Below are 230686 nucleotides of genomic sequence, written 5' to 3' on the forward strand. Positions count from 1 at the left end.
TCTTCTCCGCCATAGCCGGCATCCGCGATGATCGTGCCAGGCAGCGCACCTAACGCGTGTTTCACTTTCTCCAGATGCGGCTTCAGGCATCTGGTGTCCGTTGGACGCTGGTGAACGCTGTATCCTAGGATGAATTGGTTCTCGGTTCCGATCTGCACATTGTAGCCGGGTTTGAGCTGACCATTTCGCATATGGTCTTCTTTCATGCGCATGAAGGTGGCGTCTGGATCTGTCTTACTGAAACTGTTGCGGTTGCCCAAGATGGTCTGTTGGGTTTCATACTTTTGAAGACGTGGAAGCAAGTCCTTGCGAATGCTGCGCATTGAAGAACAGCCGTGAAGATGGATTCCAGCACGTTTTTCATGCGCTCGGAACGAAAACGGTTAATGGTACGGAAGTCTGGGCGCTGCCGCGCGGCCAGCCACATGAACATGATGTTCTCGCGCACGGCTTTCGCGATTTGGCGCGAGGAGTAGATCCGCTGCGTGTAGGCATAGATGATGATTTTTGTCAGCATTTTGGGGTGGTAGCTGTCCCGACCGCCGCCGGGATAGGCTTTGGTGAAGAGGCTCATGTTTAAACGGTCGACGGCTTCGTTGACGATGCGAACGAGATGGTTTTGAGGGATATCTTCTTGCAAGTCCATTGGCAAGGACAGTTGGTCCATGATATATTCTTTGTACAAAAGAAGTCTCTCCTTTTTATATGGTTGGGTGGTACCTCCATTTTAACAAGGAAAGGCTTCTTTTTGTTTTGAAATTTGGAGTAGGGTTACCCGAACGGAGAGGTGAATGCTGCTTTCCCTTCCAGGGAACGCAAGCCAATCACCTTTGGTCGCATGATTCTGGAGAAGCGTCAGCGTTCGCCTTTGTGAGCGGATTCCTACCCTAGCCTACTACATTCAAGGAATCCGGGAACAACAGCGATCGGAAGAACATGCGACCGCGCAGTGGATGCGGTAACTAAAAAACATGCAATTGAAACAGGGGTGTCCCAACGTCATCTTTATGATGACTTTTGGGACACCCCCCTTTCGCTTGAATTAACGCTTAGAATTCTCTGGAATGAAACGCTCCGCGCCGCTAAAAGACGGCGACGGGCGTTTCACCTTGACTTGCTTTAACCGGATTGCTCCGTCGTCGATTCAATAACGCCTAGCCGACGCGCGCGCTCCAGAATAGCCAAGAACGTCTGCGTATCCGAAGGCAGCGTGTTGTCGACGCGGTTTAGCCGCTCCTGCAGCGAGGCGATCACGTTGTCCCGCTCGGACAATTGAGCCCGCAGCGTCTGAATCGTCTGCTCCATCCCGTTCACCTGCGACTGATGCTGCTCGGCCAGCTGAATAATGCCGGCCAGGAACGCGCCGGTCTCGGCTTCGCCTGCCTGATCGTGCGCCGGGGCCGATGTCTTGAGCAGTTGGCGGAAGTGAAGCACGGTGTTCCGTCCGCGCCCGGTCAGCTGTTTGCGCGCCAGCTTCGCCTGTTTGATTTCCTCGTTGTACTGCTTGCGCACCTCGGAATTCCAGCGGAAGCCGCAAGCCGCCGACGTGCGGCCCAGGCGCTCGCCAACCGCGTCGAATGCGCCGAGCTGCGTACGGCCCTCGCGGATATATTCCAGCACGATGCCCGCCAGAATGGCGTCATCTTCAGGGGTCCATTGATCTTTTCGGTTTAATTTCATAAGGTTATCGCCTTCCTTGTCTCGTATGCTACATCTCTCATTATTGCCAAAGACTCGCGTTCGATAACAAGATTGGGCGAAAGAATGCTATTTATTTGGGCAACCTTTAAGCCAGACGAAGCACCGCGACCGTCACGGAATACGGCGGAAGCTGAATTTCCGTCTCGCTCCCGTTCAGATGGAGGACGGATTCGCGCGGCGCGACGCGCTCGTCGCCTTTGCGATTCACGTTCGGCACGTATAGCAGCGTCTCGTCTCCGCTAAGCGTGATGACCTTGCCTTCCTGCCGGGCGGCGATGCCGTGAAGCTGCAGCTTCGTGCCTTTCGAAGTCGAATCCGGATTGACGAGCTTCACATAGACATGCTCGCGGTCGCGGGTTACCGAGCTGAAAATTTCGTGGTTGTACGATTCCAGCTTGTAATCCAGTACGCGGCTGGTCTTGTCTCCGTCCGTGAATGAGCAGACGAGCCGGTTTCCCTTCCCCCCGCCGTAGTCGACCGTTACCGTATACGGCCGTCCCGGCGCCATCCGCATATCGCCGCACGCGCGCAGATTGCCCGCCGCCGTGCTGGACGAATAGTCGCCGAGCGTATAGCCCTCAACGCCTCGCTTGAACACCTTCACGGCGGCAATATCGCCGGCGGCATAGCCGACCGCATATTCGATGGCGTCTTTCCGGTCCGTCTCGATCGCCGTCACGCCGACGCCGATATAGATGCCATCCTCGTCCGACAGCCTCGTCGCTTCCGCTTCGACCTTATAGTTCGTCCATTGGTCGTTATAGAGATAGATCCCGTTGCGCCCGCCGGCTTGCGGCTGCAGCACGAGACCGTCCTCCGCGTCGATCGCATACCCGGCGGAGCCCGGTATGACCGACCAGTCCGGATGCAGCGGCTCGCGGAAATCCTGCTCCAGCAGCACCGCTCCGTCCGCATTCGACGTCACTTTGATCCGCTTCACGCGAACTTCCGCGCCGCCCGCCGCGATCTCGATTCCGCCGCGCGGAATCAGCGGCGTCAACTCCCCGCCTTGGTAGGAAGCGAACCGCGTCGGCACCGTCTCCGTTCCCAAATACTTGGCGAACAGACGCTGCGCATAGTAGTTCGGCGTGTACCAGACCGTCTCGTCGTCGAACCAGATGCAGTCCGGCGTCCAGCGGTACGTGCCGTCCGTCAGCACCTTGTTGAACAGCGGCGCCGTCGCGGCCAGCCGCACGACGTCGGCGTTGTTCTCGAATCCGGTCATGAGCGCCGCTTCGGCAATCGCGCCCGCCAGCGTATTCTTATCGGTCGACGCGTATTCGCCGACGAACACCTTGGAAGTCTCCCGCTCGTTCAGCGTGCCGTCCGGATTGTACACCCGGTAATAATAGTTATAACGGTCCGCGTTATTCAGCAGATAGTCGTTGGACCGATAGTAGTGTTCGTCCGCGATCGTATCCATGTAATTCGGCTGCCTGTCGTACCAAGAGATCGTCTCTTCGGTATCCGTCTTGCCGTCGGTGAAAGTCACCGATGCCGTGCCCGTCAAACCGCCGGCAAGAAACTTCCAGCCCTGCTGGAACGCGTCGTCATCCGCCTGCGCGCCGACGGTCGAGATAATATGCAGCTCGTAGCCCGGATAATACCGCTCCATGTAGGCATCGATCTCGGCCTTGAAATGCTCGAAGCTCGCGAAGAACTCGGCGCCCCAGTTCTCGTTGCCCACGCCGAGATATCGCAAGTCGAACGGCGCTTCATGCCCCATCGATCGGCGCATGGCCGCCCATTCGTTGCCATCGAAGTCGATGCTGATCGCGAAGTCGATCAGATCCGTAAAGTTCTTGACGTAGTAGTCGCGCAGCGCGCCGCCCGCGGGGTGGACATAATCCGAGCGCGCCTGGCACAGCACCCCGCACGCCATGACCGGCAGCGGCGTCGCGTTCAAGTCCTCGGCCAGCTGGAAGTACTCCATGTAACCGAGCCCCATCGTCATCATATAGCCCCAGACGTTGAAATTTTCCTTGCGGCGCTCGACCTCGCCCACGGAATCCTTCCAATCGTACACGTTGTCCCAAATAAACGAGCCTTCGGAAATGCAGCCGCCGGGGAATCGCAGGAACGTCGGGTGCAGATCCAGCAGCGCTTCGACCAAATCCCGGCGAAGCCGGTAATTCGGATTGCCCGCGTAGTTCGCGTGCGCGGTCGCCGAGCGCGTCTCTTCCTCCGCGCCCCAGACGTCGGCCGGCACAAGGGACACCATGTCGACGGAAATCTCGCCTTCGAATACGAGCGCCAGCTGACTCAGTCCTGTCGAGGCTCCCCTTAGCGCGATCGGCGATTCCACGCCGTATTTCCGCCAGTGGCCGCCGCCTTCGATCGCAATACTTGTTTGCGTGCTGACCGGCCGGCCGGCTTCGTCGCGCAGCTCCAGCCCAATCGCGCCCGGACGGTCCGCTTTGGCCCAGACCGTGAACAGATAGCGGCTGCCTTCGCGGATGAACATGGCGCAGTGCGCGTTCGTATCGGCGAATCCGCGATTAAGCAGCGTCGCGCCGTCTTGGACGGTCACGTAATGCGTGTTCGTCTCCGCGTCCGCTAGTCCGAGGTGCTCGTTCAATCCGCCTTCATGACGTACGGACACGAGGTCAAGGTCGCCTGACCAAGCATGCAGCGGCTTGCGATTGCGTCCGGTCGAGCAGCCGCATGCGCCGCTCGCGTGGGAATACGTATCGAATTCGAACGATTCGAAGGAGCGGTTCTGCACGAGCTCCGCGTAGATGCCGCCATCCGCCGCGTTGTTGATATCTTCATAGAAGAGACCGTACATCGTCGGACTGACCGCAAGGCCGGCGCGGTCGCCGTCCACGTGCAGCGTGTAAGGCGCGAGATGGCTCGGCACGAGCGTGACGCGATACGATTGGAGCGCGGTGTACGAACCCCGGTTTAGCGCGGCGGTGAAGATGACCTCCGTCGGTTCGCTGCACTGCACGAACCCGCCCGAACCCGTAATTAAACGCGGATGGCTGGAATTCCAAGCGACGTGCGCTTTGCCGCCCATTAAGGCATTCGGCAGCTCGATGTCGCCCGTTATAATCGTACCCGGGAACGAGAGGTACTTGTCCCGCGCCAAGTGTACGATCTCCTCATCGGTGAGCGATTCGCACATGACGGCGATGACTTCGTCCTGCGCGAACCCCGCCGCGTAGATGCGGAAATCCGCGATCGAACCGGCGAAATCGGCATCTGCCGCATACTGCGACTTGCCGATGTAGGCGCTTCCGTAGTTGTCCATATCCGAGAACGTGGCGAACCAAGCACGGAGCTTGGCATACATCCCGCTCGACGTCTGGCTGATCGTGCCATCTCCGATCGCTTCGCCGTTCACGTAGACGACCGGACCCGCGCTGCTGCGGGTGCCGCCTTCGGTACCGGAAACCGCCATGGCGATATGCAGCCATTCGCCGCCTGGATAAGTTTTGCCCCCGTCCGCGACGAGATCGCCTTCGGCATGACAGACGCCGCGCAGATTGCGGGTCAAGAAGAAATAGGGCCCCTCCGGTCCTTTGCCGAAGTCGAATATGCGTTCCCAAACGCCGCCTTTCCCGAGATACACCCAGGCGCTGATCGTGACGCCGGTCGCGTCGGTAATACCTTTGAGCAGACCAGCCGGCAGACGGAGATACGACGTGCCGCTAGCGCCGCCTGCGAATTCCGCGGCCGGACGACCGCTCACGGTACGGATAACAGGCGGATTCGTTCCTTCTGCCGCCGCTTCGCGTCCGAATCCGGAGCTATCTTTGCCGATCGCCCCGGCATCGTCGAATCTGTAATGCGCGATCAGCTGCTCGCCGTGCGCAGAAGATGATGCTTGTCGGTTCATGACCTGTTCTCCTTATGAGCTGTATAGTGTAGGCATGAGTCATTGATACATTTGAGTAATGTTTTTATTACACAGTAAATATATTTATAATCTTTTATCATAATAGCCGCTCGTGTTCGATTTATCAACTAAAAGCAAACAAAAACGGTAAGCTAAACCCACCGTTTTGTTAATAGAATTATTATTTGGTTTAGCATGCGGTGTCCGTTAGGAGCAGCGAATATCCCAGCCTACCGGATGGCTCTCGTCGACCATGTCCAGGACGAATTTGTATCGCCCTTCCGCTTCGCCGTCGCTTCGAAGAGCGCCGCGATTCCGCATACGACAATCGCGAACACAATAATCGGCCAGCGCGAAATGCCGCTGCTTGTGTCGGATTGGCTCATGGACGTTCCTCCTCTTCTTCCATAAACCCGGCTTCTTCCCCATACCGAAGCAGCGCGTCGTATGGATCGCCCGACAATCCGAGCACTAGCGCGAACGCAGGCTCCGTCTTCATGCCCTGCCGTTTCAACTGCACGATCGTTTCTTTCAATCCTGGCCGGTCAGCCATTAACCGATGTTCGATCATCATGTGGCGATACGCGTTCTGCAGCTTTGCCGGAACGGGCTGTCCGAACAATTCGAACGCGAAACCGTCGTATCGAAAGTTGGCCGTCACCGTCGGTACGCCGCTCACCTCGAGCTTCGCCGTCTCGAAGCCCGACAGATGGCCATATTGCCTGCGGACGATGGATTGAAAACGATCGGCATCCCGTACTTCCATAATGACATCCAGATCCGATCCGTCGACATCGATGCCGATCGGAATCGTGCCGCATAAGACGGGCTCGCAGTCGGCCAGCGTATCCATGAGGCCCAGTCGCGTAATGGCGAGGAAAGCCGCGCGTTGTATGCTTGTGCCCGCTTGCAAATATTCGATTGTCATGAACATCCCGCGTTCCTCCATGTTCCCTGTCGGATCGATCATTATCCAGTTAGCGCTCTCAGAATCTTCTCTGTCCGAAAAGGTTTTGTCAATCCCGCGACGAATGGAGATGTTAGCGCCAACTAAGCAAAGGATGATCCCCTTGAACCAGACGACTATCGCGACAACGCCGATGTCCGACACCGCAACTTGTCCGGACTGCGGCAGTCGCGTCCCTCATTACCATCAGTATACGACCTGGTGCGAATGCGGATGGAATCTTCGCCCCTATCGACCGGAAGAAGAAACCCGATTCGAAGGCAAACGAGCCGCGGCCGGAAACCGGAGGGGCGAACGCATGCTGCAGGAGATGAAAGACGCTATGTCTCTCTCCGTAACCGCGCCAGGTTGGAAGAACAAGATCTCGCTATATATATGCGCGTCCATTATACACCTGGCTACGTTGTTGCTGTTCGGCCTTGGCATCTGGCTCATCGCCGCCAATGGCTTGCATGCCCCTCTGCTGTCGGGTCTAGGCGCGCTGATGCTGGTCATTTCATTCTTCTCCTTGCCTTCGCTCGGCAGAACCGATCGTCAATCGGTGCTAGCTCGAGAGGAGTTTCCGGCGCTCTTAGCCCTAGCAGATCGCATCGCCGATAACCTCGGCGCGAACCGCGTTCACGGACTGCAAATTTCAGAAGCGTTCAATGCCACGTACACGGAGATCGGCTGGCGAAGACGCAGCTTCGTGACTTTAGGTCTGCCTTTAATGACGATTCTTACGCCGGAAGAGAAGGTCGCGATCATCGCCCATGAAATCGCGCACGGCGCGAACGGCGATCTTACCCGCGGCTTGTTCGTACATACGGCTTTCCGCGCGACCTCGCAATGGTACGGATATTTGTCGCCCGATCGGGATGGCGGGGGCATATTGGCGCAGGTCACCGAGCTGGCGATGCGCGGTCTGTCTCAAATTCCGCTCGCGCTGCTTCGCATCCTGTCGCGATTAAGTCACGACGACCAACAGCGCAGCGAATATTACGCCGATGCGCTGGCCTCCCGCGCGAGCGGAGTTCGGGGACAGATGGGATTGACGCGCAAGCTGCACATCGCCGAGTCCTTCCAAAGCTGTCTGCAGCGCTATGTGCTCCAAAAGCAGCAAGGCGATTTCATCCGGATGTGGCAGGCGTATGCCGAACAAATCCCGCAAAGGGAAATCGAGCGTCTGGACCGGGTCCAGCGCTTAGAAGGTTCGCGACTGGACCACACGCATCCGCCGACGCCGTATCGGCTCGAATTACTGCACGGGCTGCCGCCGGCCTTGCCTTCCATAGTTATAAGCGCGCACGAGCATGAAGACATTTGCCGCGAGCTTGCGGTTTTCCACGAATCGGTTAACGCCCGCTTGAAGGATGAGCTTATCGATCGCTTGTATGCTTGACCAAAATAACCCCTCCGGCACCCGCGCGTCCCACGCTTCGGGCATCGGCAGACCGAGCGCCCGCGCCGCGACCGCGGCCGTATCCGTAATCGTGATGCGCTCGTCCAGACGATTCCCTGCCGCAATGCCGGGACCCGCGCAGCACCAGAAGATGCTCCGGTCCATCGGATGCCCGCTGCCGTGGTCGTTCGGATGCTCCCCGCCGCCTCCGTGGTCGCTGACCAGAATCAGAAGGCTGTTTTCCAGCAAGCCCTCCGCTTCTAATGCATCCTCGATAATTCCGGTATGTTCATCCGTCGATTCGATGCTGCGCCATTGATGCCCCGTATCGTAGCCTTCCTGATGGCCGGCCGCATCCGGCAGGTCGAATTGAACGAACAGCAGTCTGAAATCCGGATTCGCCCGGATATAGGAAGCCGCAGCCAGCGCGATTTTCTTATCCTTTCGGGTAATCCGCTGAATCCCGGCGGTTGTCGTCTCCGGCAGCCGAGCCGCTTCCTCATCGGCGAGCGCTTCCGCTTCGGCCGTTTCTTTATGTACGTCCAATCCATCCTCGATAATACCCGCGTTAATCGGATGCCATGAGCTGAAGGCGGCCAGCTTCGCATTCGGCTCTCGCTCCCGTATTACGCGAAATAGGGAAGGATACGGCGAATCTGCGGCGAAGGACTCCCGCGCGGCAATATCGTTCGTCAAGCCGTGTTTCTCCGGCGAGACGCCGTGCAGCAAGGACCCCCAGCACTGCGCGCTGATCGTCGGCATGACCGTCTGCGCCTCGTAACCGATAACCCCTCGAGCCGCAATATTATCCAACGTTGGCGTTTGCGCCTGCCGCACGAAATTACCCGCTCCATCCCACCCGATAATGACGACGCGTTGACACTCTCCCATGTATGACGCCTCCCCGAATAAATTACGATCATCTTACGCCTAGCGGAGAAGAAAGGTCAACACAAAAACAACAAAATACACAATTCATTTCATTTTCGTGCTTTACGGCTTCCCGAATATAAACGTACGATACAACCTTAAACATTAGGACGCACAAAGACTACAAGCGAAACCTACCATGTTGTCCGAAGTTCACTGCCCTATTGCACAGCATTCGGAATAGTTGTTTTTAGTTGTTTTTGTGTTGACTTTGTAAACGCGCGGACGTATGATGAACCTATTTCATCCATCATCGGATTTAACAAGGAGAGGATCGCCGTGCTCGTCGCCGTTTTACTCGTATTAAGCTCCGGGCTTGCGCATGCCGTGTGGAATCTATTCACGAAGCGAAGCCAGGATAAGCAGGTGTTTCTGTGGCTCATCCATATCGCGTCCGCCATCATGCTGCTGCCCTTCTTCTTGATCGAAATCTCGCGCGCCTCCATCCCCGCGGAAGGCTGGCTGTTCATCGGCATGTCCGCGCTGTTCCAAATTGGTTATGGACTGCTGCTGCCCCAAACGTACCGCTTCGGCGACATGTCCCAAATGTATCCGATCATGCGCGGTACGGGGGCGCTCTTCGTACCGATCCTAAGCGTCTGGATCTATCGGGAATCGCTCTCGGTTCCCGGCTGGTTGGGCGTCGGCTGCATCGTCGCCGGCTTGTTCGCGATCAGCGGCGTGGCGCGGCGTCGTCCGATGCACGGCCCGGAATCCCGCAAGCTGCTGCTCGCCCTCGCGGTCGGCTGCTGCATCACCGGATACGTCATGACCGACAAAATGGTGTTAAACTGGCTATCGCCCGTCGCGCTGATCGAACTCGGCAATCTCGCCTACGTGCTCGCCCTTCTGCCCGCCGTGGTCAAGTCCCGCGGCATTCGGCGCGAATGGGAGGCGAACCGAAGCACGATTTTGCTCGGAACGATCTTCTCGCCCGGCTCCTATCTGCTGTTCTTGCTTGCCATGACGCTTGCGCCGCTGTCGCACCTCGCGCCCATCCGCGAGATCGGGACCGTATTCGGCACGATATTCGGCATTTATTGGCTGAAGGAGCAAGCCGGACGATCGCGAGTCGTCATGTCAGCCGTCATCACGGCCGGCATTCTCGTCATCGGTCTCTGGGGCGGTTCTTAACTTGCGCCAGCAAGTCGATCTCCCTTCTCATATAGACGGCGAAATCGATCAGTTGCTCGCTGCACGGCTGGTTCTCGTCCGGATGACCGTTGTCCGTATATTCGTTGACATAATACCGCACCACGCCGCGATACCGCTTTGGCAGATTCGATATCGCCCACTCGCCGCCCTCCTTTTTGGAAGAGATCGCGCCTTCACGCCAATAATGAAGCACCCGGCACAAATTAAGCGTCACATACAACGGGTTGCTTTCCGCATCCGACACCGCATTCTCGATATCCGCTAGTATAGAGGCTTCATAATAGGAGAGATCAATGGGCTGGCATAACTCGTGCAACTGAGGACCGTACAACGTGATTCCGCGATGATAGGCGATCGTCAGATGCGCTGCCAAGTCAGGATCTGCATACCCGTTTCCTCCGCACACATAATCCTCATCCGCCCGGTAGCGGTCCCGATGGAAGTCGGAGTAGTGAAATTCGAACGGAGTCTTATAACGAAAATCGCGCAACGCATCTTCCAGGACGACGCTTAGCTCCACGCCTCGCCCTATCGCAAGACGATCGTCGTAATCGAGAACACGGCGTGCCAAACGCCTGCATGTATCCTGTCCAAGCGGCTCCTTCACCACGATGAGCAGGTCGATATCGCTTCGCTTCGGGTTGAAGCAGCCCATCGCGACCGACCCGTGGGCGTAAACGCCGGTCAGCCCTGCGCCAAGCTCTTCTTGAAATAACCGGACCGCCTCGTCCAGCGCTTCGTTTAACTCCATATGTCCACGCCCTCCTTTAAGTTTCCATTATATCGTTCGCGACAATGTATCATCCTCAATCTACGCGTAATGCGCGCACGGAGCCGTTCCATGCTCGCAAAAAGGAGCTCCTCTCCTCGCCGCCGCGAGAATGGAGCTCCTCTTGATCGCTGATCTATGCGATTAAACCAACAAACCATCCTGCTTCAACCGGTCGAACAACAGATGGCTCGCCGCCGATACCCGTTCGCGGTCCGCGTATGTCAACCAGACGATCTCCTCGATCTCCGAGGCGGGCCGCAGCTCGCCATCCGCGTCGGCCGCGTAGCAGGTCAGCCGGACGTGCACGCCCTCCGGCTTGCCGTCCGCTTGCGCTTCGAACGTGCCGCAGGCCTTGATCGTCTCCGGTATGATGCGCACGGACAGTTCTTCTTTGATTTCGCGAGCCAGCGCTTCCGCGTCCGTCTCGCCCGGCTCCCGCTTCCCGCCCGGAATGTAGTACAGCTCTCTTCCGAACGATCTTGCGCCAAGCAGCTTACCTTCCGATAGCTTCACCCAAGCGATTTTATCAATCATAGTCGTCACGTCATATCCTCCGACTTCTGCGTCATGCGTTTCTTTTAGTATAACGCAACCGGAATGGCCTGCCTAATGTGAATGCGGCCCGACAATCACTCCGGCGTGCAAAAGAACTTCCGGCAAACTTTTTCAACGACACCGCTTCAAAATCGACAAATTTTGATATAATGAACGTAAACTAGCAAGTTCGATATTCTATGAGAGAAAAAGAGGTTCCGCCGCCTATGTCGTTCTCCAATTATCTCACCCCTGAAGAGCTTCGCGCGCTGTTGCTCGAAGAAGCTGCCGATCCGTCCGGCCATGCCGCTTCGCCGATTTCCGAAGGCCGCGACGCCTGGTCCGCTTTAGCGCATCGCGTCGACAAGCTGGAAGGCGAAGTCGCTCGCTTGAAGGAAATATTGAAGACCATTCAGCAAACGGCCGCGGCCGACGGGCACCCACCCACCGCCGAACACGAGGAGGGGCAGCCGGAAATCACCGCCGATCGCGATGGCCAGGCACCGCCGGAGCCGCTGATGCATGACGACGCAGCACCGGGTTTCGCCACGGAGCCTGAAGATTCTGCCGCTTCCGGTCCACAGCAGACAGAGGACCCTGTCGCCGAATTGCCGATGCAGACGGTGGATGATCCGGAATCGAGCCCGATGTCTCAGCAGGCACCTGTTCAAGAAACTCCGGATACACCTTGCCAGGCAAGCGATCCGAAGCCTCTGCCGGATAGTCAGAGCAGCGTCCAGCCGGAACCGGACGTCTCCCTGCTCGCCGTGCATGCGGACGAGTCAGAACACGCGGAGGAAACCGGACAAGCCGACTTGACGGATGCCGTACCACCGACGGAACCCGAAGACTCGCCTTCAACGACACCGGTCGGCGTAACGGCCGCCCCCGCGGAACCGATTTACATTCCCCCGCACTTCCGTCACGACGGCGATCTCGCGCCTCGCTCGCAGCGGCATCCGAGGCCGCAGTCCTGGCTTGCGAGATTGAGAGCCAGATGGAACCATTCCTAACCGCGAGACAATATCGCGGACATATCGACGACGGCCGCGCGGTTGATCAGCGCGGCCGTTGTCGTTAGCGTTCGTTATACCCTTCCGGGATGTAGCTGTTCATCTTCTCGATCCAGATCTTCTCCCGCTTCGCCGCTTCTTTCCGGTATTCTCGGATGGTCCGCGTCGCCTGATCGGACGACTCGGCCTGGAACACGTCCTTATAATCGAACATTAATTTGTCCTTCGTCTCGATGCGTTCGAGCACCTCGAATTCGAACGCCTCCGGGCCGTACTCGTTCCAATCCGCTTGTAGCAGCTTATTCGCGTGCAAGCCGGTCTCGAGCCCGAACAGCTCGCGGTTCCAAGCGCCGTCCAAATTCGCAGATGCCCCGATCAGCCGGCGACCGTTCGCCTTGTTGGTAATCGAGAATACGCCCATCCGACGCTCCTTCTCCTGATAGCTCTGTACGAGCTGCTTGCGTTGTTCCTTCTTGTTCATGTCGATCGTTCCTTTCGCTTCTTATCCCTTCAGCCAATACGAGCTGCCGTCTTCCTTCCGGTCCAAATAGCCGTATTCGATCAAATATCGCCGCAGCGTCACGTAATCCTCTTCCCAGAACGGCTTGAGCCGCTCGTTAATCTCTTTCTCCGAATAAGCGCGTCCCGGCTCGAACTTCGTGGCGATATGACGTAATATCGCGATTTTCTTCTTCTCCTTGCGCGGGAACGATTCCAGCGGACCGTCAGGCCCTTTCGGGAAATATTGCTTCAGCATCTTCTCGTAGTCGTCTTCCGTGATCGCGTATCGCTCGTCCACCCGGGTCGCCGTCCGGTGAATCGGCACGAATCGCGGCGCTTCCGGGGAGACGCCGGTCTCCATCAGTTCCATGACCGCCAGCAGCAGCTTCGCCTGCTTGGCCTTCTCCTTCAGGACGAAACGGTGGTTGCGAATCGTCGACGCGCTGCCCGAGCCCGCGCGCTTCACGATCTCGGCATCCGACAGCCCGGAGGCGAAGTCGCGAATAAGCTCCTTCTGCAAATCCGTCAAGCCGGTCGCCTTCTTATCCAGCCCGAGCAAATACGCCAGCATCGAGCCATGTACGGTTTCAAGATGATGCTGCGCCATTCGGCGCGCTTCATACATGCGGTCGTCATAGCCAGGCACCCGGTATACGACGCCGTCCTCGTATGTCTCTCCGCAGATAAGACAGCTGTACGCGCCCGACGTTTCGTCCACGACATATCCCCGCTTCAAATCTTCCAGGCCGGCCGACCAAAAACGTTCATTCAGCTCCATATCTAAACACTCCATTTTTTCGTTTATTATTTATATAAACAATATACATCACCGTTTGTTATTATTCAATCTCCTTTTGCCTAAATCGAATACCATTGCAACCGCCGCATAAAACTTATACGCCCCTAAATGTCAAAAAACCTCATCCCTAGAGGGATGAGGCGTGAAATCGGCCGCGATTCGGCGTTAGTTGAAGCTGAGCGTGTCGACGTTCAAGTCCAAACTGTTCCAGTCCGGCACCGCGACGACCAAATCATGGTTCTCCGGCAAATGAATGTCGGCGAGATGGCCGTTCTGCGGTTGATTGGACGCCTTGTCGAGGACGAACGCCTTCACGTCGACCGTCTTGATGCCGCTGCGGTTGCCGACGCGCACGAGCGACAGCTCGGGGGAGAGCGTAATGTCGAGGTCGTCCGCCGGACCGCCGCCGATGCCCTGCACCGCGATCGCGCGCACCTGCTCGCCCACCTGGCGGGAGAGCGTCAGCGTGAAGTTCTTCTCCGCGCCAGGCGAGAAGCGGATCTGCGAATAATCGGCGTTGGCGGACAGCACGTCCTCCTGGCCGAGCTGGGTGGATACGCCGGAAATGACGACGGTCAAGCCGTTCGGCAGAATGGAATTGTACGTGTACGTGCCGCTTCCCGTGCCGACCACCTTGCGCGTAAGCGGCACGTTCTCCGGCAGCAGATAGGCGCCCTTGACGAGGTAGCACGGATGGCTGTCCGGAATGTCGGCGCGAATCTGGTTGCCGAACCGCCCCGTCGTCAAGCCGTTCTCGTCGGAGATCTGCAGATCGGCCGGCGAGAGCAGGAAGTCGACGACGAAACGGGTCAGGCCGAGCGGTCCGCTGAACGGCAAATCATGATCGGCAAGCAAATATTGGCCGTTCGTCATCGTGCCGAGCGTAATGCCGTCCGCGCTGCTGAACTGAACGTCCGATCCCCCGTTGAAATAATCGAAGTGCAGCTGCCCGTTCACGACCTTGAAGACGACGCGGCAGTTCTTCGAAGCCGGCTCGTTGCAGTCCCAGACGAACATCTCGACGCCGTCCAGACTCGTAATCGTCGTCGTGCCGTCAGGCGACAGCTTGGGACCCGGATGGCCGACCGGGTAGACGAATTTGTACGGCATGACGCAGTGCGAATCCGCCAGCTTGTCCGTATAGCCGGCATCCCATACCGCGCCAGAAGGTATGAAGAACAGCAGCGGCGCATTGTTCCGGTCCAGACCGCGCAAGAATGCCGATTCGATCTCGCGTCCGGTCTTCTCTACGCGCGCAACGCCTTCGCGTCCTTGATCGTGGAAGTGAATCAGGCTTTCCCGGCTGAGCAGGCGGCCGTGAATCGCGGTCAGGAATTCGTGAAGCCCCGCCTTGGTCAACGTAATCGTATCGTTCTTGCCCTGCCAGAAATTGTCGGCGACGAGCGCGGCCAGCGACGTGCAGAAACCGGTCGCAAGTCCCCCTTTGTCCTCGCCGTTCAAGAAGTGTTTGTAGAACGCGAAGAACGCCGCCGTCAGAATCGGATGTCCGAATACCGGGTCCGAAATCTCGTGGATGACCTCCGCCGTCCCGAACGTATCCTCGAACGTGCCCCAGCTCGGAATGCCGTCCTTGAAATTGTCGAACGGCAAATTATGCTGGCCGAACTTGAACGGGATCTCCATGATGCGCGGGATCGAAGCCGTTCTGCCGCTGCTGAGCAGACCGTCCGGATTGCGCACTTGGAGCGTCACCGTTCCGCCCGCGCTGCCGCCCCCGCCCGTATCCGGCATGATGAAGGCCAGCGTCTTCTTGTCGGCCACGATCGCCGGCACCGCCGCGCCGCTTACGAGCACCGCCGCGCCGTTCACGAAGGCTTTGCCCTTGAGCGTAATGCTCGTTCCCGGCGTCAGCACGCCCGAGAACGGATCCAGCTGCGGCTTCACCCGCACGTTCAGCCGGTTGCTCTCGGTCCCGTCTTGCCGGATCACGTACGCCGTCTTCGCGCCTCCGGACTCCTCGATCGGCACGATGACCGACAGACTCTCGTCCGCGTTGACGGTCGGCACCATCAACTGACCGCCGAACATGACGCGGTCGTTGCTCGTGAAGTGGCTGCCGCGGAGGGTCAGCTTGTCGCCGGGGAACGGCTGTGACGGCGTAATATCCGTCAGCCACGGACGTTCCAAGAGATCCTCCCATGCATCCTCCGTAAATTCGAAGAACGCGATGCTGCCGTCCACGCCTTCGTATGCCGCGTCCGTACCCGCGCGGCCCGGCTGCCCTTGCGCGCCCGAATGGCCGTTGCGCGCGTCCTTGCACGTCTCGCCGACGCCGCTTCTGCCGCCCGCGCCGCCCAAGCCGCCGGGTCCGCCGTCTCCGCCGCGGCCGCGCTGGCCGCCTTGGTTCTTCAGCTTGAACGCCTTGTTCGTGACCGTCGACTCGAGCGTGCCGTCCAGCACGCCGATCGTGATGTTGCCGGCTCTGCCGCCGTTGCCGCCTTTGCCGCCGCGTCCGCCGTCTCCGCCATCGCCGCCGTCGCCGCCGTCGCCCGGATCCTCGGAGCAGTGCCAGCCGAACAGCCACCAGCGCTCCCCGACCTGACCGTCCGCGCCGTTGCCGCCGCGTCCGCCGCGCTGACCTTGGCCGCCCTTGCGACCTTCCTCGCCGTTCAGATCGATATTCGGCATCGCGCCCATGTTCTTCACCCAGATTTCGAGATGCGGCGCCGTTGCTCCCTTCGCCCCTTCGATCCCGATATCGCCGTTGCGGCCGTCTTCGCCGCTAAGCCCGTCTCGCGAGCCCGCCTTCGTATGGATGCCGGAATAATTTCGCCCGTTCAGCTCCGGATTGTCCAGCCTTGGCGGCGTCGAACCGCCCGGTCTGCGCCACGTAATCTTGGCGTTATTGCCGCAAATGATCTGCTCCGCGATGATGTAACAAGTCGTGACGTTCGGCTCGATGACGAGCTCCGTCTCGGTCAAGTCCAACGTATTCGCGATGATGACGGCGCTCGAGACCGGGATAGATTTCAACGAATAGGTCTGAACCGGCGGCGCGTTCAAGGTCGGCCATAGGCCCGGGCTGCGGGACTCCAGCTTGCCGATGATGGCGTTGTCGCGGATTTCGAGCAAGTCGCGGTCGATATTCAGCACGTCGCCGATCGTCGTCGGCGGCTGGTTACGCTTGAGAACGGGAAGCTCGCGGAGCACGGCGGTCGGGATCGCGGCCGTTGTCCTTCTCCCGGCCGTTATGCCGGCCGAAGTCGCTGACGCGCTACCGAAAGCGGCAGGTTGCGGGGCCGAAGAAATCGCGGCCGAAGCCGTTATTCCCGGCACGCCATGCGCCGTCACCGGCGGACGCGTCGGAACCGTCGCCGGAATGTAGCGCCGGAGCACCTGCGAACTGTTGCGGTTGACGAGATACTTGGCCAAATTCTCTCGTCTGGCGCCGGGATTCGCGCCCGCCACGAAATTCTCGGCTACCTTCTTCCAGTCGATCGCGTTGCCGCCGCTCTTGCGGGGCGCGACGATGACTTTGCCCGGGGTCAGTACCGTCTTGTTCACGATCTTGAGCGTGACTAGGTCGGTAAGCTTGTCAACTCCGGCGGCGTTCATGATATCTTTGATCGGCTGCAGCTTTGCCCGGCTAGCGTCCGGCAGCCAGTTGATTTTGATATCCGACAGCCCGGTCGCCTGTTTCACCTGCTGCTCCAGCTGATACGCTCTCGCCTGCTTGGCGGCCAGATGTTGGCCGGACACCGCGCCCTGCTTGATCTCGACGTTCGCGATGCGGCCCGTGTAGGCATAAGCTTTGCCATCGATGCCGGCCCCTACTTTGAAGCCCAGCGCGCCGACGTTTTTGACCGGGCCCGGAATGAGCTTCGCGCCGACGGATTTATCGTCGATCTGCAGCTCCGTATTCCCCGCGTCGTCGCGCAGCAGACGGACGCGGACGGTAGCGCGCCCCTGGATCAGCGTCGCTCCGCTGTCGACCGACACCCATCCGGCAGCCGTATGGACCGAGCCGACCAGTTTCCCGTTTGCTTCGATGAACAACGCGACGGACGGGCTTTGCGCCTCAATGATGTTCTGGCGCGTCCCGCCGGCGGCATCCGGCGTTATGGTCGCTTCAAGCGTGAAGGATTGAAGATTGTCCAAATCCTTGTTGCGGGCTAGCTCGATGCACCCTTTGTCCAGCCGAAAACCAAGCTCCGCCTCGAGCGGCTTTGCATTGACGAGCCGCGTGACCGCGATGCCCTTGACCGATCCGTCGTATGCCCCCTCCCTGTCGTTCTTCAGCAGAAATAACGTCGTGCCTTTCTCCATCTCTATCAACCTCCCATTTGGTTTCTGACTGACGGGATGGATTGCATCGGAATATTCGCGCGGTAGAGGAATTAACAATCGTTATGCGATATGAATAAATATTCCAGTGAGAGAATAGCACAAGGCGCCGCGCCGGAATATCCATCCAGCGGCATGCTGGATTGCTGTATCGTTTCTCCTAACGACGTTCGGCAGCCTTTGTCGGAATGTGCCAAAGCATCGGAAGGAAAGCGACTTTAGCTGCATAAAGCGATCCCGCGACATCCGCCGAAAGCTTGGCCAGGCCAACCAAGGCGAAACGGCTATCGCCGTCTTTTGCGGCGATAGCCGTTTCGTTCCAGGGAAATTCTTGTAATGTAAAATAGGCAAGCCCGGTATCATCGGATACCGGGCTTGCCTATTGCCGACGAGCGTTCGCGTACGAAGCCCTTATAAATTGAACAGCAGAATAATAACCGTAACGACCAGCACTAACACAATCATAAGCAATATGCCGGCGATGATCCCGCATAGCAGCGATTTCCAGACGCTGAACTGATGCGCTTCCGCAATGGAAAGAATACTAATGCCAAGCATCCAGATGCCGAGCACGATGGTGAGACCGCCGAATAGCAGACTAAACAGACTACCGCCCGGGATCATCAAATTCGGAATGCTGACGATCGCCGCCAATATCGCCGGCATGTAGTTCCCCCGCAGGATGGCAGTGCGAATCTCACGGGATCGTCCCTGCCCGCCGACCCAGCCGCCGACCTTCGCGATCAGCCAGCCGAAGAAATAGATGCCGATAATGCCGCCAACGGCGCCGGAAATCATGGCCGCGATGGCAAGCGCCACCGGCGGCATGTCCTGCAGCCGCGGGTTCGTCGAATATTCGACGATGGCGCTAATAATGCCCGCCACGATCGACAACGGCACGAGATGGCGTTCCGGCTGCGCGGAATCCAGGTAGGCGCGAATCGTCGCGCGAGGCCTGATCCAGATCGTCAGCCAAGGGTTAAGCGTGCCCGTCCGAGGGCCGGATGAATGTTGTTCCACGCGTCGTTCTCCTTACGATGATAGGTATAGTGACTCAGTTCATCTTAATCATTCCGGAGAGGCAATGCAATCCGTTCTCGATGAACTACGCAAAGAGCGTCTTGCGGTTTCGGATATCCGGATGGCTCATGCCAATCCGATCAACGCGTGGAAGCGGGAACAGACCTATCCTGCAAGCCCGCGGAACGTAATGAGTCGAAGCGGGAATCAGTTCGCGACGGCCTTGAAGTAACGATAGACTTTATCCAGCTTCTCCCGGTGTTTGCCGCTTGGACTTTCCATATTGCCGAATTCGAAGAACTTCACCCGCTTCATCCCGACGAAGCCGAATAACGCCCGCCGCATTAATACCTTATGAGCATTGTTCAGCCACAGCAGCGGATAGTTCGCCGGACCTTTCATCGTGGAGATGCAGACGACCGATTTTCCTTTCAGCAGCCCTTCGGGAAATAGTCCCTTTTTGTCGCGATAAGCAAAACCCGAGGCGAACATCTGGTCAATGAATCCGAGCAGCATGGCCGGCGGTCTCCCCCACCAAATCGGATAGATGCAGACGACTTTGTCCGCCCAGAGGAGCTGCTCGCGGTACTTGGCCAGATTAGGGTCGGCATGCATATCCCGCCTGCGTTTCTCCTCGTTGAATACGAGCACGGGATCGAACTTCTCCGCGTACAGATCCGCCACTTGCACCTCGCGAACCGAGGTATTCTCGCGAATTCCTTTCAATACCTGCTGCAGGAAAGCATAGCTCAAGCTTTGGTGATTCGGATGCGTGAAGATGACGAGTACATTCACGTGATTCCCCCTCTTTCGTTATGATTTGGTAACTAAAGGCTATCACGCCCTCCAATTAGTTGTCAATTGATAATTATTAATTGATAATTGTTTAATGACAATTAATTTGCTACTGTGTTCATGAGGTGATCCGATTGCAGCCCGCATTATTTCAACTTATCGTGCAATTCGTCGCGAACGTCCATCAAGCGGCGAACGAACTATCCAAGGCGGTTCAGCTCGAAGAGGTGACGCCCGTCCAATACAAGATGCTCGAATTCATCAAAGTGAGCCAACCGGTGACGCTCAGCCATATCAGCGATTGTCTTCAAATGTCCATGCCCAACACGAGCCGGGAGCTCCGCAAATTAAGCGAGAAGGAACTGTGCGTGAAATCGTTCGATCCCGAAGATCGGCGCAAGCAGTGGATTCGTCTGACCGCCAGCGGCGAATCGATGATGAACAACGCTTTCGCCAGCATAGAAGCGAGTTTGGCGGCACGCATCGGCGAGTTGAGCGTAGACGAGCTGGAGGAAGTCGCCGCGGCCATCGAGCTGCTCCAAGCAAAAGTCTTCGCAAACCCGCCCTCCAATCGCAAGGACTAGCTATCCGAATTGCCTCCACGGATATCTTCCAAGGCTGGCCATTGCTAATTGCCCAGCTCTGGTAAATTCCGTTGCATGCCCTGCCCCCTCGAAAACTATCGCTCGGCCCCTCGGGCGGGATCACGTCATCTCGCCCTTGAAATACGCCCCGTCGAAAAGGTTCCCCTTGCCGTCAAATCAGCCCCGTGAAAAAACGCGACATTTGGGATCACCCATTGATTTCTGTAATAAATAGTTAATTTGTATAAAATGTTGTAATTGTGACGTTTGTAAAGGTGAGCTATGATTAAAGGGCAACAAATTGTATCACCCTTTCAACCAGCCGGAAGGGAGGTGAACATCTTCTAAAACCCCTTGTTTGGAAGCGCTTACTGCTTGTCCAATCCAAATGACCAAGGAGGAAGATGAATGACGATTAGTTTGCCGAATCAACTGTTATGGAGAAAGATGGCCCTGGTGGGCGGATCGATGCTTTTAATGGCGGTCCTCTCGCTGATCCTGGTTCAGAAAGCTTCCGCGCACGGATACGTCGACTCGCCTGCAAGCCGTGCCATCCAGTGCAAGAACGGTACGAACGTCGATTGCGGCGCCATCGTATACGAGCCTCAGAGCTTGGAAGCGCCTAAAGGCTGGCCGAATGCAGGCCCGGCGGACGGCAAAATCGCTAGCGCGGGCGGCGCATTCCCGAAACTCGACGAGCAATCGTCCACACGCTGGAACAAGGTCAATATTCAAGCCGGCCCTAAGCAGTTCACGTGGAAACTGACAGCGGCGCACGCCACGGCAAGCTGGAAATATTACATTACGAAAGACGGCTGGAACCAAAACGCCCCACTTACCCGCGACTCCTTCAACCTGACGCCGTTCTGCACCGAGCTGAAGAACGGTACTCAGCCTCCATTCACCTACACTAGCAATTGCAACGTTCCTGCCAAATCCGGGTATCATGTCATTCTCGCCGTATGGGAAATCGCCGACACGGCTAATGCTTTCTACAACGTCATCGACGTCAACTTCACGGGCGGCACGACGCCTACCCTCGGCACGCCGACCGGCCTGACGGCTTCCGGCATCACGAACACGAGCGCCACGCTGTCCTGGAGTGCCGTAAGCGGCGCGACGGGCTACGAAATCTACCGCAACAACAGCCTGGTTGGCACGTCGACGACCACATCCTTCACCAACACTGGCCTGTCATCGGGCACGACGTATACCTACACGGTCAGAGCGACTAACGGAAGCGGAGCCTCGAACTTATCAGCCGCGCTATCCGTCACCACGACCGGAACGTCAACCCCGACTTACCCGGCATGGAGTTCGTCAACCGTCTATGTAGGCGGCAATAAAGTCAGTCATAACGGTAAGAATTACGAGGCCAAATGGTGGACGCTAGGCGAAACCCCTGGCGTAGCCGACGTTTGGAAACTTCTCCCTTAAAGCGCGAAAGACCCGGAGTATATTATATACTTCGGGTCTTTTTTGCGAGCGTTAGCTATGAATCGCGCGAACAATCATGCATTCGCGGCAAAATGATGATTAAAAAGAAGGCGGCAGCGGCAACTTAAGATGAATCACATGATAAAGGAGCCGCCTGCACATGTCGAAGTTTGTGTTTAAATGGTTGGTTAACGGCGCGATCGTCGTCGCGCTTCTTATGTATTACACCGATGCGACGCTGCTGGAAGCCGCGATGGCCGCAACCGGACTAACGGTCGTCGCCTACTTGATAGGCGATCAGCTCATATTGCGCAAGACGAACAATACGATCGCGACAATCGCCGATTTCGGTCTTGCCATGGCGTATCTGTACGTCGTCGCGGATTATTTGGACTGGAATTTGTCGCTGGGCGAGGCCTTCTTTATTTCGCTCATGCTCGGGGCGTTCGAGTTTGTCTTCCACCGGTATATGCTTCGGGAAGAAGCATACTGAGACCTGGAACAACGCGATCGTATAACGTGGACAAGGGGAGGCCGGCTGGCCTCCCCTTGCGTTTGCGGTTTGACGGGCATCCGGCAATCGTTTAGCTTTTGTCCGTTATTTCTTGCCGCATCCGTTCAACGAACGCGGAGACGCTCATGCCTTCGCTGTCCTCCGAGCCGCGTCGGCGGACGGACACTTCGCCTGCGTTTAATTCGCTCTCGCCGACGATGATCGAATAAGGGACTTTCTGCAGCCGGGCTTCCCGGATCTTGTACCCCAGCTTCTCGTTCCTCGCGTCGATCTCGACCCGGATTCCCGCTACCGCCAGCGCTCGCTTGACCTCGTAGCCATAGTCCGCATACCGTTCCGATACCGGCAGAATCTTCGCCTGCACCGGCGCCAGCCACAGCGGGAAGGCGCCCGCGTAATGTTCAGTCAGAATGCCGATGAACCGATCGATCGAGCCGTATACCGCGCGGTGAATGACGACGGGACGGTGCTTGCCGTTATCTTCGCCGATGTAGACAAGGTCGAATTTCTCCGGCATCTGGAAGTCCAGCTGAATGGTGCCGCATTGCCAGCTCCGCTTGAGCGCATCTTGAATATGGAAGTCGATCTTCGGGCCGTAGAACGCGCCGTCGCCTTCGTTCAGCCGGTAAGCGATGCCGCGGTTCTCCAGAACACTGCGCAGCGATTGCTCCGCTTGAGCCCACAGCTCATCCGAACCCATCGAATCGTCGGGCCGCGTCGACAGCTCGATCTCGTACGAGAAGCCGAAGACGCCGTAGACGTCATCGATCAGATCGATGACACGGCCAATCTCCGCCTCGATCTGTTCCGGAAGGACGAAGAGGTGCGCGTCATCCTGGCAGAACGTACGGACCCGCGTCATGCCGCCGAGCGCGCCGGAGTACTCGTGTCGGTGCACCTGGCCGAATTCGGCCATCCGGATCGGCAGCTCTCGGTAGGAATGGCGGCGATCTTTGTAAATCAGCATATGTCCCGGACAATTCATCGGCTTGAGCGCATACTTCGTCTCGTCCACGTTCGTGAAGTACATATTGTCCTTGTAATGCTCCCAATGTCCGGATTGCTCCCATATCCGGTTGTTCATCATAAGCGGCGTGCGGACCTCTTGGTAATCCAGCTTCCGCTGCGCCTCGCGTGCGAAATTCTCCAGCTCCGTGCGAATCGTCATGCCGTTCGGCAAATAGAAGGGCATGCCCGGCGCTTCCTCCGAGAACATGAAGAGCGACAGCTCCTTGCCGAGCTTGCGGTGGTCGCGCTTGCGGGCTTCCTCCAGCATGTGCAAATGCTCATCGAGCGCGGACTTCTTCGCGAACGCCGTACCGTACACGCGCTGCAGCATCTTGTTGTTCGCATCGCCCCGCCAATAGGCGCCGGCGACGCTGAGCAGCTTGAACGCTTTGATCCGGCCCGTCGAAGGCAAGTGCGGCCCACGGCACAGGTCCGTGAATTCGCCCTGCGTATACAGCGTGATGACCGCCTCCTCCGGTAAACCGTCGATGAGCTCCAATTTGTAGGGCTCGGCTTGCTCCGCGAATAGTCTTCGCGCTTCCTCCCGGCTAACTTCGCGGCTCGTAATCGGCTGATTCTCCCGTACGATCCGCGCCATCTCCCGTTCGATGCTTGCCAGGTCATCGGCGGATAACGGATTCTCCAGCTCGACGTCGTAGTAGAAGCCGTTCTCGATCACCGGACCAATCGCCAGTTTCACCGCTTGATCGCCGTAGATCCGTTTGAGCGCCTGCGCCAGTACGTGCGCGGTCGAATGACGGAGAATCTCCGCTCCCTCGGGCGAATCAAGCGTAATAATTTCAACGAGGCTATACGGGGCTATCGTCTGGTTCAGATCCGCCAGCGTGCCATTGATTTTCCCCGCGATCGCTTGTTTGGCCAGCCCTGTGCCGATTGCGGCCGCCACTTGCGCGACGGTCGTCGTTCGTTCGAACCCCCTGCTTGTTCCATCTGGCATTGTTACGTTGATCTTCTCCATGATTAAGCCTCCGTTTCCTCGAAAATAGTTTGGGTTCAAAAATTCGACAACTAGCGACTTATTGAACTACCTTATTGAACGCAAAAAAAACGCATCTCGTCCGGCAAGGGACGAGCGCGTTCAACTCGTGGTTCCACCCTAATTCGACCTTCGGCGACTCCGGCAACGATTGGCATCGAGGCGGGCGACTTCAGGTCCTTCATTGGCATCCGGTAACGGGGATGAGTCGGCGGCTTATACTGACAGCTCGACTCGCGAACCGGGTTCCAAGCTGCGGCTGCAAAGGGGTAACTCCGCACTCGGCAGCTGAAGAGGCTCGCAGCAATCGCCTCTCTCTCTGGGCAGCCCGGCATGGGAATCGTGTCTTTGGTCATCGCCTTGAATATGGTCTTTATCTTACACAGCGGTTTTCATCAAAGTCAAGCGATTCCCAAAAATTTATTCCTTTTCCTCTCTCCTCCAAGTTCGAACCGAACTCCGATAGAGGGCGATGACCGGCGTCAACAGCGCGGCGGAGACGAGCAGCGACGCGCGCAGCGCGTAACGGCTGCCGATCCAGCCGACGAACGGACCGCCGGCCGTCTGGCCTAGCGCATCCGACTGCCCCATCATCGAGAGCACGGTCGCGCGGGAGCTGCTGTCGATATGCCGGTTCATCCATGCGGCCGAGATCGGTCCGGCCAGCGTGCGAACGGCATCATGCACGAGAATCGCCGCCATCGCCCAGGCGAAACCGGGCGACATAGCTAGTAAGGCAATGGCTCCGATCCGGACCAAAGTCAACCCCATCAGCGCCCGCGCCATCGCTTGATCGTTCCCCGTATCCAAGCGATTCTCGGCGAAGCGGAGGAGCGGAACGGCCAGCAGGGTCGAGAGCATCGCGAGCAATCCGATCCATACGGCCGTCGGCCAATTCTCCGGCAGACCGATATCGAGCATGAGATGCGCCTGCCACAAGCGGTCGTATCCTTCCGACGCGGCGCCGCTTAACGTCGCGACAAGCAGCATCGCGAACAAGATGGGCCGACCTCGAACGATGCGCGCTCCCGACAACCATGTTTCTTTCACGCCGACCCAGTAGGTATTGCGCCCTATCGGCCGGTCCGGCTTGACGAACCCGGTCTCCCGCATCCGAACGAGGAGGAATGCGCCGATCAGCACGTACAGCGCGCCTCCGGCCAAGTAAGGGACATTCGCGTCAGCCTGCGAGAGGAGGACGCTCAGCGGAATGCCGATCAGCGAGCCCGCCAATCCGTACCGCCCAGCCCGCAGGAATAGCGGTCCGGCTTTCGGTTCGCCGACCTCGTCCGCAATCCAAGCGGCATCCGCTCCGCTGACGAAGGTGGCGCCGATCCCGTAGAACAATTGGCCGATCAGAAGCCAGAAGAACGCGCTCATCCACAGCTGCATCTCGCCAAGCCAGATGGCGCATCCCTCCAGCGTAAAGCCGGCACCGAGGACGAACATGCCGATCACGACGGATTTGCGCCTGCCGTGCATATCCGCCATCACGCCGGTGATCCCTTCGAACAGCAGTACGGTCAACTCCAGCACCATGCCGATCATCAGCAGTTCGAAGGGCGAAAGACCCAGCGCCAACACTTGATAGATGGCATAGGTCGTAAACATTATAGAATTAGCCAAGGCCGTGAAGAACGACATGGCTAAATAAACGCGCGACGCTTTGTTTTCACTCATGGGGCGATTACCTCTCCTTTAACAAGGCGGCATGCAACCCCCTTACGCGCCTGCAACGAACCCGGAACGGCCGTTACATCGCGGTATGGTCGGCTCTGCCGCTTACTTCGACGATTCGAATGGATTCCATCGCGGCATGCATATAGGATTGGGACATGTGAGTCTACCTCCTGGAGTTGTTACCCCCATTATAATCGCCATCGGCAGCGGACGGTTGGTAATGGACGGTTATACTTGAACTCTCCATTCCGCTCGCGCCGTCGGCATTTACAACGCCTTGAACAAGAAGACGACCTTCTTCGTCGTCTTCGCATCCAAGGTTTGAATCGTAATCGTCTCGATGTTCATCCATTCTCCCAATTGCTAACGTTACATCGATTAATAGGGAGGACGCGTCTTTTCGCCTAATACCTAGGAGACGGGCCGCCTGCCCAAGCGCAAAAAGCAGCGTCCTTCCGAAGAAGAACGACTGCTTGGATAGCTGTATGATGACCTGAAACGTTAGCTGCCGCTTGCGGCAATCGCTTCCTGGCCGCTCTTAATCTCGTTCTCCCAAATTTGCTCCATCGTCTCATGCGAGATGTCCTTCTGAAAATCCTCCTCCGACGCATACGTGAATACGATGACCGTCCTACGGGAAGAGCCGGTTAGCGGGCTGATCCGGTGCAGCGTCGTATTGGCTTTCATCAGATAACAGTGGCCCTGCGGAATGCAGACGCGGCTCGTCTCGTGGGATTCGAGTATTTTCTGCACGCAATTCGCCTTGTCGTCGCGGTCCCATTCCGTCCTCGGAATATACTCGACCAGCGCTCCCTCCCCTTCGGCCGGCGCTTCGACGATCCAGATTAATGCAAAAGTATAGTCGTCCCAATGCCAGCCGTGGGTATCGCCCATGGCCTGTTGGCTGTTGATGATATACTCCTCCGGTTCGTACGGAACAGGAAACAACGGCTTGCCGGCGTTGATCTCGGCCAAGAATCGCTTGATCGGTTCGGAGGCGAAGAAGGCTGGAATGTATCGGCCGTGCTCTGCGATCGCCTGTCTGCCCGCGCTGTTGAAATACCGCGGCGTGTTGCCGGTTTCCTGAATGTGTAGCTCGCGGCGGCGCCCATGCTGCCGAAGCAGCCGAAGCGCTTCCTCCTGCATCTCGTCTCGCAGACGCTCCGGAAGCAGGCCGTCGAAAACGACCATATCCCGCTCTCCGAACGCAAGCCGAAGCTCGTCCTTCTTCTGCTGTTCGAGCTCGCTCAAATGCGCTTCCACCGCTTCATCGAACGATTGCTGCCAATTCATCATATCCCTCTTTTCTATCCAAAATGTTCACCTCGTTAGCGGCAGTCTAACCCGGTCTGCCGATGATGGAAATGCAATCCCCCCCTTCCAAAATCGAAAAAGATTTCCATTTTTTATTTTAATATCTACTAGTTTACAGGTCAATCGCACTTGTATCTCAAGGCAAAAAAACGCCGCAAGCGGACATCCCGTGATTAGGACGTCTGCTTGCGGCGCTTCGCGTACTATTACGTGGATGGATGACCCGATAATGCATGTTAAAAAAGAGATTCCGAACTCGAATCCTCGGTTAACTCGCGCCGAATGACGGCCGCTAACGCAAGCGCTTCGGCATGCGTGCGGACGAAAATGCCGCCGGCGTCCTTCCGTCCGAACCCGCCGAGCTTCGACGCGATCTCGCCGAGATTGCGGGAATCGAACGACTTCCAAGCATTGCGGCCGACATTGACCAGATAGGCGTCGTTCTTGCGATAGATCATCACTTGATAATCGAGATCAGGATAGTAACAATACGAGATAAAACGCTGGACGGCGAATCCGCTCTCGCTCTGGTCAATGAAGCCGATCGCCCCTTCGACCTCGATCGTCTCCGCCAATCGCCGCGCGACTTCCCGCTCTTCGTCGATCAGCAGTTCCACCAATTCCGCGCGTTCGCGCAGCGCCTCCTCCGGCTCTCGCAGCATCGACGACACAAGACGGATGATTTCGTCGTCCATGTTCCGATCTTGGAAATAACAGATTAGCTTGTTCAATCGGATATAGGGCTCTTCGCTCTCGTATAGATCCCGTGGCGAGGCATACTCGCAATTATCGATGATATCGGACCATCGGACCAATTCCGCGTATCGGCCGAAGTCGAACCGATCACCGAATTTGTAGCGCAGGATGGATGGCGTTGATTTCATCGCCAACAACAGACAACGGTCAAGCTCGTCCAACTGCGGCGCCCCGAAGAACCGCTCCGCGATCGGCGAATCGTGATGATCGTAATAGTAGGTCGCATCGGGATGATAGAAGAAATCCAGCACCGCCGCCGGCTGCGCCAGGCGCATGTCCAGCCATTCGTCCTTCAGATGAAAATCGACCGGGTGATAGGCGAACGTCTCGAAGCCGCGGCACGTGCGGAACACCTCGCTCAGCAGCGCGGCGCCCGCCATCCCGTCGAAATCACGGTGAAAATAGATGTTTAGCTGCACTTTACCCCTCCTGCTGATTCATCTTCTCGAAAACGTCTTGGATGCGATCTTACGAGAGGGGCAGACCTAGTTCCTCAAGCGCTTGTCGTTCCGTCTTCTCCGGCCACCACGCGCCGTCTTCCCAAGCGAGCGCGAACGCTTCGTACCGTCTTTCCGGCAAACATAACGACAGATCGCCGAAATAACGCCGGATCGCCTCGATTTGCGAATCATGGGCGCGCAGCGCGTCGGCTTTGTCCGGCCAGAGGTGCAGCGTGTCGATCTTAACCGCCGGAATTCGGCCTTCCTGCGCCAGTGAATCCGAGAAGACGTAATATAATCGCCGAACCGAGCCGCAATGCCCTTCCGTTACCGCCTTGGACACGATACGCGAGATCGCCCGATGATCGGGGTGGCCGTTGCCTCCGTCAGGCGGGAACGTGAACACGGCGGCCGGCTGCATCCGGTTGATCGCCTCCGCCACCTGCCGCACGAATAATGCTTCATCCGTCTCTTGCAGCCGTCCATCCGGCAAGCGCAAGAAGCGCACGTCGGCGATGCCGAGCACTTGCGCGGCGACGGCCATCTCTTGTTCGCGCAACGCGCCGAGCTCCTCGCGGGTCCAATCGCGGTAAGCGCCGTTCTTATGGCCGGCATCGCCGCTGGTCGCGAGCAGCAGCGCCGGAGGGAAGCCTTGGTCGGACAACGTCCGGATGAGCCCCGCGCTCAGGAAAGTTTCGTCATCGGGATGGGCATAGCAGAACATAACGGGAGCGGTCATAAACACGCACCATCCTTTCGTCTATTCGGCGACTAGGCGCCGTCATCTACTCCATGCTCGTCTCCCTTCTCTTCGCGCCATGCTTTCTCCTGCTGGAGGGCTCTCACAGGGCGGTAAATGGCAATTTGCCGCGAATACTCAAGGCGAAACGGCTATCGCCGTCTTTTATCGGAGAGGGGGGGGTTCGTTCCGGAGAAATACAGGAGGATTGTAAAGCGTGAAACTTATCATTCCCTGTATTTCAAAGAAGACCGCCATCTCGGCGATCTCCTTTAACGTTGATATGCGAATTAGTCTGCCGTGACTTGCGCCGAGGGCATTGGCTGCTTGACGGCATGCCCCTCCTCGCCGGCGAGAATCTCCGACGACAAGTCCTTTCTGCGAGGCGGACCTGTCAGCTCCAAAATCCGGGTCGACTCCACCTTCGCCAATTCCGCGACCGTCAGCTTGTTGGCGGTAGCCGACTTGCGGATCAGCTCGATATCCGACCAATGCTGGCCGTCGAGCCAATTGATGACCGAATTGTATTCATCGGTGAAGAGCAAGATAACGCGCTTGCCGATTCGCGACGCTTCTTTCAACAGGCGCATGGCGAACCGGCCGGGGAATGCGCGGATATAATCCGTAATCACGACGGTATCGAACGCGTTATCCGCGAACGGCGTGTGCATGCCCAGCAAATAATGCATGCGCGCGTCCGGCAGTCTGCGGCCGAGCGCGCCGATTACGTTCGGATTTTGCAGGAAAACGTCGGTTACGCCCGCGCCTTGGATGAAATACGCCAGATCGGAGCCGATCAGCGCGGTGCGCGATTCTTCGCGGAGCAGCTCCCTCAGCATGCGCAGCAGCTCGCCGCTGTACCCGGGCACGATTTCCATGAGCGACAGCGAGTGGAAACGGGCAAGCACGTGATTATAGTACGGTCCCGGATAGAGTTGGAAGAATTCCGTATCGAATTCGTAGCGCTTCTGATGCTGAAGCATGAGGTTCTTGCCGTTATTGATCCGCTTGTTAAGCACCTCTTTCACGGATGCTTCCTTCGGGCTGAAATGCGGCAGATGCAAAGCCGGCGCTTCGCTGTCCGCGATAATGCGCGCGCCCTGCTTGTAGAGCCTGTACGAAAGGTCGGTATCTTCCGCCCCCCAGCCGAGGAAGGCTTCGTCGAACCCGCCCGCTTCCTGCACGAACGCCCGGTTCACCGTATAGCAGCCGGACCAGCCGAGCGTCCACGGGGCGGCAAGCTTGTTCAGGTCATGATCCGCCAGCTGGAACAACCCCTCGCGGTTGTCGAGCCACTCCGGAAGCGCAAGCAATCGCTTCGTAATATCGGTCATAATATCCGGCGTCAACTCGTCAAGGACGGTGAGATCGTGCTTCTCCGGCTCCACCCACATCCCCATCATATAGTGATAGATGTTCAGCTTCGGGTGGGCATGCTCTTCCATAATGCGGTATAAATTGCGAATGAAGTGATTCGGAATTAGCATGCTCGTATCCAGGAACATCACCATTTCGCCGTTACTCTCCGCAAGTCCGAGATTTCGCGCCCGAGATCGGCAGGATCGTTCATCGCGGGCGCGATATACGTATTTCAGATGCCGAATTCGGCGTCGGTAGGTCTCATAGACGCCTTTCGTGCCGTCTTCCGAGCCGTCGTCGACGATAATCGTTTCGAACGAATTCGGATCGACGTCCTTTTGCGCGGCAATGTAGTCCAGTGTAATCGCAAGCAGTTTCTCCCGGTTATAGGCCGGAATAATAATCGATAGTTTCATCATTTCACCTCGTTCTTATTGATCAAGCGTCGAATCGATTCCTATGAACCCCCTCTCATTTATGGTATGTCCTACCTTATTTTACTGGAAAGTGGTACGTTTAACTACCCAGTCGCCGGTGTTTTTTACTAGAATCTAGCATATTTCTCGCAGAACCCGTATGATAAGAACATACATTCCCTCCCGGCATTGGAAAGGAGAACGAGATGCGCGACGAACGATGGATAACGAGGTTGATCGAAGACGATCGTTGGATGATGGACGTATTGAGAACGATGCAAGCGCTAGAACTACCCGATTGTTGGGCTTGCGCGGGTTTCGTCCGGGCTAAAGTGTGGGACGCGCTGCACGGGTACGAGACGCGTACGCCGATGCCCGATATCGACGTCGTCTATTTCGATCCTGCTTGCACGGACGAGCAAGCGGAGAAGCGATGGGAGGCGCGTCTCGCCGAGCTGCTCCCCGGACAGCCATGGTCGGTGAAGAACCAAGCCAGGATGCATCTGGTGAACGGACTCCCGCCTTACGCTTCCACCGAAGACGCCATCTCGAAGTTCCCGGAGACCGCGACCGCGCTCGGCGTTCGACTGGACCAAGGCGGCCGCGTCATCCTGACCGCGCCATGCGGCGTGAAGGATTTGCTCGAACTCGTCGTTCGGCCCACGCCGCTCTATTTGACGGACGAGAAGCTGATCCGCGTCTATGCGCAACGGTTATCGAAGAAGAACTGGCAAGCGATATGGCCGCGCGCCACGGTCGATATTCCGGCGGAGGCGGCCGGAGCAGTCATTCGTCCCAAATGATGACCCAGGAATTCGTAGTTCATCCGTTGTCATTTCGGCAAACTGCAAAAGGCGTCACAGGAATACGACCTGTGACGCCTTTTGGACTATCTTGGGAGAACATTTGGTTAATCGAGGGTGGCTACCCCAACAAGAGGGCCCCTTCTCGCTTGAAGCGTCGGGATTAACGCCTTATTTCACGACTTCCTTATTCCCCGCATGATCGACGCTATAGAACTCGATATGAAGGGTATTCGTCGAAGTCACGGCTTCGAACGGCGCGACATACGTTTTCCACGCGCCGCCGTTGATGCGGTAGTAGGTTTGCTTCACGCCAGAGCCGGATGCAGCGTCTTTGGCCGCCAGCGTCCACGTATATCCGTTGATGTACTTGACGCCGCTCTTCGTTGCCCAGATCGGCTTAACTTTGTACGAGGTCGTCGGAGCGGCCGAATCGACCTTCAGCGTGACCGACTTCGCATTCTCTGCGTTGCCCGCGTTATCGCGGCTGTAATACTCGATATGATACGAGGAAGAGCGGGACAGGCTGAACGGACCGCTGTACGGCTTCTCCGTACCGCCGTTTACTTTGTAATACGTACCGGCTATCCCGGAGCCGGATGGTTCGTCGGATGCGTTCAGCTTCACTTCAATCGCGTTCGCGCGATACCATTCCGCGGCCGGCGCGTCGTTCGCTAGCAATTCGGTGACCGGTGCCGTCTGATCGGAAGCCTTGATCGCGAAAGCAAGCGATAGCGACTTCTCGTTGCCGGCATGATCGATCGCCTTCAGGTCGATCGTATGCTGGCCGATGCCGTTGATCGCCGGAAGCGCCGCTTCGTCGTCGTTCACGACGACGGCTTCGCCGCCATCGATGGAATAACTGACTTGGCGAACGCCGGCTGCCTCGTCCGAAGCTTCGAAGCTTGCTTGAACCGCCCCCGTGTAGCTGACGCCGTCTTGAGCGCCATCGATCGTCAAGGTAGGCTGGGTCGTATCCGTCGGCGTCAAGCCAACATCGAGATCCGTTACCGGAGGCGGGATGTCGACGACGCGGCTCGTTGCCGACGCGAAGCCCGGACGGCTGACGACGACGCGGTACGAGCCCGCGGCTGCGTCCCATCCGTAACGGCCGTCAAGACCCGTCACCTGCGGATTCGTCACCGGCGAGAATTGACCCGGATATGCCTCTTCGTTCATGTTCACCCATGTGTTCAACAGCGGATCGCGATATTGCAGCGTGACCGTTGCGCCAGGCAGCTTCCAATCCGTGCCTTTGGCTTCGTTATAGATGAACCCGCTCGGGTCGATGAGCGTGATCGGGAATTCAAGCACCGGACCGGTCGCGTTATCCGGATAACGTGGCGTGATAAAGACGCGCAGCGGCGTCTCCCACAAGCCGACTTGACTAGGGATGAACGTATGCGTCCAATCGATGCCGTTCTCCGTCGTCAATTCGGCCACGTACTCGTCTCCGTCGGCATCGACAACGCTCAGCGACACGCCCGACGCTTGCGGGTTATCGAAGCTGGCCGAGATCGTCAGCGGACTCACCCGTCCGGCGACAGGCGTACCGTCGGACGTCGTGCCTTGACCGCCGCCGATGGTCACGTTCGGCGGCACGACCGGCGCCAGCGCCTCCACCTCGTACTCGGCCGTGGCGAACGGATCGGTCGCCCCGTCTTCGAAAGCGCGGACCGTAACGCCGTACTTGCCGGCAGCCGTCGCCTTCAGCTTCCAATCCGTCTGAACCGTCTGTCCCGGCTCGACTTGGCCGACCGCCTGCTCTGGCGCCGTGCCATCCAGCACGAGACCGGCATCCGGCTCGATCTGCAGCCGCACGTTGTCTAGCGCTGCGCCCGTGCTGTTCGAGAGGTACGAGATCAGCTTGAACGGATTTGTCTGCCATTCGTCATAGGACAGCGATTTGCGACCGCTGAGCACGAGCGAGCTTTCGCCGCCGACGCCCGGACGTCCGTAATACGTCGTAATGATTCGCTGTTCGCCCGGAGACAGCGTATCCGGATTCCACCACATGCCTACCGCGCTGTCGCCGGTCTCGCGGCCTTCCGTTATCGCATACTCCCAAAGCGTATCATCCATCGTGCTCCAACTCGCGATCGTGAAGCGGTCCGGCAACGTGGCGTCGCGGCCTTCCAGCGAGTACTGCGCGCTGATGCCCGGAATATCGAAATCGTTGAATACTTGATAGAATGCCGGCACGTCGCCGTCCAGATAATCCCGCTCGTAGTTAACGGATTCTACCCCGCTTGTCCCCGGCACCTTGAACGGCGCGGCATCGTTGCCGCCTATCATCGTGTCGAGCATGAGTCGCAGACCGACCTCGTGATCCGTTTCGCCCGTATTGGTGATGACGTAGCGAATTTGCAAGGCATCGGGCAGACCCGTTGCGGGGTTAACGCCCGCGCTCAACACTTGACGGACCGTCACGTCTCCCGTTCTCCACACCGAGTCGTTCGCCGTCAGCGATTCGTTGTTAGCCGGCGGAGTCAGAAATTCGCCAGTAGTCCAATCTCCGTAGACCATCTCTTGGCCGTCCACCTTGAGCGACGTGAACGAGGTGCCGGGATTGGAAGGCCAATTGTAGACGATGTTGTACCAGCCTTCGGATTCGGTATCTTTGAGCGCGGCATTGAATCTGCCCGTATTGTCGACCTGCGCCTGCACGAACGCGTTGCCGATATTGTTCTCGATGAACATCGGCGGCTCCGCCAAGGCTCGGAACTGTCCCGGTAAAGAAGGGAACGGTCTTTCCTTGGGAGCGGGCTCTGCGGATTGGTCTGCGCCGAACGCGGCTCCGGGAATCAGGGCCGAGCATGCCACCAGCAGCGCGAGCGCGCCGGACAAACGTTTCTTGGACATCGCTTGCATGGATAATGGGCCTCCTTAATCGAACGGGAAATGGGATAGGCTTCCAAAACAATACAGATTGTATCATCGGATGTTGGGTCTAGCAATTACTTTATAAGAAATTTACTTAGACCTCCTTATTAAGCATGGTGACACTGACGTTATCCGAGCAATTTAGTGATAGTTTGACAAGAAAACTCCCGATTCTTCCCATCAAAATAGTAGCTATTTGGCGATTTAGCTGCAGCTCTAAATCTATCATTATCGTATAAAAAAAGAAAAAAGCCGCCATTTCGGCAGCATGTTCTCCCACTACAAACTCAAGAAAGTCCGACGCTCGAAGAAACGACAAAAATGCCTCGAGCAGACCGAAGCGAGTCATCGACGAAGCACCAGGATTCGTTACGAATTGTATCTTTTTAATTGAAATCGATTCAACAGCTCTAATCTTTGACCAGATATTCAAGAGCTGTTTTATATTTTTCAATTCTGTCGTAGTCTTTTTGTGTAGGCTCTTTAATTCTAAAAATATTTAAATTCTCTTCAATATCCGCAATTTTCACATTTCTTGAGATTGGATTATTCTTAGCTCTTTCTATAAATTCCGTATAGTTTTCTCCTTCTCTCTTTGTCAAGTTCGATATCGCACTGATAAGCTCCTCTTCAAGTCCTTCCTGTCTCAACACGTCCAACGTTATACAGGTATCTTCGACAACATCATGTAACACGGCAACGATCTTTTCTTCCAACGTTGTCACTCGATTCATGACAGCCAGTGGGTGTAGAATATATGGTAATCCGCCCTTATCAGTTTGTCCCCTATGGGCTTTAAGCGCAATTGCTATTGCCGTCTCTATATCCATTGTGATGATGGCCTCCTTTTATGGTATACGGTATAAATGAAGGTTTCGACCCCCATGTATTAATTTCTGATAAGACTTACAAGATTCCTTAACGATAACGAACGAAGCGGCTCGTCCGCCGACGCCTGAACACATTGTTATTAAAATTCACTGCTATGTAGCGCTAACCCAATACCAATTCTTCTCTAATTTTTTCACTTGAATAAAATCCCCAAATAACATTTCATCCGGGCTTTTTCCATCAACGGTATATATAAATCCAGCGAAATTATCGACGACTCCACGATAAGTATAGAATAGAATATGGGTATCCTGTCCTCTTCCTTCGCGAACAATCTCACCACCGCCCTTGGACAATTTTCTGTATTTTTCAGGTAAATGTATTATAGCTGCATTGTAAGATACGTTAGGTTTCAACGAACCATCTAATACCATTTTAATAACTTCTTCACGTTCTGACTTATTGAAACGATGATCAAGATTTAGTGTCAATGAAGTAAAAGGAACAATTAATATCAGTATAAGAACAACAATATTTATCAAGATTGGTATCCCGTTTCTTGCTCTTTGGAATGGTTTACTTACAACAAAGTATACAAAAACTATCGATGAGCAAACTATAAAAACTAGATAACCAAACAGCTCAATGAACGGCGCAAAAAAAGGGGTGAAAATATCCACAAGGGCCCAACGATAAATTTTTTGAAGTAGAATAGTTAATGAGCCTATCAATCCGATCGATAACATAAAATAAAACAAAATATTCGGTTGCTTATTTTTAATTTGCTTTGTTTCTTCTTCCATGACTCAGCTCCAATATAAAGGTTTTATTGGATTTAAATAACGTTCCGTGTGTTCACGACTTCCGAAGCAGGCGGATGTGTACAGCTGAAATCCCTCCCCGTGCGCGTTCGTAGGCATTTCATGTCGTTCTCGCTGCGGACGGAGGGGATTCCTTTGCTTCATGCGAAAAGCGGGTATGTCTATCATGGCATTTTGTATATTATTCTTCAACTTTCTGACAAAGGGGATGCGAACATGCCGATCGATTGCTTGGGATGCCGAATCGCACGCGGCTTGGAGCCCGGCGTGCAAATCGTATACGAGAATGAATGGCTGGCCTGCGTGCTCGATATCGCGCCGTTCAACGAGGGGCATCTGCTCATCCTGCCCAAGGTGCACGTGCTCGACGTGGAAGAGATGGAATTGTCGACTGCTCATGCGATCATGGAAGCATCGCGGATGCTATCGGTCGCCTTGAAGCGCGCTTTTCGCCCCGACGGCATTACGATCTGCCAGAACGGCGGACGATTCAACGATCTCGGACACTACCACATGCACCTCATTCCGAGATACGAAGGCGACGGCTTCGCATGGAGCGATCCGCTGCATTCACACGGTGCGGAGCAGCGGCTTGAGCGGACGAGAGAAGTACTGCGCGGCGTGCTGCGCGAGCCCAACTAACCAACGGTTAGATACTACGAATTACCTCCTCTATTCAGCGAAATCTCCTGCCATATCCTTGCGAAGAATTATGCGCCCACCTATACGGTACGAGATCGCAACCACGCAGGAGCCAAGACAACATAGCCCGCATAACAAGTACATGCGTTCATAAGAGATCCAGCCGGCAACCGGCCCCATGACAAACGCATCCTGATGGCCGCCCCATTACTCGAACAATTCGGCGGCCGTTTGTTCGTGATGCGCGTCGGCGTTCTGGCGATTGAAGCATTGATCCGGGCGGAAGGAACCGGGGATTTCCCGATGCAATAAATTCGCAAGCGCGATACATCCGCAGTTGCACGAGCGGCGTATTGCCTACCGTGCCCAATATGGTTCTCAACCTCCTTTGAACCTCAGCAATCGCATACTGTTCAGAATCACGATCAAAGCTGCCCCCGTGTCGCTAATGACCGCGATCCATAACGTGAGCAGCTCAGGGAAGATCAAGATCAATGCCGCGGCTTTAATCATGAGCGAGAACCATATATTCTGCTTGATGATTCGAATCGCCTTGCGGCTCAGCTTCACCGTGTGAGGCAGCTTCTCCAGATTATCCGCCATGAGCACAATATCCGCCGTCTCCATGGCGGTATCCGTGCCGGCACCGCCCATGGCGATCCCCAGGTTAGCCGTTGCAAGAGCTGGCGCATCGTTGATCCCATCTCCGACCATGGCAACGCGATGTCCCTCGCCCTGAAGCCGCTTGATCGCGTCCACTTTCTGTTCGGGGAGCAGCTCGGCGAAATATCGGGTAACCCCCGTCTGGAGCGCGACCTTCCGCGCTGTGCCCTTATTATCGCCCGTAAGCATGACTACCTGCCGAATACCCGAATGCTGCAGTCCCTTCAGCGCTCGCACCGAACTCTCGCGCACTTGATCCGCCACGGCGATGACGCCGAGAATCGTGCTCGCCGTACCGACGATCACGATCGTATTTCCTTCTTGCTGCAGCGATTGAATTCGGGTTTCCAACTCGCCGAGCGATACATGAAGCTCCAGGAACAATTTCAAGTTGCCGGCGAAATATTCGGTGCCCCCGATCCTCGCCGCTACTCCTTTGCCCACTAAGTTGCGGAAGCTTTCGCCGGACGCGGTAGAGATCCCCCGTTCCCTCACATAGTCGGCCACCGCTTTAGCGATCGGATGCGCGGAATATTCCTCCAGGGTATAGGCAATAGATAATAGTTCCTCCTGGGTCGCCTCCTCAGGAATCACTTGCGAAACTTTTGGTTTCCCCTCGGTTAACGTACCTGTTTTGTCAAAAGCAACCGCCGAAATCCGGCCGGCCGCTTCCAAGAAGGCGCCGCCCTTGATAAGAACGCCATTCTTGGCCGCATTGCCGATCGCGGATACAATGGCCACGGGCGTGGAAATGACCAGGGCGCACGGGCAAGCGACGACCAGCAACTCTAACCCTTTATAGAACCAGTCGCCCCAAGATCCCGTTCCCGCAAGCGGCGGCAAGACCATAACGCCAAGGGCAAGAAGTAACACAATCGGCGTGTAGATTCTCGCGAATTTATCGACGAACGCTTCCGTCGGCGCTTTTTGCTCTTGCGCTTCTTCCACCAGATGAATGATCCGCGAGATGGTCGTATCCTCCACCAATTTCGTCACGCGAATTTCCAGCGATCCATGCTCGTTGATCGTACCCGCATATACGGTATCGCCCGCATGCTTATCGACTGGAATCGATTCCCCTGTTATCGGCGCTTGGTTGACGCTGGAATCCCCGCTAATTACGGCACCGTCTAGCGGAATCTTATCCCCTGGTTTGACGACAATGACGTCCCCTACGGAAATTTCTTCGACAGGTGTTCGGACAAGTTGTTCATCGCGTTTCACGTAGGCTTCCGGCGGCGCAAGATCAATCAAGCCGCGAAGGGAGTTCCTCGTTTTCTCGATGGAACGCGACTGGAAGATATTACCTAACGCAAACAACCATACGACCGTCGCCCCCTCGAACCACTCTCCGATCGCGGCGGCTCCGATAACGGCTGCCGTCATCAGCACGTTCATATCCAGCGACCGGCTCTTCACGGCATAATAGGCGCTTCGGGCCGGTTTGTATCCGACGAGCACGATTGAGATCGCATACAGCGCGTTGATCAATAACGACGAAACCCCGGTGTAAGAACCGATAAACCCGCACATCAGCAGGACTCCGGATAGTACGACCGCGTTCATGCTCGATTTGTCCAGCTTCGCTTCGCCAGTCCGCCGATTGGACATTAGCGCAGCTTTAAATCCCGCCTTGGATACTTCCTTAATGATGTCTTCGACAGAATTGTCGTGTTCGATCGTCATTTTTCCGGCGGCAAAATGGACGCTTACCTGTTTGACGACGGCATGCGATTTGAGGTGATTTTCTATCGTCATCGCGCAAGAGCCGCAATCCATGCCCTCGATCAGGTAAGTTCGCGCATTCCCTTTTTGCTTCACGCTCTCACGACTATATCCTCCTAATTTCCCTGCCGTTTCGGACAGCTTTTCTAGGACAGTCTCGTTTGAAGAAGTCGCCGAGCAGCTATCGTCCGCGCAGCAGGCATCCGTCGCCGGTTTCGCCGGACTAACGTGAAGATCGAGACTTTTCTTGAACTTGAGTTCCTTCGGCTTCTTCGGTAATTCGGACGAACACCCTTTATTCGTACAGCAAGAATCGTCTTTCTCCTTTTCATCATTCATCTTTAGACGCCTCCTTTATGTTCTGGGACAGCAATCCAATTCATCATTCTTCTCGCACGCAGCTACTTCTTCTTCCACTTGTTCGAACACGGAATCCATCCGTTCGAGCAAGTTCAGAATCTGTTCGTTCCTTATGCTGTAATACATGTATTTCCCTTCTTGCCGGCACACGATAATGCCGCAACCCTTTAGACAAGCCAGATGCTGCGATATATTAGACTGGTTTCCATTCAGGTCATCCACGATTTGCGATACGGTCTTTTCTTTATATTTGATGGATTCGAGAATTTGCAGTCTTGTCTTGTCGCCAAAACCACGAATGAATTTGGCCTTCATCTCATAGCCGCTTTTCCCCATTTGCTTTTCTCCTCCAAGCCCTCATTTCAGTCCTCACTAATATGAATGGTATTAGCGATCCCTAATATGCGTGTCATTAATAAGATCTAACGTGTAACAGACCTCCTGAATACGATCATGGAATGGTTCGATTATATAATAACGTTTGCATTTTGCAAATATCAGTGTTATAACTGAATTAGGAGGTCATGACCATGGAAAACGTACGAAATTTGTTTCAGATTCTGGCGCGAAACTTTGGATTATTGAATGAGCAATGCTGCGACAACTGCTGCGGCCAAGAAGTCTCCCTCGTCCAGAGCCATATCCTCTATGAGATCAACCGGCAGCATCAGCCTTCGATGCAAGAGATCGCAGGCGCGCTCGGGATGGACATCACAACCTTTAGCAGACAAGTCAAGACATTGGCGGATAAAGGATTCGTGAAGAAAACTCCTCATCCAGCCGATAATCGCATCAATATCCTATCCTTGACCCCTGAAGGTCTTGCGATCGAGAATGCCATTCATCTTACCGTAAACGCTCAGCTTCACGGCATCCTCTCCACCATGTCCGAGTTTGAGAAAGATACCGTCATCCGCTCTATCCAACTTTTTAACGATGCAATGCAAAAGTCCGATTCGTGCTGCGTGCCTCCAAAATAAAGGAGGTATATATTTTGTCAAATAGTTGCAATTTGCAAATATAAGAGCGCGCCTACATGAAAATGAGGAGGAAACGAAATGACAAACCCATTGCCAACCGCAATTATCGGCGGCGGACCCGTAGCTTTAGCAGCCGCCGCGCAGCTTGTAAGAAGAAAGTTGCCTTTTATGCTATTTGAGGGAGGGACTCAAATTGGGGCATCGGTTCTTAGCTGGCGGCATGTGAGGATGTTTTCGCCATGGACGTTCAATATCGATTCCGCCGCCAAGGAACTTTTGCTCGAGTCGGGTTGGATCGCGCCTCCGCAAGATGAGATGCCTACGGGCGAAGAGCTTGTGAAGCTCTATCTGGAGCCGCTTTCCGAATTGGCTCCGCTCAAGCCGAATATTCATTTGGAATCCACAGTCAAAGCGATTTATCGCAAAGGATTCGACAAAATGAAGACGGCGGGTCGCGAACGCGCTCCTTTCATCGTCGAGTACGAGCGCCAAGGCCGCCTCCTTCGGGCGGAAGCTTCTGCCGTCATAGATGCCACCGGAACATGGCTGACGCCCAATCCGATCGGCGCTAGCGGCAGCACGGCAGAAGGCGAGAAGGAATTCGCGCGTCAGATTGCGTATGGCATTCCAGATAGCATAGGTTCGAACAGAGACCGATATGCCGGCAAGAATATCGTTGTCGTTGGCAGCGGGCATTCCGCGATTCAATCGCTTACCCTCCTTCATGAATTGAAGCTGCAAGTTCCGGCAACCACGATCCATTGGGCGCTAAGAAAGAATGCCGTGACGGATGCCTTCGGAGGCGGGGAGAACGACGGTCTGCCAGCTCGCGGCGAGCTTGGGACCCGTGCCAACCAATACGTGCAAAGCGGAAACGTCCTGGTGCACGCTCCGTTCCTCATCCATCGGCTAACGAAAGACCTAGCAACGAACAAAATCACCCTTCATGGCACGAAGTCAGACCGAGATTATGCCATCGATAAAATCGATGAGGTTATCGTGGCCGCGGGATCCAGACCCGACTTTTCCTTCCTTCGCGAACTGCGATATGCCGCCGATTCCGTCGTCGAGTCAGTACCGCAACTAGCGGAGCTCATCGATCCTAACCTCCATAGCTGCGGCACGGTTCGACCGCACGGCGAAGCCGAGCTCCGCCAGCCCGAGAAGAACTTCTATCTTGTAGGTTCGAAAAGTTATGGCCGCGCGCCGACATTCTTGCTGGCTACTGGATACGAGCAGGTTCGCAGCGTGGTGGCCGCTTTAGCCGGGGATTATGAGGCCGCGCGCGAAGTAAAGCTCCAACTCCCCGAGACGGGCGTTTGCTCGGTGCCGAAACCATCGGCATCCGTTACGGAGAGCGCCGGCTGCTGCGGTCCACAACTGAAGAAACAATCGTTCAAGCCTCTCGCGGTGTCCAATTCGAGCAGCTGCCGCAGTCCAGTGAACGAAGAAGCGCAGTCGCCATCATGCGGTTCCTCTACCTGTTAACTGATAAGCGTCTATTAGGTTTGCGTTCCGATACCTGCCTGCTGCAAACGAAAAAGCCAGACGATCTATGGTCGTCTGGCTTCTCGAACATGCGGTATAACTTCGCGCCGCATCGCGTCAACACAGTGCCCTTACGTGTACAGCTTCTCCAACGCCTCGCGCTGCGACAGTTTAATGTTCACTTTAGGACGAATCGACTTCGCCAATGATTCAGCTTCTGCGATCGTCTGGCTTAAGCCCAACTCGATAAGCGTGCCCACGGCTACCGCACCGGTTCGACCGCTTCCGCCGCCGCAATGGAATCCGACCCTCTGACCACGTTTATAAGCTTCGACGACGTGATTGATCGCTTCCTTGAACAACTGCTCCTGGGGAACCTCCGCCTGATCGCCAAGGGGGACTTGAACCCATTTCAGATTCCCGTTCGGATAAGCGCACTCGGTCGCCTCGCCTCGTAGATCTACGACGACTTCGATTCCCTCATTGTGAAACATCGCTTCGACATCGGCCGCCCCGCCAAAATAAATCTTATCGTCTACAAGCCTTTGGTAATTCTTCTCCATGCTCTCGCCCCCTGCCAGATTCGCGATGATTACTTTCCCGTTTCCACGAACGCCTGAATACGGCTCTTGATCGAGTCTCGCACCTCGCGAAACTTGGCCGTAATTTCTTCCTCGGTACCTACAGCCTTCGCCGGATCGTCGAATCCCCAATGCCATTTCACGACGCTCGGGTTGGAGATGACCGGGCAGTGCTCATCGGCATGGCCGCAAAGCGTAATGACGATGTCGGCGCGATTCAAGGTCTCCGGATCGATGACGTCGGAAGTATGTTTCGCGATATCGATACCAGCTTCCTTCATTGTGGCCACGGCGCGAGGATTCAAGCCATGGGCTTCGAGACCCGCGCTTTCGACCTCGTATTGATCGCCGCCAAATGCCTTCAAGAAGCCATCCGCGATTTGACTGCGGCAGGAATTCCCGGTGCACAAGAAGTAAACGAGCGGTTTCTTTTCCATGAGTACGATCTCCTTTATGGTGAATATATGGGATACTACAGGTTCAACGTCGAGCGGCTAAGCCCGTCGGGCGTTCTTCTGCTTACGCGATTGAGCGGCGACGAACAAAATCAATGCAAGCACGGAAATAAGTCCAATCGCCGCAATGAGCAACCAAATATTGAAGCCGACGGAATCGATGACCAGCAGCCACAGGTACAATCCAAGGAGCGTAATGAGCAGCGTCGGCACGGTCAGCAGAACGCCGACTTTGAAATAATAGCCCCATCCGATTTTGACGCCCTTCTTGGACAATACATGCAGCCATAACAAGGTAGCCAACGACCCGATCGGGGTAATTTTGGGACCAAGATCGGAGCCGATCACATTCGCGTAGATCAACGATTCGCGAATAACGCCGTCCGTTGCGGTGCCTTGTATGGCGAGCGCGTCGATCATGACGGTCGGCATATTGTTCATGACCGACGATAGAATGGCGGCGATGAATCCTGCGCCTACCGTCGAGACGAACAGCCCCTGATCGGCGACCCATTGGAAAACCTTCCCGAGTTCATCGGTAAGGCCGACGTTCCGCAGGCCATATACGACCACATACATGCCGATCGAAAAGACGACGACCGCCCATGGTGCGCCTTTAACGAGCTTCCAAGCGTGAATCGACTCGCTTTGCCGCGCAAAAAACAGCAGGACGATCGCCGCTGCGCCGGCTACGAAAGAGACCGGAACTTGAATCGTTTCGCTTAACATGTAAGCGGCTAGAAGCAAGCCTAAGATGACCCACGATAACCTGAATAACCGATGATCTTTGATCGCATCCCGCGGCACCTTCAGTTGTTTCACCTCATAGCGGTCCGGAATGCCCTTCCGGAAATAAAGAAACAGCACCAGCAAGCTTGCCGCAATCGAGAAGAACGTCGGCACGATCATTCGGCTCGCGTAATCCACGAACGTGATGGCGAAGAAATCGGAGGAGACGATGTTTACCAGATTACTTACAACAAGCGGCAGCGACGCCGTGTCCGAGATGAAGCCGCTGGCCATAATGAACGGCAAGATCATCCTGTCGTCGAACTTTAGCGCTCGTACCATGGCCAGCACGATCGGGGTCAAAATTAGCGCCGCTCCGTCATTGGCAAATAACGCCGATACAGTCGCTCCCAGCAAAATGACGTAGACGAACATCAAGCGGCCGCTCCCGCCGGCGAAGCGGCCCATATGTAAGGCAGCCCATTCAAAGAAACCGATTTCGTCCAATACCAACGAAATAAAGATAAGGGCTACGAATGTCAGCGTGGCATTCCAGACAATCCGAGTCACATCCCAAACGTCGGTTAACGAAACGACGCCGAACATAAAGGCGATTACCGCTCCTCCGGAAGCGGACCAACCAATATTCAGGCCTCTGGGCTGCCAGATGACGAAAACCAGCGTAACCAAAAAAATAATCGAAGCGATCGCGAGCATGTGTCCTCCTTGACTAATCACAAGATAAATTCGTTCGAGCTTCAAGCCTCTCCTGCATGCATGGCAACTGCTCGACGATGCTATGAAGAAGGGGCTTGTCCGCCACGTTCAAGGAATAATAAATCCATTGACTGCGTCTTGTTTCCTGGACAAGACCGCCGAGCTTGAGCTTCCTTAAATGCTGACTTACGTTGGGCTGGGTCGTCTCCAATATATCCACGATGTCGCATACGCACATCTCCTTCTCTTTCAACAAGGCCACGATGGTTAATCGGGTCTTGTCCGAGAGGAGTTTCAACCATTCGGATAGCTCTTCGATCGTGCTCATTCGGTACACTCCTTTCGGCGTCGATAAAAGCAGTTAGTATTCGAATTATATACGCATACCCTTATATAAGTAAATAATAATATCACCATGTACTTATATGGAATACAAGCCGATTACGAACGAAAGCCGAACACCGGGCCCCGCGGTAGCGAGGACCGGGAGTCAACCTCACATCTTCCGTCTGTCCCGCGCCGCCTGGACGAACCCACGGATAAGCGGATGCGACGCTCCCTTGAGCGCCGAGCGCTCCGGCTGGAACAGCATGCCGATCATGAACGGGTGAGACGGAAGCTCCATGATCCGTGTCGTTCCATCCGTATCGACGCCCGCGATGCGCAATCCCGCCGCCTCCAGCCGTTCATTATAGGCCGGATCCGGTCCGTAATTGCACGTGCCGTATTGTTCGACCGTCTCCTGCGCGCCATAGATAGCGGCCGTCCGCGATCCCGGCGTCAGGCGGAACGCGTTCGTCTGCTCGCTGACGAAGCAAGTTAGCGGCGCGACGAGGACGACCGAAGCCTCCGGATTAATCTCCGCATGATCCGCGTCTGCCAGGCCCGCGACGTTCCGGGCGAATTCGATGATCATATGCTGGAATCCGCCGCACGTGCCCAGGAACGGGACTCCACGCTCCCGCGCGTATCGGATGCCGTTCAGCGCGCCGTTCATACTCCGATACGGGCTAGCGGGTACGCACCACAAACCGTCATAGCGCGCGAGCTTGTCTTCTGCCGCCTCGTCCAAGCGCGGCGTCGATATCCACTCGGATTCCGCTTCCGCGCCGATCGCCTCGGCCGCCAACCGAATGGCTTCCGGTATGGCGCGGTGCGCTACGACCTCTTCGTTATAATCGCCGATCAACCCGATTCTCATCGTTCTACCCGCTCCTCTCGATCGTTTGTCCGTCATTCAATAATTGCCATAAAGTAGTAGTATAGCGACCGAGGAATCCGGGCGTCAATAAAAAAATCCTCCTAGGACAAGGAGGATTCGATCCATTCACGCAGACTGCCGCTGTCTCGCTTGGACATCCTACCGTATAAACCGCGTCCTTCGACCACGATTTCGTAGGTTCGTCCATCGGGCGACAACCAGAGCGCGAACGTCTCCCGAACGCCGGCGTCCATGTTCGTGCCGACGATCTTCATATCCGGCGGCCGCGACATCGAGACTTCCGCGTTCTCCCATGCGACAGCCCCCATCCACGCCATGAACCGCTGCACCTTGCCAGCATCTGTCGTATCGGCAACGACCGGATACCGGCTGGGATGTTCGCGGTCCGGCTTGCCCAGCTCCAGCTTATTGATCGCGCTTGCATTCGTTCCGGCTAAATTCGCGGCGGCCGCGATCGCGTCTTGCGAGGGCGAATCCGGATGCGCCGGAACGCCGTCGCCGCATCCTATTAAGCTCGCGCCTAGAAGCATTAACATGCAAGCGCCCTTGATCTTCATCATCCGCAACCTCCTCTCTTATCCCCCTCAATGGATGATAAATGCGCTATTAGAATGGACGTCCGTGCATCCGTAAAAGTTACCGCCCTTGCGAATTTCGCGCCGCAAACGAACGAAGGCCGCCTCTCTCTCCTGAGTAACTCATGGGGGAGGCAGCCTTGCTTCGGCTATTCTCTGCATGCCCGGTCCGATGCTCAATCCACGGAAAGGACCAGTTCGAACGAAACATCGGACAAATATACGGTAATGAGCAGCCCCGACTTAATGGGCGGCAGCGATGCGTCTCGGCTAATTTCCTGCGGAGACAGCTCTAGCTCCACCCCGTGGTTGGACATGGTGACCAAGAACAGCCCGTTATGCAGATTCAAAAACTCGCCGACGGACGCTTCGGCCATCTCGTCCGGGGCCGCGATGTTCTCCTCCGCATACGCGGAGGCCAGCCGCAGGAACGCCTGCTCGTTCATCGAGAACCCGGTCGTCAGCTTCGCTTGACCCGAGATTCGCTGCAACACCAACCAGTCGCAATGGTAGTCCCGCGGGATCGCGTTCACCTCCATGAACAGCTGGCCGTCGATGAAGCGGATCATGTTCTTGGCCAGCAGCGACAAATACTGCTGGTACCACTCGTTGTCCTTCGTCTGGTCCAACTTGAGGAGCGTCGAGACGAGCACGTCGATATCGCCGTTCTTGATCGCTTCGAACTGCTCGTCGGAGAGGTAATTCTCGCGCTTGTACTGCTCCAGCGCCTCCTGGAATTGTTCGAGCGTCAGCGTCCCCTGATCGATCAACGCCTGCCCGAGCACGAGATGGCTTTCCTTCTGCGCGGATAATAGCTCGCCAAGCTGCTCTTCGGTCAATAGCCCTTTATCGATCGCGATTTCGCCGAAACGCTTGTCCATCGTGGCCTGGAGCTGGTTGATATCGTCCGCCTGCGCCGCGCTCATGTACCCGGCGTTGACCGACAGCACCCCCAGTTTGACCCGCGTGGACTGCAGTTGATCGAGCGCTTCGTGAAGCTGCGGCAAGGAGACCAGGTTCCTGTTCAACAGATAATGGCCGAAATATTGGGTAAACATGCTAGCTCTCCCCCCTGTTCGTCGCCTTCTCCATGACGCGCTTGATCGCCTCGGCCGATAGCGGTTTCTGCACGAAATCATAGGCCCCGAGCTTAATCGCTTCCTTTAAATTGGTTTGCGTGCCGACCGAAGACGCCATGATGACTTTCGTCTCCGGCAGTTCTTCGCGGATTTCCCGGAGCGCTTCAATGCCCGTCTTAACCGGCATGACGATATCCATGAAGACGACCTCGGGACGATGCTCCTGGGCGATCGCCACGGCCTGCTCCCCGTCCAACGCTTCATGAATGCGCTCGTAGCCGAGGTCCTCCAGCATTTCGCGAAGCTTCTTGCGTATCAGTACGGAATCGTCGCAAATGACGATGGTCACATCCTGGTTCATCTTGCCGCTCCCCTTTGCTTCCTAGATCTGCTTCGTGATCAAATTGCCGCTTTTTCGAACAACCTCTTATTGCGCACTGCCATAGTTTGCTTCAATTGACTTCCTTTCCATTCACGGACTACAGCAAGCGGATGAACGCCTTGCCTTGCTCATCCAGGTTGCGCGCCGCCTCTCCGATGCTCTCGAAATCGTCGAGCGCTTGCCGGATGCGCCCTTGGCTGTCCGCGACCGCTTCCTCCGTTCTGCGCGAGCCGGCCCCGATCTTGACGACGGAAGCCGAGATTTCTTCCACGTTCTGATGCACTTCCTGCGCGGCATCCTGCACCTGCTTCGCCAACGAACGAACCTCGCCCGCCACGATCGCGAAGCCGCGGCCGTATTCCCCGGCGTGCGCCGCTTCGATGGCGGCATTCAGCGCCAACATATTGGTCTGGGTGGCGAAATCCCGAATCGTCTGCACGATGCTCCGGATCGCGTTCGCCTGCTTCTGCAGCGATTGCACGAGCTCGGCGTTATCCGACGCCTCCGCGGCGATTCGGTCGACCGCCGTCACAAGATCGCGATTGCGCGTCATGCCGTCCTCCGCCCGGGCGCGTAGTGCCTCCGACAGTTGACGCAGCTGCGTGGTCACGCCGGAAGCGTTGTTCTCCTGCCGAACCGTGACGTCCGTGGCGACTTTAATGACCGCTTGCACGCGCCCGCCTTGAAACACGGGCATATAAGCGGCTTCGAGCCATATGACCCGCCCGTCTTTGGTTACGCGTTGAATTTTCTCTTGAATTTTCTTCCCTTGGCGAAGCTGGTTCCACATCTCCGCATATTCCCGGCTCTCCGCGAATTCCCGCGTGCAGAACTTCTTATGCGACATGCCGGTCAGCTCGCTCGCCCGATATCCGACCGCCCCGGCGAATTTCTCGTTGGCCCATAATACGGTTCCTTGCAGATCAAATTCGATCATGGCCAGCGATTGCTCCAGTGCGGCCAATACCGAGCCTTGTTCGAGCACCTGCGTGCTAACTCCTGCTTTAAGCGAATCGGCCATCATTATCCTCCTTGTCCGTCCCAATTCCATTATTATTCATCAAGACCAAGCGAATAATTCCATTCCGCCACAGGAGAACGCGCGGCGGCATCTCGCGCGGATGCCGTGGGGCGACGAGCCTAAACTTCCGGGATGGGATACTTGGCGAAATACGCAAAAAGGGCAAGCCGTCGAGTGAATCGACAGCTTGCCTTTGTCTATCTTTGGTTTACACAACCATCAAGCCTGCGCAGCCGCATACCGGCGAAGATCCGCCAGCAGCTGCATGCACGCTTCGCGTTCGGACGCCTTCATTGCGGCGAGCAATGCGATGATTTTCGTCAGCGCCGCGTTGTTTCGGCTGAAGAAGAACTTCAGCAACATATTGCGCATTTTGAACGTCTCCTGCTCCAGCCTTCGGAACGTATCCAAGTAGGGAACCTCTTGCGCCACGATGCCCAGCTGCTGCAAGTAGCCGATGCGGACGAGCATCATTTTTTTGTGTTCCCACAGATTATGCATTTGACGAACATCGAGATTGATCCGGTCCTCGATAAGCAGCCCGTAATACTCGCCAAGCGCGTCGTAGACGTCCATCCCCCATCGGCCCGGCTCCGCATTGCGGTACAACCGCAGACGATCGCTGGAGTTGCGCGCGTTCACGTAGTCGTCCAGCATATCGGCCATCAGCGCCACGTCCAAGTCGTACTTGCCGATCTTGAAGTCATACTTGTAGGCCGCGTACTCTTCGGGCGCCACTTTCCGGCAGACCGAGATCGCGTTCTGGCGCGTATCCGCTTGGTAAGCCGTATCGAATACATCGAATTCGAGCTCGCGCAGCGTGAACTGCCGATTCCGGTCGAAGACGGCGTAGTGGTAGACCCTTCTAGCCCGATCGTACCCGTAGATGAAAATATCGTGCGTAAAATGATGTTCGCCGTATGCCAGCGTGAACGGAATATAGTATTCGTCGACGTAAGAGAAGAAGTAGAACCCGCCGTCGATCTGACGCTGGATGTAGTCGTGAACGCTAATATTGAACCGTTTCAATTCGGCTTTGTCCGTCTGGCGATACTCCAGCCAAGGCACGTTGCCGAAGATAATGAGCAGATCGGGATAGAAATCCAGCCGATATTCGTTCAAGTCGATGTAATGCTGGGAAATGTACATTTGCATGTAATTGGTATGAATCCAAGGCTGACATTCTTCGTAATTCTGCAAAATCCCGAGCACGAACGCATGCCCGAGAAAGCCGTACACGTCCGGCTGGGTGAACGGCAGCACGCGCCGCTCGAGCGACTGCGCCGTTTCGACTGGCTGCGTCATGGGCTTCCCCTCTCTGAACTTATCGTGAGATTAGAACGACTCCGCGTCGGCGAACATGCGCGTGCACCGGTTGCACATCAGCAGATTATCGTCGCGCAGGTAATCCCGGAACGCCGTTGCGCGCTCGCCCTCCCACATGTCCTGGAACGAATTCTCGTAGATGTTGCCGTACTTATAATCAGGCAAGTCCACGCAAGGATAGACGTCGCCCGTCCGGCGGATGACCATCTCGTGCCAAGGAGCTACGCATTTGGAACGCTCGAATACGTTCTCGATGTCGGTGAAGTAGTCGTGAATATCGACGAAATGAGACGTGTCGATGCCTTCTTCGGCCCACAGTTCCTCAAGATCGCGCTTCAACTCGAGCGTATCGATCCCGATGTCCTCTTCTACGAAGCCCTGCCAAGCCGGGGATACGTCGCAATTCAAATGCTCCTTCATCTGGTCGGCGTAAGCTTGACCTCGCTCCGGCGTCGTGAAGAGCAGCGGCGCCAGGTTGACCGACAGGTCGCGACGCTTCATCCATGGATTGCGGGAGTCATGGAGGACGACCGACTCGGACGGGAACCGTTCGCGCAGCGCGCGCATGAAATCCTTCACGGACTTGTAGTTGTACTTGGAGAGCACCATCGTAATATTGATGAACGGGAACATTTTTTTGCGGCGGCGTTTCTCCTGGATAAGCGCGTCGATGTTCTCGCAGATCGTCTTGAAGCTGCCTTTGCCCCGGATCGAATCATGGAACTCTTCGGGACCGTCGATGGAAATATTGAGCGCGACGATATTCTCCATAATGAATTCGACGCGATTCTTAATTAGCGATCCGTTCGTAAGGAGATAGACGTTCGCCTTGCGGCTGCGCAGATAAGTGACTAGCTCGGTAAAATGCTTATATAGCATCGGCTCTCCGCCGGTAATGATGACGCCGAGATTCTTGTTGTTCTCGGTCACTTCGCCCAAAAACCGCTTCAGCACGTCGATATCGAGCTGTTCGCGGATCGCGCGCTGCGGCTCCTTGAGCGCCCATCCCGTCTCGCCCCAAATGTGGCAGAAGCTGCAACGGTAATTGCACAATTCGGAGGGGAACAAGGTGAGCTGCTTGATTTGCGGCTTCAGCTGACGGACGTGCTCCACGAGCGCGGTCCCGCCTAATCGTCCTGCTTTCGTTAGCATAGCGAACCCTCTTTCTATCGGATCTTAGTAACCGGATTGTTGGACATAGTTCAAGATGCTGTTGACGCTGGAAAAATGGCGGAAGTCGAGATCGTCGTCGTTCCATGTCAGGCCGAACTCCATTTCGGCGGCGATGACGAGCTTGATGAAGGTTAGCGAATTGACGCCAAGCGCGGTCAAATCCGCGTCCGGGTCGAGATCGTCGAGCATGGACGGATCGTCCACGTTGTCCCGGAGCATCGTGATGATGCGCTCTCTTAGCTCCTCTTGTTCTTGAATTTCCGTCGTCATTATGAATTCCTCCTATACGGTCGTGTCCAACCTCTATACGGTCGTTTCAATAAGACATGTCTCCAAGCGGGCCAGCAGCAGATCGCGCAACTGCGTCTCGGCCTGGCACGCCGCATCGACACGATCCGCGAGCTGCCGCATCGCCTCCGACTGATAGACGGGCAGGTAGAGATAGCGGACCAGCCCTTTGCGGACGGTATCCCACTGCTGCTGAACGGTCCATGCAAGCGCGGCAAGCGGATCTTCGGGATTGAAGGCATGCGACAGCCGGTAATGCTCCACCTGCTTGGCTAGGATGATATCGTTCAATTGCTGCACGAGATCCGCAAGCGCCGGCTTCAGCTTCTCCTCGTCCGTGACGAGGTGACGGAAGCATGCCGCGTATCGACGCAGCGACTTCATGCTCTCCGCCAACTTGCCTTGGTGCATCAGCTGGTTCAGCGCGAAGCGGGAGCGAGTCAGATCGATTAATTGTTCAGCTTCCGCCCTCGCCGCTGACGGTTGGCCTAGCTCGCTTCCGGCTTCTTTCGTCCGGCGCATCACGTAGTGCGTCACCTGATGCTCGCCGTTAAATAAATAGCGGTCCGCGAACCCTTCCGCCGCGGCAGCGAGTTCGGAGTATGGCAGCGTACGCGCGCGATAAGATAAATTTTCTCTTCGGTCGTGCTCGACGATATGGAACAGCTCCTGCTCCTCGTCATAGCCGTACACGAGCAGCGTATGATCGATATGCTGCTTCAAGTAAGCGTCCTTGCGGATCGATTCGTAATAGCTGTCCACCCATACGACGACCGGATGACCTTGGCCGATATGACGCCGAAGCGTATCGATGAGGTTCGCGCCGTCCGAATAAGGTTCGGCTGCCAGCCCCATGTCACGAAGCACGCCGGCCAGCGGCTGAACCGACTCATAGTCGACTTCCAGCCGATGCCAGTCTACCGTCTCCGCCAACCGATAGAGAATCAGATCGTTCAGCAGAAAAGGGAGAATGCTGCCGCCGAACTTGCGAACGGCCGGGAACATCGAGTTGTACAGGCAGCTGCGGTAATAGAGGTCGTTGAACGGTTCGATGCCGGCGATGACTACGGTACTCGGACCTATCCCTTCCGGTTCGCTGAGAACCCGCTGCTCATCCGAAGGCTTCACGGCAATTAGCGTCTCGTCGGCCGCAATATGAGCGGCCGCTCGGCGCAGCGTCCGGTTCTCGTTCAGCGCGTCTGTCGGCAACGGCTTACCCCGCCGTTCCGCCTCGACTTCCAGTCGGATGGCGAGAATCGAATTGCCGCCAAGGTCGAAGAAGTCGTCGTCCAGGTGCAGCGTCTCGTGGCCGAGCAAGTCGGCCCATATGCCGGCGAGGAGCCGCTCCGCATCCGTATACGCGCCATCGTCCCTGCCGGTTAAGACGACCGAGGCAGACGTCGGCAGCGTATCGGCCATCTTCGAATTAGACGTTGGACCGGCATGCGTCTCCGCCGTTTCAGGCGCAGAGGCGAGCCAGCATCTCGAACGCTGGAACGGATAGCGCGGCACCCGCGCTTTGCGAATCGCTTCACTCCCATAAAGCAAGTCCCACTCCGGTTCGATACCTTGCACGAACTGCCTGGCCGCCTGATCGCAGGCGTCATCACGTTGCTTGTTTCGATCGGTAGATGGATCTTCGCCGACAGCCGCCGAAAGAGAGGGATCGCGCGAAGCTGCAACGTCCGGAGCAGGCGTGTCGCCGATCCGCTGTCGGGCCAATCGCCCGCTGCGATCTCCATAATAGATGCCTTCTTCTGGGTAACTCGTCACTCCCTGTTCCAGCAGCTTCTTCAGCTTGGCGCGCAGCTCATCCTTGCCGCGAGCCACGATGGATAAGCGCGTCCCGTGCCGTCCTCGCCCCGTGTTCGCCGTGTAGCATAGTTGACGAAGCGTCGCCGGATTACTCGGCAAGTCGGACACGTAACGCCCGATCAGCGCTTGGAGCGCGATCGGCCCTCTCGCCGATAGCGCCAGCAGCTCGGCCTCATCGGCCGCTTCCAACAGCTCGCCAGCCGGGGGGGCCGGAGCTTCCTCCAGCACCAGATGGCAGTTCGTGCCGCTGAACCCGAACGAGCTGACACCGCATCGCCTCGGTCCCTCGCTCGCCCATGGCTCCAGCTTGTCGCTCACATAGAGCGGCGACGACTCGAAGGCGATGTTGCGGTTCGGCATCGAGAAATGAAGCGTCGGCGGGATCGCCTTGTACTTCAGCGCGGCGATTGCCTTCGCCATCCCTGCCGCGCCGGAAGCCGCATCGAGATGGCCGATGTTCGACTTGGCCGATCCGATCGCGCAGAATTGCCGGCGATCGGTATATCGCCTGAACGCTCGCGTCAAACCGTCCGCCTCGATCGGATCGCCCAGCCGGGTGCCGGTTCCGTGCGCTTCCACATACGCGATCGTCGCCGGATCGACGTCGGCGTCCTTCCACGCCTGCGTCAACAACCGTTCCTGCGCGGCCGCGTTCGGGGCGGTGATGCCGGCAGAAGCGCCGTCGTTGTTCATCGCGCTGCCCTTGATGACCGCATGAATGGCATCGCCGTCGCGCAGCGCCCGATCGAGCGGCTTCAGGAGATAGACCGCCGTCCCTTCACTCCATACGGTGCCGTCCGCGCGGTCGTCGAACGTCCGGGTCACCCGGGCTGCCGATTCGATGCCGATCTCGAAGACCCCATCCACCGGCATGAGGCACAACTTGACGCCGCCGGCGATCGCCATGTCGCACTCGCCGCCGCGAATGGCCATGCAAGCCAGATGAATGGCGACTAGCGACGAGGAGCATGCGGTGTCGACCAAGAACGCCGGTCCTTGCAAATCGAGCAGGTACGAGATGCGGCTGGCCATGATGGACGGCGTGTTGCCGATGCTCGCCGTTCCGATATCGGCCGGTTGATGTTTCGATATATATTGACCGTAGACCGGCCAATCGGCATAGCCGAGATACACGCCCGTCCGCGTGCCCTCGATCCGGCGTCCCCCGTAGCCAGCGTCTTCGATCGCCTCCCAAGCCGCTTCGAGGAAGAGCCGTTGGTTCGGGTCCATCAGGGCGGCTTCCTTGGGCGATAGCTGGAACAAGCCGTAATCGAACCGGTCTACCTCGTCCAAATATCCGCCGTGGCTGTACGCGGCGTCTTCCGCGCGCAAAGCCGTGAAAGCCTGCACGAACGGACGGCTGTCCCGTTGACGGTCGGGCGGCAGCGGCCGAATCGCATCTTCTCTTCCGGTAAGCCGCTCCCATAACTCGTCGATGTCATTCGCGCCGGGAAGCTTGACGGACATGCCGATGATCGCAATCTCCTTGCCTTGCCCCGGTTCTTGCCGCTTCAACGTCTTGAGAAGCGCGAGCCCGTCTTCCTTCTTCATGCGTCCGCTTGCGACTTGCTCCATAATGAGGCGCACCGGATTATCCATTGGTCACCTCCAGCCCGTAATATCGGTTCACCGCATCGTCAACGTTGAGGCTGCCTTGCTCGAGCTCCTCGAATAACTCCATGACGGCGGCTTCGAACTGCGAGTCCGGAGCCAGTAGCATGGCTTGCGCCTTCGTTCCGCTCCGCGGGTTATCCTTCCTTGCATCCGCCAAATATCCGGACAGCTTGGCGATCGTCGGGTACGTGAAGAGATCTGATATCGCGAGCCTTCCCGGGAATGTAGGTTCCAGATGCGCAAGCACCTTCGCGATCGAGATCGAATCGCCGCCGATGTCGAAGAAATTCGCGCCGACATCCGGTTGTTCATAGCCGAGAACCCTTCGCCACGCATCCGTGACGGCGACTTCGATCTCCGGGTACGTTACCGGTACACGGCCCGCGAACGCCGGATTCGTCTTGCTTGGTTGGCCTGCCGAGGCGCCGGAAGCTCCTTGGTTAACCGCGTCGGTCTGCGCGTCGTACCCGGATAGCCTGAAAGGAAGGCGATTCCCGAGCGCGAATAGATCGCTCTGCAGATTCAAGCGTCCGACCACGATATGTCGTTCGGGCAATTCCAATGCCCGGCTGAACGCTTCCATGCCCTGCCCTGCCGTTATGACCGCCAACAGCTCTTTGCTCTCGTCAATGTCCGCCCCTTCCGATAGTCCCGTGTCCAGCCACGAAGGCCAGCCGATGGACAAAGTCCGCTTCCCGGTTCTTGCCCGCATTTCCGCATAACCGTCCATGTAAGCGTTGGCCGCCGTATACGGTCCCGACCCGACGCCGCCGATCAACGTGATCGCCGACGAGAAGAGGACGAAGAAATCCGGTTCGTCAGGCGCCGTCAGGCGATCCAGCAGCATCGTGCCTTGGATCTTCGGCGCGAGCACCCGCTCCAGCATGTCGGCCTCGAGGTCGCCGATCCGGTTCCCTTCCGCCACTCCGGCCGCATGAACCACGCCCGCAATGCGCCCGTACCGCTCGCGAAGCATTTGAACGGCTTCCCCAAGCTGCCTCTCGTCCGACACGTCCGCCTGCACGATGTCTATGCGCGCGCCAAGCTGCTCCAGTTCGGCTATGGCCTTCCGAACTTTGCGGTTCTCCTTCTCCACGCCAGAATCGTCCGACAGGGAGATCCGTCCGGTTCGGGACAGCAGCGCGAGGTTGATGCCCGCAGCCGATTGCGCGGCAAGCTGGGCCGCGACATGCAGGCCGATGCCGCCGAGCCCGCCGGTAATCAGGCACACGCCTTCATTCGTTCTCAGCGAGGTTGCCTGTCTCTCGTGATGCTGAGGTAACGGGACGAGCCGCTGCACGTATCGCCCCCCCTCTCGGTAAGCGACCGCGAATTCCTCCGCCGCCGATCGGAGTTCCGGCCATATGGACAACACCGCTTCGGCATCCGGATCCGCGTCGATGCAGCGGATCGTCAGCCACGGGTATTCCCATATGGCCGCCTTGCACAATCCGATCAGCGCGGCATGTTCCGGAACAACCGAACCCTGTGCCTCGGTGACGCCGTGCGCGCGATCGGTCAAGACGGCCATCTCGAGCGGGCTCGACCATCCGGCCGCCGCAAGCCCCTTGACGAGCATGAACACGCTTCGCAGCCCTCTTGCCAGCCGGTCCGTCGCCGCGCTTGCCTCGTCCGCAGCCCCGCACCCCGAGAACGCTCCTGCATGCACGATCGCGTCGATACCGGCGCCGTCCAGCGCATGGATCAAGGCTTCGTAATCCGACTCCCGCTCCCCGATCGTGTACCGTTCCGGGCTGGCGCTGTGGAACGACGAACCGAACTCTACCTCCGTCACGCGCGTGCCGGACTTCCGGTACAGCGCCGCTAAGGAAGCAGACAAACCGCGGTTGTCCTTGAACAGCAGCGCGTGCGCCGGACGGCGATCATCTGCGCTAGCCCTATCATGCGCCCCTCGTTCCCAAGTGAGCGTGTGGAACATGCTGTCGCTTGCTTCCCGGTCTCCGGAGGGAACGGCCGGGATGCGCAGCCAGCACCGATGCGGATCGAACGGGTAGAGCGGCAGCCGGATGCGGCAGCGCCTCTCGCGCCGGTACATCATCTCCCAATCGAGGTTGGCGCCTTGCGCATAGGCCAGCGCCAGGCTCGCTAGGCTCGACTCGTCCCGCTTGCCGGATGCGAGGTAGCGTTCCATCGCGTCGTCGATCCGCGCTGGCGAACCGCTGCTATGCGTGTCGACGAGATGTTCATCCGCACCCGCTTCCCGTCCTGGCATGCCTGCCACCCATCGTTGGCGCATGGCAACGGGCACGTCATTCGCCCTCGCCTTCTCCAGCAAGCCGGCCAATTCGGCCGCGCTTCCGACTACGGCAGCCACGCGATATTCATAATGGCCTCTGCCCATGCTTGCGGTGTAGCATAGATCATCAACATTTACGGTTGGATGCCTATTAACGAAATCATCGTAACTCTCGATCAGCTTGCGCAGCGCCGATTCGGATTTGGCCGACAGCACGAACAATCGCGGCCGTGACGCGAAGGCATCCTCAGGCTTCGTCACAACTTGCGCGCCATCTTCTCCGGTGCCAACCGAGCGTCCGTCCTCCTCCGCTTCTTCCAGAATGACATGGCAGTTCGTGCCGCTGATGCCGAAGGAGCTGACACCGCATCTTCGCTTCTCCTCGCCCGCAGGCCAATCGGTCAGCCGGTCGACGATGTAGACGGGCGAATCCGCGAACGGAATATTCCGATTCGGACGGTCGACGTGCAAGGTCGGCGCAAGCTTCCGGTACCGGAGCGAGAGCGCCGCCTTAATCAACCCCGCGATGCCGGCCGTGCTGTCCAGATGACCGATCCCGCTCTTCAGCGCGCCGACGCCGCAAAATTGCTTGCGGTCCGTATAGCGCCGGAACGCGCGGGCGAGTCCGTCGATCTCGATCGGATCGCCGAGCTTCGTGCCGGTGCCGTGCGCTTCCACGTAGCCGATCGACCGCGGATCGATGCCTGCCCGCTCCCATGCGTCCGCGATGACCTGCTCCTGCGCCTCGGCGTTCGGGGCGGTCAACCCGGCGGAGCGGCCGTCTGCATTCACCGCGCTCGACCGGATCACCGCGTAGACGGTATCCCGATCCGCCCTCGCCTTCGCGTACGACTTGAGCACGACGACGGCCGCGCCTTCCCCGGTCCCCGTGCCGTCCGCCGCGTCGTCGAACGTTCTGGCCCGAGCCGTCGACGATTCGATCCCTACCTCGGCTTCGCGAACTGGCAGCAGATGGAGCTGAATGCCGCCGGCCAGCGCGATCTCGCATTCGCCGCCCCGGATCGCCCCGCACGCCAGATGAACGGCGACGAGCGACGACGAGCAGGTCGTGTCCACGACCATGCTCGGCCCTCGCAAGTTCAGCAAATACGAGAGGCGGCTCGCGATGATCGGCCGGACGTTGCCCGCCACCGCGAGCGATAACGATTCGGGCTCGACCGCGTGGATCATCGCCTTGTAATCGGCATCCGAACCGTAGCCGAGATAGACGCCCGTGCGGCTGCCTTCCAGCGCCGTCCCGCCGTAACCCGCGTCCTCCAGCGCATGCCAGGCGGTCTGCAGGAATACGCGCTGATTCGGGTCCATCAAGCTCGCTTCCTTCGGCGAAAGCTTGAAGAACGGATAATCGAATTTGTCGATGTCCTCGACATACGCGGCCTCCCCATACGGGATCTGATCCAGAGGTCTGCCCACGAACGAGAAATACCGGTCGGTGTCTTTTTTGCGTTCCGGAGGCAGCGGGCGGACGGCATCCCGGCCGGCGCATAAATTCGCCCAAAATTGCTCGACCGTCTCCGCAAGCGGAAGCTTGAGCGAAATGCCGATAATGGCAATGTCTTCATCGGACTGGTCTTCAAACGCGATGCCATCGTCCGATTCGAACAGCAAGCCGTCCAGCTTCAACGACTGAAAGTCCACGCGCGTCTCCCTCCTCTCTCGCCTGCCCGTAATCAAGCGCCCGGATTCAAATATTCCGGAAACAGCGCTTCGGTTCGCGTGTCCGCCAAGATGTCGCGGAACCGGTCCCGCTGTTCTTGTTCCGGCACGAGCTTCGTATCCAAAATGCGCTTGAGCAGCGACAGCGCTCGCCGCATCTGCGCTTCCGTCGGCCGCGCCCCTTCTCCCTGCGCGTCCAGCTGCTCCTGCAGCGCCGCGATCTCGCGGTAAGGCTCCAGTACGCCGCGTTCATATTCCGCGTTGTCCCAATTCCGATTCCGCGTGCTGACGGCGGCGGTCAAGCATCTAGTCACGACATTGCGCGCCGAACGCTTGCCCTTCTCGTCGGCGATCTCGGCGGCCAGCTCCTGACGCAACCGCTCCAGATGCTCCGTTGAATCGAACGGGAACGCGCGGACGGTTCCCGCGCATGACGGCATGAGGTGCGTGAGCACCGTCTTGGCTCCGATCTCGGCGGCCATCGACACGCCGGCGTCCTCAAGGTAACGCATCGCGTCCAGCCAGCGGACAGGCGCCGTCAGCTGCGCCGTCAGCAGCAAGGCCGCATCCGCAGGATCTTGATAAGGCTCGCCCGTCACGTTGGAGAGGACCGGCCACTTCAGCGGGCCGAACGCGACGGCGGCCAATTCCTCGCGGAACCGTTCTGCCGCCGGCTGCATGAGCGGGCTGTGGAACGGCGCGCTTACGCGCAGGAACGTCGTGCGGGCCCCATGACCCGACAATATCGCGGCCGCCTGCTCGACCGCCTCCCGATGGCCGGACAGAACGAGCTGGTCCGCCGAGTTGTAATTGGAGACGCCGACTTGCAGACCGCTAGCGGCGGATGCCGACCTGCAAGCTTCGTCCGTCTGCGCTTGGCTGGCTCCGATCACGGCGCACATCGCGCCTATTCCCTCGGCGGCAGCCTCTTGCATGAGCCGCCCCCGCGTTCGGACCAGCCGCAGCGCGTCGCCGAACGACAGCGCCCCGGCCGCCGCGAGCGCCGAGAATTCCCCGAGGCTATGTCCGGCCGAATACGCCGGCTGCACGCCGATTTCCTCCATGTAGACGGCGAATGCCGCGCTGCTCACGGTCAGCAGCGCCGGCTGCGTGTATTCCGTTCTCGCCAGTTTCTCTTCCGTACCCTCGAACACGAGAGCGGCCATATCGTAGCCGAGCGTATCGGCCGCCTCTTCGAAGACCGCCCTTGCCGAAGCGTGATTATCGTGCAGCCATCGGCCCATGCCGATATATTGGGAGCCTTGTCCCGGGAACAATAAGGCAAGTTTTCTCATCGCTCGCGCTCCTCTCACGACCTGACTTTCTCTTGCGTTAGTTGCTGGATTAAACCTAAGTAACTCTTGATCAAATGTTGCGCGCGGTCATGCAGCAGCCTTCGATCGTTGAACGCGAAGCTGCAGCTAATTCGCTGCTCCGTCTCGTCGTCTTCCAGCACCAGCAGCGCATCGAACGCGCCTAATAACTCAACCTCCCTGCCGCTCAAGTTCACCGGACTCGCCAATAGCAGAGCTTCATTGCCGGAAGGATGGCCAGCTCGCTTCATGACCTGTTCAACCGGCATGGATTGCGATTCAGCGCGGTTCCGCTGTTCGCTCACGCTCTCATACAGCTGTTCGAACGCCGTCATGCCGCTTAAGTTCGCGGTGACCGGAAGCAAGCCGTGTTCTTCCACCGACATGGTGTACAGCGCCGCGCTGCCGCTGCCCCCGGCTTCGGACAATAGATAGAGCAGCGCTCCGATCAGAATGTCGTAGCGCGCCACGCCGCTGGCCGCCGCAAGCCGCGCCACGCCGACCCGCACCTCGCCCTGCAGCTGGAAGCGGATCGTCCTCGACCCGCTCGCCTGCGCGCTCCTGCCGAAATAAGCCGCGGGCAGACGCTGACGCAATAACGGTTCCGCCATCGCGGCTCCCTCGCGGCGGCCATCGATCCATGCGGCCTGCTTCGCGATCGTCGCATGCGTGAATAAATCCGTGATCCGCATTCCGGCGCCGCACGTTTTCTCCAATTTGGCGTGCAGCTGCATCAGTCGAATCGAATCGCCGCCGACCTCCATGAACGGATCATCCAAGCCGAAGTCGCCCGAGCCCAACACCTGATCCCATAGCTCGCGGATGGTCGCTTCGGTCTCGCTGGCGGCGCGGACAGCAGAATCGCTTGCCGTCAACGGCTGCGCGATCCGCTGAAGCGCCGATCTGTCGATCTTCCCGTTCGCCGTTCTTGGCACGCCTTCGATCCGGTAATAGACGGACGGAATGATCGGCGCGGGCAGCAGCTCGGCCAAATGTGCGCGAAGTCCACCTGCGGTAAGGCTGGCGGACGACTTCACGTAAGCGGCCAGACTTTTCTGGCCGGAACCGGTCTCGACCGGCAATACTACGGCTTCCTCTACGTCCGGATGGCGCTGCAGGTGATGCTCGATCTCGCCCGGCTCGATCCGGTAACCGCGAATTTTGAGCTGGTTATCGTTCCGGCCGTGGAACAGCAGATTCCCGTCCGGCAGCCAGGAGCCGACGTCGCCCGTCCGGTACATCCGCTCGCCCGCCGCGAACGGATCCGCCGCGAATCGGCTTTCGCTAAGCGCCGGTTGGTTCAAATACCCGCGCGCCACGCCGGCGCCGGCAATGCAGATTTCGCCCGGAACGCCGATCGGTGCGAGATGGCCGGCTTCATCCAATACGTACACCCGGTAATGGAGAATGGGCTTGCCGATCGGAATCGGACCGTCCGCGTCGCCGTCATACCGGTAATACGTCGCGCACACGGTCGCTTCGGTCGGGCCGTAAGTGTTGTATACCTTGGCATGGCGCTTCAAATGGGTGATATAAGACGGCTTCATGACGTCGCCGCCGCTGATGAAGACGCGCACCCCTCGCATGCCCGGCTGCTTGTTCAACTCGTTCAATAGCAGCGCCGACGCGGAGACGATCGTAACGCCTTCGTCCTCGATCAGCTTGACGAGCCCGGACGTATCCAGCACGTCCATCCGCTGCGCCATGACGATGCGACCGCCAGCCGCCAATACGGGAAACACCTCTTCGATGAATTGATCGAATGCGCACGACGCCTGCTGCAAATATACGTCGTCGGCCGTCAAGCCGAACTCCCGCCGAAAAGCCTCGACGTACGCGATCAGGTTGCCGTGCGTAAGGACGACGCCCTTCGGGTTCCCCGTCGATCCGGATGTATAAAGCACGAGCGCGCTCTGCCGCGGCGTGGAGACATTGTCCGGATTCAAATCATCATGCGCGCGGAAGTCGTCATCGTCTACCCGGATCGTCTCGCCGTCGAAGTCGAGCGCCACCGGACGATCGTCCGCGATCAGCAGCCGCGAACCGCTGTCTTGCAGCATATAAGAGACGCGCGATGGCGCGTACTCGTGATCGATCGGCACGTAAGCGGCACCCGACTTCAGCACCGCCAGCAAGGCGATCAACAATCGCTCGGAGCGGGCCATATAGATCGCCACGAAATCCTCCGGCCGCACGCCCTTCTCCCGCAGCCGCCGAGCAAGGCCGTTCGCCCGCTCGTTCAATTCGCGGTATGCGAAGGCTCTCCCCTCGTGCACGAGCGCCACGCCGCCCGGTGTGCGCTCCGCCTGCCGTTCGAACAGAACGTGGAACGGCTTCGCGTCTGGATATTCGGCCGGTCTGCGCAAGCGGTTGAATTCGGTGAGAATCTGATCGCTTTCGCTCTCCGTCGCCAACTTGACATCGCGCAGGCGGGCACCTGGATGACTGATTAGCTGCTCAAGCACGTACCGGTACTGCTCCGCCAACCGACCGACCGCCTCGTCCCCGTAGCGTTCCGTATCGTAAGCGAGCTCGATGCCGATTCCGTCGAACAAAGCGATGCCGAGCGTGAGCGCATAATGCGTGTTCTCCTGCATGTCGTAACTCGAGATGCCCATCGCGCCTCCGCTGCCTAGATTACGCTGAAGCGGATAATTCTCCACGACGACGATCGAATCGAACAGCGGCTGTCCCGCTCCCAGTCCGCTGCAGGCGGTGACGTCCGTCAGCGGCGCGTGTTCGAACGTTTCCCGTTCTCGCAGTTGCTCCGCCAGGGCTTGAAGCCATTCGGAGACGACCGTATCCGGCGCCATTCGCGCCCGCAGCGGAACGGTGTTGATGAACAAGCCGACCATCTCTTCGACGCCGGGGATTGCCGGCACGCGGCCCGACACGGTCGTGCCGAACAGCACGTCGTTCGATCGGCTGTAGCGGCCTAGCAGCAGGCCCCAGGCGCCATAGAACAGCACGGCCGGCTGCAGCTGGAGCTCCCGCGAACACGCATATAGCCGCTGCGTCGCGATGTCTTCCAACGCGATCTTACATCTTCCAGATGCCGGGGATTGCGCCGGCCGCTCGACGCGCGCCAGCTCCGGCAGCGACGTTCGTTCTTCCAAGCCGGACAAGGCATCCTGCCAGTATGCCTGCACCCTCGCTTTGCTTTGCGCCTGCCGCCATTTGAGAAACTGTTTGAATCCGGTCTTCACGCGCGCCGGGGGCGTTGCGCCCGCCTTCAGCGACTCGTAAGCTTCGAGAAATTCGCGCATGATCACGCCGTTGCTCCAACCATCGTACAGAATATGATGCCAGCTGATCAGCATATCGCCTGCTTGCGCGCTTCGCTTGCAAACCGCGATGCGCAGCGGCTTCGTCCGAAGATCGAAGGGCCGCTCTTGCTCCGCGCGGAGGAATTCCTGTGCCAATCGCTCGCTCTCCGCCGGCATCTCGGCGCTGTAATCCCGAATCTCGATCGGGACGTCGATCCGTTTCAGCACCAGCTGAACCGGCCGCTCCATTCCTTCCCAGCGATAGACCGTCCGCAGCATGTCGTTCGCTTGAATCACGTGCGCCCAAGCTTGCCGGATCGCGTCCGGCGCCAGATCGCCGGTTAGCCGCAGCGTCAGATGCTGGGCGTAATGGCGGTCGTCGCCCGTCATGGCGTGATACAGCAGACCTTCCTGCAGCGGCGTCAAGCCTAGAATGTCTTCTACGTTCGATTTGTCGAGCTTCGTAGGTTCGCCGTTCATCCTACCCGTCCTTTCCCGTTGGTCAATGCTGTCAGGTTAAGAGGGCTCCGCCCTTTGACCCGAGTTTTATTGCTCCCTCCCCCTTCCCCCCTCCGCCGAGGGGAACCATAGGGCTTTGCCCTCTGGACTCCCTTTTTCGCGCTGGCGCACTTATTCGCGGTCGGCGATTGGGCTTGAGCGGGGCACGCTTTTGTCCTGACGGACAAAGCTTCATTGGGTGTTGAAACTCAGTCCTAAGACACAAGCCTGTCAACTATAGGCCACAGGTGGCTTCAGTTGACGTTTTTCATTAACCTGATAGCATTGTCCCGTTGGTTCCCGTCTCCCGCGTCTCGCGCGCTTCCTGCTCGCTACCGCATCGCGGCGTTAAGACCCGGCCGATACGCGGCGTCGCCGCCTTCGATCTGACCCATGTCCATCTTGATGACGCGGTCGGCCAAATGGAAGAACCGGTCGTCGTGCGTGATCGCGATGACGCATTTGCCTCTCGCTTTCAACTCGGGCAGCAGATGCTCGTAGAAGAACGCGCGGTATTCGGGATCCTGGTCGGCCGCCCATTCGTCGAACAGATAGATCGGCCGATCCTCCAAATAACTTTGCATTAAGGCGAGCCGCTTGCGTTGGCCCGTCGATAGCTTGACCGTCGTGAACGCCCCGTCCAGCACCTGAACCTTATCCTCTAGATGAAGCAGCTCCAGGAACGCATCGATCTCCTTTTCCTTGCCCGCCAGCGGGATGCCGTACAGTTTGCCGAATAAATGAAAGTCGCTGAAGATCGCCGTGAAGCGCTGGGCGAGCTGCTGCGGACTAACCGCCTGTCCGTCGACCAGAATCTCTCCCTCGGCAGGGGCGTACAAGCCGGTCAGCATCTTGGCGAGCGTCGATTTGCCGCTCCCGTTGCCGCCGGTGATGAAGACGATCTCCCCAGAGCGGAACGTATAGCTGATCGGTCCGACCGCGAACTGCTCGCCTTCCTTGTTCGCATAATGGTATGCGGCCGACCGCAACTCCATCTGAATGCCGCCGCTCGCGGCGGGAGCGGAATCCTGCAGATACGGATCGACCTGCACGGCATCGAGCTGGCTGGCCAGCTGATTGAGCCGGCCCCAGCTGACGCGCACGCGGAACAAATTCGGAATCGTGCCGAGTATCCCGTGCACGGGGCCGGTCAAATACAAGAGCACGAACACGTAGTTGCGCCAGGCGCCGACCTGCAGGTCCTTGAACATCAGCGGGAACAGGAACGCCACCGTGCCGACGACGAACGTGAAGAGCAACTCGCCGACGACGTTGACGTTCGCGAAGCGCAGATCGCTCTCGATCCGCTTGTCGCGGTACGTGCCGATGCTCGTCTGCATGTCCGTTTGGAAATCGCCGCGTTTGGCTCGGCTGATGCTCAGCTCCTTGAAGCCGGTTCGCAAGTCGTGTATGAATTTGAAGAATCGGTTCTGAATATCGCGCGTCTGCTCCAGCAGCTGATTCGCTTTGGATCCCATCAGGAAGTGCATGCCCGCCGCGAACGCGATGACCAAGGCGGCGACCAGCATGCCCGGGAAGCTGATGATGCCCATGTAGACGAAGCAGCAAATGAGCGTCACGAGACTCGTCGCCCCCGTGATGACGATGTTGGATACGTCGCTGATCGTCTCGGTGTCGTTATTGAGCGCCGCTTCGATGGCTCCATCCTCCAGCTTCTCGACGTTCTCGTAGGAGGTGTTCAATAGTTTGTCGAGCAGCTCGGTCCGCTTCTGGTACACCATCCGATTGGCGATGCGGACGAGCCGCAGCCGCACGAGACGCTGGCCGACGATATAGAGCATCATGCCGAGGAGGAAGTACAGCAGCAGGCCATCCTGGAACACGTCCTGATCGCGGCCGAGCGTCTCGTTCACCGTGAAGATGATGAACGCATTCCCTAGTCCGCTCACGATGCTGAGCAGCGTCAGCATGAACAGCGGCTTCTCGTCCGGCCTCGGGAACAAGCTCGTCACGATATAGTAGAACCCGAACAAGAAGACGGTCGCGAGCATGGCGAATACCGCGTAGATCAGCGTCTCCGGCGCCCACACGCGAACGAACGCCCAATTCAGCCCCCAGTAGATGACGTCGGGAATTCGATACAAGCAGTACCCGAGACCGGCAAGGAAGACGATCAGGCTGCCGACGCTCGTTATGACGGACGCCGGCGTTCCCGCGAATCGTCTTCTGCCGGTTGCGGCCTGAGCGGCCGCCTTGCCGCCGAACCAGAGCGTCAGCAGCATGACCGGCGCGAGCAGCGCGAGCGCGGCGGATGCCGTGTTGTCGAGCCCTTCGTACATATCGTCAACCGGCTTGGGAAGTTCCCGACCTGTCAGAATGTTCATGATCCCTTGCCCGAGCAGAGCCGCATCGGGGGTATTCATATTGGCCAGCACCGCCACGCCGAGCCCTTCCTCCGGACGCAGCACCAGATGCGAAGCGAAGTTCGGATTGCTGCCGCCGTGCGAAATTTCGCCGCCGCCCCTCTGGAAGACGCTCCAGCCCGCCGCGTACGAGGAGCCGTCCGAAGCCGGAGGCACCGACCGGTCCGGCTCATGCGACGACGCGACTAATTCGCCGAACGGCTCGGGCACCGGAACCCGGCCGAGCTGAATTTGCAGCCACTTGGCCATGTCGGCCGCGCTCGTAATGTAATAACCGGCCGGCGTGTTGCCCCTGTACATCGGCGCGTCGTAGGCGACCGGCCGCAGCAGCTTGAATTTATACCCCGTGGCGCTGGAAGCGTCCGGCGCATCGTCGCGGAACAGATACGTATGCTTTAAGCCGAGCGGCAGCAGCACGTTCTCCCGCATGTAAGTCTCAAATGATTGTCTGGACACCGTCTGCATGACCAGACCAAGCACGTCGTAATTAATCGTCGCGTACAAATATTCCTCGCCAGGCGCATGATCGAGTTCTCGCCCGACGAGCGTTCGCACCGTTTGTTCCAGGCCATCGTCCGCTTCGGTTGCGGGAATGCGCCCGATCGAATCGAACGGTACCCCGCTCGTATGGTGCAGCAGCTGTCCGAGCGTAATTTCCGCCGGCTTGCCTTCAAACGTAACGCGGAACCACGGCAGGTATTGGGCAACCGGATCCTCCCGATTCAGCAGACCTTGCTTCTCCAGCAGCAGGAAACCCAATCCGGTGAACGCCTTGCTCGTCGATCCGAGCTCGAACAGCGTATCCGGCGTAACCGCCCGTTTCTCGCCGATATCGGCCTTGCCGTATCCTTTCAGCCATACCGTCTCGTTGCCTTGCACGATCGCCACTGCCATCCCCGGGGTATCCGTCTGGGATACAATGCCGTCGATGTACGCTTCGATCTCGGCCTGTCGGCCCAGCAGCGGTTCTTCGGCGGCTGTGGCCGCCCAAGGCGCCGCGAGCGCCATGATCGCGGCGATGAGCGCCGCTCCGGCGCGTCTCAATAGTTTCATGCGTTAACCCTCTGCTCCGTATAGTGGATGATGCTTTGCACCGCCATATCCAGTCCCCCCGTCGCCCGGAAGGAATCGCCTATGCGCGCGCTGCCAATCCGGTATGCCGGGTCATTCAGCACGCTGCGCACCGCTTCCCGCAGCGGTTCCGGCGCGAACGCTTCGCTCTCCAGACGAATGCCGGCCTCGGCCCGTTCGACCATCAAGGCGCCCATGAATTCGTCGAATACCTGCGGCACGACGACCATCGGCACGCCCGCGCACAAACTCTCGTAGATGCTGTTGGCGCCGCCGTGCGTAACGAAAGCATCCGCCCGTTCCAGCAACTCCAGCTGCGGCACGTAAGGCATGACCAGGAAGTTGTCCGGCACGCCGGCCAACTGCTCGACCTTGAACTGTCTGCCGACCGACATGACCACTTGCACCTCTTCTCCGCCAAACGCCTTCATGCAGCCTTCGATCAAGTCGCCTAAATCATGCAAAATCGTGCCGAACGCGATGTAGACGAGCGGCCTGCCGTCCAACCGGTCCATGGGGAACGGTTCCGCATCCGCGCGGGGATCGGCTGTATAACCCGCGAACAGGTAACTTTCGTCGAACGCTTCCTCGTACAGCTGGAACGCCCGCGAGGAGAAAATCAAATTCAGCGGCTGCTTGCTGCCGAACACGTCGTTGATAACGTTCACCTCGCCCAGCCCATGCCGGCGTGCGATCATGCGCGAGACTTTCTCGATCAGTTTGGGATACATGTCCGTATGGCCTTTGTACTTCTTGTATAGCGGGTCGTCGCCCGCGCGCAGCACGTGCTCCATGAAGAAACCGGGATCCGATGCCGCCATCTCATGAATGAACGGAAAATTAGCAAATACCGAAACGCCTGGCACGCCTAACTTGGCAGCCAGCTCCTTGCCCCAATAGGCGAACGCGTCATGAATGATGCAAACGGGACGCAGACCCGACACTTCTTCGAACAACCGGTCCGCCAGCAGCCGGCCCTTCTCCATGATGAAATCGGCGAACACGAGAAACGTATCGATGCCCGATCCTTCATGCATGGCGAAATTCAGCAATCCTCGGTAGCTGCGGAACGTCGCGCCCGTCCGCTCTATCTTCCCGCGGAACTCGTCGCTGCAATAATAAACGACCTCATTCCCGCGCTCGACCAGCTTGCGGATCAAGCCGAGCGTCGGATTGACGTGACCGTGAAGGTCGACGCCAAAGTAGATTACCTTAGCCATCGGTAGCTCCTCTCGTCGGCTGCGTGCTTTATCGAAAAAGATGATCCAAATCCGCTTGCGACAGCGCCGCGGTCTCGAAATCGGACGGCGTGAATTCGGACTCCTCCTTATCCGCGCAATGCCGAAGAATCGTTCGAAGCGCATCGGCATAATGCGCGGCGAGGCGCTCGATCGTCTCGTCCGCATAAAGGTTGCGGCTGTACGTGATCCCGACCTGCAGCCTGCCGCCGATGATCATCGCGTTCCACTCCAGCCGGAAGGAGAGCGCGTTGGCCGGGCCGGATTCGGCCCCTGTCGGTAAGTCGGAATAAGCGAACCATTCGTTATCGAGCTCCCGGCCGAATTCGCCAAGATAGTTGAAGCGGACGGGCTTGAGGCCCCGATACGCCGGGAACGCGTTCCGATGTTCGGCCAGTACGCCGAACCCGATTCCGCCTCGCGGCACCCGCCGAAGCGTTTCCTTCGCCGCCTTGATGCGAGCGGCTATATCCCCGCCCCGGGGCAGCAAGACCGGATAGAGCGTCGTGAACCAGCCGACTGTCCGACCGACGTCCGCATCCTCCCCGGCGTCTAGCCGCCCGTGTCCTTCCAGCTCTACGACGGGTTCGGTCGCGGGAAACGCGGCGCCGAGCGCTTCCGCGAGCGCGGCGGCCATTAACTCGATCGGCTGCGTGCCATAAGCCAAGTTGGCGCCGCCGACCAGCGCATTCGTGTCGGTCTCCGACAACCGGATGGTCTCGGTATGGGAGCTCCCCCAGACGTCTTCGCCAAAATCCCGATCCTCCGGCCAAGCCGTCGCCAGGTCGGTTGCCTTCCTCCAATAGGCTAGTTCTGCCTCGTCTGCCTCTGTTTGCTCCATGAGCCGCAGCGCATGCCGCTGATAGGAATCCGTCGTAGGCGGGAACAGGATCTCCTTGCCCTGCCGCACGGCTTCCGCCGCCAGCGCGAAATCTTCCAGCAGAATCCGCCAGGAGACGCCGTCCACTACCGCATGATGCGCCGCGAGCAGCAGATGCGGCCCGTCTTCGCCCAAGTCGAACAGGCAAGCTTTGAAGAGCAAGCCTTCGTAGAGGTCGAATTCCGATTTGAATCGTTCGCCCAGCTCTGCCAGCTTGTCCTGCCGCTCCTGACCGGATAGGGAAGACAAGTCGTAGCCTTTCACCGCAAAGCCGCTGTCCGATTCCGCTCGATCCGTGTAATGCCACGTTCTCGTTCCGCGCCGAAGATTCAACCGCAGCGCGTCATGATGGCCGATCAGCGCCCGCATAATCAGTCCGATCTCCCGATTGGATAGCGGTTGTTTCAGCCGGAGCAATACCGATTGATGGTCATGGTGCGGCTGCGCGAGCTCCCGGTTCATGAACCAGGCCAGAATCGGCGTCGGCGCAAGCTCTCCCGTGCCGGGCTCGTTACGGCGTGCGTCCCGCTCCGCCCGGATCTGCACGGCTCTTGCCATATCCCCGATGATCGGATTGGCCAGCATATCCTTGACCTTAATCGATCCCCCCGCCTGGGATAACCGGGAGGCCGTTTGGATCGCCTTGATCGAATCGCCGCCCAGATGATAGAAGTTGTCGCCCATTCCGATCGGCGAGAAGCCCAATACCGACTCGAGCGTATGCGCGAGCAGCTTCTCTGCCCGCGTATCGGGCGCGTTGTAGTCTCCCTTGACGGAACGGCGTTCCGGCTCTGGCAGCCGCGGGCGGTCCACCTTCCCATTGACGTTCAGCGGGATATGATCCAGGCGGACGTAAGAGGTTGGCACCATATAGTCCGGAAGCGTATTGCTCATCTGGGATGCAAGTTCGCGGTCCGTCCACGTCCGGTCGGCAACGTAGTATGCGCACAGGTAGCGTCCCTGGCCTTCTTGCTCCAAGTCGATGACGACGCACTCGCGCATCCCGTTCATGTTCATGAGACAAGCCTCGACTTCCGGCAGCTCGACGCGGTGACCGCGGATTTTCACCTGATGGTCGATCCGTCCGCCGTATTCCAGCTTGCCCGAAGGCAGGAAACGCGCGAGATCGCCGGTTCGGTACATGCGCGCCCCCGACTTGAACGGATTATCCGCGAAACGCTCGCGCGTCAATTCTTCGCGGTTCAAGTAGCCTCTCGCTACGCCGTCTCCCGACACGAACAACTCCCCGAGCATGCCCGGCGGCACCGGCCGCATCCGTTCGTCCAGCACGTACAGCTGCACGTTATGTCCCGGAACGCCGATCGGCACCGAGGCTCTGCCGTCTTCATCCGGATCGAATTTGTGAATCATACAGCCCACGACGGTCTCGGTCGGGCCGTATTCGTTATAGATGTCAATTTCCCCTCCAAATCGGTTCGTGATGGCTTGCGCTAAGCTGGTTTTGAGATCCTCTCCTCCCACGATGAACGTTTTGACCGATGAATCGCGATAATCCGTATCCTTCAGCAAAGATAAGTGCGCGGGCGTCAGCTTGACGACCGTTGCCTCGTTGTCCCGCAAAATCCGAAACAGGCTGAATTCGCCGTCGTCGGAGCGGTAAACGCGAATGGTTCCGCCGCTGACGAGCGGCGTGAAGATCGACGTCACCGTCAGATCGAACGCGAGCGACGTATAGAGCGGGAACACTTCGCCCCTGCCGCGCGTATACATCTGCTTCGCCCACCAAATGTAATTCGTTAACCCCCGGTGCTCGATCATAGCCCCCTTCGGCCTACCCGTCGAGCCGGACGTATAGATTACGTATGCGAGCTGGTCCGGCTTCGCCGAAGGCAGAGCCAGGGCAGCCTCTCTGCTGTCCTCATATAAGCCGGGATCTTGCAAGTTAATTCGCTGCGTTCCGTACCGCGCCGCCGCCGCGTGCGTGCCGTCATCCGTGAGCAGCAGCGCCGCGCCCGAATCGCCGAGCATATAGCCGATTCGGTCGAATGGGTAGTCCGGATCGATCGGCAGATAAGCGCCGCCGGTTTTCATCACGGCGAGGATCGCGACGACAGCCTCGGCCGAATGCCGCACAAGCAAGCCGACGATCGACTCCCGCCGAACCCCTTTCCCGATCAGAACGCCTGCGAGCCTGCCGCTGCGGTCGTCCAACTCCCGGTAGGTCATTGCCGCTTCGCCGTCTTGAAGCGCGATGCGATGCGGACCGCGTTCGGCTTCTTCGGCGAATAGATCGCACACCGTCCGATCGCGCGGATAATCGACAGCCGTATCATTGAACGCGATGAGTTGGCGGTTCCGTTCTTCTTCCGTCAGCAGCTCCAGCTGCGAGACGGCGGTCTTCGCTCCGGTCAAAATATGCTCGTTTATCGTCCGAATAAGCGCCAGCATGCGCCGAATCCCGTCTTCGTCGTGCTCCGACAGCTTGTAATCGGCATCCAGCGTCAAGCCGCCGTCCTCCGACCATTCCTTGATGACGAGCTGAAGCGCATACCATTGATGCCCGCTGTAAAATTCGACGTTCTCGATCGATGCGTGATTGATAGACGATGCCAGCTTCGTGTTATAGTAGTTGATGCATGTATCAAACAATTGCCCGCCTCCGCCGTGCGCATCGTCCAAATCCCGCAGCAGCAGATCGTAGGGATAACGCTGATGGTAATAACAGGCGGTTAACTCCCGCTGAATGTCCGCCAACAGCTCGGAAGGCTTCGCCGTTTCGTCGATCTGCAGACGCAGCGGCATCGTGCTGGTGAACATGCCGAAAATCGATTTCTCTTGCTTGCCGGACCGATTCGCGACGGGCGTGCCGATCGTAATCGCGGTCTGACCGGTCGTACGGTACAAATACAAAGCGTATAGCATGACGAAGTATGCGTTCAGTGAGGCGTTCGCTTGTGCGGCAAATGTTTTCATGAGGAGCGCGAGATCTGGTTGGAAGTCGACGGTCATGCGGCGGCCGTCTGTAGGCGCGTATCGATAGCCCGTATTGCCGGGCGCGGAATGCAAGGCGAACTTCTCGTTCCAGAACCGCTTGTTGCGCGCCATGCGAGGCGAGTTCAAGTAGTGCTGTTCTTGCCGGATATAATCGACGTAGGAGGAAGCCCCTTCGCCTTCCGGTATCGGCCCTCCGGCCGCGAGAAGCGCGTAATCATCGGCGATTTGCTTGGTCAATATCGCATTGGACCAGCCGTCGGCGATGATATGGTGGCAGCGGAACAAATAACCGCTGTCGTCCTCCCCGATGCGATACAGCGTGAATTCATACAACGGCGACTCGTCCGACAAACGAAACGGCTTGCCCGCCTGCTCGTCCACCCAGCGGCGGAACGCGCCTTCCGGATCGGGCGATCCGCTGAAGTCTCGCCGGCCGATCATCAGCGGTTCGGCGTCGCCGAAGGTTTGATAGGGTTGTCCGTCCGCCTCGCCGATTCGGATTCGCAGCGCGTCGTGTCTGCGTATGAAGGCGAGAATGGACGCCTCCAGGACGTCCAAATCGATGGAGCCCTTCATGCGAACCGGACCGCCGATATTGTGCAGCGGCATGCCCGGAAAGATCTGCTCGATGACCCAAATCCGCCGCTGCGGATGCGTCAGCGGATAAACGGATTCCCGGGAAAGCGGACTCTCCTTCGAACCGTACATGATTACGCCCCCAATGTTTGATAGAATCAGGTTATGACACCCTGAGATAGTAGCTAAAAGATACCAAAAGGGTCCAAAAAAAGTCAATCGCCGATTATTTTCGCAATCATTTTATTTCGCTTTTCTTTCATTATTTTTAGGAATTCCTTCATAATTTTCATGCGATAGTAGCGAAAACACGATTGATATCTTCAAAAAATCATTGAATTCTATACTTGCGGGAACGCTCGCATAGGTCGAACGTCAGGTTTTATTCGAAGGTTGCGTGAAAGGGAGATTACGCTGTGTTGAAAGGCGGTTTGAGTGCAATGATCGAGGTCTATTACGCGCATTCCGGCGGGCATGAATGGCTGCTTGACGGACGAGCCGCGGCGGCCGCGCTGACGGAAGAGGAGATGGACCGATACCGGGCGTACCGGACGGATTTGAAGCGCAAGGAGTTTCTGCTTGGGCGCCTCCTGATGAAAAGCCTGCTCGGCCGGAAATACGGAATGTCGCCGCACGACGTGAAACTAAACCAGACCGCTTACGGCAAGCCTGCCTTTCCGGGCGAATGGCAGTTTAATTTGACGCACGCGAACGGCGTCGTCGCCTGCGCGCTGGTCCGTCATCGCCGCGTAGGCATCGACTTGGAATATATGGAGGCATCCAATCTTAACCTCGTCGGCCATGTTTGCTCGCAGGAAGAACGAAACTATGTGCAGGCGAATGCCGGATCGGAGCTCCATGCCTTCTACGAGATTTGGACCAAGAAGGAAGCGCTGATCAAGGCGGCGGGAACGGGCTTCGCGATGGACCCGAAAGAGATCCGGATCGCGCTCGGCGCGCAGCGGGGCGAACGGGACGGCTGGCTGTTCATGGAGCCTTGCCAGCTTCTGCCGGCCTACCAGCTTGCGATCGCCGTAGAACTTCTGGATGCGGAACGCGAGCCCGTCCGGATGACGATCAAGGCGTGGGATGTCATCTCCCCGTCGGAATGGACACGCGAGAACGGTCGTTCGCCTTGCGATGCGGACCCTACCTTCACGCAGCCGTCCGGCTAGTATCCACCCCCTGAGCAGCCGCTCGTCAACATTCCGTTATTGTTCGGCCGCCGGCATCGGCGGCCTTTTTCCTTGCCGGAGCTCCCGGATCGACAAGCCGAAATCCATCTGCAAATGCGGATAGTCCGGGAATCCCTTCCAATCGCCGCCCCAGCTGAAACCGAGCGACTTCGCCAGCCAGACGATCTCCATCCAATCCGATTGTCCGTCCCGGTTGCCGTCATAATCCAAATCCCAGATGATCTCTCCTTCTCCCTTCTCGATGGCGAAGTCGACGGCAAGGCCGTAATTATGATAGGAATGCCCGCCCTTCACGTTCGTCACGATCGATCCGGACGTCTCTCTTCCCTTGCGGTACAGCGCATCCTGCTCGGCCGCGGAGCGGAATTCGTCGGTGATCCGAATCGTGATGCCGCGTTTCTTGCCCGCCTCCTTCAACTGTTGGGCCTTCGCCGCCACCACGGGATGCAGCCCGGTTATCGGTTCCGGATGCCGCACGATTTCAGCAGGCATCAGTTCGATGACCGCTGCAGCCAGCAGAACGAGAAAGGTGAACCACAGCATAAATCGGCGTATCGATCGTCTCTTTTTCGGCTTGCGGGGGCGAACGTGTTGCGGTATAGATTGCATGCTTCCATCTCTTTCTTTCATGGATTATCGGCTTCCTTAAGTCGGTGAAGGCGGGTTCGCAGTCATCCTTCGCTCTACGGCTTTCTTATTCAAACGAGTCTGGCAGGCAAAAAGCAAGCCGTTGCGAACAAGGGGCTATGCGAATCCCGATTAAATTCGAAGTCATGAATTGGATTCCGCCCCGGCAGTACAAGCGGATGAAGTATTCGGAACGAAAGGCTTCGTTCCCTTCAGAACGAAAAAACCGCGAACATCGCGGTTTTATGGCGACCAGCTATAGGCGAACTTTCTCGAGGCTTCCGCCTTTGGCGAACAGCCGCTCCACCCGCTTCTCGACGGCCGGATCCGGAATGAGCGGCGGCGCATGATGCGGCTTCAGGCGCGCGTCGACGATCAGATTGTCGCAGCCCCAATGCTTGTATGCGTAGCCGGCATTCACGCCATGAATATCGTGGGAAGGATTGCTTCGGGTGAACGCCGCCCAAAGGAAATTGTCGAATTTCGCGGTCATGAAGTCGCTGTCGTCGCAGATGACGATGAGCGGGCATTCGGACAGATCCCCGCGTTCGCGAATCGCTTCGCCGAGCAGACCGAGCTCCCGTTCCGCTTCCGCGTAGTTCGCGAAAGCCGGCCCCTGCAGCGCCACCGCTCCCGGCATGATCAGCCTAGCGTTCGGGAAATCTCTCAGCTCGCGGAGCGCTTCCGGCACCTCGCGGCAAAGCTCGCGCATCTTCTCCCCATAAGCCGCGAACACGACTTTGCTACCGCTGTTGAGCCCCGTCCCGGAATAATCGAGCGTGTCGATCGTCGTATTCGTGTGAAAATGGACGTCGCGCCGCAAATCCATCCGCTCCAGCAAGTAGCCCATAAATTCCGCCTCGCGGTGCGTCGTCACCGGAACGTCATCCTCGGCGGTGATGAACAAATATTTCGCTAAGCTGAGCTGTCCCGTGCCGAGAATGCGGCTGGCCAGCGTCAGCAACTCGGTCGGCTGCTTCACGCGCTGATACGGCGTATATCGCTCGCTGCCAAGCGCCAGCAGCAGCGGATGAACCCCTGCGGCATCGACCGCATGCACCTCTTCGACTCCGGGAATTTCCTGCTTGATCGCGTCGCCGGTCAGCTCGTGAATGAGCGCGCCGAAGCTCGTATCCTCTTGCGGCGGACGGCCGACGACCGTGAACGGCCAGATAGCGTTCGGCTTGGCGTACACCTTGTGGACGTGCAGATATGGGAACGGATGCGTCAAGCTATAATAGCCCAGATGGTCGCCGAACGGCCCCTCGGGCTTCGTCTCGTTCGGGCGAAGCTCGCCCGTAATGACGAAATCCGCGTCATGGCTGATACAGTAACCATCCTCGTATCCATAGCGGAATCGGCGTCCGGCCAGCAGTCCGGCGAACGTCATCTCGCTCAATCCTTCGGGCAGCGGCATGACGGCCGATAACGTATGCGCCGGCGGCCCGCCGATGAAGATGCTTACCTTGAGCGGCTCGCCCCGCTTGCTCGCCTTCTGCTGATGTACGCCGATGCCCCGGTGAATTTGGTAATGGACGCCGACCTCTTCATTCAAGTCATATTCGTTGCCCGTCAGTTGAATCCGGTACATCCCCAAATTCGCGTTCATGATGCCCGGCTTGGCGGGATCCTCGGAATACACCTGCGGCAGCGTGACGAACGCGCCGCCGTCCATCGGCCAGCTCTGGATGAGCGGCAGATCGGAGATCCGAATTTCCTGCGATAGCATCGGTCCTCTGCCGTTCTTCTTGGCCGGAAGCGCCTTGGAGGCCGCGATGCCCGTCGTCAGATGGCTGAACGGCTGCTTCAGCGCCTGCATCGGATCCCCGCGCAAATCCATCACACGGCGCACGCCGCCCAGCGTATCGCGGAACATGAACTTGCTGCGTTCCAGCGTACCGAACAGATTCGATACCGCCCGGTATTTGGAGCCCTTCACGTTCTCGAACAACAGCGCCGGCCCTCCCGCCTCGTATACCTTCAGATGGATCGACGCCATCTCGAGGTAAGGGTCGACCTCCTCCTTGATCCGCACCAAGTGACCGTGACGCTCCAAATCCGCCACGCATTCTTCCATATTCCGATACATCCGCATGCTCCAATCCATGAATAAATAGTATACCTCTAACTGTAGCATCCGGGATTGCCCTCGTCAAAAGCCGACGAAAGTCGCCAAGGCGAAGCGACTTTCGCCGAGCTTGATACCCGACGGTATTCGCTACAGCGTTACGACTTCCGCCGAAACCGACGGTTCGAAAGGGGCATCCTTCGCCTTGGAAAAGAGTAGAACCGATCCTGCCGGCAGAATCGGTTCCATCGATTGCGCTATTGGGCAAACGGATCTTCGTTCAAGACCTTCGCAGCCGCGTCGACCGTCATGCTCGAATCGGCGTCGAAGCGTCCTTCCGCCTTATAGACGCGGCCGTCCGCGTAATATTCTCGGAACGAGTACGTTCCTTCCGGTGCATATAACCGGAATACGCCTTCGTGGACGGGAACCGTGAGCAGGTAATTGCCGTCGCTGCCATAGACGTGGAGAAATCCGGTTGCTCCGATCGCGCCATCGGCGAACGTCAAGCTGCCCGTTACGTTCGTCGCCGGCACGTATACCTGTTCAAGATCGGCGTGGCCGTCTTTGACGACGAACGGCTGCTGCATGATCCCCGCCCAACTATACGTTCCGATGCCCATAAGCGTGTAGCTGCCGTCCGGCAAGTCGAAGTAAGCCGAATGTCCCGTCCATTGGAACGGCCGATATTCCCCTCCGGCCGAACGAATGTAAGCCGTTCCGTCCTCGACGAACCGGCCCTTGGCTCCCAAGAATGCAATGAAAGGTACAAGCGGCTCCGTCTCCTGTGCCAGAAGCCACTTGCTCAAGCCCTTGGATTCGGCCAGCCGGATCGGCGTGTCCCCGAATCGGTTCGCCCGATGCGGATCGGCGCCCGCCCGAAGAAGCTGTTGCACGATCGGATAGCTCTGCGCTTGCACGGCTTTATAGAGCGATTCGTCGTTCCGGGGATCGGCACCGTGCTTGAGCAAAGCCTCGACCATGGCCGGCAGCGGGTACTGGTTCCGGGACGCTCCGCCGTTCTGCGAGACGCCGATGACTCCCGATGCAAGTTCCAACAGCGTCGCACCTTCGCGGTCCTTCGCGTTCGGATCGAAGCCGTTCTCGAGCAGCCAGGACAGCATGGCCGCGTCTTGTTTCATCACCAGGTCGTGGCCGGTCCGGGCGGACACCAGCTTCACGGATGCGCCGTGGGCGACGAGCATGTTGACGGCCGCCAAGCCGCCGCTGGCAATCGCTTTGTCGAGCGGCGTCGAATCGCCGTAATATTTGTTCTTGGCGTTCGGGTCGATGCCTCGCTTCAACAGTCGCTCGATCGCGGCCGCGTCGCCTCGCATCGCCGCCAGAAACAAATCTTTCTGCATGGCCGCGAGCTCCTGAGGCGTATACCCGATGCGCAGCTGCTTTAGCTTCGCGTCGTAAACGACCGGTTCGTTAAGCGCCAGCGCGATCAACTGGCTTGGCACGAACAGTCTTCCCTTCGCGAGCGTCGGCGCTTCTTTCAGCAGAACCGTTTGGCCGCCGACCTGCACGCGTTTGTCGTTCAGCGCGGCTTTCAGCACCCGCATGCCGAGAGTCACCGTAATTTGTCCCCGATCCAATACGCTCGCCGCGCCGCTTGCGTCGAGCACCGCTTTCATCGGCACCATGACGGTGTCGCGCAGCGCGTAAGGCGGAGCGGGAAGCGCAAGCTTAGCTCCGCTCTTGACGACCGTGATCGACATGGCGGCGGACGTGCCTGGTTGAACCGCTGCAAAGGCAGAAACGTACGGCACGCTCGCCTCGACCGCGATGAGCGCGATCGCGATAGTAATCGCGCATACGGTCAAGCGTGGTTTGTTATTCCCAATGGTTAATCCTCGCATGGTTGAAGCCCCCGATTATTATTGATCTTCTTTCGAATGTAGACAATTCAATAGCTCCACCCACAATTCGACGCCGCGCGCGAATTCCCTTTTTCTTCTTTTCTCGCTCCCATAACGCGCGTATTCAAGGTGAAACGGCTAATGCCGTCTTTTGGGGGCGGGGCGCGTTTCATTTCGGATAAACGGATTGGTGGGGTTCTGCGATGGATAAATAGAAGCTGATTTTAAGATGTTAGCTTCCAGCTTCTCCTCGACCGGACTCGCGACGGATTGTCCGCCAGCCTGGAACGCTGAGTATAAGAAAAAGCCGCGGTTGCCCGCGGCTAAGCCTTTTCGCCGTCTGGACAGACAGCAAGATTCGGATTAAATCTTCGTAATCGGCCGGTACGTGAAATCCCTCGTAATGCGCAGCACCTTCAATAATCGGATCCCTTTCGGTTTCGGGTTTGGCACCTTAAACTCCATATAAGGGCTGATACTCTTCAGTTCCGCATCGACGTCAAAGACTTCCTTGAATAACCGAACATAATCGCCGACCGTCGCTTGCTTGCCCTTATCCAGGAACAGCGCGTGTTGGTCGTTCTTCACTTCGTAATAATCGACGGCTTCGACGGTGACGAAATATTTATCTTTCGTGACCGTGCCATCGGTTTCTTTAATAAATTCCTTGTTCATCGAATCGTTTCCCCTTTAGTCGGATCGGTGTCGGTCACGGCGCGCACTAGGCGTGGGAGAGCATGAAAGTCCTGCCTATTACGATATCCAAAATTCACAACCCGATACATGGGAAGGGTTATTAACACGCCCGCTTCAGGCGTGCTTGCCGTTGATCTTCACATTGTATTGAGACTACGCGAAAGCGCCAGGGCCGCCGCTGGCATATTTTTCACGCGCGCGGGGGAAGATAAGCAGAATTTACCGGATGGGAGGCACGCTGGTGCGCATGAGCCTGACGCCATGGCAAACGTTCTGCCTTCTCTTTATTTTCCAGCTTGGCACGACGATCGTGTTCGGCTTCGCCGGCGGCGCCAAACAGGACGCCTGGCTGGCGGCGCTGATCAGCACGCTGATCGGCTGCGGCGTCGTCTGGTGCATCGCCAAAGTCTACGAGCAGCATCCGAAGCATAATTGGGTCGCCATTCTCAAGCTTACGTTCGGCAGCTGGGTCGGCCATCTGCTGGCCATGCTGTATATTCTCGCTCTTATCTATGAAGCCGGCCGAATTCTGCGGGATCTCGGCGAATTAATGACGACGTTCCTGCTGCCGAGAACGCCGATCGGCTTCTCGATGTTTCTCGTCCTGGTGCTCGTGGTGTACGCGGCGAACGCGGGCATCGAACGGATGGCCCGGCTAGCGGAGGTCAGTATTTGGTTTATTTTCATCTTCCTGCTTCTGCTGCTGGCACTGCTGCTCAGCTCCGGCGTCAATAACTTCGGCTGGCTGTTACCCATGGCGACCGATTGGAAGCATATCGCGGTTACGGTATTCCCGTTGGGACTGACGACAACGTTCGGCGAGACGATCGTTTTCGCGATGATGTGGACGCTGACGGTGGGGCCGAAGGATTTTCGCCGAAGCGCGCTGTTCTCTTCGCTGGCTGTCGGGCTCGTCTTCATTTTGCTCGACCTGATCGCCGTGGGAACGCTCGGTCCGCAGATGTTCTCTCGCGCGCTCTATCCGCTGCTGTCGACGTTTCAGCTCATCCGGGTCGCCGATTTCATCGATAATCTGGATCCTGCCGTCGTCAGTATTTTCATTACCGGCGGCATGTTCAAGGTATTCGCCTATGCCTACGCCGCGTGCGCCGGGATCGCCGCGCAATGGCACATCCGCGATCATCGGGCGATCGTCGTCCCGGTCGGCACGATGATTCTGCTGACGGCCATCTATACCGCCAAGAGCATCAGCAGCCATATTTTCGTCGGGCTCAAATGGGTGCCCTGGGTGATCGAATTACCGTTGTTCGTCATGCTCCCGATTGTCGTGCTCGCGATCGGGACGGTCAAGAAACAGCTCCAATCCTCGCAGCCCGGAGGGAAGCCATGACCATATCCACCACCGGAATGACGTCCGTCTCGAATACCGTCGAACGCATTAAGACGACGCTCGGCGACGACCCCGATCTCATCGTCCACGACGCGCCCGAAGCGACCGTCGTCTATTTGTGCGGTTTAATCGATATTTCCCGGCTGGAGCGGGAAGTGCTGACGCCGCTCTCCGAAGCGGGGGGCGGATTCTCGATCCGCAACAGCACGATGCACCGTGCAGAGACCATCGAAACGGCGGTGAAAAGCCTGCTGAACGGTTCCGCGCTGCTCATCCGGCATCGCGACCTGTCGCTGCTTACCGTTAATTTGATCTCCATGCCCCATCGACCGATCGAAACGCCGGATTCCGAGCCTTCCGTCCGAGGGCCGCACGAGGGCTTCACCGAGATGCTCGCCGTGAACGTCGCGCTCATCCGAAGAAGGCTCGTCACGGACAAGCTGCGCGTCAAGTCGTGGATGATCGGCTCGCTCAGCCAGACCGAAGTGCGCCTGCTGTATCTCGAAGGGACCGCCTCCCCCGAAGTCGTCGAGGAGATGGCGCGGCGGATCGGCGCGATCAAGACGGAGGCGATCCTGGAGAGCACGCATGTCGAGGAATGTATTCGCGATCATCCGTACAGCCTGTTCCCGACGATGCTAAGCACCGAGAGGCCGGATGTCGTCAGCGGCTCCCTGCTGGAAGGGAGGGTCGCGGTGCTGGTGAATAATTCGCCGTTCGCGATCATTGCGCCTTATCAGTTCTGGACCGCCTTCCAGGCGAGCGAGGACTACTACCTGCTCACCGGGAGCGCGACGTTCGTCCGCCTCGTCCGGGCCATATCGATGTTCATTGCTCTGCTGCTGCCGTCGCTGTACGTGGCGATCACGACGTTCCATCCGGAAATGATGCCGACGAATTTGCTGCTGTCGATCGCGGCCGCCCGCGAGGTCTCGCCCTTCCCGGCGTTAATCGAGGCGCTGCTCATGGAGCTGACGTTCGAAGCGCTTCGGGAGGCGGCCATCCGGCTGCCCCGGATCATGGGCCAGACGGTCGGCATCGTCGGCGCCCTCGTCATCGGGCAAGCGGTCGTGCAGGCGGGCATCGTATCGACGCCGATGGTCATCGTCGTGTCCATGACGGGCATCGCCTCTCTGATGATTCCCCGCTACAACATGACGTTCCCGATCCGCATTCTGAGATTCTTGCTGCTCTTCATGGCAGGTAGCCTCGGATTGGTCGGCATCTTGTTCGGCCTATTCCTGATCGGCATCTATTTAACCGGCATCAAGTCGGTCGGCGTGCCCTACTTGACACCGATCGCGCCGCTTCGGCTGGACGGCATGCGCGATCTACTGATCCGGCTGCCGCTCTTCTCCGTCATCCGGCCCGCCGAAGCCAGTATAGCCTCGAAGCCGCCGGAAGCGGACGCCTTGTCGCCGCGGCATGAGAACGAAGGAGGTTCGTCCTAGCATGAAAGCCGCGCGCTTCCTAATCCTGCTGCTTCCCATGCTGCTCGGCGGCTGTTGGGACCGGACCGAAATCAACGACCAAGGCATTGTGCAGCTGACCGCGTTCGATGCCGGCGACAAGCCGGGCTCGTATCAATCGCTCGTGCAGGTCGCGCTGCCCAAGAAAATCTCCGGTCAAGCTAGCAGCACGGGCGGCGGAGCGGGCTCGACGTCGTCGCTCCCCTACATGCCGGTCATGGTCAAGGGCACCGGACTGGACGATATGATGGTAGAACTCGAACAACGCATTTCGCGAAACGTCATTTTGGCCCACCGCCGCGTCTTCATCGTCGGCGAGAAATTGGCCAGACGCGGCATCGAAGGCGTGCTCGACTCGATCAGCCGCGATCCTGACCAGCGTCTGCGGGCGTTCTTCGTCGTCGCCCGAGGGATGACGGCGGCCAAGCTCGCGGAATCGGAATATACGCTGGAAGCCACCAAGGAAGAGGCGCTGCGGGAGCTAATCGTACGTAAAATGAAAGTCCCGTCTACCTTCCGCGATGTGTTCGCGAACTCGGCGGAGCCAGGTATCGAACCGATCGCGGCCGCCTTCTCCAGAGGGTCCGACGGACAAATCCGCCTGAAGAGCATCGCCATATTCAAGGATCTCAAGCTGGTCGGATATGTAGACGGCTACGAGACGATCGCGCTGCTTAGCCTGCTTGGCAGCGACGATCCGTACGGCGTGATCAAGGTTCGCTACCCCGGCGCCGAAGGGGACGTGGCGATCCAGGTCAACAAGCTGAAGATCGAGCGCAAAGTCGCGGTGAAGGAAGGCGTGCCCGCCTTCCGATTTCGCGTACGCGCTACTGGCAGAGTGACGGGCAACACGGCCGGACTCGATCTGGGCGACGCGGCCGTCAAGGAAAAGCTGGATGTGGCCATGAAACAGGAGTTGCGGCGGTTGTACCTCAGTTTGTTCGATAAATTGCAGACGAAATACAAGGCCGACAGCACGGGACTGGGCCAACTGGTCTACCGCAATAATCCTAAAGCGTGGAAGAAGCTGGAGCCGGAATGGGACGAGGTGTATCCTCGGGCAGCGGTCGCGGTGGATGTCGATGCCACCGTTACGCAAGTCGGCTTAATGGGGGCGCCATTCTTCCTGCCGGAAGACGAGGTGAATAAATAGTGATCGCATCCATAACATGGTTCACGATATTCGCCATCGTCGCAAGCGCCCAGCAAATCAGATATTGGCGGCGGACGGGTAATAAGCGCGAGGCGTGGGTGTTTCTAGGCTGGATGATCGCGGCTTGGGGGCTCGGCATCGCGCTCATCGCCGGCGTGGAATTCCCCGCTCCGACGAAGCCGATATTGCCTCAGTGGAAATAACCGGCAGAGACGTTTTCCGAGTAGGCATGAACGATTCGCACCTCCTCATAGACTGGTAGCAGTTGAGGAGGCGATCGAATGATGTTGACAGCGGGATACAATGGCAGGGCGCTTCTGCCGCTTCGGGCGGACGTGCTCGTGTTCGCTCCGCATCCGGACGACGAGACGCTGGGAACCGCGGGCGTCATCATGCGGTCGCTGGCGGCCGGACTTCGCGTGCACGTCGTCATAGTCACGAACGGCGACGCCTATGAAGAGTTGTTGTCGCTCGTGCTGCGCAAACGGCCGGAGGAGCTGGCGCCCGAGGATTACTTGCGATCGGCGCGGATCCGCCAGCAGGAGGCATTCGCCGCCGCAGCAGCGATCGGGCTGCCGCCCTCCTGCATCACTTTCCTGGCTTACCCGGACGCCGGTCTGCTGCCGATCTACAAGGCGGCCGATGCCGGACCGTTCACGAGCCGATTCACCGGCCAACGCGCAACCTATGCCGCGCTGGTCCCCGACTATCATCGCTCCCGTTTCGGCCGCCCTGCCGCCTACACGAAAGCATGCGTGCTGAAAGACGTGACGGATCTCATATGTACGTTGCAGCCGCGCCATATCTACATGACCAACGAAGCGGACCGTCACCCGGACCATCAAGCGGTGGGACTGTTCGTTCGCGAGGCGGCCGAACGAGCGGGATTCGCCGGCGGACTGCATACGTATCTGATCCACAGCGGACCTGTTGACGACGAGCAGTGGCCGTGGCCGCGCGGCGTAACGCCGACCCTTCCCTTCGAAGCCCATCTGTACGATGGCAAGCGAATTCCAGAAGGCCTACCTTGGCCTCCGCAAGAGCGAATGCCGCTGAACGATCGCGAAATCGGCCGGAAGCTGCAAGCGATTCTCGCGTACCGTTCGCAATTTCCCGTCGACGAGGAACTGCTGCTTTCGTTTAGCAAGAATGAAGAAATATTTTGGCGATGACCGTGCCGAGAGCGGGCCGATCGCCTCGACCAAGCCTTGTTCGAACCGTCTTGAGACGGGCTCGCGAACAAGGCTTTTCGTCGTGTTCCGGAAGGCGGGCATTGGGCGACTGCCATTATCGACTATTCGACATCCCTCGAAGGGGAATGAGTCGCCAGCTGACGCAACCGTTTCGACGCCGCTTGTCGGAACGATGGACGCTATGACGCACGCCCCATCGCTTCAGTTGGAGAGCGGGACAAGGCTGCACGTTCCTCCTATTTTTCTTGGTAATCATTGGATTACATTGGTTATTCGTCAAATAATTTTCGCCCTATTTCGGATAATTTTACCTCTGGCTAATCTATCAGAATTATCCGACAATATTAGACGATCCTGGTTAAAGCTAGGAACGGGATGCGAAGGAGGTGCGAAGCCGCGCGTTTGTCGCCTGCAAGACGGACATAAGCGAAAGCCATCAAATTGTTACCGATGACGAAGGAGGTAGTTTGATGAAAACGTCTTCACCGCATCCGATCACCGCACGCAAGATCGTATCGCTCGTCTTAGTTGTCGCCCTTCTTATCATGTGTATTCCCGCCCTGGCCTCCGCCGCCGACCGCGGCGCCTGGGCCCCCAACGTGTCTTATTCCGTGAACGATACCGTCACCTACGGCGGCAAAACGTACACCTGCAGACAGTCCCATACTTCTCTGACCGGCTGGGAGCCGCCTAACGTGCCCGCGCTCTGGCTCGCGTCGACCGGCGGCGGCACGACCGATACGCAAGCGCCGGCCGCGCCGGCCAACTTGCGCGTCACGACAACCTCCGCATCCAGCGTCGCCCTCGCCTGGAACGCCGCTACGGATAACGTCGGCGTGACCGGCTACGACGTCTATCGCGGCGCTTCGCTCGTCGGCAGCACGTCCGGCTCCACCCTTTCGTACACGAACACCGGCCTTTCGGCGGGCACTTCTTATACGTATACCGTTAAAGCGAAAGACGCCGCAGGCAACGTCTCCGCCGCCAGCGGCTCCGTCAGCGTCACGACGCCGGGAACCGGCGGCAGCGACACGCAAGCGCCGAGCGCGCCGGCTAACTTGGGCGTGACCGGCACCACTTCCTCTAGCGTCTCGCTCTCCTGGGGCGCTTCGAGCGACAACGTCGGCGTGGCTAGTTACCAAGTATTGAACGGCTCGTCAGTCGTCCAGACGGTGACGGGCACGAACGCAACGGTAACCGGCCTTAGCGCATCCACGACGTATACCTTCACCGTGAAGGCGAAGGATGCGGCGGGCAACACGTCCGCGGCCAGCAATGCCATCAGCGCGACGACGCCGGGCACGGGAACGGGCGGTTCCATTCCGAAGCATACGCTGACCGGATATTGGCAGAACTTCGTCAACGGCGCCACGAATCTGAAGCTTAGCGCCGTGCCGAGCCAATACGACATCATCGTCGTCTCGTTCGCGGAGATGGACACGAGCAAGCCGGGCGGCGTCACGTTCAACGTCGACTCCTCGCTCGCAAGCGCGCTAGGCGGGTACACGAACGCCAATCTGATCGCCGACATCGCCGCCAAGAAAGCACAAGGCAAGAAGGTCATCCTCGCGATCGGCGGCGAGAAAGGAAACGTGAACTTGAACGCGGCATCGCCGAACATCAGCAACTTCGTCAACAGCATGTACGGGCTCATCACGCAGTTCGGCTTCGATGGCATCGACATCGATCTCGAGAACGGCATGAACGCGGCCAACGTCGCGACGGCCGTCCGCCAACTTCAGCAGAAGGTCGGATCCGGCTTCATTCTGACGATGGCGCCGCAGACGATCGACATGCAGAACGAGAACACCGCTTACATGCAGCTGTACAAGAGCTTGAAGGACATCACGACGGTCATCAACGTGCAGTACTACAACTCCGGCTGCATGCTTGGCCGCGACGGCAAATGCTACTCGCAAGGAACGGTCGACTTCCTGACCGCTCTGACCGATCTGACGCTGCAATGGGTGGCGCCTAGCCAGCTCGGCCTCGGCTTGCCTGCGACGACATCAGCCGCAGGCGGCGGCTACGTCAGTCCTTCCGTCGTCAACCACGCGCTTGGCTGTTTGGCCAGCGGTACGAATTGCGGAAGCTACAAGCCGGTTGCCAAGTATCCGGATCTGCGCGGCGCGATGACGTGGTCGATCAACTGGGATGCTTCCAGCGGCTATGCATACGCCAATACGGTGAAGCCGTATTTGACGAACTTGCCTTAATTCCATGCCTCATGCGCGAGAAGCCCGGGACCACTTAGTCCCGGGCTTCTCGTTGTCGGTTGCGAGTTATTCGCGATTCTGCTGTCAAGGAGCCGCGAACATGGCCACCATTTCGTTCACGACCCGCTCATGCGCGACCGGCGAATATTCCAGCCAAGGCTCGGATGGGATGAGGTGAACCCGATTATGTCGGACCGCCGTCAGGTCGTTCCAGCCCGGCTCGGCTTGCATCGCCTGCCAGCAGCGAAGCGTCTCTTCCTCCTGACGCACCATGAGCAGAATATGATCGGCGTTCGCCTGCTGGATCGCGTGCAGCGGCATCGCCTCGTTCGGATTGCTGCCCTTCGCGAGCGGGTACGCGGGCGTTAGTCCCAGATCGCCATAGAGTACGTCGACAATATTAGGTCTGGCGTACAGCGAGAATTGTCCGCGCGAGAAGCGCAATACCAGGAACGAATGTCCGGCGACAACAGGCTCGATCCGCTTGCGCGACGCCTCCGCATGGCGTTCATAGTCGGCCAGCCATTGCTTGGCCGCCGGCTCCTCGCCCAGCAACGCGGCGGCGTCGCGCAGTCGCTCCCGCCACGGGCCGCTCAAATAGTGAACCGGCGCGATGGACGCGAGCTGCGCCTTCTCTTCGTCCGCCGTCTGCGCTTCGCAGAGGATAAGATCCGGCGGCGCTCCCCGGAGCAGCGCGACGTTCGCTTCCCAGTCCGCCCCATAGCGGTAGGCGCTTAGATGAAGCGGAATTTCGTTGCCGTAACGCTGCATGTAATAGCCGCCCCACTTCGGATGCAGCGGCGCCGCGTATGGCGTGATGCCGAGCGCAAGCAGAATGCCCGTCGCCGAATTGCTGTATGAAGCGATTTTCCGTCTCCGATTAGCTAGATATAAGGACGGAGATACGCCGAAATAGCGTTTGAATTTGCGGCTGAAGTAAAACTCGTCCTGGTACCCGACCTCGTGCGCGATATCCCGCAGCAGCATGGGCGAGGCGGTCATCAGCCGCTTCGCTTTGCTCATGCGCAAGGCCGCGATGTAATCGGCCGTGGTCTGGCCGTACCGTTTCTTGAAGGCGTCCATGAAGTATTTCGCGCTTAATCCGGCGATAGTCGCCAGCTGATCGGCGGAGACGTTCTCCTCGAAATGCTCGTCGATATAAGCTTTCGCCGCCGTAAGCGGATCTTGGCCGTAATCGGGGCGACTTGCGCCCTGCTCTTGCTTGAGAAGCAGATACAGCATGGTTTGAAAATCGGCCGCGCAGCGAAACCGCTCCAACTCCTCTTCCGACGTCCAATGCTCATAGAGTCTGTCGGATAGCCTAGCGATCTCTTCGCTCAACGACAACTCCGGCTGCCATGCGCGCTCGTCGAAGCTCGCAGGGGCCGCGCGCGTAAGTTGAACGCCGGTTTCGACGGGCTCATAGAGCTCGAAGCGGATGAGCGTCACCTCCACGGCGGCAAATACGCGCTCGATGCCGAAGGTTCGACCCGCGGGACAGACGTATACGCGTCCGCCCCGAATCGTCAATTCCCGGCCGTCCAACCGCAAGATTCCTTCTCCGTGTTTGCATAGCAATATCGCCATGGAGTCTGTCAGCTGCTGCGGCAGCTGGCCGCCCGACTCCCTCGCGATGCGTTCGACCGATGCCACTCGCACCACCGACTGCATGACGCATAGTTTCCAGTTCCGCTCGGGGCCGATTGTCGTTAACGTTCCCATCCTGCATGACCCGCCTTTTCCGTTCTATATGATAATGATTATCACTATTAATCACAGTATAGCAGACATCCCTGCCGGCTGGTAGACCCGTCCTTGGCAAGGCGTCCATTCGGAATGAGCGCAGCGTCCATGTACGCCGGCCGGCCGGATTTATATAATGCTTGGCATATCGCCATCGTTGCGGATCAACTTCCGCCGAACGAAAGGAGTACGACGAACCATGCATGAAGCCCCTTACGCGGCAGCAGCGGCTGACATGTCTTCCCCCGGCACCGCTCCGGCGACGCTGCCGGGTACGAACGCCTTCGAGGTGACGGCCCGCGCGAACGGTCGAACCTATACCATTCAAGTCGCCATTCCCTGCGGCGATACGCCAGAGCAAGGGTTTCCGGTCGTCTACGCGCTCGACGGCGGCGCGATCTTCCCGTACTTCGCCCAGTCGCAGCGCCTGCTCGCCGCAAGGTCGGGCGTCACCGGCGTCGTGCCAGCGATAATCGTTGGTATCGGTCATCCTGGCGAGGAAGCATACCCGCCTGCCCGGCATTACGACTTCACGCTCACCGCGGACCAAGCCGAGCTGCCTGCCAATCCGGCGGGCAAGGCTTGGCCGGAGCAAGGAGGCGCCGCGCTGTTCCAGCAGTTCCTGGAGCATGAATTGAAGCCGCTCATCGAAAGCCGGTATGCCATCGACCGAAGCCGGCAAGCGTTATTCGGCCATTCGCTCGGCGGTTTGTTCGCGCTTCACGCCCTCTTCACGCAACCGAGCGCTTTCCAGACCTATATCGCCGGTAGCCCGTCCATCCATTGGAACGAACGGCTGCTTCTTGAAGAAGAGCGTCTCTTCGCCGAACAGGCGTTGCTAAGCAGCGTCACCGCTCGACTCTACATCGCCGCGGGCGAATTGGAACGTTCCCATCATAGCGGGATGAACGCGAACGCGGCCGCGATGGCTGAACGTCTTGCACGGCTTGCATCGCGCGGACTCGAAGTCCGCTTCGACGAGATCGAAGACGAGGGCCACCTCTCCGTGCTGCTCCCGCTTACCGGCCGAGCGCTGCGATTCGCCGGCAAACCGTGAACGTACACGTCGAAGAGCCTTGGATGACTTCAGATCATCCAAGGCTCTTCTTTCATGCAAGCGACAGTCCGGATCGGATCATCGCCGCGCTTATTCTATTTGGACGAGCGGAACAACAGATAGACGAAATACGGTACCCCGATGATCGAGATGACGATGCCGACGGCCAGTTGGTTCGGCGCGAACACCGTTTTGCCGATCAAATCCGCGACGACGACCATCGTCATACCGATGAAACCGCATACCGGAATGATCCGGCTATGCTTCAAACCGACCAGCCGCTTGGCGATGTGAGGCGCGATCAGCCCGACGAAGCCGATGCTGCCGGATACGGCCACGCATGCGCTGACAAGCCCTACGCACGCGATCAACAGTCCCCTGCGTTCCCGCTCCACCGGCACGCCGACGCCGGCCGCGCTGTATTCCTCCAGTTGAAGCACGTCCAGCACGTAGGACTTCATCCAGATGAAAGGCACGAGCAGAATCAGCCAAGGCAGCATGGAAGCGACGTACGTCCAATTGGCGTTATATACGCTGCCGGCCAGCCAGACGGCCGCCATCTCGAAATCTTGCGGGTTCATCTTGAGCGAGACGTACAGCGTGACCGCCCCGAAGCCCGAACCGATCGCGATGCCGACGAGAATGAGCCGCTGAGGATCAAGCCGTTTGCCCTCGCGCGCCAGCATGAAGATAAGCGACGCGGCCAGCAAGCCGCCGGCCAAGCCGCAGAGCGGCATCAGCATGATCGACCACGTCCCGAGCCCCGTTACTTGGCCCTGGAACAAGAACATGAACAACACCGTCGCCGTGCCTGCGCCCGCATTGATTCCGAGCATACCGGTGTCGGCCAGCCCGTTGCGCGTAATGCCTTGGACGACCGCTCCGGCGATGCCGAGCGCGAAGCCGACGAGCGCGCCGATCACGATGCGCGGCAGGCGGAATTCGAATATGACCAGATCATGCTCCATGACGGGATCGATCCGAAGCAGCGTCTTCACGACATCCTTGACGGAAATATCGAACGTGCCTTCCGTGATGCTGATATACAACGCGACGGCAAGCAGCGCCCATATCACCGCCAATACCGTCCAGATACGCGAATGCGAACGGCTATGCATGTTTGCCGCCCCCCTTCGTCTTGATCAAGTAAAGGAAGAACGGTACGCCCAGCAGCGCGGTCACGACGCCGATCGGCGTCTCGAACGGGGCATTGACGAACCGGCTGGCGACGTCGCACCAGCCGAGGAACAAGCCGCCCGCGATGGCGGAAGCCGGAATGACGAACCGATAGTCGATGCCGACGAGATATCGGACGATATGCGGCACGAGCAGACCGACGAACGCGATTTTGCCTGCCAGCGCGACCGATACGCCGCACAACAGCGTCACGCTGATCAGCGACAACACCTTCACGAGCCGAGTCCGCTGGCCAAGATTCGCCGCGATGTCATCGCCGAGCGAAAGCACGGTAATGGATCTGGATAACGCGATCGCGAGTCCTAAGCCGATGACGGCGAACGGCACGGCGAGCTTGATCATCGCCGGGTCCATCTGATGCAGCCGCGCGTTGTACCAGAAGCTGATGGATTGGGACAGCTGGAAGTACGACGCGATCGCCTCCGCCACGCCGTTCAGGAACGTCCCGATGATCGTGCCAAGGATCGCCATTCGAACCGGAGACAATCCGTTCGGAAGCAGCCATGCCAAGCCGAAGACGAGTCCCGCTCCCAACGCCGAGCCGATCAACGAGTAAAGGATCATGTCGAAGCTCGAACTGTTCGGCAGCAGCGCCATGCACAGCGTAATGACGAAGATCGAGCCGTCCGATACGCCCATGATGGAAGGCGAAGCGAGATAGTTCCGCGTCATCCCTTGCATGATCGCGCCGGATACCGCCAGGAACGCCCCGATCATGAGCGCGCCGACGGCGCGGGGCAGCCGGGAAGTCACAATAATTTGATGGTCCATATTGTCGGGGTCGAAATGGAAGATCGCCGCCCGGATCGTCGCCGGGCTAATGTCTTTCGCTCCGTAGAGGACGGAGATGATCATCGTCGCCAGGATGGCGAGCGGGGCCAGCACGAAGATGGAAGTTCGCATGATGTAGTGGTATCGCATAGTTCACGCCCTGTTGGTCAAAGTAGACTAGTTTCCGAGTCTATCACGTTGATAGTGATAATGATTCTCAACAGACATTATAGTTGGCTCGGATTAGAACAACCATGGACGATAACCCTATACCGCATGGACATTCGTCGGTGTCCGGCGTTCTACAGACAGGCTTGCGTATGCCGAAGAAGCGTGCCGAGTCCAAGCACGCTTCCTTCCACGCTTAGGCCATTATCATTTGGATGGCGGGGCGCGCCAATTAGCCAAAGACAAAGGAGCGCGCGCGATCGGCTTAGCGGATCTATGACTTGATCGGAGCGGCTGTCTCGCGCGGCGTCAACACGTCCGTCCGCCGAAGCGGTCGAATACCAATGTTTTCATACGTATCCCGCTAGTCTGAATTGATCATCTCGCCTTGCTGCCGCTAACAGGCACTTCGAAGTGCCTATAGTACTTCAAAGTGCGTACTATTCATCGCCGGGCGTTCCATTCATAATAACATTCACCGGCCGGTGATAACAGAAGAAGCGGAGTGAGAGACATGGCGCTTGATGCCAAACGCGCCGCGTGGGCGCTGCTCGCTTTGGCGATTAGCGCCTTTGCGATCGGAACGACGGAATTCATAAGCGTGGGGCTGCTGCCCTTAATCTCGGAGGACTTGAACATATCGGTGGCCACTGCCGGCTTGACCGTGACTGTATACGCGCTTGGCGTGACATTCGGCGCTCCCGTGCTGACCTCCCTCGCATCGGGGGTCGGCCGCAAGACGCTGCTCATTTGGATAATGATCGTCTTCATCGCGGGCAATTCGCTTGCGGCGATGTCCGGCGGCATCGCGATGCTGCTGACCGCGCGGATTATATCCGCTTTATCGCATGGCATCTACATGTCCATCGGCTCAACGATCGCCGCCGCCTTGGTGCCCGAACACCGCCGGGCGAGCGCCATCGCCACGATGTTCTCGGGCTTGACCGTCGCGACGGTGACGGGCGTGCCGCTTGGCACCTTCGTCGGCCAGCAGCTCGGTTGGCGAGCCGCGTTCGCGGCGATCGCGGTGATCGGCGCGCTGGCGTTGATCGCGAATCTGCTGCTGGTGCCTACCGCGCTTCGCAAGGGCGGCAAAACGCCGGTCCGCGAACAACTGCGGCTCGTCACGAACGGACGACTGGCCATCGCTTTCCTCATTACCGCGTTCGGCTATGGCGGCACCTTCGTCGTCTTCACTTATTTATCGCCGCTGCTGCACGACATTACCGGCTTCAAGCCGTCCACGGTTGCGCTTATCCTGCTGCTTTATGGCATTGCGATCGCGATCGGCAATATTATCGGCGGCAAAGCCGCCAACCGTAAACCGCTAGCCGCCCTGCTCTATATGTTCATCGCGCAGGCATTCGTCTTGTTCGCGCTGACGTTCGCCGCTCCTTTCAAAATCGCCGCGCTCGTCACGCTGTTCGCCATGGGGCTGCTTGCCTTCATGAACGTGCCTGGTCTCCAAGTGTACGTCGTGAATCTGGCCGAGCAATACGCGCCCAAAGCAATCGATGTCGCATCGGCCGTCAATATCGCGGCGTTCAATGCCGGCATAGCGATCGGCGCTTACCTGGGCGGTATCGTCGCAGAACGCATGGGACTCGTTCATACCGCATGGGTGGGTGCCATCATGGTTGCGATCGCCGCCGCCTTGACAGCATGGAGCCGGATGCTGGCAAACAGGGAACAAGCTCGAGCGGAGTTTAAGCAAGCCGGATAAGCCAGCCATACCGTCTGAAGAACATCGAAATCCGCATCATATTCAACCAGGAGGATCATGCTTATGACACAATCGATACATCATCGCGCCACCCTTCATAACGGCGTTACCATGCCTTGGCTCGGCCTCGGCGTATTCAAGGTCGAGGAAGGCCAAGAGCTGGTTCACGCGATCCACTCCGCGGTGCGGCATGGATACCGCAGCATCGATACGGCCGCGATCTACGGCAATGAAGCAAGCGTCGGGCAGGGGATCCGGGAGGCACTAACCGAGAACGATCTATCCAGGGAACAACTGTTCATCACCTCGAAGGTATGGACCGCCGATATGGGCTACGAGGAGACGCTGGCCGCCTATGAAGCCAGCTTGGCGAAGCTCGGCCTCGACTATCTCGACCTCTATCTCATCCACTGGCCGGTTGCAGGCAAAATCAACGACACGTGGCGCGCCATGGAGAAGCTCTACCGGGATGAACGCGTGAAAGCGATCGGCGTCAGCAACTTCCAAGTGCATCACTTGGAAGCGCTGATGGCGAACGCCGATATCAAACCGGTCGTTAACCAAGTCGAGTTCCATCCCTTGCTGACGCAAGCAGAGCTTCGCGCGTTCGCGAAGTCGCACGGGATCCAGATCGAAGCTTGGTCACCGCTTATGCAAGGCATGCTGCTCGATCATCCCGTGCTTCGCGACATCGCGGATATGCACGGCAAATCAGTGGCGCAAATCATCCTGCGATGGGACATGCAGCACGGCGTCGTCACGATCCCCAAATCGACGAAGGCGGATCGTATCGCCGACAATGCCGCGGTATTCGATTTCGAACTGTCGGTCGAGGCGATGCGCCGCATCGACGCGCTGAACGAAAACCGCCGCGTCGGCCCGGATCCGGACCACTTCAATTTCTAATCGATCGGATATCCGAAAGAACAAGGGCTCGTCCTCCGCCGATAAATCGGCGAGAGAACGAGCCCTTGTTCGTGTTCGATCAAAGTACGCGGCACGACGAATAGCTGCCGCTTATTTGGCGACTACACGCGGAACTTGCCGATCGTCTCCTTCAACGAACTTGCCATATTGCGGAGCTGCTCGGAGAATCCGGCCACTTCCTGCATCGACGCAAGCTGCTCTTCCGAAGCCGCCGCTACGCGCGCGGAGTCCATGGACGAATTCGAAGCGATCCGCTCGACATTGTTCAAGGAGACGGCGACGTGCTCGCTGCCGGCCGACATTTGCTCGGAAGCGGCGGACACTTCGCCGACTTGCTCCGACACCTGGCGGATCGACTGGACGATCGCTTTGAACGTATCTCCGGCTTTGTTCGCGACGATCGTGCCCGTTTGCGCTTCCGCCATCGATTGCTCGAGCGAACCAACTGCTTCGCCCGTCCGTTCGCTTATGCCCTGAAGAATATCCGCGATCTGCTCGGATGATGTCTTCGAACGTTCCGCCAGCTTGCGGATTTCTTGAGCGACGACGGCGAAGCCTTTGCCATGCTCGCCTGCGCGCGCCGCTTCGATGGAAGCGTTGAGCGCCAGCAGATTCGTCTGGTTCGCCACCTCGCCGATCAAGGCGATCATCTCGCCGATTCGGTTGCTGAGCTGTCTGAGCTCGTGCATCGTATCCACGGATTTATGCAAGTTCTGCTCGATCGCTTGCATTTGAACGACGGTGGATTCCATGTCCGCCTGTCCGAGGTTCGCGCTTCCGGCCGTGTCCGCGGCCAGTTCTGAGACGATAGACGACGATTCCGCGATGCGGCCGATGCCGATGATCATCTCGTCCATGGCGCGCTGCGAATCGCGGAAATGCTGCAACTGCTCGTCGAGCCCGGCCGCGATGTTCTGAATCGCGTTCGTGATTTCTTCCGTCGCGTGCGCCGTCTGCTGAGCGCTCTCCTGCAGATTGACCGAAGCATCGGATACCTCGCCCGACGTGTGGCGGATACTGTGCGTCAATTCGCGCAAGCTTCTTACCATGTCGTTGAAGGCGTTCGTCGCTCGTCCGATTTCGTTGTTCGATCCGTTCGGGATCTCGACGGTGAGGTCGCCTTGCGCCGCAATATGGGAAACTTCCGCAAGACGCTTGAGCGGACGCACCGCCAGACGCACCAGCACGATCGAAATGACGATTGCCGCGATCGTGAAGATCAGTCCGACGATAATGTTCGTCCAAAGGATGCGGTTGATGGATGCTTTCACCTTGCCATAGTCGAAGTCGACGCCGAACAACGCGACCGGCTTGCCGCTTTGGTCTTTAATCGGGGCCAAATACGAAATAAACGTGCCGAATGAATCGGTATAGTCTTCGGTGAGGACAAAGCCATTCTTCATCGCCTGATCGAAACCGGCTTCGAAAATGGCGGACAATTCATATTCCTGGCCAAGAAGACTTTCCGTTTCGGATGTAGCGTGGGCATATTGGGAATTATACAGGTACGTCTTGCCGTCCCGCTCAATCTTGTCCGGCGTCAGCAAGTACGCGCCTGCTACGATATCGTTCCCTACCATCGCATTCAGATCGACCAACAGTTCGTCGAATGCATGACCGGTTAGCGGCTGATTCTGCGCGATCGCATTCGTTGTTTCGGCAACCAGATCGCCTTTCGCCTGCATGAGCGCCGTGAATACGGTGCCATATTGCTCGAATTGCTGGAAGTACGCCGCCTTCTGATCTCGTATGGAGAGCGTTATCATCGAGCCGATTACGGCGATGAACAGAATGGATAACACAAACGAGCTCGTAAACGCCAAGCTCTTGGATTTCAAAAACTTGAACACAAGATGCCTCCTCTAGTTGTGGCCTACCTGTTATATCGGATTTTCCCCCTTCAAAATACAGTCCTCGCCAACAATTTCTTTTCACCCCAATATTCTGGCATTCATCATTGGGGCTCCATGTAAAAAGAAGCCGTCGCCGGCTTCTTCGTCTGTCCTGTTATGCTTGCGCGGCATTCGGGTCCTGCGCCGCATTCATATCCATATAGAACACTTCCCACAAGTGGTCGTCCACATCCTGGAAGCTCCATTGGTACATGAAGCCATGATCGGCCTTGTTGCTTGAAGGCTTGCCGCCCGCGGCAAGCGCCCGGTTCACGACCGTGTCCACTTCTTCCCGGCTCTCGACCGACAGGGCGAAGATCGCTTCGGCCGTCGCCGCGGCATTCGCGATATCCTTCGTCACGAACGTGCGGAAGTAATCCTCGACCAGCAGCATGGCGTATATATTCTCGCCGATCACCATGCAAGCCGCATTGTCATCCGTGAAGTTCATATCGAACTCGAACCCGATTTCGCCGAAAAACGCCATCGATCGCTTCAAATCCTTCACCGGCAAGTTAACGAACATTTGTTGGGCGCGAAAAGCCATAATTGGACCACCTCATCATCGGAATCTGCCCGGATCGCGGGCTGCAAAACCAAGTTTATCACACCCCGGCGGTCTTCCGTTTCTTCTCGATTGCGATCCTGTTCGGGGATACTCGGCATAACGAAAGAGGCTTGCATCGCGCAAGCCTCTTCTCGCAAAAGGTTCATAGCGTCTCGCCTTGCCCGCTAGTTCAACGGGGGCTCGTCCGACGTCTACTCTTCGAACTCCACGTTATGATAGACCTGCTGCACGTCTTCGAGGTCCTCGAGCGTATCGATCATTTTCTCGAACTGCGCCACGCTATCCTCCGGAAGCGTCACGTAGTTCTGCGCGAGCATCGTCAGCTCCGCTACCGTAAATTCCGTCACGCCCGCGCTCTTGAATGCTTCCTGTACGGCGTGGAATTGATCCGGTTCGGCGTATACCATGACCGTCTCTTCCTCTTCGACGACGTCGCGCACGTCCACGTCCGCTTCGATCAACAGCTCGATCGCTTCGTCGACCGTTTTGCCCGTCACGCCGAAGACGGCCGTCGCGTCGAACATGTACGCCACGGAGCCGTTCACGCCCATGTTGCCGCCATTCTTGCTGAACGCGGCGCGCACGGCCGATGCGGTACGGTTGACGTTGTTCGTGAGCGCGTCGACGATGACCATCGAACCGTTCGGACCGAAGCCTTCATAGCGCAGCTCCTCGTAAATCTCGTCCGAGCTGCCTTTGGCTTTCTCGATCGCGCGATCAATGATGGCTTTCGGCACGTTATACGTCTTCGCCCGCTCGAGCACGACGCGCAAAGCGCGGTTCGATTCCGGGTCTGGTTCGCCCTTCTTCGCGGCTACGTAGATTTCAAGGCCGAATTTAGCATAAATGCGGCTTGTATTCGCGTCTTTGGACGCTTTCTTTTCCTTGATGTTGTTCCACTTGCGACCCATGATGTTCCCACTTTCTTCAATGATTTATTCCCATTATAACCGATTTTCGCGCGAAATGGACTCCCCCGCAAGCCGGATTTCCGACCGGATCGTTCAAACGTTCAAATTTTGATCACTTACCCGGCATGTTAAGATTCTCTTCCATGGCACGGGCGAAACAGAATCCGCGCTCATCCTTTCAGCCGTTAATTAATATTGAACACGCCTACTTCATAGGTATAATCTGACGGTATTCGAAGCAACTTTCGCAGATCGACCCATTGTCAAGGGGGTGATTCTCATTCCGATTATTACGCGGGCAACGTTCAACGCCACCGGCGCGATTACGTTCACGGGCAATGCGCTTGGTCTAAGCCGGTCCGATACGTCGGGCGTCCCCGGAACGCAGGACAGTATCGGCGCTTTCGCGACGACGGCCTCGACGGGCGCCTTCGGTTCATATCCAAGCGGCACGACGAACGCTTATGCGAGTAACAGCGCGTCGGCGATCTTGACGCTGCCCGCCGGAAGTTCGGTCTTATATGCCGAGCTCGTCTGGGGCGGTTGTTACATAAATGGCAACGTGGATTTAAGCGCGTTTATTAACAATCCCGTCACGTTCGCCACGCCTTCCGGCACATTCTCGATCTCCCCGGATGCGGCGACCAGCAACACCGTCAATCTCGGCAGCGGCGCTTTCGCCTATACGCGCTCCGCCAACGTAACGACGCAGGTTCAGCAAGCCGGGGCAGGTACATATACGACGGGCGGCGTAGTCGGCACGATCGTCATCAACAACGATCCGACGGCCAACCACGCCGGTTGGACGCTTGGCGTCATCTACTACAATCCGAATTTGCCCTTCCGCAACATGTCGCTGCGCGCCGGGGCCGTTCTCGTTCAGTCCACCTCCGGGCCGGTCACGACGACGCTGACCGGTTTCGCGACGCCGCTGTCGGGGACGCTCGGCGGAAGAGCGCTGTTCAGCGCCCAGGAAGGCGACGCGAATCGGACGGGAGACCAGGCTTTGTTCGGGCCGACCTCCGCGACGGCCGCCGCGCTATCGGGACCGAATAATTTCGCCACCAACTTCTTCGCCTCGCAGATCAATGGCGATGCCGGCACGCTGAACACGACCGGGACATTCGGCACACGCAACCAAACGAACGGCACGCCGGGGACGAACATCGTCGGCGGCCGCCAGGGCTGGGATATCACGAACGTCGACGTCTCCGCGCGATTGGTGAACAATCAGTCATCGGCCGTGCTTATACTGACAACCTCGGGCGATGCGTACGTCCTGAACGCGAACGCCATCCAAATCAATATCAACGCGCCGAACGTGACGCTTACCAAGAGCGCGAACGTATCCGGAGCAATCGTCGGCGATGTGATCACGTATACCGCCACGGTCCGGAATACCGGAACCGCGAACGCCTCGAGCGTGGTGCTGACCGACCCGCTTCCGTCGGGCCTATCCTTCGTCTCGGGCAGCGTCACCGTCGACGGCGTGTCTCGCCCGAATTACGACATTCTGGCCGGCGTCCCGATCGGCACGCTCGCGATCAACGGGGCCGTGACGATCACCTACAGAACGACCGTCTCGTCGAATCCGACCCAGGTAGCCAACAGCGCCAACGCCGCGTTCTCATTCCAGAGCGTTGCCGGCGGATCCACCATCACCGGCGTCATTCCTTCGAACACCGTTACGACGCCGGTCTACGCGCCGGTCGTCTCGATCGTCAAGAGCGCGAACCGGGCGAGCGCGACGGTCGGCAGCACGGTGACCTACACGCTCGCGATCCGCAACGCGGGCAACATCGGCGCGGCGACGACCGTGGCGGATAATATCCCTACGGGCAGCTCTTTCATTGCGGGCACTTTCCGCGTGAACGGTACCGTCGTTCCTGGCGCTAATCCGGCGGCGGGGGTCGCCATCGGGACCGTAGCGGCCGGCGCGACGGTCTCCGTGACGTTCGACGTGCAGGTGAACGCGGTGCCGACGCCGCCGCAGTTCGTCGACCAAGGCACGGCGCAATATACGTATTCGCCGCCGGACGGCCGCACGCTGCCTGGAAGCGCGTCGTCCAACGTCATCGCCTTGCCGGTATCGCTTCCGAACGTAACGGTCGCGAAAACCGCCAGCCTGAGCAGCGCCACGGTCGGCGACACGATCACGTATACGTCGGTCGTCGCGAATAACGGAACCGAGGCCGTCACGAACGTCATCTTGAGCGATGCCTTGCCGGCCGGCTCGCAATTCGTCGGCGGGAGCGTAACGGTCGGCGGAACTTCGGCGCCAGCCGCCAATCCCGCAAGCGGCATTACGATCGGCACGCTTGCCGCAAGCAGCTCCGTTACCGTAACGCTCCAAGCGCTCGTGGTGTCCGTACCCGCAAACGGCCAGCTGCTGAACCGGTCGAGCCTCTCCTACTCGTCCGGCACGCTTGCCGCGGGCGCGACGTCGAACACGACGACGACGAACGTGTTCCGGCCGGTCGTCAACCTCGCCAAATCGGCGAACGCGAACGCGGCCACGGTGGGCGATACGATCACGTACGCGATCGCCGTCACGAATACCGGCAATATTAGCGCGGCCGTGACGATCAGCGACAATATCCCGGCCGGGTCGTCGTTCGTTCCGAACAGCGTGACGATCAACGGCTCCGCAAGTCCGGGTCTGTCGCCGGCCACCGGTTTCAGCATCGGCACGATCGCGCCGGGCGGCGGAGCGACGATCACCTTTCAGACCGTGGTGAATTCGCTGCCGTCCCCCGCCGTGCTGACCGATCAAGCGACGGCCAACTTCTCCTTTACTTTGGCCAGCGGCCGGACGATTACGGGCGCCAGCAGCTCCAACGCGCTGACGATTCCCGTCTCCGCGCCGAACGTGACGATCGCCAAAGCCGCCAGCGATACATCCGCGGCCGTCGGCGAGCCGTTGACCTACAGCATCGCGGTCGCGAATAACGGGGGCGCTCCGGTAAGCAGCGTCGTCTTGTCGGATCCCGCTCCTTCCGGTTCGGCCTTCGTGGCGGGAAGCGTCACGATCGACGGCATTCCTTTCGCCGCCGCGAACCCTGGCGCGGGGATCGCGCTCGGGACGCTCAATCCCGGCGGCGTCGTGGGGGTTTCCTTCCAAATCCGCGTGACCGGCATTCCGGAATCCGGCCAATTGGCGAACGCCGCGAGCGCATCCTTCACGTCCGGCGCGTTCTCGGGCGCCTCGATCTCCAACACGGTGGCAACGCCGATCGCCCAGGCCGTGATCGCGGTCGTCAAGAGCGCCAGTCTTGCCAACGCGACGGTTGGCGACACGTTCACTTACTCGTTCGAATTGACGAACAGCGGCAATACGGCGGCCAATGTCACGTTGACGGATCAAGTGCCGGAGGCGTGCGTCTTCATAGCCAACAGCGTGCTCGTCGGCGGCACGCCAGTCCCGGGCACAAGTCCCGTGACCGGAATACCGGTCGGCAGCGTGCCCCCGGGCGGTTCCGTCGTCGTCAGCTTCGTCGTGGCGATCGAGACCTATCCGAGCTCGCGACAGCTCGTGAACCAAGCGCAGGCCGCCTTCTCCTTCACTCTTCCGAACGGGAGATCGGTCAACGGCGCGGCCAGCTCGAATACCGTTATCGTTCCGGTAGCCCTGCCGAGCGTATCGATCCTGAAAAGCGTTGACCGCGCCAATGCGATTGTCGGCGACGCGCTGCGCTATACCTCTATCTTGACGAATAACGGGGGCTCCCCGATCAATGGGGTCAACATCCGGGACCTGCTTGCCGAGAATATCGCGTTCACCCCGGGAACCGTCTTCGTCAATGGCGTGTCCAGGCCGGCAGCTTCGCCCGCTGACGGCATATCAATCGGTTCGCTGGCCCCAGGCGGGTCCGTAACCGTTACATTCGAGGTGAGCGTAATTATGGCTATTCCGTCTCAAGTGACCAACCAATCCACGGCAAGTTTTACGTCGGGCACGTTCTCGGCTATATCCGCTTCCAACGTAACCACGACGCCGGTCACGCAGCCCCAGATCGCGTTGGTCAAATCGTCCAGCACGAACAATGCGACGCTCGGAGGCTCGATTACGTACACGATCGTCATCTCGAACACGGGCAATCTCCCGGCGAACGTGACCCTCGCGGATACGCTGCCGGCCGGTACGACGTTCACCGATAACAGCGTCATCGTCGGCGGCGTGCCGCAACCCGGCGCATCGCCCGTAACCGGCATTGCGGTCGGCTCGGTTGCGCCCGGCGCAACGGTCACCGTCACCTTCGGGGTCGTCGTCACGTCGCTGCCTTCTCCGCAGCAGCTGACCAACACCGCGTCGTCTACCTTCACGTATACGCCGCCGGACGGCCGACTCATAACGGGCGCCGCGCAGTCCAATACCGTCTCCTTCCCGGTCTCGGCGCCGAATGTCGGGGTCGCCCTAAGCACGCCGTCCACGGCGCTGACCGTCGGCGACACGGTGACGTACACGGCCGTCATCACGAACAGCGGCATCGATCCCGTCTCGTCGGTCCAATATACGACGCCGTTGCCGCCCGGCACATCCTTCGTTCCGGGAACGGTAACGGTGAACGGCGCGCCTGCCCCGGGCGCAAGTCCGATCAGCGGCGTGCCGATCGGGACGATCGCGCCAGGCGCTTCCGCGACGGTGACGTACACGCTCCTCGTCGATGCAGTACCGACTCCGACGCGGATCGATGCGACCGGCTCGGCAACCTTCACGTCCGGCGCATTCTCCGGCGTGTCGTTCTCGAATGCGATCACCACGCCTGTCTACCAGCCCGTCATCGCCGCCGCCAAGAGCGCCAGCACGACGAACGCCACCGTCGGCAACACGGTCACCTATTCGTTTAGCATGACTAATTCCGGCAATTACCCCGCCTCCGTCACGTTAACCGACAGCATTCCGGCAGGCACGGCTTTCTTGGCGAACAGCGTGCTCGTGAACGGCACGCCTCTGCCGGGCGCCGATCCCGTGACGGGAATCAGCGCGGGTTCGATCGCGCCCGGCGCGTCGCTGCAGGTGTTCTTCTCGGTCGTCATCGAGACGCTGCCGAATCCGCAGCAGATCGTCAATCAAGGCACGGCCTCGTTCAGCTACACGCTGCCGGACGGCCGAACGTTCTCGCAATCGTCGGTCTCGAACACGGTCACGATACCGGTATCCGCGCCGAACGTCGCGGTTGTGAAGAGCACGCCGTCCACGGCGCTTGCCGTGGGCGATACGGTCACCTATTCGACCTCCGTAACGAATAGCGGCATCGATTCGGTCAATAACGTCCAGTTCACCGACCCGCTGCCGGCCGGCACGGCGCTGGTACCCGGTTCGGTGACCGTGGACGGCATTGTAAGACCGGACGGCAACCCGGCAACCGGCATTATCATCGGCAGCCTGACGCCGGGACAGGTGGTCGTAATCAATTTCAACGCGACGGTCACCACGCTGCCGGACCCGGCCGTGCTCAATAACCAATCCTCCGTTACTTTCACATCGGGCGTATTCTCGGGCGTCACGTTCTCCAATATAACGACGACGCCGGTCTTCCAACCGATCCTGAGCGCGGTCAAGAGCGCCGGCACGACCGCGGCAACCGTCGGCGACACGGTCACCTACACGATTAACCTGTCGAATACGGGCAACTATGGCGCCACGGTCACGTTGACCGATACGATTCCGACCGGCACCGTTTTCTTGACGAACAGCGTGCTCGTAGGCGGCCAGCCCGTGCCCGGAGCCGATCCATCCACCGGCATACCGCTCGGGATCGTGACGACTAGCGTAGACGTCTCGTTCTCCGTCGTCGTCGAGAGTTTGCCGCCTAACCAGCTCTTGACGAACCAAGCTTCGGCTACCTACACGTTCACGCTGCCGGACGGCCGGACGCTCGGCGGGTCGCTTTCTTCCAACACGGTCACCATACCGGTATCCGCGCCGAACATCGCTATCGTCAAGTCGACCCCGGCGATCGACGCCGTCGTCGGCGATACGATCACCTATACGATTACCGTTACGAACAGCGGCATCGCGAATATTAGTAACGCGGTGTTGACCGACGCGATCCCGATCGGCGCGTCGTTCGTGCCGAACTCCGTGACGGTCGACGGCTTGCCGCGTCCGGGCGCCATACCGAGCAACGGCGTCTCCCTTGGCACGATCGCGCCCGGCGGCTTCGTGACGGCAGCCTTCAGCGTCTCGGTCACGAATCTGCCGGAACCGCCCGAGCTGGGCAACCGGGCCTCCGTCACGTTCACGTCCGGGGCGTTCTCCGGCAGCGCGCTATCGAATCTGGTCGTCACGCCCGTCTATCAGCCGATCATCATCCTCCTCAAGAGCGCGAACACGACGAACGCCACGGTAGGCGATACGATCAACTATCTCCTGTTCGTCACCAACACCGGCAATTTGCCGGCTACTGCTACCGTTACCGATCAAATTCCGGTCGGCGGCGCGTTCGTGCCGAACAGCGTGCTCGTGAACGGCGTGCCGCAGCCCGGTGCGGACCCAACGACCGGCATTCCGGTCGGCATCGTCAATCCCGGCGAGATGGTGAGCGTCACGGTATCGCTGCAAGTCACCGTCGATACGCTGCCGATCGGTCAACAGCTCGTGAACCAAGCCGCGGCCAGCTTCACGTACTCGCCGCCGGATGGCCGGGTGCTCACGGGCAGCGTCGATTCGAATACGCTCGTCATTCCGGTCTCTTCGCCGGACGTCTCGGTCGTGAAGAGCACGGCCGCGATCGACGCCGTCGTCGGCGATATGATCACGTACTCGATCGCCATTACGAACAACGGCATCAGTCCGGTTAACAACGTCGTCCTTGTCGACCCGGATCCGATCGGGACCGTATTCGTGCCCGGCAGCATCACCGTCGCAGGCGCCGCGCGTCCGGCCGCCAATCCGAATACCGGGATCGTGGTCGGCACGATCGCCAGCGGCGGCTCGGTCACGGTTACCTTCCAAGTCCAGGTCGTGACGATATGACGCCAGACGGACCGCGCGATTTCACCGTGCAGAATCAGACGCATGTCCGTTTTCAGAACGGAACGTATGAAGGCGTCGCGTATTCCAACACGGTAAGTACGCCACTCGTCGGTCCGCTGCTGAAAGCCGCGAAGAGCGTCAGTACGCCGCGGGCGTCAATCAACCAAGTCGTCACGTTTTCGATCGCGCTCTCGAATAGCGGTAACCGCTCCGCCCAGGTGACGGTCATCGATCCTTTGCCTGCCGGTCTATCGTTCATTGCCAACAGCGTCCTGATCGGAGGCGTCCCGCTAACGGGCATCTCCCCTTCGGCAGGAATCCCGGTCGGCATCGTGAACGTCGGCGCCACCATCCTGATCACTTTCCAGGCGATCGTCGTCAGCATGCCGCCCGGCTTGCGTTTCGCCAATCAGGCGCGAGTCGAGTACGTATTCACCGCGCTGGACGGCAGATCCGTGAGCGGGACGTTGCATTCGAACACCGCGTCCTTCGGCGTAAATCCGTTTCGCCTGTCCGCTTCGGCCAGCTCGAGCACGACCGTCACCTTCGCGGGAGACGTCATCCCGTATGAGCTCGCGATAACGAACGAGGGCAGCGAACCGCTCGAGAATGTCGTCATTACGATCCCGCTGCCGGAAGGATTCGAATTCGTGCCGGGGAGCGTCGTGATCAACGGGGTGCTCATGCCGGGCATCGATCCGAACATGGGCATACCGATCGGCACCCTTTTACCCGGTCAATCCGTGCGTGTTAGCGTCCACCTACGCGTCACGGGCGCGCCTGCTTCCGAACAAGTCGTCATCCAAGGGAGAATCGCCTACACAATCGGGGGAGCGGCGGCGAGTCTGCTCGCCAATCCGCTCGTCTTCACCGTCGTAAAGCCTCAAGTCTCAATCCAGCTTCAGGTGGACCGCACGCAGGCGAGCGTGAACGATACGCTGCAATATGTCGCCGTCGTCCGCAACGACAGCAGCTTTGCCGTGGATGTGCGGCTGTTCGATCTCGTTCCTCCAGGCACGTCGTTCGTGACGGACAGCCTAACCCTAGGCGGCCAGCAACAGAGCGTAACGCGAATCGAGGGCGGCCTTCCGCTCGGCACCTTGCTCGCCAACTCGCAGCTGGTCGTCGCTTGTCGCGTCAAGATTCTGTCGTCCGCGGTCGCCCCGGGACTCCCGCCGATTCTCGAAGGCGTTCGCGCCTCGTTCACGTTCCGTCTCGCGGACGGAAGAGTCGTCAGCATGACCGCAGCATCCAACGCGGTGAAGACGGGGCTGTTCGCGCCGCTCATCGCCGTCACGGCCGCGGCTCAACCGCAGTACGTCGAGCCCGGCGAATCGGTCGGTATCGGCGCGATCGTCCGCAACAACGGCAACCTGAGCGCCGACGTCACGTTGTATCGAACCGCTTACCCGCCCGAGTACTATATTCGGGATGTTCGCATTGCCGGCCGGATCGTGCCGGGTTTTCCGTTAACGGAAGGACTTTACCTGGGGACGATACCGCCGGGCGGATCGATTCGGGTCGCCTATATCGGCGATATCGGGGAAGATTACGATGTCGCGCTGCCCGACATTGTCGGCCTATTCACCGCGAGGTACAAGTACCGGTTCGATGAACAAATGAATTCCGGGGAAAGCCGTTCGAACGAATACGTCATCGTCGTCGATCAAACGAATGAATAGTAACAGGGCTGTCCACCGCGCCATTCGATCGCGCAGGGCAGCCCTTTACGTGACGAGCGAGCAATCGTCTACTAAACCTCCGCCGGATCGCAGACGCGTATAATGTACCGAAAATTCTCGGTCGCCGCCTCCCGGTACAGGGAGCGCGCGCCGCGCCGCCAATGATCATAGAAACTCCAAGAAAATTTGAATACATGGCCGAAATCCCAGTCGCAGGCGTTGTAATCGCGTTCCCAGAAGCGCTGCTCCGCGGGCAGACTGGCCGACCGCTCGGCACGGTGTAGCGGAAGGCGGTCAACCGGCGAGTACAGCTTCGGTTCCGTCCCCTTCTCCTGTAAATCCCGCGACAGCCGCAGTACCTGGACGAGCCGAAGCAGCGGAACCTGTCCCCGGCGGAACAAGGCAACGTAACCTAGATCGTGCAGCAAGTTGAGCCCGTGGGAGAACGTCAGCAGATGACCGATTAAATCGTGATGCGCTTCCGCCCGGTAGATCGCGTGGAAAGCCGCAAGCTCCCCAAGCACCCAATCGGACAACTCCTCCGGCGATGCCAGCCGCAGCCGAGCGAGGTCCGCTGTCAGCTCAATGCGTTTCACCTCCGCCGTACTGGCCCCGATCCAGGATCGGCCTGGTATCGCCTTGCGAAACGCCAGGATCAAATCGGCGATATCGGCGCCGATCGCGATGCCCGCGGCCTCCCGCACGCTTCCCCTTACATTCGGGGCGGATTCATGGCTTGGCCGGCACAATTGCCCGTGTTGTTCCAATCGATGCATCGCCAGCAAGCTAACCGCGCCGTAGATTACGTTGTGCCCGACCCATCGCAGCTCATCTATCGTCTCCTCCAGCGCTTCAACGATGTACTGTCTCGCCCCCGGTCCGAACCGCGCCTCAGGCAACCGCTCGTCGCCACTCGGCAGCAGCCTGCCATCCCGATGGCCCGCAAGCATCCGATCCGCCTGATCCGAGACGAGCGATCGAATCGCATCCGTCAGCGCATTGTCCGACGCGAACGCCGTTCCCGCGATTGCCGCCGCGCCGTAATGCGCCGCCCAAATATCGCCCGTCTCTTTCTTGCAGCGCGCGATAATCTCCAATCCTTCCCTATAAAAGCCGCTGTTTGTCATGCCGTCCCCCTTTCCGCTGTCGCCATTATACGCGTATCTACATGCGAACGAAAACCCGTCCTTCCAAAATTGGAAGACGGGTTTTCGATTGCGCATGCTAAAACGACGGTATATACGTTATTTCTTCACGGTTTCCTGATTGCCCGCGTTGTCTACGCTGTAGAACTCCACGTTGACGGAACCGCTCGCGGACGTCGGCACGAACGGAGACGTATACGTCGTCCAGGCGCCGCCGTTCACGCGGTACTTGATTTCTTTCACGCCCGAGCCGGCCGCGTTGTCGGTCGCCTTGAGCGTCCAGGCGTAACCTTTAATGTACTTCACGCCGCTCTTCGTCGCCCAGACCGGCGCGACGCTGAATTTCGTCGCCGGCGCGATCGAATCGACCTTGATCGTGACGGATTTCTCCTGCTCGACGTTGCCCGCGTTGTCGCGGCTGTAATACATTACCGTGTAGGAAGCGGCACCGGACAGCTGGAATGGCGCCGAATACTCGGCTTCGCTGCCGCCGTTGATCCGGTAGAACGTCTTCGCCACGCCAGACCCTTCGGCGTTATCCGACGCCGTCAAGGAGATGGAGATATTACCCGCCTTGTACCAAGCCGCGACTGCCGCGCCGTTCGCCAACAGCTCCGTAACCGGCGCCGTCGCATCCGATGGCTCCGCAGGCGCTTGGTACGTGACGGACTGGCTTGCCGCGGACACTTCCGTGATCGCCTCGCCATCCTTGCGAATCGCCAGGAGATGGAATTTGTACGTTTGCTCCGGCGTCAAGCCCGTCAAGGCGTAACTCGCATCCGTCGTGTAGCCGACATAGACGTCGTCGCGGAAGATTTCATAGCCCGCTGCGCCGACCGAAGGCTCCCACGTCATTGCCGCGCCTGCAATGCTCACGTTGGTCGGCGGCAGCAGCTCGCCTGCATTCAGGTTGCCGCCATACGGCAGATCCTTCGCCAGCTGCGTCGACAGCGTGTTATTCATGTCGCTGCTGCTGTCCCAGCTCATGACGCCCGCCAGGTTCAACGTTTTCACGAGCGAGGTCGTGTACATCATCGTCGTCTTGTCGTTATAGCCGATCCACAGCTTCGTTTCCGGATTGTAGACATAGGCTACTTTCGACTTCTCGTTCCAGTAACGCGTGTAGCCGTTCTTATCCACATAGTTGTTCTCGATGTCATAGAAATCGTAGAGGCCGGATTCCCACGTGCCTTCGCCCATGCCTTCGCAGGTTTGGTATTGGCCTTGCGGCGGACATCCTGCCCAGCCTTTGCCGTAGAACGGAACGCCCAGCACCAATTTGTACGCCGGCAGACCGCTGTTCAGATGGCCGAGGGCGCCGCCTCTGACCGTGCTGCGCGGACGTTTGTACGGATGCTCGTCGTCGTAATAAACCGGCGAGTTATGATGTGCCAGCTTCTCCCAGCTGCCGCTGAAGTCATAGGTCATGATGTTGACGAAATCGAGGTATTGCGTCGAGTTGGCAAAATCCGCGTTGACCGTGAAGCTGTCCGATTGCGAGGAAGCAATCGTCAACAGATAATATTTGCCGTCTTCGGATCCCGCGGCATCGAGCGCCTCGCGCACCGTTTTCATCAGCAGCGTGAAATTCTGCGGATCGTCCGGGGAATGCACGTTGCCGTCCGCCCCGCCCGACACCGGATATTCCCAGTCGATGTCCAAGCCGTCGAAATCGTACATGCGTACGACCTTCACGGCCGTATTCGCGAAGTTGCGGCGCGTCTCTTCCGTGGCGGCCATCAGCGAGAAATTCTTCGACCACGACCAGCCGCCGACGGTGGCGATCATGTTCAGCTGCGGATTCGCCGCTTTCACCGCTTCGAATTCGCTGAAGTTGGCCAGATCGAAGGACGGATCGCCGAGCACGATGCCGCCGTCGAAGACATAATCCTTCTGCAGCGGAAGATCGGCGTTCTGGCATTGATCGCCCGACGTATCTTTGCCCGCCCAGCAGAAATCAAGGAAGGCATAGTTGATGTGCGTGTAATTAGCTGCGGCTAAGTCAGCCGGCACGTAATTCCGAGCCGTCTCGCTTCTCGCCCAGGACGTGTAATACGTCACCAAATTATAGTCGCTTCCCGGTACCGCGCGAATCGGCGCGCTCGCCTCCGACGTCCACGATTCGTTCTTCGCCACGACGGCGAAGTTGTACGCCTGCCCATCGGTAAGCCCCGTCGCGGCGAAGCGATTGGACGCGCTAGTGCCGATCGGCGCGCCGTCTTGGTAAATCTCGTACGACGTTGCGCCTTGCACCGGCCCCCAGCCCAGCGAGACGGAGGTTTGGTTGGCGGAGACGATCTTCAGCCCCTGCGGCGCGGCGAGCTGTCCCACCGTGAACGTCACGCGGTTGCTCATCGCCGAGACCAGACGCTTCGAGTCCTGCGCGCGAATACGGAAGTTCACCGAATCGCCGTCTTGGAGCCCCAGATCCTGCAGATTGATCGTCGTCGACGTCGTCGCGCCGCCTTCGATCCAGCGGAACCACGACTCGCCGCGATAAATCTCGTAGCCGACCGCGTTCGGGCTCGGCGTCCAGCTCAGCTGCACGTCGCTGCCGACCACGCTGCTTACACGCAAATATTGCGGCGGCGTCAACGGCGCCGGCGGAAGCTCGGTAGGATCGGCCTTCGGCGTCGTAATCGTGACGATGTTGCTCGGCTTGCTCTGTTTGCCGGCTTCCGGCACCTGCGTGACATAGAAGGAGTACGTCTTCTCCTCGTCGAGGCCGACGATCAGCTTCGGCGAGAAGCCGGACCAGGCTTTCCAGCCCCAGCCGCCGGATTCGCCGACTTTCATATAAACTTGATAGCCTAAGTTCGAATCGTTGCCCGGAACGGGGTCCCAATTCAGCACGACGGAATCGGCCTTCACATCCGTTGCATTAAGATTTTGCGGGATCAGATAATCGGATGGTTCAGCGGCGGAAGCAAGGGAGGCGCCAAATAAACTGAAAACGATTGCAAAACATAATGCATAAACCATAGCGCCTTTGGACTTTCGAACATTGCGCGTATACAATAGTGTCACCTCGGCTATTTCGTTTTTAGTGAATGAAGTTACTTGGCTTTCATTCGTACCTTTTGCCTAGTTGCTTGATGCGCCTCCTTCCGCCCTTGATGCTGAGCCTACATTCCCTTCGAATGACCCATCTTTCGTTTGCGTTAAGGAATTGTATACCTTCTTTCATAATGATACAGTTCGTATCTACGTGTGAAGGGATACATTTCTCTTGAACCAGGGATACTATTATGCAAATTGCTAGAAATGTTAATTTGTGCGATTTATTCGACTTCATTCGACAGAGCACAACGAATGGCTATAGCACGCAAAAAAAGCCCGGATGGCTGCTTCATCCGCGCTTTACTTGCATCGTACACGATATTCGTAAATCTTCTATCCGATCGACAACTCCTAGTTACCTTCGCGAGCTCCGCCATCTCCCGTCCGAAACGGCTGCAGGAACGACTTCGGGATTTCCGTTTCAAAACGCATCTGCTCGCCCGATACCGGATGGTTGAACGCCAACACGCGCGCGTGGAGGCCGAGACGGTTCAGCAGCTTCAATCTCGCGCCGTACTTCTTGTCGCCGACGATCGGATGCCCGATATCCTCCATATGGACGCGGATCTGATTTTTTCGGCCGGTCTCCAGGCGCACTTCCAGCAGGCTGACCGTCTGGTTCGTCTCCAGCGTCTTGTAATGCGTCACGGCATGCTGACCGTCATTCGGATAGGGACTCGAATACATTTTGAGCGTTTTGCTCTCCTTCAACCAGGAGGAAACCGTGCCTTCGGACTTCTTCACCCAACCTTCGACCAGGGCGATGTACGAACGCTCCGTCACCGCATGCTGCCAGTCATTCTGCAGCTGCTGTTGAACGGCTTCGCGCTTGGCGAACATCATCAATCCGGACGTATCCCGGTCCAGCCGATGCACGACGAATATCCGGCTCGCGGGATCGGCGGCACGGACATGCGCCGTCAATTGCCGATAGGCCGTCAGCTCGTTCTCTTTGTCGGATGCGATCGACAGCAGACCCGAATCTTTATGAATGACGATGATATCGTCGTCTTCGTGCACGATCCTCATGCCGAAGAGCGGCGCGCGCTCGACAATCAGCCCGTGGCTGACCGTAACCGTGACGCCGGGCTTAAGCGGATAATTGTATAGCTTAACGACTTCGCCGTTCACGGCAATTTGACCGCGGGCTAACATCGATTTAATGGCGTTTCTGCCTTTGTCCTTGAGATGGATCAGCAGAAATGCAAGCAGCTCCATCGGCTCGCCGACAGGGTACAGGCGTTCTTGCTTGCGCTTCTTCTCCGGTCTGGCGGGCGCCACCGTCTCGCCGCGCCGACCGGTTCGACGCTCGTTCGCCCGTGGCCCCGCTTGTCCTCGGCTGCCTTTGTGCTCCGTCCGCGGATGTGCTCCCCGAGCGGAAGATTGCGGCGCGCGCTTGTCCCCTCCCGCCTCTCCGTCATGCCGTCTGCGGCGGTCTCTGTCTCGATCTTGCGCCATGCTCGCGTTCGCTCCGTTTCCTCATTCAGATTCATCCACTATACCATAAGCGAATGGTTCTAAAAAGTCGCGCATGACGGATTCGCGCATGCAGCGCCTTGAAAGCCTGAAGGCGCATTGTGCCGCGAACGATATCGCTAATTGGCGCCGGAGCCGGATGAGCTGCTCTCGCCGAGATTAGACGGGGTGGCGCTGGCTACAGAAGATTCCTCGCCGCCTGATGGATCGGATCGTGCCTGATGCGCATTCTCGCCGTCTGACGGCAGGGTGCTGGTCGACTCCCCTCTCTTGCCGTATTCTCCCGAAGCGTCCGTATTCTCACCCGAACCGCCGCTAGCCGACTGTTTCGAATCCGACTCCTCTGCCAGCCTCTCGTTCTGCCCCGATTCTTTCGGCTTGTCCGTACCGCCGTCCGCCGTCGGTTCCGGATTGGACGACTGCTTGCCGCCTCCAGACTTTTGATTCGGTCTTTGTCCCCCCGCATTCACGCTTTGATCCTTGCTTGGCGCGTTCGCTTCCACCCAGGGCGGGTCGCCGTATTGATGGAGCCGTTGGTTAACGAAGTAGACGATATACGGGATGAAAGCCGACAGAAAGGCGCAGAAGAACGTCGTTCCGGACGGCATATTCCCGACGATTTGCTCCCACATGGCCTTCAGCGCCTTTCGCTCTGGTTGATATTCCCCAATCGGCGAATATTGACTTCCGCCTTGACCTCGATAGTCGCATCCGCGAACAGTTGTCTGCCATCTTCCCAGTTCTCGCTAAGCTCTTCCCAGGACATCAGCTTGTTCTGATAGAGATGCATCCCTAATCCGATCGCGTCCTTTTTGTATTTCTTTTGCAACGTGCGGATCGTCTTCTCGCTTAATTGGACGATTTCCTTCGCGAACAAATCTTCCATTTTTCGGATCGACGATAATTTGGCGACATCAAGTTTGCGTATCGACTTCCCGATCGTGCCTTCAGCCTCGATCTCCACCGTAAATTTAAAGTTGTCGCCTTCACGCCTAGCCTTGATGTTGCGCGTCGCCCGTTCGATGTCGAAATCGATGATGTCATCGTCCATGCTCGTCTCGACGACACCGCCTTTGACATCCCCTTTAAGAAAGTTCAACCCTCCCGTTTCGCTCCCGCTAAGAAAGGCGACGAACCTATGGTGGCTGTCGAATAATGCTGCGCCAGTCAGCGAAATACCGTCTTCGTAGGCGCTGATTTTCTGAATCGTAAAGCTGACGTTCTTCAAAATTTGCTCGTGCACGTATCCGATTCGGGATTCCGGGCGCATATAGCAGGTTTTTTTATAATTGTTAATCGCAGAATCAATGTAGGCCGCGGGATAAGATTCGTTCATCGACTTCACCGACAGCAGACGTTTCGCATCGCCATCCGCGATCAGAACATTGATGTCCCGGCGCATTTCGTTGTTGCGGAGGAAAAAATCCAAAATGTCGGCGAAATCCAACCTCCCATCCTTGACGGCTTCGTTCGAAAGCAGAATAACCTGCAAATGCTCGAAATAGGGCGTACGGCTCGTCTTCGCCGCCATTCTGGCGGAAAGCGCCATAATCGAACGTTCGGTGACGCTCATGTTGAAAAAAGCCGCTCCGGGCGAACCTCCTTCTTTGCCGCCGCTGCGTAATCCGGAAGGAACCAGCATTTGATAGGTGCCGACGATTTCGGGCGCCTTGCCTTGCTTCTGCGACGTCTCTTCTCTCTGCGGCTCCTTGTCGATGGCGACGCCTGCCACGAAGCCGCGTTGATCGATCTCTACGCGATCCCAGCACGCGCTAAGCAAGACGGCATGGAGAAGGAAGAGCAGAACGGTTGCCCGTTTTCTCCACGATGTCATTTGATCATCCCCTTCACGGCAGCGACTCCATACAGACACAACGTCATTCCGATGGTGAGAAATCCCATGTAGCTTATGACTTCGCCCAGCAGCGCGAATTCGATCACGTTCTTCGGAAGCATGCAGATTAAATAAGCAACCGGGCAGATTGCGGCAACGAAATGAATCCGTTTTCCCTTCCTAACGATCGAATGCGCGAGATGAACGGCAATATCGAGCGCCATAGACGCCGTATTGAAGATCGTCATGATCCAGATGGTGAAAAAAATCGACTCCGTCCGTTCGAAAAATTCTCCCGGAATTTTCACTTCCTTCGCGAGTTCAATCGCCGGATAGCCGATTTCCTGTAATGCCCAAGGCGTAAACGTGCCGATGCAGATCAAATAGATGAGCACGTACAACACGACGGGGATAACGACGCCAACCGCGGCTGCCAAAGGCGCTTCCTTCGGTCGTTTCATCATCGCGGTATAGAACAAAATCACCTCGAAGCCTAGCATCGAAAACACGGAATCCTTCGCCCCGACCATCAGCCGCTTGACGTCGGTTACGAAGAACGGCTTAAGGTCCGCCCAATTCACGATGCTGTTGCTGAAGAAAAGAAGCAGGAACGTGACGACCAGCACGATCGGAAAAAACATCGTATTGAGGCGCAAGAGTCCGATTCGAGTACCCGAAGCCGCATAGCCCACGATAAGAAGGAACATCAACCCGATGTATTCGGCCGGCGTGCGATCGAAGAGGTACGTCTTGGAAATGTTGGCGATTGCCCGGATTTCATACGCGAGAAACAGCATGAAATAAACGCACATGATCCCGGTTATGACAATCGCGACTGGCTTCGTAACGAGCGATCGGACATATTCGAAGAAGGTCCCGCCCGCATATAAGCCCGCGAATTTGCCTAAAAGCACGGCGATGGTCACGGCAAACGCTCCCGCCATCAAGATCGAAATCCACCCGTCGGAGGATGACGTCGTTCCCGCCAAAACCCTTGGAAGCGTCAAGATGCCGACGCCGATAATCATCGAGGAAACCGTGATCGTTAGTTCCTTCGCTTCAATCTTGTTGTCATCGTACTCCCAGTGATTCATCGGACCACCACTATTTCTTATTCAATCGTTTCTTGTCCTGAGGTTGCAGCATGCGCGGACGATTCTTCAAAAAACTGACTGGCGCGCGCAGAATCACATCTTTCCAATCATCCAGATAAAGTGGCGCAAACGGCGTCGAATACGGAATGCCGAAGCTCTTCAAATTGACAAAGTGGATGTTGATCATGATATAGCCAAGAATGATCCCGTACAGACCGAACACGGAAGCGGCCAGCATCATCGTGAACCGAAGAATGCGAAGCGCGATCGCAAACGAATAAGAAGGGAACGAGAACGATGCGATGGCGGTTACCGCGACGACGATGACCATGATCGGGCTGACAATGCCGGCCGCGACGGCGGCTTCCCCGATAACGAGACCGCCTACGATGCCGATCGTTTGGCCAATCGGTTTCGGCAGCCGAATTCCCGCTTCTCGCAGCAATTCGAGTGTCGTCTCCATGATGAACGCTTCGATCACGGCCGGGAAAGGAACACCTTCTCGCGCGCCGGCGATGGAGAAAGCCAGTTTGGACGGAATCAGACCATGATGGAATTCCAACAACGCGATATACAGCGCGGGCAGGAAGGACGCGATTGCCGCAGCTAATAATCGTAAAATCCGGGTTAACGTCGCGAGCAGCCAATTCTGATAAAAGTCTTCCGGCGACTGTAAATTCGACGAGAACGTAATCGGCAGCACGAGCGCGAAGGGATCGCCGTCCACCATAACGGACAGCCGACCCTGCAGGAGGGCGCCGGTCACCTTGTCCGGCCGCTCCGTATTGGCTATGAGCGGGAACGGGCTCATAAAGCTATCGGACAGCCATTGCTCGATCGTGCCCGAGCCTTCGATATCGTCGATATCGAGGCTCTCTATCCGGCGGATCGCTTCATGGACGATCCCTCGGTTCGCCACGCCTTCTACGTATATCAGAACGATCGTTTTTTTGGCCCTTCTACCGACTTTGAACGTCATTATGCGCAATTCCGGATTGCGGATCCGTCGCCGAATAAGCGAAATGTTCGTGCGCAAGTCCTCGACGAATCCTTCGCGGGAACCTCGAATGATCGACTCCGTTAACGGCTCTTCGATCCCGCGGCTCTTCCATCCGGCGCTGCCGATTGCGATTGCCTGCCTGCTGCCGCTCAGGAAGAGCACCGTATCGCCGCCAAGTATCGTATTTAAAACCTCTTCCTGCGTCTCCAAAATCTCGACGTCGACGGATGTGAGCACTTCCTCGACTACCAACTGAACCGCTTGGTGATAGAGATCGTTCTTGGCGTTCTCGTAGTGTTGAAGCAACGGCTTCATTACTTGGCTCTGAACCAGGTCCTTGTCTACGAGGCTATCAATGAACATAAGCGCGACAGGAAGATGCTGGGCGCCGATCGTAAAGTGACGGACGATCAAGTCGTCCGGGGATCCCGTAATCGCCAGCATGCAATCCAGATTGGATTTCATATCCGTTCGCAGCGGCAGCGGTTCGCTGTTGGGCTCTCGTCCTGCCGCGCGCTGAATCCGGCTTCTGGCGCCTGCCTGTTTCATCCGGTTCAACATGGCGTAGTCCTTCCTTTTGTTCCATGGGCTTCCTCTTACTATTCGCAAACACGCCCCTCATTATTCCAACCGTATCAGCCTACGGATGCATCATGGTCCTGACGCCTACCGTTCAGTCAATAAATGGACAGCCAGACTCAGGCGCCTCCCCTTTTCGCCATTCCTTCCCATCGTTTTACACCATTAACGTAGGCCTTATGACGGCCACGAAATGAAAACGCTTTCGTTCGACGCCAGTCCGCTCCATCCGCCTGTTCTCGGCTTTGTTGGAAGCAGGCGCCCTAGACTATATACAAACCTTCACCGTTTCCTAATAATTAGTTTGGATTACAAATTTTCTGTATGAAAAGGAGAATTGCGATGAGTAAATGGAGTGTTGCATATCGAAGCAGGTTCGTTCAACGCGCCGTCCCCGTGACCCTTGGCTTGGCCCTTCTGACGTCGCCGCTCGCCGCTGCAGCCGACCATGCTGCGTCGGCATCGGGAACCGTCGCCAATCCGCATCATGCGAACAAAGGAAGCTCGCTGCTCATCGGCGAGAACCGGGTACTAAGCAAGAAGGAAATTCGCAAAGAATGGGACGGCATCGATGCGGAGTACGGCGCGGCCCAAGCGGTCGATACCGTCAAAACGCTGCTGCCGGAGGATGACTTCGAGGCTCTATTTCCTTACCGTCTTGGATCGGCGCAATGGTTCTCCGCCGCGGAGGGAAAAGAGTATTACAAGGCGAACCAAGCCGACTATTTCTCCTATGACAATCTCATCGCGGCGGTTACCGAAGCAGCTAACTTGAAATTGAAGATCAACACGAGGGCCGGGTCGAACGCGCAGGAAATATTGCGGTTGGACAAAGAAGCCAAAGTCGAAACGCTCGTCTCGCGGGCAGACGACTTCTACTCGGCATCGAACAAAAAGCAAATCATACGAACCGAAATCGTCGACTTCGGCACATTCCTGAAGGAAGGCTTCGCCAAAGACCGCAAACGCGAGCTGGCCGCCTTCCTCGCCCATCTGTCGCACGAAACCGGCGGAGGCTGGGACGCCGCTCCCGGAGGACCGCTGCGCTGGGGCTTGTTCTGGAACGAAAATATCGCCGGTCGAACCGGCAAAAACATGGACCCGTTCGTGGATAAAAACAGCAGCGCGCTCTACCCCGGCCATGAAGGCAAACGCTATTATGGACGCGGGCCGATCATGCTCAGCTGGAATTTCAATTACGGATTGTTCAGCTCGATAATCTATGGTGACAAAAACGTGCTTCTTAGGAACCCGGAGATCGTCGCCGCGGACGGAAAGATCGGCTACATGACCGCGATTCTATTCTGGATGACGCCGCAAACGCCAAAGCCTTCCGGACATGACGTCATGGTTGGCAAATGGAAGCCTGCTCCCGAGCACAAGGCCAAAGGACTCTGGCAGCCCGGCTTCGGCGTGTCGACGATGGTGCTTAACGGTCTCGAAGCGAACTTGGGCGAAGTTGACGGAAGCCCGGTCAAACGGCGTAGCGGCCACTACAGAGAAATCACCGCCAAGATGGGCGTCGACGTAACGGGCGAGAAAATCGATACGCTTGGCATGCAGCCTTTCTAAACAAAGCGGAATGTCCATAAACCGGTTGTTTGCCCCACGCGCTACCTGCTATGACGCGCCATGCTGCTCAAGAACCGCTGCATGAGCAGCGGCAGCGAGATGAGAATGGGCGGGTCGTCCAGCCTCGGATCGTATAACGTCACTTCCTGGTACGGCACTTCGCTGCCGGATTCGACGATAATCGGAATTCGGGTGCGGGAGCGAAGCGTAGCGCGCGGCAGCAGCGCTTCCTTCGCGCCCATCTCCCACGCGACCGCGGTCGCCATTAGATAATAAACGCCAGGCTTCACGTCGGTAATCCGGAAGCCGCCCAACGCCGGAATGATCGTCCCGAAGATCGGCAGCCCTTCCGGAATCGGCTTGGCGAACAAGCCGATCAGCACAACCCCTTCAAACGGCGTATCGGCTGCAATGCGCCCTTCGACTTGCTGCCGACCGTTCGGCGGAGTACCGGGAACTCGCCAATCCCCAAGTTTTCGCAGATGACGCAGGCTGCCGTCCGCTTCTTCGCCGCAAGTCCGAAACTGAGCAGGCGTCATACCGACACGTTCGGTGAACCTGGAAGTGAAGGTGCCCAAGCTCTGTTGACCGATCTCGAGTCCAATATCGCGTATGCTTAATTTCGTTGTTAGCAGCAGCTCCTTCGCGCGGCTTAGACGATGCGACGAGACGTAATATAACGGTGGAAGTCCTACTCTCTCCTTGAATATTCGCGTAAAGTGATAAGGGCTATATGCCGCGACGCGGGCAAGCCTCTCGAGCGGGAGCGGTTCGTCGATGTGGTCATGAATAAACGCGACAACCTCTTCAATTTCCGGAAACCGGTCCAACACGCGGGGCACCATCCTCATTGCATGAGCGGCGCGCTGGCAAAGCGCACGGCATGCAGTAATCAGAACAAATGTTCTCGTTCATTAATCTACCATATTTTTCATAAGAACGGAAGCCATTTGACAACATTTTCTGCGATCGATGGATTCTGAAACTTTTACTTTCCTATAAAAAAAACCGCTCTTAATGAGCGGTCGCGGTCCATTCCGACTTGTTGCGGTGATAATGGTGAAGCGTGACGCGGATATCGTCCCGAAGCAGCTCGTGCTCGCGTTCCAGTCGATCCGGCACGATTCGCACCTCGTCGACCCCCTCTAAATTGATGGCATGCACGTCGGCTTCCGTGATTAGCGCCATAAGCAGCGACTGATTACGGCTTGCGATGAGATAGCGGATGTTTCTAAGATCCATCTGGTCAATAACGAGAACTTTTCCTTCTTGATCCACATGATCACTCCTCGCAGAGTTTTCTGACATCCTGTTTATTCCATTCTCCGCGGGGCCTGCTTTTCCCTGCATCAGGCTGGGTAATTCCGGAAATATTCCTTCGCGTTTCCCCCTTGCATTCCGTTCTCAAAAAAACCAAGGCAGCCATTGGCTGCCTTGGTTATAAATCTGCCCCGTTCGCGCGTCGTCTTAAAACACCTTCGTCGTCCAGGATTCGCAGTTCCACGTATCCGTAACCACGTCGCGGTAAAATTCCGGTTCGTGGGAGATGAGCAAAATGCTTCCCTTGTATGCTTTCAGCGCGCGCTTCAGCTCGTCTTTCGCGTCGACGTCCAAGTGATTCGTCGGCTCGTCGAGCACGAGCAAATTCGTCTCGCGGTTGATCAGCTTGCACAGGCGAACTTTGGCTTTCTCGCCGCCGCTGAGCACGGCGACCTTGCTCTCGATATGCTTCGTCGTCAGACCGCACTTGGCAAGCGCCGCGCGAACTTCGAACTGGTTCAACGACGGGAACTCGTTCCATATCTCGTCGATGCACGTGTTGTAGTTCGCTTCCTTCATCTCTTGCTGGAAGTAGCCGATATGCAGCGTTTCGCCTAGCTGAACCGAGCCCGACAGCGCCGGAATCTCGCCCAGGATGCTGCGCAGCAGCGTCGTCTTGCCGATGCCGTTCGCGCCGACGAGCGCGATCTTCTGCCCGCGTTCCATGCGCAGATCGAGCGGTCTCGACAGCGGGCTGTCGTAGCCGATGACGAGCTGGTTGGTTTCGAAAATAAGCTTGCCGCTCGTGCGGGCGTCCTTGAAGTTAAACTGCGGTTTCGGCTTCTCTTTCGCCAGCTCGATGACATCCATCTTGTCGAGCTTCTTCTGACGGGACATCGCCATGTTGCGTGTCGCCACGCTCGCCTTGTTCCGCGCGACGAAATCCTTCAGGTCCGCGATTTCCTGCTGCTGCCGCTTGTAGGCGGATTCAAGCTGCTGCTTCTTCATCTCATGCACTTTGAGGAAGTGGTCGTAATCGCCGACGTAACGGTTCAACTCTTGATTTTCCATATGGTAGATCAGGTTGATGACGCTATTCAGGAAAGGAATATCATGGGAGATGAGAATAAACGCGTTCTCGTACTCCTGCAAATAGCGCTTCAGCCATTCGATGTGTACTTCATCCAGATAGTTGGTCGGCTCGTCAAGCAGCAGAATGTCCGGCTTCTCGAGAAGAAGCTTCGCCAGAAGCACCTTGGTCCGCTGGCCGCCGCTGAGATCGTGAACGTCCTTGTCCAGGCCGATATCGGTCAAGCCTAGACCGCGCGCCGTCTCCTCGACCTTAGAGTCGATCATGTAGAAATCCTGGTTGGTCAGCGTGTCTTGAATCGTGCCAACGTCTTCCAGCAGCCGCTCCAGTTCTTCCGGGCTTACTTCGCCCATGCGGCCGTACATATCGTTCATTTCCTGCTCCATGTCAAACAAGTATTGGAAGGCGCCCTTCAGCACGTCGCGGATCGTCATGCCCTTGCTCAGCACCGCATGCTGGTCCAGGTAGCCGACGCGCATCCGCTTGGACCATTCGACCTTCCCGTCGTCCGGCTGCAGCTTGCCCGTAATAATGTTCATGAAGGTGGATTTGCCTTCGCCGTTCGCGCCGATCAAGCCGATATGCTCGCCTTTCAGGAGGCGGAACGAAACGTCGTTAAAAATCGCGCGGTCGCCGAAGCCGTGGCTGAGCCGCTCTACGTTTAAAATGCTCATGTATGACACCTTTTCTTTTAGAGTTGTTCAAAAATGTCGATTTTTGAACTCGTACTTTTTAGTCTGATTTCTCGCCTTATTATACAAGCTAGGGCGCGTCAACTCAATGCGCCAAACGGATTTTGGGCGCCATGACCGGCATACTATGCTCATAACTTCTCCAACGCTTGCCGCATCGACGTGGCCATTCGTTCCAGGCGCAAGCGCAAGGCTACGAGATCGGGGTAGGCGGCGGCCGCCGCTCTTGAAAGCCGGCCGGCTATCTTCGATCGCGCCGCCGGCGCGGTATCCATATCGTCCAGCGCGGCGGCGGAGCTGTTCAAGCATTCGATCCATCTCGCGATCGCGCGTCCTTCGCTCATAAGCTCGGCGGCTTGCGAGGCATCCTGCCGATCCAGATAGCGAAGCGCGCCTTTAAGCGGATTGCCGGCTCGGAGTTCGGCAAGCTGAGCTGCATATTGCGCGAATTCGTCTTCCGTCAAACCTAATCCGCCGAAGCCGGCGTCGTCGCTCTCTAACAGCGTTCGAATTCGTCTTGCGACGTCTTCCAACGCGTACAAGGTCTCCGATGGATCCGCGCCGATATCAGTGTCCAATTCCATCAGCCAGTCGGCCGTAATTCGGCTCCCCGTTATCGGACGGACTGCCGTTCGGCGTTCAATAACCGCCTCCGCCCGCAGCGGCGGTTGCTTGCCGCTTGCCTCCAGCTCTTGCAGCAAACTCTTGAGCTTGCGATCCGCGCGACCGGCAAACTCGGCCCCTTCCGATTCGATCCGATACGACCGTTTGGCTGCGTCCCAATGCGTCAGCACGCCCGTTATCGCGATCCGCTCGCTCGATTCGTCCACTTGCGATATATGCGCGCACGCGGCTTGCACGCGTTCGCCGGTCAATTCGGCCTGCTCGAATTCGCCGTTCGGCGAAGCTAGCCAGACGCGAACGCCTCGCTCGCGATCCGCCGCCTGCGCCAGCCACGTCCCGTACGCCAAGACGGCCTGTTCCGGCAAGGCGTTCGTCTCTCGGCGCAATTCGACCGGGTCTCCGGAAGCCGCAAGGAGCCGAACGAATCGCTTGGCTGCCGGCGAGGCCGGCGTGATGCCGAACAAATCCGCTTCGGTTGCCGAAATCAGCAGCAAGCCCCCGGGGACCGCACGGGCGGTCCGCCATACGTTACTTTGTCGGATTTTGGCCGGAGGCTTGCGCGAAATCGCGTCCCAACGCGGATCCAGCATGGCGAGCAGCTCGGCGAGTTCTCGTTCCTGCCGCTCTTCCGCCGGTTCCGTCTCCCAACCGGACGCCTGCCCCGCCCCAACATATTGAATCGCGAGCAGCTCGCAGCGGCGATCCGCCGCTTCCCGAACCGCTTCGATGCGCTCCGCTATCATCTGTCTACCACCTCGGCGATGAGGTCCCGCCTTCCGGCCGCAGCGCCCCATTTTAATAAGTCTATACCCAACGCTTGAAGTCGGTTCATTCCGACTGCCTGCATGCGCACTAGCGCAAATAAGCGTCTGCCGGCAGCAGACGCTCTCTATCGATTCAGGCGGATGCCTGTACTATCGCCTCGAAATAACCGGCCAGCGAGTGCTCGACTATGCGGTCGACGAAAGCCGGCTCGGCATGAGGCAATAGCTGAATGGCGTATGACCAAGCGTTCTCTTCGATGAGCAGCGCCGTTCTCGCCGACTCCATTGCCGCCTTGTTCTGCTCGAGGATTCGGGCGAGTTCCGGCAAGCGAGGATCTTCGGCATGACCGAGTTCATGCGCAAGCACCACCTCGAAATAGTCGGCCAGCTGCTCGTCCGAGCCGAACAACTGCACGCATTGGCTTGCGATCTCGGTCAGATACATCGTGATCGTGTGCGTCGACAAGCTGTATTTGCCACCGATCATTCGGCCTCCGGGAAAGCTGCCTTTCAATATGACATTGGCCGTGCTTCCGGATGCCTCAAGCAGGCGCCGAACGAGGCGCTCCGCGATCGCCTTCTCCAATATCCCCTCACCTGTCTTTTCCTCGAAGATGCATCTATTATATACGATGCCGATGGCTTGTGGTAGCACAAAACGGCGGCATTCCGATAGAGCATGCCCCACCAAACAAGCATGACGAAGGACCTAGGAAAACCTTACTATTTCATTCAAAAGACGTTTTGACAAAGCGGACAAGGGTAAAGAGAACATGTAGCAAGCACACAAAACCCACTAAGGAGTGATTCGTAATGGCAAACAACGACAAAATGAGCCGTGAAGAAGCAGGACGCATGGGTGGAGAAGCAACAGCGCGCAGTCATGACAAGGAATTCTATCAAGAAATCGGCCGCAAAGGCGGCGAGGAAACTTCCCGCACGCATGATAAAGAGTTCTATCAGGAGATCGGCGAGAAGGGCGGCGAAGCGACATCCCGCAGCCACGACAAGGAATTCTATCAAGAAATCGGGCGTAAAGGCGGCGAGTCCCGCAGCGACGACAGTCGCGGACGCGATAGCGATGACGGCCAAGATGGCAAAATGAGCCGCGAAGAAGCAGGACGCAAAGGCGGAGAAGCGAGATCCCGCAACAACAACGACAACAGCTAAACCATCTCGGCTAGCGCATGACACGATTGTTCATGCCAACGCCAGAATAGATCGCAAAGAAGAGCGAACCTCCCGGTCGCTCTTCTTTCTATTGGGCTGACATCGGGAAACGGCGCTCGACAAAAAGCGATCCTTCGCCATGTCCGGCGCCAGGATCGCCCTATTTACTTCCGCGTGTTGCCGGTAGTAACCGTATCGCTCGCGTTTCCGTATGCTTCCAGCCGCTCCCATGCTCCGGCGTCGTCGAAACGGGCCGCCTGCCTTGTCCGCTCTTCATCCGCGTTCAGTTGGGATACCGAAGCGCGGGCATCCGTTCCGCTTCCGTCCTCCGGTCCGGCCGACGCATGCGTGACGCATCGCGTGGTTGCGGGCAGCGCTTCGAGACGCTCGTACCGTATCGGCTTTCCGCATAGGTCGCACAAGCCGTATTCCTCGCTCTCCAGCCGGTCAAGCGCCGCTTCGATCTCCGCCAGCTTCTGACGAAAGTTATCGTCAATGGCCATATCCCGCTCCCGTTCGAACGTCTCCGTACCCAGATCGCCCGGATGATTATCGTAAGCGGACAACTCGCCGACCGATTCGGTCTCGTTCGCCCCCCGCAAGCCGCTATCCGCCGCTCCGTCTTCAAAATGAGCGTTCAACCGCTCTCGTTCCTCTTCGAGCAATCCGCGCAACGCCTCGAGCTGGCTTGGGGTCAATTCCGTATTCGGCATCCAGCTTCCCTCCCTTTTCTAGCTTGGACTTCATTACCCGTCCGAACGGGCGATTGAAGCAAGCGGATAACGCGAAGGCGGCTATTCCACTTTTTTCCTTCGCATAAAAGAAAAGCGTTCTACTGCCGATAATAAACATGGTGTCGAATCTATCAGCCTTTCCTAACCAAATATCCATACTTACAACCAGAAAGAAGGTAAAGACAACCATGCAAGACGCTCCGCAGCCACGGAAAACGCGTGACGCCGGCTACGATTCGCGCGAACGGGATTTGATCCGCCGCAATAAAGTCGTGCTCGTCGCGCTCCTGATCGTAGCCGCCCTCTCGCTCATGTCCGTGTTCGCGCTGGATTCCATTACCGCTTCCAGCATGATCACGATCGGCATTTCGCTCGTGAATACGACGATATTCGGCATCATGCATTATTTACGCAAAGGCATTCGAGTCATTGGGTATTACGCGATCGCGGGAACTTTGATCAGTTCCACTTACTTGATGATCGCCACGCCGGACTTGAATAATGTCTTCCTGATCTACTACGCGATCATGATGTCTCTAATTTACATGCGCCTGCCGCTCACAGCCGGCGTAAGCAGCTGGGGACTCGGCATCCTTATATACCTCATCTCCCAAACGGATGACCACGATGCCGCAAGCGCCTATGTCGTGTATTATCTGCTGCTGAACATCCTGTTCTTCTCGCTGCTGCGGGTATCGAACTTCGTCATGAAGGAGATTGAGGCTTCCCGCGCCGAGACCGAGCAGCTGCTCGCGGCGCAGCAGGCGCAGAAGGACGAGCTCATCGGATTCGTTAAGAAGCTCTCGCTTAACATGGGCGACATATCGGCGAACAGCAGCCAGAATATGTCGTCGTTCCAAGAAATGTCGCACGCCTTCCAGCAGATCGCATCCGGATCGGCCGTCCAGATGGAAGCCACGGTCGAGATTGACGACAAAGTGAGCGGCCTGGCCGGCATGACGCGTTCGATCGCCGATTCGAGCGCGACGCTTCGTCAAGAGGCGTGGAGCACCGGCGAGCTGTCGAAGTCGGGACAGGAACAGATGGCGCAGCTTCTCGACACGCTCACCCGCTTCAAAGCCGACACCGATGCCATGACCGCGGAATTCGGCGAATTAATTCGCCAGCTCGCGCAGACCAGCCAATTTAGCGAAACCATCAAGGAAATCGCCAGCCAGACCAATCTGCTGTCGCTCAACGCGAGCATCGAAGCGGCCCGCGCGGGCGAGCACGGCCAGGGATTCGCCGTCGTCGCCTCGGAGATCCGCAAGCTTGCCGATATGGCGGGCGGCGCCGCGGATGAAATCTCCAGCCGGCTGAACGCCTTCTCCCTGCAGTCGAACGCGACGCTTGGACGGATGGAGCAGGTATCGGTTCAGATGGAACAAAGCTACGCCATGTCGAACAATACCAAATCCGCCTTCGAGAGCATCGATCGCGCCATCGCGAATCTGAACCGGATTTCGGACGGCTACGGCGATCATATGGCGCAGATGACGGATTCCGTCGATGCGATCAAATCGTCGACCGGTCATCTTGCCGCTGCCGCCGAACAGGCCAGCGCTTCGCTGCAGGAGCTGCTTGCGACGGTCGAGAATTTGCTGCGAGGCAATGAACGAACGACAGACAGCATTAGCGAAGTCAATCGTACGCTGCAAAATATCGGTTAATGCCGGCCAAAGAACCTTTCCTGAACAGCTTAAGCGCGTTCAGGAAAAGGTTTTTTCTTGTACCATTTACGATTTACCGTGCGCGTCTACATGCATGTTCAAGCCAGCGGACATGTGGTACTATGGGAGCATTCGCTTTCAAGCCCCTATTTCCCGATTTAATTTCCAATTTATTTACAATTAACAATTTTTACACTTTTCTATTATTTATGTCACTCAGACGTTATTTTGTCATTTTTTCCGCTAATGTCGATTACATTTCAATTTTGATGTGATACGATTATTTCGCTACTCGGCTGTATCACTTCGCACAACCCGGTTACTCGTACCACGCGCGCATTGGATGTAAGCTTTGTTGACCGAACAACGGCACCAAGACGGCATGGTCCGGTACGATCGTTCCTTGTGCCTGCCCTTTTCATGCCTTATCTCCCCTAATGCCGCTTGTATCGCCACCTATCTCACATTCAACTACCTGTACGCGTAACCTCCGTGCCAGCAAAGGAGGTGATTCATTGATGGTTTCAACGCTCCCGAAGTGGAGCGCGATGTACGCGCACGTCAAATGGTTCATCGACGATTTCTCCTGGACGCCTCAGCCGATGTCGAAGGTGCTCACCAATGGCTTCCTGTATTGGTTCGGTCTGACGATCGCGGGTCTACTGCTCTGCTCCGTCTTGGCGGGGCCGCTTGACCGCGTTCCGGTCGTACGTAGGTTGCACGGCTTTCTGAACCGGTTCGTGCCTTACAAAATGGGCATTCTGCGCATCGGTCTCGGTATCGGTCTCGTGCTGCAGCTGCTCACAGGCACGTACTTGGCGCCCGAATTCCCGCTGGACTCCTGGTGGCTGTACGTCTTGTTGATCGCGGCCATTGCCGGGCTTGTCCACAAGAAACTGCTTTCTGTCAGCGGCGCCGCGCTCGCCTTCTTGTACATCCGAACGATTACGGTCTACGGTTTATTCCACAGTCTGGACTATATGTTCTACGTCGGCATCATTTATTGTCTCGTCACCGCCAACACCAAGTGGAATCGCTCCGGCACGCACGTGATGTACGTTTTCACCGGTCTGTCGCTCGCTTGGCTCGCGATGGAGAAGCTGACGCTCGCCAAGCTCGCCTGCACCGTCATGCACGACTACGGGCTGCCGACGATGGGATTTACGGTAGAAGATTTCGTCCTGATCTCCGCCTTCGTAGAGCTCGGGTTAGCCTGGGCATTCATCGTCGGCCTCATGAACCGCTTTACCGCTCTGCTCGTCACCGGTATTTTCCTGTTCACCGCTTCGGTGTTCGGCGAGACGGAGGTCGTCGGCCATACGATCCTGCACACCCTCTTCCTGCTCTTCATTATCGAAGGCAGCGGCAACTGGCAGACGCTGTTCAACTTTCACCGTTCGCTTGCGATGCGCTGCCTGTTCGTCGCCGTCAACTTCTGTTTCCTGCTGTTCGCCATGATGGCGATCTATATTTGGATGGGTCAGCCGGGCAATATTTTGGGCGCGTAGTCTCCGCTTCCCGCATGAAAAAGCGGCTTCGCAGGTTGTCCTGCAAAGCCGCTTCGTTTCTATTCCTCGCCAATACGTTACGACGCATAGACCGATATGCCGTTCTTGCCGTTACGCTTCACCCGGTACATGGCCTCATCCGCGCCTCGCAGTAGATCCGTTAACGACATGCCATCCGATGGAAACTCGCTGACGCCGGCGCTGTACGAGATCGTAATCCGCTCCTGACCGATCTGGAAAGGCTGTTGTCCGAGCGGTCCGAGCCGGACGGAGATATCGCCTAACAGCGCTTCCGTCCGAACCGGGTCCGGGATTAAAATAATAAACTCGTCGCCGCCCAGGCGACCGAGCATGTCGTTCGGGCCGGACGCGCGCCGCAAGCAGGAGGAGATATGGACGAGAAAATTATCGCCCGCCACGTGGCCGAACGTGTCGTTGATCCATTTGAAGTTATCCAAATCGATCAGTACGAGCGCGAACCGCCGTCCGCGCTTCATGAGGTTGTCCGCTTCCTCATTGATCGCCATCCGGTTATGCAGTCCGGTTAACGTGTCGTGATGAGCCAACTGACGGTACCGCTGCTCGGATTCCGCCAAGCGGCGTTCAGCTTCCTTCAGCCGGGTCACGTCCGTCAAATGCAGCACGAGCAGTTCTTCGTCGATGCCCTGCAGCACGTCCGCATGGACGAGAAACTCGGTTCGTCCGCCTTCCGGCGTCTCGATGCGTAGCTCTCCGTCGACCTGCGGACGCTTGCCGGACTTGCGGTCTTGCATCCGCTCCCGCAGCGTGGTGCCGTCTTCGAAGCGCAGGGAACTCGCGGGGTCCGCCGCTTCGCGCTCGGAGCCGAACAGGATGGCCGCGCGGGGATTCATTTCTTTGACCGCCCCCAGCTTGTCCAGCAAAATAATCGCGTTCGGACCCGATTCGAACAGCGTATGGAACAACTGCCTGTAGTCCGGGAGAAAATCGTATTTGTTCACGATAGTTCGCAACGCGAGAACCCACAGCAGACAGCCGGAGAAGTACAACGCCATCGATTCAGGACTTGTCGTGATGCCATATTGCAGCAAGACGGTCACCAGCACGAACCAGCCGAACATCGTCATCAAGCTGAGCAGCAGCAATTGGAGCACCTTGCGCTGCCTCGGATTGCGCGAACGGCGCCAACCGATCGTCAAGATGAGGACGGAGGATAAAATATAGCCGCCGACGAACGAGACGGCCAGCGCCAGAATGAGCGGATGCAGCGGACTGCCTCCGCCTGTAACCTCGGGGTTATACAACGCCCGATCGGCATATGAGGCGAGCAGCGTCGCGTATAGCGTAAACGGCAGGCCGTAAACGGCCGGTATTAGCCATCGGGCCAGTTTGCTAAGCGTGCCGCTGATCTGCAGGCAAAGATGGATGAGCAGGCTGATCGTCAACAGCAGCATCGGCGCGTTCCAGTAGAGGACGATCGGCACCTCGTAAGCATTATACAAGGTCGATTTAATATATTCCCCCATGAAATAAGAGAGCAGCGACAACATGAGCAGCGATGCGACGCGGTTGTGCGGACTCTTGCGGTTGCGGACGTACAGCGTGATCGCCATATAAAAATAGACATAAGACGGAAGCAGTATCGTCAAAAAATCGAGCGATATTTCATTCATAATGCGCAGCCCTCGTTGCAGTCATAGATTGACTAGGTATTCCGAACTAGTTGTAGCTGTCGGTTCATTCTAACACGTTCCGCCATTCTCTTACAAAAAAATTTACGGGCGCGTTTCCCGTTCTTCCATTTCGATCTTAACCGACACGCATGCTACCTCTATAAACGTAACTGGACCGAATGAGGTTGCGTGAAACAGGAAAAAGCGCCTTGCGGCGCTGTGTAAGGATTGTACATGCTGCGTTCGCAGTCGGCCATCCGCTAGGCATGCCGCCGTACTTCCAGCCTCCGCGCCGCCAGCGATAGGGCATAGTTGACGACGAAATAGAGCGCCGCCACGAGCAGCAAAGTCGGCATGACGATGTTAATATTCTGCCCCATAATAATGTTGGCGTTATGCGTCAGCTCGGCCAAGCTAATAATGACCGTGAGCGACGTGTCCTTCAGCAGCGAGATGAACTGGCTGACGAGCGGCGGCACCATCCGCCTCAGGCCGATCGGGAGCACGACGTGCCGAAGCGTCTGAACGGCGCCAAGCCCCGAAGCCCGAGAAGCCTCCACCAGCCCCCGGTCCACGGACCTCAGACCGCTTCTCACGATCTCGGCGATCATCGCCGCTTCGAAGACGGTGAGGGCCAAGATGGCGGCCCAGAACAGGTTCAGCTGTATGCCGAATTCGGGCAGCCCGTATCGGGCGAAGAAAATAATGAGCAGCAGCGGCAAATTGCGCACCATTTCCACGAGCAAGCCCAGCAGCTTGGAGACGATCGGGATGCGCGCATAACAAACGACGCCGACCAACAATCCGACGATAAAGCTGAGCACGATGGCGAGCAAGGCGAGCCGAAGCGTCATACCGAAGCCTTCGAGCAGGAACATCAAGTTGTCGGCCGAATAAGCTTGCTTGAAATCCACCTTCGTCCCTCCTTACCCGCCGCGTGCCAGTCTGCGCTCGAGCAGCCGGGACGTATAGGCGAGCGGCAGCGTCAGCACCAGATAGAACATTGCGACGAACAGATACGTATCGACGGTGTCGTACGTCTCCAGGTTAATGATATCGCCGTAATACATGAGGTCCATGCCGGCGATGACGCCGAGCACGGACGAATTTTTGACCAGATTGAGAAACTGGTTCGTCATCGGCGGGATGACGATCCGCACCGCTTGGGGTAGCACGACGCGTCTCATCGCCTGGGCATACGTGAGACCCGATGACCGCGCCGCTTCCATTTGTCCCTTCGGCACGGCCAGGATTCCTGCCCGGACCGCTTCGGCGATGAACGCGGAGGTATAGACGATGAGCCCTAGCGTTCCGGAGACGAATCCGTTCAGCGCAATGCCCAAAGCGGGCAGGCCGAGGAAAAAGCCATATACGACGAGCAGCAGCGGGATATTGCGAAACACCTCCACGTACACCGTGCCGAGGAAGCGAAGCGCGCGCCAATGCGATATCCGCAAGACGGCGATCAGCGTTCCGGCCGCGAAGCTGCCGACGAGCGCCAGCAGGCTGGCCAGCAGCGTGTTGCGCAGTCCGAGCAGGAACGTCTCCCAGTGATCGGTCAACACCGTGAAGTCCGGCATAGGCGAACCCTACTCCGCAGGCGGCTTCTCGCCGATCCACTTCTCGTAGATGGCGGCATATTCGCCGCTAGCCTGCAGCTCCTTGATCGTTTCGTTCACGAGCGCGACGAGCGCGGATTCGCCCTTCTTGATCGCGATACCATAAGGCTCGTCGGTGAACGTCCCCCCGACGACTTCGTAATTATCGTCTTGCTTCGTCATGCCGTACAAGATGGCGTTATCGGTCGTGAGCGCCTCTCCCTTGCCGGCCCGCAGCGCGGTGAAGGCTTCCTGATAGTTCTCGTACTGCTGCACTTTGAGGCCCGGAATCTTATCTTCGATATTCTTGATCGAAGTCGCGCCTTTCACGCCGAGCACCTTCGAATCCTTTGTCACGTCCTCAATACCCTTGATCGCGCTGCCTTTCTTGACGAGCAGCGATTGGCCCGCCTTGAAGTAAACGTCGGAGAAGTCGACTTCCTTCTTGCGCTCATCCGTGATCGTCATCGTCGCGACGATCAGGTCGATCTCGCCGTTATTGAGCATCGGGATGCGCGTCTTCGACGTGACTTCCTTCAGTTCCAGCTTCGTTTCATCCCCCAGCACTTTCTTGGCCACCTGCTTGGCGATATCGACGTCGAAGCCCTCGACCGCGCCGCTGCCGGGGTCTTTCAAACCAAAGAGCTTCGTATCGAACTTGACGCCGACGACCAGCTTGCCACGCTCCTTGATTTCCTTGAGCACGCCTTCGTCCGCCGGCGCTTCGGCGTTCGTCCCGCCTCTCGCGGCATTGCCGCCATTGGCGCCGCCGCTCTCTCCGCCCGCGTTATCGTTCTTCGTTCCGCACGCGGACGCGACGAGCATGATCGCGGCGAGCATGACGCCGAGCATTCGGATGCTTCTCCATCTCAACATGATTGGAACCCCCCTGTCGTTCGATTAACGTGTCTGGCTTAATGGTTGAGCACCCGGCTCAAAAAGAGCTTCGCCCGCTCCGCTTTCGGCTGGCCGAAGAACGCCGCCGGCGCCCCCTCCTCTACGATCCGTCCCTCATCCATGAAGATGACCCGATCCGCGACCTCGCGCGCGAATCCCATCTCGTGCGTCACGACGACCATCGTCATGCCTTCCATCGCCAGCTGCTTCATGACGCCGAGCACCTCGCCGATCATCTCCGGATCCAGCGCCGAGGTCGGTTCGTCGAACAGCATGATCTTCGGCTTCATCGCGAGCCCTCTGGCGATCGCCACGCGCTGCTGCTGCCCGCCCGACAGCTGGGAGGGGAAGACGTCCGCTTTCTCCGGTATGCCCACTTTCGCCAGCAAATGACGGGCATGCGCTTCCGCCTCCGACTTCGTCTGCCCGAGAACCTGAACGGGCGCCAGCGTAATATTGTCCAGTACGGTTCGATGCGGATACAGATTGAAATGCTGGAACACCATGCCGATGTCGCGGCGAAGTCGGTTGACATCCGCTTTCCGCCCGCCAAGCGCCATATCCAGCACGGTCAACTCTCCGCCGGAAACCGTCTCCAGCCGGTTCATGCAGCGCAGCAGCGTGCTCTTGCCGGAGCCGGACGGACCGATGACCACGACGACTTCGCCCGGATCAACGTGCAGATCGATGTCCTTCAGCACGTGCAGGCTGCCAAAGTACTTATTCACCCCTTTAAACGTAATCAGATGGCATCCCTCCTTCGTTGGCAGTGGCTCTCTGACCGGAGTATAGGAGCAAGTATATTAGCGAATGTCGCCTTTCATGTCCCTTTTTCGGCCGCATGACATTGCCGGTCAGGCTTCGCACATGCCGACCAAACGCATAAAAGCCGCGCTAGGCGCGGCTTTCGCAGTTATTTATGGGGAGATTGCTTTATACTTGTCCAACGTCGTGCAAACCTAGGATCAGCGTTGCGGGCTTCAAAATGATGGTGCCCGTCACGGGATCGGTACGCATGTCATACTCCAGACGCTCGACTTCGAAGCGCTCAACCTCGTCCGTACGCGTATCGTACACGACGTCGAACTCCTTCAAGCCGATTTTGGGTACGATGGCGACGCCACCGATTTGAAACGCGCTGGCGACGGTGCCGTACGCAAAGTCTACGATACGGATCGGTTCGTTGTTCATGTCCTTGATTTCAATCTGTTGAACGACTTTATATGCCATGCTGTTCATTCTTCCCTTCCGCTTAACATGCCTTAATTCTACATGATTCGACAAGAGGTGGCGAGTCCTAATTATGCACTGCGACCATTGTAATAATTGCTAACGACAATCAGTATGGGCAAATGGGCGCATTCTATGCACCGGTCCGCCAAAATAAAGATATGGCACGCTTCGATCAAAACGAAAAAGCAAGAGCATCGAATGACGCCCTTGCCTCTTCTTCGCATGAACCGCAGCGATCGTTTACGCTTCCTCCCACAGTCTTCTCACGTTTGCCAAGCCGATGGCGGTTCCCTTCTTGCACTCCTCCAGCCCTTCGAACTCGAGCGAGATATAACCGTCATAGCCGCTGCGCTTAATCAAGCAAAGGCTCTCGGCCAGATCCAGATCCCCTTGGCCCGCGATGGCGCCGCGCAGAAAGTTGCCGCTGGCGCTGCGGAACCAACCGTCTCCGGGATTGCGATACGATGGCCTGCGGTAGAAGTCCTTCACGTGCACCATCGAGGCGAACGGCAAATTGTTGCGGACGGCCGCGACCGGATCTTCATCGACGCAGACGAAATTGCCTACGTCCAGCGTTGTCCGAAAATTCGGCCGGTCCACCGCCTGGACGAGCGCTTGGACTCTGTCGCTGGCCTGCACGAAATAGCCGTGATTCTCGACGCTTGTCGTGATGCCGTATCCCGCCGCGTAATCCGCGATTTCGCCGCATGCCTCCGCCAGTTTGGCCAAGATTGCGTTAAAATGGCGGATGGACGTATCATCGCTTCGGGCGACGTCATGCCGCATCAGCTTGACGCCGAGACGCGCTGCAAGTTCGACCTCCGACTTGACCCGTTCGATCTCCGACCGGTACGCTTCCTCCGATTCGACCGCGAAATTCGCGCCGATCGCGTAATTCGAAACCGCGATTCCCCGTGCCGCCGCTTTCTCGCGAATCGCGTCCGCGAGCTCCGGGTTGCCGGCAAGTTCGAATCCGACCGGCACGATCTCGACATGCTCGGCGCCTTGATCCGCCACCCAATCGATCACGCCCAGAATATCCATCTCGCCGGATTCGAGCGCCTGATACAAGCTATAAGAGCTTATGCCTAATTTCATGTTCGCGTCTCCTTCTCGTTCTCGTCTTTTCTATTAAAGCCACACTTCTTCGCCGGTCCGCGCCGACTCGTAGATCCCGCACAACATTCGCATGACGGCGACGCCGTCCTCGACCGGACTGATCGGCTTGCTGCCCGCGCGCACGCTATCGACGAAATGACGAACCTCGTTCAGAAACGCGTCTTCGATATGAATCGATTTGTTGTCCGTCTGCGGCGCGATATTGAGGATGGTGTTATGCTTCTCCGTTACGATCGCCAGCTCCGGCTCGATCTCGATGCCGCCTTGATCGCCGTACAGTCTGACCGCGAACTCGTCTTTCTTCGCATGAAGCGTGAAGCTGACATCGACGAGCAACGACGCGCCGTTCTCGAACCGGATGAGGGCGTTGGCCATATCTTCGACGCCGTTGACGTTCGGATCGTAATCCGCCGCTTGGTAGAAGGATAGATGTTGGATATGCGAACGATTGCCAAGCTTCTTATACGTATTGCCCGTTACCGATACCGGCTTCGGCCGGCCCATTAAATACCAGCACAGATCGATGATATGGACGCCAAGGTCGATCAACGGTCCGCCGCCGGAGCGTTCCGGATCGGCGAACCACCCGCCGGGATTGCCGAGCCGGCGAATGAACGAGGCTTTCGCATAGTAGATGCCGCCTACGTCGCCGTTATCGATGAACTGCTTGACCAGCTGCGCGTTGGCGTCATAGCGCCGGACGAAACCCACTTGAAGCGTCTTGCCGGATTCGCGCACGGCTTCCTCGATCCGCTCGGCCTCCTCAACCGTCCGGCAGAGCGGCTTCTCGACCAGCACATGTTTGCCGGCGCGAAGCGCGGCAATGCTGATTTCCGCATGCGAGTTGTTCCACGTACAGATGCTGACCGCGTCTACCTCCGAATCGGCCAGCAGCTCGCGGTAATCGGTATACACCTTTCCGATGCCGTATTTGCCCGCCTTCTCTTCCGCTCGCGTCCCGTTCAGGTCGCAGGCAGCTACCAGTTGAACCCCTTCAATTCTCCGGTAAGCTTGCAAATGCAACTCCGAGATCGATCCCAACCCGATAATACCTACTTTGATTGTTGCTGCCGCCATACGCGCGCTGCCTCCCCATTGATAGTTGCGAATAACCGGATTCGCATTATACAATCAGGCTAACATATCCGCTACGCGAGGGAGAATAACCGTTATGACCACATTCATGGATTATACGATCAGCAAATTGCCCATTCGGATCGTGGACCGAATGATCGATCCCGGCACGCTGAGCGTCAAATCGCTGTCCTTAATCACGGCCGGCCATTTGCCCAACCGCACCTTGTTCCGGCGCTCGGCAACCTTCAACCACCACGCAATCGTCTATATCGCGGATGGCTCCGGCACCTATCAAGTCAACGGCGGGGAGCGTCAACCGGTCGGCAAAGGCAGCTTCTTCCTTTTCTACCCGGGAGCGGTATTCGATTACGGGCCGGGTCCGAACGAGACGTGGGACGAGTTTTATTTCACGGTGGAAGGCACGCGTGTCGAAGAGTGGTTCGCGACCTGGCTCTCGGAGCCGGACCGGGTGAAGCAGGCGTGGAATTACGATACGCAGCGCGGGAAAATCGAACGCATCTTCGCGTTGATGGACAGCGGAGAGGCGGGCAACCTGGATCGGGCGGCGCTTCTGCTCGAGACCTTCCTATTCGAGCTCATGCAGAGCAGCAAGCCTCCGGGGAAGGCGCCTGCCGTCAGTCCGACGGCCGCCTTGCTCGAAGCGGTTCAAGCCGGGATCGCGGAGCCGTTCGACGCGGCGGCGCTCTGCGAACGCCACCATATCTCGATGTCGACGCTGCGCCGCGCGATCCACAAGGCGACCGGCTACTCGCTGCATGAATACGTGCACCGGCTGAAGATATCCGAAGCGAAGAACATCTTGCTCAACACGAATCAATCGGTGAAGGAAACGGCCATCGCGCTCGGGTTCAAGGACGTCTTCTACTTTTCCCGGCTGTTCAAGAAAATCGTCGGCGTCTCGCCCCAACATTACCGTAATCATGTTTAAGACAAGCGGAATAATTTGATTTTATTTTTACAATTTTCAGACTATTGTTTACACCGACTTCATGTTGATCGCTTATGCTGATCGTAGAACCATTACAGGCAAGTTCAAAAAGCCGATGATTCGGCACCGAGAAGGTTGCTTGAAGGCGAAGAAGGAAGAGCGGAGTTTTGGCCAACCTAAATGAGCACCGGATTTCAAGCCTGAACGCAAAATTCGATGCCGAGTTTCTTCCTGATTTGCTTCGTGATCAATCGGCGACTTTTTGAGCTACCTCTAACAAGGAGGCGATCTCATGTATATCTTTCTCGCGTTAATGTCCGGCGTCCTTCTTATCTTCGCCCTGTTGACCGTTTCGCTTCACATGAAAATCAACCGTACCCGCAAGGCGCTCCGTCAAACTTATGGTTACTCTCGCGTCCGCAAATCAAAAAAACGCCGCAACGATCACGACGTTTTCTGGATGGGCGGCGGCGTCTCGGATACCGGATCAGACCGTTCCGGGTCGGACGGCGGATCTAGCTGCGGCTCCGGTTCCGATGGAGGTGGCGGGTCCAGCTGCGGCGGGGGCTGCGGGGGCGGAGGCGGAGGCGATTAAGGCGCTCTGCCCAGCCCTGCGTTCATCTACCGTACCCCCAAAGCCCTCGCTTAGACTCCGCCCGCTGCAAGCTGACCCGTATATGCCCGTATTCCATCCGCCACGCTCTGGGCGACGCGGTCTTGGAACTCCTCCGTGAAAATAATTTGTTCCTCCTCCTGATTCGACAGGAACCCGACCTCCAGCAGCGCCGCCGGCATCGTCGTCTCCCGCAGCACCTGGAAGCTCTGCTTCTTCACCTTCCGATCCTTAAAGCCCGTCGCCCCGAGCAAATACTGGTGCATCACTTCCGCGAAAGCTTTGCTATTATCATGATAATAGAACGATTCGGTGCCCTTGACGTCCGGCTTATTCTTCACGGAATTCGCGTGAAGCGAGAGAAACAGATCCGCTCCCAGCCGATTCGCAAGCTGCGCGCGTTCGGACAGCGTCGGGTAGGTATCGTCCGTTCGGGTCATCACGATCTGTATATCGGGATCGTTCTGGAACAGCCGCTCGATCTTCAGCGCGAGCGCAAGCGTGAACGCTTTCTCCTGCGTCTTGGTATAGCCGATCGTACCGGGGTCGCTGCCGCCGTGGCCGGCATCCAAGACGACGATGCGCTTACCCGTAGGCAAGGGATCGGACGGAACCGCCGGAATAACGGGATCGGATGGAATGCTCGGCAAGGCAGGCGCCGGGCCGCCGCCCGTCCCGTTCAGGTCGATCGTCCAAACTATGTCAACGCCCTCTCCCTCGCTGTAAACCGAGTAGTCCTGCTTCGCCTTCAAATCCATCACGATTCGCACCTTCGGCGGCGATTCGCTGAACAGCGAGTACCTTACCTTGCTGACGTTCGGTTCGTCCGGAAGTTCGATCGCGCCGCTTTGCTTGCCGAACTCCCCTTGAGTTAGCGTGAAACCGTCCGCATAGCCGGTCTGCGGCAGATCGACAACGATGCGGTCCGGTCCCGTCAACGCGGTCACTTCCGGCACGCCGCCCCCTTCCACCGTGACCGATAGACGGTTATCGGTGAACCGGATGTCTTGCACGCGCCCAACCGCGTCATCGGTCGGCGGTTGAATCTCCGAGCTGCCCTGTCCGGCCTCTCCTTCGATTGGCGGCATGCTGTTATCCGGTTGAGACGGCGAGTCCTCATCCGGCTTAGGCTGCTCCGGCGATAGGGGCTCGGTCAGTACGACCCGCTGCTTCTTCCCGTCCCAGCCGACCGTAAGTCCCATGTTCTCCCCGACGAACCGAAGCGGAACAAGAGTCGTGGACGCCTGCACGACCGGCGCGGCGATCAGCGACCGAGGGTCTCCGTCCACGAGCGCGGAAGCGCTGCCGATCGTCAAATCGATCTGCCTGTCATCCTTGGCGATCTTCACCTTGTTCTCTGCCTTGTTCCAATCCACCTGAAAACCGAGCTTCTCCACGATAATCCGGATCGGCACCATGACGCTGTTGTTGGACACCTGAAGCTTCAAGGCCGGCGGCAGTTCCAACTGCTGTTCATTAAGCACGATTTGCAGCTTGCCGGAAGCGGCGGCCGCGGCTTGTCCGTTCGCCTGGAATGCAAAGGCAAACACGAGCGCGGCCGCGAACGCGAGCAGCGTCTGAACACGTTTCTTCATAAGTTCCTCTCATCCCATCTTTCTCTTCGAATTTGATTGCGTCCGAACCCAAAGAAGCCCGTAATTTTTAGACGAGTACGTCGGCGTTTTGTTGCAGGTTATTCTAAATTTTTCCTTAACCGCCGTTTACTCGACAGCCGGCGACACGCGCCACCTGTCGAATATCAACGCCGCACGCTATGCACGCAGCAAAAAGCTCCGCGCATCATGCGCGGAGCTTCTGGAGTCGGGCTATTATTTGCGTGCGTAGAATCCGATCAACTCTTTCGTCTCCGGGTGGATAACCACGACGAGCGGTCCGAGAAGCGCATCTTGATCGGTCGAGTACGTGACCGTGATCAGCTTGCCTTCCTTCGCAACGAGGTCGGCCAACGCTTGTTTCTGCTTATCGGTCGACGTCATGACGCCAGCCGATTTGGCAGGAACGACCGACACGAGCGCTTCATCTTTCTTCGTTACCAGGCGGGACTGCTGCTCTTTCGGAACGAAGGACCAGCCGAGCTCGCGGAATTCGGCGGCGTTCTCCGGCTGCTCGTCAAGCACGACGAGCACGTGGAGCGGGCTAATCGGCGGCAGGCTCTTCGTCATGATCGGACCGTAATACGCGCGCACCTTCGTGCCCGGCTTCACTTGCGACCACTCGACCGGCTGTCCTTCCGGCGTGATGACGAGCGTTTCTTTGCCCGCGTTCAACGTCAGCTCCGGCTTCTCTTGGCCGAATTGAATTTGCCAGCCGTCCGTCGAGTTGCCCGACGACAGCACCGCGTCTTCCTTAACCAGCGTGTGCTGGCCGACCGTAATCGTGGCCGCATGCGATTGGCCCGGGTAGCTGAGCGCCATGATCGGACCGTATTCCGCCGTCACTTGCATGCCTTCCTTCAGATCCTTCACGGCGACCGTCTTGCCTTGCGAATCCTTGATGACCGTCTCTTTGTCCGCCGTCAGAATGATCCACTTGTTCGTGCCGCGGCCGAGTACTTCGAGCTTCACGCTGCCGTCTTCCAGCGCCGTCGTCTTCGCGATGACGCCCGAGATCAGAATGTAGTCCGTCTCTTCTTCTTGCTGCTGATCGCCTTCGCCCTGCAATTTAATTTCTTTGCCGTTCCAGCTCAGCTCGTAGCCGAGGGCGCTTGCCGTATCCCGTGCCGGCAAATAGGCTTTGCCGTTAATATAAACCGGATGCAGGGCCGTGCTCTCGCCGTTGACCGATACTTGAATGTCGCTGCGCAGCAAGCCGTGAACTTTCTCGATGAATCCTCCTGCTCCGGCCACCGCCGTCGTCGACAATACACCAGCTGCAGTTACCGCAATAATCCAAGATTTTTTGTTCATCCTTAATCGCTCCTCTGTTGTCATTTTGATTCAAACTTGCTTGTTTCGTGCTATTTGATTACTCAGACGCAACTCGATGCGAAAAGGTTACACAAGAAAATATTCCCATTTTGCACATATAAAAAAAGCCCGCCTCATTCGAAAATGAAGCGGGTCGTCATGAACGCGAGCCTTATTTCATTTTGAACTTCATCACCATATCTTGAAGCTCGGTCGCCATCTGGCTCAGCGAATCGGAGTAAGCCGCGATCTCCTGCATACTCCGATATTGCTCGGCCGTGGAGGAACTCACCGACGTCAGCTCGTTCAGCGACTCTCTGGAGATGCCGAGAGTCTCGTTCATGGACGCCGCGATCTCCTCGGAGCTGACCGACATCTGCTCGGATGCCGCGGACACCTCTTGGATCTGCGCGGTTACGTCGCCGACCGCATCGACGATGCGATCGAAGATGCTGCCGAGCTCCTCGACCTGCTCCACGCCGTGCTGCACGACTTGGACGGCCAGCTTCTTCACTTCGGCGGCGACGACCGCGAAGCCGCGGCCGTGTTCGCCCGCGCGCGCTGCTTCGATCGCCGCGTTCAGCGACAGCAGATTCGTCTGCGCCGCGATCTCGGAGATGAACTGCACGATCTGGTTGACTTCCTGCGACTTGTTCTCGAGCGTCTGGACGGAATGCACCGAGCGGCCAACGACTTCGTTCGCGTTCACGATTTCCGTCACGGCGTTCTTCACCGCGATGCTGCCCATCCTCACTTGCTCGTTCATTCCCTGCGCCATCTCGTAGACGTTGCTCGAAGATTCCGCCACGCGCTGGATGCCGATCGCCATTTCCTCCATTGCCGTGGACGACTGCTCGGAGCCTTCGAATTGAACGCGGGCGCCTTGCGCCATTTGATCCACCGACTTGGCCATATTCTCCGCGGCGTCGGACGAGCTCGTGGCGATGGCCGACAGCTGCTCCGACGAGGCTGCCGTATGCTGGACGGACTCGGACATTTTGCCGAGCGTGCCGCTGAACGCGTCGAGCATGTCGTTCAGAATCATTTTCATCTGCAGCAACTCATCGTTGCCCGCGACTGCAAGGCGCGGCGTCAAATCGCCCTTCGCGACGACTTTCATCGTTGTGATCATTGCGAAAATCGGCTTCAGCATCAAAGAGGAGAACAGGTAGGCGAGAATCGCCACCGCCGCGGCTCCTACCACGATGGTGATCCATGTCATGACTTGGACTTGACGGACCGAACTCAGCAGCTCAGCCTCATCCCCGGCAACGACGACGCGCCAGACGGTTTGTTCGATGACCGCATAAAAAGCAAGCTCGCGAACGTCTGCCGCGGACGTGTATTCGACACGCCCTTCTTTCTTCGCCAACACTTCGTTCGCGAAGAGCTCCGCCGTCTCTTCGCTCTCGACGTCTTTCAGCGATTTCGTGGCGAGCGACGTGTCCTTATGCGATTGATAAACGCCGGATTGGGAGAGTATATAAGCATAGCCGCTCTCGCCCATTTGGATGTTCTCCAAGTCCTCGATTAGGCTCTCGTGGCTGACCATGCATTGCAGGAGCCCCGGCGAATTCGCCGCTATCGGTCAGGATCGGCACGTCGATCATGACGCTCGATGGCAAGCACCAACGCGAAAAACGTTACTTTCGCTTTAAATGAGCCGGTAAACTACGCATGATTTCCTCTCCTCTCGTTTCATTGTCGTTGACCTCTTAAAAATGATTTTAGACATGTATCGACACCATCATTAGCGTTATATTAGGTATTCCTGAAGCATTTCGAATCCGTCCCCCTTGTGCAAAACACCACAATCGATTTCGTTGTCGGAAATAAAAAACGGCACATCTCCGAAAGGAGACATGCCGTCTTGAGGATGCTTTCAAACCGATCGTGCTTAGTCTTCCGTCAACGACTTCACGAAGCGAAGGGCGAACAGGACGATGTTGATCAGGTCGAGGTAAATGTTGACGACCATGAGCGGAATTTCGCTTTCGTCGAACCCTTCCTTGGCCATGCGGTTGAAGTCGTACAGCGTATAGCCCATGAAGATCAACAATCCGAAGCCCGCGTAGAACGTCTCCATCGCGCCGTCGAACGGGAAGATGAACTGCATCAGACCGATCAGAATGAGACCGATCAGCGAGGCGAACAGGAATCCGTGCAAGAAGCGGAAGTCTTCCTTCGTTCTCGACGCGTAAATCGCCAGACCCGCGTAGACCAGCACCGCGACGCCAACCGTCTGAATGACGATCGAGCTACCCATCGATGCGATATAGTAGCTTAGCGTAAATTGAAGCGTGGCGCCCGATACGAGCATGAACGCATACATGAGCGGGTAGCCAATCGACGTTCTTCTGCGCAGGAACATCATCCCGATGAGCAGCGCGAGCTCGAGAATAATGAGCGGTATACGCGCAGCCGTCGGCAGCATCGTGCCGATGAACATGCCGACGCCCGAAACGATCAAGGCGAAGAAGAAGGTCAGCATTAGTTTGGCCATCGGATTGCCATACGAGCTGGAAGAAGCGTTGTAATTCATGGTTCGTTAACTCCCCTTAAAAAAATAGTGGTGATGCTCTTCTGTTACGCGCGACGGCGCCGTCCGTTTCAGGGCGTGCCCAAAATCAGCTTGACGCCTTCGATCTTCAGCTGGTCCATGCGGATCACCCAGTCGCGAAACGTGGCATACGCTTCGTCGGTGTAACCGAACAGTCGTCTCAGCTCGCTGACGACCAGCTTTTCTTCGTCGTTGTAATCGCCGTCCGCGAACATGAGCAATAGCATCTCCGCGAAGAACACGTTCTTCACTTGCTCGTTGTCGAGCGAGCCAACGATATCGGCCAGCTGGCGATCCTTCTTCACGGCGTACGGCTCTCGCCAGTCCAGCTCCGCCATGATGCCGCTTATAAAGCCCTGCTCCTTGCGGTTGACGCAGCCATCGGCCTCCGCGACAAGGTGAGCCAAATCCAGAAACGCTTCCTTATGCGCCTTGGACTGTAAAAAATGCAGAAACACGCGTCTTTCACTCCCCCGGGTTTTACGAAATGGCAAACTTGTGAACTAGTACATTCGACACGATATCCCAAAATCCTACCGGTTATTAAAATCTTAAGGTTATGCTCGCCGCATATCCGTCCGGTTACCGCTTAGGATGTTCGCGGAGCCACATCAGCATGTCGTCCAGCGTTCGGACCGGCACGATGTTGAGCGTGGACGATCCGGCTCGGGCTTCATCCGCTTGCTCCCATGGCACGAAGAACACGTCGGCTCCCGCCCGCTCGACCACATACGCCTTCTGCTCGATGCCGCCGATCAGGCCGACCGCGCCATCGCCGTCGATCGTGCCCGTCGCGGCGACTCGGTTGCCGTATGTGACGCCCCCTTCGCTTAACTGATCCATCAGCGTCAGCGCAAGCACGGCACCATGCGAAGGCCCGCCCTGATAGACGAGATAGGAACGAAAATCGATCGTTCTCGTGACATCCGCCTGGGCGTGATCCTCCACCTGTATGCCGAAAACGGCACGTTCCGGCTCCTCCTCGCTCGCTTGCGTCGGGACGGCCAGACTCATGACGCCGCCATCGCGGATGAGCGTGACCGTCACGTTGCGCGCCGGGACTACGTTCTTCATCGCTTCGGCCAGTTCGGCCACGCTTGTCACGGTCTTGCCGTTCAGCTTCGTCAGCAAATCGCCGGCTTGCAGCGATCCTTCGGCAGGACTTTCGCTGGAGACCAAGAGGATGCGCACGCCGTCGCTTGTCACGCCTCGTCCCAAGCCAAGCTTGTGGAGCGCGACCGCGGCCGCGATCTCGTTGGCGCTGGCGCGCTGCGAATGGGCCGCCGACAATTGCTCGCCGATCGACTGGCTGACATCGCGCTTGTTCCTATCTATATGAGGCAATAGCCGGTCGTACAACCAATCGATCGGGAAAGCGGGACGTCCGATGACAAGCACGCCGGTTATCGAACCCTTGGCCGCGCCGCCCTCGACCTGAGCGTAGCGGTTCATATCTAGCGTAAAACCCGGCACCGTCACTTCGTACGCGGTCGGCCAGAACAGCAGCCAGGCCGCGGCGGACATGACCGCAACGCGAATCAAGCACGGGCGCAGCCATCGCAGGCCGCTCCGGTACTCCGCCCAGGTCAAATCGATCATCGTCAGCAGCCAGCCGGACGCAAGCAGCGATCCCGTCGCCGTCAGATTGCGGGCTGGCCAGAAAATGGCGACAATGGTGACGCCGCTGACAATGATAATGATAAGCTTAGTCGCGCGACTGATGGCACCGGGGCTCTTCTCGCGCTTCCAGTTTAAGATCGCGCCCGTCAGCCACAACAGCGGCACGACGGCCAACAGCCCATATAACAGCTCGATCGCGTCGATCCAATAATAAGCTCCAATCCGAATCGGGTCGCCTAACCAGACGAGCTCCCCCGCCGCCGCCAGTATTCCCGCGACGATGTATCCGGCGATAGTCAACCTTTTGCCCGTCTTCACAGTATGCCCCCTACATCACATGCTTTCGTTTGGCTCGTACCCATCATTTTACAACTGTTGGGGGGAAAAAGACAGCGGCGGGGATGCGGGACGACGATAAAAAAACGGCCGCTCAAGAGAGCTGGCCGGCTGGTTTTGTGATACGAATTAATAATTATAATCAATACGAACCGGACGTAAATCCTGATTTACGTCCATCACATTCTCAGTACCGTCTTCAGCGCTAATTTTACCTTTGTATAGGACCTTACCATTTGAGACATCCAACGCGACGAGCAGTTCTTCCTCTGATTCTGGAATTGATAACAGCAAATAAATTCGACCCGCAGTGATGCGTATCGATTGCAATTCTTTGCCACCTAGCGTATCATATTCGATTGTTAATGCATGCTTTCGTTTCGTTCCGAGTTCATGCCGCTCGACCTCCAAGCTATGCTTAGCGTGATCGCTTCTAGCAGTGTAGAAAACGCCGGCCTCAAGCCAGTTTTCATACATATAGCCCGGAGTGTTCGGCTTTTCAAGGCGCGCATCCCCTACCTGCGTGATCCTACCGGTGTCGTAGCTATATGTATACGCGCGATATGTCCAATAGGGAGTGCCGTCGAAATCCGCTTCGCTCTGCTGCTGTTCTTGAGACCAAAAACCGGCAAATTCGCTCGATCCAACCTCCCCATTGCGATAAATGAAATAAGTACTGTTATTTGGGGTTTCTAATCCAAAATCGAGTTTCATGTCCCGCTTATGCTTGCCGGTCAAATCAAAAACATGATCGACGTATTCGTACCGAACTTCGTTTCCGGTTCGTAGTTTTACGCTTTTCTGAACGAGCACATGCAGATCTTCTCCTCTCACCTGAACGTCGCTGACGATCGTCCAATTGTTTAATTCCGGCAAGGGCATTGTTCCTTCTTTATGCAGCGTCTCCTCGCTTGCGCGGTCTAATATATCTAGGATGATCGTATAATCCGCCCGATCAGTCTCGCTTCTTACATCCGCATATACAAGCCTCTTCTCATCCACATAAAGACTGCTGTCGACGGTTTTCTTACGCATAAAACCTCGATGATCCTTGAGCAGCTTGCGGTAGAACGGATAGTCCATCCATGACGGTCTCGGCCGATCAAGCAGTCCTTCATCCGGTTGATACCGACTGCCTTTCGTCGTTAGATAAAGGTATTTAAGCTTGATCCGATTCTCATATTGTGCCGTAATTTGAAGCGGTTCCGCCTCTTTCGGATCTCCGCTTATCGTCGTCAGCTTGAAGGCCGGCAACTCGTCCGACGCGCCGAATACGTAATAGCCCGCAATGCCGCATACGCCGAACAGCGCCAGAACTATTGATAACCAGTAACGTTTCATGTCGTTCTCCCTTAAACGGATATTTTGCGGCGTAGGAGCCGGAAGCCGAGCCAGATCGAAACGGCCGCGACAAAAAGGATGATGGCCAGTTCAATGCCGACGATCTCGGCGGTATACAAATATGAGCTTGTTCGGTACATGCCCATAACATTAATCGGAATGACGATGGCAGCCGCGCAAATCAGTACATAACCCACGGCATACGCGATGCCCGTCCAGCGATAGCTACGCTCGATCAAGATGCCGGTGAAGACGACCAAAACCGCGACGATGCCAAGGCCGTAGTTCAGCGCGAAGTCACCCAGCCTCAACGGCATGAGGTACTGGAGTACCAGAGTGGCGTTGACGATGTCCACGAAATACGATTCACCCTGACGATCACCACGGATTAGCACCTCGAAGATGACGCCGCCGATCGCCAGCGAAAGCGCTTGAAATGCTAACGAGGCTATGATGAAGACTACTATCGCCGTCAATTTAGACAAATAAATAGAACTCCTGGCGGACGGCAGCATGAGCAGCCTATAGATGAACGTGCTGCGGCCCAGCCAATCGCGGTACCAAACGAACAGCAGGTACGCACACAGCGTGCCAATGACCGCCAACACGGATAGGATATAGAGCTGCTGGGCGTTATAAATTGCCTCGGCGTACGAAATTTTGCGATCGCTCAATTCATTAATATACATAGTGTATCTTCCAAACTTCTCCACCTCATCTAATGCAGCATCCATCCTCCGGGCGCTCCACACCAACGCCCCCCACTGCACGACCGCAACCAGGCCCAACAACGCGGCCAAAATATACCGGAACCGATGGATCTCCATATGGACCAGCTTCAAATACCGGTTCATGCTCGATACGCCTCCCTCATCACGTCGACGACGGACTTGCCTTCCGCGACGCGCATCGCCTCGCAGTTGAACTCGCGCACGACGACGCCGTCCGACAGCAGCACCGCTTTGTCGATCAGATGCTCCATCTCGCCGATCTCGTGCGTCGTGAGGAGCACGCCGCGCCCTTCGATCAAATCGCTGGCGAACACGTCCGCGATCATCTCCCGGCTGAACATGTCGATCCCGGAGAACGGTTCGTCCATCAGCACATACTCCGTATCGAGCGCGAGGCCCGTGACCAAATTGAACTTCGCGGCCGTACCCTTCGACAGATTGCCGATCCGGTCGGAAGCCGACAGCCGGAAGAACGTCATCAGCTCGGCAGCCTTCTCCGCGTTCCAATTCGCATAGAATTCCGCCATGAACCGTAAGCCCTCCCACAGCTTCATGGACGGCGGCAGCGTCAGATGATCCGGGATGAACGAGACCCGCTCGTACATCGCCGGGCCGATCGGCTCGCCATCGACGAGAATCCGGCCCGAAGTCAGCGGCGTCAATCCCATGATCGCTTTCAGCAGCGTGGACTTGCCGGCTCCGTTGAGACCGATCAAGCAGGTAACGGTGCCCTTCTCCACCGTGAAGGATGCCCCTTGTAAAATAGACCGCCGCCAATACCGCTTTCGCGCCTCGATGACCTCGATCATGCCGATCCCTCCTTCTCCGGACCGCGCTTGTCCTGCCGCTGCTCGAACTTGCGTTTGACCAGTTCCGACAACTCGTCCGCGGAGATCTCGATGGACTTGACCGAAGTCAGGAAGACGTCAATGGCGCTTTCCAACAGTTCCGAGCGGATCGAGCGCAATATGTCCGCATTCGTCGTGATACGGCTCGGTGAATTCCCTTCTGTCGTAATCAACTTCTGTTCCTCCATCTCTTTGTAGGCACGCTGCGCCGTATTCGGATTGATTCTTAGCAGGGAGCCAAGCTCCCGTCGCGAAGGAATCGCCTGCCCCGCTTCCAGCTTGCCCGCGGCAATCCGCTCCTTGAAATGCCTCACCACTTGCAAATAAACCGGGTCGCGGTTGTTGTATGCCAGCTCTGTCCATGTCTCGTCGAATTTCATTGCTCAACCTCGCATTTCGGCGGAGTGTGTGTACCAATCAGTTCATACACTTTAGCTGTATTATGCCCTTCATATATAGGTTCGTCAACCCTTATTTGGTTGATATTGGAACTATTTCGCATGAACCACCGTCATTCAAGGTAGAATGCTTCCTCTCCTTACGAACCTCCTAATAATTGACTTGATTTGCAAGGTTCATTACTATGGTAAAGATATGTAAGCTTGCTAGATTGCGATCTAGCGTGCGGTTGCCCTGCAGGACCGCAAGTTGGCTCGCTGTCTGTCGCTCATGCGGACATTGATGATGACGGAGGGTTCACTGATCATATGCCAATTGCCAAAACCAATCTCGAGCATCCTGCTTCGCTGCGCGATTATAGCGTCCCGCGACTGCTCTTCATTCAGCTTCGGCCGAAGCAATGGAGCAAGAATGCCCTGCTTTTCGCCGCGCTGCTCTTCTCGTTCGAGCGGTTGTCCGTCGCCGCTTTCCTCCACACGTTGGCTGCTTTCCTGCTGTTCTGCCTCGTCTCCGGCTGCGTCTATATTTTGAACGATTACGTCGACCGCGAGGCAGATCGCAATCACCCGCAGAAGAAGAACCGCCCGATGGCATCCGGACAGCTGAATCCGCAGCTTGCCCTGGCTTTCGGAAGTCTGCTGCTGCTGCTATCCTTCGCTAGCGCGATCGCGCTGCATCCGCTGTTCGCCGCGGTGCTCGCCTTCTATTTCGCGCTGAACGTCTCGTATTCGTTCAAGCTGAAGCACGTCGTGATCGTCGACATTCTGGTCATCGCCGCCGGCTTCGTCCTTCGCGCAATCGCCGGCGGCATCGTTATCCGCGTCTCGTTCACGCCGTGGTTCCTGCTCTGCACGATGCTGCTCTCGCTCTTCCTCGCCATCGGCAAACGGCGCCACGAATTGACGCTGCTATCGGAGGGCAAAGGCGAGCATCGCAAGGTGCTCGCCAAGTATTCCGTCGCCCTGCTCGACCAGATGAACAGCATCGTGACGACGGCCACGGTCATCAGCTACTCGCTGTTTACGTTCACCTCGGGCAGGACCATTCATCTCATGTGGACGATCCCTCTCGTGCTGTACGGCATTTTTCGCTATCTCTATTTAATTCACGTGGAGAAAAAAGGCGGCGCGCCGGATCGGATCCTGTTCGAGGACAAGCCCATCCTGTTCACCGTCATTCTCTATATCATTAGCATCGTCGCGATCTTCGCGATTTTCGAGTAAAAGTTTCGATAGAAGGAGACATGAACGTTGCAACCTGTCGCGTTATTCGATATTGATCACACAATTATTCGCCGCGATTCCATGCTGCTATTCGCGCGATACGGCATGGCGAAGAAGCCGTCGACCGCTATTGCTCTGCTGTCCATGGGACTGTTCACGGCGCTTGCCCGATTGAAGCTCGTCTCCTTGGAACGGGCGAAAGCCGCGTTTTTTCATGCGATTCGCCACATGGACGAGGACGATCTGGCCGTATTTTATACAAGCGAACTAGAGCCGTTGATATATGGGGAAGCGCTCGCGGAGATGCGTCGGCGCAAGGAGGAAGGCTGCCATATCCTGCTCGTTACGGCCTCGCCTGTCGCATATATGAAATATTTCGAACGAATGCCGGAGGTCGACGCCGTCATCGGCACCACGCTGGTCCGCAATGGCGATCGCTACCTGAACCGGATCGAGGGGAAGAACTGCAAGGGGGAAGAAAAGGTGCTTCGCATCCGCGAATATTGGCGCCGCGCAGGCATCGAGCCCGATCCGGAGCGCTCCTACGCCTACTCGGATTCGCTCTCGGATTTGCCGATGCTCGAGCTCGCCCGCCATCGATACTGGATCAACGGCCGCGGCCGTCATCCCGGCGTGGAGGTGCTGCAATGGCGACGTTGACCGGCAGGCATGCAGGCAAGTGGCTCATGGCGCTATCCGCGTTCATGACCGCGACGGGACAGCTTTTCTGGAAATGGGGCACTTCCGGCCTGCTCTATCTAGCCATCGGATTCCTCTGCTACGGCATTGGCGCCCTGCTGATGCTCAAGGCGTTCGCACTGGAGAAGCTGTCCGTCGCATATCCGCTCATGTGCATCAGTTATGCCGTCGCGCTCGTGTACGGCGATCTATTCCTCGGAGAAGATTTAACCTGGAAGAAATCGGCTGCCATCGCGCTGCTAGGGTTGGGAGTGACTTTGACTTCGTATGACGACTAGCCTCCTCTTCCTGCTGCTGATCGCCATGACCGTCTTCGGTTCGTTCGGCGGGGCATTGTTCAAACGTTACTCGGCGAGCAAGCGTTTCGTCCTGCTGGCCGTAGGCGGCGCGTGTTATGGAACCGGCGCGCTGCTCAATATTTATTTGCTGACCAAGCTTCCCTACACGCTGGTTCTGCCGGCCAATTCGCTGACGTTCGTCTGGACGCTGCTGCTGGCCAAGTGGTGGTTCGGCGAGAAGATCGGCAAATTCAAGATCGCGGGGACATGCATCATTATGTGCGGCCTGCTTCTGCTCGTGCTGTGAGGAGGCCGGAACGATACTCGGATAGGTGGTTGAATATGAAGTTTTTCGCGTCTTGGTTCTCGGATAAGCGGGATGCGGCCTTGGCTGGGTCGATCGCGCTCGTCGTCGCGTTATTTTGCATCCTGACCAATTTACCATTCATTCGCTTCATGCAGGAACAAGCGCCGCTGCTGGCGGAGCATAGCCCGTTCTTCGGAACGCCGTTCACCTTGAACTTATTCAACTTCGATCCATCGCTCTACTACGGGTTCGACAACGCTACGATCATACATCCGCTCTTCAACGTAATCAAAGGCTCGCTCGCCTACCTAGCCGATCACTTAGGCGGTAACCTGTTCTTCCTTGTCCTGCAAGCGTGCCTGAACGCGCTCAGCGCGGTCATGGTTTATGTGTATTTGCGCAGAAGCAGCACGGAATCCGGATACGTCGTTCCCGCTGCCTTCGGTCTGTTGTTCGGTATTAGTTCCTACAGCTTGTTCTCGTCGCTGGTGCCGGACTCGTATCCGTACGCGCAGAGTCTGCTGCTGTTATCCGTGCTCTATTTGCAGTACAGCCGCGCTGAGGCGCGAATCGCGTCGCTGCCGACGGCCGCGTATGGGCTGGGGCATTTCGCCATCACCTCAACGAACGTCGTTCCGTTCGCCGTATCGGCGTTCGCCGCGTTGTTCCGTCGACCGTTCAAATCCTCCATCTTGAAGCTGTTGGCCGCAGTCGGCATGCTGCTGGCCCTTATTGCGGTGTGTACGCTTGCGCAAGGACTTCTCTTCGATGGACATTCCTGGGCGAACGACTGGCGGAACAACTTGGACAGCGGCGGCTACACGTATGTAGCGTCGTTCTCGCTTGCCCACCACTGGAAAGCGGTCTACATGCTCTTCATCTCGCCGGTTCTCACGCCCGCCATCCGTCTGCTTGATCCGGGTATCGTCGCTTTCACGACCGACTTGTCCGTCATGTACCCGCTCTATGTCACGCTTGGCGGCGGACTTCTGCTCCTGCTCGCCGTGCTAGGTTTCTTAGCTCTAATTCGCACGTATGAAGCCTGGATGCTGGGCGCGTATATCGGGTTCGCGCTCGCGCTGCACATCGGGGTCGGCTATGGGCTGTCAACCTACCAGTATGATCTGTATCTCTACGCCGGCCATTATCTGTTCGCCCTCTTCCTGCTCGGCGGGCGATTCCTGATCGGGCTGCGGCTCCGTACCGCGCGAACGATCTTGACCGGACTGATGCTGATGTTGGTCGTCGCGACGTGCGTCCATAATCTCGTCCAGCATGCGGACGCGCTCGACGTGATCCGGCAAGGTTACGAGGAGTTGCAGGCACCGGCTGAATAGACGAGCACGAATACATGCAAGGTGAAATGCCAGCGCCGTCTTTTCAGCGAAGCGCTTCTCATGCATTGAAAAAGAGAGCCTCCGAATCACGGTGGTGCCTTGTTATACATGACGCCCTCGGCGAGGGACGCCATGTGCAACCCGGCAGCCATCCGGTTCGGAGGCTATTTGTCGTCTCGTATGCGCGCATACGTCGAATCGTCGCAAATAATGAACAGACGCGCTTCCTTCGGCAGCGGCTCATCCAACTTGCGGATAATACCCAGATCTTTGCGGTCTGCGATAAGATTGGCCCCTTCTTGCTTCAATTCCTCGTAGGCCTCGCCGTACGTCCGCCAATGCTCGCGCGGGGCGATCTCGCGCAAATCCTCGCCGTACGAATCGCTGAGCAGCTGCATGAACAGCTGAGACGATCCTTTGTGCAGCGACGATTTGGCCATCATGTGGGAGGTCGACTGCTGGGATAGAATGAATTCGTCGACGTTGGCATACGCGAAATTTTGCTCATGCGCCGCTTTGACGATCTCGACGATCGTATAGATATCCCGCCCGGCTGCATTCGCGCTTCGGCCGTAATGCTCGATCGACGTCGCGATGATAAGCGTCTGGCCATCCGCCTTCAGCGGGTCCGTCTCTCCCACTGGCGCGAATATGATGACGTTGCGGCTTCGCTCCACGCGCGCTTTCGCAAGCGTCTCGAACATCGTCGGATCTCCTTGCACATAGTGAAATCGATCATGGCTGAACGGCGCGTGCGCAAGACGGTCGATCAACACGACGTCCCGGCTCGGGTCAGACTGCAGCAGCTCTTCTACGGTAGCCCGGCTTTTCTCCTCCGACCAGCCGATGAGCACGTAATGATCCTCTTTCGCGTATGGCAATCGCCCTTCCCCCTTGCTTCGTTTGAGTTTCAATATTTGCTCCGTGATCCGCCCAACAATGGCGCCGATCAGGAATAAGCCGGTGAAGATGACGAATACGCCGAGCAGCATGCCGGGAACGGTCTCCGGATAATAGTCTCCGTACCCGACCGTCGAGGCGGTCACGACCGTCCACCAGAAGCCTTGAAATACCGATTCGAATTTTGCTGGTTCTAGTATTCGGATCATGCATGAACTGAAGAGGAAAAAGACGAACGCCGAGACCGCCAGCGATTTTCCGTTGAGCCTCGAAGCGGCCGCGTAGATTTTGAGAATCAGGTGAATGGCGGCGAACCTCCCTTAGCAAGAAAAAGAATTTCGGATTGCGCTATATCCTAGTATTCAATTTTGTTTACATTTTATTCTAACAGACTCGTTATAGAAAGGCACATAGATTTACGAACCGAATAGAATGCGTGCAACCCGCGGCTGAAGGCAAAGAAGAAGACCACGATCCCCCATGGTCTTCTTCTTGATTTGACTACTGACGCCGTCCCGTATAAATGTGGATCGCGTCGCGCAGAAACTCGGCCGTTCCCGGCTGCGCCGCGTCATAATACGCTTTGAAGCGCTCGTCGTCCACGTACATTTGCGCCAGGCCGGCGTGCGCCTCTTTCGTGTACTCGCTCCAGTAGAAGCTAAGCCATTGGCGATGCAGGTCGGCCGCTTTCTGCGCCAGCGGTCCGGCCGGATCGCCCGTCGCGAGCGCTTGGGCCAGCGTCGCGTTCACTTCCTCCGCAAGGCGCGTCAGCTCGTCGTGCTCGGCCTGCGTCATGTTTTTCAGCTTCGCGTTGCTCTTATTGACGACGTCGTCGCCGTATTTCTCCCGGATCTCCTGGCCGTATTTCGCCTCGTTGTCATCGATCAGCTTTTGCTTGAATCCTTCGAATTTCTCTTGATCGCTCATTGTCGTTCTCCCTTCGCGGACGGCAATCGTCTTCTCCACGTTCGAGATCAATTGGTCCAGCTGTTGTCGTCGGTCCAGCAAGTGTTCGCGGTGCGCCAGCAGCGCCTGGGTCCCGTCAAAGGACGGCGAATTGACGATCGATTTAATCTGTTCCAGCCCAAAGCCAAGCTCCCGGTAAAATAAGATCTGCTGCAGGCGGTCCACCTCGTCCTGCCCGTAGATCCGATAGCCCGATGTATTGATTCTCGCCGGCTTCAGCATGCCGATCTCGTCGTAATACCGCAGCGTTCTCGTGCTGATTCCCGCCAGTTTGCCAAGTTTCTGCACGGTGTATTCCATTCTCTCGCCTCCCGACACCTTTACTGTACAGGTTTACGCAGCGTGAAGGTCAATCCCTTTTTTTCGCTTGATTTTCGGTTTATTTTGGCTGATTTTACAATCGGTTATAGCGCGGGCGAATAATCGGTAGAATAAAGCTGATTGGTTTGCGTTCACAATCCAAAGATTGAGAATGCAGCATTCAGCTCAGGTGGATGAATAAGCGAACGAAGCAGGTGATCGAAATGAGCCAGGATACACCGGAATATACGCTGGCCGAGACGTTAGGCGGCCGATGGCGCAAGCTTGGCCCAGGCGTTCGCGCCGGCACGCTGCTGGTCGAGATGGGCGACGCCGCGCTGGTCAGCCTGCATATCAGCTCTCAGCGGCTGGACATTATGCTAAAGGACGAACAGGACGTATTTCAATACGCGGGCGATTTGACGTTCGAGGATTTGGACCGCGAGGGGAAAATGCATTTTCACAGCTGGTCGATCGAGCATATTCATATGAACAACCAACATGTTCGGATCGATAATCCGCTGAACGATCTGACGAGCTTGTTCATCAAGATCAGTCTGGCCAAACGGCGCGAGGCCGAGCGGCGGTTCTTGAAGCAGGACGAGTAACGATACGGGGAAATCGAGCGCTGCAAGTAGAGGACATCCTCCCGGCCCTGTCCACATATACTGTTCCATCAGAGATCGACGGAGGTCGCATGGAACATTATTTGGTGCTGTCGGGGCTGTCGGCGCTCGGGACGATCGTCGGAAGTTTGCCCGCGCTGCTCATTCGCAATCTATCCCACCGGGGCAAAGATATTTTACTGGCGTACAGCGCGGGCGTCATGGTAGCGGCTTCGACGTACGGACTCATTCCATCGGCGCTCAAGCTGTCCAACCTCTACGTGTTGACGTTCGGCATCCTGCTCGGCACGGTGCTGCTCACGCTGCTCGAGCGTTACATTCCGCATACGGATCCCGTCCACGACGCCGATGCGACCGCCGTGTCGTCCGCATCCCGCATGCTGCTAATCATGTCGATGACGCTTCATAACTTGCCGGAAGGATTGTCCACCGGCATCAGCCTTGCCGACCAAGATCCGCAGCTCGGGGCAATCGTGTCGTTCGCGATCGGCGTGCAAAATTTGCCCGAAGGCTTCCTAATCGCCCTCGTTTTCGCTTCGACCCAGAGTCGGATGCTGAAGCCCGTCCTATACGTGTGCGGGGTGACGGCCGCGGAATGGCTCGCATCGCTGCTCGGCTTCAATTTCGGCAGCGAGCTTCGGTTTCTCATCCCGTACGGACTCGCATTCGCCGGGGGAGCGATGCTGTATATCGTGTACAAGGAGCTCATCCCCGAAAGCCACGGCGACGGCAACGAGACGCCCGCCACGTTCGCCTTCATCTTCGGCACGCTGACGATGATCGGGCTGACCCACTGGCTGGATTAACCGGCGTCATTCGGATCGCTTCATGAAAAGGGTACAGCCGCCCCGTGAACGGGGCGGCTGCTTCTTTAGGTTTGCAACCGGAATTCCTCCGGCGCTAGCCGCATTGCGGACGCTGAACGCGCGATAACGTCTTTCGCGGCGACGGAGGTCAGCCTTTCATAAACCTCGACGAAGAACCTGCCCAGCGTATCATCCTGCTCTAAGTCTTCGCGCTGAATGCGATGAGCTTCGGCTAACGCAATCGGATGGCCGCGACGGTGAAGCTCGGTTTGGATATCCGACAGCATGTCGGCGAACAGCTTGGCGTCGAGTTCGTCCGCGCTTGCCCGAAGGGCTGCCCATCTGCCTTGCGCCATGAAGAAGGCGCTCCACCAATAAGCCTCTTGCGGCGATTCGATGACATGCACGATATACGAGTAGCTAATGAACAACGCGCGTTGACCGGAGGTCCAACTCCGGAACAATGTCGTCAAATCCCCGTTAGCCGCGCTCGCTTCCTTGTATGCCGCCAGAAGCGGCTGAAAACTCGCCCGTACCAACTCGTCGTCTCTCAAACCATTCGTTTGTTCGAATCCCGCTTCGCCCAAAATCACCATCACTCCTTCACGCCGATTTTAGCGCCGTTCAATTGGAAGATCAAGGGAATTTTCACGATAACAATTCATCATTATTTACCGCTGCTTAAAAGACGAAGCAATTGCCGCTCCTTCTCGGCATCCAGCCCCGCCTTCCATTCTCCCTCCGGGCGAAGACGCCGGCACCACACGAGCGTGTCCATGGCGGTATCGCTCAAGGGACGAAAGGATAGTCCCGCCTCGACCGCGCGCTTCACGTTGATCGCCATAAATCCGGGCCAATTCATTTTCGCGGACACCCAGAGCGGCAGCTCCGTCCACTCCGCAGCGCCATGCTCATGGAGGAACGTCTCCTCCGCCCAGATCGGATTCGAGTCGACGGACGCGACGTTCCGGCAAGCTTGAACCAAATCGTCCATCGTCACGTTTCCCGCCGGCTGCGTGGCATTGTAATCGCCGCCCGCCCTCGCTTCCGTCATCCGCAGCGTCCATTCCGCCAAATCCCGCACGTCGATGAACTGGATGCCGCGACCGTGCGAGCCTGGCACAAGCACGTCGCCGCCTTGGGCAAATCTCCATGGCCAGTACGTAAACCGGTCTGTCGGGTCGTCCGGCCCCACGATCAAACCCGGTCGAATGACAAGCGCCCGTTCGCCGAACGCCGAGCGCACCTCCTCTTCGCAGCTGGCCTTTAACGCGCCGTAATGGGCGGCCACATTCTCTTCCGCCGGGTCTTCAAGCGAGAGTAGAGGTGCGCCCTCCGCGATGTCAAGCACCGAGAAATCCGCATAGACCGATACGGAGGAGATAAACGTATAATGATCGGCGCGCTCCGCAAGCAGCCGCGCGGATTGCCGGACGACGCGCGGCACATAGCCGCTCGTATCGACGACCGCGTCCCACCGTCTGCCCGCCAGCGCATCCAACCCTCCGTCGCGATCGCCCGTGATATGTTCCGCATCCGGGAACAGTCCCGGATTCGTCAATCCGCGATGAAATAACGTGACGCGATGCCCGCGGCGCAGCGCCGTCTCCGCGATATGCTTGCCCAGAAATTTCGTCCCTCCGAGTAGCAGCAAATCCATTCCATTCCCTCCTTAGGCTTGTCACTTCATTAACGAATAACTTCGTGCGGAAGATACGCCTCATCGGCGCTCGCCAAGAAAAAACGCGCAGCCATCCGCTGCGCGTCTCTTCGTTATTCGAACTTTTCCCCGTCCACGTGAATATAGCTCATGTCCCGCTTCGCATCGAACAAAATCTGCAGGTCCCGGTTGTCCAAATACCACAGCTGGTCCTCCAGCATATAGAACTCGACGCCCGCCTCCACGGCGGACATCCGCGGCGCGTCGGACGGCTTCTTCACGATGCCGAGCGACAAGCCCGGCTGCACGCTGCCGCACCCGCCAAGATAGACGAAGATTTGCAGCTGCTCGCCGTCGTTTGCCGCCAGCTCTTCTTTGTACCAACGCGCGGCCGTTGGGTCCACGATGATTTTCATACTCGCACGCTTCCTCTCGTTCCTGTTGCCTGTCTGCTCTTATTGTACATCAAAATCGAAATACCGTTTCGGGAACGGTTCCTTCGCCAACGTATAATGCCACCACTCTTTGTTGTAAGCCGCAAAACCGCGCCGCGCCATCGCCGCCTTCAGCATCGCCCGGTTCGCCCGCTGCGCCGCCGTTACGAGCTTCGACCCGTGCGCGGATATAGGACCGAGCATATCGAACGGGCTGCCCATATCGACTTCGCGCCCGGCGTACGTGTTCACGAGCGTCAGATCGACCGTACTGCCGCGCGAGTGGCCGGAGCGTTTGGCCAGATAGCCGTTGAACAGATCAGATTTGGCCACGTCCGGATAGAAGACGGCTTGCATTTTCGTATCGTCCGTATCTTTCGCCCACCGGATAAAATGCGCAACCGCCTTGCTCGGCCGATAGGCGTCGTAAATTTTCAGCATGTAGCCCTTCTTCGCCAGATCGGCGCTCACGAGTTTCAACGCGCCGGCGGCCTCTTTCGTCATAATCGCTAGGGGCGCTTCATAACCGTCGATCCGGGCGCCGACGAAATTATAATCGGTATAATAGCGAATGTCGTACTGTGCCTTCGGGATGACGTCGTCCGCGTAGACGAAGCCGGCCGGCAGCTGCCGTTTTTTCTCGATGCCGTTCAGGTTATTGTACACGCGCGTCGCGGACGCCGATATCGCGCCCGTCATGCCGACTGCCCCGAATAGCAGTCCGAATGCCGCAATGCCCGCGATGACGCGCGATGGCCAACGGGCTGCTCGTCCTGCGTTAATCCGCATGGCGCGCCGGATAGTCGATGACGACGACGTCGTCGATTATGCCGTCCAGCAGCGCGACGAAACGTTGATGCGCCGGATGCGGGCCATACTGACGAAGCGCTTCGCGGCTGTCGAATGTCACGCGAAGCCCGAGCGTGTAACCTCGGATGTTATCCGTCTCCTCCGTCTCGTTCGCCCCCGCCGTCAGCTCGACGATGCCGGGAACCTCGCCCTTCATTGCGTATAACGCGTCCAGCAGCTCCCTTTCCTTCGCCTCGCCGAGCGGCGCCTTGAATTTGAACGCGACCAGATGCTCGATCATAGCCAGACCTCCTCACCACTTTTGTTCTTTATCCACAGTACCTTTTTCCAACGCCCGATACAAGCCCGCGACCGATTTGTCCCCGCATTGTCACAATCCTCGTCTGCGTTGTCCGAGCGGTTGAAATGAATCGGAGACGAGGCCTTCGCCATATATCTACCAGTCCCGATCCGCTTGACGAATTCGGCTTCAAGTGCAAAAATAACAAACAGCACATGAGGCGCGAACGCGCGCGTTCCGGCAAGGAACGCCGAAGGCAAGAGGAGGTGCGGTCATGATTAAATACAACATACCGGTCGAAGCGTCGCTGGAAGTGATCGGCGGCAAGTGGAAGGTCGTTATTTTGTGCTACCTGACCAAAGGGACTCGGCGCACGGGCGAGCTGAAGCGGCTCATGCCCGGCATTACTCAGAAAATGCTGACCCAACAGCTGCGAGAGCTGGAGGATGACGGCGTCATTACCCGCGAAATCTACAATCAGGCCCCCCCGAAGGTTGAATATTCGCTGACTCCGTACGGATGGTCGCTCAAGCCGATCCTGGATGCGCTGTGCGCGTGGGGCGAACACCATATCGAGAAGAATTATCCGGACAAATCGGCCGTCCTGCTCGATACCGAAGAGCTGGAGAAGCAGTTGAGCATGCAAGTATGAGACGAGCTTGTTTGTCCGACAAAAATATAAGCCTGGTTGCCAGCGCCAACAAGCGCGAGCAACCAGGCTTTATTTGGCTTACAAGCCAACAATAGGGTCCGCGAAGACGCTGACGTCCGGCGGTCTCCCGCTCTACGGTCAGCTTCGCTGCCGCTTCTGAATCTCGTTCAAGCCGAGAATAACGGCCACCCATTCGAAGGCATCCACGGCGTTCGTCTCGCAGCTCAGCCGGTAGGCGGACGAAGAAAACCAGCCGCTCACTTTCTCGAACGCCGCCGCCAGCTGTCCTTGCGCGTCGCGGATTTCATACTCGCTGGAGAAGGCTCCCGCTTCGATATCGAAGACGCCTCTGCCGTATGCCTCGTATTCGAATTTCTTCGAGAAGAACGACATGCGCCCGCGCAGCCTGCCGCGCTCCGCGCCATCCGCGCCCGTCACGGTCCACTTGCCCGAGAAGAACGGAAACTCGCCGCTGTAGAGCGAGCCCCCCGCGACGTTGAACACCTCCAGCGACGAACCGAACGAGCTCCGCAAATCGACTTCGCCTATCTTGTCTTGGTTCGCATTCAGAATTTCGGTCGACCCGGAATTGAAGAAATTGTCTCGAAAGTACAACTCCATTGCCATGCGCCTCCGTTCCCTGCACATTCTCGTTGCCGTGCCGCCTTCCTCGCTTCTGTTCCTTACGAGCCTCCCTGCGCATCCGCGGCATTGCCCGAGATGGATTAGTCTGTTTGACCGTTCGCTCCGCACGCCGACTCGAATCGATCGCATAGCGCTTCGATATCGCCGAGTCTCGCAAGTCCCGCGATCCAATGCGCCGGGATCGACGAGGCGCCATAGATAATGCCGGCTAGTCCGCCCGCGACCGCGCCGGTCGTGTCCGTGTCGTCGCCCAAATTTATTGCCAGCAGCACCGCTTCCTCGTAAGACGAAGCACGCAGCAGGCACCACAAAGCGGCTTCCAGCGTGTGTACGACATATCCGCCCGATTGAATGTCCTCGCGCGCGATGTCCTCGAGCCCGCCCTGTAGAATGCGGTCGTATCGCCGAAGCTCGGGATTACCGCCGTACGCTTCGTTAATAGTCCCGATCGCCCCTGCTATCGCATCTTGCAGCGCCCTCCCGTTCAATAACCTGATCGCGATCTCCACGTAGATGGAACACCCGATTACGGATACGTCATGTCCGTGCGTGATGGACGATACTTGCCGAACGCGCGTCATTCGCTCTTCCAGATCGGCACCTTGCAGCAAATAGGCAAGCGGTAATATCCGCATGAGCGAGCCGTTGCCATTGCTGTTCTCGCTGCGACCGCCTGCCAGATCGGGGCGTATGAGTTCGTCGTTCAGCCTCTCGATCGCCATGGCCGTAGCATTGCCGACATCGAATACACGGCCGTGCGGCGTCCAGCGTAATTTATACAACCAGCCGGTGAAGTGGCTAGCAATGTCGTACAGATCCACGCCGCCGCAATCGACCACGCTCTGCATGAGCGCGAACGTCAGCGAGCTGTCGTCCGACCACGTCCCCGGCGGCTGATTGTGGGAGCCGTAACCGATCATGTCCGCAAGCGGCGCGGCATCCAACTCCTTGCGAGATCTGAACTCGACGGGCACGCCGAGCGCGTCGCCGACGCATAACCCTAGAATTCCGTCTCTAACCTTGCTCATTCTATCGCCCCTTTTTTAATGCACAATCGAAATGCGATGTTCGCGGCAGTAAAATTCCAGCGCGGCACGCACCTGCCCAAGCTGCGCCTCCTCGCCCTTGTACCGATATATGCGTTCAACGGGATTGCCGATCGTCAAATGAATTTCAGCCGCCGAATACGTACGCCTCGGAATCATTCCTGACACCGTTCAATGCCTCTTGGGACAAAAATAACCCCGGCCGGCGGCTCGGGGATTGAACCCGCGTCGGCCGGGGCGAACACCTTCCAACATTATACAATCGCTAATTGATAGCGTAAACCCGTTTCATTTCTTCTAGGGTCGTCTTATCTTCATGCGCTCTGGAATTGGTAATACGGATAATCCATCAAGCGTCCGACTTCCTTCGCCGCCGCGGTGCCATACAACGACTCCGCGACGAACAAGCCCAGATCGATCGAGGCCGAGACGCCTCCGCCCGTGAAGACGCGGTCATCACGCACGTATCGTTCGCGCACGACCTCACTACAATAAGGCGCGAGCAGTTCATAAGCCGATTTGTTAGTCGTCGCCCTTTTGCCATTCAGCCAGCCTGCCGCCCCCATGAGCAGCGCCCCCGTGCAGACGGACGCCTTCCACGGGACGCCTTCCGCGGTACGCAGCCAAGCGAGGAATGTCTCGTCATGGCGCAGCTGCCTGGTCGCCATTCCGCCCGGCACGAACACCAGATCGAAGTCCGTCAGATCCCCAGCCACGGCATTTGCCTGCATCGCAAGCCCTCGGTCGTCCACGATCCGTTCGGTCAACGCGCAAAACCGCCACGATACGCCTCCCGTTCCCGGCACCCGGTTCAGCTGCGTCATCGCGTCGAAGAATCCCGAGAAATCCAGCGTCGTCATGCCATCAAACAATACGAAAGCTATTTTCATCCGACCATCCCGCCTTCCAGACAAAATAAAAAAGCATTTGACCGCAAGATCAAATACTTCGCCCAGGCGTACGGCTGATAAGCAGCATGCTCCCCCATGGTTCTCCATGTTTACGCCAGTCGCATGCGCCTTTGATTTCCTCCAGTGTACACCCATATTCAGGTAACGGCAACCGATTTTTCCATGCGCCGAGTCCCTTCCCAATTGACGAGAACAATGCCCGCGCCTGTACATAGGCCGCCGATCGCCGCATGCCAAGTCAAAGGTTCGCCGAGCAGCAGCCAGCTGCTCAACACGCCGAAGAGCGGCACCAGAAACAAGAACGCGCTCGTCTTCGCCGGATCGCCCGTCTGGAGCAGCCGGAACCAGAGGATCAGCTGAATGATGGAACAGAAGACGACCAGGCACGCGACGATGGCCACGGAACGGCCGGACACCGCGAACGTCATACGTTCGGTGAATAAGCTCAAGAACAGCAGGCCGATGCCGCCCAGCAGCATCTGGTACGCGACGAGCACGTAGACATTGAAGCGTCCGCCCCATCGTTTGATGAGCAACGTCGAGCAAGCGAACAGAAGCGCGCCGCATAAACCGATTGCCGTTCCTGCGCCAAAGCCAAGCCGAGCCCCGAAGGCGATCGCCACGCCCGCGAAGCCGACCAGGACGCCAACCCATTGGCGCGGCCGGTAATGCGCGCCGAGCAGCAGCGTCCCGAGCACGATCACGAAGAGCGGGTTCGTGAACGTCAAGATCGCCGATTCGGCGGCGCTAATCCAATGCATGCTGTAGTAGGCGCACCCCATCACCGCGCAGGTCTGCACGAATCCGATCGCCGCCACGCGCAGCCAATCGCCGCCTCTTGGCATGGGCGCCCTCCCGGCCATGCCGATAGCGAGCATACCGCCGGCGAGCGTATACCGAACGCCCATCAGCAAGAACGGCGGCGCGAATTCAAGCCCCATCTTCCCAATCGGGAACGCGATGCCCATCAATAGCGTCGTAAACAAAACCAGCATCGTGTAATTCATACGCGTCATGCGCAAAACCTCCAGGTTCGTGTCGTGGTCTCATTGTATCGGAGGCTTGCATTTCTGTATAATGAAGGATAACGATATTTGCCATCATTCTCAGTAATACCTAAACGATTAAGGAGGAATCTGTCATGGAAAGCGGCGATTTGCGCATCTTTCAGGCGGTAGCGCGCGAAGGCTCCGTCACGAAAGCCGCCCGTTCGCTCGGCTATGTCCAGTCCAATATTACCGCGCGCATCCGTCATTTGGAGAACGAGCTCGGGACGACGTTGTTCACCCGGCACAACCGGGGTATGGACTTGTCTGGCAGCGGCAAGCTGCTGCTGCAATACGCCGACAAGATCATCGGTCTCCTGGACGATGCCGCGCTTGCGTTGTCCGCATCCGACGAACCCGGCGGCTCGCTGCGCATCGGGTCGACGCAGACCGCCGCCGCGGTACGACTGCCGAGTTTATTAACCGCATACTATGGCCGCTATCCGAGCGTATCGTTGTCCGTCGCGACCGGCCACACTCAATATCTCATCGAGCAAGTGCTCCGTTACGAGCTGGACGGCGCATTCATCGGCAGCGGCGTCGATCATCCGGAGCTTGCGGGCATGCCGACGTTCGAAGAGGAGCTCGTCGTCGTCACCTCGCCCGCAGTACCCGATCTCGAAGCGGCGCTCGCAAGACCGATCCTCGTCTTCACGGTCGGCTGCTCGTACCGCGATGTGCTTCAAGCTTGGGTGAGATCGAAGGGACTCTCGAACCCGGTTACGATGGAGTTCGGCACGCTCGATGCCATTCTGGGCGGCGTCACGGCAGGGCTCGGCATTTCGCTCATGCCCCTTGCCGTCATCCGCAGGCAGATCGAAGAGGGGAGACTTCGCGCTTATCCGCTGCCGGAACTGTACGGCCGCATGACGACCCATTTTATTACGCGCAAAGATTCGTTCGTCAGCAGCGCCTTGCGGGAATTCATCGCCATGCTCCCCGAGAGCCCGGCAGCCTCACTATAGCCTCCTAATCCAACGCGCGTGATTCGGATAGAAATTCCGATTTGACGTTCCGCAGCTCCGGATAGGTCTGAAGCAACTTCGCGTCGGCCGGCTCGCCCTTCAGATGGCGGTCGAAAAAATCGGCAACGACGTCGTCGACCAGCCTTGCCGAACGGTCAGCCTTCATGCCGCCCGTCATGCCGGTCCTTGGAAGAAGAGGCGACAAGCGAGGCGCGTCCGTGAAGTTGTAATGCTCCATGCCGTCCGCGATCAGCATTTCGCCCTTGCGTTCCATCAGCTGATGAATATGACTAAGCTCCGCCTTCGCGAGCTTCACCATCGCCTCGTATTTCTCCGGCGTCGACCCGAAGCCGTCCAGCTTGGCGCCTGAATTCTCTAACCGCAGCACCTTCTTGTACATCTCGAATGTCGATGCCGTGCTCAGCCACATGAACGGCTTGTTCGGCGCCTCCATCCCTTGGAAACCAACGAGCGTGCCGTCCATGTCGATGGTCGCTTTGATGCGGTCGTCCGCGCTCGCGAGGTACGAAGATGCGCCGCCGAACGAATGTCCGAACACGCCCACTCGCGTCGTATCGATAACCCCCTCGAAATTGCGATTCGGCCCCTCGCCCGCGTTCAACTGCTCCATATACGCCAACGTGAACAGGATGTCGTTCGCCCAAGCTGTCCCGATCTGGTCGCGATATTCGGCCGACTCATCGAACCGCTCGCTATCGATCCGGTAGTCCGCGACGCGGCCGTCGGGGAATAACGTCGCCATATTGCCGTACGTATGATCGATCGACGCCACGACATACCCGCGACTGGCGAGCGACTCCGCCTGTTCGACGTGCAGCAGCCTCGTCGTGCCGTACCCATGGTTCAGAATGAGCAGCGGGTAGCCGGCATCCTCCCGGTCGACCGCCGCGCCCTCGTAAGAACGGCTCTTCACATACTTTAGATAGTCCAGCGTAACCTCCGGCAGGTTCATTCTGTCAGCGAACGCCGCGAGCTGCGAGCGACCGCCCGGAATAAGCGGCATCCGCTTTCCTTGCGCCGTCTTGTCCGCCGGATACCACACTTGGATGACCAGCTCCCGCTTCGTCCCCGGCTTGCCTGCCAGCAGATCTTCCCGGCTCGCATCCACCGCGTGTATGATCTCGGTACCAACCGCGTGCGGGCCGGGCAGAGCGGGCAGCTTGAACACCGGAATCAGCTGCGCGGCGGCGCCGGAGAGCAGCAGCAGCGGCAGCGAGCAGATGGCGATCGTCTTCGCGAACACGCGCTTGCCCTTCGTGTCCCGATTGCGGCTTGCCCCCCAAGCAGTCAGCAGCAAGACGGCCGCAAGATAGGAGGCGAATAGTTGAAACCTATACCCTTCCATCGTCAAATGGATCACCAACGCGCCAACGTTTAATCCGGCGGCAATCCACATCATGATCCGCTTCGTGTTCGATGGTCGGCCAATTAGCAGCAGGATGACAAGCGCCAAACTCGACGCGAGCAAAACGCCTTCCCACAAACGCATCTTATCTCCTCCGTTCCCCATACTCGATTATCCCTTCCATGGTAACCAAGATAAGGAAACGGTTGAACCGTCCCGAGGACCAAATCCTCCCCGTCTCCGGACGTACGTCTTCTCCGGATAAGCCGTTCGGCAATGCAAAAAGAGAGACCTCCGCGCGAGCGGAACGCCTCTCTTCGATCGTTCTTGTTTCAGTTGGGAGAAGATAGAGCCGAACGAAGATTAGTCGGCCGCTTCTTCTTCCTCGGCAGCCTCGTCAGCCGCCTCCTCCGATTCCTCCGAAGCTGCAACTTCGTCCTCCGCCGACGCTTCTGCTTCCGCGCTTTCGTCCTCGGATGCTTCGTCCTCGTCAGCCGCTTCCGCTTCCTCGGCTTCCGATTCGTCAACCGCCTCTTCGGCGGCTTCTTCTACCGCGACTTCTTCCTCGGCCGCTGCGGTTTCCTCTTCCGCTGCTTCCACTTCGGACGCGACGACTTCTTCTTGTTCGAACTCGCTCATGGACAATCCCTCCCGTTATCGCTTAGCTCCCTAAGCGTAGCTTCAGTATAACAGCTTTAATTTGCATTTTTTGTTGCTTCTTGGCGAGGACAAGATTACATTTTGGTTACAGGCGAGTGTACGGATGATGACAGCGGAAGTTCGAGATTTAGAAGGACGATTTAGCGCGACTTACTTGCCATATGCAAATGAGGAATAACACATGCGCAACGACTTCATGGCTAAGTATGAAACCAGCCTATCTCTTTATTCCCAACGGATTACCTATTCTTTACGAAGCTATGCCCATGTTGCCTAATAACAAAATCGTATATTTCCAACATCGATCATCCGCATCGATCGCGCGGCGTTTCCGATGTCGTTCCGAACGAAATGGAATCCGCTTTCATTTTTTTCATTCGGCGGCTATGCGCATGCGGAATTGTTTGTACTATTTTGATACAAACAACTGCGCGTATTGCACTGCTGCCATAGTCGAATTAATTTCGTACATCAATGAAATTAATGCGAAAATGCACCGTGCCGAAAACGTAAGGAACGCGCATGGCTCCTGGCATTTACGATCATTTCAACCCCTTCATCACTTCTTGTTCTGGTCAAACAAACGCCCGGCAGTTCACGCGAGCTCTCTCCGCCCGCTTTAACACCATACAGCAATTTAGCGTTAAATCGCGAACTTGCATCCCGTCTTGCGCATGGTATAGAATCCATCTTAACTTGCTGCACATCTTCGCAAAGGCGATGATGGAGAGAGTAAGCAGGCCTCATTTCGCAAGACAGGGACGGAACGCCGCCGACTGAGAGCGTCCGAGCGAAATCGCCTGCCGAAGTTCACTCCGAAGCCGGCACCTGAACGAACGCGAAGCGTCATGTACGCGTTCTAAGTAGGGCTGCACGTATTCCCTGCGTTAAAGGGGCTTGAGAGCACGCTCGCCTGATTCTGATGCAGGCCGCGGCTGCTAATTAGGGTGGTACCACGACTTCTCGTCCCTTGCGGAGGAGAAGTCTTTTTTATTTTATACGCATAAGGAGAGACGCGAGATGAACGAGACACGTTTGGAGAAACTGCGCCGTCAATTGGACGGCGTGAATCAAGCGCTGCTGACGATGCTGAGCGAACGCGCGGAGATCGCGCTGGAGATCGGGGCCGAGAAAGAAAGACAAGGCGTGCCCAAATTCGATCCGGTGCGCGAGCAGCTGATGCTGAAGGACTTGGTCGCGCAGAATAAAGGACCGTTCGACGACGATACGATCCGCCATCTGTTCAAGCAGATTTTTCAAGCTTCGCTCAAGATCCAGCAGGAGGATCACGGCAAGCACTTGCTCGTCAGCCGGAAGCGTCAGGAGCGCAACACGGTCGTCGCGCTCGGCGATGTCGAGATCGGCGGCGTCAAGCCCGTCATGATCGCCGGCCCGTGCTCGGTCGAAAGCTACGAGCAAGTCCGCGAGGTCGCCGCGCATCTGAAGGCTTCCGGCATTACCGTTATGCGGGGCGGCGCCTTCAAACCGCGTACGTCGCCGTACGATTTTCAAGGTCTCGGCATCGAAGGGCTGCGCATTCTGAAGGAGGTCGCGGACGAATTCGGCCTCAAGACGATAAGCGAGATCGTCGACCCCGCCCATATCGAGCTTGCCTGCGAATACATCGACGTCATCCAAATCGGCGCGCGCAACATGCAGAACTTCGAGCTGCTGAAAGCGGCCGGCGACGTTCGAAAGCCGATCCTGCTCAAACGCGGACTGGCCGCGACCATCGACGAATTCCTGCATGCGGCGGAATACATCGTCTCGCGCGGCAATACGCAAGTCATGCTCATCGAACGCGGTATCCGCACCTACGAGAAGGCAACCCGCAATACGCTCGATATTTCCGCCGTGCCGATTTTGAAGCAGGAAAGCCATCTGCCAGTCCTAGTCGACGTGACGCACTCCACAGGACGCAAAGACATCTTGGCCCCATGCGCCAAAGCCGCGCTGGCTGCCGGAGCCGATGGCGTCATGGTCGAAGTGCATCCGAACCCGGCGACCGCGTTGTCCGATGCCGCCCAGCAGCTTGATTTTTCAGAATTCACAATCTTTTACGACGACGTTCTTCGTTCCGGCCTGATGAAATAAGTGATATAATGCTCGCATCGCTTGCAGCAGGAGGTTGATGGAATGAAAATTTACGTGGTGCTCGCATTCACGGAAGACGGCATGGAGAACGTGTATGTAGGGAGCGACGAAGAGCGGGCGCTTGCCATGACGCTCGACGACGCGGAAGGCGCGGACGCGCTGTTCGTGGAAATTTGGGAGGATGGCGAGAAGACGGACGACTATCGTCTTGTATAACGCAGCGTTAAGAACGGCAGCGGCTGGCGGGTGCTTATACCCTCCGGCCGCTGCCGTTTCCGCGCAGAGGGGAGTAACTTGGAGAAGAATGACAAAAGGCAGCACGACAAGTCTCCCTGTCTCCGCTGCCTCGCGCGCGATTACCACTTCAAGTTAGACCCGAACAAAAGCGCGTTGCTTAACGCCCGGCCGGGCGTCGTGACCGTCTTCCCGCCGGACATGAGGCCGGAGGAAGCGCCCCCGTCCAGATTCATGGCCTGCACGGCGCCTAGCTGCTTCATAATGAGCGCCCATTGCTTCATCGTGGCGCCCGGCACGGTGGCCAGCATGACCGAGCCGTTCTTCAGGATGGCGATTCCGCTGCGCGCGCCGCCGCCGGTGAGAATCTTAGGATCCTTGAACCCTTCCCCCGTCGGATTGACCGCGATTTGGCCGTTCTTCACCAGCCGCGGTCCGGCTCCGATCGCCGTATGCACATCGGACCAGTCCAGCTCTTTGCCGGCGTCGTTGCGGTACGTGAACGTAAAGTCCACTTTAGCGCCGACTTGAAAACGGGTAGCTTGGCCGCTTTCTTTCCCCTCGAAGACGATGACGAACCCGCCGGAAGGAATCGCGACGTTCTCGCCTCGGGCAATGCGGGCAACCGCGCCATTCTGCACGATAATCGCCGTCTCCGCCGCAAAGCCGATCCGACTCCCTCTCGCCGGCGTGAACAGCGTGGCCGTCGTATCCGACACCGGCGTCCGGTTCAAGAAGTAGGCATACCAGCTTTTCGGTCCCTTCTCGTTCGCGACCGATCCGGCGATCCCAAGGCGCAGCGTGTCCATGACCGCCGCCCCGTCCCACTTGAACCCGATCGTCGTGCCCGTATTGCCAATATGGGCCGGAATACCGTTATTGATCACGTTGCCGTACGGATCCGGGACGCCGTTGTACGCCTCGAAGAACGTGCCGTTAATCGCCGTATCCGCCCGATAAGCGGCTGCGATGGCCGTCAAGCTCTGAGCGCTGCCAACTTGACGCGATGCGAGCCCCGCCGTCACCGGCGTACCTTTCGGCACCGTCACCGTGCGAATCGTGAACGTCCGTCCGCCGGCTTTCACCGAGCGGACCGCGTACGTCGGCTTAACGGCAAGCGGCTTCGCCGCGGTCACGACGACCGGAAGCGACAAGCTCGCAGCGCCGTCTTCCGTGAACGCTTTGACGGTGATCGTCGTACGTCCCGGCGACACCGGCAGGAGGACGCCTTTCTCATTCACCTTCGCGATCGCCGGATTCCCCGATGCGTACGTCATAACGGCCGATACCGGCGCAATTAGTCGATCCGCGAGCGGCACGCGACTGTTCGCCGCCGTCGTTACCGCGGCGGTCGGATACGACAGCAACGCCCCGGAAGCGGCGGTATCGGCCGAAGCATGCGGCATCTGCATTCCCGCTCCGGTTACCACGCCGCCCACGAGCAGCGCCGAAGCCCCCAGAATCAGCAAGCCGCTTCGCCAATGATTGTGCTTTTTCATGCCTGATTACTCCTTCATTCGCAGCAAAATAGACCTCATTCTATTTCGTCGGTATCTGGCTGCCAAAAATGAAGGTTAGAAGATGAATGACGTTCTGTAGCGGCATGTCGTCTACGACGAAAAAAGGAGCCCATTCGTCGGGCTCCTTTCATTTGCGCGCTATTTTTCGTAGCCTTCGTTCTCGATCTTTACTTCGCCGTCCGCCAGCTGCTGAATGCCGTCGCTCGTTCCGGCGTTGTACGCGTCCTCGAATTGCTCGCGCGTCAACTCCGTTCCTTCCAGCTGCTGTGCGTTTTTATTCTTCTTGCTCATCGCCTGCCGTCTCCTTTCGACGTTGGAATGCGATTACTCGCCCGGTATAGCATTCCACCGTTCCCGGTTTTCTTTACGTCTGCCGCCAAAGAATATCGGGAAAATGACGTTTGCCTCGCGCTACATTTCGCGAATCAACACATACACGATGAGACCGAGAATCGGAAAGAACAAAATCGCCAGCAGCACGAGCAGCGCGAATTCCGGGCTTCTGCCTCTTCTGCGCGCATCCTTGAACGCCCAAACGCACACCATAATATGAACGACGAACAACAGGAAACCGAAGAATAATAAACCTAATCCGAACAAACCGAATCCTTCCATTTGCATCGCCTCGCATCCGCGTTAGTAAGCAATATTACGCCGTCGACACGAGGTGGTATCCATCATTTCCTAATTTCCGCTTCAGCACATGGGAACGCCTCGCACAGCGCCCGCTTACTCTCGCGATTCTTCGCGAAGCGGCTTCGCTTCAAGCGGTATGTCATGCGGGTCAACCGTCATGAACCGGCTTGCAATATCCGGCGTAGGAAGCAGACAGACTTCGTTCCGTCCGAACAGCCGGTAACGGCTGCCGGCGACGCGATCGTACGCCCAATCGCGGACGAAGGCGGGCACGATGATCAAGGCCGAGAGCAGCCGCCATCCCCCGCCTAACTTACGCAGCACCCGCAGCGCCGCCTCGGACTTCACGTAGGCTCGCCCCCCGTCGAGGAGCACGAACGTGTCCATGTCGCCTTCCGGCAACCCATGCCGTCTGAGCAGCCGAATGCCGGCGGGCGATTGGAGAGCCACGAATCGAAACCGCTTCGCGGGATCGCGCGCAATGACGAACCGCGTGATGCCATGGCACAGCGCGCATTCGCCGTCAATCAGCATAATGTCGGAAAATTCCGCCGCTGCGTTTGTTTGCCCGTTGGTGCCCATCGCCGTCTGCCTCCTCTATACGAGATTCATTGTAAGCCTGCCTGGCGCCGCGCGTTAGTTCCAACTTTCGTGGGAGTAAATGAAGAAAGGTACTACATTTCGTAATACCCTCGCATGTAAGGATCGTCGTATATTGCCGTCGCAAGATCCGTCCGCTCTGGCAAGGCCGTTACGGTTGCTTGACTCGCGCGATGATCCGCGCAATCGACGAATCGGCCCGGATGCGCAGCGGCAGCGCCGTAATTTCGAACGCGTCGGCCTCGAGCAGCTTGTCGACGTTGGCCAGATTTTCTACGATGAGCACGTCGTTCGCGAACAGACTATGATGCACCTCGAACGGATAACGGTCCGGAGACGGCGTATCGAGCCCGACGATCTTCACGCGCTTGCGCACGAGCAGCTCCGCGAACGGAACGGTTAGCACCGGATAGTCGTCGAAGTAGCCCGGCTGGCCGAACAGTCGTCCATGCCCGGTATGCACGATCACGATCGATTCTTCTTGAATAAGCGTCTCATAGTCCCGTTTATAGCCGATCTCTCGTTCGCCGACGGCATTGATCAGACATCCTTCTCCAATAAACCGCTCGACCGGATAATCGTATAGGTATGTCGTCGAATCGGTCAAATGCATGGGCCCGTCCATGTGCGTGCCGGCATGCATGTTGATCGTCAGCAGATGATTATTGTAATGATCCCGCCGCAGCTGGCGGTCATGGACGAGCTTCGTCTCCGCATCGCCCGGGTAGACCGGCAGCCCGTGAACAATGGGATGCGTCAAATCAATGATCACGCTTCGCTTCCTCCTCCATGCCGCGTTTCGGCACGAGCCCGTTCTTGCGGACAAGCTCGACCGCTTCCTTGCTGCTTTTCACGCCGAGCTTCTTGAGCATTTTGTTGATCTGGTTCTTCAGCGTGCTCTCCGCCTTGAACAGCTTCTTCTCGATCTGCGGCTGTGTATAACCGTCCTCGATCAGCTCGAACACTTCGCGTTCCGCCGAAGTCAAATCCTTCAACTGCTCTTCCCGCTTCAGCCGGCTGAACTCCTTCAACAGCGCCTCCATAGGAGCGGCATGATGATGCGCCTTGCGGATCGCCTGGGGAAGCTCATGGAAGCGCGACTTCTCGAGATAGTCGATCGCGCCCGCAGTGAACGATTGCGTCATGGCGCGCTCGTCGCGGACGGACGTGAGCATCACGATTTTGGCCGGGTGTATCGCATGGATTTCCATTGCCGCGTAGATTCCCTCGTATTCCTTGTCCGACAGCTGGATGTCCATCAAGACCACGTCGAACGCGAGCGTCTTGGCCAAGCGCACCGCTTCATCCGCCGCGGTCGCGGACCCGACGACGAGCAGATCCGACTCGCGGTTCAAGTAGGCGGTCACCGCCTTGATCCAATCCGGATCGTCTTCGACCATCAGCACCCGTATAGGAGTCATGGACGCATCGCCCCTTCCTCTTCGCCCTCGATCATTTTGCCCAGCGGCAGCAGGAGCATCGCCGTGGTCCCGCGTCCCGGTTCGCCGGCCAGTTCGATGCGTCCGCCGCTGCGCGCCATGACGTTGTACACGTAGGACAGCCCCAAGCCGTAATTGTCATGCCGGCTCTTCGTCGAATAGAACGGCTCGAATGCGCGGACAAGCGCTTCGCGCGAGATGCCGGGACCCGTGTCGGTAACCGCGATGCGAACATACTTCTTGTCCGCATCGAGTCGAATCGTAATGGCGCCGCCTGCCGGCATTGCCTCGATGGCATTGCGGATCAGATTGCCGAGCGCTTCCTTCACATGCACGTCGTCGCACGCCATGATCGGCCGTATCCGGTAGTCGGTATGGACCGCGATTCCTTGCGAAGCCAGCATACCCGCATGCCCGTCCACGCACGCTTGGACCAACTTCGCCAGCGAGCAGGGCTGCTCCCGCAGGACGATCTCCCTCGTCTGGGCGTGGATCCGCGACACCATGGCCATCATATGCGCCGAAGCGTTCTCGATAATCCGCAGATGATCGTCCGTCCCGCTGGCGGCCTCCTGTCCGAGGGGAAGCTCCGCCCGGAGATTGTCGGCGCTGATGGCGATTTTGCCGAGCTCGTTCTTGAGCGCGTGGTTGAGCATGGCCGTCCCCGAGGTAACCGATTTCATGGCCGTATCCAGCGGATCGCGCTCGAACGTCAGTTTGACTCCGAGCACGCCGTAGAGGAACGTCCCCAGCAGCGCCACCCCGAACGAATAGACGAAAAATACGGAAATATAGCGCATGAATGCGAATTCCGGCCAAATCGCCCGCGCCCCATAAATAAAGATCAGCACGGCCAATAATGTCGGCACCATGATCAAAACGAGGATGAACCGACTTCGCTTCAGCTGCGGCGACTCCGCCCGCCTGAACGCGTCGAGCAGCAGCGCGCATGCCGCCGCATAATACGGCCCGGCCCAGACAAGCAGCCATCCGTACCGAATGACATTCGGATTGTACCAACTCTCCGCCACGAAGGTGACGACGACCGGGACAAGCAGCAGCCATCGGGCCGGTCTGACCGGCAGCCGCAGCGATTTCCAATTTCCGTATACGCTTGCGAACAACAGCACCGCGTACGGCGTGAACGCAAGGTTCGCGACCTGGACGACGCGCGCGAGCCGCTGGAAGCTCGTGTCGGTTAATACGTCCCCCAATCCGCCTAAGGACGCGCTGATCAGAAATAAAGCGGCCGTTTGGCTAACGGGATGCCGCGGATTGCGAACGAGCAGGATTGCGGCCGCCGCCAATAGCGCCGCGGTGTAATATAACATAGGGCATCACTCCGGTTAAGCCAAGACCGCTTCGATGAAGACCGTCGTCTGGACGGCCAGATCGATCTCCTTGACTTCCATTTCTTCCTTCTCCCCTTTGACGACTCGAATGACCGGACGCCCCGGCAAGCCGCGGTGTTGTCTGACCACGACGCCCGTCTCTTTCGTGGAGAGCCGCACGGCCATACCGTTCGGGTAGACGGAGACGATTCGGGTGAACTGGATCAGCACGTCGCGGTCGAGCGCCTCGCCGGACAACGACATCAGCTTCTCGCACGCGTCGTGCGGCAGCAGCCCTTCGCCGTCAAAGGCATTGATCAAGTTGTCGAATAGGTTGGCGACGGCCACGATTCTGGCATATAGATGGATGTCCGCTCCCGTAACGCCGCGCGGTATGCCCTTGCCGTCCAGCCGCTCGTGATGCTGCAAGGCAACGTGGGCGATGAGAAGGTTGAACTCGTGCTTGCTCTTGAGCAGTTCGTACCCTCGCCACGTATGATGCTGCTTCAAGTCGAGCGCAGGATCCGCTTTTGCGCCGGGCACCGTCTTGCCGACGTCATGCAATAGCGCGCCGATCGCCAAATCCTTGAGCTGAAGCGCGTTCAATCCCATATTCATGCCGATCAGCGTGGACATCATGCACACGTTCAAGGAATGTACGTATCGGGCATTGTCTTTGGTCCGGATATCCGTCAGCTGGACGAGCACTTCCTTGTTGTTCATGACATCATCCATGATTTGGCTGACGCTGGCGCCGATCTTCTTCGTGCTCCACTCCTTGCCGGAGCGGACCGCCTCGAACGTGTCGTTCATTTCCCGGATGACGGTCTGTTTCGTACGCTCGCTCAATACGTCCTCGGTTTCCACGTCCTCGAGCGTTTTATCCTGGATATAGATCATCGTGACGCCGATCCGATTGAGCGTGTTGATCATAAATACGGTGAGCTGCACGCCTGCAGACAGCATGACCGTACCGTTGGCCGAGTAGACCGTTTTCCCCAAATATTGACCCGGTTCTACCTGCTCAATACTGATATATCTCATCTTGCGTCCCCCGTTCAGTCTTGGCCGTGCTTGGCTTGTCCGGCATGGCGCCTTACCCATACCTCTTTATAGTTGACTTTGCCCCAGGCGTTGAGCGCGATCCCGCGGAGCGAAGCATCATAATCCGCGGTCTGAATGCTATGGTATAGAAACAGCAGGCTGCAGGTGCGCTTCAACCGTTCTTCGATTGAGGCGAGCGCCTTTATCCTACTTTCGTAATCCCGCTGCTTCAGGCAGTCGGCGATTTGCGCGTCGACCGCCTTGCGGTCGGCTTCCGCCAACAGCGGCCTGACGAAGCTTCGCGCCGACGTATATACGCCAATCAGCGTCAGATCCGGCTGTTCGCCCATCACTTCGCCCGCCACGATCAGGTCGGCGCCGAGCATGACGTCGGGTTCGGCCAATCGTTCGATGGGCAGAACAATAACCTCGGCTTGCACGCCAATGACGCCGCATGCGCGCTGAATCCATGCCGCGTTCTGCTCGTTACTGGCCATGGCATACGTGTAAATGCGAACGGTCTCGCCGCCATAGCCCGATTGCTTGATCGTTTCGGCCGCAAGCGACAGATCGGCCTCCTCGCCCGACTCGCGGATCGGCAGACAATCCGGAAGCAGGAAGCCTTCCGACACCGAATATCGAAGTCCGCCCAATTCCTCGACCATGCGACCGCGATCCAGTCCAAGCCGAATTCCCCGCCGAAACCGCTCGTTCCGCGCGATACCGTCCTTAGCTTGATTGAAGACGAGGTAAACGCTGCCCTCCTCCACTTGACTAAGCGAAGGCGGATGACCGTTCTTCTCGAGCGCCTCGAAATAGAGCAGCTGGGCGTCATGCCGCGTAACCTCCGACGTTTCGATTCCTTCATAATCCGGCCAAACCCACATTTCGATCCGGTCGATATGCGGTCTCCCTTCAAAATAGTGATCATTGGCCTCAAGCGCAAGCATCGATTCATCGTTGCGGACGACCCGGAAGGGTCCCGTCCCGATCGGCATGCGCGCGAAATCGCTTGTGCCCGTCAAGCGATCCGCTTCCTCCGGCACGATGGCGAAGTGCTCCATGCATAACGCTTCCGGAAGGCAGGAGACCGGCTCGCTCAGCTCGATCCGAATCCCGTACGTTCCGCAGGCTTGTATGTGAAGGATAAAGCCGGCCAACCAATGCGCGGGATTCAATCGGAAAACGCGCTCGATCGCATAAACCGCGTCGCGAGCGGCCATAAGTTTCCCGTTGTGGAAACGAACGCCTTTGCGCAGGAAAAACGTCCAGCAGCGTCCTCCGTCCTCTTCCTCCCAGTAGTGGGCCAGCTTCGGCTGTACGCTGCGATCCGAAACCCGAAAACCGACGATCGTATTGAATATCTGCTCCACCCAGTGAGCCTCCGTTCGACGCATGACCAGCGGCGGATCGAGCGCCGGCACGGTGCGGTAGAACGGAAACCGCAGGACGTCTTGCTCCTCCGGATCGCGGCTGATCCCCAGTTGTCCCGCTAGCCATTGAGAGAACGCATAAGACAAGCCGCTGTCCGAGAATCCGTCGATCAAGCCGCGGGCTTCCGACAATCGGCCGTTCGTCACCAGTTTCGCCGCTCTCTCGAGCGCAAGCTCCCCATGATCAATCAGCAGGACGAGGCTAGAACGATGACCTCTCCCTCTCCCGGCGCGCCACTCGATGAATCCGCCGTCCATCAGTCGGCGCAAAATAAACTGCGCGTTGCGCCGCGTGCAACCGAATAGCTCCGTCAGCGTATCCATCGAGATGTCGAGCGGCAGCCGAACGGGCGCATCGGCGAACCTTCTGCGCAGCATAAAGTAATACTCTTCCGTCTCCATGCTCCCCGGCTCCGTTCCACGCAAAAGGCGAAACATTTCCGCAAACCCTTTGCATTTTCTTCTTCTTTTAGAAAAGTATACTGGGGATCGTAACCAGCGTAAAGAGGGCGGACCGGTAAAATCTATGTATTCGACTATGAATAAACGGGATCGTATGATGCGACGCGTGTCGTGCGCGCGGTTTAATTTCTACTTCATGATGCGCGGGGCGATCGTCTTGTCCTGCTCACGAACAAGTCGTACTTACCGGCATTTGCTATTGTTTCCTGCCGCTTGCGCATCATGCGGCCAGATTCACCGACGTCCTATTTGCGAACGTTTGCTGGCGGCAATCAGAACCGTGAATGGGGACGTGTCTGCAGGAATTCGTGCCGCACCGCTTGCCGCCACCCAATTTACGCGAAAAGGCGACGCTGCCATGCGCCGCCTTGCCGCTGCCCAAAATAGCGTTCATCCCGCGCCGATCGTACCGCGAAGCGCTTAAGAGACAGCACGCTCTCCCATTCAGCTATACATAATCCCAGTTCTGCTCGTCCGCCGCGTTCTGCACGTCTTCGCCCGTCAAGATGATATAGCCGTACCCTTCTTCCTCATGCTTCTTCCAGGCGCGCTGCTTCATGAACTTCGGGCTGGCTTCTCCGTTCTCTTCATCATAGAACAGAAGAATACCGTCCGTCTTGCGCAGCAGCAGCTCGTCGCGCGCTTTCAACTGCCAGACGCCTTCATAAGGCTGCTTGCTGACGCTCGCGTAATAATCCACCTGCTTTAATATCCCGCGATAATAATCTTGCTTTGCCTCGTTCCACTTCTCTTCGGGATTCAGATAAGCGGCCAAGACGGATACCTTCAGATCCGGATAGCGTTCGCGCAGCGAGATCGCCACTTCGCAAGCCCAGAGGTCAACGCCGTATTGTCCCGCCGTGATGACCCATTCCAGCCCGTCCTCGATTAGCGGAACGAGTTTGTTTTCGATCGCTTTCTTAATGAGCGGGATGCCTTTGTGCTTTTGGTCGAAAATCCCCAGCTCATGCGCGCGGTAGCCGGTCGCGAGTAAATTTTTCATGCTTAACTCCTTGCCACGCCAGGAATGGAATAGTGAACATTCCCTCCAGTTTACCCGGTACGCACCCGGATTGCAAAAAAAGAAAAAGCCCCGGCCGAACGGCATCGAACCGCCGCGAACCAAGGCTTCCCTTCTATATATTAGTGCGTATCCGCTTGTTTGTTCTGCGCCAGCTTGACGAGCAAATGCGCCAAGGCGTGGCGTTCTTGCTCTTCCCCGACTTTCCACAGCTGCTGAAGCAAGTTCTCCTCGGCGTTGCGAGGCTGCTCATGCTCCGCGAGATATTGGGCGACCTTCTGCGCGGCAACGGCCAGCTGCTCTTCGCTCAGTCCGATCGCTTCGGCCATCTTCACCCGCTTGCTCAAGTAGGAGCGGAATTGTTCGAAATCCGCAAGAATTTCGTCCTTCTTCGCCGGGCTGAGCCGCTCGATCGTTTCCTCGATTTTACCGTTTTGAAGTTCTCCGTCCTTCAACACCGCGTGGTTACGTTCCGTCATCGTAAACGCCTCCTTTAGGTAATCGGTACACGTATCTTTACCGTAAGGAGACAAGCTTGAATCAGGTTCAACGCGCAAAACCGCCCGATGCCCCAAAGGGCATCAGGCGGTTCGGATGAGCGATCGCGACGGATGCAGCGTCGCTATTGCGTGAATCCCGTCGAGGCGATCGGCGGTACCGCGCCGGACGCGGCGCTCGCGTTCATTGACATTCTCACTTGGGATTCCGCCTGACTAATCCGCTGCCCGATTGCCTGGATTTGGCGCTTCTGCGCGTCCATCTGCATTTGCAGTTGATTCTCCGCGATGGCAAGCTCCTGCTGAATGCCTTGGAGCTCCATAAGCACTTGGTTCACCTGTTGGGAGCGCGAATCGAGGCCGACGTTGCGCAGCGCTTGCTGCGCTTGTACGCGCTCTTGCTCCTTCTGCTGCTGCACCTGTTGTTGGAATTGCTCGTACGAAAGCTGCTGGCTATTGATCCCTTGATTCGGTTGCTGCTGCATATCGTTCAGAACCTCCCTGTTTGCCTAAAGAATAGTTCTAATATGCGCAGTCTCGTTTGCTTTATGTAACCAGCGCGTTATTTTTTGGGTTTCTTGGGCCGGATCTCGCCGGTCATCCGCGCAAGCTCCCCGTCCTGCGCCTCGATGCCGCCATACCGATAGGCGGAATAGGCTCGCGTTAGCCTGACCCCGAAGTCTCCGCCAGTCTCCTCGCCGCTGCGAATCGCTTCGGCTTGCCCCATCTCGATCGGAGTGCGCGAAGGTTCGAACGGCTGCCCCGACTTCGTGCGCTCGGACAACCATGTCCGATAGAGGAAGACAAGCCGGGCAGACGGATCGTCCGCAACGGACTTTGCCTCAGGGCGGCTGCCAAGTCTGAAGAGCGATCGCCGTTTGCGCTTCGGCTCGGCGATCCGATCTACCTCGTCCTGGTAATCCGCGCGATCCGCGATCCGTTCCCGGCGCAGCCACAAGGCTAGCCGAGCGATCAAGGCGCGCAGCAGAGACGGAACGAGCGGCAGCCGGCGAATGACCGCAATCAGAATGAAGAGGCCGACAACGCCCATGAAACCGTACATGATCCAATCCCACCACGGCGAAGGATCTGGAGGTTCGCCGGCGGGAAGCATCGAAGGCGGCGGCGCTGCCGGCTCCGATTGCGGAGGAGCAGCAGGCGATGGCTCCCCCGGCGCCAGCAGACGACTGATCCACTCGGACGCCTGGCCCCAGACGGTGCGGAACCATTGCCGCAAGGTGCCGCTGGCGGCGAGCAGCAGCGTAGCTAATACGACAAGCAGCGTAAGCCGGATATTGCGGTTACGGACCGCCGCATCCGTTCGGGCGACCGATCCCGATGCGGCCGATTCCGCGCGCACCGTCCGGAGATTCACGACGAGCAGCATTGCTAACATCGTCGACAATCCTCCCGCCGTTAACAAGAACGAGGAAACCGCGAAGCGCTCGTTGCGCTGCATAATAACCGAAAAGATGACGTAGATCAACAGTCCGATGCTGAAATGCGCCGACGTAAATCTTACCGGCCACGGCGCAAGCGCCGCACGAGCTCCGCGGTACAAACCAACCATGCATCCAAGCGCGGTCGCGATGGCGGTACCGATGGAGGCGACTGACAGCAGAAGCGCGCCGATTCCGGTTCCGCAGAGGACGGCAAGCAGCAACGTCACGGATGGCTGCCGGAACGCCGCGCGCACGCCCAGCAGATAACCGGCTGGATAGCTTAGCAGCAGTACGAACCACCACCATTGCTCCCATGCGGCCGGCTGTACGAGACCATTCGCCGCGAAGATAAGCGGTAAGTATACAATGAACTCGATCAGTCCCTGGAAGAATACAAGACTTGCTTCGCGGATTCGCTTCATGACAAGTCCGCCTCCTCGTCCGCCGGCGCTTCGATCGGCAGCCAGTTCACCTGGTGGCCACGCTGCCGCAGCAGCGCAGCCGCCTCCTCGATGGCTTCGCTCCAGAACGCGGATACCACCACGATATCGCATCGCTCTTCCTCGTCTGCCAAGACATCGCCAAGCAGCGCTTCGAACGGAACGCATCGGTGGACGACCAGCCTGGCCATGGCGTCCAGAACATGAATTAGATGTTCGCGTCCCGCCGCTCTCGAGGTCGCAATGTGTCGGGCCGGATCGTCCAAATCATGACCGTTCGAAGCAAAGCCGAAGGCGAGCCCCTGTTCCTCCGCAAGCTGCATCAAGCCTGCTGCCTTGCGAATGCCATGCTCGATCAGCTCCGTGTCGGTCACGGCCTGCCACATCCCCGCATGATCCTCCACGTTCAGCAAGACGGCTAACCGATAATCGGCCGTATAGTCGTGCTTGCGTACTTGAAGCGTGCCCGTGCGGGCGGTCGCTCCCCAGTTGACGTTCTTCAGCGGGTCGCCGTTCTGGTAAGTCCGCACGCCGCTGACGAGGAACGGATCTTCCATGATCCACCGGCGAACCGCGACATCGCCTTGCCAGCTGTGGGCAGGCAAACCTAACTCGCTTCGTTCCGCCGGAAGCGGGTAGACGGTTAGTTCCGCGTTCAGCGAGACGGTTCTCCATGCGCGGAACAAGCCGAACAAATCGCCCGACGAGATCGCGGCGGACGTGAGTCGATATACGCCTCTCTTGGCGCATCGAACCTGATGCCGCCTCGTAATCTGACGCCGTCCGCCCAAGCTGAACAGGCTCGCGTGATTCTGGTACAGCGAACCGCTGCTTACATCCAAATTATCGCCGCCGCCGAACAACAGTCCGCTTCGGAGCTGCGATTCGACGCGAAGCCATGGAACGGGCAGCCGCTTCTCGTTCCGGATCCGTTCGATCATCTCGATGCGCTCGCCCTCAAAGCAGCTCCGCACGCTGAATGCACGTTCATAAGACAACTTGCGCATTCCCAAATAGCGGAACAAGAGCCTCTGAGCGACGAGCACGGGGACGAGAATAAGAATCACCCAATGAATCGTCATCGCCGCACCTTCGATTCCGGCCGATTCATCGGCTAACCCGCGTGCATCGGCGCATCCGCCGGCACCTTGATCTGGGCGAGCACCGAGGCGATAACGTCGTCGGCCGCGTTCCCTCTAAGCCGAATTCCGCCGCGAACGACGATCCGGTGGGCCAGAGCCGGAATCGCGAGCGCCTTCACATCGTCTGGCAGCACATAATCCCGCCCGGATAGCGCCGCACGGATCTGACATGCCCGAAGCAGCGCCTGCGCGCCGCGAGGACTTACCCCTAGCGCGACTTCCGCGTGCGCGCGCGTTGCCTCCGCGATCGCCAGCATGTATCGGAGCAGCTCTTCGCTCACCCGCACGGTTCGGCATACACGCTGAGCTTCGATCATCTCCGACGGCTCCGCCACGGCCGCCAGCTCTTCCAGTGGATTCGCCGCTAGAAATCGCTTCATGATCGCTATCCCCTCTTCGGTTGACGGATAACCCATCCGAATTTTGAACAGGAAGCGGTCGAGCTGCGCTTCGGGAAGCGGGAACGTCCCTTGTTGTTCAACCGGATTCTGCGTGGCGATGACAAGAAACGGCTTCTCCAGCGCGAACGTCGTACCGTCCAGACTGACCTGCCCTTCCTCCATGCACTCGAGCAGGCTGGATTGCGTCCGCGGCGTTGCGCGGTTGATCTCGTCGGCCAGCACGATATTCGCGAATAGCGGGCCAGGCCGGAATTCGAATTCCCCGCTTCGCTGGTTATAGAAATGAATGCCGGTCAAATCCGACGGCAGCAGATCGGGCGTAAATTGCACCCGCTTGAACGATCCGCCGATCGAGCGGGCGACCGCTTTGGCTAGCAGCGTTTTGCCCGTTCCGGGCACATCCTCGAGCAGCACGTGGCCGGAGGCGATAATGGCGATCAGCATATGATCGATAACAGTTTCTTTCCCGACGATGACGGAGCCGACGTTGCCGCGGATACGATCGGCCAGCCGCTGGACAGTTTGGAAGCTCATGTACGCTTTCTCCTCTCAGTTATGCGCGAAGGTTGATAGGGAGCTTTTCCCATTTAGTATAACGGGTAACGAGAGTGCGCGCCATGTTCATTCCGCCGCTGCCGTTCGCGGTCCTCCGCCGGATACGCCCGGCCTGGTCAAGATGGCGCGACGATCTCCACCTTGATCCGGTCCGGATCCTCGAAATAGATGGCATAATGGCGTTCGCCCCCGGCGTAGGGATGGGGCTGCGCATACAGCAGCGTAACGCCGCGAGCATGAAGCGCTTCGATCAGCGCGTCCACTTGTTCGCGCGATGCCGCGCGAAACGCCAAATGATTTAGTCCGACGCGCTTCCGGTGGTACGGCACGTCCATATACCGCAGCTCGGCTTGAACGAACACGATGTAGGCATCGTTCGCCCGGTAACTGACGCCATGCGTCCAGCGCTGATAACGCTCATAGCCGAGCTGTGCCAGCAGCCAAGACCAGAATCGGTCGCTGCGTTCTAAATTGGATACGTAAAGTTCGATGTGATGAAGCATGGATAAGCCTCCTCCATAAGGGCAAGCTTTTCGTCCCAGCTACGGTGGACGAGAAAGGATAAGAACATTATAGAACATATGTTCTCCATTTAACAAGCGTCATGACGCCAAAAAGCTTCCCGGCGATCTCGTCTCGCCGGAAAGCTTTCGCAATTGTATTTAGCGTCTTCTCTCCACTCCAGCTGCCTTATCTAACGCTAAACCGGGAGCCGGATTTCTTCCATCCCTCTCATATAAGGCCGAAGCGCTTCGGGAACGCGTATCGATCCGTCTGCCTCCTGATGATTCTCCATCAACGGAATGAGGATGCGAGGGGTCGCCGCCATCGTATTGTTCAGCGTGTACGCAAAACGCAGCTGTCCGCCCTCGTCTCGGTACCGGATCCCCGCGCGTCTGGCCTGAAAATCAAGCAGATTCGATGCCGAATGCGTCTCTCCGTACGCGTGCCTGCTCGGCATCCACGTTTCGAGATCGAATTGCTTGTAATTTTTGTACGACAGATCCCCGGTGCAGACGGCCACGACCCGGTAAGGCAGCTCCAGCAACCGCAGCAGCTTCTCCGCGTGCGACAAGATTCGTTCCAACCACTGATCCGCAAGCGCGGAATCCGCCCGGCAGATAATGACCTGCTCTACCTTGGCGAATTGATGCACGCGATACAAACCGTGAACGTCCTTGCCCGCCTTGCCGACCTCGCTTCGAAAACATGGCGTCGCGGCCGCGAGCCGCAGCGGCTCCGTTAAGTCGATCGTCTCGCCCGCATGCATGGCCACCAGCGGCACCTCCGCCGTTCCGGCCAAGAAGCGGCCGCCTCCTTCGAGCTCGAAAGCCTGGTCGCGGCCTGCGGGGAAGAAGCCGGTCGCAGTCATAGCTTCTTCCTTCGCCATGACCGGAACGTCGAGCAGCGTGAAGCCTTCGTCGCCGAGCAGATCGAGCGCCAGCTGCTGTACCGCCCGATGAAGCATGAACCCCGCGCCTTTCAGCACATAGTGACGGCTGCCCCCGACCTTGACGCCGCGGCGCAGATCGAACATCCCCAGCTTCTCGCCCAATTCCACGTGGCTTAATAGCGGGAAATCCGTTTCTTGCGGCTCCCCCCATCTGCGTATTTCGACGTTATCCTCATCGGTGCCGCCGTCCGGCGTATCCGGCGAGATCCAATTCGGAACTGCCAGCAGACGACGGTCCAGTTCGAGCTCCAGCTGCTTCAGCTCCGCTTCGGCTTGTGCCATGCTCGCGGCAAGTTCGGCGGCTTCCCGCTTCTCCGTCGCCCCCTCGGTCTCGCGTCCGTCGCGAATAAGCGCCGCGATCCGGGCCGAACGCGCATTGCGCTCCGCGCGCATCGCTTCTACCCGCACCCGCTGCTGCCTATACCGCTCGTCGATATCGAGCAGCTCCGCCACATCGCATGGGATTCCCCTCCGGTCCGCCGCCTTTTGTACCTCGCTTGCCCGTTCTCGGATCATTCGAATGTCTAACATGCGTCTCTCCTGCCTCTCGTTCGATGGAATGCCAAAAAGCGCTCTTCATCCCCATATGGGACGAGGAGCGCTTCTCTCGCGGTGCCACCCAACTTAGCCGGCTGCATGCGCCGACTCGCTTTGCTCCGCCTATAACGGGACGGACCCGGAATACTTAGAGGACGCCAAACCGATCTGATCGGCGACAATCCGTTCGCAACGCCTCCGAGTTGGATGCTCTTCATCGGCATGGTGTTCTGTGTATTTGTTAGTAGAGATTATAGCAGCGCGGGGGAGCTTGCGCAAGCCTTCGGTGACCGGTTTCCGCCGCAACCGCATATTAGCGTCCTTCCATCCGCAAGCTAACCGAAATCCGGCAGAGAGGAGCGGGCTCGTGGCAAAACAAAAAGAAAACGTTGGCCGATGCGCGTTATGCGGCAGAGACGAGGTCGAGCGGTCCGAACATCATCTGACGCCCAAGGAAATGGGCGGCACGTTTATGGGGACGGCTCTGCTATGCCGCACCTGTCACCGGCAAATTCACGCGCTCTACACGAACGAGGATCTGGTGCGCATGGGCTTGACGACGATCGAGGCGCTCTTATCGGACGATAACGTCGCCGCTTACGTGAAATACATCCGCAAGCAGCCGCCCGGCGCGCTGCCGAAAGTCCGCAAATCGGCGCGCGTCAGGAATCGATAGCGGCAAAAGACCGGGGAGCAGCTTGGCAGCCGCCTCCCCGGTCTTCCGGTAACCCTCACAAATCGCGCATTGTCTCCCATTCCGCGGGCGACAGCCCTTCCTCCACCGCGAACTCGTAGTCCTCGATATCGTAAACCTGCACGGGAACTTCGGCTTCGATAAGCCGGTCCTGGAATTCGAACTGGTCGGACAGCAGCGGAATATCGAGCTTCATCGCCGTCAGCAGCAATTCCGTTTCGATCGGATCGAAATATTCGCCGTATTGCGCGTTGTCGATCCCGTGCACGATCGTAAATTGAATGATGTCGTTCAGCAGCAGCGGAGAGCTCTCCCGCCACGGCATTTGCAGCGCGCGTTCGATTTTTTTGCGGTTCAACGGATCCTCGAAGAAACTGATCAGCTCCGCGATTTTCAGCTTCACGTGTTTGTCTTCCTCCGGATCGTCCATCACCGGCTCCGCGCTTTCCTTCATATCGTACAATTCCAAGACCGTGGAATATGGCAAGACAAAATCGACCGGCCGGCTAGGCACGAGCAATTGTCCATATGTAGCCACCATGACGGCCTCAATAACAAAGCGGCGTCGCATTCTATCTCCCCCTTTAGTGTCGACTGAACCCTTGCTGTTGCCAATAGGAGCATAAACATGATAATGGCAAGCGTGAATCTATTATACACTATCCGAACGCCTGTACACAGCGTCAAAATGCGGAGCCGCCAACCGGATATATGGTACAATAACCGTACTGTAATCGCGTATAGGAGGCGTTCCGCCATGACAGAAGAGCAAGTGATCATCATCGGCGCCGGCCCATGCGGCTTGGCCGCGGCCATCGAGCTGCAGGATGCCGGCATCGACGCGCTAATCATCGAGAAGCGCAATATCGTCCACTCGATCTCGCAATATCCGACCTACATGCATTTCTTCAGCACGCCGGAGCTGCTCGAGATCGGCGGCATCCCGTTCACGACCGCGCACGATAAGCCTTCGAGGCTCGAAGCGCTCAACTACTACCGTACCGTCGCGCTGCGCCGCCAGGTTCGGGTACACGCTTATGAAACGGTGCGAGGGCTGGACAAGCTGCCGGAAGGCGGATGGCTCGTCCGGAGCACGGACCGCTCCCAGTCGGAGAAGACGTACCGCGCGCGGAACGTCGTCATTGCGACCGGCTATTTCGATCATCCGAACAAACTGGGCATCCCGGGCGAAGAGTCGGACAAAGTGAGTCATTTCTTCCGCGAAGCGCATCCGTACACGGGCATGAAGGTCGCGATCATCGGCGGCAGCAATTCCGCCATCGACGCCGCGCTGGAGCTAGAGCGAGCCGGCGCGGAGGTTACCGTTATCTATCGGGGGGATTCGTATTCCCCTAGCATCAAGCCATGGGTGAGGCCGCTGTTCGAGAGTCTCGTCGCCAAAGGTAAAATCGCCATGCGTTTCCGTTCGCAAGTGACCGAGATCGGCGCGCTTCACCTTATCCTTACAAGCGAAGGTCGCTCCGAAAAGCTGGACAACGATTTCGTGCTCGCGCTGACCGGCTTTCATCCCGACCGCGGCTTCCTCGCTTCGGTCGGCGTCACGATGGAGGAAGAAGGTTATCCAACGTTCAACGACGCGACGATGGAGACGAACGTGCCGGGCATCTACCTCGCCGGCGTCGTCGCCTCCAGACGCGAAGCGAACGAAATTTTCATCGAGACGGGTCGCTTCCACGGCCGCAAAATCGCCGCAAACTTGCTGGCTGCCCGCCGTTAACTCCAAGCCGCCGATCTTCGGCGGCTTTTCGGCATGCTTGGCGAATGCCTGCGCTAGAACCGAGATCGCGTCAACGAGTCAAGCCCGCTTCAATCTACAGGGTATCGATCCGCATTGATCGCCTTATTTCATCGCCTTGCGCAGCAGCCCGATCCGGCTCTTGTCGCTCGGGTAGCGCATCGCTAGATCGAAACGGGTCGTCTGTTTCAGCACGCTTTTGCGATGGGAGAACGTATCGAAGCTGAATTTGCCGTGATAGCTGCCCATTCCGCTCTCGCCGACGCCGCCGAACGGCAAGTTCGACGTGCCTAGATGCATCAGCGTGTCGTTCACGCAGCCGCCGCCGAAGGAGATGCGCCCCAGCACGTCCCGCTCGATCGCGCCATCTGCCGTGAATAGATAGAGCGCAAGCGGCTTCGGCCGTTCGTTAACGGCGTTAATGACCTCGTCGATCCGATCGTAGGTTAGAATCGGCAGGATCGGTCCGAAGATCTCGTCCTGCATAACGGGCTGTTCCCAGGTTACGTTCTCGATCAACGTCGGCTCGATCTTCAGCTTCCCGCGGTCATAGCGGCCGCCGTGCGCAACGGTGCCGCCCCCCTCCAGATAACCGATAACCCGGTCGAAATGCCGCTCGTTGACGATCTTGCCATATCGTTCCGACTCGATCGGATTGTCGCCGTAGAACTCCCGGAAGGCGTCCTTCAATGCCTTGACGAACTCGGCTTTGACCGCTTCGTGGACCAGCAGATAGTCCGGCGCCACGCACGTCTGTCCGGCGTTCATCAGCTTGCCGTATGCGATTCGCTTCGCCGCCAGCTTCAGATTGGCGTCGCGGTGGACGATGCACGGGCTCTTGCCCCCCAGTTCCAACGTGACCGGGATGAGCCGTTTCGCCGCCGATTCCATCACCGTCCTGCCGACGGCGACGCTGCCCGTGAAGAAGATGTAATCGAACGGCTGCGCAAGCAGCGCGCGACTTGCCTCCACGTCTCCCTCCACGGCCGCCGCGAATGCCGGATCGAACGCCGATTTGAACAGCTTGGCAAGCACCGCCGACACGCGAGGCGTCAGCTCGGACGGCTTGACGATCACCGTATTGCCCGCGGCGATCGCGCCGATGATCGGCGCGATCGCCAACTGGAACGGATAGTTCCATGGCGCGATTACGAGCACGGTGCCGTAAGGCTCGGGCATGATATAGCTCTTGGCCCCGAAGAACAAGAGCGGCGTCCGGACTTTCTTCGGCTTCGCCCACTTGCGAAGCCGCTTAATGGCCTCGTTGATTTCCGTATATAACAGACCGATCTCCGTCATGAATGCTTCGTCGGCCGCTTTGTTCAAATCGGCATACAGCGCGTCCAGAATCTCCTGCTCGTAGGTTTTGACCGCGGCTTTCAGCCGGCTCAGCTGCTCTTTGCGAAATTCCAGCGACAACGTCCGGCCCTCCGAGAAAAAGCGCTTCTGCTTCTCGACGAGCGACGAGATATCGTTGGCTTGACCTATTAGTTTCCCGTTATGTGCATCGTTCATGGTTCTTCCCTCCCGCTTCTTCTCTTAGGTGCTTTTCCTCCAAGTATACAACAAACCCTTGCCACCCCCAAAGTGAGGATGCGCAAGGGTTTGTCGCGATTCGTCGAATTAACCTTTCGCCCGCTGCAGCTCCCGCAAATCGCGCCAGCGGACGGGCAGAATGCCCTCCTCCGCGATCGTGCGCCGAATATCGGGGTCCCGGAACAATTCCATCTCCATCCCCCGCCTCAGCGGCTCCCCGTGAAAAGCCATCAGCTCGTCGGTCACGAGGGACGGATGGATGATCACCTCCGAGACGCCCGGGTGCAAATTGCGCAGCAGCGCGATCATCTGCGCCTTGAACGACTCGTACGTCTCGCCGGGCGCGCCGCGGAACGGCAGACCCAGCAAATAATCCAAAACGACGACGCCCTTCTCGTCGGCGAGTTGCGCCATGCGTCCGGCTTGACTGGCAAGCTCCGGCGGCGCCACCTGGCCATCCTCTAGCAGCAGGTTACGCGGCAGCCGGAACGGAAGTCCGTATTCCTCGCACACCTCGAACACTTCCTCGATGAAATGCCGCCCGGTCTGAATGCCGTATAGGCTGCCCATATGGTTATCCGCGTGCGTCAGCTCCACGCCGAGCGCCAGCGCCATCTCGATCTGCGCCACGAGCTCCAAGCGCACCTCCGCCGGATCGGCGAACCGCTCGAACGACTTCGCGTCTTTATGAAAATACCCTTCGTCGGTGACGAGCGACTGCGTGGAGCCGCCTCGGAATACGGGTCCCCATTTGACCGCGTCCCATTCGCTCGTGAACGTCAAATGGACGCCGACGTCCAAGTGGCGGTGGCGGGCGCTCCACAGCGCCGCCTCCCTCGCCCAGCCGCATGGCGTCATAAGCGTGGCCGAAGAGACGATCCCGTCCGACAATAGCGATTGAATGCCTTGATTCACGGCGTGACACAATCCGAAGTCGTCCGCGTTGACGATGAGCAACCGGTCTTGAGGCCCGAATCCGAGCCGCTCAGCTGTAGTCATTGGATGGCTCCCTTCCAAGCAAAGGATGAAGTGGGATCTCTTACGACCGATTATATGGCGGAACTTGCATTTCATACCCGCCGCCTCAAGCCGAACAATCGCTGAGGAGACATCCGTCGACGCCGATCAGGTTAACGTTTCATGCAGGATACGATTCAGTTCGCCGCGGTTGCGATCGATCCACTCGCATACGAAGCTTGTTCGTCTAATCTGTCCGCGCCATACGTCGAGATCGTCCGCGCCGTCCGCCAGCCTTCCGGCAAAATGAAGGAAGACGTCCATCATGCGCAGCTGCATCAGCTCCGGAAGCATGTCCGCCTCCTCCGCGTTCAATCGGACCGCCGTACCGAAGCCCTCGCAGAACAGCCGGATCCGATGAAGCGCGACCTCCGTGTCCGGTCCCGGGAACTCGGCCAAGACCACGGCAAGCTCCATCGCGCGGACGTCGATCGTCGCGAACTCGAAGTCCAGCAGCCCAACGATCCGATCGCCGGCAGCCACGCTGTTCGTAAACACGATATCCCCGTGAATCCATTGATGCGGCAGCCGCGCCGCGCGAGTCGCGGCCGCTCTCAGTTCGTCCCGAAGACGAATCATCGCGTCGATCCGTTCCCCTTCTTCTTCGCGCAGCCCCTGCGAGCCGGCAAGTTCGGCAAGACGGTCGCCCGCCATCGCTTGATGCGTGACTTCGAACCGGTAATACGCGTCGTAGAGAGGTTTCGCGTCGATCTGCTCGGCTGCTAACCGCGACGACAGCTTGCCGGCAGCCTCGCCAAGTCCGCGAATATGCGCCGGATGATCCGGACTCGGCCGACAGCCCTCAATATAATGGTATAATGCGGCTAACTTGCCGTCCGGGCCTTTGGTAACCGTGCTGCCCTCCCGGTTGAGCACCGGCTCTGGAACCCGCAGTCCCATCTCCTTCTCGCTTAGCGCCAGCAGCACGGCATGCTCGACCCGAACGATCGCCTCGTCGCGATGGTTGTCGTACACCCGAAGCACATACCGTTCATCACCGGCGTAAATCATGCGGGTCGTGTTGTTCATCCCGCTCTCTTCCCGTTCCGCCCGCCAAGGGCTCGTCCACTCGTATGCATTCAAAAAAGCGGCGAATTCGCCGCTAGTCGATCCGTTCATGCTGCCTCCGTATCGTTCGTTGTATAAGAATAAAAATGGTTAATGCTATGAAATGAAGACGTTGACGCGTTGCCAATCTTCTGCGGATAGCCAATGGCGTGCGTCGTCAAACAAATCGAGTCGTCCCAGATCCGTCAATAGCCTGGCTGCAAAGATCAACTATGCGCGGTCGGCTTCCGCTTCCAACTTCGCCAGCCGGCTGCTCAGCGTCTCCCGCCAGCTTGCGGACAACGCCGCCACTTCCAGCACCTTCGCGATCCCCGCCGCATCCTTCTTGTCCGTATGCATGACGCGGTTCGCTTCCTGCAGCGTGATGCCCGCCGAATCCCGACGTTCCAACAGGAATGGATCGCCGGCTCCAACCTCGCCCTCTTCCAGCACGCGGAAATAAAACCCGGTATAACCGTTCTCCTGCACGCGAACAGGCAGCTCCGGCAAGCCATGCTTCAAGCCCAGCTTAAAGCACGGCTGTCTCGGCTGGCTCACTTGAACGAGCGCCGTACCTACCCGCAGCACGTCGCCGATCCGCAGCGCGTCCTCGGTTAACCCCTCCGTCGTGAAATTCTCGCCAAAGGCACCCGGCTCCACCGGCTTGCCCCACGCTTCCTCCCAATAAGGGAAATGCGCCAGCGAATAGACGCAAACCGCCTTGTCCTCGCCTCCATGATGGACGAGATCGCCCTGCCCGTCGCCGTTCAGGCCGGTCTTGGTCAAGAATAACCTTCCTTCTGCAGGCTTCTTATTGATGCCGGTCTGAATTTCTTTGCTGCCGTGCATGACGGCCACCGGCAGCGCAACGTTCAGCGACACCAGTGTACCCAACCGCTCAACCATTCGCACTCACTCTCCCGCTTCTCGATATCGTCATTATAGTCTGCACAGGAAAGAGTTGGCAATCCCGCTGCTAGACCGGAGAGCGATGATGCGGCGACTTTCGGGCATCATCGCCTTCTCGGCGAATTAGCCACCTGGAAGTCAGGCTGAACTACGTCCCCCCCGCGCGACTCGCGCGAATTCGCCACGACTTTCGGTTTTCCGATGCCTTCTTGTCGAAACGCCGCCGCTCTTGTTGCTTCTTGCGCTTCCCCGGGAAATGATCGATCATTTCCCGGATTATTGCGGAAATTTTCTTTCAATTCGATGAATGGACCCCGTGCGCATTCCGCTCCGATCCGCTTCTCGTGGCAGTCAACGGCGGACGCTGCTCTTTTCCGCTTTTCTTCAACCGCAAGGCAGCGGTCAGCGAGAGAAGCAGTCCAGCGACTCCCAGAATAGACCAGGTCATCGCGCTCAGAAACCAGGCTATGCCTCCTAACCAAGCAATCGCCCATGCTGCGGTTAACCGCTCCGTCCATGGCTCTATCCGGCCAAGCCGCCATGGGCCAGACAAGATCGCGATGCCGCTGAACCGCGCGGCGCATCTGCCGCCGGCCACGATCGCCAATGCCGCATGCAGCAGCAAGAATGCAAGCAGCATCGGCTGCACCGGCAGCGCCGATTCGCCGCCTCGCGCGTGCACCATCAGCACCGATAAGCTAATCATGGCGCAGCCGACAACCGTGACTGCAAGCGAGCGTGCTTGCCCCTTGCGCCTAGTGACGATCCGGAATCGTTCGCCCATCAATGCGGCACGCTCCCGCGCCATGGCGTCCCACGTCCGCGCGATGGACGCCAGGTTGCCTGCGCCCGAGAACAACGTGGACATAAACACGATAACGGCTACCGCTGAATACAATTTCGACGCGTCGCCGCCTATTATGGCGTTAATTCCCGTCAGGAGCCCCCCCGCTTCCGGCGAGAACGGGATTTGCACGAGGAGAATCGCGAAGAATAAATAGCCAAATACGACCGCATACGCCGTCGACAAAAAGATCGCCCATGGCGTATGGACGCGCGCATCCGCCGTCTCCTCTGTCATCGCCGCCGCCCTTTCGCCGCCGATCATCCCTCGGTACAGCAGCAGCAGACCGAGCAGCACCGATGTTGCGTCCGGACTTGCGGCCATCACATCAACCGGATGCTTTTGCTCATAGATCATTTGGATCGGCCAGTAGCCAATCTCCCCCGAACAAACCACAATGGCAATAACGATGAGCATGGTCGCAATCTCCAGCCATGCCCCCGCAACGAACAGACGGCCAAGTCGAACCGGGTCGCGCGCGCCCGTCCAAGATTGCACAGCGAATAAAACCGCTAACAAGGCATATTGGCCAATGGGGGACGCTTCATAACCGAACGCTTCAGACAAGGTCATATTGAGCCAAGATGCCGCAAGCACGTTCGATACGGCATACAGAACGGCCTGCCCCGCGATATGCAGCCCGCCCGCCAACACGCCCCATCGGTTGCCCAAGATCGACGAAACCCAATGATAAACGCCACCGGTAGATGGCATGCCCGAAGCCGACGATGCATAGATACATGCCGACAGTACGGCGAACAAGCCGATAACCGGCCAACCGATGCCGAGTACGGCAGGCCCTCCTTGCGCGACCGCGGGCAAGAGCAACCAGCACCCGCACCCGATCAACCCCATTCCCGAGAACGAGAAGCTAAAGGCCGCAAAACCGTTCATTCGTCCAATCTGCTGCCGGGCTTGTCCCTGTTGGTACAAGCCATGCTTGTCTCCCGCTGCGCGTCTAACGTCGTGCGAAATGTCGGGCAGCGGCCGCTGAAGCGCGGACGCGGCATGCCTTTGCGCCAGATTTCCAAGCAGCAGCGCGGCGACGCATACGCTTATGAAGAGCGAAAAACCAACAAACACGGCCGACATAGCAAGGCACCCCCTATTTGACTGTATGTCGCATAGGGCCCCTCCAGCACAAAAAAGCTTCGCCGGATTAAGACCAGCGAAGCAGGGCGAACATCGTTGCGGCGGCGAACGAAAATACGAGCACGTGCATGGCAAGACGCTTCCACTTGCTCCTTGCCGGCAGCTTCCATAAGGCATAGACGTTCACGACGGCGATCGCAAGCAGGTACACGAGCGCAATGACCGCGCCGCGCAGCTTCTCCGCCTCCGTGGAAGGCGCCATGAACCCATAGATCAACATCGTCGCCCCCACCGCCACGTAGGGGAACAACAATCCGAAAATGAAATGCGCGAGCGCGCCGATCCACAGCCTGGCTATAGTACGCGCCTCCTTTACCCGTTCAGCCGGGCCAGCACGCTTTGTTTGACATCGTCGATCTCGAAAGGCTTGGTAAAGAAAGTCGTTACGCCAAGCTTGCGGGCGGCATCGAGCTTCAGCGGATCGCCGTAAGCGGTAATCATCGCGACGTCGACGGTCCGGTTATAAGCGCGGATTGCGGTCAGCACCTCGATCCCGTCCATGTCCGGCATTTTGAGATCGAGCAAAATGTAGTCGACCCGCTTCTGTTGGAGCGTCTCGATCGCCGACTTGCCGTGCGAGAATTCGAACACGCGAAGCCCTTCCAGCTCGAATACCTCGCGAAGCAGCATGCGAATCGCGGTTTGATCGTCGACGATCATTACCGTGGGCGGCCCGTCTTCTTCGATGACAGGCGCTGCGGAATTCGACGACGCGTCCACATGACCCGCTTCCGACGCTACGGACCGCGAAGAGAACGACGGACCGAATTCACTCGAGTCCCGATTATTTAATGATGTTAATCCGTCTTGCCTCTCGGCAGGCCGACCGGCGCGTTTACTACCGGCTCTCCGCCAAATGAACAGCGCCGCAAGGACGATAAGTAGGATGATGAAGATGTAGAGCATGGTGATGTTTCTCCTTCATGCGGGCGCTGCTGACGCTTTATCAGCGCGCGTACTTTAAGTGAACATTAACCGCGGCCTTGGATCGTTAATCGTTCACGATCATCGGGGCAAGCGGCCCGTTCGGATTCACGATATCCGCCAGCTCGAACACCGAGATTGGGAAATAAGGGAATCCGAACGCATACGGAGCCAACTCGTACAGGTCGAAATAGATGACCAGCGCGCGGTCCGCCACATAGAACGACTGATTCGGGGCGATGCTTACAAACTCGCCTAATGTGGCGATTTGTCTCTCCGTAATTTGCGCTTTAATCCGTTCGGACAACCGTTTCACGTAGGAGCTGCCCGGTTTGAACAGCTCCGCGAGCGAATAACGCTTGCCCGTCCCGATATGGAACGTCAGCGATTTCTGTAGCGTAAGCCCGTGCGCGCCGCCCGTATAGGCATAGTTGAACAGCGATAAACTGAGAATGCTTTTCTCGTTCGTCTTAAGTTCGAAATAGCCTTGCATCTCGGCCCGCGGATCGTCGAGCGATCCTTGGTCCGCCGCTAGCTCGCGTACCTGCTGGCGAATGGCGGCGTTAATCGCGTTGCGAGCGCCCGCGTTCTGTACGCCGCTTACGACCGGGATCCACAATTCTACCTTGGGGAACGTAATTCGGGATGCTTGCACGTGAACCGGAAATTGAAATGCCATCCTGCATGACACCTGCCTGCTCATAATGAAATACTTCCCATTATATGCAGGGCGCATGCCCGTGGTTCAACGCTTCGTTCGGTTAACGCAGCGACTACAGCAGCATTTTCTCGCGCGCGGTCATCCGTCTTCCTTTAATATCCAACACGAGCTTGCCGCCGTTCAAGCCAAGAATCCTGTCGGCGAACCGCTCTGCCCAATCGCCTTGCGACAATACGGCCACGACCGTAATCCCCTGGGTTTGGCACATCCGCTTCAGATCGCTCAGCACCTGCTCGGCCGTATGAGGGTCCAAGCCCGACACCGGTTCGTCGACGACCAGCGTCTTCGCTCCGTGCACGAGCGCCCTCGCGATCGCGATGCGCTGCTTCTCGCCACCGCTCAATTTGTCGCCCTTCCGATGCGCTTTGTCCAACAACCCCATCTTCTCGACCATGTCCATCGCGCCCATGTAGTCGTCATTGCGGATCATGCCTGTTACGCGCCGCCAGATCGGCGTCTGATGTCTGGCCCCGATGAGCACGTTTTTGAGCGCCGTTTTGTTCGGCAGCAGCTCGGGCTTCTCTTCCAGGTATGCGATTTCGCGCCGCACCTTCAGCTTGCCGGTGAACCCTTTTTTGAAGATGGAAACGCCATCAACTTCATAGTCGCCGTAACTCCACGGCTCGCGCAGCGCCAAACACCGCAGCAGCATCGACTTCCCGCTCCCGCTGGCGCCTTTGATCGCGACGAACTCCCCTGCTCCTACTTCGAAACTTATATCCGATAAAATGTTCACTTTGCCGGGTAGCTGCTTCGACAACTTCGTTACTCTGATCATGCCCGGTGCGCTCCTTTGCCTACAGTTCTTGCCATCTATCATTCTAGTTTAAATTATTCAAAAAATAGTTTCCATCCGAACAAATGTTTGGTATAATCAAAATAAGAACAAACGTTCCCTCTACCATTCCAAAGGAGTTGATCACCTTGCAACGTTGTGAAAACTATCGTTTTATTGAAACCCGTCGTCCATTCCGGGATTTGACGTTTAAATTTTATTCGGACGGCTCGCTTACGATAATTGACAATGAGGCGGAGTCGGTCGTCTCCCCGCGGGATTTAAGAGGCGAGAGCTACGACTTTTACGTCCGCCGGCGGCTGGCTTTTATACGGAAGAATTTGACGGAGAAAATTCAAAAGTATGCTTAATCCTGTTAAACAATAGCGCGCGTCACCGGCAAGAGCCACGGTGACGCGCGTTTGTTGTGCTTGTGGTTGAGCAGACCAACCCGACCTCGCCTAAGAATTAAGGAAGCTGCTTGTTGATTCCGTTCAAGCTGGCAGGGCGGTTCGCGAGTTTCTCCAGGTTCGGCGTACGCGAACGAACCCGGAACTTCGACTCGTTGTTCTTGTTCTCTTTTGCATCCGCTTTGTTATAAGGCATGGCTTTAGCTCACCTCCGCTTACATTATTTGTTTCGGGCGCTTCGTTTATTCGGTTTGACGCAGGGCATAGGAGTGCGGTAGATTGAGAAGACAACGGAATCATTTGGAGAAGGAGCCATGTTATGACGAAGCAGCAGATTCTGTTTGATTTGGACGACACGCTTATTTACTGCAACAAATATTTCTATCACGTTATCGACCAGTTCGTCGATTCCATGACGATGTGGTTTGGCGGCTACGGGCTGACCGAGATGGTCATTCGCGAGAAACAAACGGAGATCGACCTGGCCGGCGTCCACGCGGATGGGTTTAAGAGCGACCATTTTCCGGAATCGTTCATTGGCACGTACCGCTATTTCGCTTCCCTCTACGGCCGCGCGCTGTCCTCCGTGGAAGAAGATTTTCTATGGAAGCTGGGCAGAAGCGTATACGAGCATCAAGTCGAGCCCTATCCGCATATGGAAGAGACGTTGGACGCGCTCGCAACCAGCGGTCATGAACTTCACCTGTATACGGGCGGAGAGTTGCTGATCCAGGAGCGCAAAATCAAAGCGATGCAACTGGAGCGTTACTTCGACAAGCGGATCTACGTTCGCTCCCGCAAAAATATAGAGGCCATGGAAGACATTATCGCGACAGGCGGTTTCGACCGCGCTACGACTTGGATGATCGGCAACTCCATTCGCACCGATATCGTACCCGCGCTGACCGCCGGCATTCACGCCATCCATATGAAGACCGACAGCGAGTGGGTGTTCAATATCGTCGGCATTGATGTCGCACCGAAAGGCGCATTCTTCACCCTTGAGGCGCTGAAGGAAGTGCCGGATACGATTCATGGTTACTTGGGACGGATATAAAGGTCGACCTATATAAAAGCCCCTCACGGTGGAGTAAGCTTAGACGCATACGATTTGCGTCTTCTTCTCAACCGGAGGGGCTTTGTCGTTCGAGCTGCGATCATTATTGAGCAGCGTCATTGCATGTATGCTACGCGAAGCTGCCTCGGATGACCGCGGTGCACGGCAAGTCGATGATGCGGTCAAGTAGCAAGTATCTCAGCACATCCGTCACCTTCACGCCTCATTTCCTCATATGTCTAGCGACAAGCAATTGGCGCGCAGCTAATAAACACGCTCGCTCGCCTCTAGATTCAATCTGAATGACCTGAAGGCGAGCGAGCACGCATCCATGACGGACTTCGGTTAATCCCGGAATTCGACCGTACCGGCCGACGGGTCCGTCAATACGAGCTTACCGCTGACCGAGCTGCCGTCCGGCCGTTTGATCGTCATTTTGCGGGTCTGTCCGGTTGCGGCCAGCGACTTGGCCATTGCAGCCGTCACGGCCTTGCCCTGCTGATCTTTCCAGATGACGAACGAACAGCCTTCCTTGTACCGGATGCAGCCGAAGCCGCGTTTGCCTTCGATGAGCTTGCCGCCGCAGCCCGGGCGAGGACAGTCGGCAATCCACTCTGGCGCGCCGGCCGGCTTCGATTGTTGGACCGCAACGGCCGTTGACGTTCGAGACCGGCTCTTCGCCGCGCCGGTTCCAGCGCCAGCTTCACCGGCAGCCGTCGAACGAGGCGTCCGAGAGGCGCGCGGCGAACCGGATGCAGCAGATGTGCCGGTCGACTTGCCGGCTTTGCTTCCGCGTGTACTGGCTCGACCTTTCCCTGCTCCGCCGCCTTTCCCATCGTCTTCTCCGAATATCGATGCTTGCGCTTGCGGTTGCTGCTTCACTTTGCCGACGATCATCTCGGCGAACTGTTTGACTTTCTGCATGAACTGCTCGTCCGACGCTTCGCCTTTCGAAATCTGGTGCAGCCGCTGCTCCCAGCGACCGGTCATCTCCGGCGAGGCGAGCAGTTCGACGCCCGCTCCGCGGATGAGTTCGATTGCCGCGCAGCCTTTAGTGGTAATGTCAAGCCGCTTGCCCGCCGTCTGGATATACCCGACCTGCTTCAGCCGCTCGATCGTCGCCGCACGCGTCGCCGGCGTACCAAGACCCGTCTGCTTCATCGCTTCGCGCAGCTCGTCGTCCTCGATCGATTTGCCCGCGCTTTCCATCGCCTTCAGCAGCGTGCCCTCCGTATACGGCTTAGGCGGCTGCGTCGCTTTCTCGATGCCCGACGCGTCCTTGCACCGTACCGCCTCATCCGGGTTGACCGAGAACGGCCGATCGGTCACCATAAGCTCATCGTCCTGTTCCTCCTGCTGCTCGTCGCCCTTCTTCTTGCGGCCTTTCGCTTTGGCCGTCTCCGCGCCTTCATTTCCGAGCACCACGCGCCATCCCGGCTCCAGCTGCTCCTTCGCTTTGGTACGAAACTGCTCGCCCTCCACCTCCGTGATGACCTCGTGATGGTTATAACGAGCAGGCGGATAGTAGTGAGAAAGGAACCGTCGCACGATCATATCATAGATATTCTGCTCTTCGGCGCTCAGCGTCCCCGGCTTCTTCGGCGTCGGCAATATCGCATGGTGGTCTTCTACCTTCGCCGGGTTGCACACCGCCTTATTCCCTTTATGCACCCGGCTGCGGTCCGCGCCGTTCGCCAATTGTCCGTACGTCGGGGTCTGTTTGAGCATGTTCAGCACGTTGCCCATGACCGGAATATTCTCTTCCGTCACATAGTTCGAGCTTGTACGCGGGTACGTGATGACTTTATGTTTCTCGTACAACGCCTGCGCGATGTCGAGCGTCTTCTTGGCCGGATAACCGAAACGGCCGTTCGCCTCGCGCTGCAGCAGCGTCAGGTCATATAACCGGAACGGGTATTCCTTGGACTCCGTCTTCTCGTAGCTGACGATTCGCCCCGGCTTCCCTTTCACTTTGGCCGCAAGCGCATCGGCCTTCTCCTTCTCGATAATCCGATCGCCCTGCCAGATCCCCTTATAGCTGATATCCGATTGCGTAAACAAGGCTTGAACGATAAAATACGTCTCGCTGTTGAACGCCGTAATTTCCTTATGGCGGTCGTACAGCAGCGCCAAGACGGGCGTCTGGACGCGCCCGACCGACAGCAGCGTCTTGTGCTTGATCGTAAACGCGCGCGACGCGTTCATGCCGACCAGCCAGTCCGCTTCGCTGCGGGCGCGCGCCGCGCGGGTTAGCGAATCGTATTCCGCATCGCTGCGCAGCCCGTTGAAGCCCCTGCGAATCGTCTCGGGCGTCAGGTCAGATATCCATAAACGGTCAACCGGCTGCGACAATTTCAGGTATTGCTTAATTAAATGGAAAATAAGCTGTCCCTCCCGCCCGGCGTCGCAGGCGTTGACCAGCTTATTGCAGCGTTTGGCCAGCTCTCCGATCGTCTTGAGCTGATCCGTCGTCCGCGGATTCGGCCACAGCTTGAACCGTTCCGGGATGATCGGCAGGTCGGCCGCATTCCATCGCTTATATTTCTCGTCATAACGATCGGGCTCCGCCAAGCTGACGAGATGCCCGATCGCCCATGTTATGATGTGATGCTCGCCTTCGAGATAAGTGCGTTTATTTTGCGCTTTCGGCTCCAGAACGGCTGCGATCGTCCGTCCCATATCCGGTTTTTCTGCGATAATTAACGTTTTCAATGAATCGCCTCTCTATTCCTACTCGCTATGCTCTACGTAGCGCTTCATTGCCCGAAAGATGCTGGTGACGCCTTTCGCCCAGTTCGGATCTTCGGCGTATTTACGATTCACCCATTTTATGGCATCTACGCCTTCTGGCCGATTTTTGCTCCATTTATTGACCGTCTCGGATGCGATTCTGGCCGAATCCTCAAGCGTCGTGTTGTATTCTTGATAGCTATGAAAAACATTGAACGGATTGTTGATCATTTTTTTCGCGAGCTTATGCGACTTCGGCACGAACGCCTGCTCTTGCCCCGTTATGGCGAACAGCAGCAGCGGATGGATGTCGTTTTCATGAGCCGCCTTTAAAATAATATCCCGGTGCTCCGCTTCAGCCAATAGGGAATTCTTTGCATCCAAATATTCGGTCAGGCGCTCGACATCCACATCCGCGTATCGAAGTTCGTTCGGCAGCTCGTTCAGCCGCGTCCTCGGAATGGGGGCCGGCTTCGGCTCTACGGGACGCAGCGCGACGGGCGGCTGCAGCTCTTGGGGCAACATAGGCGCCAACGTCATCCAGCCATATACGAATGAAGCCGCAAGAACCAACGCGGACAATAACGCATACAATCGAGGTCGCTCCCGAAGGGACCAAGGCTTGTACGGAACGACGCGTGCGGTAGCTAAGGACGCCTCGCGCTCCGTATCGGGAACAACGGTTTCCGCCGCAGCGATTTCTTCCCATAACGCGGCTTCTTCTACCAGTAGAAGCCATTGGCCGGACTGAAGCTCTTGTCCGACATCTGTTAACGAGAGTTGCGCTCTTGCCTGCCGGATATACTGGTTAAATCGCTGCGGATCGAGCAATCGCCGGAGACGTTCCTCCGTCCATCTTCGCAACGTATCCAGCCACTCGATAGCCGACTCATCTCGTCGTAAACAGGCGGCAAACACATGCTCGGCGCCAACTGGAATCTGCTGGCGGGCGACGACTTCGTCCAACAGCTGTCCCGTTAAAAGCATCCGTTCCTCTTCCCCGAAAGCAGGAAGCTGCTTCATGACGATACGCCGTATGGCGTCGGTGACAATCTCGGCATGCCGATCGCTTGGCAAGCCGGCATACTTGCGCATCACGTATTGCTGAATGTTTCGAACATCGGCCGGCGTCAAAAAGACGGCGCTTTCACTCCGCATCGAGCATTCCCCCGGACAAGTTGTGGTACGCTTATTCTACCACAACTTTCCTTACTGGGGAGCGGCTAAAAGTAGGATCCTCGCTTGAATTTCGGCTGATTCAACGAAAGCTCGAATCTGATCTTTCTCGCTTGCCGTAAATTGAAAATCGCAGTCGCATCCCGCGTCCTGCGGCACAATTTGCGCAATTACGCCGCCAAGCGTACAGATGACGAGCGCGGTCAGCTCCGTGATCGACTCGTGGATCCGGGACTCGTCTTCCACATCCATCCGCAGCTCCATGTCGATCCATTGATCGTCTCTTCGTTCTATCGTGGGATAGAATGCCGTCACCCGCATCTCTCGGATGTCATCCGAATCGTATTGAATCATATTCGCATCTCCTCTATTGAAGCAAGGTGAATCGGTAAGTGCCGCCTTTGTCGGCAAAACGCGTTTCATTCCGGAAAATTCTAAGATCATTTAGGCATGGGGAAACTTATAAATGCTTAGAATCAAACAAAAAGCGCCCGTAGGCGCTCCTTGCGTGCATCTCATATTCTATTATAGCCATTCCGGCTGCTTATGGCAGCATCGTCGTTCCCATCAAGAAACGGTCGACCTCGCGAGCGGCTTCGCGTCCTTCGTTGATCGCCCATACGACCAAGCTTTGACCGCGCCGCATATCGCCTGCCGCGAACACTTTATCCACGCTCGTACGATAGTCGCCGTATTTCGCTTTCACGTTCGAACGGCGATCTTGCTCGAGGTTCAGCTGGCTGATGATCGTATTCTCAGGTCCTTCGAAACCGACCGCGATAAAGACGAGATCTGCCGGCCATACGCGCTCTGTACCCGGAATCTCCGTATAAATACGGCGCCCGGTCTCATCAACCGTACGCTGGATTTGCACGGTGTGCAGCTCCTTCACGTTGCCGTTCTCGTCGCCGACGAATTTCTTCGTCAGAACGGAGAATTGACGCGGATCTTCGCCGTACAACGCGCGCGCTTCTTCATGCGCGTAGTCGAGCGTGTACACGTTCGGGAATTGCGGCCAAGGATTGCTCGCTTGATCGCGTTCCAGCGGCGCTTTCGCGTGCGTTCCGAACTGCGTGACTGATTTGCACTCGTGACGGAGCGCCGTTGCGACGCAGTCCGTTCCCGTGTCGCCGCCGCCGATGACGATGACGTTCTTGTCTTTGGCCGAGATGTAGTTGCCGTCCTCGAGGTTCGAATCCAGGTAGCTCTTGATCGTGCCGTTCAGGTAATCCATCGCAAGATGAATGCCTTTCAGGTCGCGGCCTTCGATCTCCACCTCGCGCGCTTTCGTCGCGCCGCCGCACAAGACGACCGCATCGAAATCGGATACGAGTTGATCAGCCGAAACGTCTTTGCCGATCTCCGTGTTCGTCGTGAACTGAATGCCTTCCGCTTCGAGCAGATCGACGCGGCGCTGTACGATCTTCTTGTCGAGCTTCATCGTCGGGATACCGTACGTGAGCAAGCCGCCGATGCGGTCCGCGCGTTCGAACACCGTAACCGAATGGCCGGCTTTGTTCAGTTGCGCCGCGCAAGCTAGGCCTGCGGGACCGGAACCGACGACGGCGACGCGCTTGCCCGTGCGAACGAGCGGCGGCTGCGGTACGACCCAGCCTTCCTCGAAGCCTTTGTCGATAATGGATTGTTCGATCGTCTTGATCGTAACCGGATCGCCGATGAGGCCAACCGTACAGGAGCCCTCGCACGGCGCCGGACAGACGCGGCCCGTGAATTCAGGGAAATTGTTCGTTTTATGCAAACGGTCAAGCGCTTCGCGCCACAGACCGCGGTAGATTAAGTTGTTCCATTCCGGAATGAGATTGTTCACCGGGCAGCCGGATGTGCCGCCTGGCATTTCGATGCCGGTGTGGCAGTATGGCGTGCCGCAATCCATACAGCGGGCGCCCTGCGTGCGAAGCTGATCGCTGTTGAAATGCTTGTGGAATTCGTCCCAATCCTTTATTCTCTCTAGCGGACTGCGGTCAGCGGGCAGCTCGCGCTTGTAGTCCATAAATCCTGTTGGTGTAGACATGATCGCTTATCCTCCATCCTTTTTCCCGTTACCCTGGTACAGCATATCTCTATCAAACTATATCGGGATTCTAGCTTTTATTCAAGATCAAACTTTCGTACCCGGGCCAAAACCATTTACAATATCGTAGCAATTGCAGCTAGCGCTGTTAAATGGATTTTCCGTATAATCATTTGCACTTTAACGCATATAAGCGTCACAATCATAAAGCCATTTGCTAGCTAAAAAGGCGCAATTCTATCATACGTCAGGATGCAGAAATCGTAAGCATTCTTCTCGTCGGCCACCCGGCAATCACGAGAGGACACCTGCCAGTCGGACTCGGTGAGCAGCGGAAAAAAAGCATCGGCCTCAAAGTCGGCCTCCACTTCGGTAAGCAAAATTTTATGCGAAAACGGCAGCATCTGTGCATAAATATTCGCTCCGCCGATGACCATCAAATCCTCGCCGTATAGACCGTTGTAGTAGTTCTCTAGTGCTTCATCCACGGATCGGACAAGCTCGCAGCCTTCAGGTGCCTGCTTCATCTCGCGGCTCAACACGACGTTGCGCCGGTTCGGAAGCGGCCTGCCGAGCGACTCGAACGTTTTGCGGCCCATCAGTACCGTCTTGCCCGTTGTCGTCTGCTTGAAATGCGCCATCTCCGCCGGCAATCGCCACAAGAGCTTATTGTCTAACCCGATTGCCCGATTGCGGGCCATTGCGGCAATTTGAATAACAGCCATTCGCACGGCCCCTTTCTTCATTATAATGCGGCAACAACGCTGATCGTCGGTTGATTATTCTACATCGACCTATAACCGAACATTACTCTCCCGCAATCTACGAATATTCGGTTCGGCACACTTGCATGATGTCTTCGCTGCCGTAACCGTTATGCAGCCGTCCTAGCTCGCGTCGATCGCGGAAAGCCTTGGAAAAGTCCAAAACCCCTCCTTCAAACGAACCTAAAACCGAGATCTCGGTCACATTCCGACCATTTTCATCTCATCTCGCGATGGAAACAACCGGAAACGATCTCAGAAACCACATCGGTAACCTCATTTCGCACAGTTCACACCAAACGTTATATCCCCCATCATACCATTTTCCGTCGCATTTGTCGTTTGCTTTTGAGCGAATATTCGACAAAATTTCATGAAAACCCGAACGAACCCTTCGCCCCCATCATCCACCAATGATCAAGAAGACTGACCGCCTAATGTAAGCGATTTCTTTGCCTAAAAGAAAAGCCGACGCACTCGAGGATGAGTACGTCGGCTCCGAAGAAACCAAGCTTATTCTATTACTTCTTAGGCGCCAGCGTATGGATCGGGTGCCCCATCGCCAGTTCGGCCGTATCCATCGTGATCTCGCCAAGCGTTGGATGCGCATGAATCGTGAGGGCGATATCTTCGATCGTCGCGCCCATCTCGATCGCAAGTCCAAGCTCCGCGATCATGTTGGATGCTTCAACGCCCGCGATTTGAGCGCCCAGTACAAGACCCGTGTCCCCGTCATGGACGAGCTTCATGAAGCCGTCCGCGCCGCCGAGCGTAACCGCGCGGCCATTGCCGCCGAACGGGAACTTGCTGGATTTTGCGTTGAAGCCTTTTTCTTTCGCTTCTTTTTCGGTGTAACCAACCGCAGCGCACTCCGGATCGGAGAATGCGACAGCAGGGATGCACTTGTAGTCGACTTTCGAAGGCAATCCGGAGATGGCTTCCGCCGCTACTTTCGCTTCGTACGACGCTTTGTGCGCGAGGGCCGCGCCCGGTACGATATCGCCGATCGCATAGATGTGCGGGATCGACGTACGGCATTGATCGTCGACTTCGATGAGGCCGCGATCCGTCATTTTGACGTTGATCAGGTCCAGACCAAGCTCGCCGTCCGTGTTCGGACGACGGCCGACCGTTACGAGCAGGTAGTCTGCCGTGACGGATTTCGTTTCGCCGTTTACTTCATACGTAACCGTAACGTCTTTGTCGGTTTGCTCTGCGGATTTCGCAAGCGCGCCGTTGACGATATCGACTTTGTTTTGCTTCAGGTGCTTCACGACCAAGGAGCTCATATCCTTGTCGAAGCCAGGCATGATCGTGTCCGCGCCCTCGAGGATCGTGATTTCCGTGCCGAACTTGGAATACATTTGGCCAAGCTCGATGCCGATGTAGCCGCCGCCGATAACGACCATGCTCTTCGGCACTTCGTTCAAGGACAACGCTTCTGTCGAGGACAGAATGCGGCCGCCGAACGGGAATGGCTTCAGCTCGATCGGACGGGAGCCCGTCGCGATGATACAATTTTTGAAACGGTAGCGAGGCGCTTCTTGCTCATTGAACAGGCGCGCTTCGTTTTCGTTAATGAACATCGCTTCGCCTTGGAACATTTGAACCTTGTTCGCTTTAAGGAGCATCTCGACGCCGCTCGTCATTTTGTTGACGACGGAGTTCTTGTAGTCCTGCACTTTCGTGAAGTCGACCGACACGTTCTCCACGGAAAGACCGAATTGGTCCGCATGTTTCATATGCTCATAATGATGAGCGGAGTTGATCAGCGCTTTGGACGGAATGCAGCCGACGTTCAAACATACGCCGCCCCACTTACCCTTGTCGACGATCATAACTTTCTGGCCGAGCTGCGCTGCGCGGATTGCGGCAACGTAACCGCCCGGGCCTGCGCCGATGATTAGTGTATCGATATCGAGTGATGCGTCTCCTACTACCATGGGTTATACCTCCATTACGAGCAGTTGCGGGTCTGCCAGCAGCTGCTTGATGTAGTTCATAAAGTTTTGAGCCGTTGCGCCGTCGATCAGACGGTGGTCGAAACTAAGCGAGAGCGCCATAACAGGTGCAGCTACGATTTGGCCGTTCTTCACGACGGCTTTCTCGGAGATGCGGCCGGTACCAAGGATTGCAACCTCTGGGAAGTTAATAACCGGCGTGAAGAACATGCCGCCAGCGGAACCGATATTCGTGATGGAGATCGTGCTGCCTTTCATTTCGGCAGGCGTCAGCTTGCCGTCGCGGCCGCGCGTCGCCAGATCGCGAATCGCGTCTGCAACCATCCATACATTCTTGCGGTCTGCGTCATGGATAACAGGCACGATCAGACCGTTGTCCGTATCCGTCGCAATACCGATGTTGTAGTACTTTTTGTATACGATCTCTTGGCTTTGCTCGTCGAGCATCGCGTTCATGATCGGGAACTGACGGCATGCCGCTACCAGCGCCTTCACGATGAATGGCAGATAAGTCAGCTTAACGCCCTTCTTCTCGGCCATCGGCTTCGCTTTCGTGCGCAGCGCCACGAGCTCGGTGACGTCCACTTCGTCCATGATCGTAACATGAGGCGCCGTATATACCGATTTGGACATCGCGTTCGCAATCGCTTTGCGGATGCCTTTGAACGGAACGCGTTCTTCCGGACGCTCGCCAGCTACGACGACCGGGGCTGCTTTGGCTTCGGCTTGCGCCGGCGTCGCCGCTTCCGTGTTTGCAGCAGCAGGTGCCGCCGTTGCGCCGCCGGATGCGAATGCGGTGATATCTTCGCGGGTAATGCGACCGTTCTTGCCGGAGCCGGTTACCGTTGCGATGTTAACGCCCTTCTCGCGCGCGAATTTGCGCACGCTAGGCGTTGCGAGCACGTTCGCGTTCGATGCAGCCGGTGCCGCTTGGCCTGCAGGTGCCGCCTGTGCCGGCGCAGCTTGTGCTGGTGCCGCGCTGCTAGCTTCTGCGGCTTTCGGAGTTTCTGCCGCCGGCGCGTTCTCGCCAGCAGGTACCGCGCCTTCAGGCAGATCGCCTTCCGCGTCGATAATCGCCACGACTTCGCCGACATGGCACACTTGACCGTCTTTCGTGAATACTTCCAATACTTTGCCGTTAACCGGACAAGGCACTTCTACGATCGCCTTGTCGTTCTGTACTTCCATGATAATATCGTCATCCGTCACGCTGTCGCCGGGCTTAATGTGCATTTTGACGATTTCGCCTTCATGCAAGCCCTCGCCCAGCTCAGGAAACCGGTATTCAAACTTTGCCACTTGCGTTACCTCCTCAAAGGTTGGTGAAGCAAACGAGGGTCAAGCCCCCGCAACCGCTCCAATCAATCTTGCCTCATATCCTTGGGGTTGAATGTATATGTTTAGAATTCCCGTACTTTGTTGACCGCCGCGATAATGCGGGCTTGCGTCGGAAGCCAAGCGTCTTCGACTTGGGCGAACGGATAAACCGTGTCAGGACCCGCTACGCGCAGTACCGGAGCTTCCAGGTGAAGAATGGCTTTCTCGTTGATTTGCGTGATGATCTCTGCAGCGGCGCCGGAAGTTTTCTGCGCTTCTTGCACGACGATCGCGCGGTTCGTCTTCTGAATGGAAGCCACGATCGTGTCGATGTCGAGCGGAAGCAGCGTGCGAAGGTCGATGACTTCCGCGCTTACGCCTTGTTTCTCGAGCTCTTCGGCTGCTTTGACGGCCGTGTGCACCATCATGCCGTACGCGATGATCGTCACGTCTTTACCTTCGCGAACGATGTTCGCTTTGCCGATTTCGACCGTGTATTCGCCTTCCGGAACTTCGGCGCGGAATGCCCGGTACAGGTTTAGATGCTCCATGAAGAATACCGGATCGTTGTCGCGGATCGCGGAGATCATGAGGCCTTTCGCATCGTAAGGGTTCGAAGGCACGATAACCTTGATGCCAGGCGTCTGGATCGCGAGACCTTCGAGCGAGTCCGTGTGCAGCTCGGCAGCTTTTACTCCGCCGCCGAACGGCGTGCGGAATACGATCGGCGAGTTGTAACGGCCGCCGGAGCGGTAACGCATGCGTGCGGCTTGTACGAACATTTGGTCGAGCGCTTCGTAGATGAAACCGACGAACTGGATTTCGGCGATCGGACGGAAGCCTTGGATCCCCATGCCGACTGCCATGCCCGCAATCGCGGATTCCGCCAGCGGAGTATCGAAAATACGGTCTTCCCCGAATTCTTCTTGCAAACCTTCCGTAACGCGGAACACGCCGCCGACTTTACCTACGTCCTCGCCGAAGGCGACAACGTTAGCGTCGCGTTTCATTTCCACACGCATTGCGTCGCGGATCGCTTCCAACATATTCATTTGTGCCATGGTTGTTGGTTCCTCCTAAAGTTTTTTGAAGCATAAGCCACTTCGATTTCCTTCGCAATAAAAACTCGCTTCGGAAGCATGGGCTTAAGTTTTGTGGAGCTGAAAGTTCTGTGGAGGAGAACACTTCCCGATCCCTCTTCGCAACAAAACTCGCTTGTAAGCATAAAAAAATCATCTATATTAGGGGAGCGCGCTCCCCTATGCATTCCATCTTATTGGAAGTCGGCTTTCTGCTCTTCCAGGTGCGGAGGCGTCGTCTCGAACATCGTGTCGATCAAGCCGGCAACCGTCATTTTCTCCGTTTGCTCCGCTTTCTTGATGTGCTCGTTGACCGTCGCTTTCGCTTCCTCTTTCACGCGGTTCGTATCCTCTTCGGTCCAGAGGCCTTTCTTCTCGAGGAACTTGCCGAAACGGATAAGCGGATCTTTCAGCGCCCACTCGTTCTCTTCCTCTTTCGTGCGGTATTTCGTCGCGTCGTCCGCCATCGAGTGTGGACGGAAGCGGTACGTGAGCAGCTCGATCAGCGTCGCGCCTTCGCCGTTGCGGCCGCGCTCGGCAGCTTCGTGGACCGCTTTGTATACGGCCAACACGTCCATGCCGTCTACTTGCACGCCTTTAATGCCGGCGGCAATCGCTTTGTGCGCGATCGACGGGGCAGCCGTCTGCTTCGCGAATGGAGTCGTGATCGCGTAGCCGTTGTTCTGCACACAGTAAATGACCGGAAGTTTGTAAACGCCGGCAAAGTTCATACCTTCGTAGAAATCGCCTTCGGAAGAACCACCGTCACCCGTGTACGTGATCGCGACGCGTTTCTCGTTCTTCTTCTTGAAAGCCATCGCAACGCCAGTCGCGTGGAGGATTTGGGCGCCGATGATGATCTGAGGCATCAATACGTTCACGCCCTCCGGAATTTGGCCGCCATGCTGGTGGCCGCGGGAGTACAGGAACGCTTGGTACAGCGGAAGTCCGTGCCATACGATCTGCGGCATGTCGCGGTAAGCCGGCGCGATGAAGTCTTCTTTGTTCAGCGCGTACTCGCTGCCGATCATTGAAGCTTCTTGACCGGATACAGGCGCGTAGAAGCCAAGACGGCCTTGACGACCCAGGTTAACGGCGCGTTCATCCCAAGTACGGGTAAATACCATGCGGTACATCAATTCTTTAAGTTGGTCATCCGAAAGATTCGGCATTAAATCAGGATTTACGACTTCGCCTTCAGGCGAAAGAATGGACAACGGATAAACCGGTTCCGTCTGAACTTCGTAAGGCAGCTTGTTTAACAGCTTGCTCATTAAGGTTCACCTCAGCTTAATATTTGAAAAAACACAGGTCACTGTTATAGAATGATTATAACCCTGTTTAATCCGAATGGTCAAAGCATAAAATCGTTTTCACCATTGATAATTCGCACATTTGGGGAATTACCGCACCGAATTGTATATGTAACAGGATCATTTATTCTATGGTACAGAATAATACAACAAGCGAAAAGCCGCCTCGTAAGGCGGCGGGCATTCTTTCCCTTCTTTTTGTTTACCCGTAATCCCATTGACTCATGCAAACCGAGAGGAGATTTTCACAATGACCGATGCCCGCTACATGAAACGCACCATCGTGAAGGACGAAGTCGAAAGCCGCTACTTGCCGGCAGGCAAACGCGATCTGCGCGTCTTTTTGCCGCCGGGCTATAATGAAGTGTTAAGTTACCCCGTCGTTTATTGCCAAGACGGCGAAGATTTCTTCAATTTCGGACGCGTCGCGACCATTGCGACCCAATTAATATTGGACGAAGGCATCGAACCGTTCATCATCGTTGGCGTAGATGTCGACAAATCGAAGCGGACGAGCGAATATTCGCCTGATGGGGAGCTGCACGACGGCTACGTGCGATTTTTCGCCGAAGAACTCCTTCCTTATATAGAGGGCAAATACGCCGCCCGCCGCCAACCGGCAGATCGCATTCTCGCCGGCGACTCGCTCGGCGGCACCGCGTCGCTACACATCGCGCTTCGCCATCCGAATCTATTCAATCGCATTATCGCCTTATCCGGCGCTTTCTATCCCGTCTCGCAATCCATCGCTTCGCAAGCGGGAGATTTGAGCGGCATGGAGCTATTCATGATCGTCGGCTTACAGGAAGATGCTTATGAGACCGACCGCGGCGTCTTCAATTTCGTGGCGATCAACCGCGAGATGAAAGCCATCCTGGAGTCCAAAGGCGCAACAACGTATTATGGCGAGCACGAAGGCAAACACGTATGGGGATTTTGGCAGAAGCATATTCCGGCATCGATTAAAACCTTCATAAAACCTGAATTCTAATCGTATCCGTACTGCCGGAAGGTGCAAAAAGACCGCATTCGCCGAAGCGAACACGGTCTTTCTTCACGTCTTGCTATATTATTCTTCTCTTAAACGCCTGCGAGCTTCTCCTGCCGAATCCGGTCTAATAACCGATCGCACCCTTCGCTTACGAGTTCATACGTCTCTTCAAAATTGCCCGTATAGTACGGATCCGGCACGTCGCTCGCCTTGCGTTCCGGTAGCAGATCCATCAGTTTAAACACCTTCGGATGTCCGTCGCACTTGCTGCCGAATACCGCCCGGGCATCGCGTTCGTTGTTGCTGTCCATGCACACGATATAATCAAAGTCGGCATAGTCGTCGATTCTTACCTGGCGCGCCCGCATCCCTTCGTACGCGATGCCGTGGTCGTCCAGCAATCGCCGCGTCCCCTCATGCGGAACTTTGCCAAGATGCCAGTCGCCGGTTCCCGCGGAATCGACCCGAATCGTATCCGCCAGCCCTTCCGCCTCCACCTTGCCTCTGAATACCGCTTCCGCCATGGGGGAACGGCAAATATTGCCCAGACAAACGAATAACACGCCAATCATAGACGATCTCCTTTCTTCGCGGCTTGATCTGCCGCCAATGCCTGCTGATGTTCATCCTGATGCACGGACTGCGCCAGCGCGTACTTCAGGGACCGTCTCGGCAACCGCCATTTGTAATGTACGGACATCATACGGAACGCGACCACGACGATGAACAGCGCCAATAGTTCGATCGGCGTCTCGAACCAACCCAATCCGACGGCCGCTCCGGCCAGCATCGCCCACACGGCGTAAATCTCGTCGCGCAATACGAGCGGCTTGCGACCGGCGAGCACGTCGCGAATCATGCCGCCCCCGATCCCCGTCAGCATCGCCGCGACGATCACCGCCGACAACGGATGCTTGCCCGTCGCGTACAATGCGCCTTGGATAGCGAAGGCCGAGAGTCCGATGGCATCGAAGAACGCTTCGCTGCGCCGCCAATGCTGGATCCAACGCACGGGCAGGATAAAGGCGATTGTCATGGCGACCACGGCCGTCTTCAGCAGCATCCCCTGCGTCCAAAGCGTCGTAACCGGCACGCCGATGAGCAGATTTCGGATGACGCCGCCTCCGAACGCGGTCACGAGCCCCAGCACGTAGACGCCTAATATGTCGTACTCCTCTTCCATGGCGACAATCGCGCCGCTCACCGCGAAGGCGATCGTGCCGATAATGCTGAAAATCGTAAAGACGTCCATATCCACATGCCAGTTCAAGGAATGATGCCTCCGCCTGCCCGATCGACTCTGCGATGCCAGTACCCATGTCGAACGGTGTCCGTATTTTTCACATTCCCATTTTAGCCGCGCGATCCGCTGCGCGCAAGAAACTTTTTGCAAGCTGCGCAACGACTCACGGAAAACGGAGTTTTGCACCTTCGCCCATCTGGATATCCGGCAAACTGGTCAAGTGGCGCGAATCCTTAGTATACTGGTGCGTAAGCAGCAATTATGAAAGGACGAACCACCATGTTCAATCAGCGCATTTTGATTTTTACGGGCGGCCGGCTTGGTCCTTGGGCGATCGAGCTGGTGCAGCCGAACGACTACTTGATCGGCGCGGACAGCGGCGCCTATTTCCTAGCTGCCAATGGATTTGCGCCCGACATCGCCATCGGCGACTTCGATTCCGTGACGGACGAGCAATTTGCGGCGATTCAACGCTGCAGTCGACGCGTGGAGACTTGCGACCCGATCGATAAAGACTTTACCGACACGGAATTGGCATTTCGTCACGCTCTAGCGATGGAGCCGCAGGAAGTTATTCTGGTAGGCGCGCTCGGAACCCGGTTCGACCACTCACTGGCCAATGTACACCTGCTTCGCGGCGCGCTTGGCCGCAACATCCGCGCATCGATAGTTGACGCCCACAATCGCGTCCAGCTTACGGAGCGCAAGCTAACTTTGACAGCTGGCGGTTATAGCCATGTATCGCTGCTGCCGCTTACGCCCGTCGTAAGCGGCATCGATTTGCATGGCTTCCGCTACCCGCTTCGGGATGCCACATTGGAAATCGGACAGTCGCTCGGCATAAGCAACATTCTCGAAGCTGATGAAGGGACGGTTACCATCCGGGAAGGACTGCTGCTTGTTATTGAAAGCCGAGACTCGGCCAAATGAAGAGGACGCCGAGCTCTGACCGAACGACGGACGCTGCGATCCGAGTCTTAACGACTCGAGGGATCGTCTCCAGGCGTCTCGATTGTTAGTCCAGGAACGTATTTACGCTTCATTTGGTTCCGCGCTTTGCGATTCGCCTTGCTCTCGAACACGATATCCATGTCGTAATCATCTCCTGGATACAGCTGATCCGAAGGAATGTAGAGCGATAGACGCTTCCGGTTGAACGTCAGCTTCTGCTTCTGCACTTGCACGAGGACCTCGCCTCGTTCGTCCGCCGCGCGGAACACGATCCCCGTTCGCTTCAGCGGATAGATCCATACGCAATCGCCGACCTGAAACGCTCGCTTCGACGTTCCTTCGGCTTGGATGCCGTCATCGTTCGTCGCTTGGGCAAGCTTCATTTCTCCGGGTTGACTTCCGCGATCGCGCGACTTTCGTTGCATATTCGCGCCGACATAAGGTTCGATCGCGGCATTGCTTTCAGGCCTATCGCCTTTCGTTAGCAAAGCCCTCGCCTCCGCCCGCGCGATAACCCGCTCGGGCAATCCGAATCGTCTCGCGATCGCGAAGGCGTAGCTGTCGCCGGCCTCTCCGATCTCTAACCGGTAGAGCGGTCGCAGCGTCTGCGGATCGAACGCCATCCTCGCGTTCTCGCAGCCGTCCGTGCTCGCCGCGAACCGTTTGATTTCGTTAAAATGCGTCGTCGCCGCCACCAAAGATCCCCGGCCGAGCAGCTCTTCCAATACCGCGATCGAGAGGGCGATGCCCTCGCCGGGATCCGTGCCTGCCGCGAGCTCATCCAACAGCAGTAGGGAGCGCTCGCCCGCAGCGTCCAGCATTTCTTTGAGATTCGCCATATGCGCGGAGAACGTGCTCAGCGATTGTTCGATGCTCTGACCGTCACCGACGTCCGCCAGAATATGCGTGAACAATCCAAGCTCGGTCCCCTCGGCGGCGGGAATGAGCAGTCCATATTGCGTCATGAGGGCGAACAATCCGATCGTCTTCAGCGTGATGGTTTTGCCGCCCGTGTTCGGGCCCGTGATGATGAGCTGCTTCCAGCCGCGTCCGATCTCGACGTTAAGCGGCATGGACGTTGCGCCGAGCAGCGGGTGCTTCGCCTGCACGAGCTTGATAACCGGCTGCGCGGCCAGCTTCGGCGCTCGACCGTCCCACGTCCGGGATAGCTTCCCTCTGGCAAAAATAAAGTCGAACGCGGCCATCGCTTCCACGTTCCAGTGCAGCTCGCTCGCATGCTCTTCCGCCAAATCCGACAGACCGGACAATATGACCGTTCGCTCCCGTTCCTCTTCCGCTTTCCACATTTGCCACTCCGCCTGCAGCTCGGCAACGTCCACTGGTTCCACGAACAACGTTTGGCCGCTCGCCGATTCGTCCCAGACCGTCCCCGGCACTTGTTTGCGAAGCTCGCGCTTTACCGGAATGACGTAATGCCCGTTGCGTTTACTAACGATCTGCTCTTGCAGCGCGTTCTTGTACTTGCTCATCGTCTGATTCAACCGGCGCTCGATCCGATCCTCGGCCGCGGCCAAATGTCTCCGGATGTCCGCCAAATAGACGCTTGCTTGATCGGTAATTTGCCCATAACGCAAACAGCGGTCTAATTCGTCCCGGAGATTCGCGCAATCGTGCATGGAGTCGGCATAGGCGCTTATGGTAGGCGCGATCATTTGCTTCGAATCCATATAACGCCGCATCTGCGCGACGGCCGCGAGCCACGAGGCGAGAAACTGCAGCTCCTGCTCGTTATAAATACGACCTTTGCCCAGCAGCTGCATGAAAGGTTCGATCCCTTCCATGGCGGATAGCGGAACGCTCGCGCCGGTCGCAAGCAGTTGTGCCGCTTCTTTGGTTTCGTTCAGCCAGGCCCGTACCGTGCTTTCGTTCGCGCTCGGGTTATGTTTGGCGACAAGCCGGGCGCCGTGCGGGGACACCGTAAAATCCATCAGTTGATTTTTGATTTTGTCGAATTCCAATCGCGTCATGCTCGTTTCGTTCATCGTAGAAAGCCTCCTGGCGTTCATATTCATTTACATGGATCAAGGGGAAGTCGATCTAAAGGGAACCTTGACTTAACCAGATCTCTCGGTTTGCGAGTACGCAAAGAGGCCGGGAGCGCATGCGCTCCCGGCCTCTTAATACAACGGCTTGAGGTTGGACATCTATCGAGCATGAAACAGACCGGTGCTGGACGCAAATTCGACCCGATTGCAATCCCTCGCATGTTCTGCTTCGCTAGACAGTCCAAATAAAAAACAGCGTGCTCGAAGAGCACGCTGTTTCAGCCGTTGCAGGCGGAAATCATCATGTTCTTAACTCCTCAACTCGCCAGCGGATAACACAAAAACAACCTGTCGTGAAAGACAAGAATTCCGTGCTCATTATTCCGCTGTCGAATATGAAATTACGAGTTAAGAACACCAGCAAACATTAAAATTTCCCCTTGCCATGTAAGATAATTTCATCATAACCGCAACCACGGTCTTGCGTCAAGCCATTGATCTCACACGTTAACTTGAAGTCCGCTGAACGCAAAAGCGATATTCTCCGGCAGCGCGTATTGGCGCCGCAGGTCGATATCATGCGACATATGGGTGAACCATGTCCGTCTCGGCTTCAATTCCTCCAGCAGCTCCAACGCTTCCTTCACGTCGTATAAAGAACGCGTCTCCATCGGATACGGCTCTTCGTAAAAGCTCGTGCCGAGGACAAGCAGATCCAGTCCAAACAAAGGCGCGCGCTGTTCGGCTGTTAACGCGATCGAATCCGAGCAGTAAGCCCAAGCCCGACCGTCGGATACATGAGTAAACTTGAACGCGTATGAGTAACCGTTTTTGCCGTGGTTGACAAGCCAAGTATCGAAATGCCAATCTCCGAACGTCACCATACCTTCGAGCGGCACGAAGCGGACGTTGCGCTCGAGCCATGGATAACGGGTGAGAATGTCTCGAATCACATCCGCTCGCGCGTATGCTTCCCCGCGGCGTTCCAGCCAGCGGCAGGCATCTGCCCACTCCGCGAGTCCCGCGATATGGTCAAAATGCGCGTGGGTAACTAAGATGCGGTCAATAAAACGAGTTCCCGCCATCTCCATCTGCTCCCGCCAATCCGGCCCGCAGTCGATCAGCATCTCGCCGAACGAAGGGTCCGCTATATGCACGAGCGGCCTCCTTCTGCGGTTCACGCCGCCGCTGCGAGCTTCCTCGCACACCCCGCAGGAACAATAAACCCGGGGCACCCCCATGGAGTCCCCCGTGCCCCAAAAACTAATCGTCGTCATGTTTCTCCTCCAAGCTGCCTTGCGTTTTAGAGCGGTAGTAGCGGAAGCCGTTCAACTTCGCCAAGCTTCGCCATCATGGCATGCCATTCATCCGGCTTCGCCGGCAGCGCGCTGTAATAAGTGTTAAGAAACTGCCGGATTAGCGACGTCGGCAAATCCGCCCGTTCTTCATCGGCGGGCAGGAACGATAGATCAAGACCGCTGACCGCTTCGCCGTTCTCTTCCCAAGACGGATGGACATACGAGAAGTCGATGCGCTTGTACCCCATGTGAGAGAGCACTTCGCGACGTACGTAGGGGTTCATCGGCGAAAGGCCCGCGAATTTCTCCTCAACCTGCGACGGATTGTATATTTCGGCGAACATGCCGATCGGTTCGGTGCCGCTTGCCGCTGCCAGTCTCGCGATATCCCGCTCGCGTCCGCGAAGCAGGAATCGGCCGATGCCAAGCCCCGCTTTGCCGATGATCGTAAAATCGGTCATCGCCACGCGCATATCCGGATAATACCGGTACTCCGTCGCGCCAACGACCTCCCCTTCATGCACCGCAACATAGACATGAATGCTCTCGTCTTGAAGCGGCCCTTCCCACTTGTCGAAAGCAAGCACTTCCTCCGGCGGGAAAATGACCTTCATCAAATTGTGCATGCTTGCAAAAAGCGGATCATGTATCGACTGAATGCGGATGTACTCCAACTTGGTTGTCCTCCTCGTTACGCTTGATTGAAAAACGGGTTGCGCCATTCCATGAGCGTACCGTAGTTAAGCGACTCTTCGTCCTCGAGATACTGCGCCATCACGCCGACCGGCAGCCGGCCGCAGCGAAGCAGGAACGATAGGACCGGGTCGCGCCGCTTCCCGGCAACGACATCCGTCACGTACTGCTCCGGCGTGGCCTCGCCTGCGGCAAGACTATACCCCGGCATACGTCCGCCGCCCAGCAGCCGTCGAAGCCGGAGATGTACGACGACTTCATACATCGTCTGCATGAGCCATTTGCCGATCCCGTACTTGCGGAAGGCCGGAATGACGCACACATCCACCACGTACAGCGTATCGCCATGAGGCGAATGGTTGCGGATATAACCGTCGTCCGTGATCGACGACCATGTATGGCTGCCGGCTAGCTGCTCGTCGTCCACGATCAAGGCCGTCATCGAGCCGATCAGCTGCCCATTCGCCTCCACGCACAGCGCCCCTTCCGGAAACCGCGACACATGCTCCTTTAGCTGCTGTTCGTTCCACCATAGTTCGGACGGGAACGGCGGCGGGAAGCTTTGACGCTGAATATCGATCATGCCTTCAAAGTCAAGCGGCCCGTAATTCCGAATGATGACCTTCTTCGGGATGCCCTCCGCGTATACAATTAGCTCCTTGCGCAAGAGAGGATCACTCCCAGTCCGGATACAGATCGGTCCTGCGGTCGCGCCACGTCGTCACCGAGCCGGCCGCGCGAACGTCCGCCAGCAGCGTAAGGTCCAGGTCCGCGACGACGAGCATGTCGTCGTTCATGACGCCCTCGGCCAAGATGCCGGCTGGCGGGAACGGGATGTCGTTCGGCGAGATGATTGCCGCCTGCCCATAATTCGCGCGCATCAAGTCTACCTTGCGCAGCGAGCCAACCGTGCCGGTCGTGACGATGTAGACCTGGTTCTCGACCGCTCGCGCATGACAGCAATAACGAACGCGATGGAAGCCGTGGCGATCATCCGTGCAGGACGGACAGAAGATGACGTCCGCGCCTTGCGCGCGCGCCATCCGCACGATCTCCGGGAACTCGATGTCGTAGCAGGTCAGCATCGCGATGGTGCCGAACGGCGTGTCGAAGACGCGAAGGGCATCGCCGGGCGCCATGTCCCACCCTTCCACCTCGGTCGGCGTCAAATGCAGCTTCGGCTGCACCTCCACGCGGCCGTCCGGATAGAAAAGATGCGCGGCGTTCTGTCGCTTGTCTTCCGCCACCTCGATCACATGCGTGCCGCCGATAATGTGCATCCGGTACTCGGCCGCGAGACCTTTGAATAGCTCGATATACTGCTGCGTAAACTCGGGCAGACGATCGATCGTGAGCGCCTCGCCGGTTTCGTCGCCGATGGAAAGCAGCTGGGTCGTCATAAATTCCGGGAAGAGCACGAAATCCGCGCCGTATTCGGATGCGTTGCGGATGTAATGCTTCACCTGATGCGCAAATTGCTGGAAACTATCGATATCTTCCAGTTTGTATTGTACCGCGGCGACTCTATATTTCATGGTCCATCGCTCCTCGTCCTCGAAAAATGGGTCCCGGACCTGGCCAAGTCCGGGCGATGTTTATTTCTTATGCGGCAGCACGACGGTGATGGTCGTTCCTTTGTCCGGTTTGCTGAAGACGTCGATCTGCCCTTCGTGCAAATCCACGATCCGCTTGGCGATCGACAGCCCCAAGCCTACGCCGCCGGTCGAGCGGCTGCGGGCGCCGTCGACTCGGAAGAAACGTTCGAATAAGTGCGGCATGTCGTGCTCCGGGATCCCGATCCCTTTGTCGGCGACCGACAGACGAACCGTTCCTTTGGTCACGCTAATAATGATGTCGATCGGCTCTTTGCTGTACTTGATGGCGTTATCGAGCAGGATGACGAGCAGCTGGCGAATCTTGTCCTTGTCCGCCATCATCTTGACGTCCGTCTTCGGCGTATGCACGCGGATCATCCGCTGGAAGGTCGCGTGCAGCATGTCCGCCGTCTCGTCGGCCAAATGAACAAGGTCGAACGACTCCAGCTTCAGCCAGTCCTCCTGCTCGGCCTCGGCTAGCATCAACATCGATTTGGTCAAATTCTGCAGCCGCTGCGATTCCTTGGCGATGGCCTCGACCGCTTCGTCCCGCACGTTCTGATCATCGCGTCCCCATCGCTTGAGCATGTTCGCATAGCTGGAAATGACCGTCAGCGGCGTCTTCAGCTCGTGCGAGGCGTCGGCCACGAACTGCCGCTGCCTGGCGAACGTGCGGTCGAGCTTCTCGATCATTTGGTTGAACGCCCTGGCCAGCTGCTCCAACTCGGCCGATTGCTCCTTGCTGCCCAGCTCGATTTTGCGAAGCTTGCCGCTTCGGTCGATCTCGCGCATCGTCTGTACCATATGCTGGATCGGGGAGGTCAGCCTCGATGTGAACCAATACGTCCCGATGACGGCGAATAGAATCGCGCCTACGCTCGTGATGGTCAGCGCGATGACGAGCACCTTCAAATAGCTGTCGAGCATGCTCAGCTTCCGGTGAAGCTCCAGCACGCCGATGACCTGCTGCCCCTCGTATAACGGCACCTTCATGTAGATGACGCGCTTGCCGTCGATGTACAGCATTCCGGTATCGTACTTCGTGCTGAACGCCGTCTTGAGGGCGAGCAGCTCCTTGTCCGACCCTTGCGAGTTTACGACCTTCCCATCCGGGGTGATGATGCGGATCAGCTCGTTGACGTTGTAATAATCGCGGAGCAGATCCGTCGCCGTCAAGCCGGCGAGATGGTCGATTCTGGGGTCCTCGAGCAGGATGTTCACCTTGTTCGTCAGCAGCTGTTCTTCGCTGCGGATCGTGATTTTGATGACGAACAGATAGACGAAAATATTAAATAGAATCAGAATGAAAATGAGCCAAAAAATCGTAAAAAACGTAAATCTGCGGCGAAGCGTCATGCGTCCGGCTCCTTCAGCATGTAGCCGACTCCGCGCACGGTGTGAATCAGCTTATGCCGATACCCTTTGTCGATTTTCTGCCGTAAGTAACGGATGTACACGTCGACCAAGTTCGTCTCGCCGATGAAATCGTATCCCCACACTTCCGACAAAATATCTTCGCGGGACTTCTCCTCGTTCTTGTGCTCCGCCAAAAACACGAGCAGCTCGAACTCGCGCGGCGTCAGCTCGATCGGCGTATCTTTGCGCATGACCTTGCGGGTACGCAGCTCGATGGAGAGATCGGCCGTCTTGAGCACGTCCGGGCTCTCGGTCTCGCGCGGCTGTTGACCGAAAATACGGAGCAGGTTGCGCACGCGGGCGAGCAGCTCCTCCATGGCGAACGGCTTCGTAATATAGTCGTTGGCGCCGTGCTCGAATCCGCTGACTTTGTCCGGGATCGTATCGCGTGCGGTCAGCAGAATGACCGGAATCGGGTTCCCCCCTTGGCGAAGCCGCCGCAGCACCTCGATACCGTTCAATTCCGGAAGCATCACGTCGAGCAGGACGAGATCCCATTCGCCGGAAGACGCCTGTTCGAACCCGCTGCGTCCATCGGCCGCCCGGCCGACGCTGTATCCTTCATGCTCCAGTTCCAATTGCAAAATACGGGCAATGCCATCCTCATCTTCGATGACCAATATACGTTCATTCATCTGGTTGTCCACCTACTTGTACTAGACTCGCCCACCTTTATCCTCTTCATGATAAAGAAGCGAGCGACTGTTTTCAAGGCTTGGACGAAGACGGGCGGCGGAAGATCCGCGTCGCTTGCGTCTTCGTCTCTCTCCACACACCAAGAAACTAGCCTAAATTAGGCTGTCCTCCCGCTAAATAGGAGAAAATTGGATGCTGTTGTTGCAGCCATATTGTATCATAGGACGCGCGGTTTGTGCGCGGCGTCCGACGCGATCCGGCTAATTAGCGGTGCATAGGTTTTCTCTAAAAGCGCGAGCAGGTCGCGGTCGTCGGTCAACCAATTGCCCTTCCACAGAAGTTCATGACGCTTCTCCGGCGGTATATACGGGATCCGCAATTCGGGACGTACCGGAAAAAGCGATAGCCAATCCGCTCGCTCCCGGAAGCGAATGTCCTTGTTCGCCGCCCATAGCGTCATGCGCGAAGAGGATTGCCTCGCTCGGCGCAGCCGCTCGGCCGCGGTCAGATTGACCGCCGACCACTTGGCGACGTCCGGATCTCCAACGAAGAGCAATAGGTCCGCTTCCATCAGGAGGTCTTCGGCATCCGGTTCCATCCATCCGGAGGATAGATCGATGACTGCGTAGTCGGATGCTGCGTTACTCTCCATCATGCGATACGCCAACGCGCTTGCCAGCTGTTCGCCATCAAGGAGAGCGATCGGCAAGCGAGCATGCCATCGTACCCCACGCTTCTCGAACCGGGCGTAGCCCGGCGCAAGCGGCGTGAGCACGCCGCGCGAAGAGGGGGCTCCTTCTCCTTCGGCATTCAGCAGCGCATGCCATTCGGGACCGGCGGCGGGATGCTCGAAAGCCGCGCAGCTCATTCTCCGCTTGGCGATCAGCATCGCCAACGTCAATGCAACACTTGTCGCGCCCGCTCCCGAGGCGATCGAGGCGACGACTATACGTCTGCCGCCCGCTGGTTGCGGAAATCGTGGCGCCCCTGTCTTCTCTTGATTTAACATCGTCGTTTCAATTCCTGCCCAACTGGCATGTTCCGCTATCAGCACCTCGCGCGACTTTCCGTACAACTGCCGCAAAGCGCCGCAAGCTGCCTTCATATCCGGATAACGGTCCGACGGTCGTTCGGCCAGCATGCGCGCCAAGACCGCTTCGAGTTCCCGCTGACTCGCATCCATTGACTTCCGGGACGGATACGTGGCTCCGCCGGCTACCGGCGCTATACCGCCGCTTAGCAAGTAAGAGAGCAGCGCGCCAAGACCGTACACGTCGGTACGCGCATCGCTTTGCCCCCCGCCTTCCTGCTCCGGCGCCGCGAATCCCGGGGTGCCAAGCAGGCGCGTATCCCTTTCCGTTCCCGGCTTGTAGCACCGGGCGATGCCGAAGTCGATCAGCTTCACCATCCCGTCTTTCTGCATCATCACGTTCGTCGGCTTCAAATCGCGGTGGATGACCGGCGGATGCTGCGCATGCAAGTAACCGAGCGTATCGGCAAGCTGAATCCCGACGCGGAGTACCTCATCGACGGGGATCGGCCGTCCTTGAAGGCGTTCAGCAAAATCTTTCAAATGAATTCCTTCGATATACGACATGACGAACATCTCGATCCCATGATAGTCCCGCGGGATGTAATCGACGATCGCCGGAAGCCGCGGATGGTTCAGCCGCATGAGCAGCGCCGCTTCTTCCGCCAGATTCTCCGTCCCGGCCGCATGCGGCCGATGGGCCTTGATCGCTCTGAGCATGCCGCCAAGCCGCGTATCTTCCGCTGCATAGACAGCCCCCATTCCCCCTGAACCGATCAGCCCGAGCAGCCGGTACCTGCCCGCGATCAGCATGCCCGTCTCCAATCCGTTTCGTTGCTCCATCATGACGCTTCCTCCTTCGAAATAATAAAAAGCACCCCGAACGAAAGAACGCGTCACGTTCTTCCATTCGGGATGCTTTCCCGGGTATTGTCTATTTCTTAACCAAATACAACGTAATTTCCTCGCGGTTGTGGAATAGCTGCTTTGCTTTGCGAAGCTGGAAGCCGGTCCCGAAGCGGGAGATGACGTCTTTGATCGTCTGCAGCGGCTTTTTGTGCATCAGTTTGATCGTGACGATCGCGGTCGCGCCTTCCGCGAGCGCGTCCGACAGATCCAACACGAGGCGAACCATCTGCATCGGGCTCCAGCTCATGTCGCAGACGAGCAAATCGAACGTGCCGGGTTCGAACTTCACTTCGGAAGCGTTCTTCCGGTAATTGGTCAACCGCGGATATTGAGACAACGACGGATGAAGTTCTGCCGGGTCGACCGCCGTCACCTTCAAGCCGCGCTCCAGCAGCAGATGCGTCCAGCCGCCAGGGGCCGCGCCGATATCCAGGCCTTCCCGGAACTGCTCCAGCCTAAGGCCGAATGCCCGCTCCGCTTCCAGCAGCTTGAATTTCGCCCGCGAAATTTGCCCTTCTTCCCGTTGGAAACGAACCGCCCCGCCCGGCCAATCGGACAGCATCTCTTCCGGAGTCGCGATCCCGACGTAAAGCTGCTCCTCGCCTGCGAACAAAGACAGAATGACGTCCGGCGATTGAACGACCGGATCGGCCCCGAGCTCTTCTAATACGGCGTCCAGCACGGCTTTCGTATCCGAAGTCGAATACGGGTAAGGACTTTTCTCCGCGCGACGCACATGAACGGCTACCGTTCTTCCTTCCAGCCGAAGACGCGCGCCGCGCGCGATCTCCGCCAGCTCCTGCAGATCATCTGCCGAGCCTTTAAGCGGCAGTACCCGCTCGACGGGTTGAATGTGCCGAAGGAATATCGGTTCTTGCTCCCGAATGCGCCCCAGCAGTTCTTCTCGCTCCAGCGGCAGTTCGATCTTAAATACTTCTCCGTGCGTTAACTGGGAAATTCTCATCTCCGCGAACATCCGCCGAAGCTCTTCCATCGCATACGTGGCAAACCCGCGGTTCGCCGTGCAAATCCATTGCGTCAACCTTGCTCTCCTCCTGATGCCGTTGCTCGAATCCACGGTCTTCCGTGCGACCACTCGACGGCTACCGGCCAATCGTAGGCCCGGCTTAATATTTCATCCGTCAAGACATCCCGCTTCGGTCCTGCCGAAGCGATCACGCCTTCCCGCACGATGGCCACGTGCGTAAACATCGATATGATTTCTTCCATATGATGCGTCACATAAATAACGGCGATGTCGCGTTCGCTTAACCGGCCTAAATCGGCCAGCAGCTTCTCCCGCTCATATAAATCCAATCCGGCGCACGGCTCGTCCATGATGAGGATGCGCGGATCGCTCATCAAGGCGCGGGCGAGCAGCACTTTCTTCCGCTCGCCTTGCGACAGCGTGCCGAGCGGCTGTTCCGCCGTATGGGCGAGCCCCACTTCGTTCAGCAGCGCAAGCGCCTTCTCACGCACCGCCGGATCGATCTCCTGGTAAAATCGCAAAAACGCGTATTCTCCCGTGGCGACCACTTCCCAAACGGGATCGCGCAACGTCAATTTCTCGACCATCGACTGGCTGATATAGCCAATCTGTTTGCGCACCTCGCGCACGTCGCATTCGCCATACCGATTGCCAAGCAGATCAATCGTCCCGGAAGTCGGGAACATATAGCCGGTCATCATCTCGAGCAGCGTCGTCTTGCCCGAGCCGTTCCGTCCGAGAATGACCCAATGCTCCCCTTCCGCGATCGACAGATTCACGCCGCCGAGAATCGTGCGCGCTTCCCGCTGCAATATCAAATCCTTCAGCTGAATTAACATCTCATCCCGCCTTCCCCCGGTATCTCCCATGAAACGAAATGCCGCAGTCAGGCTTAGCCCGCCATCGGCCCGTTATGCAGGCGTACATGCTCCGGCGCATGGCGAAGCAGCAGCTGATACATTTGCATTTTGCCGGACGGCGAGGACGTATGCAAAAACACTTCCTGCGGATAAAGCCCTTTCTCGACCATTGCCTGGACCACGTGTAGACCCGTCGGCTGCCCCCAGCCAAGATCGAAGTCGAGCGACAGGATGCCAATCTGCTCGCCTTCCAGCAGCAAAATGCACTCCTCCGCATTCTTCGCCAGCACGAAGCCGGCCGGACACGGGCGGAAATCGTCCAAATAAACGTTGATCATGATCTATCTCCCCGGCGCTGTATGAGCGCCAATTGATCGCGATGCGTGCCATCCTCACCGGACGGCGTCTCCATGACGAACGGCTTGCACGCCGCGAGCGGATGGTTCAGCAGCCAATTCAGCCCATCCTCGCCGATATGGCCTTCTCCGATCACGGCATGACGGTCTCGCCTCGAACCGCTCGGGTAGACCGAGTCGTTCAAATGAAAAGCTTCCGTATGCGCCAACACGCCGAGCTTCTCCGCCTTGGCGAACCATTCCGCTTCGGCTTCCCCGCGCCAAACGCCGGCCGCGAACAGATGGCACGTGTCCAAGCAAAAGCCGATCTTGTGCGGATCGCGGCAGAGCGAACGGATTTGGGCTAGCTCCTCGATCGTCATCCCCATATCCGTGCCCTCGCCGGCTTGATTCTCGATGAGCAGCTTGGCGGAACCGGCCCATTGCGAAGCGACCGCGCTTAACGTAATTACCGCATTGCGGTAGCCCTCGAGCGGATCCGGCCCCTTATAAACGCCGAAGTGAACGACGACGCCGATCGAACCGCACGCCTCCGCGATCGCCAGATCGTTCAGCAGCGACATGGCCGTGCGTTCGCGATGATATGCGTCTTCCGATGCGATATTCGTCGGATAAGGCGAATGCGCGATCGACGCGAGTCCATGCTCGCGGCTGATTTCCGCGCATTTCGCGGCATCCGACGCGTCGAAGTCTTTTATCGCGAGGCTTCGCGGGTTTTTCGAAAAATATTGAAACGCGTTCGCGCCGATTTGCATCGCGCGCCTGGCCGCCATTTTGTAGCCGCCCTGGGTCGAAACGTGACAGCCGGCTATCATGGCCGATTACCTGGCTTGCTGGCAGTTCGGGCAGTAAAACATTTTGCGCGAACTAATCTCGGCCTGCACGATCGTCCCGCCGCAGCGCCGGCAAGGTTCTCCGCCCCGGTCATAGACAAGACAATGATCGTTGTAGCCGCCGGTCAGCGTATCGTCCGCCGTCAGCGGAAGTTCCATGTAGCCGCCTTTGTTCAAGGCGTCATGCAGCACGGTGCGCATCGCGTCAAATAAACGTTCCCACGACTCCGGCGCAAGCTCCGGAATGCGGGCGTCCGGCCGAAGCCCTGCCTCGAATGCCATCTCGTCGGCGTAGCAATTGCCGATTCCGGACAGGACGTGCTGGTCGACAAGCGCGGTCTTGATCGCGCCGCGCTTTCCTTTGAACCGTTCTTTGAACCGCTCCAAAGTCAACCGTTGGTCGAAAGGATCCGGCCCCAGATCCTTTAGTTGGGCTTCGGTTTCCTTCTGCGTGAGCAAATGAATGTAGCCCAGACGCAGCCCGATGAAACGGAGCGTGCCCCGCTGGAAGCGGATCGCCACCTGCACGGAACGTTCCGGCGTTTCTTCGTCGGCGCCGAAGTACATCAACCCGCCCAACATGAGATGAAGAAGCAGTCTTTTTCCGTTGTCGAGGTGAAAGATGAGCATTTTGCCTTTGCGTTCGATAAACCAGACCGTTCTTCCAGTCAGCTCGGCTTCGAACCGGGCAGGCTCTACATTTATCGATTTGGCGCGCGTCACTTCCACGCCCGTGATCGTCTGACCGGCGATCAGCCCCGATAGTCGTGTGCGGTAATTTTCCATTTCCGGCCATTCCGGCATCGTTCTCTTCCTTCCTGCCCTGCTGCGCAGTCGTTATGATCGTTACGTCTATTGTAAACGAGTCGAAGCCTCAATTCCAACTAAAGACCCCGTCTTTATGAAACGGCTACGGCTAAAGCCTCAATTCGCTCCATCAGCCGGCGCAAGTCCGGTACGATCTCGTCCGGCCGGCAGCCTGCCTGCTCGAGCAGCGTCTCGCAATTGTCCGCATTCGCAAAGCCCGTGAGCACGAGCAAGGACGAGCAGCCTGCCGCATAGCCGGCCGCGATGTCCGTGAACGGATTGTCGCCGACGACCCATGCATGGGCGGCCGGAACGTCCAGCCTGGCAAGCGCCGCATCCATCAATATCGCCGACGGCTTGCCGATCACGGTTGGCTGTTGACCGCTAGCGCGCTCGAGCAGCGCCGCGATCGAGCCGGCGCCCGGGACAAATCCGCCGTCGGATGGGAGCAGCACGTCCGGGTTGGTCAACACGTACGGGGCGCCCTCGCGAATGAAGCGTACGGCGTCGGCTAGTCGAGCATAGGTCGCGCCGCGGTCAAGCCCCTGCACCACATAGTCCGGCCGCTCTTCTACGAGCTCCAATCCCGCATTCCGAAGCGCTTCTTGCAGACCAGACTCTCCGACCGCGAACACGCGGGCGCCCGGCCTCAGATCCGCCACGTAAGCTGCCGCCGCCTGCGCGGAGGTGCAGACGTCGGACGGCACGGCCGGAATGCCCATGCGATTGAGCCGCTCCGCGACCGTCTCCGGCGATGCGGTTGAGTTGTTCGTGACGAACAAATACGGAATGCCGCGCTCGCGCAGAAGCAGAATCAGCTCATCGGCGCCTTCAATCATCGTATTGCCATGGTACAAGGTGCCGTCCAAATCTATCAATAAGCCTCGCATCGGTGCAGGTATTGCCACTAGCGTTTCCCCCTTATTATGTAAGAAGCAGCCGGTTACCCGGCTGCCTGATCGCGAATCGGTTACTTTCGTCGCCTGCGGAGACCGCCTATCCGGACAGCTTCGCCAGCTTGGCGCGCAGTCTGTCCATCCGTTTGCGGATCGCTTCGATCTCGGCTCTGCTCTTGGCATCCAAACGCAGTCCTTCGTACCGCGCATGAGCTAGATCGAACGCGGCTTCGGTAAATTGCAGCGCCAGCCGCGGCTGTTTCGTGCTGTGCTCGTGATACATCGCCAGCTCGATATGGGCATCCCATGACGGATGCGCGTGTTCGGCCATCAGAGCGGCAACCTGTTGCCACAATAACACAGCCCGCTCCCAATTGCCATACTTCTTATCCCGCTCCGCAAGCTGCAGCATCAGCCGCGGCTCCGCCTTCCCGCCGGCTTCGAACTTGGCGTACAAGGCTGCCGCCTCCTCGGTCTGCCCCATCCGCTCGAGCCACAGTCCCGTGCGCAGCTGCTCCTCCGGGCCTTCCGGGTACGCCAACCTGCCGCCCATCGCGCCGCCGAGCAGATGACCGAATCGGATGACGAGCGCCGCCAGCGACAACATGTCGATCTCGTTGTGGCGGAACACGCCGAACAGCGGATCCGGATTCCCGTCGGCGAGAAATTGAAAATAGATGGCCGGCGCGAGCGATCCCGGCACGTCGTCCTCGCGCTCGATGCCCAGCCGTTCTTCTTCCACGTGACTAAGCTTGCAGGAGGAGAGCGTGTTGCGCCAGATGCTTCGGGACGGGTGGAGCAGATCGACGTGATACGGCTCCCAGCGGAAATCGCGCAAGCCATTCAGCACGAGCCGCCCCGCCAGCACCGGCCAATCGAACGTCCGTCCGTTGTACGTCACCAGATGCGAGTATGCCGGCAGTTTCTCGCTCAAATAACGCAGCATAGCCCGCTCTTCCGCCGGATGGCGAATGAGCATCTGCTGGACGACATACGCGTCCTCTTCGATAAATCCGAGCCCCACCATGAACGGAACGTTGCCGGTTCCAACGCCGAGCCCCGTCGTCTCCAGATCGAGGAAGAGCATCCGTTCCGGCACGACCGCCATTGGGAATAGTTCCGGATCGACTTTGTTCGCGCCCATGCTCTTCGCTTCGCTATACAGCTCGAATTGAGCAAGCCCTTGCAGCACGTCGGTAATTTCGCTAAGCCGGTGCTCCCCGTGCCGGAAGTCCAGCGGGTACCGCGTTTCCCTTAGCAGGAACCCGCCTAACGATGTATGGTGAATGCGCACGTTCATCTCGTCCCATGCCGAAGAAAGGCGTTCTTCCTGCGCTTCGCCCCCGTGCTCCGCCGCAGCTTCAGAACCAGCGGAATGCTGCGGGGTGGGACGCGCTTCTCCGCTTAGCGTCGATGTTTCTGCCGGAACGGCCGTTTCCGCGGCTGGCGCTGCGCTTCCGCGCAGACGCATCATTTTCTCCCGCAGACTGCTCATCGAACCTCCTCCTTTCATCTACAAGCAAGCCGATCAACGAACGCCTCCTCGTTCCCTCCCGTCAGAGAAAAGATAGGATATCCATGCTCCGCCGTTTGCCGTCGATGCCGATAATCTCGGTGCCGATGCATGCTGGACAGCCGTCCTTGCAAGAACAGCGGCGGATCAGGTTTTTCGCGGCGTCTTTGATCTCGTCGAAACGCTTGAACACGCTATCCGCGAGCCCGATGCCCCCCGGGTAGTGGTCGTAGACGAAGATGGTCGGCTTGCCCGAATGTACGGCTTTGATCTGCGAGACGACGTGAATGTCGTTGCGATCGCACATGACCATAACCGGAATGATGTGGCGCAGCACGTTGGCGATACCGAGCAGCACCTGCTCGAGCCGATCGCCCCGCACCTCGGGATCGAGCTGCTCCTCGTTCAATTCCATCCAGCTGGAGCTGGTGTGCAGTTCCTCTTCAGGCAGGTTGATCGGACCGCTGCCGATATTTTCGAACGTGGACAGCTTGATTTTCTTAAAAATCGTCGGGATCGCGTTGACGGTGACGTCTCCGAAATGAATCGTTACAGTCCGGCGGATATTCGTTTTGTCGATCTCCAGCACCTTCAGCTGGACCGCCAAATTGGCATCCGTATAGTACTCGACGTCCACTTCGCGCACATACGCTTTCTTGTGGTCCCAATCCAGCTTCTCGACCTGGAATTGGACGCCTTCGTGCAAATAGATCGCTTCGTCATGAAGCAGCGTCATCGCGCTGAACCGGTCCATCTCGCCGATGATCTTGACGTCCGCGACGTTCGACTGGTCAATGATGACGACGTTCTCCTGGGAGGCCGAACGCAGCGAGATGCTGCTTGCCGGGAACGATTGATTCGCCCAATAAAAGGTGTCGTCCCGTCTCGTCAGCACTCGCTCCTCGACCAAATATTCCATAATGTCCGTGACGTCGAGCGGACCGAATTCTTCGTCTCCCTTGAAAGGCAACTCGTAGGCCGCGCAGCGCAGATGATCGACCAGAATAATCAGATTCTCCGGATTAATGCGCGCGGCTTCCGGCGATCGATCAAAGAAATACTCCGGATTCTGCACGATATATTGGTCGATCGGCGTGGAGCTGGCGACCATCAGAATAAGCGCCTCGCCATGCCGCCTTCCCGCCCGGCCCGCCTGCTGCCAAGTGCTGGCGATGCTGCCCGGATAGCCGCTCATGACGCATACTTGAAGCTGGCCGATATCGACGCCGAGCTCCAGCGCGTTCGTGCTCACGACGCCGAGAATCTCCCCGTCCCGCAAGCCGCGCTCGATCTCCCGCCGCTGCTTCGGCAAGTAGCCGCCCCGATAGCCGCGGATCGACTTCGCGCCGAGCTCGTTCTTCACCAGCTCCTGAATGCGACTCAATATGATTTCGACGCGTACCCGGCTGCGCGCGAAAATAATCGTTTGGATTTTGTTGCGCAGAAACTTCTTCGCCAGGCTGTTCACTTCCGCGGTCGCGCTCTTGCGCACGTTCAGCTGCGGATTGACGATCGGCGGGTTGTAGAAGACGAAATGCTTCCTTCCGCGCGGCGCCCCGTTGTCGTCGATGAGCCGCATCGGCTTGCCGGTCAGCTGCTCCGCCAATTCCTTCGGGTTCGCGATCGTGGCGGACGTGCAGATGAAGATCGGATTGCTGCCGTAAAATTTGCAAATGCGGCGCAGCCGGCGGATGACGTTGGCCACATGGCTGCCGAACACGCCGCGGTACGTATGCAGCTCGTCCACGACGATATATTTTAAATTCTCGAACAAGCTGACCCACTTCGTATGATGCGGCAAAATGGCGGAATGGAGCATGTCCGGGTTCGTGATGACGATATGGCCGGCCTTGCGCACGATCTGGCGGATCGCCGGCGACGTGTCGCCATCGTACGTATAGCTCTTGATGTCAATGCCCATCTCGGTGATGATTTCGTTCAGCTCGCTCTTCTGGTCCTGAGCAAGCGCCTTGGTCGGGAATAAATAGAGCGCTCGGCTCGTATCGTCGGCCGCGATCGCCGACAGGACGGGCAAGTTGTAGCAGAGCGTCTTACCGGACGCGGTCGGCGTGACGGCTACGATATTCTCGCCGCGCGCCACGGTCTCGTACGCGGTATGCTGGTGCGAATACAGCTCGCGGATGCCGCGTTTGGCCAGCGCCGCCGCGATGCGCGGGTCCACGGTTGCCGGCATCGGTTTCGTCCGTGCTTCCTGCGGCTCCATCTCATGCCAATTGATTATATTTTCATGTCCGCGAAGCTCTTGAATGAGTTCCGGTAACGTTTGTTTACGGAGCATATTGGTTTCACCTCGGTCTAACTACCAGTTTAGCGAATATTTGTTCGTTTTGCTAGAGCCGCCTCCTGTAAAAACTCTCCTCCA

194 protein-coding genes, 3 pseudogenes and 1 riboswitch are annotated in these 230686 nt (G+C 57.7%); of the genes and pseudogenes, 44 read left to right on the forward strand and 153 right to left on the reverse strand.

Translation table 11 applies throughout. The features are described from left to right. The 5 genes and pseudogenes from BCM02_RS20395 to BCM02_RS20410 form a co-directional block, all read right to left on the reverse strand. Nucleotides 1-685, reverse strand: a pseudogene (locus BCM02_RS20395) (transposase); the annotation flags it as partial. A 434-nt stretch (nt 686-1119) separates the two neighbouring features. Next, the gene (locus BCM02_RS20400; protein WP_148930986.1) at nt 1120-1680 is read right to left on the reverse strand and encodes an RsfA family transcriptional regulator; all 561 of its coding nucleotides are present in this window, start codon (nt 1678-1680) and stop codon (nt 1120-1122) included. A 106-nt stretch (nt 1681-1786) separates the two neighbouring features. Next, nucleotides 1787-5542: an alpha-L-arabinofuranosidase C-terminal domain-containing protein gene (locus BCM02_RS20405; protein ID WP_148930987.1), complete on the reverse strand. Its 3756-nt coding sequence runs from the start codon at nt 5540-5542 to the stop codon at nt 1787-1789. 230 nt (nt 5543-5772) lie between these two features. Then, entirely contained in the window at nt 5773-5928 is a 156-nt protein-coding gene (locus tag BCM02_RS35355; RefSeq protein WP_187434328.1) for a hypothetical protein, read from the reverse strand. Further along, the gene (locus tag BCM02_RS20410; RefSeq protein WP_148930988.1) at nt 5925-6476 is read right to left on the reverse strand and encodes a DUF4269 domain-containing protein; all 552 of its coding nucleotides are present in this window, start codon (nt 6474-6476) and stop codon (nt 5925-5927) included. The genes BCM02_RS35355 and BCM02_RS20410 overlap by 4 nt, the downstream gene beginning before the upstream one ends. A gap of 517 nt (nt 6477-6993) precedes the next feature. On the opposite strand from BCM02_RS20410, the pseudogene BCM02_RS36040 reads away from it, so the two are divergent. Next, nucleotides 6994-7695: pseudogene (locus BCM02_RS36040) on the forward strand (M48 family metallopeptidase); the annotation flags it as partial. Between the two features lie 51 nt (nt 7696-7746). On the opposite strand, the gene BCM02_RS20420 reads toward BCM02_RS36040, so the two are convergent. Beyond that, nucleotides 7747-8781, reverse strand: coding sequence for an alkaline phosphatase family protein (locus BCM02_RS20420; protein WP_148930990.1), 1035 nt, complete (start codon nt 8779-8781; stop codon nt 7747-7749). A 318-nt stretch (nt 8782-9099) separates the two neighbouring features. Here BCM02_RS20420 and BCM02_RS20425 point away from each other — a divergent pair, with 318 nt between their 5' ends. Continuing rightward, nucleotides 9100-9954: a DMT family transporter gene (locus BCM02_RS20425; protein ID WP_148930991.1), complete on the forward strand. Its 855-nt coding sequence runs from the start codon at nt 9100-9102 to the stop codon at nt 9952-9954. On the opposite strand, the gene BCM02_RS20430 is transcribed toward BCM02_RS20425, so the two are convergent. Together BCM02_RS20430 and BCM02_RS20435 are read right to left on the reverse strand one after the other, a co-directional pair. After that, complete coding sequence (locus BCM02_RS20430) at nt 9929-10726, reverse strand: aminoglycoside adenylyltransferase domain-containing protein (RefSeq protein WP_148930992.1); 798 nt, start codon at nt 10724-10726, stop codon at nt 9929-9931. The two genes, BCM02_RS20425 and BCM02_RS20430, sit on opposite strands and share 26 nt — an antisense overlap. Before the next feature lie 162 nt (nt 10727-10888). Beyond that, nucleotides 10889-11290, reverse strand: a complete 402-nt coding sequence (locus tag BCM02_RS20435) for an NUDIX hydrolase (RefSeq protein ID WP_222871024.1) — start codon at nt 11288-11290, stop codon at nt 10889-10891. 218 nt (nt 11291-11508) lie between these two features. Between BCM02_RS20435 and BCM02_RS20440 the strand changes: the two genes are divergently transcribed. After that, entirely contained in the window at nt 11509-12294 is a 786-nt protein-coding gene (locus BCM02_RS20440; RefSeq protein WP_148930993.1) for a hypothetical protein, read from the forward strand. A gap of 64 nt (nt 12295-12358) precedes the next feature. On the opposite strand, the gene BCM02_RS20445 is transcribed toward BCM02_RS20440, so the two are convergent. The 5 genes from BCM02_RS20445 to BCM02_RS20465 form a co-directional block, all read right to left on the reverse strand. After that, nucleotides 12359-12775, reverse strand: coding sequence for a GIY-YIG nuclease family protein (locus BCM02_RS20445; protein WP_148930994.1), 417 nt, complete (start codon nt 12773-12775; stop codon nt 12359-12361). Nucleotides 12776-12796: 21 nt separating this feature from the next. Continuing rightward, on the reverse strand, nt 12797-13573 hold the full coding sequence (locus BCM02_RS20450; RefSeq protein ID WP_148930995.1) for a DUF2087 domain-containing protein: 777 nt from the start codon (nt 13571-13573) through the stop codon (nt 12797-12799). Nucleotides 13574-13759: 186 nt separating this feature from the next. Continuing rightward, the gene (locus BCM02_RS36360; protein WP_148930996.1) at nt 13760-17881 is read right to left on the reverse strand and encodes an IPT/TIG domain-containing protein; all 4122 of its coding nucleotides are present in this window, start codon (nt 17879-17881) and stop codon (nt 13760-13762) included. Nucleotides 17882-18310: 429 nt separating this feature from the next. Then, complete coding sequence (locus BCM02_RS20460) at nt 18311-18919, reverse strand: YIP1 family protein (protein ID WP_148930997.1); 609 nt, start codon at nt 18917-18919, stop codon at nt 18311-18313. A gap of 207 nt (nt 18920-19126) precedes the next feature. After that, a complete protein-coding gene (locus BCM02_RS20465) occupies nt 19127-19714 on the reverse strand; it encodes an NAD(P)H-dependent oxidoreductase (RefSeq protein ID WP_148930998.1) in 588 nt (195 codons plus the stop codon). Nucleotides 19715-19848: 134 nt separating this feature from the next. Between BCM02_RS20465 and BCM02_RS20470 the strand changes: the two genes are divergently transcribed. The 3 genes from BCM02_RS20470 (at nt 19849) to BCM02_RS20480 (ending at nt 22228) form a co-directional block, all read left to right on the forward strand. Continuing rightward, entirely contained in the window at nt 19849-20298 is a 450-nt protein-coding gene (locus BCM02_RS20470; RefSeq protein WP_148930999.1) for a MarR family winged helix-turn-helix transcriptional regulator, read from the forward strand. Between the two features lie 408 nt (nt 20299-20706). Next, on the forward strand, nt 20707-21735 hold the full coding sequence (locus BCM02_RS20475; protein WP_148931000.1) for a lytic polysaccharide monooxygenase: 1029 nt from the start codon (nt 20707-20709) through the stop codon (nt 21733-21735). Nucleotides 21736-21895: 160 nt separating this feature from the next. Then, complete coding sequence (locus BCM02_RS20480; protein ID WP_148931001.1) at nt 21896-22228, forward strand: DUF2512 family protein; 333 nt, start codon at nt 21896-21898, stop codon at nt 22226-22228. Between the two features lie 91 nt (nt 22229-22319). On the opposite strand, the gene thrS is transcribed toward BCM02_RS20480, so the two are convergent. The 6 genes from thrS to BCM02_RS20510 form a co-directional block, all read right to left on the reverse strand. Next, complete coding sequence (thrS, locus tag BCM02_RS20485; protein WP_148931002.1) at nt 22320-24236, reverse strand: threonine--tRNA ligase; 1917 nt, start codon at nt 24234-24236, stop codon at nt 22320-22322. Between the two features lie 438 nt (nt 24237-24674). Continuing rightward, nucleotides 24675-25934, reverse strand: a complete 1260-nt coding sequence (locus tag BCM02_RS20490) for an MFS transporter (RefSeq protein WP_148931003.1) — start codon at nt 25932-25934, stop codon at nt 24675-24677. 501 nt (nt 25935-26435) lie between these two features. Then, nucleotides 26436-27227 (reverse strand): HalD/BesD family halogenase, encoded by a 792-nt coding sequence (locus BCM02_RS20495; protein ID WP_148931004.1) that lies wholly within the window; start codon nt 27225-27227, stop codon nt 26436-26438. Between the two features lie 257 nt (nt 27228-27484). Next, entirely contained in the window at nt 27485-28423 is a 939-nt protein-coding gene (locus BCM02_RS20500) for a hypothetical protein (protein ID WP_148931005.1), read from the reverse strand. A 49-nt stretch (nt 28424-28472) separates the two neighbouring features. Continuing rightward, a complete protein-coding gene (locus BCM02_RS20505) occupies nt 28473-29183 on the reverse strand; it encodes a PIG-L deacetylase family protein (RefSeq protein ID WP_148931006.1) in 711 nt (236 codons plus the stop codon). A gap of 290 nt (nt 29184-29473) precedes the next feature. Next, the gene (locus tag BCM02_RS20510) at nt 29474-30958 is read right to left on the reverse strand and encodes a glycosyltransferase family 2 protein (protein ID WP_187434329.1); all 1485 of its coding nucleotides are present in this window, start codon (nt 30956-30958) and stop codon (nt 29474-29476) included. A gap of 206 nt (nt 30959-31164) precedes the next feature. On the opposite strand from BCM02_RS20510, the gene BCM02_RS20515 reads away from it, so the two are divergent. After that, complete coding sequence (locus tag BCM02_RS20515) at nt 31165-31761, forward strand: nucleotidyltransferase family protein (RefSeq protein WP_148931008.1); 597 nt, start codon at nt 31165-31167, stop codon at nt 31759-31761. Nucleotides 31762-31932: 171 nt separating this feature from the next. On the opposite strand, the gene BCM02_RS20520 is transcribed toward BCM02_RS20515, so the two are convergent. The 3 genes from BCM02_RS20520 to BCM02_RS20530 form a co-directional block, all read right to left on the reverse strand. Then, nucleotides 31933-34632 carry an OmpL47-type beta-barrel domain-containing protein gene (locus tag BCM02_RS20520; RefSeq protein ID WP_148931009.1) on the reverse strand — a complete coding sequence of 900 codons (2700 nt, stop codon included), beginning with the start codon at nt 34630-34632 and terminating at the stop codon, nt 31933-31935. A 422-nt stretch (nt 34633-35054) separates the two neighbouring features. Then, nucleotides 35055-35474 (reverse strand): GTP pyrophosphokinase, encoded by a 420-nt coding sequence (locus tag BCM02_RS20525; protein ID WP_222871025.1) that lies wholly within the window; start codon nt 35472-35474, stop codon nt 35055-35057. 153 nt (nt 35475-35627) lie between these two features. Continuing rightward, nucleotides 35628-36278: a hypothetical protein gene (locus BCM02_RS20530; RefSeq protein ID WP_148931011.1), complete on the reverse strand. Its 651-nt coding sequence runs from the start codon at nt 36276-36278 to the stop codon at nt 35628-35630. 234 nt (nt 36279-36512) lie between these two features. Here BCM02_RS20530 and BCM02_RS20535 point away from each other — a divergent pair, with 234 nt between their 5' ends. Then, entirely contained in the window at nt 36513-36938 is a 426-nt protein-coding gene (locus BCM02_RS20535; RefSeq protein ID WP_148931346.1) for an HIT family protein, read from the forward strand. Between the two features lie 378 nt (nt 36939-37316). Here BCM02_RS20535 and BCM02_RS20545 read toward each other — a convergent pair whose 3' ends face one another. Beyond that, nucleotides 37317-39665, reverse strand: a complete 2349-nt coding sequence (locus tag BCM02_RS20545) for a heavy metal translocating P-type ATPase (protein WP_148931012.1) — start codon at nt 39663-39665, stop codon at nt 37317-37319. Between the two features lie 15 nt (nt 39666-39680). Continuing rightward, nucleotides 39681-40022 (reverse strand): ArsR/SmtB family transcription factor, encoded by a 342-nt coding sequence (locus tag BCM02_RS20550; RefSeq protein ID WP_148931013.1) that lies wholly within the window; start codon nt 40020-40022, stop codon nt 39681-39683. 194 nt (nt 40023-40216) lie between these two features. Between BCM02_RS20550 and BCM02_RS20555 the strand changes: the two genes are divergently transcribed. Together BCM02_RS20555 and BCM02_RS20560 are read left to right on the forward strand one after the other, a co-directional pair. Then, complete coding sequence (locus BCM02_RS20555) at nt 40217-40666, forward strand: MarR family winged helix-turn-helix transcriptional regulator (RefSeq protein WP_148931014.1); 450 nt, start codon at nt 40217-40219, stop codon at nt 40664-40666. Between the two features lie 78 nt (nt 40667-40744). Beyond that, nucleotides 40745-42154 carry an NAD(P)-binding domain-containing protein gene (locus BCM02_RS20560; RefSeq protein ID WP_148931015.1) on the forward strand — a complete coding sequence of 470 codons (1410 nt, stop codon included), beginning with the start codon at nt 40745-40747 and terminating at the stop codon, nt 42152-42154. A 131-nt stretch (nt 42155-42285) separates the two neighbouring features. On the opposite strand, the gene BCM02_RS20565 is transcribed toward BCM02_RS20560, so the two are convergent. From BCM02_RS20565 to BCM02_RS20655, 19 genes are all read right to left on the reverse strand, one after another. Then, entirely contained in the window at nt 42286-42717 is a 432-nt protein-coding gene (locus tag BCM02_RS20565; protein ID WP_148931016.1) for a protein-tyrosine phosphatase family protein, read from the reverse strand. A gap of 29 nt (nt 42718-42746) precedes the next feature. After that, nucleotides 42747-43172 (reverse strand): arsenate reductase (thioredoxin), encoded by a 426-nt coding sequence (arsC, locus tag BCM02_RS20570; protein WP_148931017.1) that lies wholly within the window; start codon nt 43170-43172, stop codon nt 42747-42749. A 57-nt stretch (nt 43173-43229) separates the two neighbouring features. After that, complete coding sequence (locus tag BCM02_RS20575; RefSeq protein ID WP_148931018.1) at nt 43230-44636, reverse strand: arsenic transporter; 1407 nt, start codon at nt 44634-44636, stop codon at nt 43230-43232. A 13-nt stretch (nt 44637-44649) separates the two neighbouring features. Then, entirely contained in the window at nt 44650-44964 is a 315-nt protein-coding gene (locus BCM02_RS20580; protein ID WP_148931019.1) for an ArsR/SmtB family transcription factor, read from the reverse strand. Nucleotides 44965-45132: 168 nt separating this feature from the next. After that, nucleotides 45133-45837: a CTP synthase C-terminal region-related (seleno)protein gene (locus BCM02_RS20585; RefSeq protein WP_148931020.1), complete on the reverse strand. Its 705-nt coding sequence runs from the start codon at nt 45835-45837 to the stop codon at nt 45133-45135. 101 nt (nt 45838-45938) lie between these two features. Continuing rightward, nucleotides 45939-46418, reverse strand: coding sequence for a hypothetical protein (locus BCM02_RS20590; protein WP_148931021.1), 480 nt, complete (start codon nt 46416-46418; stop codon nt 45939-45941). A gap of 191 nt (nt 46419-46609) precedes the next feature. Next, the gene (locus BCM02_RS20595) at nt 46610-47491 is read right to left on the reverse strand and encodes a cyclic di-GMP-binding domain-containing protein, MshE-related (protein WP_148931022.1); all 882 of its coding nucleotides are present in this window, start codon (nt 47489-47491) and stop codon (nt 46610-46612) included. 1 nt (nt 47492) lies between these two features. Further along, a complete protein-coding gene (locus tag BCM02_RS20600) occupies nt 47493-47873 on the reverse strand; it encodes a response regulator (protein ID WP_148931023.1) in 381 nt (126 codons plus the stop codon). Between the two features lie 118 nt (nt 47874-47991). Then, nucleotides 47992-48915, reverse strand: coding sequence for a methyl-accepting chemotaxis protein (locus tag BCM02_RS20605; protein ID WP_246183485.1), 924 nt, complete (start codon nt 48913-48915; stop codon nt 47992-47994). Between the two features lie 219 nt (nt 48916-49134). Continuing rightward, nucleotides 49135-50220 carry a cysteine peptidase family C39 domain-containing protein gene (locus tag BCM02_RS20610; protein WP_148931025.1) on the reverse strand — a complete coding sequence of 362 codons (1086 nt, stop codon included), beginning with the start codon at nt 50218-50220 and terminating at the stop codon, nt 49135-49137. Between the two features lie 30 nt (nt 50221-50250). Continuing rightward, nucleotides 50251-51393 carry a radical SAM/SPASM domain-containing protein gene (locus tag BCM02_RS20615; RefSeq protein ID WP_148931026.1) on the reverse strand — a complete coding sequence of 381 codons (1143 nt, stop codon included), beginning with the start codon at nt 51391-51393 and terminating at the stop codon, nt 50251-50253. Nucleotides 51394-51417: 24 nt separating this feature from the next. Then, on the reverse strand, nt 51418-51684 hold the full coding sequence (locus BCM02_RS20620) for a phosphopantetheine-binding protein (RefSeq protein WP_148931027.1): 267 nt from the start codon (nt 51682-51684) through the stop codon (nt 51418-51420). A 33-nt stretch (nt 51685-51717) separates the two neighbouring features. Continuing rightward, on the reverse strand, nt 51718-55116 hold the full coding sequence (locus tag BCM02_RS20625; RefSeq protein WP_148931028.1) for a beta-ketoacyl synthase N-terminal-like domain-containing protein: 3399 nt from the start codon (nt 55114-55116) through the stop codon (nt 51718-51720). Continuing rightward, on the reverse strand, nt 55109-59047 hold the full coding sequence (locus tag BCM02_RS20630) for a type I polyketide synthase (protein WP_148931029.1): 3939 nt from the start codon (nt 59045-59047) through the stop codon (nt 55109-55111). Before BCM02_RS20630 ends, BCM02_RS20625 begins: the two co-directional genes overlap by 8 nt. 32 nt (nt 59048-59079) lie before the next feature. After that, the gene (gene fabD, locus BCM02_RS20635) at nt 59080-60360 is read right to left on the reverse strand and encodes an ACP S-malonyltransferase (protein WP_148931030.1); all 1281 of its coding nucleotides are present in this window, start codon (nt 60358-60360) and stop codon (nt 59080-59082) included. A gap of 14 nt (nt 60361-60374) precedes the next feature. Next, nucleotides 60375-64124: a non-ribosomal peptide synthetase gene (locus tag BCM02_RS20640; protein ID WP_148931031.1), complete on the reverse strand. Its 3750-nt coding sequence runs from the start codon at nt 64122-64124 to the stop codon at nt 60375-60377. 350 nt (nt 64125-64474) lie between these two features. Further along, nucleotides 64475-67579 (reverse strand): cyclic peptide export ABC transporter, encoded by a 3105-nt coding sequence (locus BCM02_RS20645; RefSeq protein ID WP_148931032.1) that lies wholly within the window; start codon nt 67577-67579, stop codon nt 64475-64477. Further along, nucleotides 67576-68817, reverse strand: coding sequence for a macrolide family glycosyltransferase (locus tag BCM02_RS20650; protein WP_187434330.1), 1242 nt, complete (start codon nt 68815-68817; stop codon nt 67576-67578). The genes BCM02_RS20645 and BCM02_RS20650 overlap by 4 nt, the downstream gene beginning before the upstream one ends. A gap of 28 nt (nt 68818-68845) precedes the next feature. Beyond that, entirely contained in the window at nt 68846-73378 is a 4533-nt protein-coding gene (locus tag BCM02_RS20655; protein WP_148931034.1) for a non-ribosomal peptide synthetase, read from the reverse strand. Between the two features lie 308 nt (nt 73379-73686). Here BCM02_RS20655 and BCM02_RS20660 point away from each other — a divergent pair, with 308 nt between their 5' ends. Then, nucleotides 73687-74421, forward strand: coding sequence for a 4'-phosphopantetheinyl transferase family protein (locus BCM02_RS20660; protein ID WP_148931035.1), 735 nt, complete (start codon nt 73687-73689; stop codon nt 74419-74421). Nucleotides 74422-74457: 36 nt separating this feature from the next. Here the strand turns inward: BCM02_RS20660 and BCM02_RS20665 are convergent, their stop codons facing one another. From BCM02_RS20665 to BCM02_RS20680, 4 genes are all read right to left on the reverse strand, one after another. Then, entirely contained in the window at nt 74458-75051 is a 594-nt protein-coding gene (locus tag BCM02_RS20665; protein ID WP_148931036.1) for a M15 family metallopeptidase, read from the reverse strand. A 274-nt stretch (nt 75052-75325) separates the two neighbouring features. Then, nucleotides 75326-77158 (reverse strand): UbiD family decarboxylase, encoded by a 1833-nt coding sequence (locus tag BCM02_RS20670; protein ID WP_148931347.1) that lies wholly within the window; start codon nt 77156-77158, stop codon nt 75326-75328. A gap of 236 nt (nt 77159-77394) precedes the next feature. Next, a complete protein-coding gene (locus tag BCM02_RS20675) occupies nt 77395-79002 on the reverse strand; it encodes a stalk domain-containing protein (protein WP_148931037.1) in 1608 nt (535 codons plus the stop codon). Between the two features lie 363 nt (nt 79003-79365). Beyond that, nucleotides 79366-79677 carry a hypothetical protein gene (locus BCM02_RS20680; RefSeq protein ID WP_148931038.1) on the reverse strand — a complete coding sequence of 104 codons (312 nt, stop codon included), beginning with the start codon at nt 79675-79677 and terminating at the stop codon, nt 79366-79368. Between the two features lie 247 nt (nt 79678-79924). On the opposite strand from BCM02_RS20680, the gene BCM02_RS20685 reads away from it, so the two are divergent. The 6 genes from BCM02_RS20685 (at nt 79925) to BCM02_RS20710 (ending at nt 87080) form a co-directional block, all read left to right on the forward strand. After that, the gene (locus BCM02_RS20685; protein WP_148931039.1) at nt 79925-81049 is read left to right on the forward strand and encodes a GerAB/ArcD/ProY family transporter; all 1125 of its coding nucleotides are present in this window, start codon (nt 79925-79927) and stop codon (nt 81047-81049) included. Continuing rightward, on the forward strand, nt 81046-82500 hold the full coding sequence (locus BCM02_RS20690) for a spore germination protein (protein ID WP_187434331.1): 1455 nt from the start codon (nt 81046-81048) through the stop codon (nt 82498-82500). The genes BCM02_RS20685 and BCM02_RS20690 overlap by 4 nt, the downstream gene beginning before the upstream one ends. A 1-nt stretch (nt 82501) precedes the next feature. Next, nucleotides 82502-83671 carry a Ger(x)C family spore germination protein gene (locus BCM02_RS20695; protein ID WP_187434332.1) on the forward strand — a complete coding sequence of 390 codons (1170 nt, stop codon included), beginning with the start codon at nt 82502-82504 and terminating at the stop codon, nt 83669-83671. Further along, a complete protein-coding gene (locus BCM02_RS20700) occupies nt 83671-83874 on the forward strand; it encodes a hypothetical protein (RefSeq protein ID WP_148931042.1) in 204 nt (67 codons plus the stop codon). The genes BCM02_RS20695 and BCM02_RS20700 overlap by 1 nt, the downstream gene beginning before the upstream one ends. A 78-nt stretch (nt 83875-83952) precedes the next feature. After that, on the forward strand, nt 83953-84843 hold the full coding sequence (locus BCM02_RS20705) for a PIG-L deacetylase family protein (RefSeq protein ID WP_148931043.1): 891 nt from the start codon (nt 83953-83955) through the stop codon (nt 84841-84843). Between the two features lie 491 nt (nt 84844-85334). Continuing rightward, on the forward strand, nt 85335-87080 hold the full coding sequence (locus BCM02_RS20710) for a fibronectin type III domain-containing protein (protein WP_148931044.1): 1746 nt from the start codon (nt 85335-85337) through the stop codon (nt 87078-87080). 84 nt (nt 87081-87164) lie between these two features. On the opposite strand, the gene BCM02_RS20715 is transcribed toward BCM02_RS20710, so the two are convergent. Beyond that, complete coding sequence (locus BCM02_RS20715) at nt 87165-88802, reverse strand: AraC family transcriptional regulator (protein WP_148931045.1); 1638 nt, start codon at nt 88800-88802, stop codon at nt 87165-87167. A 220-nt stretch (nt 88803-89022) separates the two neighbouring features. On the opposite strand from BCM02_RS20715, the gene BCM02_RS20720 reads away from it, so the two are divergent. Next, on the forward strand, nt 89023-89880 hold the full coding sequence (locus BCM02_RS20720; RefSeq protein ID WP_246183486.1) for an alpha/beta hydrolase: 858 nt from the start codon (nt 89023-89025) through the stop codon (nt 89878-89880). A gap of 95 nt (nt 89881-89975) precedes the next feature. Here the strand turns inward: BCM02_RS20720 and BCM02_RS20725 are convergent, their stop codons facing one another. Together BCM02_RS20725 and BCM02_RS20730 are read right to left on the reverse strand one after the other, a co-directional pair. Continuing rightward, nucleotides 89976-90998, reverse strand: coding sequence for a FecCD family ABC transporter permease (locus tag BCM02_RS20725; RefSeq protein ID WP_148931046.1), 1023 nt, complete (start codon nt 90996-90998; stop codon nt 89976-89978). Next, nucleotides 90991-91980 carry a FecCD family ABC transporter permease gene (locus BCM02_RS20730; RefSeq protein WP_148931047.1) on the reverse strand — a complete coding sequence of 330 codons (990 nt, stop codon included), beginning with the start codon at nt 91978-91980 and terminating at the stop codon, nt 90991-90993. Before BCM02_RS20730 ends, BCM02_RS20725 begins: the two co-directional genes overlap by 8 nt. Nucleotides 91981-92530: 550 nt before the next feature. On the opposite strand from BCM02_RS20730, the gene BCM02_RS20735 reads away from it, so the two are divergent. Together BCM02_RS20735 and BCM02_RS20740 are read left to right on the forward strand one after the other, a co-directional pair. Further along, a complete protein-coding gene (locus tag BCM02_RS20735) occupies nt 92531-93739 on the forward strand; it encodes an MFS transporter (RefSeq protein ID WP_148931048.1) in 1209 nt (402 codons plus the stop codon). A gap of 63 nt (nt 93740-93802) precedes the next feature. Continuing rightward, nucleotides 93803-94645 (forward strand): aldo/keto reductase, encoded by an 843-nt coding sequence (locus BCM02_RS20740; protein ID WP_148931049.1) that lies wholly within the window; start codon nt 93803-93805, stop codon nt 94643-94645. A gap of 122 nt (nt 94646-94767) precedes the next feature. Here BCM02_RS20740 and BCM02_RS20745 read toward each other — a convergent pair whose 3' ends face one another. From BCM02_RS20745 to BCM02_RS20755, 3 genes are all read right to left on the reverse strand, one after another. After that, entirely contained in the window at nt 94768-96516 is a 1749-nt protein-coding gene (locus BCM02_RS20745) for a methyl-accepting chemotaxis protein (RefSeq protein WP_148931050.1), read from the reverse strand. Between the two features lie 157 nt (nt 96517-96673). Then, entirely contained in the window at nt 96674-97105 is a 432-nt protein-coding gene (locus tag BCM02_RS20750; RefSeq protein WP_148931051.1) for a VOC family protein, read from the reverse strand. 212 nt (nt 97106-97317) lie between these two features. Then, nucleotides 97318-98037: a YebC/PmpR family DNA-binding transcriptional regulator gene (locus BCM02_RS20755; RefSeq protein WP_148931052.1), complete on the reverse strand. Its 720-nt coding sequence runs from the start codon at nt 98035-98037 to the stop codon at nt 97318-97320. A 271-nt stretch (nt 98038-98308) separates the two neighbouring features. Here BCM02_RS20755 and BCM02_RS20760 point away from each other — a divergent pair, with 271 nt between their 5' ends. Both BCM02_RS20760 and BCM02_RS20765 read left to right on the forward strand, forming a co-directional pair. Beyond that, nucleotides 98309-105016 (forward strand): DUF7507 domain-containing protein, encoded by a 6708-nt coding sequence (locus tag BCM02_RS20760; protein ID WP_148931053.1) that lies wholly within the window; start codon nt 98309-98311, stop codon nt 105014-105016. Next, nucleotides 105013-106698: a DUF11 domain-containing protein gene (locus BCM02_RS20765; protein WP_148931054.1), complete on the forward strand. Its 1686-nt coding sequence runs from the start codon at nt 105013-105015 to the stop codon at nt 106696-106698. Before BCM02_RS20760 ends, BCM02_RS20765 begins: the two co-directional genes overlap by 4 nt. A 71-nt stretch (nt 106699-106769) precedes the next feature. Here the strand turns inward: BCM02_RS20765 and BCM02_RS20770 are convergent, their stop codons facing one another. The 7 genes from BCM02_RS20770 to BCM02_RS20800 all read right to left on the reverse strand — a co-directional run bounded on the left by BCM02_RS20770 (nt 106770) and on the right by BCM02_RS20800 (nt 116868). Further along, a complete protein-coding gene (locus BCM02_RS20770) occupies nt 106770-107825 on the reverse strand; it encodes a hypothetical protein (protein WP_148931055.1) in 1056 nt (351 codons plus the stop codon). A gap of 117 nt (nt 107826-107942) precedes the next feature. Further along, nucleotides 107943-110825 (reverse strand): glycosyl hydrolase family 18 protein, encoded by a 2883-nt coding sequence (locus tag BCM02_RS20775; RefSeq protein WP_281288218.1) that lies wholly within the window; start codon nt 110823-110825, stop codon nt 107943-107945. A 429-nt stretch (nt 110826-111254) separates the two neighbouring features. Continuing rightward, nucleotides 111255-112361 (reverse strand): RluA family pseudouridine synthase, encoded by a 1107-nt coding sequence (locus BCM02_RS20780; protein WP_148931057.1) that lies wholly within the window; start codon nt 112359-112361, stop codon nt 111255-111257. A 137-nt stretch (nt 112362-112498) separates the two neighbouring features. Further along, nucleotides 112499-113011, reverse strand: a complete 513-nt coding sequence (locus BCM02_RS20785) for a hypothetical protein (protein WP_148931058.1) — start codon at nt 113009-113011, stop codon at nt 112499-112501. 5 nt (nt 113012-113016) lie between these two features. Next, on the reverse strand, nt 113017-114213 hold the full coding sequence (locus BCM02_RS20790; RefSeq protein ID WP_148931059.1) for a Ger(x)C family spore germination protein: 1197 nt from the start codon (nt 114211-114213) through the stop codon (nt 113017-113019). After that, nucleotides 114210-115307: a GerAB/ArcD/ProY family transporter gene (locus BCM02_RS20795; RefSeq protein ID WP_148931060.1), complete on the reverse strand. Its 1098-nt coding sequence runs from the start codon at nt 115305-115307 to the stop codon at nt 114210-114212. Before BCM02_RS20795 ends, BCM02_RS20790 begins: the two co-directional genes overlap by 4 nt. Nucleotides 115308-115317: 10 nt before the next feature. Continuing rightward, nucleotides 115318-116868, reverse strand: coding sequence for a spore germination protein (locus tag BCM02_RS20800; protein WP_148931061.1), 1551 nt, complete (start codon nt 116866-116868; stop codon nt 115318-115320). 360 nt (nt 116869-117228) lie between these two features. Here BCM02_RS20800 and BCM02_RS20805 point away from each other — a divergent pair, with 360 nt between their 5' ends. Then, nucleotides 117229-118458 (forward strand): chitinase, encoded by a 1230-nt coding sequence (locus BCM02_RS20805; protein ID WP_148931062.1) that lies wholly within the window; start codon nt 117229-117231, stop codon nt 118456-118458. A 41-nt stretch (nt 118459-118499) separates the two neighbouring features. Here BCM02_RS20805 and BCM02_RS20810 read toward each other — a convergent pair whose 3' ends face one another. From BCM02_RS20810 to BCM02_RS20830, 5 genes are all read right to left on the reverse strand, one after another. Continuing rightward, nucleotides 118500-119303: a helix-turn-helix domain-containing protein gene (locus tag BCM02_RS20810; RefSeq protein WP_148931063.1), complete on the reverse strand. Its 804-nt coding sequence runs from the start codon at nt 119301-119303 to the stop codon at nt 118500-118502. 169 nt (nt 119304-119472) lie between these two features. Continuing rightward, nucleotides 119473-119736, reverse strand: coding sequence for a hypothetical protein (locus BCM02_RS20815; RefSeq protein ID WP_148931064.1), 264 nt, complete (start codon nt 119734-119736; stop codon nt 119473-119475). A 189-nt stretch (nt 119737-119925) separates the two neighbouring features. Beyond that, entirely contained in the window at nt 119926-121482 is a 1557-nt protein-coding gene (locus tag BCM02_RS20820) for an ABC-F family ATP-binding cassette domain-containing protein (protein ID WP_148931065.1), read from the reverse strand. 149 nt (nt 121483-121631) lie between these two features. Further along, the gene (locus BCM02_RS20825; RefSeq protein WP_148931066.1) at nt 121632-122867 is read right to left on the reverse strand and encodes a hypothetical protein; all 1236 of its coding nucleotides are present in this window, start codon (nt 122865-122867) and stop codon (nt 121632-121634) included. A gap of 154 nt (nt 122868-123021) precedes the next feature. Beyond that, a complete protein-coding gene (locus tag BCM02_RS20830; protein ID WP_148931067.1) occupies nt 123022-123474 on the reverse strand; it encodes a hypothetical protein in 453 nt (150 codons plus the stop codon). A 227-nt stretch (nt 123475-123701) separates the two neighbouring features. Between BCM02_RS20830 and BCM02_RS20835 the strand changes: the two genes are divergently transcribed. Next, the gene (locus BCM02_RS20835) at nt 123702-124058 is read left to right on the forward strand and encodes a KGG domain-containing protein (protein WP_148931068.1); all 357 of its coding nucleotides are present in this window, start codon (nt 123702-123704) and stop codon (nt 124056-124058) included. Between the two features lie 164 nt (nt 124059-124222). On the opposite strand, the gene BCM02_RS20840 is transcribed toward BCM02_RS20835, so the two are convergent. Beyond that, a complete protein-coding gene (locus BCM02_RS20840) occupies nt 124223-124771 on the reverse strand; it encodes a TraR/DksA C4-type zinc finger protein (protein ID WP_148931069.1) in 549 nt (182 codons plus the stop codon). Nucleotides 124772-124980: 209 nt separating this feature from the next. On the opposite strand from BCM02_RS20840, the gene BCM02_RS20845 reads away from it, so the two are divergent. Both BCM02_RS20845 and BCM02_RS20850 read left to right on the forward strand, forming a co-directional pair. Continuing rightward, complete coding sequence (locus BCM02_RS20845; RefSeq protein ID WP_187434334.1) at nt 124981-126462, forward strand: methyl-accepting chemotaxis protein; 1482 nt, start codon at nt 124981-124983, stop codon at nt 126460-126462. Nucleotides 126463-126980: 518 nt separating this feature from the next. Continuing rightward, entirely contained in the window at nt 126981-127970 is a 990-nt protein-coding gene (locus BCM02_RS20850) for a hypothetical protein (protein WP_187434335.1), read from the forward strand. Between the two features lie 77 nt (nt 127971-128047). Here BCM02_RS20850 and BCM02_RS20855 read toward each other — a convergent pair whose 3' ends face one another. The 8 genes from BCM02_RS20855 to BCM02_RS20890 all read right to left on the reverse strand — a co-directional run bounded on the left by BCM02_RS20855 (nt 128048) and on the right by BCM02_RS20890 (nt 135546). Further along, nucleotides 128048-129622 (reverse strand): GGDEF domain-containing protein, encoded by a 1575-nt coding sequence (locus BCM02_RS20855; protein ID WP_148931071.1) that lies wholly within the window; start codon nt 129620-129622, stop codon nt 128048-128050. Nucleotides 129623-129882: 260 nt separating this feature from the next. After that, nucleotides 129883-130536 (reverse strand): amino acid ABC transporter permease, encoded by a 654-nt coding sequence (locus BCM02_RS20860; protein WP_148931072.1) that lies wholly within the window; start codon nt 130534-130536, stop codon nt 129883-129885. A 12-nt stretch (nt 130537-130548) separates the two neighbouring features. After that, nucleotides 130549-131202, reverse strand: a complete 654-nt coding sequence (locus BCM02_RS20865) for an amino acid ABC transporter permease (protein ID WP_148931073.1) — start codon at nt 131200-131202, stop codon at nt 130549-130551. Nucleotides 131203-131211: 9 nt separating this feature from the next. Continuing rightward, entirely contained in the window at nt 131212-132096 is an 885-nt protein-coding gene (locus BCM02_RS20870; protein WP_148931074.1) for a transporter substrate-binding domain-containing protein, read from the reverse strand. 38 nt (nt 132097-132134) lie between these two features. Next, nucleotides 132135-132863: an amino acid ABC transporter ATP-binding protein gene (locus BCM02_RS20875; protein WP_148931075.1), complete on the reverse strand. Its 729-nt coding sequence runs from the start codon at nt 132861-132863 to the stop codon at nt 132135-132137. A gap of 187 nt (nt 132864-133050) precedes the next feature. After that, nucleotides 133051-133356, reverse strand: a complete 306-nt coding sequence (locus BCM02_RS20880; RefSeq protein WP_148931076.1) for a hypothetical protein — start codon at nt 133354-133356, stop codon at nt 133051-133053. A 234-nt stretch (nt 133357-133590) separates the two neighbouring features. Continuing rightward, the gene (locus tag BCM02_RS20885; protein ID WP_148931077.1) at nt 133591-134448 is read right to left on the reverse strand and encodes a sugar phosphate isomerase/epimerase family protein; all 858 of its coding nucleotides are present in this window, start codon (nt 134446-134448) and stop codon (nt 133591-133593) included. A 33-nt stretch (nt 134449-134481) separates the two neighbouring features. After that, a complete protein-coding gene (locus BCM02_RS20890; RefSeq protein ID WP_148931078.1) occupies nt 134482-135546 on the reverse strand; it encodes a Gfo/Idh/MocA family protein in 1065 nt (354 codons plus the stop codon). Between the two features lie 94 nt (nt 135547-135640). On the opposite strand from BCM02_RS20890, the gene BCM02_RS20895 reads away from it, so the two are divergent. Next, nucleotides 135641-136495 (forward strand): AraC family transcriptional regulator, encoded by an 855-nt coding sequence (locus tag BCM02_RS20895; protein ID WP_148931079.1) that lies wholly within the window; start codon nt 135641-135643, stop codon nt 136493-136495. 292 nt (nt 136496-136787) lie between these two features. Further along, a complete protein-coding gene (locus BCM02_RS20900) occupies nt 136788-137090 on the forward strand; it encodes a hypothetical protein (protein ID WP_148931080.1) in 303 nt (100 codons plus the stop codon). Between the two features lie 50 nt (nt 137091-137140). Here the strand turns inward: BCM02_RS20900 and BCM02_RS20905 are convergent, their stop codons facing one another. The 10 genes from BCM02_RS20905 to BCM02_RS20950 all read right to left on the reverse strand — a co-directional run bounded on the left by BCM02_RS20905 (nt 137141) and on the right by BCM02_RS20950 (nt 147851). Further along, nucleotides 137141-138703 (reverse strand): N-acetylmuramoyl-L-alanine amidase family protein, encoded by a 1563-nt coding sequence (locus BCM02_RS20905; protein WP_148931081.1) that lies wholly within the window; start codon nt 138701-138703, stop codon nt 137141-137143. Nucleotides 138704-138937: 234 nt separating this feature from the next. Then, complete coding sequence (locus tag BCM02_RS20910; RefSeq protein WP_148931082.1) at nt 138938-140035, reverse strand: stalk domain-containing protein; 1098 nt, start codon at nt 140033-140035, stop codon at nt 138938-138940. Between the two features lie 172 nt (nt 140036-140207). Continuing rightward, entirely contained in the window at nt 140208-141587 is a 1380-nt protein-coding gene (locus tag BCM02_RS20915) for a methyl-accepting chemotaxis protein (protein ID WP_148931083.1), read from the reverse strand. 345 nt (nt 141588-141932) lie between these two features. Continuing rightward, a complete protein-coding gene (locus BCM02_RS20920) occupies nt 141933-142577 on the reverse strand; it encodes a Bax inhibitor-1/YccA family protein (RefSeq protein WP_148931084.1) in 645 nt (214 codons plus the stop codon). 68 nt (nt 142578-142645) lie between these two features. Beyond that, nucleotides 142646-143053: a tellurite resistance TerB family protein gene (locus tag BCM02_RS20925; protein WP_148931085.1), complete on the reverse strand. Its 408-nt coding sequence runs from the start codon at nt 143051-143053 to the stop codon at nt 142646-142648. Nucleotides 143054-143177: 124 nt separating this feature from the next. Then, the gene (locus BCM02_RS20930) at nt 143178-144533 is read right to left on the reverse strand and encodes a PDZ domain-containing protein (protein ID WP_148931086.1); all 1356 of its coding nucleotides are present in this window, start codon (nt 144531-144533) and stop codon (nt 143178-143180) included. Nucleotides 144534-144680: 147 nt separating this feature from the next. Next, nucleotides 144681-145892 carry a hypothetical protein gene (locus tag BCM02_RS20935; protein WP_148931087.1) on the reverse strand — a complete coding sequence of 404 codons (1212 nt, stop codon included), beginning with the start codon at nt 145890-145892 and terminating at the stop codon, nt 144681-144683. 11 nt (nt 145893-145903) lie between these two features. Continuing rightward, entirely contained in the window at nt 145904-146746 is an 843-nt protein-coding gene (locus BCM02_RS20940; RefSeq protein ID WP_148931088.1) for a hypothetical protein, read from the reverse strand. After that, complete coding sequence (locus BCM02_RS20945; RefSeq protein WP_148931089.1) at nt 146743-147432, reverse strand: ABC transporter ATP-binding protein; 690 nt, start codon at nt 147430-147432, stop codon at nt 146743-146745. Before BCM02_RS20945 ends, BCM02_RS20940 begins: the two co-directional genes overlap by 4 nt. Beyond that, complete coding sequence (locus BCM02_RS20950; protein ID WP_148931090.1) at nt 147429-147851, reverse strand: GntR family transcriptional regulator; 423 nt, start codon at nt 147849-147851, stop codon at nt 147429-147431. The genes BCM02_RS20945 and BCM02_RS20950 overlap by 4 nt, the downstream gene beginning before the upstream one ends. A 333-nt stretch (nt 147852-148184) precedes the next feature. On the opposite strand from BCM02_RS20950, the gene BCM02_RS20955 reads away from it, so the two are divergent. The 5 genes from BCM02_RS20955 to BCM02_RS20975 are packed head-to-tail and all read left to right on the forward strand — an operon-like array spanning nt 148185 to nt 151714. Continuing rightward, a complete protein-coding gene (locus tag BCM02_RS20955; RefSeq protein ID WP_425466197.1) occupies nt 148185-149093 on the forward strand; it encodes a decaprenyl-phosphate phosphoribosyltransferase in 909 nt (302 codons plus the stop codon). A 27-nt stretch (nt 149094-149120) separates the two neighbouring features. Continuing rightward, nucleotides 149121-149753: an HAD family hydrolase gene (locus BCM02_RS20960; RefSeq protein ID WP_246183488.1), complete on the forward strand. Its 633-nt coding sequence runs from the start codon at nt 149121-149123 to the stop codon at nt 149751-149753. Next, a complete protein-coding gene (locus tag BCM02_RS20965; RefSeq protein ID WP_148931092.1) occupies nt 149741-150070 on the forward strand; it encodes an EamA family transporter in 330 nt (109 codons plus the stop codon). Before BCM02_RS20960 ends, BCM02_RS20965 begins: the two co-directional genes overlap by 13 nt. Next, nucleotides 150060-150377 carry an EamA family transporter gene (locus tag BCM02_RS20970; protein ID WP_148931093.1) on the forward strand — a complete coding sequence of 106 codons (318 nt, stop codon included), beginning with the start codon at nt 150060-150062 and terminating at the stop codon, nt 150375-150377. Before BCM02_RS20965 ends, BCM02_RS20970 begins: the two co-directional genes overlap by 11 nt. Nucleotides 150378-150412: 35 nt before the next feature. Further along, on the forward strand, nt 150413-151714 hold the full coding sequence (locus BCM02_RS20975) for a DUF6080 domain-containing protein (protein WP_148931094.1): 1302 nt from the start codon (nt 150413-150415) through the stop codon (nt 151712-151714). A gap of 164 nt (nt 151715-151878) precedes the next feature. Here the strand turns inward: BCM02_RS20975 and BCM02_RS20980 are convergent, their stop codons facing one another. Both BCM02_RS20980 and BCM02_RS20985 read right to left on the reverse strand, forming a co-directional pair. Further along, complete coding sequence (locus tag BCM02_RS20980; protein ID WP_342791328.1) at nt 151879-152919, reverse strand: ion channel; 1041 nt, start codon at nt 152917-152919, stop codon at nt 151879-151881. A 196-nt stretch (nt 152920-153115) separates the two neighbouring features. After that, the gene (locus BCM02_RS20985; RefSeq protein ID WP_148931096.1) at nt 153116-153880 is read right to left on the reverse strand and encodes a MerR family transcriptional regulator; all 765 of its coding nucleotides are present in this window, start codon (nt 153878-153880) and stop codon (nt 153116-153118) included. A gap of 224 nt (nt 153881-154104) precedes the next feature. On the opposite strand from BCM02_RS20985, the gene BCM02_RS20990 reads away from it, so the two are divergent. Then, a complete protein-coding gene (locus BCM02_RS20990) occupies nt 154105-154488 on the forward strand; it encodes a hypothetical protein (protein ID WP_148931351.1) in 384 nt (127 codons plus the stop codon). A gap of 89 nt (nt 154489-154577) precedes the next feature. Next, nucleotides 154578-155312 carry a ZIP family metal transporter gene (locus BCM02_RS20995; RefSeq protein WP_148931097.1) on the forward strand — a complete coding sequence of 245 codons (735 nt, stop codon included), beginning with the start codon at nt 154578-154580 and terminating at the stop codon, nt 155310-155312. 65 nt (nt 155313-155377) lie between these two features. On the opposite strand, the gene BCM02_RS21000 is transcribed toward BCM02_RS20995, so the two are convergent. From BCM02_RS21000 to BCM02_RS21020, 5 genes are all read right to left on the reverse strand, one after another. Beyond that, nucleotides 155378-155899, reverse strand: coding sequence for a hypothetical protein (locus BCM02_RS21000; protein WP_148931098.1), 522 nt, complete (start codon nt 155897-155899; stop codon nt 155378-155380). An 80-nt stretch (nt 155900-155979) separates the two neighbouring features. Then, a complete protein-coding gene (locus tag BCM02_RS21005; protein ID WP_148931099.1) occupies nt 155980-156972 on the reverse strand; it encodes an NAD-dependent epimerase/dehydratase family protein in 993 nt (330 codons plus the stop codon). Nucleotides 156973-157085: 113 nt separating this feature from the next. Continuing rightward, entirely contained in the window at nt 157086-157388 is a 303-nt protein-coding gene (locus tag BCM02_RS21010) for a HesB/YadR/YfhF family protein (protein ID WP_148931100.1), read from the reverse strand. A gap of 39 nt (nt 157389-157427) precedes the next feature. Then, complete coding sequence (locus tag BCM02_RS21015) at nt 157428-158195, reverse strand: M15 family metallopeptidase (RefSeq protein WP_222871026.1); 768 nt, start codon at nt 158193-158195, stop codon at nt 157428-157430. Then, nucleotides 158185-158496, reverse strand: coding sequence for a Dabb family protein (locus BCM02_RS21020; protein WP_246183489.1), 312 nt, complete (start codon nt 158494-158496; stop codon nt 158185-158187). Before BCM02_RS21020 ends, BCM02_RS21015 begins: the two co-directional genes overlap by 11 nt. A gap of 274 nt (nt 158497-158770) precedes the next feature. Between BCM02_RS21020 and BCM02_RS21025 the strand changes: the two genes are divergently transcribed. Next, nucleotides 158771-159148, forward strand: coding sequence for a winged helix-turn-helix transcriptional regulator (locus tag BCM02_RS21025; protein WP_148931102.1), 378 nt, complete (start codon nt 158771-158773; stop codon nt 159146-159148). A gap of 138 nt (nt 159149-159286) precedes the next feature. On the opposite strand, the gene BCM02_RS21030 is transcribed toward BCM02_RS21025, so the two are convergent. From BCM02_RS21030 to BCM02_RS21045, 5 genes are all read right to left on the reverse strand, one after another. Continuing rightward, nucleotides 159287-159769: an LURP-one-related family protein gene (locus tag BCM02_RS21030; RefSeq protein WP_148931103.1), complete on the reverse strand. Its 483-nt coding sequence runs from the start codon at nt 159767-159769 to the stop codon at nt 159287-159289. Between the two features lie 104 nt (nt 159770-159873). Beyond that, on the reverse strand, nt 159874-160821 hold the full coding sequence (locus BCM02_RS21035) for an ADP-ribosylglycohydrolase family protein (protein ID WP_148931104.1): 948 nt from the start codon (nt 160819-160821) through the stop codon (nt 159874-159876). A 15-nt stretch (nt 160822-160836) separates the two neighbouring features. After that, on the reverse strand, nt 160837-161007 hold the full coding sequence (locus BCM02_RS35360; RefSeq protein ID WP_187434336.1) for a hypothetical protein: 171 nt from the start codon (nt 161005-161007) through the stop codon (nt 160837-160839). 146 nt (nt 161008-161153) lie between these two features. After that, the gene (locus BCM02_RS21040) at nt 161154-161729 is read right to left on the reverse strand and encodes a DJ-1/PfpI family protein (protein ID WP_148931105.1); all 576 of its coding nucleotides are present in this window, start codon (nt 161727-161729) and stop codon (nt 161154-161156) included. Between the two features lie 53 nt (nt 161730-161782). Continuing rightward, nucleotides 161783-161862, reverse strand: a riboswitch (ZMP/ZTP riboswitch). A gap of 25 nt (nt 161863-161887) precedes the next feature. Beyond that, on the reverse strand, nt 161888-162766 hold the full coding sequence (locus BCM02_RS21045) for a DMT family transporter (protein WP_148931106.1): 879 nt from the start codon (nt 162764-162766) through the stop codon (nt 161888-161890). A gap of 125 nt (nt 162767-162891) precedes the next feature. Here BCM02_RS21045 and BCM02_RS21050 point away from each other — a divergent pair, with 125 nt between their 5' ends. Further along, the gene (locus tag BCM02_RS21050) at nt 162892-163761 is read left to right on the forward strand and encodes a LysR family transcriptional regulator (RefSeq protein WP_148931107.1); all 870 of its coding nucleotides are present in this window, start codon (nt 162892-162894) and stop codon (nt 163759-163761) included. Between the two features lie 4 nt (nt 163762-163765). Here the strand turns inward: BCM02_RS21050 and BCM02_RS21055 are convergent, their stop codons facing one another. Both BCM02_RS21055 and BCM02_RS21060 read right to left on the reverse strand, forming a co-directional pair. Then, nucleotides 163766-165271, reverse strand: coding sequence for an alpha/beta hydrolase family protein (locus BCM02_RS21055; RefSeq protein ID WP_187434337.1), 1506 nt, complete (start codon nt 165269-165271; stop codon nt 163766-163768). A 219-nt stretch (nt 165272-165490) separates the two neighbouring features. Beyond that, nucleotides 165491-165766 (reverse strand): hypothetical protein, encoded by a 276-nt coding sequence (locus tag BCM02_RS21060; protein WP_148931109.1) that lies wholly within the window; start codon nt 165764-165766, stop codon nt 165491-165493. Between the two features lie 1041 nt (nt 165767-166807). On the opposite strand from BCM02_RS21060, the gene BCM02_RS21065 reads away from it, so the two are divergent. Then, complete coding sequence (locus tag BCM02_RS21065) at nt 166808-167881, forward strand: bifunctional 3-deoxy-7-phosphoheptulonate synthase/chorismate mutase (RefSeq protein WP_148931110.1); 1074 nt, start codon at nt 166808-166810, stop codon at nt 167879-167881. A 42-nt stretch (nt 167882-167923) separates the two neighbouring features. Further along, the gene (locus BCM02_RS35365; RefSeq protein WP_187434338.1) at nt 167924-168097 is read left to right on the forward strand and encodes a hypothetical protein; all 174 of its coding nucleotides are present in this window, start codon (nt 167924-167926) and stop codon (nt 168095-168097) included. 140 nt (nt 168098-168237) lie between these two features. Here the strand turns inward: BCM02_RS35365 and BCM02_RS21070 are convergent, their stop codons facing one another. From BCM02_RS21070 to serS, 17 genes and pseudogenes are all read right to left on the reverse strand, one after another. Then, the gene (locus BCM02_RS21070) at nt 168238-169614 is read right to left on the reverse strand and encodes a phosphodiester glycosidase family protein (protein ID WP_246183490.1); all 1377 of its coding nucleotides are present in this window, start codon (nt 169612-169614) and stop codon (nt 168238-168240) included. A gap of 159 nt (nt 169615-169773) precedes the next feature. After that, nucleotides 169774-169941 (reverse strand): annotated as a pseudogene (locus BCM02_RS21075) (DUF4025 domain-containing protein); the annotation flags it as partial. A gap of 105 nt (nt 169942-170046) precedes the next feature. Next, the gene (locus tag BCM02_RS21080) at nt 170047-170256 is read right to left on the reverse strand and encodes a PLDc N-terminal domain-containing protein (protein WP_148931112.1); all 210 of its coding nucleotides are present in this window, start codon (nt 170254-170256) and stop codon (nt 170047-170049) included. A 108-nt stretch (nt 170257-170364) separates the two neighbouring features. Further along, nucleotides 170365-170853 carry a thiol-disulfide oxidoreductase DCC family protein gene (locus tag BCM02_RS21085; RefSeq protein WP_148931113.1) on the reverse strand — a complete coding sequence of 163 codons (489 nt, stop codon included), beginning with the start codon at nt 170851-170853 and terminating at the stop codon, nt 170365-170367. Between the two features lie 169 nt (nt 170854-171022). Then, nucleotides 171023-171643: a cyclase family protein gene (locus tag BCM02_RS21090; protein ID WP_148931114.1), complete on the reverse strand. Its 621-nt coding sequence runs from the start codon at nt 171641-171643 to the stop codon at nt 171023-171025. Continuing rightward, on the reverse strand, nt 171633-172292 hold the full coding sequence (locus BCM02_RS21095; RefSeq protein WP_148931115.1) for a response regulator transcription factor: 660 nt from the start codon (nt 172290-172292) through the stop codon (nt 171633-171635). The genes BCM02_RS21090 and BCM02_RS21095 overlap by 11 nt, the downstream gene beginning before the upstream one ends. After that, complete coding sequence (locus tag BCM02_RS21100; RefSeq protein ID WP_148931116.1) at nt 172289-173641, reverse strand: sensor histidine kinase; 1353 nt, start codon at nt 173639-173641, stop codon at nt 172289-172291. The genes BCM02_RS21095 and BCM02_RS21100 overlap by 4 nt, the downstream gene beginning before the upstream one ends. A 15-nt stretch (nt 173642-173656) precedes the next feature. Beyond that, nucleotides 173657-174685, reverse strand: coding sequence for an HD-GYP domain-containing protein (locus BCM02_RS21105; protein ID WP_148931117.1), 1029 nt, complete (start codon nt 174683-174685; stop codon nt 173657-173659). A 14-nt stretch (nt 174686-174699) separates the two neighbouring features. Further along, the gene (locus tag BCM02_RS21110; RefSeq protein WP_187434339.1) at nt 174700-176520 is read right to left on the reverse strand and encodes an ABC transporter substrate-binding protein; all 1821 of its coding nucleotides are present in this window, start codon (nt 176518-176520) and stop codon (nt 174700-174702) included. 508 nt (nt 176521-177028) lie between these two features. Beyond that, nucleotides 177029-177583, reverse strand: a complete 555-nt coding sequence (locus BCM02_RS21115) for an SLOG family protein (protein WP_148931119.1) — start codon at nt 177581-177583, stop codon at nt 177029-177031. A gap of 140 nt (nt 177584-177723) precedes the next feature. After that, nucleotides 177724-178080 carry a DUF3243 domain-containing protein gene (locus BCM02_RS21120; RefSeq protein WP_148931120.1) on the reverse strand — a complete coding sequence of 119 codons (357 nt, stop codon included), beginning with the start codon at nt 178078-178080 and terminating at the stop codon, nt 177724-177726. A 143-nt stretch (nt 178081-178223) separates the two neighbouring features. Next, complete coding sequence (locus BCM02_RS21125; RefSeq protein ID WP_148931121.1) at nt 178224-178583, reverse strand: hypothetical protein; 360 nt, start codon at nt 178581-178583, stop codon at nt 178224-178226. A 77-nt stretch (nt 178584-178660) separates the two neighbouring features. Next, complete coding sequence (locus BCM02_RS21130; RefSeq protein WP_148931122.1) at nt 178661-179962, reverse strand: hypothetical protein; 1302 nt, start codon at nt 179960-179962, stop codon at nt 178661-178663. Further along, nucleotides 179959-181062, reverse strand: a complete 1104-nt coding sequence (locus BCM02_RS21135; protein ID WP_148931123.1) for a DUF58 domain-containing protein — start codon at nt 181060-181062, stop codon at nt 179959-179961. Before BCM02_RS21135 ends, BCM02_RS21130 begins: the two co-directional genes overlap by 4 nt. Nucleotides 181063-181094: 32 nt before the next feature. After that, complete coding sequence (locus BCM02_RS21140; RefSeq protein WP_148931124.1) at nt 181095-182057, reverse strand: AAA family ATPase; 963 nt, start codon at nt 182055-182057, stop codon at nt 181095-181097. 137 nt (nt 182058-182194) lie between these two features. Next, on the reverse strand, nt 182195-182581 hold the full coding sequence (locus BCM02_RS21145; protein ID WP_148931125.1) for a VOC family protein: 387 nt from the start codon (nt 182579-182581) through the stop codon (nt 182195-182197). A 197-nt stretch (nt 182582-182778) separates the two neighbouring features. After that, complete coding sequence (gene serS, locus BCM02_RS21150) at nt 182779-184062, reverse strand: serine--tRNA ligase (protein ID WP_148931126.1); 1284 nt, start codon at nt 184060-184062, stop codon at nt 182779-182781. Nucleotides 184063-184435: 373 nt separating this feature from the next. On the opposite strand from serS, the gene BCM02_RS21155 reads away from it, so the two are divergent. Continuing rightward, nucleotides 184436-184744 carry an HNH endonuclease signature motif containing protein gene (locus BCM02_RS21155; protein WP_148931127.1) on the forward strand — a complete coding sequence of 103 codons (309 nt, stop codon included), beginning with the start codon at nt 184436-184438 and terminating at the stop codon, nt 184742-184744. A 55-nt stretch (nt 184745-184799) separates the two neighbouring features. On the opposite strand, the gene BCM02_RS21160 is transcribed toward BCM02_RS21155, so the two are convergent. Further along, nucleotides 184800-185333, reverse strand: a complete 534-nt coding sequence (locus BCM02_RS21160; RefSeq protein WP_148931128.1) for an ADP-heptose synthase — start codon at nt 185331-185333, stop codon at nt 184800-184802. Between the two features lie 186 nt (nt 185334-185519). Between BCM02_RS21160 and BCM02_RS21165 the strand changes: the two genes are divergently transcribed. After that, on the forward strand, nt 185520-186500 hold the full coding sequence (locus tag BCM02_RS21165) for a YpdA family putative bacillithiol disulfide reductase (RefSeq protein ID WP_148931129.1): 981 nt from the start codon (nt 185520-185522) through the stop codon (nt 186498-186500). Nucleotides 186501-186623: 123 nt separating this feature from the next. Here the strand turns inward: BCM02_RS21165 and BCM02_RS21170 are convergent, their stop codons facing one another. The 10 genes from BCM02_RS21170 to BCM02_RS35375 all read right to left on the reverse strand — a co-directional run bounded on the left by BCM02_RS21170 (nt 186624) and on the right by BCM02_RS35375 (nt 196049). After that, entirely contained in the window at nt 186624-188033 is a 1410-nt protein-coding gene (locus BCM02_RS21170) for an aldehyde dehydrogenase (protein ID WP_148931130.1), read from the reverse strand. A gap of 108 nt (nt 188034-188141) precedes the next feature. Next, nucleotides 188142-189053 carry a polysaccharide deacetylase family protein gene (locus BCM02_RS21175; RefSeq protein WP_148931131.1) on the reverse strand — a complete coding sequence of 304 codons (912 nt, stop codon included), beginning with the start codon at nt 189051-189053 and terminating at the stop codon, nt 188142-188144. 126 nt (nt 189054-189179) lie between these two features. After that, nucleotides 189180-190190, reverse strand: a complete 1011-nt coding sequence (locus BCM02_RS21180) for a phosphotransferase (protein ID WP_148931132.1) — start codon at nt 190188-190190, stop codon at nt 189180-189182. Between the two features lie 159 nt (nt 190191-190349). Beyond that, nucleotides 190350-191024, reverse strand: a complete 675-nt coding sequence (locus tag BCM02_RS21185; protein WP_148931133.1) for an MOSC domain-containing protein — start codon at nt 191022-191024, stop codon at nt 190350-190352. Between the two features lie 298 nt (nt 191025-191322). Continuing rightward, entirely contained in the window at nt 191323-192963 is a 1641-nt protein-coding gene (locus tag BCM02_RS21190; protein WP_187434340.1) for an APC family permease, read from the reverse strand. Between the two features lie 67 nt (nt 192964-193030). Beyond that, complete coding sequence (locus BCM02_RS35370; protein ID WP_187434341.1) at nt 193031-193243, reverse strand: hypothetical protein; 213 nt, start codon at nt 193241-193243, stop codon at nt 193031-193033. Between the two features lie 92 nt (nt 193244-193335). After that, nucleotides 193336-193929 (reverse strand): response regulator, encoded by a 594-nt coding sequence (locus tag BCM02_RS21195; protein ID WP_148931135.1) that lies wholly within the window; start codon nt 193927-193929, stop codon nt 193336-193338. A gap of 85 nt (nt 193930-194014) precedes the next feature. Continuing rightward, nucleotides 194015-194626, reverse strand: coding sequence for a DUF3298 and DUF4163 domain-containing protein (locus BCM02_RS21200; RefSeq protein WP_148931136.1), 612 nt, complete (start codon nt 194624-194626; stop codon nt 194015-194017). 94 nt (nt 194627-194720) lie between these two features. Continuing rightward, the gene (locus BCM02_RS21205; RefSeq protein ID WP_148931137.1) at nt 194721-195446 is read right to left on the reverse strand and encodes a phosphonate ABC transporter ATP-binding protein; all 726 of its coding nucleotides are present in this window, start codon (nt 195444-195446) and stop codon (nt 194721-194723) included. A 465-nt stretch (nt 195447-195911) separates the two neighbouring features. Further along, nucleotides 195912-196049 carry a hypothetical protein gene (locus BCM02_RS35375; protein ID WP_187434342.1) on the reverse strand — a complete coding sequence of 46 codons (138 nt, stop codon included), beginning with the start codon at nt 196047-196049 and terminating at the stop codon, nt 195912-195914. A 123-nt stretch (nt 196050-196172) separates the two neighbouring features. Between BCM02_RS35375 and BCM02_RS21215 the strand changes: the two genes are divergently transcribed. After that, a complete protein-coding gene (locus tag BCM02_RS21215; protein ID WP_148931139.1) occupies nt 196173-196910 on the forward strand; it encodes an HAD family hydrolase in 738 nt (245 codons plus the stop codon). A 345-nt stretch (nt 196911-197255) separates the two neighbouring features. Here BCM02_RS21215 and BCM02_RS21220 read toward each other — a convergent pair whose 3' ends face one another. The 9 genes from BCM02_RS21220 to pdhA all read right to left on the reverse strand — a co-directional run bounded on the left by BCM02_RS21220 (nt 197256) and on the right by pdhA (nt 209243). Then, entirely contained in the window at nt 197256-199622 is a 2367-nt protein-coding gene (locus BCM02_RS21220; protein ID WP_148931140.1) for a DNA topoisomerase 3, read from the reverse strand. A gap of 18 nt (nt 199623-199640) precedes the next feature. Further along, nucleotides 199641-200798: a glucosaminidase domain-containing protein gene (locus tag BCM02_RS21225; protein WP_148931141.1), complete on the reverse strand. Its 1158-nt coding sequence runs from the start codon at nt 200796-200798 to the stop codon at nt 199641-199643. 51 nt (nt 200799-200849) lie between these two features. Then, nucleotides 200850-201170, reverse strand: coding sequence for a hypothetical protein (locus BCM02_RS21230; protein WP_148931142.1), 321 nt, complete (start codon nt 201168-201170; stop codon nt 200850-200852). 190 nt (nt 201171-201360) lie between these two features. Then, nucleotides 201361-202848 carry a glutamate synthase subunit beta gene (locus BCM02_RS21235; RefSeq protein ID WP_148931143.1) on the reverse strand — a complete coding sequence of 496 codons (1488 nt, stop codon included), beginning with the start codon at nt 202846-202848 and terminating at the stop codon, nt 201361-201363. Nucleotides 202849-203069: 221 nt separating this feature from the next. After that, a complete protein-coding gene (locus tag BCM02_RS21240; protein WP_148931144.1) occupies nt 203070-203573 on the reverse strand; it encodes a dihydrofolate reductase in 504 nt (167 codons plus the stop codon). 560 nt (nt 203574-204133) lie between these two features. Continuing rightward, a complete protein-coding gene (lpdA, locus tag BCM02_RS21245; protein WP_148931145.1) occupies nt 204134-205555 on the reverse strand; it encodes a dihydrolipoyl dehydrogenase in 1422 nt (473 codons plus the stop codon). A 3-nt stretch (nt 205556-205558) separates the two neighbouring features. Beyond that, the gene (locus BCM02_RS21250) at nt 205559-206872 is read right to left on the reverse strand and encodes a dihydrolipoamide acetyltransferase family protein (RefSeq protein WP_148931146.1); all 1314 of its coding nucleotides are present in this window, start codon (nt 206870-206872) and stop codon (nt 205559-205561) included. Between the two features lie 101 nt (nt 206873-206973). Continuing rightward, a complete protein-coding gene (locus tag BCM02_RS21255) occupies nt 206974-207951 on the reverse strand; it encodes an alpha-ketoacid dehydrogenase subunit beta (RefSeq protein ID WP_148931147.1) in 978 nt (325 codons plus the stop codon). 212 nt (nt 207952-208163) lie between these two features. Beyond that, the gene (gene pdhA / locus BCM02_RS21260; protein WP_148931148.1) at nt 208164-209243 is read right to left on the reverse strand and encodes a pyruvate dehydrogenase (acetyl-transferring) E1 component subunit alpha; all 1080 of its coding nucleotides are present in this window, start codon (nt 209241-209243) and stop codon (nt 208164-208166) included. A gap of 289 nt (nt 209244-209532) precedes the next feature. Here pdhA and BCM02_RS21265 point away from each other — a divergent pair, with 289 nt between their 5' ends. Further along, nucleotides 209533-210273 (forward strand): alpha/beta hydrolase, encoded by a 741-nt coding sequence (locus BCM02_RS21265; protein WP_148931149.1) that lies wholly within the window; start codon nt 209533-209535, stop codon nt 210271-210273. Nucleotides 210274-210362: 89 nt separating this feature from the next. Here the strand turns inward: BCM02_RS21265 and BCM02_RS21270 are convergent, their stop codons facing one another. Together BCM02_RS21270 and BCM02_RS21275 are read right to left on the reverse strand one after the other, a co-directional pair. Next, nucleotides 210363-210845: a low molecular weight protein-tyrosine-phosphatase gene (locus BCM02_RS21270; protein WP_148931150.1), complete on the reverse strand. Its 483-nt coding sequence runs from the start codon at nt 210843-210845 to the stop codon at nt 210363-210365. Next, nucleotides 210842-211525, reverse strand: a complete 684-nt coding sequence (locus tag BCM02_RS21275) for a trimeric intracellular cation channel family protein (RefSeq protein WP_148931354.1) — start codon at nt 211523-211525, stop codon at nt 210842-210844. The genes BCM02_RS21270 and BCM02_RS21275 overlap by 4 nt, the downstream gene beginning before the upstream one ends. A 270-nt stretch (nt 211526-211795) precedes the next feature. Here BCM02_RS21275 and BCM02_RS21280 point away from each other — a divergent pair, with 270 nt between their 5' ends. Continuing rightward, nucleotides 211796-212446, forward strand: coding sequence for a thiamine diphosphokinase (locus tag BCM02_RS21280; protein WP_148931151.1), 651 nt, complete (start codon nt 211796-211798; stop codon nt 212444-212446). Between the two features lie 47 nt (nt 212447-212493). On the opposite strand, the gene BCM02_RS21285 is transcribed toward BCM02_RS21280, so the two are convergent. The 16 genes from BCM02_RS21285 to BCM02_RS21360 form a co-directional block, all read right to left on the reverse strand. Beyond that, nucleotides 212494-214470, reverse strand: a complete 1977-nt coding sequence (locus tag BCM02_RS21285; RefSeq protein WP_148931152.1) for an endonuclease MutS2 — start codon at nt 214468-214470, stop codon at nt 212494-212496. A gap of 503 nt (nt 214471-214973) precedes the next feature. Beyond that, nucleotides 214974-215750 carry an MBL fold metallo-hydrolase gene (locus BCM02_RS21290; protein WP_148931153.1) on the reverse strand — a complete coding sequence of 259 codons (777 nt, stop codon included), beginning with the start codon at nt 215748-215750 and terminating at the stop codon, nt 214974-214976. A 26-nt stretch (nt 215751-215776) separates the two neighbouring features. After that, nucleotides 215777-216445 (reverse strand): GNAT family N-acetyltransferase, encoded by a 669-nt coding sequence (locus BCM02_RS21295; protein WP_148931154.1) that lies wholly within the window; start codon nt 216443-216445, stop codon nt 215777-215779. 17 nt (nt 216446-216462) lie between these two features. Continuing rightward, the gene (locus BCM02_RS21300) at nt 216463-217131 is read right to left on the reverse strand and encodes a GNAT family N-acetyltransferase (RefSeq protein ID WP_246183492.1); all 669 of its coding nucleotides are present in this window, start codon (nt 217129-217131) and stop codon (nt 216463-216465) included. A 7-nt stretch (nt 217132-217138) separates the two neighbouring features. Beyond that, on the reverse strand, nt 217139-217999 hold the full coding sequence (locus tag BCM02_RS21305; RefSeq protein ID WP_148931155.1) for a carbon-nitrogen hydrolase family protein: 861 nt from the start codon (nt 217997-217999) through the stop codon (nt 217139-217141). Nucleotides 218000-218059: 60 nt separating this feature from the next. Continuing rightward, entirely contained in the window at nt 218060-219415 is a 1356-nt protein-coding gene (locus BCM02_RS21310) for a HAMP domain-containing sensor histidine kinase (RefSeq protein ID WP_148931156.1), read from the reverse strand. Beyond that, complete coding sequence (locus BCM02_RS21315) at nt 219412-220110, reverse strand: response regulator transcription factor (protein ID WP_148931157.1); 699 nt, start codon at nt 220108-220110, stop codon at nt 219412-219414. The genes BCM02_RS21310 and BCM02_RS21315 overlap by 4 nt, the downstream gene beginning before the upstream one ends. A 218-nt stretch (nt 220111-220328) precedes the next feature. Further along, on the reverse strand, nt 220329-221987 hold the full coding sequence (locus tag BCM02_RS21320; protein WP_148931158.1) for a serine/threonine protein kinase: 1659 nt from the start codon (nt 221985-221987) through the stop codon (nt 220329-220331). A gap of 88 nt (nt 221988-222075) precedes the next feature. Further along, nucleotides 222076-223092 (reverse strand): 23S rRNA (cytidine(2498)-2'-O)-methyltransferase RlmM, encoded by a 1017-nt coding sequence (locus BCM02_RS21325; protein ID WP_246183493.1) that lies wholly within the window; start codon nt 223090-223092, stop codon nt 222076-222078. Continuing rightward, nucleotides 223089-223877 carry an ABC transporter ATP-binding protein gene (locus BCM02_RS21330; RefSeq protein ID WP_148931159.1) on the reverse strand — a complete coding sequence of 263 codons (789 nt, stop codon included), beginning with the start codon at nt 223875-223877 and terminating at the stop codon, nt 223089-223091. The genes BCM02_RS21325 and BCM02_RS21330 overlap by 4 nt, the downstream gene beginning before the upstream one ends. A 53-nt stretch (nt 223878-223930) precedes the next feature. Next, nucleotides 223931-224236 carry a cyclic-phosphate processing receiver domain-containing protein gene (locus BCM02_RS21335; RefSeq protein WP_148931160.1) on the reverse strand — a complete coding sequence of 102 codons (306 nt, stop codon included), beginning with the start codon at nt 224234-224236 and terminating at the stop codon, nt 223931-223933. Beyond that, nucleotides 224233-225069, reverse strand: coding sequence for a deoxyribonuclease IV (locus tag BCM02_RS21340; RefSeq protein ID WP_148931161.1), 837 nt, complete (start codon nt 225067-225069; stop codon nt 224233-224235). The genes BCM02_RS21335 and BCM02_RS21340 overlap by 4 nt, the downstream gene beginning before the upstream one ends. A 6-nt stretch (nt 225070-225075) precedes the next feature. Next, nucleotides 225076-225891, reverse strand: coding sequence for an Fpg/Nei family DNA glycosylase (locus tag BCM02_RS21345; protein WP_148931162.1), 816 nt, complete (start codon nt 225889-225891; stop codon nt 225076-225078). 95 nt (nt 225892-225986) lie between these two features. Continuing rightward, nucleotides 225987-226802, reverse strand: coding sequence for a TIGR01457 family HAD-type hydrolase (locus BCM02_RS21350; protein WP_342791324.1), 816 nt, complete (start codon nt 226800-226802; stop codon nt 225987-225989). 88 nt (nt 226803-226890) lie between these two features. Continuing rightward, nucleotides 226891-228285: a ribonuclease H-like domain-containing protein gene (locus tag BCM02_RS21355; RefSeq protein ID WP_148931163.1), complete on the reverse strand. Its 1395-nt coding sequence runs from the start codon at nt 228283-228285 to the stop codon at nt 226891-226893. Nucleotides 228286-228346: 61 nt separating this feature from the next. Continuing rightward, nucleotides 228347-230602, reverse strand: a complete 2256-nt coding sequence (locus BCM02_RS21360) for a DEAD/DEAH box helicase (RefSeq protein ID WP_148931164.1) — start codon at nt 230600-230602, stop codon at nt 228347-228349. Between the last annotated feature and the right edge of the window lie 84 nt (nt 230603-230686).

This window comes from Paenibacillus methanolicus (assembly GCF_008124765.1).
GTDB classification, from domain to species: Bacteria; Bacillota; Bacilli; order Paenibacillales; family Paenibacillaceae; genus Paenibacillus_Z; species Paenibacillus_Z methanolicus.

Coding starts and splice junctions, on each gene's coding strand:
- BCM02_RS20520 (WP_148931009.1), bottom strand. CDS start 34,632: ATGCAAGCGATGTCCAAGAAACGTTTGTCCGGCGCGCTCGCGCTGCTG.
- BCM02_RS21280 (WP_148931151.1), top strand. CDS start 211,796: ATGTTCAATCAGCGCATTTTGATTTTTACGGGCGGCCGGCTTGGTCCT.
- BCM02_RS21050 (WP_148931107.1), top strand. CDS start 162,892: ATGGAAAGCGGCGATTTGCGCATCTTTCAGGCGGTAGCGCGCGAAGGC.
- BCM02_RS20825 (WP_148931066.1), bottom strand. CDS start 122,867: ATGATAGCGGAGCGCATCGAAGCGGTTCGGGAAGCGGCGGATCGCCGC.
- BCM02_RS35355 (WP_187434328.1), bottom strand. CDS start 5,928: ATGAGCCAATCCGACACAAGCAGCGGCATTTCGCGCTGGCCGATTATT.
- BCM02_RS21140 (WP_148931124.1), bottom strand. CDS start 182,057: ATGAGCTTCCAAACTGTCCAGCGGCTGGCCGATCGTATCCGCGGCAAC.
- BCM02_RS21290 (WP_148931153.1), bottom strand. CDS start 215,750: ATGACGACGATTAGTTTTTGGGGCACGGGGGACTCCATGGGGGTGCCC.
- BCM02_RS20810 (WP_148931063.1), bottom strand. CDS start 119,303: ATGGTGCCCCGCGTGTTGGACCGGTTTCCGGAAATTGAAGAGGTTGTC.
- BCM02_RS21340 (WP_148931161.1), bottom strand. CDS start 225,069: ATGATAGCCGGCTGTCACGTTTCGACCCAGGGCGGCTACAAAATGGCG.
- BCM02_RS21160 (WP_148931128.1), bottom strand. CDS start 185,333: ATGCGACGCCGCTTTGTTATTGAGGCCGTCATGGTGGCTACATATGGA.
- BCM02_RS20450 (WP_148930995.1), bottom strand. CDS start 13,573: ATGGAGCTGAATGAACGTTTTTGGTCGGCCGGCCTGGAAGATTTGAAG.
- BCM02_RS20805 (WP_148931062.1), top strand. CDS start 117,229: ATGAGTAAATGGAGTGTTGCATATCGAAGCAGGTTCGTTCAACGCGCC.
- BCM02_RS21185 (WP_148931133.1), bottom strand. CDS start 191,024: ATGGTTGAGCGGTTGGGTACACTGGTGTCGCTGAACGTTGCGCTGCCG.
- BCM02_RS20935 (WP_148931087.1), bottom strand. CDS start 145,892: ATGAAACGTTACTGGTTATCAATAGTTCTGGCGCTGTTCGGCGTATGC.
- BCM02_RS20900 (WP_148931080.1), top strand. CDS start 136,788: ATGTATATCTTTCTCGCGTTAATGTCCGGCGTCCTTCTTATCTTCGCC.
- BCM02_RS20650 (WP_187434330.1), bottom strand. CDS start 68,817: ATGGCTAAGGTAATCTACTTTGGCGTCGACCTTCACGGTCACGTCAAT.
- BCM02_RS20870 (WP_148931074.1), bottom strand. CDS start 132,096: ATGTTGAGATGGAGAAGCATCCGAATGCTCGGCGTCATGCTCGCCGCG.
- BCM02_RS20445 (WP_148930994.1), bottom strand. CDS start 12,775: ATGAACAAGAAGGAACAACGCAAGCAGCTCGTACAGAGCTATCAGGAG.
- BCM02_RS20590 (WP_148931021.1), bottom strand. CDS start 46,418: ATGATGAAGATCAAGGGCGCTTGCATGTTAATGCTTCTAGGCGCGAGC.
- BCM02_RS20475 (WP_148931000.1), top strand. CDS start 20,707: ATGACGATTAGTTTGCCGAATCAACTGTTATGGAGAAAGATGGCCCTG.
- BCM02_RS21120 (WP_148931120.1), bottom strand. CDS start 178,080: ATGACGGAACGTAACCACGCGGTGTTGAAGGACGGAGAACTTCAAAAC.
- BCM02_RS20850 (WP_187434335.1), top strand. CDS start 126,981: ATGGTTTCAACGCTCCCGAAGTGGAGCGCGATGTACGCGCACGTCAAA.
- BCM02_RS20820 (WP_148931065.1), bottom strand. CDS start 121,482: ATGAGCATTTTAAACGTAGAGCGGCTCAGCCACGGCTTCGGCGACCGC.
- BCM02_RS20620 (WP_148931027.1), bottom strand. CDS start 51,684: ATGACGACGGAAATTCAAGAACAAGAGGAGCTAAGAGAGCGCATCATC.
- BCM02_RS21205 (WP_148931137.1), bottom strand. CDS start 195,446: ATGATCAGAGTAACGAAGTTGTCGAAGCAGCTACCCGGCAAAGTGAAC.
- BCM02_RS20575 (WP_148931018.1), bottom strand. CDS start 44,636: ATGCTCGCGATCGCTTCGATTATTTTTTTGGTTACGCTGGTTTTCGTC.
- BCM02_RS20765 (WP_148931054.1), top strand. CDS start 105,013: ATGACGCCAGACGGACCGCGCGATTTCACCGTGCAGAATCAGACGCAT.
- BCM02_RS20785 (WP_148931058.1), bottom strand. CDS start 113,011: ATGTGGGAGCAAATCGTCGGGAATATGCCGTCCGGAACGACGTTCTTC.
- BCM02_RS21315 (WP_148931157.1), bottom strand. CDS start 220,110: ATGAATGAACGTATATTGGTCATCGAAGATGAGGATGGCATTGCCCGT.
- BCM02_RS21020 (WP_246183489.1), bottom strand. CDS start 158,496: ATGATCGAGCATCTGGTCGCGTTCAAATTCAAGGCGCCGCTCGGCGAG.
- BCM02_RS20965 (WP_148931092.1), top strand. CDS start 149,741: ATGGCGACGTTGACCGGCAGGCATGCAGGCAAGTGGCTCATGGCGCTA.
- BCM02_RS21235 (WP_148931143.1), bottom strand. CDS start 202,848: ATGTCTACACCAACAGGATTTATGGACTACAAGCGCGAGCTGCCCGCT.
- BCM02_RS21100 (WP_148931116.1), bottom strand. CDS start 173,641: ATGTTATATTACACCGCGGCGCTATTGGCGGCGGCCGCAATCCTGCTC.
- BCM02_RS20995 (WP_148931097.1), top strand. CDS start 154,578: ATGGAACATTATTTGGTGCTGTCGGGGCTGTCGGCGCTCGGGACGATC.
- BCM02_RS21010 (WP_148931100.1), bottom strand. CDS start 157,388: ATGAAAATCATCGTGGACCCAACGGCCGCGCGTTGGTACAAAGAAGAG.
- BCM02_RS21360 (WP_148931164.1), bottom strand. CDS start 230,602: ATGCTCCGTAAACAAACGTTACCGGAACTCATTCAAGAGCTTCGCGGA.
- arsC (WP_148931017.1), bottom strand. CDS start 43,172: ATGGAAAAGAAACCGCTCGTTTACTTCTTGTGCACCGGGAATTCCTGC.
- BCM02_RS20550 (WP_148931013.1), bottom strand. CDS start 40,022: ATGGGGAAAAGCGGCTATGAGATGAAGGCCAAATTCATTCGTGGTTTT.
- BCM02_RS20690 (WP_187434331.1), top strand. CDS start 81,046: ATGACCATATCCACCACCGGAATGACGTCCGTCTCGAATACCGTCGAA.
- BCM02_RS20510 (WP_187434329.1), bottom strand. CDS start 30,958: ATGAAACTATCGATTATTATTCCGGCCTATAACCGGGAGAAACTGCTT.
- BCM02_RS21335 (WP_148931160.1), bottom strand. CDS start 224,236: ATGATCAACGTTTATTTGGACGATTTCCGCCCGTGTCCGGCCGGCTTC.
- BCM02_RS21040 (WP_148931105.1), bottom strand. CDS start 161,729: ATGAAAATAGCTTTCGTATTGTTTGATGGCATGACGACGCTGGATTTC.
- BCM02_RS20580 (WP_148931019.1), bottom strand. CDS start 44,964: ATGAGCACGATCGAAGAGCTATCCGAATGGTTGAAACTCCTCTCGGAC.
- BCM02_RS21310 (WP_148931156.1), bottom strand. CDS start 219,415: ATGACGCTTCGCCGCAGATTTACGTTTTTTACGATTTTTTGGCTCATT.
- BCM02_RS21305 (WP_148931155.1), bottom strand. CDS start 217,999: ATGAAATATAGAGTCGCCGCGGTACAATACAAACTGGAAGATATCGAT.
- BCM02_RS20655 (WP_148931034.1), bottom strand. CDS start 73,378: ATGTACGGTTCGAAGGAGAGTCCGCTTTCCCGGGAATCCGTTTATCCG.
- BCM02_RS20675 (WP_148931037.1), bottom strand. CDS start 79,002: ATGCGAGGATTAACCATTGGGAATAACAAACCACGCTTGACCGTATGC.
- thrS (WP_148931002.1), bottom strand. CDS start 24,236: ATGGAGAAGATCAACGTAACAATGCCAGATGGAACAAGCAGGGGGTTC.
- BCM02_RS21115 (WP_148931119.1), bottom strand. CDS start 177,583: ATGAAAAATTTACTCGCGACCGGCTACCGCGCGCATGAGCTGGGGATT.
- BCM02_RS20585 (WP_148931020.1), bottom strand. CDS start 45,837: ATGAGAATCGGGTTGATCGGCGATTATAACGAAGAGGTCGTAGCGCAC.
- BCM02_RS20600 (WP_148931023.1), bottom strand. CDS start 47,873: ATGAACCAGGATGTGACCATCGTCATTTGCGACGATTCCGTACTGATA.
- BCM02_RS20670 (WP_148931347.1), bottom strand. CDS start 77,158: ATGTATCGGAATATGGAAGAATGCGTGGCGGATTTGGAGCGTCACGGT.
- BCM02_RS21095 (WP_148931115.1), bottom strand. CDS start 172,292: ATGACTCCTATACGGGTGCTGATGGTCGAAGACGATCCGGATTGGATC.
- BCM02_RS20595 (WP_148931022.1), bottom strand. CDS start 47,491: ATGTTTACCCAATATTTCGGCCATTATCTGTTGAACAGGAACCTGGTC.
- BCM02_RS20940 (WP_148931088.1), bottom strand. CDS start 146,746: ATGAACCGGTATTTGAAGCTGGTCCATATGGAGATCCATCGGTTCCGG.
- BCM02_RS20775 (WP_281288218.1), bottom strand. CDS start 110,825: ATGGTTTATGCATTATGTTTTGCAATCGTTTTCAGTTTATTTGGCGCC.
- BCM02_RS20755 (WP_148931052.1), bottom strand. CDS start 98,037: ATGGGTCGCAAGTGGAACAACATCAAGGAAAAGAAAGCGTCCAAAGAC.
- BCM02_RS21275 (WP_148931354.1), bottom strand. CDS start 211,525: ATGGACGTCTTTACGATTTTCAGCATTATCGGCACGATCGCCTTCGCG.
- BCM02_RS20790 (WP_148931059.1), bottom strand. CDS start 114,213: ATGACATCGTGGAGAAAACGGGCAACCGTTCTGCTCTTCCTTCTCCAT.
- BCM02_RS21270 (WP_148931150.1), bottom strand. CDS start 210,845: ATGATTGGCGTGTTATTCGTTTGTCTGGGCAATATTTGCCGTTCCCCC.
- BCM02_RS20560 (WP_148931015.1), top strand. CDS start 40,745: ATGACAAACCCATTGCCAACCGCAATTATCGGCGGCGGACCCGTAGCT.
- BCM02_RS21285 (WP_148931152.1), bottom strand. CDS start 214,470: ATGAACGAAACGAGCATGACGCGATTGGAATTCGACAAAATCAAAAAT.
- BCM02_RS20770 (WP_148931055.1), bottom strand. CDS start 107,825: ATGACAAACAGCGGCTTTTATAGGGAAGGATTGGAGATTATCGCGCGC.
- BCM02_RS20515 (WP_148931008.1), top strand. CDS start 31,165: ATGCGCGACGAACGATGGATAACGAGGTTGATCGAAGACGATCGTTGG.
- BCM02_RS21135 (WP_148931123.1), bottom strand. CDS start 181,062: ATGACGATTCATTGGGTGATTCTTATTCTCGTCCCCGTGCTCGTCGCT.
- BCM02_RS20535 (WP_148931346.1), top strand. CDS start 36,513: ATGCCGATCGATTGCTTGGGATGCCGAATCGCACGCGGCTTGGAGCCC.
- BCM02_RS20610 (WP_148931025.1), bottom strand. CDS start 50,220: ATGACGCAGCCAGTCGAAACGGCGCAGTCGCTCGAGCGGCGCGTGCTG.
- BCM02_RS21045 (WP_148931106.1), bottom strand. CDS start 162,766: ATGACGCGTATGAATTACACGATGCTGGTTTTGTTTACGACGCTATTG.
- BCM02_RS20725 (WP_148931046.1), bottom strand. CDS start 90,998: ATGCATAGCCGTTCGCATTCGCGTATCTGGACGGTATTGGCGGTGATA.
- BCM02_RS20685 (WP_148931039.1), top strand. CDS start 79,925: ATGGGAGGCACGCTGGTGCGCATGAGCCTGACGCCATGGCAAACGTTC.
- BCM02_RS20920 (WP_148931084.1), bottom strand. CDS start 142,577: ATGAATTACAACGCTTCTTCCAGCTCGTATGGCAATCCGATGGCCAAA.
- BCM02_RS20665 (WP_148931036.1), bottom strand. CDS start 75,051: ATGCAATCTATACCGCAACACGTTCGCCCCCGCAAGCCGAAAAAGAGA.
- BCM02_RS21200 (WP_148931136.1), bottom strand. CDS start 194,626: ATGGCATTTCAATTTCCGGTTCACGTGCAAGCATCCCGAATTACGTTC.
- BCM02_RS21355 (WP_148931163.1), bottom strand. CDS start 228,285: ATGAGCAGTCTGCGGGAGAAAATGATGCGTCTGCGCGGAAGCGCAGCG.
- BCM02_RS20880 (WP_148931076.1), bottom strand. CDS start 133,356: ATGAACAGCATGGCATATAAAGTCGTTCAACAGATTGAAATCAAGGAC.
- BCM02_RS20480 (WP_148931001.1), top strand. CDS start 21,896: ATGTCGAAGTTTGTGTTTAAATGGTTGGTTAACGGCGCGATCGTCGTC.
- BCM02_RS20505 (WP_148931006.1), bottom strand. CDS start 29,183: ATGACCGCTCCCGTTATGTTCTGCTATGCCCATCCCGATGACGAAACT.
- BCM02_RS21180 (WP_148931132.1), bottom strand. CDS start 190,190: ATGAACGGATCGACTAGCGGCGAATTCGCCGCTTTTTTGAATGCATAC.
- lpdA (WP_148931145.1), bottom strand. CDS start 205,555: ATGGTAGTAGGAGACGCATCACTCGATATCGATACACTAATCATCGGC.
- BCM02_RS20845 (WP_187434334.1), top strand. CDS start 124,981: ATGCAAGACGCTCCGCAGCCACGGAAAACGCGTGACGCCGGCTACGAT.
- BCM02_RS20735 (WP_148931048.1), top strand. CDS start 92,531: ATGGCGCTTGATGCCAAACGCGCCGCGTGGGCGCTGCTCGCTTTGGCG.
- BCM02_RS20835 (WP_148931068.1), top strand. CDS start 123,702: ATGGCAAACAACGACAAAATGAGCCGTGAAGAAGCAGGACGCATGGGT.
- BCM02_RS21320 (WP_148931158.1), bottom strand. CDS start 221,987: ATGATGGAGCAACGAAACGGATTGGAGACGGGCATGCTGATCGCGGGC.
- BCM02_RS20905 (WP_148931081.1), bottom strand. CDS start 138,703: ATGAAGAAACGTGTTCAGACGCTGCTCGCGTTCGCGGCCGCGCTCGTG.
- BCM02_RS21225 (WP_148931141.1), bottom strand. CDS start 200,798: ATGCGGAGTGAAAGCGCCGTCTTTTTGACGCCGGCCGATGTTCGAAAC.
- BCM02_RS20615 (WP_148931026.1), bottom strand. CDS start 51,393: ATGCTAACGAAAGCAGGACGATTAGGCGGGACCGCGCTCGTGGAGCAC.
- BCM02_RS21005 (WP_148931099.1), bottom strand. CDS start 156,972: ATGGATTTGCTGCTACTCGGAGGGACGAAATTTCTGGGCAAGCATATC.
- BCM02_RS20565 (WP_148931016.1), bottom strand. CDS start 42,717: ATGGAGAAGAATTACCAAAGGCTTGTAGACGATAAGATTTATTTTGGC.
- BCM02_RS20910 (WP_148931082.1), bottom strand. CDS start 140,035: ATGAACAAAAAATCTTGGATTATTGCGGTAACTGCAGCTGGTGTATTG.
- BCM02_RS21105 (WP_148931117.1), bottom strand. CDS start 174,685: ATGAGATATATCAGTATTGAGCAGGTAGAACCGGGTCAATATTTGGGG.
- BCM02_RS20490 (WP_148931003.1), bottom strand. CDS start 25,934: ATGAGTGAAAACAAAGCGTCGCGCGTTTATTTAGCCATGTCGTTCTTC.
- BCM02_RS20645 (WP_148931032.1), bottom strand. CDS start 67,579: ATGAAACTATTGAGACGCGCCGGAGCGGCGCTCATCGCCGCGATCATG.
- BCM02_RS20695 (WP_187434332.1), top strand. CDS start 82,502: ATGAAAGCCGCGCGCTTCCTAATCCTGCTGCTTCCCATGCTGCTCGGC.
- BCM02_RS20545 (WP_148931012.1), bottom strand. CDS start 39,665: ATGAATGATGAAAAGGAGAAAGACGATTCTTGCTGTACGAATAAAGGG.
- BCM02_RS20740 (WP_148931049.1), top strand. CDS start 93,803: ATGACACAATCGATACATCATCGCGCCACCCTTCATAACGGCGTTACC.
- BCM02_RS20780 (WP_148931057.1), bottom strand. CDS start 112,361: ATGGCGCAAGATCGAGACAGAGACCGCCGCAGACGGCATGACGGAGAG.
- BCM02_RS35365 (WP_187434338.1), top strand. CDS start 167,924: ATGAAAATTTACGTGGTGCTCGCATTCACGGAAGACGGCATGGAGAAC.
- BCM02_RS21080 (WP_148931112.1), bottom strand. CDS start 170,256: ATGCAAATGGAAGGATTCGGTTTGTTCGGATTAGGTTTATTATTCTTC.
- BCM02_RS21215 (WP_148931139.1), top strand. CDS start 196,173: ATGACGAAGCAGCAGATTCTGTTTGATTTGGACGACACGCTTATTTAC.
- BCM02_RS21085 (WP_148931113.1), bottom strand. CDS start 170,853: ATGGGCACCAACGGGCAAACAAACGCAGCGGCGGAATTTTCCGACATT.
- BCM02_RS20720 (WP_246183486.1), top strand. CDS start 89,023: ATGCATGAAGCCCCTTACGCGGCAGCAGCGGCTGACATGTCTTCCCCC.
- BCM02_RS21035 (WP_148931104.1), bottom strand. CDS start 160,821: ATGAGCAAGGTTAGAGACGGAATTCTAGGGTTATGCGTCGGCGACGCG.
- BCM02_RS20405 (WP_148930987.1), bottom strand. CDS start 5,542: ATGAACCGACAAGCATCATCTTCTGCGCACGGCGAGCAGCTGATCGCG.
- BCM02_RS20840 (WP_148931069.1), bottom strand. CDS start 124,771: ATGCCGAATACGGAATTGACCCCAAGCCAGCTCGAGGCGTTGCGCGGA.
- BCM02_RS20970 (WP_148931093.1), top strand. CDS start 150,060: ATGACGACTAGCCTCCTCTTCCTGCTGCTGATCGCCATGACCGTCTTC.
- BCM02_RS21055 (WP_187434337.1), bottom strand. CDS start 165,271: ATGCGTTTGTGGGAAGGCGTTTTGCTCGCGTCGAGTTTGGCGCTTGTC.
- BCM02_RS21015 (WP_222871026.1), bottom strand. CDS start 158,195: ATGCGGATTAACGCAGGACGAGCAGCCCGTTGGCCATCGCGCGTCATC.
- BCM02_RS20800 (WP_148931061.1), bottom strand. CDS start 116,868: ATGTTGAACCGGATGAAACAGGCAGGCGCCAGAAGCCGGATTCAGCGC.
- serS (WP_148931126.1), bottom strand. CDS start 184,062: ATGTTAGACATTCGAATGATCCGAGAACGGGCAAGCGAGGTACAAAAG.
- BCM02_RS20750 (WP_148931051.1), bottom strand. CDS start 97,105: ATGGCTTTTCGCGCCCAACAAATGTTCGTTAACTTGCCGGTGAAGGAT.
- BCM02_RS20890 (WP_148931078.1), bottom strand. CDS start 135,546: ATGGCGGCAGCAACAATCAAAGTAGGTATTATCGGGTTGGGATCGATC.
- BCM02_RS35375 (WP_187434342.1), bottom strand. CDS start 196,049: ATGCCTTATAACAAAGCGGATGCAAAAGAGAACAAGAACAACGAGTCG.
- BCM02_RS20795 (WP_148931060.1), bottom strand. CDS start 115,307: ATGAATCACTGGGAGTACGATGACAACAAGATTGAAGCGAAGGAACTA.
- BCM02_RS20950 (WP_148931090.1), bottom strand. CDS start 147,851: ATGAAATTCGACGAGACATGGACAGAGCTGGCATACAACAACCGCGAC.
- BCM02_RS21230 (WP_148931142.1), bottom strand. CDS start 201,170: ATGATTCAATACGATTCGGATGACATCCGAGAGATGCGGGTGACGGCA.
- BCM02_RS21030 (WP_148931103.1), bottom strand. CDS start 159,769: ATGGAGTTGTACTTTCGAGACAATTTCTTCAATTCCGGGTCGACCGAA.
- BCM02_RS20530 (WP_148931011.1), bottom strand. CDS start 36,278: ATGGAAGAAGAAACAAAGCAAATTAAAAATAAGCAACCGAATATTTTG.
- BCM02_RS20495 (WP_148931004.1), bottom strand. CDS start 27,227: ATGAATTGGCAGCAATCGTTCGATGAAGCGGTGGAAGCGCATTTGAGC.
- BCM02_RS20715 (WP_148931045.1), bottom strand. CDS start 88,802: ATGGGAACGTTAACGACAATCGGCCCCGAGCGGAACTGGAAACTATGC.
- BCM02_RS20990 (WP_148931351.1), top strand. CDS start 154,105: ATGAGCCAGGATACACCGGAATATACGCTGGCCGAGACGTTAGGCGGC.
- BCM02_RS20640 (WP_148931031.1), bottom strand. CDS start 64,124: ATGAACGGCGAACCTACGAAGCTCGACAAATCGAACGTAGAAGACATT.
- BCM02_RS20625 (WP_148931028.1), bottom strand. CDS start 55,116: ATGGATAATCCGGTGCGCCTCATTATGGAGCAAGTCGCAAGCGGACGC.
- BCM02_RS20420 (WP_148930990.1), bottom strand. CDS start 8,781: ATGGGAGAGTGTCAACGCGTCGTCATTATCGGGTGGGATGGAGCGGGT.
- BCM02_RS21170 (WP_148931130.1), bottom strand. CDS start 188,033: ATGAACGATGCACATAACGGGAAACTAATAGGTCAAGCCAACGATATC.
- BCM02_RS36360 (WP_148930996.1), bottom strand. CDS start 17,881: ATGGAGAAAGGCACGACGTTATTTCTGCTGAAGAACGACAGGGAGGGG.
- BCM02_RS21240 (WP_148931144.1), bottom strand. CDS start 203,573: ATGGCTGTTATTCAAATTGCCGCAATGGCCCGCAATCGGGCAATCGGG.
- pdhA (WP_148931148.1), bottom strand. CDS start 209,243: ATGAGCAAGCTGTTAAACAAGCTGCCTTACGAAGTTCAGACGGAACCG.
- BCM02_RS21060 (WP_148931109.1), bottom strand. CDS start 165,766: ATGAGCGAGTTCGAACAAGAAGAAGTCGTCGCGTCCGAAGTGGAAGCA.
- BCM02_RS20915 (WP_148931083.1), bottom strand. CDS start 141,587: ATGGTCAGCCACGAGAGCCTAATCGAGGACTTGGAGAACATCCAAATG.
- BCM02_RS20975 (WP_148931094.1), top strand. CDS start 150,413: ATGAAGTTTTTCGCGTCTTGGTTCTCGGATAAGCGGGATGCGGCCTTG.
- BCM02_RS20865 (WP_148931073.1), bottom strand. CDS start 131,202: ATGCCGGACTTCACGGTGTTGACCGATCACTGGGAGACGTTCCTGCTC.
- BCM02_RS21025 (WP_148931102.1), top strand. CDS start 158,771: ATGATTAAATACAACATACCGGTCGAAGCGTCGCTGGAAGTGATCGGC.
- BCM02_RS35370 (WP_187434341.1), bottom strand. CDS start 193,243: ATGTTGATCTATGGGTTCATGGCGCCTTCCACGGAGGCGGAGAAGCTG.
- BCM02_RS21255 (WP_148931147.1), bottom strand. CDS start 207,951: ATGGCACAAATGAATATGTTGGAAGCGATCCGCGACGCAATGCGTGTG.
- BCM02_RS21175 (WP_148931131.1), bottom strand. CDS start 189,053: ATGACTACAGCTGAGCGGCTCGGATTCGGGCCTCAAGACCGGTTGCTC.
- BCM02_RS21265 (WP_148931149.1), top strand. CDS start 209,533: ATGACCGATGCCCGCTACATGAAACGCACCATCGTGAAGGACGAAGTC.
- BCM02_RS20680 (WP_148931038.1), bottom strand. CDS start 79,677: ATGAACAAGGAATTTATTAAAGAAACCGATGGCACGGTCACGAAAGAT.
- BCM02_RS20710 (WP_148931044.1), top strand. CDS start 85,335: ATGAAAACGTCTTCACCGCATCCGATCACCGCACGCAAGATCGTATCG.
- BCM02_RS20400 (WP_148930986.1), bottom strand. CDS start 1,680: ATGAAATTAAACCGAAAAGATCAATGGACCCCTGAAGATGACGCCATT.
- BCM02_RS20705 (WP_148931043.1), top strand. CDS start 83,953: ATGATGTTGACAGCGGGATACAATGGCAGGGCGCTTCTGCCGCTTCGG.
- BCM02_RS20660 (WP_148931035.1), top strand. CDS start 73,687: ATGATCGAGGTCTATTACGCGCATTCCGGCGGGCATGAATGGCTGCTT.
- BCM02_RS21345 (WP_148931162.1), bottom strand. CDS start 225,891: ATGCCGGAATGGCCGGAAATGGAAAATTACCGCACACGACTATCGGGG.
- BCM02_RS21165 (WP_148931129.1), top strand. CDS start 185,520: ATGACAGAAGAGCAAGTGATCATCATCGGCGCCGGCCCATGCGGCTTG.
- BCM02_RS20945 (WP_148931089.1), bottom strand. CDS start 147,432: ATGATCGAGGTCATCGAGGCGCGAAAGCGGTATTGGCGGCGGTCTATT.
- BCM02_RS20985 (WP_148931096.1), bottom strand. CDS start 153,880: ATGGAATACACCGTGCAGAAACTTGGCAAACTGGCGGGAATCAGCACG.
- BCM02_RS21195 (WP_148931135.1), bottom strand. CDS start 193,929: ATGCTCTACATCTTCATCATCCTACTTATCGTCCTTGCGGCGCTGTTC.
- BCM02_RS20885 (WP_148931077.1), bottom strand. CDS start 134,448: ATGAAATTAGGCATAAGCTCTTATAGCTTGTATCAGGCGCTCGAATCC.
- BCM02_RS20430 (WP_148930992.1), bottom strand. CDS start 10,726: ATGGAGTTAAACGAAGCGCTGGACGAGGCGGTCCGGTTATTTCAAGAA.
- BCM02_RS21130 (WP_148931122.1), bottom strand. CDS start 179,962: ATGAAGCGAATCCGCGAAGCAAGTCTTGTATTCTTCCAGGGACTGATC.
- BCM02_RS21110 (WP_187434339.1), bottom strand. CDS start 176,520: ATGGAGACGGAAGAGTATTACTTTATGCTGCGCAGAAGGTTCGCCGAT.
- BCM02_RS20555 (WP_148931014.1), top strand. CDS start 40,217: ATGGAAAACGTACGAAATTTGTTTCAGATTCTGGCGCGAAACTTTGGA.
- BCM02_RS20440 (WP_148930993.1), top strand. CDS start 11,509: ATGTCGTTCTCCAATTATCTCACCCCTGAAGAGCTTCGCGCGCTGTTG.
- BCM02_RS20895 (WP_148931079.1), top strand. CDS start 135,641: ATGACCACATTCATGGATTATACGATCAGCAAATTGCCCATTCGGATC.
- BCM02_RS21190 (WP_187434340.1), bottom strand. CDS start 192,963: ATGTCGGCCGTGTTTGTTGGTTTTTCGCTCTTCATAAGCGTATGCGTC.
- BCM02_RS21070 (WP_246183490.1), bottom strand. CDS start 169,614: ATGAAAAAGCACAATCATTGGCGAAGCGGCTTGCTGATTCTGGGGGCT.
- BCM02_RS21065 (WP_148931110.1), top strand. CDS start 166,808: ATGAACGAGACACGTTTGGAGAAACTGCGCCGTCAATTGGACGGCGTG.
- BCM02_RS21330 (WP_148931159.1), bottom strand. CDS start 223,877: ATGTTAATTCAGCTGAAGGATTTGATATTGCAGCGGGAAGCGCGCACG.
- BCM02_RS20605 (WP_246183485.1), bottom strand. CDS start 48,915: ATGGCCGATTCGCTTAAAGCAGGAGTTAGCACGCAGGTGCTCGAACAA.
- BCM02_RS20855 (WP_148931071.1), bottom strand. CDS start 129,622: ATGAATGAAATATCGCTCGATTTTTTGACGATACTGCTTCCGTCTTAT.
- BCM02_RS20410 (WP_148930988.1), bottom strand. CDS start 6,476: ATGTTCATGACAATCGAATATTTGCAAGCGGGCACAAGCATACAACGC.
- BCM02_RS20730 (WP_148931047.1), bottom strand. CDS start 91,980: ATGCGAACTTCCATCTTCGTGCTGGCCCCGCTCGCCATCCTGGCGACG.
- fabD (WP_148931030.1), bottom strand. CDS start 60,360: ATGAGAAAACTTGCCTTATTGTTCCCGGGACAAGGCTCCCAATATATC.
- BCM02_RS21125 (WP_148931121.1), bottom strand. CDS start 178,583: ATGCAGCAGCAACCGAATCAAGGGATCAATAGCCAGCAGCTTTCGTAC.
- BCM02_RS21145 (WP_148931125.1), bottom strand. CDS start 182,581: ATGCTTCATCACATCGAACTTTACGTATCCAATTTAGAACGCAGCGAC.
- BCM02_RS20525 (WP_222871025.1), bottom strand. CDS start 35,474: ATGGATATAGAGACGGCAATAGCAATTGCGCTTAAAGCCCATAGGGGA.